The organism is Ktedonobacter robiniae, from assembly GCF_016587375.1.
In the GTDB taxonomy this organism is placed as follows: Bacteria; Chloroflexota; Ktedonobacteria; order Ktedonobacterales; family Ktedonobacteraceae; genus Ktedonobacter; species Ktedonobacter robiniae.
Window position 1 is genome coordinate 457,012 of sequence record NZ_BNJG01000003.1, and the last position, 230,686, is coordinate 687,697.

At 54.2% G+C, this 230,686-nt stretch carries 219 protein-coding genes, 6 pseudogenes and 2 riboswitches (1 of these 227 cut by a window edge); of the genes and pseudogenes, 121 read left to right on the plus strand and 104 right to left on the minus strand.

The window, feature by feature from the left end; translation table 11 throughout:
- Positions 1–172: 172 nt before the first annotated feature.
- The 5 genes from JMJ04_RS34540 to JMJ04_RS34560 all read right to left on the minus strand — a co-directional run bounded on the left by JMJ04_RS34540 (position 173) and on the right by JMJ04_RS34560 (position 5,788).
- Entirely contained in the window at positions 173–403 is a 231-nt protein-coding gene (locus JMJ04_RS34540) for a hypothetical protein (protein WP_201374920.1), read from the minus strand.
- 11 nt (positions 404–414) lie between these two features.
- Complete coding sequence (locus JMJ04_RS34545; RefSeq protein WP_201374921.1) at positions 415–3,357, minus strand: PAS domain-containing sensor histidine kinase; 2,943 nt, start codon at positions 3,355–3,357, stop codon at positions 415–417.
- 309 nt (positions 3,358–3,666) lie between these two features.
- Positions 3,667–4,122 carry a response regulator gene (locus tag JMJ04_RS34550; protein ID WP_201374922.1) on the minus strand — a complete coding sequence of 152 codons (456 nt, stop codon included), beginning with the start codon at positions 4,120–4,122 and terminating at the stop codon, positions 3,667–3,669.
- Complete coding sequence (locus tag JMJ04_RS34555; RefSeq protein ID WP_201374923.1) at positions 4,119–4,703, minus strand: sensor histidine kinase; 585 nt, start codon at positions 4,701–4,703, stop codon at positions 4,119–4,121. The genes JMJ04_RS34550 and JMJ04_RS34555 overlap by 4 nt, the downstream gene beginning before the upstream one ends.
- Positions 4,688–5,788 carry a PAS domain-containing protein gene (locus JMJ04_RS34560; protein ID WP_201374924.1) on the minus strand — a complete coding sequence of 367 codons (1,101 nt, stop codon included), beginning with the start codon at positions 5,786–5,788 and terminating at the stop codon, positions 4,688–4,690. Before JMJ04_RS34560 ends, JMJ04_RS34555 begins: the two co-directional genes overlap by 16 nt.
- A 776-nt stretch (positions 5,789–6,564) precedes the next feature.
- Between JMJ04_RS34560 and JMJ04_RS34565 the strand changes: the two genes are divergently transcribed.
- The 3 genes from JMJ04_RS34565 to JMJ04_RS34575 all read left to right on the plus strand — a co-directional run bounded on the left by JMJ04_RS34565 (position 6,565) and on the right by JMJ04_RS34575 (position 11,635).
- Positions 6,565–9,366: a winged helix-turn-helix domain-containing protein gene (locus JMJ04_RS34565; RefSeq protein WP_201374925.1), complete on the plus strand. Its 2,802-nt coding sequence runs from the start codon at positions 6,565–6,567 to the stop codon at positions 9,364–9,366.
- A 290-nt stretch (positions 9,367–9,656) separates the two neighbouring features.
- Positions 9,657–9,794 carry a transposase gene (locus JMJ04_RS49140; RefSeq protein ID WP_201374926.1) on the plus strand — a complete coding sequence of 46 codons (138 nt, stop codon included), beginning with the start codon at positions 9,657–9,659 and terminating at the stop codon, positions 9,792–9,794.
- Between the two features lie 290 nt (positions 9,795–10,084).
- Positions 10,085–11,635, plus strand: a complete 1,551-nt coding sequence (locus tag JMJ04_RS34575; RefSeq protein WP_236038776.1) for an MFS transporter — start codon at positions 10,085–10,087, stop codon at positions 11,633–11,635.
- A 236-nt stretch (positions 11,636–11,871) separates the two neighbouring features.
- Here the strand turns inward: JMJ04_RS34575 and JMJ04_RS34580 are convergent, their stop codons facing one another.
- The 10 genes and pseudogenes from JMJ04_RS34580 to JMJ04_RS34620 all read right to left on the minus strand — a co-directional run bounded on the left by JMJ04_RS34580 (position 11,872) and on the right by JMJ04_RS34620 (position 21,825).
- Positions 11,872–12,255: a DUF5110 domain-containing protein gene (locus JMJ04_RS34580; RefSeq protein ID WP_201374927.1), complete on the minus strand. Its 384-nt coding sequence runs from the start codon at positions 12,253–12,255 to the stop codon at positions 11,872–11,874.
- Between the two features lie 6 nt (positions 12,256–12,261).
- Positions 12,262–12,468 carry an IS3 family transposase gene (locus tag JMJ04_RS49145; RefSeq protein WP_420799562.1) on the minus strand — a complete coding sequence of 69 codons (207 nt, stop codon included), beginning with the start codon at positions 12,466–12,468 and terminating at the stop codon, positions 12,262–12,264.
- Positions 12,469–13,402: 934 nt separating this feature from the next.
- A pseudogene (locus JMJ04_RS47380) lies at positions 13,403–13,835 on the minus strand (alpha/beta fold hydrolase); the annotation flags it as partial.
- A gap of 488 nt (positions 13,836–14,323) precedes the next feature.
- Positions 14,324–14,563: a hypothetical protein gene (locus tag JMJ04_RS47390; RefSeq protein WP_236038782.1), complete on the minus strand. Its 240-nt coding sequence runs from the start codon at positions 14,561–14,563 to the stop codon at positions 14,324–14,326.
- Between the two features lie 296 nt (positions 14,564–14,859).
- Entirely contained in the window at positions 14,860–16,407 is a 1,548-nt protein-coding gene (locus tag JMJ04_RS34595; RefSeq protein WP_201374929.1) for an FAD-dependent oxidoreductase, read from the minus strand.
- Positions 16,408–16,457: 50 nt separating this feature from the next.
- Positions 16,458–17,087 carry a lactate utilization protein gene (locus JMJ04_RS34600; protein WP_201374930.1) on the minus strand — a complete coding sequence of 210 codons (630 nt, stop codon included), beginning with the start codon at positions 17,085–17,087 and terminating at the stop codon, positions 16,458–16,460.
- Positions 17,088–17,280: 193 nt separating this feature from the next.
- Positions 17,281–17,727, minus strand: coding sequence for a YybH family protein (locus JMJ04_RS49150; RefSeq protein WP_201376137.1), 447 nt, complete (start codon positions 17,725–17,727; stop codon positions 17,281–17,283).
- A 21-nt stretch (positions 17,728–17,748) separates the two neighbouring features.
- Positions 17,749–18,177: pseudogene (locus JMJ04_RS49155) on the minus strand (nuclear transport factor 2 family protein); the annotation flags it as partial.
- A 92-nt stretch (positions 18,178–18,269) separates the two neighbouring features.
- Positions 18,270–18,479: a hypothetical protein gene (locus tag JMJ04_RS34615; RefSeq protein ID WP_201374931.1), complete on the minus strand. Its 210-nt coding sequence runs from the start codon at positions 18,477–18,479 to the stop codon at positions 18,270–18,272.
- A 142-nt stretch (positions 18,480–18,621) separates the two neighbouring features.
- Complete coding sequence (locus JMJ04_RS34620; protein WP_201374932.1) at positions 18,622–21,825, minus strand: winged helix-turn-helix domain-containing protein; 3,204 nt, start codon at positions 21,823–21,825, stop codon at positions 18,622–18,624.
- Between the two features lie 371 nt (positions 21,826–22,196).
- Here JMJ04_RS34620 and JMJ04_RS34625 point away from each other — a divergent pair, with 371 nt between their 5' ends.
- The gene (locus tag JMJ04_RS34625) at positions 22,197–22,466 is read left to right on the plus strand and encodes a hypothetical protein (protein ID WP_201374933.1); all 270 of its coding nucleotides are present in this window, start codon (positions 22,197–22,199) and stop codon (positions 22,464–22,466) included.
- A 3-nt stretch (positions 22,467–22,469) separates the two neighbouring features.
- Here the strand turns inward: JMJ04_RS34625 and JMJ04_RS34630 are convergent, their stop codons facing one another.
- Together JMJ04_RS34630 and JMJ04_RS34635 are read right to left on the minus strand one after the other, a co-directional pair.
- Complete coding sequence (locus JMJ04_RS34630) at positions 22,470–22,745, minus strand: hypothetical protein (RefSeq protein WP_201374934.1); 276 nt, start codon at positions 22,743–22,745, stop codon at positions 22,470–22,472.
- A gap of 69 nt (positions 22,746–22,814) precedes the next feature.
- Complete coding sequence (locus JMJ04_RS34635; protein ID WP_201374935.1) at positions 22,815–23,072, minus strand: transcriptional regulator; 258 nt, start codon at positions 23,070–23,072, stop codon at positions 22,815–22,817.
- 476 nt (positions 23,073–23,548) lie between these two features.
- On the opposite strand from JMJ04_RS34635, the gene JMJ04_RS34640 reads away from it, so the two are divergent.
- Entirely contained in the window at positions 23,549–24,091 is a 543-nt protein-coding gene (locus tag JMJ04_RS34640) for an MFS transporter (RefSeq protein WP_201374936.1), read from the plus strand.
- Here the strand turns inward: JMJ04_RS34640 and JMJ04_RS34645 are convergent.
- The 4 genes from JMJ04_RS34645 to JMJ04_RS34660 all read right to left on the minus strand — a co-directional run bounded on the left by JMJ04_RS34645 (position 24,059) and on the right by JMJ04_RS34660 (position 28,406).
- A complete protein-coding gene (locus tag JMJ04_RS34645; RefSeq protein ID WP_201374937.1) occupies positions 24,059–24,718 on the minus strand; it encodes a nitroreductase family protein in 660 nt (219 codons plus the stop codon). The two genes, JMJ04_RS34640 and JMJ04_RS34645, sit on opposite strands and share 33 nt — an antisense overlap.
- A gap of 20 nt (positions 24,719–24,738) precedes the next feature.
- Positions 24,739–26,187 carry an MFS transporter gene (locus JMJ04_RS34650; protein WP_201374938.1) on the minus strand — a complete coding sequence of 483 codons (1,449 nt, stop codon included), beginning with the start codon at positions 26,185–26,187 and terminating at the stop codon, positions 24,739–24,741.
- A gap of 104 nt (positions 26,188–26,291) precedes the next feature.
- Positions 26,292–26,873 (minus strand): TetR/AcrR family transcriptional regulator, encoded by a 582-nt coding sequence (locus JMJ04_RS34655; protein WP_201374939.1) that lies wholly within the window; start codon positions 26,871–26,873, stop codon positions 26,292–26,294.
- Between the two features lie 540 nt (positions 26,874–27,413).
- A complete protein-coding gene (locus tag JMJ04_RS34660; protein WP_201374940.1) occupies positions 27,414–28,406 on the minus strand; it encodes a TIGR03557 family F420-dependent LLM class oxidoreductase in 993 nt (330 codons plus the stop codon).
- 339 nt (positions 28,407–28,745) lie between these two features.
- On the opposite strand from JMJ04_RS34660, the gene JMJ04_RS34665 reads away from it, so the two are divergent.
- Both JMJ04_RS34665 and JMJ04_RS34670 read left to right on the plus strand, forming a co-directional pair.
- Positions 28,746–29,693, plus strand: a complete 948-nt coding sequence (locus JMJ04_RS34665; RefSeq protein WP_201374941.1) for an LLM class F420-dependent oxidoreductase — start codon at positions 28,746–28,748, stop codon at positions 29,691–29,693.
- Between the two features lie 200 nt (positions 29,694–29,893).
- A complete protein-coding gene (locus tag JMJ04_RS34670) occupies positions 29,894–30,817 on the plus strand; it encodes an HAD family hydrolase (protein WP_201374942.1) in 924 nt (307 codons plus the stop codon).
- Positions 30,818–30,865: 48 nt separating this feature from the next.
- On the opposite strand, the gene JMJ04_RS34675 is transcribed toward JMJ04_RS34670, so the two are convergent.
- From JMJ04_RS34675 to JMJ04_RS34725, 10 genes and pseudogenes are all read right to left on the minus strand, one after another.
- On the minus strand, positions 30,866–31,699 hold the full coding sequence (locus JMJ04_RS34675; protein WP_201374943.1) for an RNA-guided endonuclease TnpB family protein: 834 nt from the start codon (positions 31,697–31,699) through the stop codon (positions 30,866–30,868).
- Complete coding sequence (locus JMJ04_RS34680) at positions 31,690–32,064, minus strand: hypothetical protein (RefSeq protein WP_201374944.1); 375 nt, start codon at positions 32,062–32,064, stop codon at positions 31,690–31,692. The genes JMJ04_RS34675 and JMJ04_RS34680 overlap by 10 nt, the downstream gene beginning before the upstream one ends.
- A gap of 504 nt (positions 32,065–32,568) precedes the next feature.
- Positions 32,569–33,120: a hypothetical protein gene (locus JMJ04_RS34685; protein WP_201374945.1), complete on the minus strand. Its 552-nt coding sequence runs from the start codon at positions 33,118–33,120 to the stop codon at positions 32,569–32,571.
- Between the two features lie 196 nt (positions 33,121–33,316).
- Complete coding sequence (locus JMJ04_RS34690; RefSeq protein WP_201374946.1) at positions 33,317–33,712, minus strand: GNAT family N-acetyltransferase; 396 nt, start codon at positions 33,710–33,712, stop codon at positions 33,317–33,319.
- A gap of 265 nt (positions 33,713–33,977) precedes the next feature.
- The gene (locus tag JMJ04_RS34695; RefSeq protein ID WP_201374947.1) at positions 33,978–34,706 is read right to left on the minus strand and encodes an alpha/beta hydrolase; all 729 of its coding nucleotides are present in this window, start codon (positions 34,704–34,706) and stop codon (positions 33,978–33,980) included.
- A 207-nt stretch (positions 34,707–34,913) separates the two neighbouring features.
- Positions 34,914–35,183, minus strand: a pseudogene (locus tag JMJ04_RS34705) (transposase); the annotation flags it as partial.
- Between the two features lie 492 nt (positions 35,184–35,675).
- Positions 35,676–36,950, minus strand: a complete 1,275-nt coding sequence (locus JMJ04_RS34710) for an MFS transporter (protein ID WP_201374949.1) — start codon at positions 36,948–36,950, stop codon at positions 35,676–35,678.
- Positions 36,951–37,377: 427 nt separating this feature from the next.
- Complete coding sequence (locus JMJ04_RS34715; RefSeq protein ID WP_201374950.1) at positions 37,378–37,797, minus strand: nitroreductase family deazaflavin-dependent oxidoreductase; 420 nt, start codon at positions 37,795–37,797, stop codon at positions 37,378–37,380.
- A gap of 196 nt (positions 37,798–37,993) precedes the next feature.
- Positions 37,994–38,515 (minus strand): hypothetical protein, encoded by a 522-nt coding sequence (locus JMJ04_RS34720; protein ID WP_201374951.1) that lies wholly within the window; start codon positions 38,513–38,515, stop codon positions 37,994–37,996.
- Between the two features lie 210 nt (positions 38,516–38,725).
- Complete coding sequence (locus JMJ04_RS34725; protein WP_201374952.1) at positions 38,726–40,189, minus strand: glucoamylase family protein; 1,464 nt, start codon at positions 40,187–40,189, stop codon at positions 38,726–38,728.
- A 525-nt stretch (positions 40,190–40,714) separates the two neighbouring features.
- Here JMJ04_RS34725 and JMJ04_RS34730 point away from each other — a divergent pair.
- The 7 genes from JMJ04_RS34730 to JMJ04_RS48235 all read left to right on the plus strand — a co-directional run bounded on the left by JMJ04_RS34730 (position 40,715) and on the right by JMJ04_RS48235 (position 47,745).
- Positions 40,715–42,094, plus strand: coding sequence for an acetate and sugar kinases/Hsc70/actin family protein (locus JMJ04_RS34730; protein WP_201374953.1), 1,380 nt, complete (start codon positions 40,715–40,717; stop codon positions 42,092–42,094).
- 10 nt (positions 42,095–42,104) lie between these two features.
- On the plus strand, positions 42,105–42,470 hold the full coding sequence (locus JMJ04_RS34735; protein WP_201374954.1) for a hypothetical protein: 366 nt from the start codon (positions 42,105–42,107) through the stop codon (positions 42,468–42,470).
- A gap of 448 nt (positions 42,471–42,918) precedes the next feature.
- Positions 42,919–44,154, plus strand: a complete 1,236-nt coding sequence (locus JMJ04_RS34740) for a hypothetical protein (RefSeq protein ID WP_201374955.1) — start codon at positions 42,919–42,921, stop codon at positions 44,152–44,154.
- A gap of 277 nt (positions 44,155–44,431) precedes the next feature.
- Positions 44,432–44,833 (plus strand): VOC family protein, encoded by a 402-nt coding sequence (locus JMJ04_RS34745; RefSeq protein ID WP_201374956.1) that lies wholly within the window; start codon positions 44,432–44,434, stop codon positions 44,831–44,833.
- An 891-nt stretch (positions 44,834–45,724) separates the two neighbouring features.
- Positions 45,725–46,681: a CHAP domain-containing protein gene (locus JMJ04_RS34750; protein WP_201374957.1), complete on the plus strand. Its 957-nt coding sequence runs from the start codon at positions 45,725–45,727 to the stop codon at positions 46,679–46,681.
- A gap of 183 nt (positions 46,682–46,864) precedes the next feature.
- Complete coding sequence (locus tag JMJ04_RS48230; protein WP_201374958.1) at positions 46,865–47,314, plus strand: heme-dependent oxidative N-demethylase subunit alpha family protein; 450 nt, start codon at positions 46,865–46,867, stop codon at positions 47,312–47,314.
- On the plus strand, positions 47,206–47,745 hold the full coding sequence (locus tag JMJ04_RS48235; RefSeq protein ID WP_201374959.1) for a heme-dependent oxidative N-demethylase family protein: 540 nt from the start codon (positions 47,206–47,208) through the stop codon (positions 47,743–47,745). Before JMJ04_RS48230 ends, JMJ04_RS48235 begins: the two co-directional genes overlap by 109 nt.
- On the opposite strand, the gene JMJ04_RS34765 is transcribed toward JMJ04_RS48235, so the two are convergent.
- A complete protein-coding gene (locus tag JMJ04_RS34765) occupies positions 47,717–48,244 on the minus strand; it encodes a MarR family winged helix-turn-helix transcriptional regulator (protein WP_201374960.1) in 528 nt (175 codons plus the stop codon). The two genes, JMJ04_RS48235 and JMJ04_RS34765, sit on opposite strands and share 29 nt — an antisense overlap.
- A gap of 110 nt (positions 48,245–48,354) precedes the next feature.
- Here JMJ04_RS34765 and JMJ04_RS34770 point away from each other — a divergent pair, with 110 nt between their 5' ends.
- On the plus strand, positions 48,355–48,846 hold the full coding sequence (locus JMJ04_RS34770) for an SgcJ/EcaC family oxidoreductase (protein ID WP_201374961.1): 492 nt from the start codon (positions 48,355–48,357) through the stop codon (positions 48,844–48,846).
- A gap of 138 nt (positions 48,847–48,984) precedes the next feature.
- Here JMJ04_RS34770 and JMJ04_RS34775 read toward each other — a convergent pair whose 3' ends face one another.
- A complete protein-coding gene (locus JMJ04_RS34775) occupies positions 48,985–49,455 on the minus strand; it encodes a GNAT family N-acetyltransferase (RefSeq protein ID WP_201374962.1) in 471 nt (156 codons plus the stop codon).
- Between the two features lie 206 nt (positions 49,456–49,661).
- Between JMJ04_RS34775 and JMJ04_RS34780 the strand changes: the two genes are divergently transcribed.
- The gene (locus JMJ04_RS34780) at positions 49,662–50,261 is read left to right on the plus strand and encodes an Hsp20/alpha crystallin family protein (protein WP_201374963.1); all 600 of its coding nucleotides are present in this window, start codon (positions 49,662–49,664) and stop codon (positions 50,259–50,261) included.
- Positions 50,262–50,363: 102 nt separating this feature from the next.
- The gene (locus JMJ04_RS34785; RefSeq protein ID WP_201374964.1) at positions 50,364–51,317 is read left to right on the plus strand and encodes a quinone oxidoreductase family protein; all 954 of its coding nucleotides are present in this window, start codon (positions 50,364–50,366) and stop codon (positions 51,315–51,317) included.
- A gap of 101 nt (positions 51,318–51,418) precedes the next feature.
- On the opposite strand, the gene JMJ04_RS34790 is transcribed toward JMJ04_RS34785, so the two are convergent.
- A complete protein-coding gene (locus tag JMJ04_RS34790; RefSeq protein WP_201374965.1) occupies positions 51,419–51,937 on the minus strand; it encodes a hypothetical protein in 519 nt (172 codons plus the stop codon).
- A gap of 307 nt (positions 51,938–52,244) precedes the next feature.
- Between JMJ04_RS34790 and JMJ04_RS34795 the strand changes: the two genes are divergently transcribed.
- The 3 genes from JMJ04_RS34795 (at position 52,245) to JMJ04_RS34805 (ending at position 55,483) form a co-directional block, all read left to right on the plus strand.
- Positions 52,245–53,201 carry a carbohydrate ABC transporter permease gene (locus tag JMJ04_RS34795; RefSeq protein ID WP_201374966.1) on the plus strand — a complete coding sequence of 319 codons (957 nt, stop codon included), beginning with the start codon at positions 52,245–52,247 and terminating at the stop codon, positions 53,199–53,201.
- 13 nt (positions 53,202–53,214) lie between these two features.
- Positions 53,215–54,084, plus strand: coding sequence for a carbohydrate ABC transporter permease (locus JMJ04_RS34800; RefSeq protein WP_201374967.1), 870 nt, complete (start codon positions 53,215–53,217; stop codon positions 54,082–54,084).
- A gap of 67 nt (positions 54,085–54,151) precedes the next feature.
- Entirely contained in the window at positions 54,152–55,483 is a 1,332-nt protein-coding gene (locus JMJ04_RS34805; RefSeq protein WP_201374968.1) for an ABC transporter substrate-binding protein, read from the plus strand.
- A gap of 84 nt (positions 55,484–55,567) precedes the next feature.
- Here the strand turns inward: JMJ04_RS34805 and JMJ04_RS34810 are convergent, their stop codons facing one another.
- The 5 genes from JMJ04_RS34810 to JMJ04_RS34830 form a co-directional block, all read right to left on the minus strand.
- Positions 55,568–56,812, minus strand: a complete 1,245-nt coding sequence (locus JMJ04_RS34810) for a nitrate/nitrite transporter (protein ID WP_201374969.1) — start codon at positions 56,810–56,812, stop codon at positions 55,568–55,570.
- A gap of 69 nt (positions 56,813–56,881) precedes the next feature.
- Complete coding sequence (locus JMJ04_RS34815) at positions 56,882–57,691, minus strand: uroporphyrinogen-III synthase (protein ID WP_201374970.1); 810 nt, start codon at positions 57,689–57,691, stop codon at positions 56,882–56,884.
- 16 nt (positions 57,692–57,707) lie between these two features.
- Positions 57,708–58,040, minus strand: a complete 333-nt coding sequence (locus JMJ04_RS34820; protein WP_201374971.1) for a Rieske (2Fe-2S) protein — start codon at positions 58,038–58,040, stop codon at positions 57,708–57,710.
- A gap of 36 nt (positions 58,041–58,076) precedes the next feature.
- A complete protein-coding gene (gene nirB / locus JMJ04_RS34825; RefSeq protein ID WP_201374972.1) occupies positions 58,077–60,527 on the minus strand; it encodes a nitrite reductase large subunit NirB in 2,451 nt (816 codons plus the stop codon).
- A gap of 74 nt (positions 60,528–60,601) precedes the next feature.
- On the minus strand, positions 60,602–62,725 hold the full coding sequence (locus tag JMJ04_RS34830; protein ID WP_201374973.1) for a molybdopterin oxidoreductase family protein: 2,124 nt from the start codon (positions 62,723–62,725) through the stop codon (positions 60,602–60,604).
- 609 nt (positions 62,726–63,334) lie between these two features.
- Between JMJ04_RS34830 and JMJ04_RS34835 the strand changes: the two genes are divergently transcribed.
- The 7 genes from JMJ04_RS34835 (at position 63,335) to JMJ04_RS34865 (ending at position 69,879) form a co-directional block, all read left to right on the plus strand.
- Positions 63,335–65,005 carry an ABC transporter ATP-binding protein gene (locus JMJ04_RS34835; RefSeq protein ID WP_201374974.1) on the plus strand — a complete coding sequence of 557 codons (1,671 nt, stop codon included), beginning with the start codon at positions 63,335–63,337 and terminating at the stop codon, positions 65,003–65,005.
- A 169-nt stretch (positions 65,006–65,174) separates the two neighbouring features.
- Positions 65,175–65,747, plus strand: coding sequence for an ECF transporter S component (locus tag JMJ04_RS34840; protein ID WP_201374975.1), 573 nt, complete (start codon positions 65,175–65,177; stop codon positions 65,745–65,747).
- 68 nt (positions 65,748–65,815) lie between these two features.
- Positions 65,816–66,727, plus strand: coding sequence for an energy-coupling factor transporter transmembrane component T family protein (locus tag JMJ04_RS34845; protein ID WP_201374976.1), 912 nt, complete (start codon positions 65,816–65,818; stop codon positions 66,725–66,727).
- 411 nt (positions 66,728–67,138) lie between these two features.
- A complete protein-coding gene (locus JMJ04_RS34850) occupies positions 67,139–68,086 on the plus strand; it encodes a S1C family serine protease (RefSeq protein ID WP_201374977.1) in 948 nt (315 codons plus the stop codon).
- A gap of 197 nt (positions 68,087–68,283) precedes the next feature.
- Positions 68,284–68,667, plus strand: a complete 384-nt coding sequence (locus JMJ04_RS34855) for a hypothetical protein (protein ID WP_201374978.1) — start codon at positions 68,284–68,286, stop codon at positions 68,665–68,667.
- A 41-nt stretch (positions 68,668–68,708) separates the two neighbouring features.
- The gene (locus tag JMJ04_RS34860; protein ID WP_338001078.1) at positions 68,709–69,185 is read left to right on the plus strand and encodes a phosphatidate cytidylyltransferase; all 477 of its coding nucleotides are present in this window, start codon (positions 68,709–68,711) and stop codon (positions 69,183–69,185) included.
- Positions 69,186–69,264: 79 nt separating this feature from the next.
- Positions 69,265–69,879 carry a metallophosphoesterase family protein gene (locus tag JMJ04_RS34865; protein ID WP_201374980.1) on the plus strand — a complete coding sequence of 205 codons (615 nt, stop codon included), beginning with the start codon at positions 69,265–69,267 and terminating at the stop codon, positions 69,877–69,879.
- Between the two features lie 113 nt (positions 69,880–69,992).
- Here the strand turns inward: JMJ04_RS34865 and JMJ04_RS34870 are convergent, their stop codons facing one another.
- Complete coding sequence (locus tag JMJ04_RS34870; RefSeq protein WP_201374981.1) at positions 69,993–70,418, minus strand: PleD family two-component system response regulator; 426 nt, start codon at positions 70,416–70,418, stop codon at positions 69,993–69,995.
- 249 nt (positions 70,419–70,667) lie between these two features.
- Between JMJ04_RS34870 and JMJ04_RS34875 the strand changes: the two genes are divergently transcribed.
- From JMJ04_RS34875 to JMJ04_RS34905, 7 genes are all read left to right on the plus strand, one after another.
- On the plus strand, positions 70,668–70,949 hold the full coding sequence (locus JMJ04_RS34875; protein WP_201374982.1) for a DUF2795 domain-containing protein: 282 nt from the start codon (positions 70,668–70,670) through the stop codon (positions 70,947–70,949).
- A 77-nt stretch (positions 70,950–71,026) separates the two neighbouring features.
- The gene (locus tag JMJ04_RS34880) at positions 71,027–72,115 is read left to right on the plus strand and encodes a DJ-1/PfpI/YhbO family deglycase/protease (protein ID WP_201374983.1); all 1,089 of its coding nucleotides are present in this window, start codon (positions 71,027–71,029) and stop codon (positions 72,113–72,115) included.
- 88 nt (positions 72,116–72,203) lie between these two features.
- Entirely contained in the window at positions 72,204–72,353 is a 150-nt protein-coding gene (locus JMJ04_RS34885; RefSeq protein WP_201374984.1) for a hypothetical protein, read from the plus strand.
- A 134-nt stretch (positions 72,354–72,487) separates the two neighbouring features.
- The gene (locus JMJ04_RS34890) at positions 72,488–73,177 is read left to right on the plus strand and encodes a dienelactone hydrolase family protein (RefSeq protein WP_201374985.1); all 690 of its coding nucleotides are present in this window, start codon (positions 72,488–72,490) and stop codon (positions 73,175–73,177) included.
- Between the two features lie 117 nt (positions 73,178–73,294).
- Complete coding sequence (locus tag JMJ04_RS34895; protein ID WP_201374986.1) at positions 73,295–73,960, plus strand: phosphoribosyltransferase; 666 nt, start codon at positions 73,295–73,297, stop codon at positions 73,958–73,960.
- A 181-nt stretch (positions 73,961–74,141) separates the two neighbouring features.
- Positions 74,142–74,366 carry a hypothetical protein gene (locus JMJ04_RS34900; RefSeq protein WP_201374987.1) on the plus strand — a complete coding sequence of 75 codons (225 nt, stop codon included), beginning with the start codon at positions 74,142–74,144 and terminating at the stop codon, positions 74,364–74,366.
- 199 nt (positions 74,367–74,565) lie between these two features.
- Positions 74,566–75,759, plus strand: coding sequence for a S1C family serine protease (locus JMJ04_RS34905; RefSeq protein ID WP_201374988.1), 1,194 nt, complete (start codon positions 74,566–74,568; stop codon positions 75,757–75,759).
- Between the two features lie 82 nt (positions 75,760–75,841).
- Here JMJ04_RS34905 and JMJ04_RS34910 read toward each other — a convergent pair whose 3' ends face one another.
- From JMJ04_RS34910 to JMJ04_RS34925, 4 genes are all read right to left on the minus strand, one after another.
- A complete protein-coding gene (locus JMJ04_RS34910; RefSeq protein ID WP_201374989.1) occupies positions 75,842–76,315 on the minus strand; it encodes a cupin domain-containing protein in 474 nt (157 codons plus the stop codon).
- A gap of 75 nt (positions 76,316–76,390) precedes the next feature.
- Positions 76,391–77,104 (minus strand): DUF4097 family beta strand repeat-containing protein, encoded by a 714-nt coding sequence (locus JMJ04_RS34915; protein WP_201374990.1) that lies wholly within the window; start codon positions 77,102–77,104, stop codon positions 76,391–76,393.
- Positions 77,105–77,106: 2 nt separating this feature from the next.
- On the minus strand, positions 77,107–77,286 hold the full coding sequence (locus JMJ04_RS34920) for a hypothetical protein (protein ID WP_201374991.1): 180 nt from the start codon (positions 77,284–77,286) through the stop codon (positions 77,107–77,109).
- 83 nt (positions 77,287–77,369) lie between these two features.
- Positions 77,370–78,773, minus strand: a complete 1,404-nt coding sequence (locus tag JMJ04_RS34925) for a nitrilase-related carbon-nitrogen hydrolase (protein WP_201374992.1) — start codon at positions 78,771–78,773, stop codon at positions 77,370–77,372.
- 14 nt (positions 78,774–78,787) lie between these two features.
- Here JMJ04_RS34925 and JMJ04_RS34930 point away from each other — a divergent pair, with 14 nt between their 5' ends.
- The 6 genes from JMJ04_RS34930 (at position 78,788) to JMJ04_RS34955 (ending at position 82,402) form a co-directional block, all read left to right on the plus strand.
- Positions 78,788–79,213 carry a sensor histidine kinase gene (locus tag JMJ04_RS34930; protein ID WP_201374993.1) on the plus strand — a complete coding sequence of 142 codons (426 nt, stop codon included), beginning with the start codon at positions 78,788–78,790 and terminating at the stop codon, positions 79,211–79,213.
- Between the two features lie 42 nt (positions 79,214–79,255).
- Complete coding sequence (locus tag JMJ04_RS34935) at positions 79,256–79,789, plus strand: response regulator (protein ID WP_201374994.1); 534 nt, start codon at positions 79,256–79,258, stop codon at positions 79,787–79,789.
- A 26-nt stretch (positions 79,790–79,815) separates the two neighbouring features.
- Complete coding sequence (locus JMJ04_RS47405; RefSeq protein WP_420799563.1) at positions 79,816–79,971, plus strand: response regulator transcription factor; 156 nt, start codon at positions 79,816–79,818, stop codon at positions 79,969–79,971.
- A gap of 232 nt (positions 79,972–80,203) precedes the next feature.
- On the plus strand, positions 80,204–81,034 hold the full coding sequence (locus JMJ04_RS34945) for a CHRD domain-containing protein (RefSeq protein WP_201374995.1): 831 nt from the start codon (positions 80,204–80,206) through the stop codon (positions 81,032–81,034).
- Positions 81,035–81,208: 174 nt separating this feature from the next.
- Positions 81,209–81,808, plus strand: coding sequence for a P-loop nucleotide/nucleoside kinase family protein (locus JMJ04_RS34950; RefSeq protein ID WP_201374996.1), 600 nt, complete (start codon positions 81,209–81,211; stop codon positions 81,806–81,808).
- A gap of 30 nt (positions 81,809–81,838) precedes the next feature.
- A complete protein-coding gene (locus JMJ04_RS34955) occupies positions 81,839–82,402 on the plus strand; it encodes a GNAT family N-acetyltransferase (RefSeq protein WP_201374997.1) in 564 nt (187 codons plus the stop codon).
- A 91-nt stretch (positions 82,403–82,493) separates the two neighbouring features.
- Here the strand turns inward: JMJ04_RS34955 and JMJ04_RS34960 are convergent, their stop codons facing one another.
- Positions 82,494–82,865, minus strand: a complete 372-nt coding sequence (locus JMJ04_RS34960) for a VOC family protein (RefSeq protein ID WP_201374998.1) — start codon at positions 82,863–82,865, stop codon at positions 82,494–82,496.
- 365 nt (positions 82,866–83,230) lie between these two features.
- On the opposite strand from JMJ04_RS34960, the gene JMJ04_RS34965 reads away from it, so the two are divergent.
- Positions 83,231–84,337 (plus strand): LacI family DNA-binding transcriptional regulator, encoded by a 1,107-nt coding sequence (locus JMJ04_RS34965; protein WP_268887415.1) that lies wholly within the window; start codon positions 83,231–83,233, stop codon positions 84,335–84,337.
- Between the two features lie 37 nt (positions 84,338–84,374).
- Here the strand turns inward: JMJ04_RS34965 and JMJ04_RS34970 are convergent, their stop codons facing one another.
- Complete coding sequence (locus JMJ04_RS34970) at positions 84,375–85,253, minus strand: SCO6745 family protein (protein ID WP_201375000.1); 879 nt, start codon at positions 85,251–85,253, stop codon at positions 84,375–84,377.
- 194 nt (positions 85,254–85,447) lie between these two features.
- Between JMJ04_RS34970 and JMJ04_RS34975 the strand changes: the two genes are divergently transcribed.
- Entirely contained in the window at positions 85,448–86,233 is a 786-nt protein-coding gene (locus JMJ04_RS34975) for a thioesterase family protein (RefSeq protein WP_201375001.1), read from the plus strand.
- Between the two features lie 102 nt (positions 86,234–86,335).
- A pseudogene (locus tag JMJ04_RS34980) lies at positions 86,336–87,056 on the plus strand (ATP-binding cassette domain-containing protein); the annotation flags it as partial.
- 81 nt (positions 87,057–87,137) lie between these two features.
- Here JMJ04_RS34980 and JMJ04_RS34985 read toward each other — a convergent pair.
- The gene (locus JMJ04_RS34985; RefSeq protein ID WP_201375002.1) at positions 87,138–89,249 is read right to left on the minus strand and encodes an amino acid permease; all 2,112 of its coding nucleotides are present in this window, start codon (positions 89,247–89,249) and stop codon (positions 87,138–87,140) included.
- A 219-nt stretch (positions 89,250–89,468) separates the two neighbouring features.
- Here JMJ04_RS34985 and JMJ04_RS34990 point away from each other — a divergent pair, with 219 nt between their 5' ends.
- The gene (locus JMJ04_RS34990; RefSeq protein WP_201375003.1) at positions 89,469–90,881 is read left to right on the plus strand and encodes an APC family permease; all 1,413 of its coding nucleotides are present in this window, start codon (positions 89,469–89,471) and stop codon (positions 90,879–90,881) included.
- Between the two features lie 92 nt (positions 90,882–90,973).
- On the opposite strand, the gene JMJ04_RS34995 is transcribed toward JMJ04_RS34990, so the two are convergent.
- From JMJ04_RS34995 to JMJ04_RS35005, 3 genes are all read right to left on the minus strand, one after another.
- Positions 90,974–91,927 carry a serine hydrolase gene (locus tag JMJ04_RS34995; RefSeq protein WP_201375004.1) on the minus strand — a complete coding sequence of 318 codons (954 nt, stop codon included), beginning with the start codon at positions 91,925–91,927 and terminating at the stop codon, positions 90,974–90,976.
- A 26-nt stretch (positions 91,928–91,953) separates the two neighbouring features.
- Positions 91,954–92,784 carry a hypothetical protein gene (locus JMJ04_RS35000; RefSeq protein WP_201375005.1) on the minus strand — a complete coding sequence of 277 codons (831 nt, stop codon included), beginning with the start codon at positions 92,782–92,784 and terminating at the stop codon, positions 91,954–91,956.
- Positions 92,785–93,000: 216 nt separating this feature from the next.
- Positions 93,001–93,840: a hypothetical protein gene (locus tag JMJ04_RS35005; RefSeq protein ID WP_236038789.1), complete on the minus strand. Its 840-nt coding sequence runs from the start codon at positions 93,838–93,840 to the stop codon at positions 93,001–93,003.
- Between the two features lie 471 nt (positions 93,841–94,311).
- Here JMJ04_RS35005 and JMJ04_RS35010 point away from each other — a divergent pair, with 471 nt between their 5' ends.
- Positions 94,312–95,229: an ADP-ribosylglycohydrolase family protein gene (locus tag JMJ04_RS35010; protein ID WP_201375007.1), complete on the plus strand. Its 918-nt coding sequence runs from the start codon at positions 94,312–94,314 to the stop codon at positions 95,227–95,229.
- A gap of 76 nt (positions 95,230–95,305) precedes the next feature.
- Here JMJ04_RS35010 and JMJ04_RS35015 read toward each other — a convergent pair whose 3' ends face one another.
- Positions 95,306–96,358: an FTR1 family iron permease gene (locus JMJ04_RS35015; protein WP_201375008.1), complete on the minus strand. Its 1,053-nt coding sequence runs from the start codon at positions 96,356–96,358 to the stop codon at positions 95,306–95,308.
- A 159-nt stretch (positions 96,359–96,517) separates the two neighbouring features.
- On the opposite strand from JMJ04_RS35015, the gene JMJ04_RS35020 reads away from it, so the two are divergent.
- Complete coding sequence (locus JMJ04_RS35020; RefSeq protein WP_201375009.1) at positions 96,518–96,667, plus strand: hypothetical protein; 150 nt, start codon at positions 96,518–96,520, stop codon at positions 96,665–96,667.
- Between the two features lie 30 nt (positions 96,668–96,697).
- On the opposite strand, the gene JMJ04_RS35025 is transcribed toward JMJ04_RS35020, so the two are convergent.
- Entirely contained in the window at positions 96,698–98,686 is a 1,989-nt protein-coding gene (locus JMJ04_RS35025) for a DUF8189 domain-containing protein (RefSeq protein WP_201375010.1), read from the minus strand.
- Between the two features lie 247 nt (positions 98,687–98,933).
- Between JMJ04_RS35025 and JMJ04_RS35030 the strand changes: the two genes are divergently transcribed.
- The 3 genes from JMJ04_RS35030 (at position 98,934) to JMJ04_RS35040 (ending at position 102,009) form a co-directional block, all read left to right on the plus strand.
- Positions 98,934–100,154, plus strand: a complete 1,221-nt coding sequence (locus JMJ04_RS35030; protein ID WP_201375011.1) for a cytochrome P450 family protein — start codon at positions 98,934–98,936, stop codon at positions 100,152–100,154.
- Between the two features lie 266 nt (positions 100,155–100,420).
- Entirely contained in the window at positions 100,421–100,702 is a 282-nt protein-coding gene (locus JMJ04_RS35035; protein WP_201375012.1) for a hypothetical protein, read from the plus strand.
- 95 nt (positions 100,703–100,797) lie between these two features.
- Positions 100,798–102,009 carry a beta-N-acetylhexosaminidase gene (locus JMJ04_RS35040; RefSeq protein WP_201375013.1) on the plus strand — a complete coding sequence of 404 codons (1,212 nt, stop codon included), beginning with the start codon at positions 100,798–100,800 and terminating at the stop codon, positions 102,007–102,009.
- 157 nt (positions 102,010–102,166) lie between these two features.
- Here JMJ04_RS35040 and JMJ04_RS35045 read toward each other — a convergent pair whose 3' ends face one another.
- Positions 102,167–103,666, minus strand: coding sequence for an alpha-N-arabinofuranosidase (locus tag JMJ04_RS35045; RefSeq protein WP_201375014.1), 1,500 nt, complete (start codon positions 103,664–103,666; stop codon positions 102,167–102,169).
- 238 nt (positions 103,667–103,904) lie between these two features.
- On the opposite strand from JMJ04_RS35045, the gene JMJ04_RS35050 reads away from it, so the two are divergent.
- From JMJ04_RS35050 to JMJ04_RS35080, 8 genes are all read left to right on the plus strand, one after another.
- Positions 103,905–104,414 carry a GtrA family protein gene (locus JMJ04_RS35050; RefSeq protein ID WP_201375015.1) on the plus strand — a complete coding sequence of 170 codons (510 nt, stop codon included), beginning with the start codon at positions 103,905–103,907 and terminating at the stop codon, positions 104,412–104,414.
- 166 nt (positions 104,415–104,580) lie between these two features.
- Entirely contained in the window at positions 104,581–104,961 is a 381-nt protein-coding gene (locus JMJ04_RS47410) for a hypothetical protein (RefSeq protein ID WP_236038791.1), read from the plus strand.
- Entirely contained in the window at positions 104,940–106,742 is a 1,803-nt protein-coding gene (locus tag JMJ04_RS35055; RefSeq protein WP_236038793.1) for a mannosyltransferase YkcB-related protein, read from the plus strand. The genes JMJ04_RS47410 and JMJ04_RS35055 overlap by 22 nt, the downstream gene beginning before the upstream one ends.
- A 62-nt stretch (positions 106,743–106,804) precedes the next feature.
- Positions 106,805–107,296, plus strand: a complete 492-nt coding sequence (locus JMJ04_RS35060; protein WP_201375016.1) for a hypothetical protein — start codon at positions 106,805–106,807, stop codon at positions 107,294–107,296.
- Between the two features lie 110 nt (positions 107,297–107,406).
- Positions 107,407–107,988 carry a ferric reductase-like transmembrane domain-containing protein gene (locus tag JMJ04_RS35065; protein ID WP_201375017.1) on the plus strand — a complete coding sequence of 194 codons (582 nt, stop codon included), beginning with the start codon at positions 107,407–107,409 and terminating at the stop codon, positions 107,986–107,988.
- A 90-nt stretch (positions 107,989–108,078) separates the two neighbouring features.
- Positions 108,079–108,780: a response regulator transcription factor gene (locus JMJ04_RS35070; protein ID WP_201375018.1), complete on the plus strand. Its 702-nt coding sequence runs from the start codon at positions 108,079–108,081 to the stop codon at positions 108,778–108,780.
- Positions 108,777–110,201, plus strand: a complete 1,425-nt coding sequence (locus tag JMJ04_RS35075; RefSeq protein ID WP_201375019.1) for a sensor histidine kinase — start codon at positions 108,777–108,779, stop codon at positions 110,199–110,201. The genes JMJ04_RS35070 and JMJ04_RS35075 overlap by 4 nt, the downstream gene beginning before the upstream one ends.
- 77 nt (positions 110,202–110,278) lie before the next feature.
- Complete coding sequence (locus tag JMJ04_RS35080; RefSeq protein WP_201375020.1) at positions 110,279–110,986, plus strand: alpha/beta hydrolase; 708 nt, start codon at positions 110,279–110,281, stop codon at positions 110,984–110,986.
- Positions 110,987–110,999: 13 nt separating this feature from the next.
- On the opposite strand, the gene JMJ04_RS35085 is transcribed toward JMJ04_RS35080, so the two are convergent.
- A complete protein-coding gene (locus JMJ04_RS35085; RefSeq protein WP_201375021.1) occupies positions 111,000–111,287 on the minus strand; it encodes a DUF1330 domain-containing protein in 288 nt (95 codons plus the stop codon).
- Positions 111,288–111,627: 340 nt separating this feature from the next.
- Here JMJ04_RS35085 and JMJ04_RS35090 point away from each other — a divergent pair, with 340 nt between their 5' ends.
- From JMJ04_RS35090 to JMJ04_RS35105, 4 genes are all read left to right on the plus strand, one after another.
- Positions 111,628–111,897 carry a hypothetical protein gene (locus JMJ04_RS35090; protein WP_201375022.1) on the plus strand — a complete coding sequence of 90 codons (270 nt, stop codon included), beginning with the start codon at positions 111,628–111,630 and terminating at the stop codon, positions 111,895–111,897.
- Positions 111,894–112,340 carry a hypothetical protein gene (locus JMJ04_RS35095; RefSeq protein WP_201375023.1) on the plus strand — a complete coding sequence of 149 codons (447 nt, stop codon included), beginning with the start codon at positions 111,894–111,896 and terminating at the stop codon, positions 112,338–112,340. Before JMJ04_RS35090 ends, JMJ04_RS35095 begins: the two co-directional genes overlap by 4 nt.
- Before the next feature lie 96 nt (positions 112,341–112,436).
- Entirely contained in the window at positions 112,437–117,305 is a 4,869-nt protein-coding gene (locus tag JMJ04_RS35100) for a cation-translocating P-type ATPase (RefSeq protein WP_201375024.1), read from the plus strand.
- A gap of 194 nt (positions 117,306–117,499) precedes the next feature.
- Positions 117,500–118,456, plus strand: coding sequence for an alkaline phosphatase family protein (locus JMJ04_RS35105; protein ID WP_201375025.1), 957 nt, complete (start codon positions 117,500–117,502; stop codon positions 118,454–118,456).
- A gap of 73 nt (positions 118,457–118,529) precedes the next feature.
- Here JMJ04_RS35105 and JMJ04_RS35110 read toward each other — a convergent pair whose 3' ends face one another.
- The 3 genes from JMJ04_RS35110 to JMJ04_RS35120 all read right to left on the minus strand — a co-directional run bounded on the left by JMJ04_RS35110 (position 118,530) and on the right by JMJ04_RS35120 (position 125,090).
- Complete coding sequence (locus JMJ04_RS35110) at positions 118,530–119,063, minus strand: SRPBCC family protein (RefSeq protein WP_201375026.1); 534 nt, start codon at positions 119,061–119,063, stop codon at positions 118,530–118,532.
- Positions 119,064–119,315: 252 nt separating this feature from the next.
- On the minus strand, positions 119,316–121,067 hold the full coding sequence (locus JMJ04_RS35115) for a peptide ABC transporter substrate-binding protein (RefSeq protein WP_201375027.1): 1,752 nt from the start codon (positions 121,065–121,067) through the stop codon (positions 119,316–119,318).
- A 558-nt stretch (positions 121,068–121,625) separates the two neighbouring features.
- Positions 121,626–125,090 (minus strand): PQQ-binding-like beta-propeller repeat protein, encoded by a 3,465-nt coding sequence (locus JMJ04_RS35120; protein WP_201375028.1) that lies wholly within the window; start codon positions 125,088–125,090, stop codon positions 121,626–121,628.
- 353 nt (positions 125,091–125,443) lie between these two features.
- On the opposite strand from JMJ04_RS35120, the gene JMJ04_RS35125 reads away from it, so the two are divergent.
- Both JMJ04_RS35125 and JMJ04_RS35130 read left to right on the plus strand, forming a co-directional pair.
- Entirely contained in the window at positions 125,444–125,932 is a 489-nt protein-coding gene (locus JMJ04_RS35125; RefSeq protein ID WP_201375029.1) for a nuclear transport factor 2 family protein, read from the plus strand.
- Between the two features lie 136 nt (positions 125,933–126,068).
- A complete protein-coding gene (locus tag JMJ04_RS35130; protein WP_201375030.1) occupies positions 126,069–126,614 on the plus strand; it encodes a hypothetical protein in 546 nt (181 codons plus the stop codon).
- 27 nt (positions 126,615–126,641) lie between these two features.
- On the opposite strand, the gene JMJ04_RS35135 is transcribed toward JMJ04_RS35130, so the two are convergent.
- The 9 genes from JMJ04_RS35135 to JMJ04_RS35175 all read right to left on the minus strand — a co-directional run bounded on the left by JMJ04_RS35135 (position 126,642) and on the right by JMJ04_RS35175 (position 135,285).
- Positions 126,642–127,052 carry a response regulator gene (locus JMJ04_RS35135; protein WP_201375031.1) on the minus strand — a complete coding sequence of 137 codons (411 nt, stop codon included), beginning with the start codon at positions 127,050–127,052 and terminating at the stop codon, positions 126,642–126,644.
- 181 nt (positions 127,053–127,233) lie between these two features.
- Positions 127,234–128,532: an ATP-binding response regulator gene (locus tag JMJ04_RS35140; RefSeq protein ID WP_201375032.1), complete on the minus strand. Its 1,299-nt coding sequence runs from the start codon at positions 128,530–128,532 to the stop codon at positions 127,234–127,236.
- A gap of 108 nt (positions 128,533–128,640) precedes the next feature.
- A complete protein-coding gene (locus JMJ04_RS35145) occupies positions 128,641–129,372 on the minus strand; it encodes a 3-keto-5-aminohexanoate cleavage protein (RefSeq protein WP_201375033.1) in 732 nt (243 codons plus the stop codon).
- A 119-nt stretch (positions 129,373–129,491) separates the two neighbouring features.
- On the minus strand, positions 129,492–130,337 hold the full coding sequence (locus tag JMJ04_RS35150; protein WP_201375034.1) for an ABC transporter permease: 846 nt from the start codon (positions 130,335–130,337) through the stop codon (positions 129,492–129,494).
- 37 nt (positions 130,338–130,374) lie between these two features.
- Positions 130,375–131,286: an ABC transporter permease subunit gene (locus tag JMJ04_RS35155; RefSeq protein ID WP_201375035.1), complete on the minus strand. Its 912-nt coding sequence runs from the start codon at positions 131,284–131,286 to the stop codon at positions 130,375–130,377.
- A complete protein-coding gene (locus tag JMJ04_RS35160; protein WP_201375036.1) occupies positions 131,283–132,185 on the minus strand; it encodes an ABC transporter ATP-binding protein in 903 nt (300 codons plus the stop codon). The genes JMJ04_RS35155 and JMJ04_RS35160 overlap by 4 nt, the downstream gene beginning before the upstream one ends.
- Positions 132,186–132,327: 142 nt before the next feature.
- Positions 132,328–132,717: a GntR family transcriptional regulator gene (locus JMJ04_RS35165; RefSeq protein WP_201375037.1), complete on the minus strand. Its 390-nt coding sequence runs from the start codon at positions 132,715–132,717 to the stop codon at positions 132,328–132,330.
- A gap of 159 nt (positions 132,718–132,876) precedes the next feature.
- Entirely contained in the window at positions 132,877–133,149 is a 273-nt protein-coding gene (locus JMJ04_RS35170; RefSeq protein ID WP_201375038.1) for a hypothetical protein, read from the minus strand.
- A gap of 189 nt (positions 133,150–133,338) precedes the next feature.
- On the minus strand, positions 133,339–135,285 hold the full coding sequence (locus JMJ04_RS35175; protein ID WP_201375039.1) for a protein kinase domain-containing protein: 1,947 nt from the start codon (positions 135,283–135,285) through the stop codon (positions 133,339–133,341).
- A 287-nt stretch (positions 135,286–135,572) separates the two neighbouring features.
- Here JMJ04_RS35175 and JMJ04_RS35180 point away from each other — a divergent pair, with 287 nt between their 5' ends.
- Positions 135,573–136,712 (plus strand): phosphotransferase, encoded by a 1,140-nt coding sequence (locus tag JMJ04_RS35180; RefSeq protein ID WP_201375040.1) that lies wholly within the window; start codon positions 135,573–135,575, stop codon positions 136,710–136,712.
- A gap of 75 nt (positions 136,713–136,787) precedes the next feature.
- Here the strand turns inward: JMJ04_RS35180 and JMJ04_RS35185 are convergent, their stop codons facing one another.
- From JMJ04_RS35185 to cobU, 6 genes are all read right to left on the minus strand, one after another.
- Positions 136,788–138,314, minus strand: a complete 1,527-nt coding sequence (locus JMJ04_RS35185) for a cobyric acid synthase (RefSeq protein ID WP_201375041.1) — start codon at positions 138,312–138,314, stop codon at positions 136,788–136,790.
- Positions 138,302–139,447, minus strand: a complete 1,146-nt coding sequence (locus JMJ04_RS35190; RefSeq protein WP_201375042.1) for a pyridoxal phosphate-dependent aminotransferase — start codon at positions 139,445–139,447, stop codon at positions 138,302–138,304. Before JMJ04_RS35190 ends, JMJ04_RS35185 begins: the two co-directional genes overlap by 13 nt.
- The gene (gene cbiB, locus JMJ04_RS35195; RefSeq protein WP_201375043.1) at positions 139,448–140,437 is read right to left on the minus strand and encodes an adenosylcobinamide-phosphate synthase CbiB; all 990 of its coding nucleotides are present in this window, start codon (positions 140,435–140,437) and stop codon (positions 139,448–139,450) included.
- Between the two features lie 3 nt (positions 140,438–140,440).
- Positions 140,441–141,100 carry a cob(I)yrinic acid a,c-diamide adenosyltransferase gene (gene cobO, locus JMJ04_RS35200; protein WP_201375044.1) on the minus strand — a complete coding sequence of 220 codons (660 nt, stop codon included), beginning with the start codon at positions 141,098–141,100 and terminating at the stop codon, positions 140,441–140,443.
- 100 nt (positions 141,101–141,200) lie between these two features.
- Positions 141,201–142,190, minus strand: a complete 990-nt coding sequence (locus JMJ04_RS35205; RefSeq protein WP_201375045.1) for an ABC transporter substrate-binding protein — start codon at positions 142,188–142,190, stop codon at positions 141,201–141,203.
- Between the two features lie 179 nt (positions 142,191–142,369).
- Positions 142,370–142,588, minus strand: a riboswitch (cobalamin riboswitch).
- An 18-nt stretch (positions 142,589–142,606) separates the two neighbouring features.
- Positions 142,607–143,218, minus strand: a complete 612-nt coding sequence (gene cobU, locus JMJ04_RS35210; RefSeq protein WP_201375046.1) for a bifunctional adenosylcobinamide kinase/adenosylcobinamide-phosphate guanylyltransferase — start codon at positions 143,216–143,218, stop codon at positions 142,607–142,609.
- Positions 143,219–143,383: 165 nt separating this feature from the next.
- Here cobU and JMJ04_RS35215 point away from each other — a divergent pair, with 165 nt between their 5' ends.
- The 10 genes from JMJ04_RS35215 to JMJ04_RS35260 all read left to right on the plus strand — a co-directional run bounded on the left by JMJ04_RS35215 (position 143,384) and on the right by JMJ04_RS35260 (position 152,624).
- On the plus strand, positions 143,384–144,025 hold the full coding sequence (locus JMJ04_RS35215; protein WP_201375047.1) for a metal-dependent hydrolase: 642 nt from the start codon (positions 143,384–143,386) through the stop codon (positions 144,023–144,025).
- Positions 144,026–144,206: 181 nt separating this feature from the next.
- Complete coding sequence (locus tag JMJ04_RS35220; RefSeq protein WP_201375048.1) at positions 144,207–146,663, plus strand: beta-mannosidase; 2,457 nt, start codon at positions 144,207–144,209, stop codon at positions 146,661–146,663.
- A 150-nt stretch (positions 146,664–146,813) separates the two neighbouring features.
- Positions 146,814–147,185 (plus strand): GntR family transcriptional regulator, encoded by a 372-nt coding sequence (locus JMJ04_RS35225; RefSeq protein WP_201375049.1) that lies wholly within the window; start codon positions 146,814–146,816, stop codon positions 147,183–147,185.
- On the plus strand, positions 147,182–148,078 hold the full coding sequence (locus tag JMJ04_RS35230) for an ABC transporter ATP-binding protein (protein WP_201375050.1): 897 nt from the start codon (positions 147,182–147,184) through the stop codon (positions 148,076–148,078). Before JMJ04_RS35225 ends, JMJ04_RS35230 begins: the two co-directional genes overlap by 4 nt.
- Positions 148,075–148,770 (plus strand): hypothetical protein, encoded by a 696-nt coding sequence (locus tag JMJ04_RS35235; RefSeq protein ID WP_201375051.1) that lies wholly within the window; start codon positions 148,075–148,077, stop codon positions 148,768–148,770. Before JMJ04_RS35230 ends, JMJ04_RS35235 begins: the two co-directional genes overlap by 4 nt.
- 21 nt (positions 148,771–148,791) lie before the next feature.
- Positions 148,792–149,106 carry a hypothetical protein gene (locus JMJ04_RS35240; RefSeq protein ID WP_201375052.1) on the plus strand — a complete coding sequence of 105 codons (315 nt, stop codon included), beginning with the start codon at positions 148,792–148,794 and terminating at the stop codon, positions 149,104–149,106.
- 85 nt (positions 149,107–149,191) lie between these two features.
- Positions 149,192–150,364: an acyltransferase family protein gene (locus JMJ04_RS35245; RefSeq protein ID WP_201375053.1), complete on the plus strand. Its 1,173-nt coding sequence runs from the start codon at positions 149,192–149,194 to the stop codon at positions 150,362–150,364.
- 75 nt (positions 150,365–150,439) lie between these two features.
- The gene (locus JMJ04_RS35250) at positions 150,440–151,027 is read left to right on the plus strand and encodes a TetR/AcrR family transcriptional regulator (RefSeq protein ID WP_201375054.1); all 588 of its coding nucleotides are present in this window, start codon (positions 150,440–150,442) and stop codon (positions 151,025–151,027) included.
- 118 nt (positions 151,028–151,145) lie between these two features.
- Complete coding sequence (locus JMJ04_RS35255; RefSeq protein WP_201375055.1) at positions 151,146–151,865, plus strand: MBL fold metallo-hydrolase; 720 nt, start codon at positions 151,146–151,148, stop codon at positions 151,863–151,865.
- 57 nt (positions 151,866–151,922) lie between these two features.
- Positions 151,923–152,624: a class I SAM-dependent DNA methyltransferase gene (locus tag JMJ04_RS35260; RefSeq protein ID WP_201375056.1), complete on the plus strand. Its 702-nt coding sequence runs from the start codon at positions 151,923–151,925 to the stop codon at positions 152,622–152,624.
- A 79-nt stretch (positions 152,625–152,703) separates the two neighbouring features.
- On the opposite strand, the gene cobS is transcribed toward JMJ04_RS35260, so the two are convergent.
- From cobS to JMJ04_RS35275, 3 genes are all read right to left on the minus strand, one after another.
- Positions 152,704–153,666, minus strand: a complete 963-nt coding sequence (cobS, locus tag JMJ04_RS35265; protein ID WP_201375057.1) for an adenosylcobinamide-GDP ribazoletransferase — start codon at positions 153,664–153,666, stop codon at positions 152,704–152,706.
- 128 nt (positions 153,667–153,794) lie between these two features.
- A complete protein-coding gene (locus JMJ04_RS35270) occupies positions 153,795–154,490 on the minus strand; it encodes a histidine phosphatase family protein (RefSeq protein WP_201375058.1) in 696 nt (231 codons plus the stop codon).
- Between the two features lie 157 nt (positions 154,491–154,647).
- Entirely contained in the window at positions 154,648–155,121 is a 474-nt protein-coding gene (locus tag JMJ04_RS35275) for an MGMT family protein (protein WP_201375059.1), read from the minus strand.
- 268 nt (positions 155,122–155,389) lie between these two features.
- Here JMJ04_RS35275 and JMJ04_RS35280 point away from each other — a divergent pair, with 268 nt between their 5' ends.
- The 8 genes from JMJ04_RS35280 (at position 155,390) to JMJ04_RS35315 (ending at position 162,742) form a co-directional block, all read left to right on the plus strand.
- The gene (locus JMJ04_RS35280) at positions 155,390–155,548 is read left to right on the plus strand and encodes a hypothetical protein (RefSeq protein WP_201375060.1); all 159 of its coding nucleotides are present in this window, start codon (positions 155,390–155,392) and stop codon (positions 155,546–155,548) included.
- A gap of 91 nt (positions 155,549–155,639) precedes the next feature.
- Complete coding sequence (locus tag JMJ04_RS35285; RefSeq protein WP_201375061.1) at positions 155,640–156,353, plus strand: urease accessory protein UreF; 714 nt, start codon at positions 155,640–155,642, stop codon at positions 156,351–156,353.
- Between the two features lie 273 nt (positions 156,354–156,626).
- Positions 156,627–157,400 carry an urease accessory protein UreD gene (locus JMJ04_RS35290; RefSeq protein ID WP_201375062.1) on the plus strand — a complete coding sequence of 258 codons (774 nt, stop codon included), beginning with the start codon at positions 156,627–156,629 and terminating at the stop codon, positions 157,398–157,400.
- Positions 157,401–157,418: 18 nt separating this feature from the next.
- Positions 157,419–157,745, plus strand: coding sequence for an urease subunit gamma (locus JMJ04_RS35295; RefSeq protein WP_201375063.1), 327 nt, complete (start codon positions 157,419–157,421; stop codon positions 157,743–157,745).
- Entirely contained in the window at positions 157,732–158,082 is a 351-nt protein-coding gene (locus JMJ04_RS35300) for an urease subunit beta (protein WP_201375064.1), read from the plus strand. Before JMJ04_RS35295 ends, JMJ04_RS35300 begins: the two co-directional genes overlap by 14 nt.
- Positions 158,079–159,803 (plus strand): urease subunit alpha, encoded by a 1,725-nt coding sequence (gene ureC, locus JMJ04_RS35305; RefSeq protein WP_201375065.1) that lies wholly within the window; start codon positions 158,079–158,081, stop codon positions 159,801–159,803. Before JMJ04_RS35300 ends, ureC begins: the two co-directional genes overlap by 4 nt.
- A 65-nt stretch (positions 159,804–159,868) precedes the next feature.
- Positions 159,869–160,579 (plus strand): urease accessory protein UreG, encoded by a 711-nt coding sequence (gene ureG, locus JMJ04_RS35310; RefSeq protein WP_201375066.1) that lies wholly within the window; start codon positions 159,869–159,871, stop codon positions 160,577–160,579.
- 267 nt (positions 160,580–160,846) lie between these two features.
- Complete coding sequence (locus JMJ04_RS35315; RefSeq protein WP_201375067.1) at positions 160,847–162,742, plus strand: ABC transporter ATP-binding protein; 1,896 nt, start codon at positions 160,847–160,849, stop codon at positions 162,740–162,742.
- A gap of 167 nt (positions 162,743–162,909) precedes the next feature.
- On the opposite strand, the gene mshB is transcribed toward JMJ04_RS35315, so the two are convergent.
- The 3 genes from mshB to JMJ04_RS35330 all read right to left on the minus strand — a co-directional run bounded on the left by mshB (position 162,910) and on the right by JMJ04_RS35330 (position 165,189).
- Positions 162,910–163,785, minus strand: coding sequence for an N-acetyl-1-D-myo-inositol-2-amino-2-deoxy-alpha-D-glucopyranoside deacetylase (gene mshB, locus JMJ04_RS35320; protein ID WP_201375068.1), 876 nt, complete (start codon positions 163,783–163,785; stop codon positions 162,910–162,912).
- A 60-nt stretch (positions 163,786–163,845) separates the two neighbouring features.
- A complete protein-coding gene (locus JMJ04_RS35325; protein ID WP_201375069.1) occupies positions 163,846–164,538 on the minus strand; it encodes a dienelactone hydrolase family protein in 693 nt (230 codons plus the stop codon).
- 90 nt (positions 164,539–164,628) lie between these two features.
- Positions 164,629–165,189, minus strand: a complete 561-nt coding sequence (locus JMJ04_RS35330) for a DinB family protein (RefSeq protein ID WP_201375070.1) — start codon at positions 165,187–165,189, stop codon at positions 164,629–164,631.
- Positions 165,190–165,894: 705 nt separating this feature from the next.
- Between JMJ04_RS35330 and JMJ04_RS35335 the strand changes: the two genes are divergently transcribed.
- From JMJ04_RS35335 to JMJ04_RS35345, 3 genes are read left to right on the plus strand one after another with little or no spacing between them, the layout of a single operon-like run.
- Positions 165,895–166,665: an amino acid permease gene (locus tag JMJ04_RS35335; RefSeq protein WP_201375071.1), complete on the plus strand. Its 771-nt coding sequence runs from the start codon at positions 165,895–165,897 to the stop codon at positions 166,663–166,665.
- A 23-nt stretch (positions 166,666–166,688) separates the two neighbouring features.
- Positions 166,689–167,045, plus strand: coding sequence for a hypothetical protein (locus JMJ04_RS49160; RefSeq protein ID WP_201375072.1), 357 nt, complete (start codon positions 166,689–166,691; stop codon positions 167,043–167,045).
- Entirely contained in the window at positions 166,927–167,844 is a 918-nt protein-coding gene (locus JMJ04_RS35345; RefSeq protein WP_236038795.1) for a GGDEF domain-containing protein, read from the plus strand. Before JMJ04_RS49160 ends, JMJ04_RS35345 begins: the two co-directional genes overlap by 119 nt.
- A gap of 113 nt (positions 167,845–167,957) precedes the next feature.
- Here the strand turns inward: JMJ04_RS35345 and JMJ04_RS35350 are convergent, their stop codons facing one another.
- Complete coding sequence (locus tag JMJ04_RS35350) at positions 167,958–168,449, minus strand: HIT family protein (RefSeq protein WP_201375074.1); 492 nt, start codon at positions 168,447–168,449, stop codon at positions 167,958–167,960.
- Between the two features lie 665 nt (positions 168,450–169,114).
- Here JMJ04_RS35350 and JMJ04_RS47415 point away from each other — a divergent pair.
- Both JMJ04_RS47415 and JMJ04_RS49520 read left to right on the plus strand, forming a co-directional pair.
- A complete protein-coding gene (locus JMJ04_RS47415) occupies positions 169,115–169,372 on the plus strand; it encodes a hypothetical protein (RefSeq protein ID WP_236039018.1) in 258 nt (85 codons plus the stop codon).
- Between the two features lie 74 nt (positions 169,373–169,446).
- A pseudogene (locus tag JMJ04_RS49520) lies at positions 169,447–169,539 on the plus strand (hypothetical protein); the annotation flags it as partial.
- 464 nt (positions 169,540–170,003) lie between these two features.
- On the opposite strand, the gene JMJ04_RS35360 reads toward JMJ04_RS49520, so the two are convergent.
- On the minus strand, positions 170,004–170,324 hold the full coding sequence (locus JMJ04_RS35360; protein ID WP_201375075.1) for a zinc-ribbon domain containing protein: 321 nt from the start codon (positions 170,322–170,324) through the stop codon (positions 170,004–170,006).
- A 342-nt stretch (positions 170,325–170,666) separates the two neighbouring features.
- Here JMJ04_RS35360 and JMJ04_RS35365 point away from each other — a divergent pair, with 342 nt between their 5' ends.
- From JMJ04_RS35365 to JMJ04_RS35390, 6 genes are all read left to right on the plus strand, one after another.
- Positions 170,667–171,338 (plus strand): TMEM175 family protein, encoded by a 672-nt coding sequence (locus tag JMJ04_RS35365; protein WP_201375076.1) that lies wholly within the window; start codon positions 170,667–170,669, stop codon positions 171,336–171,338.
- 403 nt (positions 171,339–171,741) lie between these two features.
- The gene (locus tag JMJ04_RS35370; RefSeq protein ID WP_201375077.1) at positions 171,742–172,506 is read left to right on the plus strand and encodes a DUF4388 domain-containing protein; all 765 of its coding nucleotides are present in this window, start codon (positions 171,742–171,744) and stop codon (positions 172,504–172,506) included.
- A 150-nt stretch (positions 172,507–172,656) separates the two neighbouring features.
- Positions 172,657–173,748: a Gfo/Idh/MocA family oxidoreductase gene (locus JMJ04_RS35375; RefSeq protein WP_201375078.1), complete on the plus strand. Its 1,092-nt coding sequence runs from the start codon at positions 172,657–172,659 to the stop codon at positions 173,746–173,748.
- Positions 173,749–173,761: 13 nt separating this feature from the next.
- Complete coding sequence (locus JMJ04_RS35380) at positions 173,762–174,244, plus strand: heme-degrading domain-containing protein (RefSeq protein ID WP_201375079.1); 483 nt, start codon at positions 173,762–173,764, stop codon at positions 174,242–174,244.
- A 212-nt stretch (positions 174,245–174,456) separates the two neighbouring features.
- On the plus strand, positions 174,457–175,056 hold the full coding sequence (locus JMJ04_RS35385; protein WP_201375080.1) for a PadR family transcriptional regulator: 600 nt from the start codon (positions 174,457–174,459) through the stop codon (positions 175,054–175,056).
- A 75-nt stretch (positions 175,057–175,131) separates the two neighbouring features.
- The gene (locus JMJ04_RS35390) at positions 175,132–176,883 is read left to right on the plus strand and encodes a DHA2 family efflux MFS transporter permease subunit (RefSeq protein WP_201375081.1); all 1,752 of its coding nucleotides are present in this window, start codon (positions 175,132–175,134) and stop codon (positions 176,881–176,883) included.
- A gap of 74 nt (positions 176,884–176,957) precedes the next feature.
- Here the strand turns inward: JMJ04_RS35390 and JMJ04_RS35395 are convergent, their stop codons facing one another.
- Positions 176,958–177,914, minus strand: coding sequence for a helix-turn-helix transcriptional regulator (locus JMJ04_RS35395; protein ID WP_201375082.1), 957 nt, complete (start codon positions 177,912–177,914; stop codon positions 176,958–176,960).
- A 392-nt stretch (positions 177,915–178,306) separates the two neighbouring features.
- Here JMJ04_RS35395 and uvrA point away from each other — a divergent pair, with 392 nt between their 5' ends.
- Together uvrA and JMJ04_RS35405 are read left to right on the plus strand one after the other, a co-directional pair.
- Positions 178,307–181,351, plus strand: a complete 3,045-nt coding sequence (uvrA, locus tag JMJ04_RS35400; protein ID WP_201375083.1) for an excinuclease ABC subunit UvrA — start codon at positions 178,307–178,309, stop codon at positions 181,349–181,351.
- Positions 181,352–181,635: 284 nt separating this feature from the next.
- Positions 181,636–182,250, plus strand: coding sequence for a superoxide dismutase (locus JMJ04_RS35405; protein WP_201375084.1), 615 nt, complete (start codon positions 181,636–181,638; stop codon positions 182,248–182,250).
- 71 nt (positions 182,251–182,321) lie between these two features.
- On the opposite strand, the gene JMJ04_RS35410 is transcribed toward JMJ04_RS35405, so the two are convergent.
- From JMJ04_RS35410 to JMJ04_RS35425, 4 genes are all read right to left on the minus strand, one after another.
- Complete coding sequence (locus JMJ04_RS35410) at positions 182,322–182,540, minus strand: hypothetical protein (protein WP_201375085.1); 219 nt, start codon at positions 182,538–182,540, stop codon at positions 182,322–182,324.
- A gap of 25 nt (positions 182,541–182,565) precedes the next feature.
- On the minus strand, positions 182,566–183,912 hold the full coding sequence (locus JMJ04_RS35415; protein ID WP_201375086.1) for a phenylacetate--CoA ligase family protein: 1,347 nt from the start codon (positions 183,910–183,912) through the stop codon (positions 182,566–182,568).
- 61 nt (positions 183,913–183,973) lie between these two features.
- The gene (locus JMJ04_RS35420) at positions 183,974–185,125 is read right to left on the minus strand and encodes an acyl-CoA dehydrogenase family protein (protein ID WP_201375087.1); all 1,152 of its coding nucleotides are present in this window, start codon (positions 185,123–185,125) and stop codon (positions 183,974–183,976) included.
- Between the two features lie 130 nt (positions 185,126–185,255).
- A complete protein-coding gene (locus JMJ04_RS35425) occupies positions 185,256–185,660 on the minus strand; it encodes a RidA family protein (RefSeq protein ID WP_201375088.1) in 405 nt (134 codons plus the stop codon).
- Positions 185,661–185,935: 275 nt separating this feature from the next.
- On the opposite strand from JMJ04_RS35425, the gene JMJ04_RS35430 reads away from it, so the two are divergent.
- The 7 genes from JMJ04_RS35430 (at position 185,936) to JMJ04_RS35460 (ending at position 194,891) form a co-directional block, all read left to right on the plus strand.
- Positions 185,936–186,811 (plus strand): pentapeptide repeat-containing protein, encoded by an 876-nt coding sequence (locus tag JMJ04_RS35430; RefSeq protein WP_236038797.1) that lies wholly within the window; start codon positions 185,936–185,938, stop codon positions 186,809–186,811.
- 357 nt (positions 186,812–187,168) lie between these two features.
- Positions 187,169–188,155 carry a carbon-nitrogen hydrolase family protein gene (locus tag JMJ04_RS35435; RefSeq protein WP_201375090.1) on the plus strand — a complete coding sequence of 329 codons (987 nt, stop codon included), beginning with the start codon at positions 187,169–187,171 and terminating at the stop codon, positions 188,153–188,155.
- A 268-nt stretch (positions 188,156–188,423) separates the two neighbouring features.
- Positions 188,424–189,200, plus strand: coding sequence for an SDR family oxidoreductase (locus JMJ04_RS35440; protein WP_201375091.1), 777 nt, complete (start codon positions 188,424–188,426; stop codon positions 189,198–189,200).
- A 30-nt stretch (positions 189,201–189,230) separates the two neighbouring features.
- The gene (locus JMJ04_RS35445) at positions 189,231–190,181 is read left to right on the plus strand and encodes an alpha/beta hydrolase family protein (RefSeq protein WP_201375092.1); all 951 of its coding nucleotides are present in this window, start codon (positions 189,231–189,233) and stop codon (positions 190,179–190,181) included.
- A gap of 440 nt (positions 190,182–190,621) precedes the next feature.
- The gene (locus JMJ04_RS35450) at positions 190,622–191,113 is read left to right on the plus strand and encodes a hypothetical protein (RefSeq protein ID WP_201375093.1); all 492 of its coding nucleotides are present in this window, start codon (positions 190,622–190,624) and stop codon (positions 191,111–191,113) included.
- A 233-nt stretch (positions 191,114–191,346) separates the two neighbouring features.
- Positions 191,347–193,095 (plus strand): ABC transporter ATP-binding protein, encoded by a 1,749-nt coding sequence (locus tag JMJ04_RS35455; protein ID WP_236038799.1) that lies wholly within the window; start codon positions 191,347–191,349, stop codon positions 193,093–193,095.
- The gene (locus JMJ04_RS35460) at positions 193,092–194,891 is read left to right on the plus strand and encodes an ATP-binding cassette domain-containing protein (protein ID WP_201375094.1); all 1,800 of its coding nucleotides are present in this window, start codon (positions 193,092–193,094) and stop codon (positions 194,889–194,891) included. Before JMJ04_RS35455 ends, JMJ04_RS35460 begins: the two co-directional genes overlap by 4 nt.
- Before the next feature lie 72 nt (positions 194,892–194,963).
- On the opposite strand, the gene JMJ04_RS35465 is transcribed toward JMJ04_RS35460, so the two are convergent.
- Positions 194,964–195,299, minus strand: a complete 336-nt coding sequence (locus JMJ04_RS35465) for a four-helix bundle copper-binding protein (protein ID WP_201392951.1) — start codon at positions 195,297–195,299, stop codon at positions 194,964–194,966.
- Positions 195,300–195,489: 190 nt separating this feature from the next.
- Between JMJ04_RS35465 and JMJ04_RS35470 the strand changes: the two genes are divergently transcribed.
- The 3 genes from JMJ04_RS35470 (at position 195,490) to JMJ04_RS35480 (ending at position 199,149) form a co-directional block, all read left to right on the plus strand.
- On the plus strand, positions 195,490–196,539 hold the full coding sequence (locus JMJ04_RS35470; RefSeq protein WP_201375096.1) for a S66 family peptidase: 1,050 nt from the start codon (positions 195,490–195,492) through the stop codon (positions 196,537–196,539).
- A gap of 263 nt (positions 196,540–196,802) precedes the next feature.
- The gene (locus JMJ04_RS35475) at positions 196,803–197,216 is read left to right on the plus strand and encodes an ester cyclase (protein WP_201375097.1); all 414 of its coding nucleotides are present in this window, start codon (positions 196,803–196,805) and stop codon (positions 197,214–197,216) included.
- A 178-nt stretch (positions 197,217–197,394) separates the two neighbouring features.
- Complete coding sequence (locus JMJ04_RS35480) at positions 197,395–199,149, plus strand: serine/threonine protein kinase (protein WP_201375098.1); 1,755 nt, start codon at positions 197,395–197,397, stop codon at positions 199,147–199,149.
- A gap of 46 nt (positions 199,150–199,195) precedes the next feature.
- Here the strand turns inward: JMJ04_RS35480 and JMJ04_RS35485 are convergent, their stop codons facing one another.
- The 7 genes and pseudogenes from JMJ04_RS35485 to JMJ04_RS35510 form a co-directional block, all read right to left on the minus strand.
- Positions 199,196–199,549, minus strand: a complete 354-nt coding sequence (locus JMJ04_RS35485; protein ID WP_201375099.1) for a hypothetical protein — start codon at positions 199,547–199,549, stop codon at positions 199,196–199,198.
- 140 nt (positions 199,550–199,689) lie between these two features.
- Positions 199,690–199,941: a hypothetical protein gene (locus JMJ04_RS35490; protein WP_201375100.1), complete on the minus strand. Its 252-nt coding sequence runs from the start codon at positions 199,939–199,941 to the stop codon at positions 199,690–199,692.
- Between the two features lie 100 nt (positions 199,942–200,041).
- Positions 200,042–200,311, minus strand: a complete 270-nt coding sequence (locus JMJ04_RS35495) for a gas vesicle protein (protein ID WP_201375101.1) — start codon at positions 200,309–200,311, stop codon at positions 200,042–200,044.
- A 96-nt stretch (positions 200,312–200,407) separates the two neighbouring features.
- Complete coding sequence (locus tag JMJ04_RS49165; protein ID WP_374229182.1) at positions 200,408–200,689, minus strand: gas vesicle protein K; 282 nt, start codon at positions 200,687–200,689, stop codon at positions 200,408–200,410.
- Between the two features lie 291 nt (positions 200,690–200,980).
- A pseudogene (gene gvpJ / locus JMJ04_RS49170) lies at positions 200,981–201,136 on the minus strand (gas vesicle protein GvpJ); the annotation flags it as partial.
- Positions 201,137–201,145: 9 nt separating this feature from the next.
- Positions 201,146–201,955 carry a GvpL/GvpF family gas vesicle protein gene (locus JMJ04_RS35505; protein ID WP_201375102.1) on the minus strand — a complete coding sequence of 270 codons (810 nt, stop codon included), beginning with the start codon at positions 201,953–201,955 and terminating at the stop codon, positions 201,146–201,148.
- 13 nt (positions 201,956–201,968) lie between these two features.
- Positions 201,969–202,241, minus strand: coding sequence for a hypothetical protein (locus JMJ04_RS35510; RefSeq protein ID WP_201375103.1), 273 nt, complete (start codon positions 202,239–202,241; stop codon positions 201,969–201,971).
- Positions 202,242–202,618: 377 nt separating this feature from the next.
- Between JMJ04_RS35510 and gvpA the strand changes: the two genes are divergently transcribed.
- The 7 genes from gvpA (at position 202,619) to JMJ04_RS35545 (ending at position 208,465) form a co-directional block, all read left to right on the plus strand.
- Positions 202,619–202,834 (plus strand): gas vesicle structural protein GvpA, encoded by a 216-nt coding sequence (gvpA, locus tag JMJ04_RS35515; RefSeq protein WP_201375104.1) that lies wholly within the window; start codon positions 202,619–202,621, stop codon positions 202,832–202,834.
- Between the two features lie 201 nt (positions 202,835–203,035).
- Complete coding sequence (locus JMJ04_RS35520; RefSeq protein ID WP_201375105.1) at positions 203,036–203,824, plus strand: Hsp20/alpha crystallin family protein; 789 nt, start codon at positions 203,036–203,038, stop codon at positions 203,822–203,824.
- 1 nt (position 203,825) lies between these two features.
- On the plus strand, positions 203,826–205,943 hold the full coding sequence (locus JMJ04_RS35525; protein ID WP_201375106.1) for a CDC48 family AAA ATPase: 2,118 nt from the start codon (positions 203,826–203,828) through the stop codon (positions 205,941–205,943).
- A gap of 10 nt (positions 205,944–205,953) precedes the next feature.
- A complete protein-coding gene (locus JMJ04_RS35530) occupies positions 205,954–206,964 on the plus strand; it encodes a GvpL/GvpF family gas vesicle protein (protein ID WP_201375107.1) in 1,011 nt (336 codons plus the stop codon).
- A gap of 29 nt (positions 206,965–206,993) precedes the next feature.
- Positions 206,994–207,755 carry a GvpL/GvpF family gas vesicle protein gene (locus tag JMJ04_RS35535; RefSeq protein ID WP_201375108.1) on the plus strand — a complete coding sequence of 254 codons (762 nt, stop codon included), beginning with the start codon at positions 206,994–206,996 and terminating at the stop codon, positions 207,753–207,755.
- Between the two features lie 14 nt (positions 207,756–207,769).
- Positions 207,770–208,012, plus strand: a complete 243-nt coding sequence (locus tag JMJ04_RS35540) for a gas vesicle protein GvpG (protein ID WP_201375109.1) — start codon at positions 207,770–207,772, stop codon at positions 208,010–208,012.
- Positions 208,013–208,303: 291 nt separating this feature from the next.
- Positions 208,304–208,465: a hypothetical protein gene (locus JMJ04_RS35545; protein ID WP_201375110.1), complete on the plus strand. Its 162-nt coding sequence runs from the start codon at positions 208,304–208,306 to the stop codon at positions 208,463–208,465.
- A gap of 122 nt (positions 208,466–208,587) precedes the next feature.
- On the opposite strand, the gene JMJ04_RS35550 is transcribed toward JMJ04_RS35545, so the two are convergent.
- The 4 genes from JMJ04_RS35550 to JMJ04_RS35565 all read right to left on the minus strand — a co-directional run bounded on the left by JMJ04_RS35550 (position 208,588) and on the right by JMJ04_RS35565 (position 213,393).
- A complete protein-coding gene (locus JMJ04_RS35550; protein ID WP_201375111.1) occupies positions 208,588–209,382 on the minus strand; it encodes an enoyl-CoA hydratase family protein in 795 nt (264 codons plus the stop codon).
- Between the two features lie 133 nt (positions 209,383–209,515).
- Entirely contained in the window at positions 209,516–210,310 is a 795-nt protein-coding gene (locus JMJ04_RS35555) for an SDR family NAD(P)-dependent oxidoreductase (protein WP_201375112.1), read from the minus strand.
- Between the two features lie 21 nt (positions 210,311–210,331).
- Positions 210,332–212,497 carry an oxidoreductase gene (locus JMJ04_RS35560; RefSeq protein WP_201375113.1) on the minus strand — a complete coding sequence of 722 codons (2,166 nt, stop codon included), beginning with the start codon at positions 212,495–212,497 and terminating at the stop codon, positions 210,332–210,334.
- Positions 212,494–213,393 (minus strand): LLM class flavin-dependent oxidoreductase, encoded by a 900-nt coding sequence (locus JMJ04_RS35565; protein ID WP_201375114.1) that lies wholly within the window; start codon positions 213,391–213,393, stop codon positions 212,494–212,496. The genes JMJ04_RS35560 and JMJ04_RS35565 overlap by 4 nt, the downstream gene beginning before the upstream one ends.
- A 263-nt stretch (positions 213,394–213,656) precedes the next feature.
- Between JMJ04_RS35565 and JMJ04_RS35570 the strand changes: the two genes are divergently transcribed.
- From JMJ04_RS35570 to JMJ04_RS35605, 8 genes are all read left to right on the plus strand, one after another.
- Positions 213,657–214,349, plus strand: coding sequence for an outer membrane protein assembly factor BamB family protein (locus JMJ04_RS35570; RefSeq protein WP_201375115.1), 693 nt, complete (start codon positions 213,657–213,659; stop codon positions 214,347–214,349).
- Positions 214,346–215,065, plus strand: coding sequence for a PQQ-binding-like beta-propeller repeat protein (locus tag JMJ04_RS35575; protein WP_201375116.1), 720 nt, complete (start codon positions 214,346–214,348; stop codon positions 215,063–215,065). The genes JMJ04_RS35570 and JMJ04_RS35575 overlap by 4 nt, the downstream gene beginning before the upstream one ends.
- A 209-nt stretch (positions 215,066–215,274) precedes the next feature.
- Positions 215,275–215,432: riboswitch (FMN riboswitch) on the plus strand.
- A gap of 351 nt (positions 215,433–215,783) precedes the next feature.
- Complete coding sequence (gene ribB / locus JMJ04_RS35580; RefSeq protein WP_201375117.1) at positions 215,784–217,073, plus strand: 3,4-dihydroxy-2-butanone-4-phosphate synthase; 1,290 nt, start codon at positions 215,784–215,786, stop codon at positions 217,071–217,073.
- Positions 217,070–217,552, plus strand: a complete 483-nt coding sequence (ribH, locus tag JMJ04_RS35585; protein WP_201375118.1) for a 6,7-dimethyl-8-ribityllumazine synthase — start codon at positions 217,070–217,072, stop codon at positions 217,550–217,552. The genes ribB and ribH overlap by 4 nt, the downstream gene beginning before the upstream one ends.
- Before the next feature lie 28 nt (positions 217,553–217,580).
- Positions 217,581–218,180 (plus strand): riboflavin synthase, encoded by a 600-nt coding sequence (locus tag JMJ04_RS35590; protein ID WP_201375119.1) that lies wholly within the window; start codon positions 217,581–217,583, stop codon positions 218,178–218,180.
- A gap of 299 nt (positions 218,181–218,479) precedes the next feature.
- Positions 218,480–218,980 carry a hypothetical protein gene (locus JMJ04_RS35595; protein WP_201375120.1) on the plus strand — a complete coding sequence of 167 codons (501 nt, stop codon included), beginning with the start codon at positions 218,480–218,482 and terminating at the stop codon, positions 218,978–218,980.
- A 230-nt stretch (positions 218,981–219,210) separates the two neighbouring features.
- Complete coding sequence (locus tag JMJ04_RS35600; RefSeq protein WP_201375121.1) at positions 219,211–220,224, plus strand: alpha-hydroxy acid oxidase; 1,014 nt, start codon at positions 219,211–219,213, stop codon at positions 220,222–220,224.
- A gap of 279 nt (positions 220,225–220,503) precedes the next feature.
- Positions 220,504–222,060: an alkaline phosphatase family protein gene (locus JMJ04_RS35605; RefSeq protein WP_201375122.1), complete on the plus strand. Its 1,557-nt coding sequence runs from the start codon at positions 220,504–220,506 to the stop codon at positions 222,058–222,060.
- 73 nt (positions 222,061–222,133) lie between these two features.
- Here the strand turns inward: JMJ04_RS35605 and JMJ04_RS35610 are convergent, their stop codons facing one another.
- The 3 genes from JMJ04_RS35610 to JMJ04_RS47425 are packed head-to-tail and all read right to left on the minus strand — an operon-like array spanning position 222,134 to position 223,707.
- Positions 222,134–222,274, minus strand: coding sequence for a hypothetical protein (locus tag JMJ04_RS35610; protein WP_201375123.1), 141 nt, complete (start codon positions 222,272–222,274; stop codon positions 222,134–222,136).
- A complete protein-coding gene (locus JMJ04_RS35615) occupies positions 222,241–222,921 on the minus strand; it encodes an NAD(P)/FAD-dependent oxidoreductase (RefSeq protein ID WP_201375124.1) in 681 nt (226 codons plus the stop codon). Before JMJ04_RS35615 ends, JMJ04_RS35610 begins: the two co-directional genes overlap by 34 nt.
- A gap of 33 nt (positions 222,922–222,954) precedes the next feature.
- Positions 222,955–223,707: a group II truncated hemoglobin gene (locus tag JMJ04_RS47425; protein WP_236038803.1), complete on the minus strand. Its 753-nt coding sequence runs from the start codon at positions 223,705–223,707 to the stop codon at positions 222,955–222,957.
- Positions 223,708–224,020: 313 nt separating this feature from the next.
- Here JMJ04_RS47425 and JMJ04_RS35625 point away from each other — a divergent pair, with 313 nt between their 5' ends.
- The gene (locus JMJ04_RS35625) at positions 224,021–224,797 is read left to right on the plus strand and encodes a metallophosphoesterase family protein (RefSeq protein WP_201375125.1); all 777 of its coding nucleotides are present in this window, start codon (positions 224,021–224,023) and stop codon (positions 224,795–224,797) included.
- Between the two features lie 79 nt (positions 224,798–224,876).
- Here JMJ04_RS35625 and JMJ04_RS35630 read toward each other — a convergent pair whose 3' ends face one another.
- From JMJ04_RS35630 to JMJ04_RS35645, 4 genes are all read right to left on the minus strand, one after another.
- Positions 224,877–226,670: an L-lactate permease gene (locus JMJ04_RS35630; protein ID WP_201375126.1), complete on the minus strand. Its 1,794-nt coding sequence runs from the start codon at positions 226,668–226,670 to the stop codon at positions 224,877–224,879.
- Between the two features lie 196 nt (positions 226,671–226,866).
- A complete protein-coding gene (locus JMJ04_RS35635) occupies positions 226,867–227,205 on the minus strand; it encodes a cupin domain-containing protein (protein ID WP_236038806.1) in 339 nt (112 codons plus the stop codon).
- Positions 227,206–227,559: 354 nt separating this feature from the next.
- On the minus strand, positions 227,560–229,332 hold the full coding sequence (locus JMJ04_RS35640) for a M3 family oligoendopeptidase (RefSeq protein ID WP_201376142.1): 1,773 nt from the start codon (positions 229,330–229,332) through the stop codon (positions 227,560–227,562).
- Between the two features lie 202 nt (positions 229,333–229,534).
- Positions 229,535–230,686 carry the 3' portion of a M3 family oligoendopeptidase gene (locus tag JMJ04_RS35645; RefSeq protein WP_201375127.1) on the minus strand. 654 nt of this gene lie beyond the right edge of the window, so the window shows 1,152 of its 1,806 coding nt (coding positions 655–1,806); the start codon falls outside the window, past its right edge; it ends in the stop codon at positions 229,535–229,537.

Below are 230,686 nucleotides of genomic sequence, written 5' to 3' on the forward strand. Positions count from 1 at the left end.
CATCAAGCTCCACTATTCTTCCCTGTCTCTTTTCATGGTAGCATTGAGGAAAAATCGGGGATGTCTGTAGCCTGAGCAAACGCGCCGAGATCTCGGAGAAACAACTTTGGAATCAACAGGCTCTTTCGCGCATTAATCCTCGCTAGAAGCGGCTTGTTGCACACTCATCATGTCAATTGATGGCAGCGCCCGCGACATCGATCCGGCTTGTGAGCCCGTCAGCCGACCAGGTGTGCGTTCTATTTGGCGACACAGATGAGGCAACTGGGGTGTGAGAAACGGTGCGCAGACGGGAAGCGGACGAGCGAGCGTGTCCACAAAAATCGAGTTGGTGATAGCGGTGGGTATCCATGCTCCAGCCGCTATCATCGGCTCCGATGACGTGCCTGGCGTGGCTTTCCACAGTCAGGCCTCCTACCTCGTGGGAAGGGTGACCGTAAAGGTCGACCCTTTTCCGACTTCGCTCTCCACCGTGATGGTTCCCCCATGGTGCTTGACGATCTCGGCGACAATGTAGAGTCCCATGCCCAGGCCGGGGATCGCCTTCTGCTTGGGACCAGTGACCCGATAGAAGCGCTCAAAAATCTTGTCGCGCTGCTCGCGCGGGATGCCCAGGCCATGGTCGGTCACCCGGATCGTGACTGTCTCAGCGGAGGCGGAGAGATCCATCTCAACGGTCTGGGCATCGGGCGAATACTTGATGGCATTGCTAATCAGGTTGGTGAAGACCTGTCCCAGACGGTCTCGATCCCCCAGCAGGTTAATCTGCACGGCACCACGGACGAGGATGCGATGGCTGGGATGGGTTTGCTGCATGGTCTCGGCAATCTCCCGCAGCAAGGCGTCGAGGTCCACCGTCTCCTGCCGGTACTCCAGCCTGCCCGCCTGGATTTTGGAGACATCCAGCAACTCTTCCACCAGCCGGTTGACTTTGTTGATTTGCGCCTCCATGCGAGCAAGAGCCGGAAGCTGATCCTGGGTGCCTTGCTTGGTCAGTTGCCGGTGCAGCAAGGAGGCCTGCATTTTCAAGGCGGCGAGGGGGTTTTTGAGTTCATGGCTGGCCATGCTGATAAAGGCATCCTTGCGTCGTTCCAGTTCCTTGCGTGCCGAGTTATCCAGCACAAAGCTGATGATCTGGCGCGGTTGCTCCTGGAAGAGGACACCTCCCACCAACACCGGCAGGTAACTCCCATCTTTACACTTCACCTCGACTTCAAAAGGCGTGTGCTGCCCGTATGTGAGTAACTCCTGGCGCGCGTGCTCGAAGAGGGGTGCCTGTTCTGGGGAAATGATCTTCTCTCTAATCACCGCTCCGCTCCGCATCTCCTCTCGGGTATAGCCGGTCATATGAACCCAGGCATCATTACCTTCCACCAGGGCTTCCTTCTCCCCTTCAACAGAAACAATCCCAATAATATTGGAGTCGATGAGAGCGCGAATGCGCTCCTGGCTTTCTCGCAAGGCTTTCTCGATACGCTTTTGGTCCTCAATGTCGGTACAGGTCCCAAACCATCTGACGATCTGGCCTGCTTCATCACGCATCGGAAGGGCACGGACTAAAAACCAGCGATATTCCCCAGTCTGAGCATTTCTCAGACGCTGTTCGTGCTCATACATGGCTCCCGTCTCCAGGGCATGCTGAATACAAGCTCGATTGCTTTCCCAATCATCAGGATGCATGAACGGGAGCTGATCCCATCGGTCGCTTTGTATTTGCTTGAGCGTTAATCCGGTGTAGTCACACCAGTGCTGGTTGGTGTACTCGTGTTGGCCATTGGGCCGTGTTACCCAGACGAGCTGTGGCACGGTTTCGGCCAACACCCGAAAGCGTTCTTCACTCTCTTTCAGCCTTTGTTCCGTTTGTTTCTGCTCCTCGATATCGGTGCAGGTGCCAAACCACTTGAGGATCTGGCCTGCTTCATCGCGCACAGGCATCCCACGAGCTAAGAACCAGCGATACCCTCCTGTTTGGCCCTCTTTGAGACGATATTCGATCTCATAGGCTTCACCCGAAGCGAGCGCATGATGCCAGACCCTGAGGGTGTGCTGATAATCGTCAGAGTGCAAAAACTGGCTCCATCCATGGCCTGATGCTTGTTCGGGAGAGGAGCCGGTATAGTCATACCACCGTTGATTCCAGTACTCAACCAGGCCCTCCGGCGACGTCATCCACACCAACTGCGGTACGGTTTCGGCCAGGATACGCCAGTTCTGCTCGCTGGTTTTGATCCTCTCTGCTGCCTGTTTCTGTTCCTCAATATCGGTGCTGGTGCCAAACCATTTGACAATCTGGCCTGCGTCATCACGCACCGGGAGGGCGCGTGCCAAGAACCAGCGATAGGTCCCGGTCGTGCCATGGCGCAGACGCATTTCCGTTTCACACACTCCGTCGCCCTGGATGGCGCGCTGCCGCATGGAGCGGACGCGTTGCCGATCCTCCGGATGCAGACACTGTATCCATCCATCCCCCTGGGTCTCTTCGGGGCTCAGGCCGGTATAGTCACACCAGCGTTGGTTATGATAATCTACATAACCGTCTGGTCGCATGGTCCAGACCAACTGAGGGATGGCATCGATGAGGGCATGGATTTCCGCTTCTGCACGCTTGCGCGCGGTAATGTCGATGGCAACCATGACGAGATAATCAACGTGGTGCTTCGCATCCAGGTGGGGGGTGATCGCCTCTTCCAGGTGAATTTCCATGCCTTCCCTGGGGTGAATGGTGATCCCAAAACGCACTGTTTCGCCCTTGTTGGCTCGCGCGATGGCGGCACGGAATTGCGCTTGACTGGCAGGAGAAAAGAACCACCAGGGATCTTCGACCAGGGATTTGCCAACAATCTCCTCGCGTCGGATCTGCGCATCGTCTAACGGGACCTCATTCAGGTCCAACACGATCCCCTCGGGCGTCAGAATCATGAACCCAGCATGTAAGGTATTCAGGACATCCATGTAGAGGGACTCGCGCTCGGGGACTATCTCCTGGCGGTGGGCGGGTCCCCCCATCTCGTGGAAATGCAAGGTGAGTCCCCCAAGGGTCGGAGAGAGATGGACCTGCAGCCAGGTCCCCGTCACGGGAGACACATATTGCACTTCGGTCAGTGCTCGGGTCTGTTTTGTCTCGCACACGGCTTGGTAGAGCGCGGTGCTCACCAGCTGTGGAGCGCTGCGCCAGAAGGTGTTTCCAACCAGGATCTCTGGTGCGACTCCGGTCAAGGCCTGTGCGCTTGCATTAGCATAGAGAATCGTTGCGGCATCATCGAGCACAAACAAGGCCTCAGGAAGAGTCTCAAGAATCGTAAGGAGCGTCTTATGAGACTCTGGCGTGAGACGCGTGAGTTGCGTTGTCTTCAACATACTGCGGTCAATCTCCCTTACACGTGTCCCCATCCCTGGCGGCGAAGCTGCGTCCCTGCTCTCACCTCAAGATGTTTAGTGAAATAATGCGCTTTTTTCAAGCAACAAGCAAACTGTACAATGGAGAATATTGGTGAAATTGCTCATCCTCTTCACGGGAATACCGACCTGCGCACAGCAATGAGACGTCAAGATCTCAGAAGCCTTCTGGGTAGGAGTATGTGTAGACCCGGTATCCCGATGCAAGCCCCCGGCTTCTAGCCGGAGGTCATTGCCGGGAGAGAGTATGATGTTTGTCATACGATGCTCTTATTGAGCACCATGGTTGTAGGAGAGCGCTTTTGCTGCACCGGGGTCATCCTTTGCTCCTGAGACGAGCAGTTCAGCAACCGATTGGAGCAGCGCTTCCAGTTCAAAGGGTTTCTGCAGCGTTTTAAGGTGCTTTTTGCTGCTGGCTTCTGGTGGCAGCACATCCGCACTCATCAAGAGGACAGGGATGTGTCCATGTTCTTCTCGACTCCTCAGCCAGTCCATCAGTTCCAGTCCACTCATCCCGGGGAGATGGTAGTCCAGGAGTACTAATGCAGGGACATCCGTTTGCAGGTGACGTTGCGCTATCTCTCCACTGAGGACATGGGAAGCCTCATAGGCCTCCTCATCCTGGAGCGCATCCAGCAGGATAGAGCCCAGGATGGGATCATCTTCGACGATGAGAATACGTTTGCTGCGCGCAGATCCATGATTTCCATATTGGCTCTTGTTCATCGCTGTTCCCTTTCTCTGTTTCTGGTGACCTCTTCCCGTGAGGTAGCCAGAGGTAATATGACGTGAAAGGTAGATCCTTTTCCTTTCTCGCTTTCGACCCGTATTGTTCCCCCATGATGCTTGACAATCTCCGCGACAATATATAAACCTATTCCCAGTCCCGGAAAGGCACACTGCTGGGGAGTCACCGCTCGGTAGAAGCGTTCAAAGATTCTCCCTTGCAGTTCTCGTGGGATGCCAATCCCATGATCGCGTACACTGATCGTGGCCGCCGAGGCCTCGGTGGTGAGTGCCACTTCGATCAGCGGGGCGTCTGGAGCATATTTGATCGCATTGCTGACCAAATTCAGAAACACCTGTGCAAGCCGATCTCGATCTCCGATGACGAGAGCAGGGGATGCGGCATGCTGGACCACAATGGTATGGGTCGTTTGCGTGGACTGGCTCACTTCAACGACTTCCTTCAGCCCCGCATTCAGATCGACCATCTCGTGCGCATATTCTAGCTTCCCGACCTGGATGCGCGAGAGGTCGAGTAACTCGTTGACCAGGCGGGTAATGGCACTCAGCTGTGTTTCCATGCGAGCACACACCACCCCACATTCGGAAGGTCTTGTTTCTCAAGCTTCTTGCGCAAGAGCTGTGTTTGCAGTTTCAAGGAGGCAAGAGGTGTCTTCAGTTCATGGCTGGCCATGCCCAAAAAGGCATCTTTACGCTGTTCCAACTCCCGGCGAGCGGAATCATCCAGAACAAAGCCAACCCCGTGCAGCACCCGGTCATGAAAGGCGATGCCTCCCATTAAGACGGGAAGACAACTGCCATCTTTACATATCAGTTCAGTCTCAAAGGGGGTTGTGCAGTGACGCACGATCACTTCCTGGTAGACCTGTTGGGAAAAAGAGGAAGCGGATGGGTGGGTCATGGTTGCCCAGCGGACGTTGCGCTGCTGCAGGTCTTCTTGAGTGTAGCCAGTCATGCGCAGAAACGTGGCATTGGCATCCACAATCTCATTGCCCTCGGCGCAAAAGATCCCGATCAGACTGGAGTTCATCAGCAGATTCACGCGTTCCTGGCTCTGGCGTAAAGTCTCTTCTGTCCGTTTCTGGTCATCGATATCCGTGCAGGTGGCCACCCACAGGACAATCTGCCCCGCTTTATTGCAGTGTGGGGCACCTCGTGATAAGAACCAGCGATACGCTCCCGTGCGTCCCTCTCTGAGGCGATACTCAAACTCATAGGGCTCACCTGTGACCAATGCCTGGCTCAGCAGTGCCGGGACGCGTTCTTTATCCTCTGGATGAAGGTTCGCAAACCAGATCTCTTGCTCAGAGAGGTTAGTGGTGTGAGGCTGCGCGTGCGGCCCGTCCTGGATGCGTGGAGCGTCATCGAGATGCTGAGCCTGAAACGCTTCCTGCTCCCTGGAGGGTTGGGGCAGCAAACGGCTATAGTCGCGCAAGCGTTGATTCACGTATGCGACGGAACCATCAGGTCGGATGAGCCAGGCAAATTGAGGAAGCGTATCAAGCAACGCAAGCTGCTCTTCTGCCATCTCTTGATTCTCTGTTCGTGGTTGCGGACGCTCTAGGAGCTCATGCATCTGTCCATCGCTTCCCGCTTGATGGGGAGGAACAGACGTTCTGCTGTATAGCTCGTGCTCTTGTTTCATCAGGAGCCTCCTTTTTGTTACTCCTTTTCGCCTTGATGGTTTTGTGCCGCTTTGGTTAGTACGTGTGATTTCCTTGTCTGCGTGCTTCATATTGTCTGCATAAATCGAGCCCAACAAGCGTTTGGATCACCTCTTCATAAGTGTGCTGGGTTCCGGGAATATATGCATAGATGCCATATACCAGCTGAGCTTGTTGCAAACGCTGTACTTCTTGACGATCGCTTTCAACAGATCCAAAGATTGGAGAACAGCAGGGTAGAGGTTGCATGTCTTTGATCCTCCTCTGTCTTATGCTTCAACGGTCCCATCTCTTTTACAAAGGAAATCTGCCATGCTACGAACGACTCTGAGTACTTTTTTTCTTCGGTTGTATAGACCATGCCATAATTTCCCTTTCACGTACCTCATCCCTGATGAAGAATCTCTTTTGCCCCGAGTGGGCAAAAGCACCATTCATCACGTCTCGCCAGCGTTTCTACTGGTGAATGATGTTCTGACCATCGGAGTATACTTCAATAAAGAGGGGAAAATCATCTGCCGAAAGAGACATTTTCAGAGAGCAATGACTACCGAGAATTGATACGAAAGTTATATCGCCCTGCTGGCCTTCTTTTGGCCGAGGAAGCTTCTGCGCAGGGAGAGAGCCTGGCAGAAGGTGATGCGACAGTGACAAGGCGCAGGGTCCTCCTCTATGTGTGACGGCAAGGCGTTTTCTCAAAGGATTGATAGGCTCGCTCCAACAAGGCAAAGGAAGATGTAGAAAGGGAAGAACGGTCATGGGCAAGAATATCCATGAACGCCATATTAAAGAGCCCGAGCCCATCCCACGCTCGTTTCCTCAACCCCTGCTTGCAACCAAGTTCCTTCTCCCGGCATCTTCCCATGAGATCATTGTTCGCCCTCACCTCCTGGCACTGCTCAATGCTGGCCTCCACCAACGCGTCATTCTCGTCTCTGCCACCGCGGGCTTTGGGAAAACCACACTCCTCGCAAGCTGGGTTCGTTCGTTTGCTCCAGGCCACCCACCAGTGGCCTGGGTGTCGCTTGACGCGGGCGATAATGTTCCCTTTCAGTTCTGGACCTACGTGCTGACGGCACTGGAACAGTGCCAGCCTGGGCTCTCGCGCCTCCCCTTTGCGGCACTCCACGATACCCTGCAACCTTCCTGGCAAGCAATGCTCACGGAGTTGATCAATGGCCTTGCCCAGCTGAGCGAACCCCTGGTGCTGGTGCTGGATAATTATGAGGAGATTACGGAGCCAGTGATCCATGCCCTGCTTGCCTCCCTGCTTAATCACCTACCACCTACCCTGTGTGTGGTGCTCTCGACACGGACGGATCCCCCTTTTTCCCTGACGCGGTTGCGCACTCAGGCACAGGTCCTGGAATTACGCACCGAGCAGTTGCGCGCGACCAGAGAGGAGGAGACCGCCTTTCTCCACGACGTGATGAACCTTCGGGTTTCCGAGCAGGACATCCAGAAAGTGGGCGCACGCATACAGGGCTGGTGGGCGGCCATGCAACTGGCGGCGCTCGCCTTCAAAGGGCAGGCACCTCCGAAAGATCTGCTCCGTGCGTTGCAGGGGAACCAGCCCGCTCTGTTCGAGTACCTGGTGCAGGAGGTGCTGAATCGCCAGCCAGAGCAGGTGCAGAATTTCCTCCTGCGAACGTCTATCTTACCCCGCCTGTGCAACTCCCTGTGTAATGCTGTCCTGGAGCAGCAGGACAGCCAGCTCTTCCTGGAGAAAGTAGAGCGGTCCAATCTCTTTCTGAGTCTCCTTGATGAGCAGCGCCAGTGGTACGCCTACCATCCCCTCTTTGCCGAGGTACTGCGCGCTCGATTGGAGCAGACCTCCCCCACCGAGGTGCCGCTTCTGCATCTGCGGGCCAGTCAGTGGTATGCGGCACAGCAGATGCGCAGCGAAGCGATCCAGCATGCGCTGCAGGCGCACGAGTGGTCCTGGGCCGCGTGCCTGATGGAGCAGATCCCCAGTCAGCACATTTGGGGTCGGCTCAGGGACGCGTTGCTCCTTTCCTGGATTGAGCAACTCCCTCGCGAGGTCGTGCGTGAGCGACCTCGTTTATGCCTGACCTCTGCCCAGGGCCTGTTCTGGATCGCTCCACCAGGGGTCACCGAAAGCTGGTTGCGCGATGCCAGAAGCGCCTGGGCACGAGTCCATTTGCGGGAAGAACAGACAGGCCGAGTGCGAGGCAAGCACGAACCAGAGGCACCGACGTCGCTTCTGGGGGAAATCGCCGCCTTGCAGGCCATCATTGCGAGTTCCTATCATGGGGATGCAGGAGCAACACAGGCCTTCTGTCAGGAAGCGCTGACCCACCTTGAAGGGCAGCAATGGGCGGCACGGCTCCAGGAGAGGTTTGCCCAGGCTCGGGCGAACATTTCTGAGGGGGATTTCGAGCGGGCGATGCGGCAAGTGCAGGTCGCATGGAGCCGGGTCAAAGCGGAGGGAGATCTCGTGCTCGAGAGTGTCTACTGGTACGAGGCAGTATGGGAAAGAACAATAGCGGGTAAATTGCACCAGGCATGGCAATGGAGCCAGCAGGCGATCCACATGCTCCACACCTTTGAGGAGCCCCAACCAACTCTGCTGTGCTGGCCCTATGCCTTTCATGCAAGGATCTTGCATGAATGGAACCGATTAGAGGAAGCCCAGAGCCTGGCCGAACAGGCGATCCAGTTGGGCGAACAGACCGAAATGCTGGCGTTTTTACCGTTCGGCTATACCATCTTGCTGCAGCTTGCCCTCTCGCAAGAGCGATGGGAGGAAGCCAGAAACGTCTCGCAACAATTAGCATACGTCGGGCGGATTATGGCATCACCCTATTGCACAGCGCTCTGGAGCTGCGTCGATCAGATGCGTTTCTGGCTGGCATGTGGCGATCTGGAACAGGCGCGACGCTGGGCGAGGGGTCTGCTGCGGGAAGCGCCGCTGGCTTCTTCTCTGGCGCGGGAAAAACAGGGCATTGCGTTCGTCCACCTGTTGCTTGCTGAATCCCAGCCGGAATATGCCTTGCACCTGCTTCTCCCCCTGGTAGAACGGGCAATAGCCACGCAGCGGTGGTACAATGTGCTGGAAATGTGGCTCTTGCAGGCGCAGGCGTACCATATGCTCCAGCAGCAGCGAGAGGCATTGGCACTGCTTTCGCAGGCCGTGCATCTAAGCGCGCCCGAAGGCTACATCCGTCGCTTTGTGGACGAAGGACCACTCATGGCTATATTACTCTCCCAACTTAGAGAACAGGGACAGCAGGAGGAAGATCTGCCGTATCTGGAGACACTCTTGCACGCGTTCAAACCGCGGCCGAAAGCCCAACCAGGCCGTCTGAAAAACGAACCACCCCCAACACTGATAGACCCGTTGAGCACGCGTGAACAGGAAGTGTTGCACCTGCTCGCACGCGGTGCTTCGAACCAGGAGATTGCGGAAAAATTGGTGGTCGCAGCCGGTACGATTAAGCACCATGTGAGTAATATCCTCAGCAAACTCGATGTCGCCAATCGCACCCAGGCGGTGGCACGAGCGCGAACTCTTGGCCTTCTTTCCACCGGGGAGTAAGCCTCCTGCCTGCAAAAAACGCGCCCCCGGCTTTTCCGGTTGCTGTCTTTCTTATTGAGTTAGAGAGGCAAACTCGAGAAAACCGGAAAGCAGGAGAAGATCTATGACCTTACACTCACAAAACGACTTTTTTATCCCCGAGGAAACCGCCGAGGACACGGGCGGCCTATCCGAAAGGCAATCCCTACCTGAAATTGTATGACGCCCTTGGAACCCTGTATCAGGATCAATCGTTTGTCCACCTGTTTCTTAACAATGGGCGACCTGCTCAAGCTCTGTGACGACTTGCCTTGATCACAATCCTTCAGTTTCTGGAAGAATTGCCAGATCGTCAAGCAGCCGATGCAGTTCGCGGACGGGTTGATTGGAATTATTTGCTTGGGCTGTCCTTGGATGATCCAGGGTTTGATTTTACTCTCAGCTGTTGAGTTCTGCCGTGTCAGGTTTTGCTTCCGCTATCGTCTGGAGTGGCGTGTCCGCCGCAAATGGTTTGCCCAAGGGATCGAGCAGTTCAATACAGTCGAGTCAATACGAATCGGAAACAAAACAGGCTGATTTCCTTTCCGCTGTCTCTCTTTTTCCATTGCTTGTCTTTTATAGATTTTACCTATGAATCTTACCAGAATTATCTATTGGACATATGCATAGTGAGAATCTTATACTGAAATAACTACAGTGTATGCAAAAGCATCTATTCAAACCCTCATAGGAGACCTCTATGCCCTCTAGCTATGAACAAGACACCGGATCACATATCAATGTCACTCTCTCTTCACCTGTAACCTCTACACACGAAGCACATTATTCGACCGACGTGATCAGCGCAAGCAGTGAGATTCTATCCCCTTCAGTCAATAAATGGATCATTCTGGCTCTGGCCGCCTCGTCCAGCTTTATGACGACGCTTGATGGCTCTATTATCAATATTGGTTTACCTACTATCGCGCGTACCTTCCATACCGGCATCAGTGGATCTACTGAGTGGATCATCATTGGTTATCTCGTCATCATTGCCGCGACCCTGCTTACCTTTGGCCGGCTGGCTGATATCCTTGGGCGCAAACCTATTTTCCTGGCGGGACTGGCTATTTTTGTCCTGGGATCAGCGCTCTGCGGACTGGCGCCCTCGCTGCTCTTTCTCATCATCGCGCGTCTCTTCCAGGGCATCGGCGGTGCGCTTGTATTCTCCGTTAATATCGCTATGATTACCAGTACCTTTCCTGGTAACAAGCGGGGACTGGCCCTGGGGCTGAACGCGGTTGTGGTCTCGCTGGGAGTCGCCCTGGGACCTACCCTTGGGGGCATTATTACGCAGTACCTGACCTGGCGCTGGATCTTCTATGTCAACGTTCCCGTTAGCCTGCTCATTATCCTTGCTGGCTGGCGCTTTTTTTATGAGCCACACCCCAAGGGCAAGCGACACGAGCGTTTCGATCCCTTGGGCGCACTGGTACTGGCTATCGCTCTTGCTTCACTGACCCTGGGCCTCTCCTTCGGCCAGGAGTGGGGCTGGACCTCTACCGCTACCTTTCTTACCTTTGGCACAGGGATTATCATGCTGGGCCTGGGCATCCTGATCGAGTCACGCGTGGCTCATCCCATCTTAAACCTGGAACTGCTGACCAATCGCACTTTTGTCTTCGCCAACATTAGCTTTATGCTCTGTATGATGGCCCTCTTCGCGCCTGGCTTCCTGCTCCCCTTTTACTTTGAGCAGTTGCGCGGCTTCTCGACAATCCAGACTGGCCTCTTGCTTACGCCACTGCCACTCACCTTCGCCTTCGCGGCTCCCCTCAGTGGCACAATGGCGGACCGCCTGGGATCACGCTGGCTCTCGCCTATTGGCCTGACTATCGCCTGCTTTGGCCTCTTCTTGCTCAGCCAGATGAACGCGCAGAGCTCCCTCTGGGATATTCTCTGGCGCCTCGCCGTGACCGGCATTGGCCAGGGCATCTTTCAGTCGCCTAACACACGCACTATGATGGGCGCGGCTCCCCTCCACGCGCAGGGTGAAGCATCTGGCCTACTGGCGACTGCACGCGTGATCGGCCAGAGCCTGAGCGTTGCCCTGACTGGCACGGTCTTTGCCGCCCTGGGTGGTACGCTTGCGGGCACACTGCTCTCCTCGCCCCAGGCCCACAACTTCTCGCCAGCCCACATCGAGGCCCTACAACACACCTTTGAGCAGGGCTTTCACGCAGCCTTCCTCGTCTGCGCTGGCTGCGCCGCCATCGGCATCTTCACCGCCCTGGCCCGTGGTAACCGGTAATTATCTTAAAGCAAAAGCTTCTGCCTCCATTACATTCTAAAGGAATACAGACGAGAGATGGAGAGATCAGTTCTCTCCATCTCTCGTCTGTATTCAAACACTGATACTGAGGCTCACCATTAAAAGCGAACCGCAGGATCCACTTTTTGTGTGAGGTTTATTTCATTCAGCTCGATATGAAGGCATCGCTGCACGGCATCGTAGCGCCAGCTTGCCTCACTCTCTTGAGAAAACAGCTATGGGTTCAGCAGAGACTGAGCGAATTCCAGTCGTATTCGTTGATAGTCGGGAACAAACGTTCCCTCCTGCTCGCTTATTACGACGTGGATGTTTTCATCCTCGACTACACAGGTAATCGTGCACCGGGCGTAAACGCCATCTTTCGCTACATCCATCGCCCACCCCACTACCCGGCGTGAGAAGAGATCTACAATCGCGGCCACGTAGAGCCAGCCCTCGACAGTGGCGACCGCTTTGGTATCGGTAACCCAACGCGTATTGGGCTGTTCCACCTCAAATTCCCGGTTCAGAAGATTGGGAGCAAAGCGTCCCATTGGATCACTCTTGGTGGTGGGCTTGTGCTTGCGCTTAACGTGTGCGCTGATCCCTAACTGCTGCATCAGCCGCTAAAACCGCTTGCGGGAAGTTTGCACTCCTCGTTCTTTGAGGGCTGCATAAATAGGTGGACTGCCGTAGACCTGCCGATGCTCCAAGAAAATATGGTGAATTTGGGCAGCCAGCCTGGCATCTTCTCGGCAATGCTGGGAAACCTGACGGGTTTTCCCCGCATAATAGCCGCTCTCTGAGACGTCAAGCACATTGCAGAGCAACATGATCGAGTAGGTATTCTGCAATAATCAGCTGAACCATTCCCCCTCCAACAGATTGAACACCCGCAGCCCGATATGTCTCGCTCATGTGTCCTTAGATTCTCCCAACTATTGTCCCCTCACCGGCAAGCTGAACAGTAATACCTTTATACCATAGGATTGGGAGAAGATGCCCCAAGATTATCGATTCTGAATGCCTGGCTGACCCATCAGCAGTCTCCTTTTGTTTGCCTTTGCTTGAAAAGCTTAATGGTCATTTCGCTACTTTGTATATACAATTTATTTTAATAGGCATATATAGTTTGATACGCAATAATATATTAGGACTATTGGTAATAAGCACCAGTGATGAGCCAAAATCAGCGGGAAATGCGGGTCTGGCTTAAATTTGGTGAACAATGAGCTAGCTTATTTATTGTTATCTTCCATGTTTGAGCTCAGGTTTTGACTTCTTGCTGCCTATTGAAGATGTTATCACCAAATTTGACAGTACTGGCAAGCTATCAAAAGCCAGATGACAAAGCTAGGCAAAGGATGAATCACCACTATAATTGCGGAAAAATCAATTTTCTTGCACAAACGCTGGTGTAGGCGCACCCTAGAGCGTTCTCGGAAAGAGAAACAACAAACACATCAATGAATCGTTCAGAATAGAGGGCAGCAGATTCATGAAGGAAAGTCTCTCAAGTTGCGCCTCACAGATACGTACAGTATGGCAAAGGGGCAGCCATTCGCTGCCCCTTTGCCATACCTGGAGGCGGCTACCTATATTGCATTGGTAGAGCCCAATCTGCAGAAGCCGCCGGAGCGAGCGCAGCAGCAAAGGAAATGATCGCTTGCAGCATACACAGCGGCAGTATTCCCATCCAAATTGTGCTCCCGTATGCTTTCCCTGATGGCAAACAGACGGCGTCAACAAACTCTCATACTGCCACGTCTAAGACCTGAGGAAAATCAGCAGGTCTGCATTGAACTGCTGCTTGTGTGTACACATGAGACCATGGGGGGCGCCCGGATAGACCTTTAAAGTCGCACCCTTGATAAGCTTGGCGGAGAGCAGGGCCGAGTCACCTATCGACACAATCTGATCATCATCGCCATGGATGATCAGAGTAGGGACGTCAAACCACTTGAGGTCTTCGGTCTGGTCGGTCTCAGAGAAGGCCTTAATCCAGTCGAAGGCCGCCTTGAGGCCTACCTGCATCGACCAGAGCCAGAACATGTCCAGAACACCTTTGCGAGACTTTGGAGTCGGGACGATTGGCCCCATAGAAGGGGGCGCTCAGATCCTTATAGTACTGCGAGCGGTCCCCTGTGATGCTCGCACGGAACTGGTCGAAGAGCTCGATGGGCAGACCACCCGGATCAGCGGCCAGCCATGGCTGAAGACCACGGGCTGACCCGTACCCCAGTCTTTAATCTTTGTAGAAGATCGTGGTTCCATCTTGAGTGGTGATGATGCTTGTACTCATCGGGTAAAATTCTCCTTTTAGATTCAATCACACTATCACTCTTTCTGAGCAACCACACAGGTTTCCAATGGCTTCTTTCAAAAGGGATTAAGAAGGAAATAGCTAGCAAAGGCCCTACGAACAGTTGCTGCTCGATAAATATATCCTCCTCTCCCTCATTACCAAGCCAGCCAGGGATGAGAGCGGTAGAGCATTGTCTTTGTCCCTCTCAGCCTCCATCACCTGATAGAGAACCTCTATCAGGCAGAGACGACCTTGTTGGCCGCTTCCAGGATCACTTGAATCACCTTCCTCAGGGTATGACAGAAACAGAACATGCCTCGACGCAATCTCGCGCACCGTTGCTTGGCTCCGTTGCGCCATCCAGTGATGCTGATTCGGGTGGGTTATCCGATCTTGGAAACCAAACAGCCGCCACGCGGAAAGCGCTTTTCACGCTGGCTGCTTGGCGGTGGTGTATGAAAGATACTGGCATTGGGTAACATTTGAGAGACCGCCAGCGCTCGCGCCTCTACAGAGTCAATGCCGTTGGCAAAATGAACATCGAGATAGAAGACTAGACCTACCACTCCTGATATATGATTAGCCGCCTCAGAAATAACACAGTCATCATACGATTGATCCACCGTAGTATCGGCCCTTCTAAGGCTGTGCACAGTTGACGCGTAACGGCTACGTCATCAACTTGAGAGGTATGCGTATGTTGCGTTGCAGCCACGAAAAATGGCATTACTTCTATGGGGTAAAAATTACTCCGCTCCAGTTAGGCCCACGGGCTCAGAAACCGTGAATTACGACAATGTTCCCTTTGTTTAGGGTATGTAATGACGCAAATACACCATGCCATTACGTATTCTTCTTTATATTCCTATTTTGACGAATCCACTTGGCTAGGAACCGGAACATGTTGCAAGCGGTCAGACTACTGAGACACTGAGACTTCTTCCTCCCGCGCAAAGGCTTGCAGACCTTCAAAAGAGCGGGAAAAGTCGGGGATGATCTCATCGAGGATCGCCTCGAAGCGTTGAGGATAGCCCTGGAGAAGCTCTGCCAGCAGTTGTCGTTCCTCTGAAGCTTCTCCCACAGCGAGTAAGGTGGCAAGCATACGTGCATTAATCACTTCGCGCGGTGAGATCAGCAGTCCATACATCAAGAAGTTTTTGAGCATATACGTTTGCCCCTGCATTCCTTCTTGCAGCAATTTCCGATCATGCACCGGGGCATATTTGAAATACAGGTCGAGATATAATTGGATCAACCTAACGCCACGCAATGGTGAGGAACCCGTATAGGTCACTCCAGGCGTATTGAGATCAGAGACACTACTGAGCCACCAGGCCGGGGCGATGGCCTCCTGCATGCGCTGGAGCACGTGTCGTTCAAAGCCGGGTTGAGGAGAACTCTGCTGCTCGTGTAAACAACGCGCCAGGGTCTCTGCCTCAATCGCAGCCACGCTCATGCCTTGTCCGTAAATGGGGTCAAAATTGCAGAAGGCGTCTCCCATGACCAGCAGACCAGTGGGCCAATCCTCCATCTGCTCAAAGTGATGGCGCACACATACTGGGATGCGGTAGCCGCGCGGATCGTCCAGTGGCCGAGCGTCTTGCAATAGTGAGGGGAGGTATGGCCCAATGGCGACGGCGAGTCGTTGCTCAAACGCCGCTGCATCGGTAGGAGGATAATGGCCCCCGATATTGCCGATGATCACGGCACTGGTGTGGTTCTCAAGGAGCGAGAACACGACCCCATCGCTCTGAGAGAAAGATTTGAGCGCGTTACTCCACTCGTGATGTGCGCCTGTCGGGAACTGGTAATAGCGTGTGCTATAGCCAATGGCGGAATGGACCTGCTCATCCTCAGGCAGATGGTAGCCCAGTTCCTGGAGCCAGTGGGGGAGTTTGGAGGAATGTCCACTGGCGTCAACGATCAGATCCGCTGCTATAGTTGTCCGCTCTGCCAATTGTCCGTGCTCACGCACACAGATACCCGTGATGCGTTTGCGGTCAGATGACGCAACGAGGCCAATCACGTCCTGATGGGTCAGAAAACGCACGCCTGCACGCGCCTGCACGCGCTTCCGTATTTCCCACTCCAGCAGGGCCCGGCTACACGATGCATCCTTGCCCATCGCGATGGGAGCGCTGAGGGCCGTGCGTCCATCCTTGGCAATCAGAAGACTTTTGGTATGCTCCAGAGAGAAGGCTCCGTGCTCGAGCAAGCCATCAAGGAAACCAGGAAACAGGCGTTCCAGGATCATCTTGCCACGTGGCAACAACCGATGGAGATGATGTGCCTGAGGCGTGCCTGCACGTGGTTGGGGCTGGACGGGCAACGCGTCTCGTTCTACCACCAGCACCTGCTCATAATACTCCGCAAGAACCCGTGTCGCCAGCAAGCCAGCAATGCCTGCACCAATCACCACTGCCTGCTGTTGTTTTTCTTGCGTTCCTGTTGTTGTTTCATCCTGCATATCTATAGCACCTTTCTTATTCTTCTACTTCTTTTCTGCGACCAGATCTCCTAGAAGCCAAGCTGCTGCTTGACCAGGACCATCGTGATACGACCTGGCTCGTGCTCCGCATTGATGGTCAATAGTTTATTGATAGCGCTGGGCCGGCCGTAGACTTGCTGGGCACGTACATTTTCTAAAGGAAGGCTATATTCGCGGATGCGGCGAAGCCCCTCTTCCAGCGTGCGCACGAGCTTTTGTGTGCCAACCACCCAGATCACCTTGCTCGCACCAAAGACGGCAGCACCTAACTGGCTGCCAGCGGCTGATGCGATGAGCACCTCGCCCTGTTCGGTGACCGCCTGCACACTTCCCACCAGGACATCGGGGGCTGCGACCAGTTTGCGCATCTCGTTGCGCTGGGTCGCGTAATCAAGTGTCGATAACTGAGCGCGCACCGCTTGAAAGTGGTTTGCGTGTTCGATCTGCTTGGAGAGGCCAATCACCTCAAGGGTACGCGAGGGCGAATTATAGACCGCAGCGCCCTCGGGGATCAGGTCAAGCACATACTTTTGTGCTTCTTCGCCGGTCTCAAAGACGACAACGAGCATGCCGTGCGCTTGCAGTGCCTGGACGGTCTTCTCGATCTGCTTCTCTGAGCCCAGCTGTGTGAATTCGGACTGTGATAGATTGGTAGTCATTGCGATTGTTTCCCTTGCTTGTCTTTTATCCATTTTGAGATGAACCTGATGGAAGATTGCTGATGACGCTGTTAATGAGCTATCCCCTCTCTCTTCATCTGGTCGATCCTCTCGTTGCTGAGAGAAGCGTTCATCAACAGAAGAAAGGTCCACATGTGACCAGATTCATCTCAAAATTTCTATTCAATAATGGCTATGGCTTGAGGTCAATCACCGCGCGGCCTGTCATCAAATCGACAGGCACCGAAGCCTGCATGTGTACGATCAGCCACTTGCCGTTGATCTTCTGAAAGCAAGCGGTCCAACGCAACCAGTTACCGATCTTCTGCCCATTGGCCATGGTTGCGCTCAGCCGGTTGAAGCTGTGGGCGAATGCCACGTCATCGCCCACTGTGATGGACAGGTCAACAATTTCATAGTTGATCGGACCTGGGAATGACGAGAGCGCCTCTCCCCAATGTTTCCTGTATGCATCTGCTCCCACATATTGCAGCGGGGGCACGATATCGAACGACACCAGTTCGGGTGCGTACATGGACATCACCCCATCGAGATCCTTCGCCCGAAGCGCCTCGACCCCACCCTCGATGACCCTTTTAATTTCGGCTTCATCGTTTTTCTTGTTGTCTTCAACTGGCATAGTTTCCTCCTCCGCTGCCTGGGGCGCCGAGCCCGCAAGCGGTGTGGTGTCAAGGTATCTGACCTCGTAGACGCGCTCGGCGAACTTCCAGCCGTCCTCAGTGCGCTGGTAGCGGTCGTGGTACACAGCGTAGTTCAGCCCGGACCTGCCGTCGCGCAGGCGCGCGAGCTCACAGATGTAGGCCCGGCCGACCGCGGTGGAGCCCTCCAGATGGATCGTGCCTGGATGCGTAGTTTGCACGAAGTAGTCCCACTGCCCCTGCAACCGCTTGCTCCCGGCGCGGATCTGCTCCCGGCCAGTGAGTTCGACGATGGGGGGTATCCGCCACACGCCGTCCTCGGTGAACAGCGACGCCAGGCGGTCGGGGTCACGCATCATCACTGCGTCAGTGAACTCGCTGCGTAGCGCCTCGATCTCGAAGCGATCAACAATACTCTCTAAATTGCTCATTGATTTTCTCCTTCGTCTGTGTGCTTCAATCGCCATGACCCCTCAGAGTCACGCGCACACCATCTGTCTTTCACGGGCGATCTCGTGCCTGCTCACGCACCTTCCGCCTGGCTCGTTTCAAGCGAGAGCAGCACTAGGCCAAGCCGGATGAGCTGTAAGAGCACCCCATAGAGTGCTGACTGATCCGTCAGCACTCCTGAGAGCAGCGTGGTGCCAGTCTCCTGCTGCTCGATGTGTAATCCCCCAAACCGGTCTTGCCAGGATGGGTCCAGATGTCCCTGGATGCGAATGCGGTAGTACATCGGTCTCCTCCTCTGTCTAAGCGGAGTGCTCTGTTCTCATGAAGAGTATAAAAGGGCGTGCCCTCCAACACAGCCCTCAAAAGGGGAAGAAAAGGAGGAGTTTTGAAAGGCAGGATGACACCCTGTTGGGGAGAACGAGGTGCTAGAGCAGCGAGCGGGCACGCGCCAGGGCCACTGCCTGTGTGCGGCTGCTCGCTCCCAGCTTGCCGAGCAGATGACTGACGTGTTTCTTGACGGTGTCCAGGGAAATCACCAGGGCCTGGGCGATGTCCTGATTGGAGGCTCCGGCGGAAAGCCACCGCAAGACTTCCTGTTCGCGCCTGGTCAGGGAAATCCCCGGCGCCCAGGAGATGGCCGATGGCTGCCGGGTCGAAGAAGGCGCAGGCTCGGGTGTGGTTGCCCCCTCCAGTGACCTGTTCGCGCCTGGCTTCTCCTGCTCGAAGGCAGCCAGGAGCTTTGCGATATAGGCTCTGGTGGCAGCAGCCAACTCGTGCTGCCCTACGTGTGTGGTGAGCAACGCTAGAAGTGCCTCCCTCATGAGTTCGCCCTCATCCAGATACACGCGCAGGTAGCCCTCTGGTTCCGTCAGGGCAAAGAGGCGTGCTGCGATCTCGCGGGCCTGGTCGTGCTGGCCTGTCTGGTGCAACGCTACCAGCAGCTGAGCCAGATACGTTATGGTGATCCTGACATTGGTCGGTCGATCCAGGTGTCCGCTCCAGCGTTCCAGCAAGTTCAATGCCTCTCGAAAGCGAAGCTTCGCGAAATACACGCGGATCATGATCGGGAAGGCATCATACAGGTTCCTATCCCATGGCCCTTCTGGAAAAAGGACACCACTCACCCAGTCGGACGCCTCCTTGAGCTGTCCTTGCGCCAGCCACCACTGCGCTCGCAGCGTCAATAGCCAGTCTGAGTAGGTCCAATAGCGTTCGCGCTCTACCAACTGCTCCAGCTCATGCAGCGCCAGCTCGGCGAGCGACCACTCACCCCTGGCGAGTTCGACCTGTATCAAGCAGGCATATCCCATCCCGAGCACATTCAGATGCGGCCAGGCTGTGGCGTCCTGCACGATTGTGTACAGCAAGCTGTGTGCTTCCTCCAGACGATTCCACTGGTAGAACACAAGTGCCAGGCAGATCTGGAGAAATCCTTTCAGCGGGGCATAGCCCGCGATCTGTTCGACCAGGTCGAGGGTATCCAGGCTCTCCTGATAGGCCAGGCGCAGGTGTCCTGCCTCCATTTGCGAGAGCGCCAACCATTCCCTGACTCTGGTGATCGCATAGAGGCTTGCCGATTGACCCACCCGCTGCTTTGCGGAGAGCAGCTGCGGCACAAGCACCGCGCCCTCTTGCCGGTCCCAGTAGTGGAGGAGGAAACGGCAGAGAAGCGGGAAGATTTGCCAGATGACCTCCTCATCCTGGTCAAGTTCCTGGATCTCCTGATACAGAGCGCTTAAACGCCCATACTCCCAGATGGCCATCGCCTCATACCAGGCCATCTCTGCGTGTAACAGGCGCAGACGCCGATGCAGCAAGGCCCCCCGAGCCTCGGTGGGAAGAACGGCGCCCGTACCTGTACGGGTGGCTACGGTCAGGTGGCTGTATTCGTCCACATGGAACGGCAAGGAACTCTCGACCCGCGCCATGAGCTGCTGCGCCTGCTGGTAGACTCTGGCCCGCTGCTCGCGGGTCGTCTGTGTGACCGTGTTGAGTAGGTAGAGGGCGGTCGTGAGCAGCAGGCGAGCGTGCTCATGCACGAGCGGTTGGGGCAGCGCGAGCACCCAACGCGCTATCGTCTCGGCCTCCCCACGCAGCCAGAACTGCTCGACGGTTTGCTCCATCAACCTCGCTGCCATGGAGTAGTCAGCGGCGGCAAGCGCATGGGGAATGGCCTCGTACCATTGCTCCTGGGCCTCATAAAAGGCAGCGGCCCGCTGGTGCAAGAGCGGCACCAGCTCTGGTTGCGTGGTGTGGAGAACAGAGAGCAGGGCTTCGCGGAAGAGATCGTGCAGCCGATAGGTGCGCCGCTCCTCATCCTGAGGCACCACAAAGAGGTTGGCCCGCTCCAGGAACATGAGCCTCTGCTGACTGGTCGCCCTGGTCGGTGCTCCGGTTACGGCCTGGCACACGGTAGCATCCAGGTGCGAGAGGATGGCGCTGTGAAGCAAAAAGTCGCGCACACTCTCAGGCAGACGGACCAGGATCTCCTCTTGCACGTAATCCAGGAGATAGCGCTGGCTGCCAGTCAACGCCTCAAGGTAGGCCGCGCGATCTGCGCGTTTCTGCAGGGTAAGCGCGACCAGATGCAAGCCAGCGATCCAGCCCTCGGTCCGGCTCACCAGCCTGCGCACCTCGTCGGCTTCGAGCGCAGGGGAGAGCAGCTGGCCCAGATACTGGCTCGCCTCCCCCTCTGCAAAGCGCAGTTCGTCTGCACGGATCTCGGTCAGGTGTCCGCGCACCCGCAGGCGTGCAAGGGGCAGGTCAGGGTCTACGCGGCTGGAGAGGATCAAATGGACGTACGCAGGTAGATGCTCCAGGAAGAAACACATACCCTCGTGAATGGCTGGATCGCCGATCACCTGATAATCGTCCACAATCAATACGATGGGGGCAGCATGCCCCTCGCCGCCTTCCAGTTCCTGGAGCAACGCCGTGAGCATGGTGGACAGTGGTGGCGGCTGGGGGGATTGCAGCAGCGCTATCGGACTTGCTCCAAAGCTAGGAGTGAAGCTGGGGCAATGGCGCAGGGCTGCAATAAGCGCGACCCAGAAGCGCGTCGGCGTCGTGTCCAGGTCGTCTAGCGAGAGCCAGGCGACCTGGACACGACGCCGACTGGCCCAGGTGGCCAGCAACGTCGTTTTGCCAAAGCCTGCCGGCGCGGAGACCAGGGAGAGCCTCGTGGCAAGCGCCTCATCGAGGGCGGCTAGCAATCGCTCGCGCTCCACCAGCGCAGCCGGCAAGCGCGGCAGGGAGAGCTTACTGGAAAGAGGCACAATCCCCTGGGAAGTCGCGTGCGCGGGCTTCTGTTCGGGCAAGAGCATCCTGGCGGTCTCCTCTAAGCGAGCCAGCGAGAGGGTCTGCGTCCGTCCCAGATAGCGCTTGCGGGTGTGGCGGTGGTGCGTGCGATAGGCATACCAATAGCCGCTTCCACGGGAGCGGGCTTCTTTGAGGACCGAGATCCTTCCCGCTTGCCCCTCAAAGGCAAAAGCGGCGTGTCCGTCCAACCAGCGCGCAAATGCTGACTGGTCTTCTGGAAGGAAATCCTGCTCGGGTTGACCGTGGTTATAGAGAGTGTAGTGTTTGTGCTCATGGGACCAGATGAGTGCATGGACTAATGGTTTTGGCATCGTTTCCTTCCCTTGCCGTTGGGTATTCCATCCACCCCCCAATCCCCAACACGCAGAAGTATACTACACCCAAAGGTCGAACCGCAAACCAACCTGTCAGCCTGGGCATGGAACGCTCCATCGCTGCGAGACCGCTGAGATGTCTCGAAGAACAGGTGCCTTGTATTCCATCCGAGTAAGGTGCAGAGGGTGACCATTGGAACAGATAGAGCGATCTTGACCAGCATCATATCCGAACCTGGAAGGAGGAAAGCGAGGTCAATCTGGAAAAAGTATCATCCCTACTGTGTATGATCTTTGGCAATTCACAACCATAATCAACTTGTCGGAGAATCTTTGGAGAGAAAGTTTTGGGAAAAGAGATGCCAGACGTGAGCAATGGTCTGGCCATCTTTGAGGAGTTCCGAGATGTGCTGGGCACGCGTGATCCGAAAACGGTCGCAATCTATCTGGCGACAATGCGTGACTTTGTCAGCTGGCGCGCCGAACAACCAGGAGGAACGCCATTCCATCTGGGTCTGCTGATTGAAACGGCAGTGCATGGCTATCTGGACTCGCGAAAGACGAGCAGGCCATGCGCCCCGTACCCGGAGCAAGGCGCTTTCCGGACTACGCCGTTTTTGCCAGTGGGCGATGGATGAGGGCTATCTTCGTCGCAATCCAGCACGCGCGATGGACGCCCAACGGTTGTAGCGGTAGCTCCGACCGAACTCTCCGAGAAGCAACGCTTTGTACCCAAGCAACTCATTGAACAGCATGGCAGCCGCCGTTTTATGGCGATCTTTGCGCTTGGCTACTGGGCAGGATTGCGTATCAGCGAAATTGCCACCTTGCGGATAGATCAGTGCCAGGTCAATCAGCGGGCCGGAAGTATCACCCTGGTTGATGCCAGCTGTGGGACTTGGATAGTCCCCGTTCACTCTCACACATCCTCATAATCCATTTTTGCCTCTATCACATGAAAAGATCATTCTATACTTTCTCCTCTGTTACATCTTTTTTACTTCCCCTCTGCTTGACTCCACCGGTCCCAGCACTACCATTTGCCGGTCTTGAATTTCAATGCCTTGCTCTAACTGAATTTCAAGCGACTTGGTGTGAATCTTGCCTAATATCCGCTGCTGCTTGCCCATACTTGAGAAACGCACCCACTCACATCCTTGCCTTGCCAACGCCGTCAACTCCTCCTCCTCCCACATGATCATCGAGAACAAGATCACACTCTCGTTTGTCTTTTTTAACCGCATGGATCTCACATATCCTCCTTATCAGCAAGTTCCTCCTCCCATTGTACTCCATCTCTCTTTCTAGCATATGTACCTCGCACTTGCCCCCCTGACTTACTCCCTCTCGTTGATTGGTGGTACGCACCACCACGTCTCGTCTACATGATTTTCCTCTTTGACTTTGTTCAGAGAGCAACTTTCTTCAAATAGACGGCAGGTGATGGAGCAACAAGCTCAAACAACCGCATTGTATTCGCCGATTCAAAAGAAGCCTCTATACAAGCTGATCGAGAGGAAAAACATACTCAAGACTCTAGCTAGCTTGAGTATATTGATGATAAAAAACCTTGAATATCAAGAGGTTTTTTAGCTATTCACAATAGCTGATCCTATGTTTCGCCTTCGCGGCTCCCCTCAGTGGCACACTGGCTGACCGCCTGGGATCACGCTGGCTCTCGCCTATTAGCCTGGGCTTTGGCCTCTTCCTGCTCAGCCAGATGAACGCGCAGAGCTCCCTCTGGGATATTCTCTGGCGCCTCGCCGTGACCGGCATTGGCCAGGGCATCTTTCAGTCGCCCAATACGCGTACTATGATGGGCGCGGCTCCCCTCCACGCGCAGGGTGAAGCATCTGGCCTACTGGCGACTGCACGCGTGATCGGCCAGAGCCTGAGCGTTGCCCTGACTGGCACGGTCTTTGCCGCCCTGGGTGGTACGCTTGCGGGCACACTGCTCTCCTCGCCCCAGGCCACAACTTCTCGCCAGCCCACATCGAGGCCCTACAACACACCTTTGAGCAGGGCTTTCACGCGGCCTTCCTCGTCTGCGCTGGCTGCGCCGCCATTGGCATCTTCACCGCCCTCGCTCGCGGCAGCTAGTAAACATTTTGCTGATCATAGCCTACAGTGTCCAGTTGGTAAATGTCCTGAAATGCGAGCAGACGTGAGGGAAGACTCCCGCATCCACTTCCTGGGAAAGCAGGAGCCCTCGGGCGGTATTACGATCGTGTTACCATTGGTTCCAATGCACTACCTGTTCTAGTGACACGCGTGGACCGGGACGAAAGTTGGTGCCTAGTGTATAGGCTACCGGAATGAGTGCTGCCTGCATGATCTCATGGTGAGGAATGCCCAGCAATTGTGCTACCTCGCGCTCACAGTAGGGACTGAGAGTGGTCCAGCATGTCCCTAGACCGCGCGAACGGGCAGCAAGCATGAAGCTCCAAACGGCAGGCAGAATCGATCCCCAGGTATTTGCCTGCTCAAGAATCGAGGCTCCTTCAGTTCGACCATGGATACAGGGAATGACGAGCGCAGGTACCTTATCCAGGCGCTCTATCAGGGAGTTCAACCCCTCAAAGGTTTTGTCGGTGATATGCTCACCGCGCCTGGCCCTGGTGAAATTCGCACCAGGCAGATGTGCGCTAAGCATTGGCTGGGGCAGTTCCGGTCCACGCCAGTACACTTCGGCCAGGGCGCGGCGCTGCTCGGCATCCGTCACAACAATGAAGTCCCAGCGCTGGCGATTACGGCCTGTGGGGGCCTGTACCGCTAGTTCCAGGCACTCCCGAAGCACCTCTGGCTCGACTGGTCGCGTCAGATCCAGGCGTCTACGAACTGCGCGGGTGGTAGAAAGCAAGGCATCTGGCAGAAGATCGAGTTGTGGCATACATTTGTTCTCCTTCAATATTACTTATGGGGACTTCCAGACATGTTGGGAAAGAGCATGACGGTCAAGAAGAGGCCCACACTCGCAAGACCGATGATCAGAAATGAGATGTTCGCGGCATTGATATACCCTGTTCCTTTCGCAATTGATGCGAAGATAACGCCGAGTACGGCCACACCAAGTGCATTGGCAATCTGCTGGGTTGTCGAGAATATGCCCGAAGCCGCACCAACATGCTTGTGATTAATTCCTTCCAGCGTCTTCGTCAACAATTGAGACATGAGGACACCATTTCCGCTACCGACAACGACAGAAGCTAGCAGCAATGGTGCGATACCATACAGCGGCACAAGGAAACGCACAACTAGGAAGATACAGAGATAACCAACCAGTATCAGGATTGCGCCAAGAGGAAGCGTTCGATTTCCCAGGCGACGGATGATTCCGGCAGAAGCTAGAGAAGTGAGTAGAAACGCGATTCCCATGACCATCACGACAAGACCGGATTGTACCGGTGTGTAGTGCAAGCCATCCTGTAAGTAAAAGGGTAGCACGAGCAGGATACCGCCAAAGAGTGTGTTACTGAGCAGGATTGAAAGAAGGCCCGCGAGAAAGGCTCGCTCACGAAAGAGTGAGAGGGGTACGAGCGGAGATTTGCCGCGCCTGGTTAACCACTGCTCATAGAGTGCAAAGATGACGAGAAGGAGCAGACTTAGTACCAGACATGCAAAGCTCCAAAGCGGCCATCTCTCGTTCCCGCCTTCGATGAGTGGGTATACAAGGAGAAAGAGTGCCAGAAAGAGAGTAATAACCCCTCCCAGATCAACTTGGAGATGAGATGATGGATGGAACTCTTGGACGAGAAGCAACGCTGCAAGGAAGGCGACCACCCCGATTGGCATATTGACCAGAAAGATACTACGCCAACCCAGGTCCAATATATTCGTCGCCAGAAGAAAGCCCCCGATCAATTGTCCCAGAACTGAGGCCAGGCCAATGGTAATGCTGAAAGCGCTAAAGGCGAGCGCTCGCTCGTGTCCTTGAAAGTTGATTTGGATGAGTGCTAGCACCTGTGGAGTCATCAGTGCCGCCAGGATGCCCTGGAGCAGACGAAAGAGAATCAAGAGTGTAGGGGTGGGTGCGAAACCACAGAGAGCAGAACTGAGCGTGAAACCTGCCACGCCAATCAGAAACAGGCGCTTGCGCCCATAGATATCACCTAATCTCCCTCCGGTTACCAGAACCACGGCATACCCCAGCGTATAGCCAGCGATGACGAACTGTACCTCCGCAAAGGTCGCATGAATATTGCTCTCAATTGAAGGAACAGCAACATTAACGATAAATGTGTCAAGTGCATTCATAAATGTCGCGAGTAGTACCACAGCGAGCATCAGCCAACGGCGCATGCTCTTCTTCTGTACTCTTCCTTCCACCTGGAGTAGTTGATCTTGTATCTGTTGTGTCATAAAAATAAGCACCATCTCTTTCCTTTTTCACGCAAATAGTATTCGCATTATTCTTATTTTTGACTGATCGATCAGTCAAAAATAAGAATAAAAAAATTGAGAGGCTAAGAGAGCACTGAAAGCGCTACAGAGGCGACATCGCGCACCTGTGCGGCGTCCCGGGTAGCCTTGGCAGTAATATTCAAGCTTTGCAGCGATGCCGTGAGAAAGCGAGCCAGGGTGGTCAGGTCGCGTTGCGTCTGGAGTTCCCCTTGCTCGTTGGCACGGAGTAAGGCCCGGTAGAACGCCTCTTGCGTGCGGGCGACACTCGCTGCAACAAACTGAGCCACTTCGGGATCATGAGGAGCCAACTCAATCGCGGTGTTGACGATGAGACAGCCTCGTGGAGGTATCGTCTGCCCAAGCTGTTGCACCGTAGCGCGAAAAACACGGGTAATGGCTTCTTTCCCTGATCCAGATTCCTCCAGAACTCCAATGGTAGACGCACTAGCTCGTTCTTCGTACCGCTTGAGAGCCTCAAGGAAGAGCGTATGCTTATCCCCGAAGGTGTCATATAAACTCTGGCGCTTGATGCTAAGATATGCCAGTAAATCATTGATAGAAGTCGCTTCATAGCCACGACTCCAGAAAAGCTCTATTGCCTTGTCAAGCATCTGCGTACGATTAAAGGTTTTGGGTCTCGCCATTGTTTGCTTGCCTCCCTGCAAATACTATACTCGTTTTGGACCGATAAGTCAAGTTTGGAGAAGGCCATCGTTTGTAGCGCGACCCTCCAACGCGAGGGGGCCCAGGCTTGGCAGGAATATTCTGACAATCCTCCAAGCAGAGAACAAGGGATAAAGAACGCTTGTCATAAAACAAGGAGGAGGTAGGGCTCTTCCGTGCTCTCCACAGCTGCCACCTCTACAGGACGTTCGCCGTCTGGTGTTGGTGAATGCTTCGTTAAACTCACAATGTGTTCCATTGAAAGTAGCTTCAGCATGGGCATAGATCTCGTTGCTGATGGTGGCATCACCCAACTTTAACCAATACCGTTAAAGGGCAGACTTGCGTGTCTCTAACATGATCGCCTCTCCAAAGAGGGTGAGAGCGAGCCTTCTCGGGCCTTCGCGAGTCTTCTAAGATGGAGGGTTTCTCATAAAAAGCAGTCGTCCAGCTCGATTATGTAATTGAGCTGGACGACTGCTTTTTTCTTCATGCTTTGCACTAACAAATCTGCCCTACAGCTACAAATTGCGCAGCTTGGGTAGCACGTCGCGGGCGTAGCTCTCGATAAAGGCGAGCTGGTCCGGGCCGCCAGAGTGGAAGATGATGTGATCAAAACCCAGCTCGATGTACTGTTTGACAAACTTCACGTGGTCCTCGGGATTGGATGAGAAACAGCCCATCTTCTTGAGCGTATCCGCGCCAACCACCTCGCCATTCTCCTGCGACATCTTCGGCGTGTAGATCTTCTGATCAAAGAGTGCAGGGACATGCGCGCCCGCCCAGTATTTCAAGCGCGACTGAATCTCCGCCTCGGGGTTGTTGGAATAGCCTACTGTTAGCTCAAGCCAGCGTGGCATACGCTTGGGATCTTTTCCCGCCTCACGAGCGCTCTCTTCAAAGCTTTTGATGATCTCCTGGTAGATCTCCGGCTGCTTGCCACCTACAGACCAGAGACCATCGCCATATTTGCCCGCGAATTGCGCGCTATGGGGCACCAGGGCCGAGACGATAATGGGAATTGGGCCGGTCGGCGTCGTGTACAGCCTGGCCTTATTTGTGTGATAGTATTTGCCTTTATAGGTTACAGGCTCGCTGGTCCAGAGAGCGCGGATCAATTCGATGGCCTCGGCCAGGCGGTCGCGGCGTTCCGCGTACTCGGGCCACTGTCCGGTCGCGGCAAATTCGTTAAGCGCCTCGCCAGTGCCTACGCCAAGCGCGAAACGCCTGGGGGCGAAATGGGTGACGGTGGCGGAGGCCTGGGCAATAATCGATGGGTGGTAGCGCAGAATGGGGCAGGTTACACCTGAGCTGAGCATGATGCGCTGCGTCTGGGTCGCGACCGCACCAAACCAGGTCCAGGTAAAGCAGGCCTGGCCCTCCTCGCTCCAGGGGTGAAAGTGATCACTGGCGTCCAACATATCAAAACCCGCTTTGTCAGCGGCGATGGCATACTTCATAAGCTCAACAGGTGGATACTGCTCCGGGCCTGCCTTCCAACCAAACTGTACCATGATACTTCCTCTTTCCAGATGGTCTTCTTAGCTCCGATAGACGCACCACAGGGGACTCTTCTCCTTAAAGAGACACGAAGCAAATTTTTCTTGCGTATACACTTCTGCCATAGAAGTCTGCAATTGCACTATTTAAAATGTTAGATCCATATAGAGGTTGAGTTTCTATCAGCATGGTCGCCTTCATCGATGCTATAATGCTTCTGAAAAATACTATTGCGGTATGCAGAAAGCTAGATAGCCGACGCTGCTCAAGCACGCGTCTACATATGATGGTTATATGTAGACGCGTGCTTGAGCAGCGTCCGGTCACTCACGAAAGAAGAGGTATTGTTTTTCATGGCTCTAAAATTTGGCGTCTCCCTCCCTCAGGGATGGACGATGGACCTGGCAGGTATCAAAGATCCCGTTGAGGCATACGAGACAATGACCCGGGTCGCGCAGACCGCCGACGAAACTGGCTTTGACTCAGTATGGCTCGTCGATCACTTTCATACAATTCCTCGCCCTTCACAGGAGGTCACCTTTGAGTGCTGGACAAGCACAGCCGCCCTGGCTCGTGATACCAAACGCGTGCGCATCGGCCAGATGGTAACGTGCAATGGCTATCGCAATCCCGCCATTCTCGCCAAGATGGCAAGCACGGTGGATGTACTCAGCCATGGGCGCCTGAACTTCGGCATCGGCGCGGGCTGGTATGAGCATGAGTATCGCGCCTATGGCTATGAGTATCCCGACGCCCCCGAACGCCTGCGTATGCTACGCGAGGCTGTCCAGGTCATCAAGAATATGTGGACACAGGAGGAGGCTGTCTTCGAGGGGAAATACTATCAGGTGCGCGGCGCAATCAACCAGCCTAAGGGCGTACAAAAGCCTCACATTCCTCTGCTGATTGGTGGCGGTGGCGAAAAGGTCACGCTGAAGCTGGTCGCTCAGTATGGCGACGCCTGTAACGTCGGCGGCGATATAGCAACTATCAAGCATAAATTCGACGTCATTAAAGACCACTGCGCAAATGTGGGACGCGACTACGAGAGCATTCATCGCACTACAACCACATTCTGTTCCCTCGCCGAGACTGATGCGGCTGCCCTCGCCCAGGTCCCCGATTTTGTGAAGAACCAGTTCGGAGATCGCATCAATAACGCCCTTATTGGCAGTCCTGCTACCATTCGTCAGCGCCTGGCGGAATATGAGGAAGCTGGCGTCCAGGAGCTCATTATCGGCTTTCTGGATCGCACCAACCTCAATTCTATCCGTAACTTCGCTCAGGAGTTTATCTCCTAACTTTCCTTCTCCTGAAAGCTTCTCAGCGCCTCCGGCGCTGCACAGAGTAAGGGGAGGATGGGCAGGGCAATTGCCCTGCCCATCCTCCCCTTACTCTGTGCAGCCAAAATCCTCCTACAAACCACAACAGGTGGCGAAGTGTCCCGAAAAATCATAAACTACAACTGAAGCATTCTAAATCTAAAAAAGGAGTTAGCATAGTGACAGATAGCATCTCAGGGCTCACCAATCGTCGTATTCATTGCTTGCTCTTTGACCTTGGCAATACACTTTGGCAGCGCACCTCCTACGATCAGATCGCTCCACTGGAATTTGCCGCAGATCAACATGCGATACACCTGCTCCGCCAGGCATATCCCTCGTTCTCCATTCTTAAAGAAAACGATGAGGAGTCAGCCCTCGTGCTCCGGCGCACACTCCTGACGCAATTTGCGCTCACCATAGAAAAAGATCCATTGACCGAGCCCGAGGGAGCCACTATGGTACAACAAGCCCTTAAAGCTTTAGGAGTTCCAGAGGCTGACCTGGCCTTCTGTCAGACCATCTTTGGCACTATGCCAATCAAGCTTGCGCAAGCACGTGTGCTCTTCGAAGACGCTCTTGCAACACTGGATGAACTGCAGCAGCGCCGCTTCCAGTTCGGCGTAGTCACTAATCGCTATTGGGGAGGCAAATCATTCCACGAAGATATGCGCACCATGGGCCTGCTTAAATATTTCGATCTCGATACCGTTATGGCCTCCGCTGATTTACATATACGCAAGCCCAATCCCGCTATTTTCCAGCTTGCTCTCCAGGCATGTAACACGACATCAGAGACAAGCATCATGATCGGCGATTCGCTTGTCTCTGATGTCGCAGGTGCGCAGCAGCTCGGCATCGTTGCCGTCTGGAAACCCTATAACTACGCGGAAATCGCAAGCTACCTGGCCGAGAACGAAGGGATCTCTGTCGCCGATTACAACCGTGCTCAACTTCTCTTACTCAGAGAGCAGGGCATTGTCGCGCCCTCAAGCGACTACCTGCGCAGAGACGGGGTCACTTACCTGGAGCACTTCAGCAAGAAGCACATCCGCCCGCAACTCATCATTAATCACCTGAGCGAACTACTGGAATGGGTATAAAGAAGGTCATGACACACTTACACCTCCTCAACTTGAAATTAGTATAAATTATGTAGGTGACACTCCCGTCGCGTAAACGCAGACGGGCTTAGAAGCCCGTTCAGAGGGGTGGCCTATCTCCGAAGAGACCATCTCCGCGAGACGTGGTTGAGCCTGAGTCTTGCTTAGACAACGTTGGGGCGTGTCTGCCCGACTACTCCTTGACCTGGACTTGCCAGGACGGAGATACGTGAAGGAACGAGGAAACCTCACTTGTGTACCGTAGGCAAGCCGATGCATATTGATCGAACCAACCAGGTCCCGATGCCCCGAGAACTGGCAGGCGCGACATGCCCAATTTCTCCCTTTGGGCTTGTGTTTGTGCCCACATACAGGACACTGGCTCGAGGTTCCTCGTTCGGAGCCAGTGAAGCTCATGATGTGGGCCGCTTTGGCCTTGTGCGTGAGATAGTCTCTGTCTTTCCCATACTCCCATAACGCCATACGCTGATTGTGGTATCCACCGCTCTTCTTGTTGCGGACGCCATGAGGATTGCCAATGAAGAGGGTTCCAACCTGGTGTTGCACACAGAAGTCGATCACCTTGCGGGTGGCTTTGTGGCGCAGGTCTCGAATGCGGCGCTCGGCACGACGGCACTGCTTATTCTTGGCACGTTGTCGTTTTTTCCAGCGCCGAGAAGACTTGGTACACCTGGATTGCTTCTTGGCAACCTTGCCGATTTGTTGCTGGCGTTGGCGTTTAAGCGAGCGGATGCCACGCCCGGTCACGATCATGGCCTGCCCAGTATTGGTCGTCACAGCAGCCAGGTGAATCTCGCCGAGATCGACGGTTGCCTGGTACTCGCCAGGAGCTTCTTTGGCTTGTGGGATTTCTATGCACACATGCAATTCAAACCCATGGTTCCAAACCAGGCTGCACGCGCCACTGTGTTCGGCAACGCAATGGGCAAGACCAGAGATGGGCGTCCTTTGCCCGTGGGCAGGACCACGCGCCCGTTTTCTTTGCTCACCGCTTGCGCGGGCCACTTGACGGGATAAAAGCGTTTGGTCCGCCAGGGGTACTTCATCTTCATCTGGGGATGGGTGTGACGAAGCTGGCGTGTGGTCTGGATGGTGGCAAGGAAGGCAGCAACGACCATCTGCACCGATTGGCTCTGCAGGGCAAAACGCCCTTTGGTGGCTTTCTGCAACGCGTCTCGTCCTGGCCAGGGCAGATGGGCCAGACGTGCAGCTTTGTGTGTTTCCATACACCAATTCCACACCTGTGCGGCTTCCATCTAAGCAGCTTTGAGGCATTGAAATTGTTTGGGCGACAGATGATTCAGTTGGTAGATTTTCACCATTTGCATGCAGAGCATGATAGCATGAAAGAGCAGAGGGTACAAGTGGGAAAACCGGATCTACCCACTCTTCCGTTGCCTCTCAGAACGATCACGTGCTCCAGAGAAGCGTGTTAGGGAAAGCGAGAGCAAGCAGGTTGGAGTCGGCCCCCACCCACCCAGCCCGAAAGGAACGGCGCTTTCATCCCGTCCCATGAATGGAGACGGGACTTCCCGCGCCGGGTGTTAAGTAGTTAACCCCATGTGCAAGTTCTTTCTGGTAGGAGGTGTGATGTGTGCTGATGGCTGGCGGCCACCAGCACACATCACACCTCCTACCCCAACGAGCGCCGCAGGCACGAGTGGTCACGCTAAGAACATGCACATCGCGTTAGCTATTGTCAATAGCTTTTGCTTTTCGATAGAGCCACATTAAATGGTGACGGCCTCCTTGTTCGAGTTCATTTTCACAAGTTTTTCTGCGTTCTTCACCAGATCGTGTGGCTCTACCGCTTTTTCTTCCCCTGAGTTTGTGAATGTCAGTGCGTCTACCTCAAACCATCGACATGGTATCCCCAACCAATAATCAGCTCTCTCTTTAATTCCTCCATTAATTCCTCGGTAATTCTGAATGATAGTTCGTAGGGTATGTGAAAATAACTTACCAGGCATTTGTGGATGTACTACGATGAAACGATCAGCTGGCCCTTCTCCTTCTGGTTTTCCAGCAAAATTATAGTCTTCACATACACGATCTAATAATCCTAAACCGGAATCAACTCTCTCAACATAAGAAGCAGTAGAAAGAGCTCTAATAGCATCTCCTTCTTCTATTTCCCAGGTCTTGAAATACCACTTTGAATTGTCGACCTCGAGTTGATAGTCATCAAGAACAGATAAGAAGGTTTCATACAAGATAACCCTGTCTGTAGCTGTTTTCTGTTGACCCTTCTTATTTGCAATTTCTGTTTGTTGTAAAGTCATAATGTCCTCCTGGTTTTTTTTCTAGTATAACTTATATATGAGCCTAATAGAAGCGACAATTTTCTATAAATTCATGGTTTCTTGTGCGGTCTAATCCTCTATTAATTGAATATAAGATTTCTCTAGTACTAGTTAGCGGTGCAAAATGCCTGAGTCCGCTCCCCAGGCTGGTTTATGGTATATAAACTTAACCATATCAAGTCGCCTGAGAAGTGACTTGAATCACTCGGCCAGATTTCCAGAAAGACGATTGGCTTGTGGTGCGGGTCGAAGGGGTCAATTTTGCACCGGAAACTAGTACTAGAACGGAGCCGCCACAGCCGGACCCTCGCGCTTCTGGACTTACCGCCATGCCGCGCACACGCCAGCCGTCTGGAGTCTCGCTGCCCTCCCGCTTCTCGCGGAAAATTGTTCCCACGCCTACTAGCTGACCATCGCGATAACAGCCTGCATGCAGCGTTTCCGGCTCGTGATCTTCAGGATAGGCGCACTCGGCCAGGGATTGCATGGGACGCAGGACGCTCTGACGCAACACATATGTGTCTTCCGCAGCAATGGTGTGCACTTCAAATATGGTCTGGTTCTGTGTCATGGTAATGTACTCCTTGAAATAAATTAAAATCGCTGGGAGAGTATGGACCCTGACAACCAGAGGCTGCCAGGGTCCATACTCTCCCAGCGATAGTTTACAGGCTATGCGAGGGCTGGGGCAAGGTGGGGGAATACAAGGATTCCTGCAAAAATGGACCATTTCGACAAGAGCTGTTTTTCCTTGGATGCTATCGCAGCTAACTGCGCATTAGGTGCAATAAATGGCCAATGGAGAACAAAAACACTTCTCTGAGATCCTGCCAAAATCAGCATTTTTTACACGTTAGGTGCGATAAACAATGCGAGGAGGTGGAACTTCTGCCAAATGGCCCAATTTTGTAGGAACCCTTGTACTCCCCCAAGGTGGTAACAAAATTTGCGATAATGGCCTGCACCTCTTCTAACCTGCCCTGGAAGAAGTGGTCGGCATCCTGCACGGTGACGATGCATTTGGGAGCTGACACCTGCTCAAACCACTGCATCGCAGCCTCATAAGGCGCCTGGTCATCCCTGGTCCCATGGATAAACAGCTTGGGTTTATGACAACCGGCCAGGGGATTGGTAGCGCCGAACCAGCGCGCGGGCACGCCCAGGCCCATCATGGCCTGGACACGGTCGTCAATGGCTGCGACCTTGAGTCCAACAAATGCACCAAACGAGAAACCAGCCAGGATCACTGGCACGCCAGGATACTTGCGGCTCATAAAATCGAGGGCATAGCGCACATCATCCATCTCGCCGCGCCCCTCGCCATATGTCCCACTGCTATGGCCAACGCCACGGAAATTGAAACGGAGCGAAGGGATGTCGTTGGCCTGCATGACTTGTGCTACTTTGAAAACGACTTTGTTATGCATAGTGCCGCCAAATAGAGGATGACGATGGCAAACAATGCCGACATAAGCTGGCTTCTGGCCATCATCTACGGGCTTGAGTATGCTTTCAAGATACCCACTGGGTGTCTGTATATTGATATGCAAAATCTGGTTTACCATAGACATTATCCTTTTAAGGCTACGTATATCGCTTCACCTTTTCCGACTTATCAGCTGCATAGAAGGTGTTATGAACAGAAAGAGCAGTGACTCATCAAGAGAGTAAAGCGATGAAGCATGAGAACGGTAAAGGCCAGCAGGTGAAGACTGGCCAGCGTCTCAGGCAAGCGTTCATAATCGCGTGCCAAGCGACGAAAACGAGTCATCCAGGCAAACGCGCAGATCGTTGACAATGGCCTCAAAGACGTCATTTCTGAGCCAGCATTGCGTCTGTTGATAGACCGCAGCCCAAGGCGGCAAGTCGTGAGGCATCATGCGCCATTGCGCTCCGGTGCGCACAATCCAGCGCAAGTCATTGAACATCTCACGCAGGTCGTGCTCTCGTTGTGGCGCTTCTTTGGCCATCAAGGTCAGGTAAGGAGCCACGAAACTCCATTCTTCATCGTTTACATCGCTGGGGTATGCTTTTCTTTCCATACTCCTAGTCTAACTATTGTTCATAACAGCCTCTAGTACTACAGCACCACTTAGCGAGGTATATATGTTATGAAGTGACTTCTTAGGCTCCTTCTTTGTAGAAGACTTATAATGTGGCAGTGAGCCTGTGGAGCCACCCCACATTTTAAGTGGTGCTGTAGTACTAGGCATCCTTGACACAGTCATAAAGACAAAAAAGCCACAGATAGTTTCTATCTGTGGCTGAAACTCTCTCCAAGGAGAGCCTCTTTCCACTCCCTTTTCTATTGATCTCAGCATAAAAACCTAAAGAGCGTAGCCAGCATGAAGAAAACAGTGACGGCAGAGGTGGGCACCGCCAGATGAGCCCAGGGAGCAGCATGCCTGGACATCTACCACAACATCTTTCAGGAGGCTTTGCAAGCCCAGGCATAACATATTACTCCTCGCTTCTAAATGTGAACAAGAGTATGTATGGGCTTTGGGCAAATGCCCGAAGCCCATACATACTCTCTACTTCTGCCTCCACAAGACAACTGCCAGCCAGGCGGCATTGAGCATCATGGCACACACACCACACAACAACGTATAGCGTACACCTATAACTTCGGCAAGCAGACCCGCTAGCAGGGCGCCCAGTGGCCCAATTCCGTTGACGAGAAAGTTAATGGCGGCATTAACACGCCCCAACTGGTGGGCGGGAATATGCTGCTGGCGCAGACTAATCTCATTGATCGAGAAGAACACATACCCGATGTCGCCCATCTGCGCCAGCGCCAGCAACGCGAAGGCCAGCGAGGGACCACCAAAGGCCAGCGGGGTCGCAAGAGCGGTCAGTTTACCCACAATCAAGCCATAGAGCAGGGCTCGCCGCGCACCATAGCGCCGAATAAGTGCAGGGGCAAGAAACGAGCCTATCAGCGCGCTGACGCCTCCCACGGCAATTAGAAGCCCATAGAGTACAGGACTCAAATGCAGATCACGCAGCACAAAGATGGTGTACAGCGCGAAAACGCCAGCACAAAAAGCCTTGAGCGTGTCATAGATCGCCAGGGTGCGCAGAAGCGGATAGGCGAAAAGTATTCTCAGTCCACTCCGCATATCTTCCCACAGCGAGGCGCGCTCCTCAACGACTGGCACAGACTCTATCTCTCTAGAGCGAATCAGGCCAATGCTCAAAGCAGAGAAGAGAAAGCTCAGCGCGTCAAAGAATACCGCCAGGGGCGCGCTTAACCACTGAATCAGCACACCAGCCAGGGGTGGCCCGGCCACCTCGGCCAGAGAGTCACTGGTCCCAAGCTTACTGTTACCCTCAACCAATTGCGCATGGAGCACGACCTGAGGGAGAAAGGCTTGATAGGCCGTATCAAAGCAGATCGTGAGCGTGCTTGTAAGAAAGGCAACCAGCAACAATTGGAACAGCGAAATCTGCCCAAACAACACCGCTATAGGCAAGCTAAGCAACAATAGCGCCCGGCCCATATCGGCCAGCACTAGCATGGGACGGCGTGGCAGGCGATCAACCCAGGCACCTATTGGTAGACTAAAAAGCAAGGTAGGCAGACTGGCGAATAGAGAGAGCAACCCAACTTGTAAAGGCGTGGCCCCCAGAAGCATGATAGCGATAAATGGGATGGCCGAACCAGTAATGTGTGAACCAAGCAAGGAAACAGTCTGGCCACTCCAGAGCAAACAAAAAGCCCGGTTGAGCCAGAAAGAACGGGGCGCGACCACCTCGGGAACCAGTTCGTCTGTTTGTGGTACAGCGGGAATATCATGTGAAGCCATACAGAGGCTACCTCCATAATTTGTGGTGAAACATTGAGAAATGAATAGGAGGTATGGAGGTGTAGCCAGAAAATAAGGATACGGCGCGCTCGGATAGTGAGACAGGGGAAGATGGATCTAGAGGAATGACTCCACCTCAGATCCAGAAGGTGAAACATAGAAAACAAACACACAATCAAACCAACGATTGTGCAACCCAAACAAAACACCTGTTAGCTAAAAATGCTTCCCTCACGCCGCGGCTACACCCGGGCGCGAGTGATGAAGATGGTACCCATCGGGGCACCTCGCTTTCGTCTAGAATACCGCTATTATAGTGACACACAAGCACATCTGTCAACATATACAGTGAGCTGATTAGGCGATTTGCCCAATCAGCTCACTGTATATGTTTCTTCAGTAGCCGCGTACGCCAGTAGCGGGCTCGCTACTGGCGCTCCAGGGCGATCACAGGAATCTTGCGTGTGGTCTTCTTCTCGTAGTCACCAAAGCCAGGCATACGCTCCACGATTCCTGCATAGAGCCGGTCGCGCTCTTCGCCAGTGACTTCAGTGGCCGTCGCCTCAAACTCTTCGGTGCCTACCTCAAGCTTCACCTGGGGATGAGCCACAAGGTTATGATACCAATCAGGATTGGTGGGCGCACCAGCCTTGGAGGCAAAGATAACGTAACGATCCCCATCAGGCAGATAGGCCAGGGGATTCACGCGCTGCTTGCCGCTCTTTGCTCCAGTTGTGGTCAACAAAAGCAGCGTGCCACCCTCAAAAGGGCCACCCACCTTGCCGCCATTCGCACGGAACTCCTCAATGATCTTGCTATTCCAGTCATTTGCTCTTACTTCAGCCATCTGAACTCCTACTATTATTTTGATGCGTGTATCACTCTGTGATAAAGAGCCGCTAACACCATTCTATCGACAATATGCACAACATATATGAATCGCTTTGCCCCTCCACAAACACTGGGGCTTGTGTGGGCAAAAATACATTTACCAATAAAGAAACACTGTATTCCTTCAAATAATTCCCAAATGGTCTTTTGGGTCAGCTAAAGAGTATGAGTAGTTTACGTTCCTCTTCTGAGACCCGCAGACGTGTATTCCTGGGAATAGGGTAAATCTCTGCGCGCTCCCACAACGGACCGGTGACGCTGGTGCCACTACCCAACTGGACACCACGCTCACGTAAGGCATTGAGTAACTCACCGGCATGGAAGAGAAAGATAGAATCAATCAGCCAGGGATTCGCAAAGCTCGGCGTGATAGTCTCTGGTCCCGTAAACACCAGATAATAGTCTGGAAGCGCATCTACCTTAATGTTCATTTGTCCATCGCGCCTGGGATGCCACTGGACATCGACCGTCTGGCCCGCAAGCGGACCCGAAGTGAAATGCCCATCATAGCCCCGACGTTTCCCTGATTCGTCAAGCTCTATGTGAAAGATAGTCGCAGCGATATACTCGGCCACATTCCCGACCTGGGCCGCGTGTCCAATCAACGTGGCAATCTTACCATCAATGGTATTTCTCGATTTCAGCAGACTCGCAAGCCACGGTAAGTTACTCAATACGATACCTCCCCTCAGATTCACTTGGATATAGGATATAGTCACTCTTATTGTACGCACAAGCCACGTTCAACTACTACAAGCAGCTTTAAGTAGTGCTTCGCCTCAGTAAATCGTATACCATGCTCACATGTTAGCCTGCGAGAATACAAGAAAGAGTGATATTACTGTTCTGGTAATATCACTCTTTCTGTTATGAGCAAAAGTGCTCTATATGGAGAAGTGCTCGCCCTCCAGGTAAGGACGGGCCGCGGCGATAACGGGATCCTGCATAAAATGCTGTTGCATTTTCTCTCCGCGTAATGCATTATCCAGCGCGGCGATGATCATGGTCTCGTCGAGTACCAGGTAGCGATGTCCAACTGTACCTGTTGATGGATTAACGGCATCATAAAATCCATATGGACCGTACAGCGAGGGATAGCGCACGAGCAGCTCCTCAAGATTTTTAAAGGCATCCTGGGGTGCCACCGTCAACGCAAGAAATGAAGCGTGTGGCGTCACTGCTGTCTCATCATAGGGGCAGCAGTTGCTATTGGAGGCCAGGGCGTGGGCTCCATATGCCAGGTAATTCCCGGTATCATCAGGCGTGCTGGCTGGCGAGAGGCCCCAGACGGGATAATGCAACGTCTGCTCGGCATAGGCGATCTGTGCCTGAGCATAGTGCTGATCATTCAAGCCAAAGCTGTGCGTTCCCCAGGTAGTTTCGGGAATGATCAGATTGTTCATCAAGCCTTCAAACATACTCCCACCCCAACTGGGAACAAAGTTGATGTTATTGGAGCTGTAGTGACCCTCGAAGAGGGTAAACGGCTTACCAGACTGGGGATCTGTATAGGTCACATTAGAACCCTGCGGTGGTTGCCCCTGCCAGGTAAAATCGGCAGGTAGCGTACGCCATGTACGCCACCAGACATCGCCGGGCATCTTATGGGTGCCAATACCAATGTATGCAGCAATACGCGTTTCGGCATTGAGCATACCATAATGGAAGGTAGCGGGTCCCTGGTCAGCATTATACCCTCCATACATCTGGCCAGCGGTAATATTCGTACTCTGGTCACCATTGTCGTAGAAGATGCCAAAGTCCATTGCGTCAAACAGCGCTGTGGCACGCTGCGCCAGCTCAGGGAAGGCCTGGCGAACCAGAATTAGGCCCGTTGCATACCAGCCATTGTCAACTGTAGAGATAAAGGCGCCCTGTACTGGCTGCCCCTCCTGGTCGCTTCCGCCAGGTCCAGATATCCTATGACCAGTACCAGTGTCGTACCAGCTAAAAAGGAAGCCTTGCCACTTACTCAGCTTCTCAACCTCGCTCAAAGTCGCGTTAGCCCTCTGAAGGGCCTGCTTATGTGAGATAAAGCCGAGATCCTCGCCCGCGACAACGCTCCAGAAATAAACCCCTATATTGCTTGGCGAGGTATAGGCACCCCGCGCGGGTGCTCCATTAAAGCCAATGTTGTCGAGTGGCAAATGTGTATTGGGGTCAAGATCAGCATCGAAGAAGCGCCATGTCTGAGCCGCCATAGCGTAGAGGGCCGCGCGCTGCGCGCCATTTAACTCTCCAGAAGACGCCGCATCGCGTGTAGCAGCATGAGCCACAGGCGCCAATAAGCTCCCCATGGCAAGAATGAACGCTAAGAGTATACCAGAAGTCAAACGCAGTGATTTCAAGTTCCTTCTCTCCTCTCATCTTTGAGACGATTCCGTTCTTTGCTATTACAAAGTATAGATATATGCATCTACCGCGTCAATGGCTGTATGCATGCTATTTATCTCGACCCTTACCTTGAGTGTCGCAGGCGCGAAAGTTCTCTCGCAATGAGGACTACAGCTAAGGCATGAAACCGCTTCTTATCGACATTCTTTGTTTTCTCATCCTTATCATATAACATGGATACAGTTCTATCCACGCTCTCCGGCCTCTTTTTTGAATTCTTAAATGGTTTTTGACACCTGTTGATTGCACTGAAAGGGACTTCGGATGGCTCGTGCAATTACTGAGAATACCCCATTCTATGGGACAACTTTGATATCCTCCGTGAATATTTTATTGATGAATGTGTTTTGGGCCCGTGGGGTATCTTTAAAAGAGAACTGTATGAGATGCTTATGGCACGCATAACCCTGACAAAGGTGAGTTGCATGCCAGCAAGAAAAAGAGAAATAATAAAGAAAGTAGTACAAGAGGAATATTTCATGACAACTTTTGTAGAAGTCCAGACACAACATCCACATCCTGACAGTCTTCTGGCTAAAGTGGTATCCGGTACTCCCTTGCTGAACAACAAGGACCAGGGATTAATAACAGAGGTCCCTTCCCAGCGTTGGAATCGCGAGACATTCTCTTGGTCGCCAGTCATCGCGAAGATGGCCTGTATTGACAATGGCAATGAAGCGTTAAAAGGTGTCATGCCAATAGCGAACGCTCCCTATCTCGCCAGATTGCGAGTGCCTACCGCATATACCCCGGCGAAGAAACTACGGGGCGGTGATGGCCGGATCACATGGCGAGTGAACGGATCAGAGGATTTTTGGATGGGTGACGATGCCCTGGAGACCAAAAAAGCTGAGAGCTTACCGGTTGGTTTCTCTCCTGAACGGTTTCCAGATCACCGTTTTCAGCGGTTCATAGCCGCATTCCAGGTAGAACTGCTGGTCAGGGCGGGACATGGCAAACGCGATGCATCAGGAAAGCTTATGGAGGGCTGTCAGGGTGAGTTCAATATTTTTCTCTCCATTGGCTTGCCCCCAGAGGAAGTTGATCGAAATGGTGCAACCCCCGAAGCACGCGAAGCACTCAAGTACATCTTCAACAAGCCGTTTGAGGTTGTGCGTGTTGACGAGCAAGGACAGGAAACTACCTGGCGTCTTTGCTTTGTCGAGTTTGTTCCCTATGGACAAACATTCGGGTCCTTCTGTGCCTGGTACTACACGCTGGAAGGAACACCTATTGCGACCAATATCGATCGCCATATTACACTCGACATCGGGGGAGGACAGTTCCACATATGTGAAGTGGAAATTGCACCCCGCAGTGGCGAGTCTCGTCCCAAACTGAGGATGAGTGCAGAGCAAATCGGGGAGGGCACCATTCTTATTGCGCGCGGCGTTAGCGAGGCTATTCGTCAACAATACAGAACCATTCAACTCTCTGATGCAGAAGCTCAGCATGTTCTGTTGAACCGCATGATTTCCGTTGGCGGACGCAGACAACCTGTTAACGACATAGTGAGTCAGGTCATCGCAAGTCGTGCAGACAATCTGAACAGCCTCATAGTGAAATACTTACAATATGGTCAGTCGTTCTTGATGTTTACTGGCGGGGGAAGTGTTCTTCTTCATGATACCCTCCTTCACCTGGTAAACACACATCGCAAAGCGGATTCCTTCTACTTTGTCCCGCCTGAAATCGCGCCTTTCCTCAACGCTATTGGCGGACTAGTGCTCGCCCAGGCGTCAGCACAGCGGGCGATATCGCGCCGCGAGGCACAGCAGGCGATATTGCGCCGTGAGGCACAGCAGGCGATATCGCGTCCCGATACACAGCAGGCAGCAGCCGCGGCAGGCGAGAGGTAAAGAGATGAAGATGAGTAGCAAGTGCCCAATCAGCATCGAAAATATCCCAGGGGAAGCCTGGGAAATGGTCCAGGCAATCAGCGCAAAAAGTGGGTCGGATACGACTGAGGTTTTACGCCAGTGTGTAGTGGCAGGGTCACTGATCGAACTAATCAAGGCGGGTCCAAACAATGAGGTAGGCGAGTATGGGGAATTCTCCTCAACGTACCTTGCACGCTTAGCGCGCCGTGTTCTGGGAGCACCCATTGATTTTTTGTTAGAATCAGGCCAGCACCCCTACTTGGCGCTCACTGCGGATGCAAATGGTCCCACGCCTGCGACAAAAAGGGGGCATCTGACGCTCCTGCTCCAAGCTTCCTCCTCGATCAAGAGATAATCGAGGAGTTGCAAGGGTTAGGCGTGGGAGAGAGCTTTTCCGCTGGTTGGCAACCAGACTAAGTTGTGCATCCATCAAGTTTGTACCTCTAAATCAGGCAACAAAAAAGCGGCTGGCGAAAGAAAATGCCAGCCGCTTTTTGCTCAGTCATCTACGCTACTCCTGGGGGATAGGGAAGTGTCAGAGCTCAGAAGAAGGCCTGGCTTGGAGATCGTTAGTGAGGTATGCAAAGAACCAAGACCTCTCTGATGAGGAGTGATTCAGGAACTGCCCACGCTGCTCTTCAACTCCCCACAATACACTCGAAATTCGTTCTTAAACTGTCGTATAGTATAGATACTTTGTGATACAAGTACAGACTATCTCCTGATAGAAGCTGTCAGATTGCATTAATAAGCCAGTATGTGTCAGAGCTTATTTTGAGAATAAAGTGCCACAAGGATGTGCTATGAGCAATGGAGAGAAAGGCTCTTTACTAGAGAATGACGAGTATGAGCTGCAGGTAGTCGATCTGGACGATCCAGAAAGACAGGGCCACACACCAGCAAAAAAAGCATTTCTTTTTAATGTCTATAGAAAGGCCCTCAAACGGCGAACCGCTACGCTTGATCTTCCTGCCTGGCTGCGTAACCGCAAAACTCAGGCGTCGCTGGTAACACTGGTGGTATTACTTGGCTTTGTCTCTCTCATCATCATGAGCGGCTCCTGGGCTTTATTTATAAATACTTCCAGAGCACCAGGCTCTGTCGCAAAAGCCAGCACAGTTCAAGCCAGTGCCCCCTGCTATAGCGCCGCGCTCGCTCCCGATAACCAGCGTATCGCTACCCTGGAACGCGAATACTGCCTTCAGCCCTCACTCTCTCCTCCTTCACGGCAGCCCGGTAACGCCCTGATACAGGTTTTTAGAGCCAGCAACAAGCAGGCATTAAAGCGCTTCACCCTGTACAGCACGATCCTCAATCAAGCTATAGTTCAGAAGCTCCCCACCCAGAACTTTCTGGATGTGCAATACCAACAAATTTCCTGGTCACCCGATGGCAAACAACTCATCTGCGCCTTTGAAATTTCCCTATCACGACCTGCTACCCTCGTCTATCCCAATGCCCTCTGGGGGCTCTGGCAACTAAACGAGGCAACCGGTGCTATCAGTGTACTCTTCGCGCAACAAAACCAGGATAACTTTCTCTCAGATACATTGTCGTACGCCGTCTGGGATTTGCAGAGTGGTTCCGTCCTACCAGCCCAAAGGGACCTCCAGCAGATTATATGGGATTCGCCTCGTTTCTCCTGGGGTAAGAGTGGGCAGATACGGGCTCAACCTGCTCAGGACGAGGCCGCGCAACCCGTTGGCATCCCCTCACAGGGACAGAGCTTCACGCTCTGGCAACCTGGCCTCATCCAACCCCAAAACGGCCTTTTACAACCCCGCTTTAGCTGGAGCACCACCTTCTTCGCCTGGTCTCCGGATCGCCGCTACCTGGCGCTGTTCGCCTGGTCCTCGCATGTCGAACACCTCAATGAGCATCTCTCGGCCACGCCCCCGAAACCAATGTCCTGCCCAGCATCCGGATCCACGACAACGCGCTCAATAGCCTGCTCATTCAGGGACCAGGAACAGGTTCCTATGCCTGGCGGCCTGACGGACGCATACTGGCGCGCTATAACTTCTCGGCTACGCGCATAGAATTATATGATTGCGCGACGGGCACACGCCTGCGAACCATTATAGTCAAACCAGGCCAGGACGCAAAGACTGTGCCTCTCCCACAAAGTGGAGTTGACCCTGGCGTCCTCCAGTGGTCCACTGATAACACACACCTTCTGCTAGTCCTGGGCAATAAACTCCTACAAGTCAGCGAGGTTCCCCTTTAATCGAAACGAGTGCCCATTGCGGCGCTTTCGTGTTTTGTTGTAAGCTTGCCAGAAGACAATACCTAACACAATGCAAGGAGCCTACATTTATGCAGATTCGCCGCCTCGATCATGTCAGTTTATACGTGCGCGACGTGGAGCACTCGCGCCAATTCTATGCCCAGGTACTTGGCATGGAGGAGATCGCTCGCCCAGGCAGCTTCAACTTCCCTGGCGCCTGGCTCAAAAAGGGGAGCGCCATCATCCACCTCATCGGCGAGGATACCCCTGGACGCGTCGACGCCATCTACGCTGGCAACTACACCCAGCATGAACTCGCTCTTGGGCGCGACACCCATGTCGCCTTCGAAGTCGAAAACCTCGAAGCAGCCCAGCAGCATCTCAAGGCCCACAACATAGAGATCGTCGGCGGCCCCAAACCCCGTGGTGACGGCGTCACCCAACTCTACGTCCGCGACCCCGACGGTTACGTCATCGAACTCTTCTCCTGAATAATAGAAGCAGCAAAAGAGGCTGGACTGATCTAGTAGATCAGTCCAGCCTCTTTTGCTGCTTCTATTATTCACCGCACTGTTGTTTATCGATAGTGCGTTTCTCAATCTCGTAGGAAATAGTCATAAAGCCGAAGGCCGCCACAGCGATCAGGACAATGAGCAGGAGTGCGAGGATAGTTGCCATAATAAATCTCCTTTGCTGGCTGCGTGTGGAAATAACAGCATTAGGGAATACCCATATTCAATAAGTGTTTTTTTACTATACGTTACATATTCAGAGATTGCAGATCAATCGTGTGAGCGGAGCTAGTCGCTGCAAGCGGCGTTCACGATTGTTTTTCAATAACATGACATTAAAGTTGAGGTTGTCTCTACTACAGGAAACACATCCCACCAGAAAATTATTCCCGCCCATACTTCCTAAAGTAAAAAACGTTTTAAGCAAGCGTTTTGGTCACTCTTTTGCCTCAAACAATTTGGCACTCCATTAAACACACATGCAAAATCTGGGTTAAGATGTGACACACTGACATAGTTCTAAGGTCCTGGATTAACGCATCCAACTTGACCGATCCATGCCCCTTCGGATACAGTTTGTAGGAGCGCTACGGTGCGCCACCTGATATACGCGCTCTGGCAATTCAGACATGAGGAACGAATACTCGCCTCGCGTTACATACATTTGGGCTTCCCGGTCAGCTAAAAAGAGAAGACCTGGTTTTTATGGAGAATGGGAGGTCTTGTAAGTCATCTGTGGCTGTCTTGAGGACACTTCAGATTCTGGAAGGGATTTAGTGTAGTATGTCGTTTTTGGAACGTCGTTCAAAATGTGCTTCAAATTATGATTCAAAGAGTTATTGGGAACCCAAAGTAGCTTCCAATCTAGTTATGCAGAAGGCTCCCAGCCAGGAGGAAGCGTATGAGGTGGAACAGCTTCCTTTCCCCGATATAACCATAACCGACGGGATACCACAACTTCCCTCCACACCTATCACAACAAGTCAACCCAATACAGGCCCTATTTATACGACCGGTACGCTGAAAGCTATCCTCGATACCACCAAGACCTCTGGCACAACTCAGCCATTCGCTACCAATGCGTACCGGAGCAATACAACGGCCCTACGCATGCCCGTGGTCATCAAGGGGTCAGGCAAACAGAGCACCGGCATGCTTCCGCCTCAGCCTAAGGGCAGGCGCTTGATGCTCCATGTGACGGTTACCGCGCTCCTGCTCTTTATTATGGCTGGCTCGCTGATGGCTGTGGCCGCAGTCGGCGATGTAGGTGCCCATACAGGGACCGCTAATTCCTCTCCCAGCACCAATGGTATGTATACTTCGAGTGGGGATAACTCGGCGCTGTTGGCCCAGCAGGCGGCGACCGCTACAGCAGTGACGCAGGATGGCTATGAGCCACCTCAGCAGACATCTAAGGCCAATAACGCTCCTGCTCCCACCTATCCCGGCGTCAATCCGGGACCAGCCCTCGGCGGCTCGGGCAACCATTTCTTCCAGGGCCAGTGTACCTATTGGGCCGCGTATCGCTTCCACCAGCTCACAAATGTGTGGGTTCCCTGGCTGGGCGACGCTTGGCAGTGGTCGGGACAGGCCACGGCTTCTGGCTGGCACGTCTCCGGTAAGCCTTCTGTCGGCGCTATCATCGTGCTGCAACCCGGCGTCCAGGGCGCTGGCGGCTATGGCCACGTGGCTATTGTCGAGCGCATCAACTCGGATGGCAGCGTCTATGCCAGCAACTATAACTGGTATGCCGGCGGCGGCGGCTTTGGTATTCTCTCTTACTGGACCTTCTCTCCCGGTAGTGGTGTCTCGTTCGTCACGCTATAAATTGATACATTAAGATACTTCGCAGATATGGGATGGGGGATGACAAAGCCGTTGGCCTTGCCATCCCCCATCCCATATCTGCTATACTATCGCTACAAGCTCTTGTGTATTTCCTGCTCAACTCAGACATGAAGGAAGGACAATGTGTTTCCTTATTTTCCTTTAAAAGCTGATGTTTTCTCTATGGCTATGGGGACACAGGCCCTGGAAAGCGGTCGCCTTATCGAGATTGATCCCGATCACTATGCACCTGAGATACAGCTCAAACGCGCACTCCTGACAAACGACCAGAATCACTATCTACACGCCCCACAGGAGACTCTTCCAGCTCAATGGGAGATCGTGGAACTGCTTTTAGAGCAGCTTGCCCGCGACTATCCCCATTATTTCTCACTAACGAAGAACGGTAAGCAGGTAACATGGCACAATAGCCTGCTTCAAGAGATAACGGTCTTTGAAATAGGCCTGGCCGCCAGCCTCCCCTATGCCCCCTGGACTGGCTGGGAAGGCAGGTTCAGGAAGACTTGCTTCTGCTGCGCGCCGATACGACACAGGGTATCCCCCTGGTCGCGGGCCAACTCTGCTTCCCCAACGCCTGGTGCCTGGAGGAGAAACTGGGCAAGTCATTTTTAGCAATTCACCAGGAGGTGCCACTCTTCGCGGAACGTATCGGGCGTTCGTCCTACCTCTTGCTGGAACGCTTAAAGGTTGGCAGGCCCGTCTGGCGCCTCAATTGGGCCATCAAGAACATCCCCCGGCTCAATCTCACGCCCAGATATGCCCACGAGGTAGCGCAAGCGCAACGTGATCTCACGCCCGATGCTATTGGCGAGCGCTGCCTACTACGCGTAGAGCGCCAGGCACTCACGCGCCTACCTCGCACACAAGATATTCTCTTCATCATCCACACTTACCAGGAACCTATAGCCGCCATCGCGCAAAACGGTCAGCAAGCCAGGACCCTCCTGGGCGTCCTCCAGACGACCCCGCCTGAAGTCTTGCAATATAAGGGCATTGCCCCTTTCGCCCCCATGCTCATTGAGTATCTTCTCGATCAGCTTTAACGCCCTTCCTTCCACCTTCCTGCCATTGCTGAGCAGCAAGAAACTCCTGCGAACGTTGAGTGGACCGTGTGAGAAAATCTGTAATAGTCGCGAGTTGGTCGTTGCTGTACCTTTCAAGAAAGTCTATAAAGTTCTCTTGTAAAGAGCTAAACACTCGATTCAATTCTGCAAGCCGTTCCTCGTTGCGCTCTATAATAACGCGGCGACGATCACGCGTATCTCGTATACGTTGCACAAAACCTTTGCGTTCAAGTCGATCTATAAGGCTGGTCACCGAAGGGGTTGTTAAACCAGTGTGGTGCGCAATTTCGCCCGCGGTGAGGGGGCCGAGCCGGCTTAGAAGAAAGAGTGTTTTCTCCTCGGTTGCTCCAAGATCCACCTGCTCAGCAATCATAGTATGAAAAAAGACCGCAGCCGTGCTACTCTCACGACTCGCGTTTATAACAGCCTCGATAAGACGCTCTCGATTTGAATGAGATGAAAGATGCTGGCTTGACAAATTTACTCTCCCATATTATATTTAGACCATACTAATATCTAGATATATCTAGATATTAGTATGGTCTAAATATAATCTACCATAAAAAGACTTTTAGAAAGGATCAAAAAATGGGTATCAATGAAAACAATGCCGCCACTCATCTGCTTGAAACTGCAAATACAGCCGACGAGGCCGCCATTCGCACCCTTCTACAGCATCTCAACGAGGCCTGGGGTAACGCAGATACTTACGCTACACTTTTCACAGAGGACGCGGATTACGTTGCCTTCGATGGCTCACATGCACGTGGACGCATCGAAATTGCAGAAACACATCGCCCGCTCTTCAAGGGTATATTAAAAGGCTCTCGCCTGGTTGAGGTTGGTATTCCAACGGAAATACGCTTTCTGGCCCCCTCTGTGGCTCTTATCCATACAGGAGGAGCGGTGCTTAAGGGACGCGAGAAAAGGCCATCGCCCCGGGCGATTTCCGTTCAGACGCTTGTTGCTGTCAAGCACGAAGATGAATGGCTTTTTGCTGCATTCCAGAATACACGCTATCGCCCATTCGCACAAACATTCCTTGGGAAAATCCTCACCAACATGCAGCGAGGAAAGTAATTGAGAGAAACATATGACTACAGGAAAATATCTCAAGCATACCTAGATATGCTTGAGGCCTTTCCCTGTCAAATACCTCAAACGACACAGCTTTTTATGATCATGCAGGTGCTCATACCAGCCATCTGTTCAAGTACCCTACAGTATCTTGCGCATGTTGATGTTGGTGGGGACATAACCAAGCTTCTCATACATCTGGATGGCTCCCTTGTTGTGGCCAAAGACGTGCAGGCCAATGGAGGAGAGGCCAAGTTCGCGCACCTTCTCTTCCATGAGCTGGAAGGCCTGTGTGCCATAACCGTGTCTGCGCTGCGCTTCATCGATTTTGACGTCATAGACGAAGGCCATTGGCTCGGCGCTCCATGTGACACGCGCGAACCAGAGGACACCAACGTGCACGTCGCGCTGCTCATCATAGATCGAGTACAGGTAGTTATCTGGTGACTGCACACCCTCCGGCAATAGTTTTTGATATTCTTTGCGCGATTCCTCGTAGGCGCTCTCAGCCGTCCAGCGTCCTCCTTTGATATGCTCCTCTGCATATTCTCGAATAGAATAGTTCAAATACTGCTCAAATTGTTCTTCAGTCATGGGTACTAATTGCGTCATACAGCCTCTCCTTTTTCTTTTACTTTATAGATACGCCTCATTCTAACACAGGCAGATTATCCGCCGCACTTGTTGCATTCAGACGAGTTGGTATTCCTGTGTCGACCCGCAAAGCGGGCGCGTCGTGATATCTCCTGTGAGGAGAAAACAAAGCCTCATGGGTCAATAAGCCAGGAGATAAGTTTGCCGAAAGGAGGCACATTTCTATGGGCATCTCACGTTATGATCCCTTCGGTGAGGGATTAAGCCTGCGCAACGCTATCAACCAGCTTTTTGAGCAGAGTTTTATACGACCACGCCTGTTTGGTGAAGGCGTTGAGACAAGCCTACCTGTCGATGTCTACGAGGAGAGCAATAACTATGTCGTACGTGCGGCACTGCCAGGGATGAAACCTGAAGACATCAGCCTGACCATTGATCAACATATGCTCACCATCCATGGCCAGTATCGCCGTAGCTCTGATGTTCCACAAGGCAACTGGCTCGTACATGAGCTTCACTCGGGAACATTCACCCGAAGCATGAGTTTTGAACGTCCTGTTGACATAGACCATGTACAGACCGAGTATGAAAATGGGATCCTGACCATTCGCCTACCTGTGAGTGAGGCGGCTCGTCCGCGCCATATCGCCATTCAGGCAAGTCAGGAGCAACCACGAGGTTCTATTGAAGCCCCACAATCACGGGTGTCGGAGAGTGGTGCGTCCTCTGCGACAGCCAGCCAGCAGCAGCCATCTCCAGCCCCTGAACAGCGGTCAGCATCTATGGATGAATCACAGCGTCCATCCACTGACCTTGGGCACTAGCTACAATAATACTGACAGCCTGTAATCACTGAGAGGCAAAGTTGGCAACGCGACACATGCTTGCTTTGCCTCTCTCCACAAGCCACCAGGAAAGGATACATCATGTTAGCCTTGCGTATCACTGAGTTTGGTCCACCCGAAACACTCCATATGAGCGAGATTGAGCGACCTCGTCCAGGAGCGGACGAGGTCCTGGTAGAAATACGTGCTGCCGGACTTAATCCCAGCGACATCGGCAATATTTTGGGTCGCTTCATCCAAACCCAGTTACCGCGCATTCCAGGACGTGATTTCGCGGGCATCGTGGTCGAAGGGTCGGAGGAGCTGCGCGGGCAGGAGGTCTGGGCCAGTGGGGCCGAGTTTGGCTTTACCCGCGATGGCTCGCATGCCCAGTATATTGTCGCACCACGCGATACGCTCAGTCTGAAACCACACAACCTCTCGATGGAACAGGCGGGCGCGATTGGCGTACCTTTCCTGACAGCTTGGCTTACTCTTCAAGCAAGCGGCGCAAGCAAAGGTGATTCTGTACTGGTACTGGGCGCGCGGGGCGCGGTCGGAAACGCCGCCATCGAGCTGGGCAAGATGCGCGGCCTGCGCATGTTTGGCGCCCAGCGCGGTGAACCACGGGGCAATGAGCCATACGAAGTGATCAACACCGAGCGGCCCGATGCCCAGACCGACCTTATGAAGCTTACACACGGCGAAGGAGTCAGCGCCTGCATCGATACAGTAGGGGGACCACTCTTTGACCTGGGACTGGCCTGCCTTGCCCATGGGGGACGACTCATCGCCATTACCGCGCGTGGCGATGGACAGGTACAATTCAATATGCGTGACTTCTACCACCGAGAGCTACACCTGGTGGGAGTCGACTCGCTTCAGCTTGGCGCCTGCCAGACAGCTCATATCCTCTCCGAGATCAAACAGGGCTTTGAAGCAGGCACCTTGCGCGCCCCCCAGGAGATACGCACCTTCCCGCTACAAGAGGCCCCCAGGGCTTACCAGCTCCTGGCCCAGGGTTCCGCGGGAGGCAAAATAGTCTTTATACCTTAAGCGGTACATCCTGCATGGGCAGACCCGCTCCTGGCGTACGCGGCTACTCCTCAGACCAGAAGTAGCCGCGTACGCCAGGAGCGGGCAACAGCACCGTCTCACTAGAAAACCCTGCCCTCATGCGCCTGCTCCGCCTGGGGTAACACCAGGCGTGAACGCAACTGTATAGCCGCTTTGTCTGGGTCAAGAGGATCAGTGATCTCTAGCTCTTTTAGCTCGACGCGAAAGCTCTTCAGAAAATCGGTGATCTGGCTACCAAAATCGATGCGCTTATCCTCCACCCACCAGCGAAAGATCGCCTGGTCTTCCTTACTCATCTGCCGAATGGTCGCCCAGAGCTGCTTGGGCAGAGAGACTTCTTCCTTTTCTAACAGAAGCGCTTCCCACGAAGAGACACCCTCTTGCATGGGAAGCGCTTCAATATGCGCCGCGACCCAACCAATCAAAAAGCGGCGCAAGTTCTCAGGTTGGCGCAGAATCGCCAGGAGCAACCGGCGATTATACTCCTTAAAATAAACCGCCAGTTGCTCCGTCTCATCCGAGATCTCTGTCTCCTCATCGGTCACCTCGATATCAAATGACAACACCACCTGCATACGTGAACGCAGTAGCTCGCCCATCCTACACTCCTTCCAACATCAACACATCGCTCAAGGTATGCCTAACCTACAGATGTGTACACCTATAGTATAAAAAATTCCCTTCTTTTTGCGAAACCCTGCCTTACTATTGGCTTTTGACCCTCAGGGGAACTACTCGTGAAGTTGCACACCCTCCATACGCTCTCCATCCTTTTTAGCATATTGCGGATACACAAAAAAGCGATATAATAGAGTGTTAAACTACTTTTTACGATTTGATTACTTATGGTTAATATGCTATAAGTATCATGTTTATGTGATACGTTATCTTTGTCTGGAGAGTCGTATGGAAAGCGATATTTTGTTGTCGATAGTGCGTGAGGAGAAACAAGCCCAGATACCTAAGCAGAGGTGGAGGCGCTGGTTGACGACGGGACAGGCCTATCTTTACCTGTTACCAGCCTTCATTATTCTGGGCATCTTCTCATATTTCCCCTCCGTGTTTGTCTTTGTGATCAGCCTCTTCAAATGGAACTTCCTCAATCACGGTACACAGCCATTTGTGGGCCTGGCAAACTATCGTTTCTTATTTAGCGATCCGAACTTCTGGCAGGCACTTCAGACAACGATACTCTATGTTGTCATTTCGGTTCCGCTGCAACTAGTGCTCTCGCTCTTGCTGGCAATTCTATTGATGTCGAGTATTCGCGGGCGGGCGTTCTGGCGCCTGGCCATCTTCTCACCATTCATTACGCCCATCGTGGCTACGACATCTATCTGGGTATGGATGTTTGATAATTACCACGGCTTATTTAATGGCATCCTGCACCTGTTACACCTTAAACCAATCGACTGGCTGGGGGATCCACATTGGATCTTACCCAGCATCATTGTCTATACCACCTGGAAGTCCCTGGGCTTTAGCGTTGTACTCTTTATGTCAGGCCTGACAAATATCTCGCCCATGTTGGCCGAGGCAGCGCAGGTGGATGGCGCGAATTCCTGGCAGACCTTCCGTTATATTACCTGGCCTCTGTTGGCACCTGTGACGGTTGTGGTACTGCTACTGAGCACCATTGAGGCCTTTAAGATGTTTCAGCCAGCCTTCCTGTTTTTGGGACCGGATGGAGGCGCGCAGAATGCGGGCCAAACGCTGGGACTCTACCTCTTTTCCCAGGCCTTTGGCACTTCGGCCCATACGGGAATCGGGTCAGCCATCTCGGTGATTATCTTTCTGCTCGTCTTTACCGTTTCAGTGGCGCAGTTTGGCTTATCGCGCCGTTATACTCCCTCTGTAGATTAGAAGGTTCGATGCTATGTCCGCCACACGTTTATCAGGATCTCATCAGAAGCACGCGTCCGGCTGGTGGGGCGCTCAATTACGACGCGGCGCACGCTACCTGGTGATTATCATCGCCACACTCATCGCGGTATTTCCCATTTACTATATGCTGGTCACCTCGCTGTTGACCACGCATAATGCCTATGACGTGGTGCCACATATCCTGCCTGATTGGGAGTGGTCAAACTATGTACGCGCCTGGAATATGGCTCCCTGGTTGCAGTATTTTGGCAATAGCCTGTTCGTCGCGCTCTGCACGATTGTCCTGGCGACATTGACGTCGCTCCTGGCTGCCTATGCCTTTGGGACGATGAAGTTTCCCGGTCGTCATGTGCTCTTTATGCTGCTTCTAGGGATCATTATGGTTCCCTCAGAGGCCACGCTGATCCCCAGTTACCTGCTCGTCTCAACCTTCCACTGGATCAATAGCTACCAGGCGCAGATTATTCCCTTTGGGGTCAGCATCTCTGGCATCTTCTTGTTACGCCAATTCTTCCTTGCGCTTCCCCCCTCGTTGTGGGAGGCGGCCCAACTTGATGGCTGTTCGCGCTTCGGTTATCTCTGGCGGGTGGCGGCGCCCCTGGCTCGCCCGGCCCTGGCGGTAATCGCGCTACAGATATTTATCGGTAGTTGGAACGCGTTTCTCTGGCCCTACCTGGTAACCAGCACCGACGCGTTTCGCCCGGTTGAGGTTGGCTTGCGCGCCTTTGTCGCCGACGAAGGCAACGATCCAACCGGCCTGGCCGCTGCCGTTGCCTTTACCACGCTACCAGTGCTAGTCGTCTTCTTGATCGCGCAAAAGCAGTTCATAGAGGGCATCTCCGCTGGCAGCACAAAAGGATAAGTTTCACATCGATAGACCATTGTTTCGCTTTTTTATTGATTGAAGTATTGAAAGGACTGATATTTCCATGCGTCGTACCTGGTTTAGTATGACCCTGGTGCTCCTTGTTATAGTGCTCCTATTGAGCGCGTGTGGAGGCGACTCCTCAAGCGGCAATAGCAGCAACAACAGCGGCAGCACCGGTGTTCTGGATGCTAACAAGAAATATACCGTAGACTTCTGGGAGGCCTTCTCGACTGGCGCAAATAAGACCGCCATCGAGAATCTCGCCAAGCAGTATATGAGCCAGCATAAGAATGTTACCATTAAATTGCAGGCCTATGACTCCTACGATACTTTGAAGACAAAGCTGACCGCCGCCATCGCCGCCAATAACGCGCCCACGATGGCACAGGTCTATGAGAGCTGGGCTTCGAAGTATCAGCAATCGAACGCGCTTGAGTCCTTGCAGCCCTACATCTCAGGGCAGAACGGCCTGAGCCAGAGCGATATCAGCGACTTCTATCCCACCATCTGGAAGGATGGACAGATCGACGGTACGCAATATATGCTACCCTTCAACAAAAGTGTTGAGGTACTCTACTACAACGAGGATGTGTTGAAGCAGGAGGGGATCGCGGTCCCCACGACGACCGACGAGCTGAAGGCTGCCATCACGAAGGTTACCAAGACCGATGGCTCACGCTGGGGCCTCTCCTTCACGCCCTCAGTTGACGAGTGGGCGACACTCTATAAAGCTTTTGGTGGTGCCGACTTTGTTTCTAGCGATGGCACCAAGGCCGCCTTTGGCGATGGAGCTAATACTCAGCCCGCTCTAAAGGCCTTGAGCGACCTCACGCCCCTGGTCAAAGCAGGCAATATCCATGTGACCAAGCTCTATAGCTGGCAGAACGACTTTGCCGCTGGCAAATCTGCCTTCTCTATCAGCACTGTCGCCAGCTATCCCTTCATCAAGAGTTCCATTGGTGGGAAATTCAACTTCTCAGAGGCCGTTCTGCCCGGTGGCTCCGCGGGCAAGTTTACCTCGCTCTATGGCACCAATATGGCGATGTTCTCCAGCGCCAGCACGGATGCCAAGACCGCCGCGTGGGACTTTATGAAGTACTTGACCAGCGCCGATGCGAATGCTCAGTTCGTCAAGGCAACCGGGTATATGCCTATCCGCAAATCCGCCTATGAGGGCTCGACGTTGAAGAGCTACTTCGAGCAGAATCCCGCGCGCCAGGCTGGCCCCGAGTCACTTCAGTATGGCTTTGTGCCCAGCATTCTGCCCGCCTGGGACGACTGCCGCACGGTCATCACCAGCAATTTTACCAGCGCGCTTACCAGCCAGCTTTCCGAGAACGCCGCCTTGCAGAAGATGACGCAGGGCTGTAGTACAAAGCTAGCTGAAGGCTAAGATATCGTATGTAGGAAATGATGTGATGCCCCGTGTAGCCTCAGGCTACACGGGGCATCACATCATTTCCTACATACGTCCCATTTACGCTCTAGAGGCTTGAGAATAGATCTCTGTACCCTCCGCCTCAGCCGCCCAGGATGAGCGCCAGCTTGCCCGTAAGGCGGCTAGCAGGCGTAGGACGGCCAGGACCACAAACGCGAAGAGCGCCAGGATGATCCAGCCCGCAGCATATGAACCACTTGCCTGTTTGATTGACCCCAGCAGGAAGGGGAGAACAAAGCCGCCGATACCACCCAGGGCACCTACCAGACCGGTCGCGACGCCAATTGTGCTCTGAAAACGCTGCGGCACAAGCTGAAAGACCGCGCCATTGCCCATGCCCATGAAGGCGATGCCAACGATGAAAAGGGCGCCGGTAAAACCAATCGGCAGAAGCAGAGAGGCCAGCGCGTACGTGCCAGCAATCAAGAGCAGCAGGATGGAGAGCACACGCACACCTCCCAGCCTATCCGCGATGTATCCCCCCAGCGGACGCAGCGTACTTCCGGTAAAAGCAGCGCCCGCAGCCCAGTAGCCCGCCTCCACTCCTGGCAACCCAAACTGGTTATGATAGAACTGGGGCAGGAAGGTTCCCAGGCCAACAAATCCACCAAAGGTGACGCTATAGAGCAGGCAAAACCACCACATATCCGCTATACCCAGGGCACGCACATAGCTAGCGAGGGGCGCCGCTTCAGGGCGCGTCGGACTCTCCTTCGCCAGCAATACAAATGCCAGCAACACCAGCGTCAGGGGGATCATCGCCAGGCCCAGGACGGCATGCCACCCATAGGCTCTCGCCAGGCTGGGGGCCGTGGCGTTGGCTATGACGGTACCGATATTGCCCGCCGCCGCAATTCCCATCACGAGGCCCTGCTGCGTGGGAGGATACCAGCGACTGGCCAGCGGCAGCGCCACTGCGAACGAGGAGCCCGCGACCCCAAGCATCAGACCAATGCAGAGCACCTCCGGAAAGCTTACCGGCAGCAACCAGCCCAGGAGCAGGGGCAGAAAGAGAAACGTCAGCAAACCTATGCCAATCAACTTCCCGCTATAGCGGTCACTGAGCAGTCCCACAGGCAGACGGATCAGCGAACCGCTGAGCGTAGGTAAGGCGACCATGAGTCCCTGCTGCGCAGCGTTGAGCTTGAGTTCGGGCGCGATAAAGACACTGAGAGAACCCAGAAGCACCCAGATGGTAAAACAGGTATCAAAGTGGAGAAAAGAGGCGATGACAGTCGAGATAGAGCCAGGACGCGCACTTCCCTTCGTAGGTAAAAAAGGCATAAAGAACTCCCTTTCTTCGCTTGCTAAATACGGAGAAATAGTATCGAGGAGTGCAGCCCTTAACAGCAGCTACGCCAGGTAGCTGACAAGGGCTTTCACCAGATGCCCCATCTTTGGATGCTCAGGGATAACGCGCGGTGTCACCCCATAGCGCTGCAACACTCCAGTGCAGGTCGGGCCAATAGAGGCCACAAGCGTCCTGGTATTGAGGGCCTCGGTAAGCTGGCTACTGAGTTGAAGCTCCTGGGCGATGCGAAACAGGTGCCGGGCCTGGACCTGACTGGTGAAGGCAAGCGCATCTATTTCGCCAGCGACAATGCTCTTAACCAGGCTACGTAAGGGCGCCAGGTTTGTGGGTAGCAGCCATTCATAGAGACAAAGCTCCTCCAGCTTGGCACCACGCTGGCGCAATTCTTCCGTGAACTGGGCGTTGTGCTCACCATAATGCACCACACCTGTGACTTTACTCCCCAGGTCAAAGGGGGCCAGCACCGCCAGAAGCTCATGTGTGGTATAGGGCTCTGGAGCGCTGGCGGCCACGGGAATACCATAACGCTTCAGCGCCGCGACTGGCTTCGGTCCACGACACACAATCGTCGTAGCACGCAACGCCTCCACTAGCTCTACATGGCGGCCTAACTTTTCGGCCTCGCTATACAGAGCGGTGGCTCCTACGCCGGTAAAGAAAACAAGCATCTGGATCTCTCCCCCTGAGAGCCGGGCGAGAAAGGCCGCGGCCTGCGGCCCGCACTCTCGCGCTACCTCGCGCACTGCGGGTACGCTCACCAGGTTCGAGGCTCCATGACGGCGCAGAAGGTTGGCCATCTCTCCCGCCATGCGCGTCTCCAGTAGCGCGATGCGTGCGTGCTGCAATGTCATATGTATGCTCCTTGTGCTACAGGCTCAGCAGGATCTCGCCCGTCTCGCTTACCTGGAGCGCGTAGGTTTTGAGCGCCGGGCAGGTATTGCCAATCGACTCGCCCGTTCTCAGGTCAAACCTGAAGGAGTGTAAGGGACAGATAACCTGCTCATCGCCCGTCAGGCCGTCCGCCAGGGGGCCTTGCCGGTGGGAACAGGCGGCCTGCGTGGCGAAGAGTCTGCCGCTACGTGTGCGGAAGACGGCGATCTCGGCCTCTCCAAGCTGAAAGGTGCGTCCCTCGCCCAGAGGCAGGCGCGTCTGTGGGCCAAGGTTGTAGACGACCTTGCCCGGTGGCAGCATGATACTCATTAGTACTCTTCTCCTTTCGTCTCGTCGGTTGGCTGTTTAGGACACAATGGTTGATCCTACTGGTTGGAGTGCTTCGGCGAATTGCGCGGGGGTCACGGGCTGGTGGGCCTCCTGCCAGGGATCGACATAGGCATCTACCGCGGCCTGGATCTCCTGGTCCAGCCTGGAGGCGATGCCCTCGCTGTCTTCGACCAGCACCTGGCGCAGGTACTCGATTCCCAGGCGCTCCACCAGGTCATAGGTACGCTCCAGGTACCTGGCGTTCTCACGATAGTACTGCATAAAGCGTCCCATGTAGAGCAGTACCTCGTCATGGGTCTCAACGGTACAGAGTACATCCCCTTTGCGCACTTTCGAACCCGCGCCTCCGCCAATATAGATCTCCCATCTCCCCCCCTCAATCGCCATAGCACCCAGGTCTTTTGTGGTCGCCTCTGAGCAGTTGCGTGGGCAGCCTGTCGTCGCCAGTTTCATCTTGTGCGGAGATTCAACGCCCTGGAAGCGCTTCTCGATCTTGATCCCCAGCCCGGTGCTATCACCCACGCCATAGCGACAGAACTCCGAGCCAAGGCAGGTTTTACAGGTGCGGAAGGCCTTGGAGTAGGCATGGCCCGAGGGCATGCCCAGGTCACGCCAGACATCGGGCAGGTGCCGCTTGGGAATACCGACGAGGTCGATACGCTGCCCGCCCGTCAGCTTGACCATGGGCACATCGTATTTGAGCGCCACATCAGCGATACGCCGGAGCTCCTGGCCCGTGGTCACGCCTCCATAGATACGCGGAATAACGCTAAAGGTACCGTCATTCTGGATATTAGCGTGTACCCGGTCATTGATAAAGCGTGCATCTCGCTCATCTTCGTACTCTTTGCCCCAGATAGTCTTGAGCAGGGAAGCCAGCCCGGCCTTGCTGGTGGGATCTTCCTTGCCGTCTGCCAGGGCGCGAAAGACCGCTGAGACACTGCGCAACTCCTGCTCTTTAATGGCCTTGATGAGATCCGGCTTCTTCAATGGGACACCCGGAACATAGTAATGCAGCGCGGGATCATCGACAACCAGCCCATCGGAGGCCAGTTCCAGCAGGGCTTGAACCTGAAGCTTACAGGAGCCACAGCCAGTTCCAGCACGCGTGGCGTTACAGAGCATAGGCAGCGAGCGCTTCCCCTCGCGCACCGCCGCGACGATCTGCCCCTTGGAGACACCATTACAGTTACATATCTGTGCGTCATCCGGCAGGTCGGCGACATCGAACGCTTTACTCTCGCCAGTCAGCGCAAAAAGTAGCTCGGCACGGTTCTCTGGCAACTTATCGCCACGGTCAAAGTGTTGCAGCAAGCGCGGTGTTGTCGGCCCATCGCCCATGACAATCGCGCCCAGCAAGCTACCATTGCGAATGACGAGCTTCTTGTAGATACCACGGCCCGGCTCGCTATAGGTCACGACTTCGTCGTCTGGCAGACTGCGATCTTTCTCGCCCATCACAGCCAGTTCCATACCCATGACCTTTAGCTTGGTCGATTCCTTGGAGCCACGATACAGCGCGTTGGCTGTAGGGCTGGTCAAACGTTCAGCAAGGACACGAGCCTGCTCCCAGAGCGGCGCGACCAGTCCATACACCCTGCCCTGGTGCTCGGCGCACTCGCCAAGTGCAAAGACATCCTGCGCGCTGGTCACAAGGCCATCATTGACTAGAACCCCCCGCTCACAGGCGATACCCGCCTGACGCGCCAGCTCCATATTAGGACGAATACCTGCCGCGATGACCAACATATCGCACTCCAGACGTGTGCCATCTTTAAAGCCCAGGCCCGTGACGCTTGTCTCTCCCACGACTTCTGTCGTGAGCTTCCCTAGCCAGAGCTGAATGCCCAGTTTCGCGATCTCGGCCTGAAGCAGCTCGCTCGCTGGTTCATCCAGTTGCACATTCATAAGCGAAGTCGGCAGGTGGACCACGTGTACCTTGCTGCACCGGTTAGAGAGGCCACGGGCTGCCTCTAAACCTAGAAGGCCCCCACCAATGACTACGGCGCTGCGCGCCTGGGCAGCGTATTTGATCATCGCGTCACAATCATCGATGGTGCGAAAGGCAAAGGCCCCTGTTTTTAGTCCCCCATCCTCTCGCAGCAGATTCTTCAATGGCGGGAGAAATGGCTTGCTGCCTGTCGCAATCACGAGTTTGTCGTAAGTCGTGATCGTCCCATCGCTAGCATAGACCGCCTTATTCTCGGTATCAATGGTATGAATATGCATGCCAACGCGCAAATCGATATGATGCTGTGCGTACCATGTGAGGGGATTGATAAAGATATCCTGGGGATCATGGCTCCCCGCCAGGACATTTGAGAGCAAAATACGGTTATAGTTGCCGTAGGGTTCGTCACCAAAGACGACGATTTGATAGCGTTCATTTCCACCGCGAGCCACAATCTCCTCCACCAGCCTCGCTCCCGCCATACCATTGCCGATCACAACCAGGCGTTCCTTCATGCAGGTTCTCCCTCCGCTTGCTCTAACTTCTTATGTGAAAACCAACGCCGCTCTCGCGGCTAGCGCTTTCGCGCTCAGGTTTTCGAAGAGGCACTAGCGCGTTCGATGCGAACCGCGCACACTTTAAACTCTGGCATCCGGCTGGTGCTATCCAGGACCGGATTGGTTAAGCGATTGACCGCATCTTTCCCTCCCCAGTGGAAGGGCACGAAAAGCGTATCTTCACGTATGTCCGAAGTGATCTTGACTGTGCCACAGATGGAGCCTCGGCGCGTGGTGAGCCTGACGCACGCTCCCTGCACCAGGCCATAGTGGCGGGCCGTGGTGGGGTGAATCTCGACGAAAGGCGCCGGGGCCAGCTCGCGCAAACGCGCCACGCGCCGCGTCTGCGTTCCCGATTGATATTGCGCCAGCACACGCCCGGTCGTTAAGTAGAGGGGATATTCCTCATCTGGAACCTCCGCTGGCGACTGGTGGCGCACGGGATGGAAGCGGGCCCGTCCGGAAGGCGTATGAAATGTCTGCTGAAAGAGCCGGGGCGTGCCAGAATGCTCCTCGCCCGGACAGGGCCAGAAGACCCCATTCCTGGCCTCGATCTTTTCATAGCTCATACCCGCATAATCCGCGCTCCCCCGCGCGCTGGCGCGACCCAGCTCCTCGAAGACCTGGTGCGGCTCGCCATAGGCAAAGTAGCGCCCCTTCCCCAGCAACTCAGCCAGTTGACAGAGCATCTCAACATCCGTTTTTACTTCAGGTGGGGGCGCAAAGGCCCGTCGACGGCGAATGACGCGGCCCTCAAGATTTGTCATAGTGCCCTCTTCCTCAGCCCATTGGGCCGATGGCAGCACCACGTCGGCCAGTTGCGCGGTCTCCGAGAGAAATAAGTCCGAAACCACCAGGCAGTCAAGCGCCTTGAGCCGTTCCTGGATATGTAGCGCATTGGGACTTGAGACCACGATATTGGAGCCAACCACCAGCAGCGTGCGCACGCCTCCCTCCTGCCCCAGGCCCTCCAATAGCTCATAGGCCGATTTTCCCGGCCCGGGTAGCTCCGACTCGTCTATGCCCCAGACCTCAGCTATGTGCTGGCGCGCTCCTGGATCGCTAATCTTGCGATAGCCAGGGAGCTGGTCGGCCTTCTGGCCGTGTTCGCGTCCACCCTGACCATTCCCCTGCCCGGTTATACTACCAAAGCCGCTATAGATACGGCCAGGGAGGCCGAGCGCCAGCGCGACATTGATGTAAGCCAGGGTATTGCTCACTCCCTGACTCTGTTGCTCGCTGCCACGCGCCGTCAGGATCATCGCCGAGCGTGCCCTTCCAAGCAGGTGCGCAGCCTGGGTAAAGAGCCCCTCCGGAACGCCTGTGGCGCGCTCGACCAGTTCTGGCCAGTATGACGCGACACGCCCCTTGACCTGCTCAAAGTCCTCTGTCCGCTCGGCAATATAGGCTTTATCAATCAAGCCTTCTCGCACGAGGATATGCAGCAGTCCATGCGCCAGAGCCGCGTCCGAGCCAGGAGTCAGGCGGAGATGCAGGTGTGCGGCACGTGTGGTCACTGAGGCGCGTGGATCAATGACGATCAACTTCCCGCCATTTTGGCGTTGGGCCTCGAAGTACTGCATGAGGGGCGGCATGGTCTCCGCGATATTGCTGCCAATGAGCAGAATGACTTCAGCATGGGGAATGTCTTCCAGGGGAAAAGGCAGGCCACGATCAAGGCCAAAGGCGGCCTGGCTGGCCGCAGCGGCCGAGGACATGCAGTAGCGTCCATTATAATCAATGTTCGAGGTTCCCAGGGCCACACGCGCAAACTTCCCCAGGAGATAGGCTTTCTCGTTTGTGAGCGAGCCACTCCCAAACACACCCACTGCATCGCGTCCATAGCGTTTCTGGGTCGTCTGAATAGCGGCGGCGACATGCGCTAAGGCATCTTCCCACGAAGCGGGAACCAGCCCTCCCTGCGCGTCACGCAACAGAGGCGTACGGAGGCGGTCGGGGTGATTGAGTAGCTCAGCGGCGTTCCAGCCTTTGACACAGAGGGACCCATTATTGACAGGGAAGTGTTCATTCCCCTCGACCGTAACCTGGTCGCGAGGACCTGAGAGAAGCATGCCACATTGAAGGGCACAGTAGGGACAATGAGTCGCGATCTGTTCAGTCGCTTTCTCCACGAATGGTGCAGCGGTATTATGCACTTGTTCCCCCAATAAGACGGCTTTAACGCGTGCTCCCGCTAAACATCCGTGTTTAACAGAAGCCTCATCTCCTTGAGTGAAACCAATCGCTTAGCCAGGGTATAGCTGGCAAAAATACTGCTGCATCGCATGCATACCCATCAGATACTGGTTACTACTCGATACACACTAATTCTTGACTCATCATGTTAAATATTCACATGAAACATCACTAATACAGAGTGTACCATCGCATTTATGCAGGCGTTAGATACAAAAAGCATAAACTTAACGTCCGCTCTTTTGTATGTTTTGCCGAAAGCTTCCTGGCACCTTCTTCCCTTATTGCCAAAGTTATGTTTGTTGATCTACTTTATCATTATTGACAAATCCAGCCTTTCTTGAGTAATATATAAGACATAAGCTCTTCCCATTTTATAGCCTGCTTCCCACGCTTATACATAGAATTATGCTTATGCTATTAAGCATAGCATAGGAGTAGGAAGTGGCCCGACGCTGCAAAAGCGCGCATCTACATATGATGACGGATATGTAGACGCTTGCTTTTGCAACGCCGGACAGCTTGTTTGCACTTATTTCTTTATTTTTTTACACCATTGAGGTCATCCAATGACGACATCCGCGCAACAAGACAATATCACCTCTCCTCCAGCAATTCATGTCCATCAGCTAAACTTTCGCTATCGTGGCGCCAACGAGGATGATACAAACCCCAAGGCATCTACAGAGGAGGCTTCGGCTCCCTCTACGATTGAAGATATTTCTTTTACTCTCCCGGCAGGAGAACTCTTATTAATTGCCGGTCCTAGCGGCAGTGGCAAAAGCACGCTGATCAAGTGCTTAAATGGGCTTATTCCCAATAGCTATAAGGGGGTGCTCAGCGGCGAGATTCAGCTCCAGGGGCACACTACAAAGGGCCTGAAGCTGCGAGACCTGGCTCACTATATTGGGACGATGCTCCAGGACCCCGATAAGCAGGTCGTGGGCAGCACCGTGGAACAGGAGATCGCCTTTGGCCTGGAGAACCTGGCCGTGCCTCGTCCCGAGATGCGCCAGCGTGTGAGGAACTCCCTAGAGCAGCTACACCTGGAGCGCTATCAGGGACGCGAAACCTTTGCCCTCTCCGGAGGGCAGCGCCAACAGGTCGCGGCGGCTGGCATCCTCGTTATGCAGCCCGCGATCATGCTCTTCGATGAGCCCTTTGCCAACCTGGATGCCCGCGCGATTGATGAACTGGAACAACTCATCGCCAATCTGCGGGCCGAGGGACGTACCGTAGTAATTGTGGAACACCGGGTTGAGGAGGCGCTGCGGCTCAATCCCGATAAGGTCCTGCTCCTGCGCGAGGGCAAACAGGCCTTCTTTGGCCCCACTACCCAATTCCTTAAGATCGCTGACCCTACCCAGGTCAAACTCCCAGTTGAGGCCACGCTACGCACGCTACCTACAACGGCACAGCCACGCGATTGGCTGCTTCAGCCCATAACCTTGGGTGAGGAAGACCAGCAGCAAGCAACTGAGCCTATTCTTCGCTTTGAGGATGTCCACTACCGCTACGGACTCTTCTCCGAAGAAATTCTGCGTGGCATCTCGTTTAGCGTACAGCGTGGGGAGACCATCGCGCTGCTCGGGCCAAACGGTTCGGGAAAGACCACCCTGGTCAAGCAAGCCCTCGGCCTGCTCCGCCCCACGAAGGGACGCGTTAGCCTCTACCAGGACGATACACGTAAGCTCAGTGTGGCCCAGTTGGCCGCGCGCATTGGCTATGTCTTCCAGAGTCCAAACGCCATGCTCTTCGCTCCTAGCGTGGCTGAAGAAGCCAGCTTTGGTCCCACCAACCTGGGCTTTACGAAAGAGCGCGTCCAGGAAGCAGTGCAGGCCTCGCTTAAAGCCCTTGATGTCGATGCCTTTGAGCAGCGCTCTCCCTTCTCACTCAGCTTTGGTCAACAGAAACGCGTCGCTATCGCCTCGGTGCTTGCTATGCAGAGCAGTATCCTTCTGCTTGACGAGCCTACGGCGGGCCAGGATCACCGCTCATATATGAACTTTATGGAGCATCTGCGCGGCCTACCCGGCCTGGATGCCCTGCTCTTTATTACTCATGACCTGGACCTGGCGCTGCGCTTCACGCAACGCGTCCTCCTGCTCAAGGATGGGCACCTGGTTGCCGATGGCGCGCCACTTGAGGTGCTCTCGGACGCAAAGCTCCTGGATGAATGCAATCTCCGCCCTACCTCCCTGCTGCACTACCTTTTAGGTACACGGCAACAGGTGAGCTAGGCGTTCTCTCTTATCAGGAATTTTGCATGAAAGGAGGTGCATTACAGGGATCTATCTTTACCGGGGAAACACTTTTCTACAGCCCTTGTATTTTCTTTTATCATTGCTACTCTCTATTCACCCTCTTCGAGCGATTAATTTTGTTTTATCGCGGAAAGGATATTTCTCAATGGCAACCATTGAACAAACCGAGTCCAGGTCCAATTTCTGGAGCATCAGCGTTCGCCACGTGGTCTATGCAGCGCTTGGTGCAGCTCTTTACGGCGGCTTAAGCTACCTGAGCAATTTTATTCAGCTTCCCAGCGCGGGCAATGTCTCGCTGCGCCCGGCGATTGTTATTCCCCTGCTCTTCGCGGTCCTATATGGCCCCTGGGTCGGTCTCTTCGCTGGAGGCGTAGGCAATGTTCTGGGCGACTGGCTTGGTGGCGGCTTCTACTGGAACTGGGACGTTGGTAATGCTCTTATCGGCTTTATCGCTGGTGTGGCCATCTTTTACACACTTGGGCGCTACAATACCACACGTAAGATCGTTATCGCCGAGGTCTTTAGCGCTATCGGTATTATCGTTGGTCTCGCCTTCGCTTCGTACACTGAGATCTGGCTCTCGAAGATCAGCTTCACGACGGCAACCTTCGGGTACCTGACGCCAGCAGCCCTCTCTGACCTGGTGAATGGCTTGATTCTGCTGCCAATCTTGCTTGTAGCGTATAACGCAGCGGTGAGACGCACTGGACGCGGTTAAGAGACGCACATGGAGCACACCTCTCAGGTGTGCTCCATACATTTCTTTGATAAGGGTAGGCCCATGCTATGCTAATAAATTTCCCCTATGTCGAACGCGACACACTAGTTCATCGTCTAGATGTGCGCGCAAAGCTGCTCTTTCTGGTCGCTTTCAGTCTGATGGTCGCTCAGACTTCGAATTTCTGGTTCATGCTGGCAGCATTTCTCGTATCCGCTTTCTATTACCAGCAATGCCATCTACATTGGCGAGAAACCAGGGCAGCCTGGCGCTTCGTCATTGTGCTCAATGTCATGATTGTACTGGGCAATTTCTTTTTAACCAATGGCGCGGTTGTGCGCGGTGTGGATGTCGCTTCTTTCCATGTTCTCACACATATCCCCTTTCCCGGCTTCATCTCACATGCCCCCTATCTCAGCATTATTTCGCTTCCAATAAGCGTCGAAAGCCTGGTCTTTCTCCTGACACAGGCGCTCCGCAATTTTAGTATCGCTTTCCTGGCAATCTCATTCCCCTACACCACCAACCCAGGCCATATCGCTTCTGGCATCAAAGGTCTGGGACTCTCTGACTGGATCGCTTACGCCATCGAACTCTCATTTCGCTTCCTTCCCAGCGTGGGCCGCGATTTTAGTACGACGCTTGACGCCCAGCGCGCACGCGGCTTTGAGCTTGACAAGCTGCGCGGCGGCATCTTCGGTAAGATCGCGCGCCTGGCCCCACTCATCGTACCTCTGGTCATAGGCTCCATTATAGGAGCAGAAGATATCATTAACGCCATGGAGCTACGTTGCTTCGGCGTGGGCAAGCGCACCTGGCTCTATGAAGCACATGCGAGCCGCAGTGATATCATCTTGATCGCTCTCTGTATCATAGCCTTCGTCTGCGTAACGTCGTTCAATATTCTTGGCGGATTTTCAAGCTTCAGCATCTTCCACACACTCCACACTCAGGGCATCCCCGCCTCCTGGCTACATTAAATACATTTGGGATGTATAGCGCTTTTGTCGTACAGCAAAAGTGCTACACATCCCAAATATATTCCTCTCCAGGCATTTAGGAGAGCGTTACACTGAAAGCATCACGTATACTTGTTACCAAGCCAATTGATCGCTCTACCTGGCCTGCACTGCGCTCCAATCGGGCAACTTTAAGGCATTCCCATACGTGATAGAGACAACACCTCAACCATATTACGTGCTTCTAGTTTAATTGAGAACTTCTTACACATCGTCCGATTACTTTAGATAGTATGATAGTGCATCCCATCCGTTGTAGGGTCCATGCAAGCATGGACGCCTCCCGCTCGCCGGGATAAGTCTGTAGGGTCCAAGCCAGCTTGGACTTGTGATCAAAGTGCCCACCCGTGGCTCTCAAGAAAGGGTAGAGCTATGTATGATCCTAATGCCCATGATGATAGCCATCATGGGGAACTTGAACGCACAAAAATAACTGAGCCGACACCAAGCTACCGGCCAGCAGATAACTGGTCGCCTCGGCAGGTATACCAGCCCTGGCAGGCTTATAATCAAGAGTATTACAACGCACCTACCGTGGGAGCGCGTCCATCCCCACCACAACCTCACAATGACCGCGTTCTACGCTCCATACTCCTGACCCTGCTGTGCGCAACCGCCTTTGGGGCAATGCTCTTTGGGGCTGGCTGGACCTTTGGTCGCAACAGCGTCGGCACCGGAATCCCATCTGTACAGCCTATCGCAGTTACCTCTATGAGCGAGGCCCGTCTCAAGGTAGTCAGCCGCATTCAGCCCTCGATGGTGCAGATCAACTCACAGCAGGAGACCAGCAACTCTGTTGGTTCCGGCGTCATCGTCGATCAGCGAGGCTATATCGTCACCAACAATCACGTGATCAGCAACGCCCAGAGCATTCGCGTTCAGTTGCCCAATGGACACCAAACAGCCGGCCAGTTGGTGGGAGCCAATGCCGATTATGACCTGGCGATCATCAAAGTCACTACGTCCACGCCACTTACACCCGCGACCCTGGGTGACTCCTCCGGACTTCAGGTGGGACAGGATGTGCTCGCCATCGGTAGTCCGCTGGGCATCAGCAAAACTGTCACTAGCGGCATCATCAGCGCGGTTGGACGCACGATCTCCGAGGGGCATGGCGTCACCCTGCACAGCGCGATACAGACGGATGCCCCCATCAATCCGGGCAATAGCGGCGGCGCCCTGGTTGATATGCAGGGGAACCTGGTTGGCATCCCCACACTGACGGCCATCAATCCCGAATTCAATACGCCTGCCAACGGCATGGGCTTCGCCATTCCCTCCAACAAGGTCAAAGAGGTAATGGACCAGTATATCCACTAGCCTCGCGGCTTCAGCCTTTTATTACGGCTGTGTACATATGGAGAGACAGGTAAAAATTTACATGAATAATGGGGTAGGATTGGCAGCTATCTGCTGCCAATCCTACCCCATTATTCATGTAAATTTAGAAACGCTTCAGGCTTGAAGGGCGTACTAAAAGCACATAGTGTATTTATTGCACAGGGGGACGCACTCATATGACAGGAGAGAAGGACCTCGCGCCGGAAATGCCATCATCCTCAGCAAAACAATCTTCGCAAGGGAGGCGGGCCGCAACCATCGCGGTGGCCTTGCCTATTGTGCTGCTCTTTGTCTGGCTGGGCGGCTGGTTCCTCTTCGCCCTCCTCACATTCGTGCTCTGCATGATGACTATGGAACTTAGGAGCTTGATGTTACAGGCGAGCCATCGGCCCGTACTCTGGTTTAGCTTTGCGCTGGCGCTGTTCCTGCTCGCTAGCGCGATGTTTCCCCAGCAACGCCTCATGCTCCTCTCTATAGGGGCGGGCCTCGCGCTGCTGCTCTCGTTCCCCCTGTTCTTCATGCGTGCACCAGAGCAACGCCCACTGAACGATTGGGGCTGACACTAGGCCTGGCACTCTATCAGGGATGGCCACTTAGCTGTATGTTGCACCTACGCGGGGCCACGCTTCCTCCCTGGCCGCTAACGGCGGATATGTGGAATTATATTCCTCCAGGGGTGTGGTGGCTTTGCCTGGCCCTGCTGGGCGCCTGGAGCACTGATACGGGCGCATTCCACATTGGCAAGGCCTTTGGCATACGCGTCCATCCCTTGCTGCCACGCATCAGTCCGGGGAAAAATATTGAAGGGCTAATCGGAGGAACCATCTTTGCGACCGTTACCTGCCTACTGATTGGTAGCCTGCTCCTCCACTTGCCCTGGTATCTCTGTCTACTCCTGGGAATTATTCTCGGCCCCTGCTCCCTGGCGGGTGATCTCAGCGAATCCCTTATCAAACGCGAGGCACACGCTAAGGATAGCGGCACCATCATGCCCGGCCATGGAGGCATACTCGACCGCTGCGATAGCATCCTCTTTGGGGTAATTATCGTCTATACATTCATGCTTATCATCGGTTAATTATCACGCCCTTTGACAAAAAACTGGGCAAGCATATGGTGGCGAGAAGTCGCTGCCACGAAAAGGGGAAACACTGGATATGGCTTACAGGATTGGGGTTATCGCGGATACCCACGTGCCGGAATTTCTGCCTTCCCTGCCTAAGGCTGTTGGGCAAGTATTTCAGGGAGTAGATATGATCCTGCACGCGGGCGATATCACCGGTGAGGTGGTGTTGGAGGAGCTACGTGCTATCGCGCCTGTCGTCGCGATCAAGGGTGATCATGACCAACTCAAACTACAAGAGAGGACGGTGGTCGAGTGTGGTGGAATGCGCATTGGCCTGCTGCATGGGCGCCGCCCTCGCTGGCAGGAGGCCCCCAGCCTTTTCTACAATACGTTGAGCGTCAAAGATCACGCCTGGGGCGGCTTTCAACAGCAGGTCGTGCTCTCTTTCGACAAGGTAGATGCTATCGTCTTTGGGCACTTCCACCATCCCTATGTAGGCACACACGAAGGAGTGCTGCTCTTTAATCCAGGGGCGGTCTATCAACCATCGCCGGAAAACGTTCGCGCACGCCTGACGATGACCCGTCTCCCCTGGCGGCGCCTCTATCTCCAGCGTTCCCTGCACCGCCCGCTACGCCTCCCCACTGTTGGCATACTTACCATTGATGAGGGAGCCATCAAGCCAGAGATTATTCCCCTCCCCTAAGCATGAAAGAAGATTGTAGGGTCCAGGCTGGCATAGTCTTATCCCCGTGAGAACAGTTCAAGCCAGCTTAGATCCTACAACGTATCGATATACCGATGATAAGCGTTAGAACGCTAACTCGCACGCACGCCCTGCAAAACCACCTGGCGCTTGGCCGTCGATGTCTTGCGCTCAGAGAGAGCCATCTCGAACAGGCGGAACAAAGCCAGGAGATCCACATGCTGTTTCAGTATATAGAGGTGGCGCCTGCTTGCCGCCTCAGCCAGGGACTCATCAAAAACCTGGACACAGGAGAGGAGGGCCGGGACATCGGCTAGTTCCGACTGCGCATGTAAACGATCATAGAGTTCAATCCCATTCATATCGGAAAGAGCATAATTGAGTAAGAAGACATCAGGCTTCAGCTCTCTCGCCACATCCAATGCCACTTCGCCAGAAGAAATATAGATGAAATGGTAGTGCTCGCCTCTCCACGTGACTTGCAGGCCAGACACCTCATTCGCAAAGGTGTGATGCCCCACCACCAGAATCTTCTTCATAAAAGTACGTCCTTTACTTTTTGTAATAGATAAAAACCAGGCTCTTCTTGAATGTCACAGGTGCAAAAATTCACATCAAGAGCCGGCTGCTGTAAAAAGGTATAATGATGCTCCATTCTAATACGCATCAGCGAACAGAAGAGTCTCACTTATATCTTTTTCCCTATACAGAAGAGCCTGTATCTTCTCAGGCCGGGTCAACGTGCTAGCTAACAGAAGCTATAAAATTTTGAGAGGAGCAGCCTACTTATGACGGAACCATATGCACGCCTGGAGAAGTTTCTGAATGGAGTGCAATACCCTACGACGAAAGCCAACCTGGTGACCTACGCCAAACAATATGGGGTAGAGCAACAGATTAGCGATAAGCTTGTAGAGCTTCCCGAACGTAAGTTTGATACTCCAGCAGACGTGTTGCGTGACCTAGGGTTGGAACGTGGTTCAGAGGCAGAGGTCCATACCGATCTTCACGTCCGCTCAACCAACTATAACGGCAACATTCCTCAGGGTGGTAAAGGAGAACAAATCTAACCTTCCCTTCACTTCCTGAAAGGTAGCAGTTCACGACCTTGCATCAGCGAGGCGGGATAGAGAGAGAAAGAAGTCATATGGAACAACATCTTCCAGGTCAGCAGCCAACAAAGCGCGTCGCGATCCTGGTCGAGAGCGCTTTTGAGGACAGCGAATTTCTCATCCCGTACAACGCGCTCCAACAGGCGGGCGCGGATGTTAAGATACTGGGCTCTCGTGGCCAGGTCCCCTATGCAGGGAAGCAAGGTAGAATTTCGATTAACGCGGATGCCAGCACTGCTGAGGTACTGGCCAGGTCATTCGACGCCATCTGTATACCAGGTGGCATGGCACCTGATACCATGCGTACCAATCTGCGCACGGTCCACCTGGTACGCGACGCGTTGCAACAGGGGAGGTTGGTCGCCGCCATCTGTCATGGGCCACAGGTTTTGATCGAGGGAGATCTACTACGCGGCAAGAACGCAACCGGCTTTCGCGCGATTCGCAAAGATATACAAAACGCGGGAGCAACCTACATTGACGCGCCCCTGGTAGAGGATGGCAATCTACTTACCGCACGTCGACCAGGTGATCTTCCCATTTTCGCGACAGCATTGTTACAACGCCTGGGTCTGGAGATAGAGGGCAAGAAGTTGTACGATATCAATAATGTCGAAGTTCCCTGGTGGCAGGTCGCCGAGTACTGGGGTGGCAACAGCAAAGGTCAGATCACCGAAGCCATTGAACACGCCTTCCAGGATGAGCAGTATGCGGCGGATATGTGCCTGCAACATGGGCAAAAAGTCGGTGACAAAGGGCTACAGACCATCTACCAGGATCTAGGGGATGAAGCCAGGCAACATATGCAGCTTCTGACCCGGCGCTTGCACGACCTGGGTGGCAATCTTCAACCAGCCAACCAGGATGGCGCCCGTGAGGCCAGGCAGGACTGGCACAACATACACGATAGCCAGGCCGTCCTGCTACATGTGCTCAACCACCTACAAGCACGAATCACTAACGTTTACCAGATGAGTTCAACCCTGACCGATCCCATCACGGTCGCCATCCTTGACCATATGGAGGTCTCACTCGCGAGGTCTGAGCAAAACCTGGTCAATGCCCTGCAACAGCGCCTGCTGGGAGCAACCATAGAGAGTACCAGGAAGCAGGCAAGACCATAGTGCTATTGGCATACACGTCTACTATACATTTTTACGCTTGAAGTGCAGGTGTCTAGACACCTGCACTTCAAGAAAGGATCAGCGCAATATGGAAACTGTACTCTCCTATCTGCTTGTGATCGTCTTTTTTATTGTACTTGCCATACTAGTGGTGTTATTCGCCCGCTCTTCCCTGGCTGCATCTCCTTCCCAGCCAGCCAAAGAAGAGCACCCGCAAGAAAAAGAAGAATATATTTAAGAGAAATATAGGATACGGTGTGAAAAGGCGGTAGGCCGTTCCATACTATATCCTCACAGGAAACCTTTTCTCTGCTTGCTACGTGTTGTTTTAATACAACTCCTCTGCATGCAAGAAGATAATCGAGGCAGATCATGCAAACCCTCCCAAATTGGAACGAGGACACCTGCTTCATCCCAATCAACGAAAATCTCACCCTGGCTGGTAATCTACGTGTTCCACCTGAGCCAGCGGGCATTGTTGTCTTTGTACACGGCAGTGGAAGTGGGCGCTTCAGTCCACGCAATCAATTTGTGGCACGCTGCCTGCACAATATTGGCATTGCGACCCTCCTCCTCGATCTACTTACCGAGCAAGAAGAGATCCTCGACCAGGTACACTCACACCTGCGCTTCAATATAGCCCTCCTGAGTGAGCGCGTGCTTGGTGCGACACAGTGGCTCTTCACACAGCCCGAGGTGGCACATCTCAAGCTCGGCTACTTTGGCGCGAGCACAGGGGCAGCTGCGGCTCTGGTCGCTGCCGCGCAACAACCCCGCCTGGTCGCTGCCGTGGTCTCACGTGGGGGTAGGCCAGATCTCGCCGGGAACATGTTAGAGCAGGTTCAGGCACCAACCCTGCTCATCGTCGGCTCGCGTGATGAAATCGTTATCCGTCTGAACGAGGAGGCCTACGCACACCTTCACGTTGAGAAATGCCTCGAAATCGTCGCGGGCGCGACCCACCTGTTCGAAGAGCCTGGCACACTGGAACAAGTCGCTACTCTGGCTGGCCAATGGTTTACACGCCACCTCGCTTCTCAAGCAACAGATACGACACACTAGCGATCCAGATAGGGAATTCGCCTCATGGTCCATTATCGGATATACTCGTCTCACAAAGAAGAATGCGTAGCACGTAAGCCACTACACTAAAGGAGGCAACTTAGAGGAGAGGTACGCATGAGCTACATTTATCGTGATCGCAATGACGCCGGGAGGCAGCTAGCCACGCTACTGACAGCTTACGCCAATCAGCCTCAGACCCTGGTCCTGGCTCTTCCTCGTGGTGGAGTACCAGTGGCCTTTGAAATAGCGCACCAGCTCCAGTTACCGCTCGATGTCTTCCTGGTCCGCAAACTCGGCGTCCCTGGACAGGAAGAGCTGGCCATGGGAGCCATAGCCAGTGGTGGTATTCGTGTCCTGAATGAGGATGTCGTCGAACACTTACGTATACCTGGACCAGTCATTGAGGAGGCGACCAGGCGCGAGCAGCGAGAACTTGAGCGACGCGAACGCCTCTATCGCGCCAACGCACCACCACCCATATTTGCGGACAGAACCATTCTTCTGGTGGATGATGGTCTGGCGACAGGCGCCAGCATGCGTGCAGCCATTCAAGCTATCAAGCATCAGCACGCAGCTCACCTGGCGGTGGCCGTACCAGTCGCGGCTATGCCCACCTGCTTCTTGCTACAAAGCGAGGTTGATCGCCTCATCTGTGCTCAGACGCCCGAGCCATTCTACGGCGTTGGCTATTGGTACCAGGACTTCGCCCAGACCTCCGATGAGCAAGTACGGGAACTGCTCGCGCTTAATCGCCAGGAACTCCGTGAGCATGCAACCTGAAATGCATGCAGAGGCGCTCTTCCTCCTAGCTGAGTCAACGAAGGTTCGCGGCTAATCGTGTTTCTGCTAGCAAGCAGACACTATTGGATGACATGCCACTTTTGCAGAGCTATGTCGCCTATCGTGTCTTCCTTTGCCATGGACAGGATACAACGATAGAAAGAAAGAAAGAGGAGTACGCATGCAAGAGAATCAGGCAACCAATACCGACAACGTGCAGTACGACTTGATTAGCTGTCTGTACCACTCGCTGCAGTCTGCACAGACCTGCGAGGCCTACGCCAAGGACGCACAGCAGAGCGGGAACCAGGACCTGACCCAATTCTTTAGGGATGTTCAGCAAGACTGCAACAAGCAGGCGCAACGCGCCCGAGAGCTCTTGGACCAGATGCGCCCCTCCAGGTAGGGAGATTTGCCGTAAGTGAAATAGTGCGCCCTGGCAGCCACGGGCTGCCAGGGCGAGCGCCGCAGGTGCGAGAGACCAGGCAACAATACATTCTGTTATGCACATATATTTGCCCTGGCAAGCCGGTAGAATGGTAGCAACAGCAAAAAACTCTACACAAAAAACTCTCAGATCTACATATTCAGCAAAGGGCAAGCGCATGAGCGGCAGCAATCATTCAGATGAAACACCTGATCACGAACAGCCTACAGAACCTACGCGTCCAGCGGACTACGGGCAGCCTATTCCAGAACATCACGACCGCAGACGCAACTGGCCGTTCTTCGCGGGCGTCCTGGCGGGCGTCTTCCTTGTCTGTGTTCTCGCAGCACTCCTGCTAAGTCAGAGGCCACTGGGCGTCCTCAATCCAGCTAATCCCCAGGCCACTCCCACTCAGCAGGGCGCCAATATCCAGATCGATCAGATACGCAGGAAGGTCGCGGACAGCGTCAAGCCCACGATTGTTCAGATTAATGTGAAGACCAGTAGCGGTGGCTCGCTTGGCTCTGGCATCATCATCGATAGGCGCGGGTATGTCGTGACCAACAATCACGTCGTCGAAAATGGGCAGAACGTTGAGGTGCAACTCGCCAGCGGAGAACACCTTCCAGCACAAATTAGAGGCACCGATCCCACCGATGACCTGGCCGTGCTCCAGATCAAGCCCACCCGCAATATGCCGATCGCGACCCTCGGGGATTCCTCAAGGGTCTACGTTGGCGAGACCGTCATGGCTATCGGCAATCCTCTCGGCATCACCCAGACTGTCACCAGCGGCATTGTCAGCGCCCTCAATCGCATAGTCTCCGAGGGCAGTGGCGGCGCCGTTCTCCCCGATACGATCCAGACTGACGCGGCAATCAATCCAGGCAATAGCGGCGGCGCCCTGGTTGATATGAATGGTAACGTGGTTGGCGTACCCACGCTGGCGGCAATTGATCCCGAGTTTAAGACCCCCGCCTCCGGCGTTGGCTTTGCTATTCCTGCCAATCGCGTCAAGTTTATCGTTCCGCAGATCATCAAAGACGGACGCGTCACCAACTCCGGGCGCGCAGCCCTGGGCATTACAGCCCTCCCACTTACTCCCTTTATCGCGCAACAACGCAACCTCTCTGTCACAAAGGGTCTACTGGTTGCAGAGGTGCAAGCAGGTGGGGCCGCCGAACAAGCAGGCATTCAACCAGGGGATGTCATCACTCAGATCGATAACGTCTCCGTCGAGCAAAACGAAGATGTTAGCCACTATCTGCTGACCAAAAAACCCGGCGACAAAGTGACAGTAAGATACGTCCGAGACAACAACCGGGCAACGGCTCTCGTCGCCCTGGGCGAGCTACAAATCCCTACCACCTGAGATACTGAAAGTCTCCCCAGAGTAGCCGCGAACGCCAGTAGCGGGCGGTGAACCTGCTACTGGCGTTCGCGGCTACTTGGGTCTAGAGATGCGGATGGGTTGCCTTGTTTTCCTCGATTTTGGACGCACTTGCCTCTGGTTCCAGGTTAACCACAATTGGTTCCTGCCCAGTGCGGATAATTACCCAGCGCGAAGGCGTGTCTGGAGAGGGATTGATCTCCTGGTGCGGCACAAAGGGCGGGATATAGATAAAATCGCCCGGCTCTACCTCCTCGCTGTATTGCATCCCCTCGCCCCAGCGCACCTGGCTGTGGCCCGAGACCACGTAGATAACCGTCTCCAACTCGCCATGATGGTGTACACCGCTGGCAACCTGGGGCTGCACAACCGTGATACCAGCCCAGATGCCCTGTGATCCGGCAAGCTCACGCGAGACAGCAGCGACCCGCTCCATCCCCGGCGTCTGCGGCGTATTTGCGTCAAACTGCGACGGTTTAATCACACGCACGGTTGCCTGCTGCTCCGGCCCTGGCTGAACGCCTTCCTCTCTGCTCATATCTCCTCCTTATTAGGACTCTTTTGAGCTTATTGTACATTACAGCAAGGTCTATAGCAGGCTGAAAACTCCTGGCTACTGCTTATAGACGTGAATCGCGCCGCTTCCTGTGCTGATCGAGATGAGTGCCTGGGGACTCGTGCCGATGCTGTCAGTATTGAAGTCGTTTTGAATATTACGACCCGAAGTAGTATGAGTGGAAAGCAGAAGCGCTGAGTCAGAAGGTAAGCGTAGGTCAATGTTCCCGCTTCCACTCTCTAACTTATAGTTCCCGCCGGCCACGAACCGACCATTAAAATGTATATCACCACTTCCTGTATGCAAAACGCTAGCTCCCTGTAGCAGCACATTCTGGAGTGTAACATCACCACTACCCGTCTCAGCTCTGATCTGCCCATTAACATCCTCGACTATAATTGGGCCAGATGCATCATATATATCGAGATCACTTGCGCTGGGAACAGTAATATCGAGGTCAATGCTGGCTGAATCGAAGAGGAATGAAGCACTGCTCCCTTCGACCTGCACTGTGCTTGCATTGCCATTCTGAGCATAATCGACCTGCAAGTTATCGAGAAAAGCGCCAGGATTAGGCGTGTGCTTTGTCGCTGCCACGACAATGGCGTTAGTTGAACCTTGATGGATATGCACATAGCCATGCGTGTTCTTGACATGCAGGCTACTTCTTCCCGTAAGTGCGAATGTATGCGCGGGCAAAGGGCTGCTGATGCTTGCTGCAGATAATTGCCTGTTGATCAGCCCACCCACAGCAAGCAAAAAGACTAGCAAAATCAGTAACCCCAGATACCTTGGGCGACGCCTACGTAAACGTTGCGGTTGACGCTGAGAATTTGTTGCTGGCCTGCATAGCCATACAGATCTATTTTCTCCTCATGCTGGTTCAGCATTAAACGCACGAGGTTCATAATCGAGTTGCGCACGAGGCTCAGCACTGCTATTTCTTGGGTCATAAAATTGCTGCTCAGGCTGCATATATCTCTCTCCTTAAACTATGGAAAGCTACTTATGAACGCTCCAAAGAACTTCTTCTCCCCTAAATGGAGGAGGCTTTTTGACGACGAATGAGCATGGCAAGGCTTAGAGCAAGCAAGCCAGCAATGCAGAGCCAGGCAAATGTATCGCCGATGTGGGCATAAATAGTCTGCTCCCCTCGTACTGGCACAAAGGCCACCATCGTTTGATCATCTGTACTGAAGTAATCAACCGAAGCCAGTGTACGCCCTTTATCGTCAACTGCTAGCGAGAGTCCATTATTTGTCTGGCGTACCAGTGAGAAACCATTTTCGATGGCTCGATAGGTTGCCGCATGTGTGTGCCAGGGATCAATTTCCTTCCAATCGTTGGAAGGAGCAAGAAGAATATCTGTCCGAGCTTGTCCTGTCTGTTGAAGTAGTGCGGGAAAATCTTCGTCGAAACAAATGACATTTGCCAGGCGACCATACTGTGTCGAAACGACTGGTACTTTACCATCACCCTGAATAACGTCCTCCATTCCCTCAACAGGATGTGCTTTCTCATAACGCCAGACCATGTTCCCATGAGGATCGATCAAAATTGCCTCGTCTCGCACTTTGGGTAGAATTTGCTTGTCAAATACACATACTCCCATATTCAGGTAAATTCCAGACTGCCGTGCAACTGCGCTGGCTCGTGTAAGCAATTCGGACTCATCCATTTGTAAGACGAAAGTTCCACACTCGGGCCAGGCCACAATCTTTGCCCCCGCGCTCGCTTCGCGTCGGGTACGTGAAAGCAGGTCATTGGTAAGTGTAAAGCTTCCAGTGTGCATAGCATTTAGATTTACTTGTGTCGTTTTGCCCAAATTGAATGCAGAGAGTGTGGGTAGTACCTGGCTTATGAGCGATTGCGGAACACCCAGGCTTGCCACGCGCACTGTTGGAGCCTGAGAGGGCAGGAGAAGGCGTATACTACCACCAATGAATATCAGGGCCAAAATTCCGCTATAGAGCAAGGCTCCCGCACGAATTCTCTTCCAAGAAAAATGCTGCTCCCACATCCAATTACAGATCGAGGCAAACCAGGCCATCACAAAAACAATACCACTTGTGCCTGTTATGGAGAGCACTTGCAACAAAGGCAGATTGCCGTATTGAGTATATGCAAGCGAACCTACATCTCCAAAAGGATCAACGAGTCCTCGCAAATACGCTACGGCGGTAAAACCTAGGGGGAGAAGCAAGGTACTCATCCAGGATTGCCACCGTCTTGCCAGGAGACAATCTACCAGGAAAGGAAGCGCCATAACGAGAGACGCAAGTGTGACAACTATTATCAAGGAGATATTCAAAGCAACATGTGACAGGCCAAGCCAGATCACTGCTGCGATAGCAATAAGGAGTGTTGTGCATAGAAAGCCGATCAGAGGACGCTGTCCACGAGTAAAGCGCAATAAACAGAGGGGGTAAAACCAGGCCATAACGAGAGGTCACCTTGCTGGTAGAGCAACTACGCAAGAACGACCTGGCGGTTGACTTTGTCCACACAGGAGATGAACGGGCCTTTTCCAGGCAAGCGCTAACGACGCTGTATCGCGTAGCCCAGGAAGGCTGCACGAATATCCAGCGCCACGCCCAAGCCAGCCATGTACATATCCATCTCGATTTCGGTGCTCAAGAGGCACGCCTATGCCTGGACGATGATGGCATTGGGTTTAATACCTCTTCCATGCAGAAGCAAGATTCAGGTCATATGAAAAGCTATGGTTTGCAGGGCATGCTGGAACGCCTTTCACTGGTCAACGGCAGCTTGCGTCTTGATAGCTCTCCAGGGCAGGGAACGCAACTGCTAGCGCTTGTGCCTAGGCAGGTAACGAGAAACCTTAGTGCCGAAAAGCCCCTTGTCTCAAAAGAAATATAGATAAAGACGAAAATAAAACAAATTAGAAGGAATGTTGAGTATATGAATATTGGAGAGTCAGAAAAGGGAGAACGGGACGAAGTCCGCGTGCTCGTAGTTGATGACCAGCAACTGGTGCGCGACGGGATTGTCTCCCTGTTACGTGTCCAGGCCGGACTGACAATAGTAGGGGCCGCGGGGAATGGGCAGGAAGCGCTAGAACAGGCCCTCGCACTGCATCCCGACGTCATCTTAATGGATATCCGTATGCCCAGCATGGATGGCGTCGCAGCCACTGCCCAGATTCTCAAGCAGCTACCTACCTGCTGCATCCTTATGCTAACCACCTTTGATGATGACGCCTATGTCAGAGACGCCTTACGTACGGGTGCACGTGGTTATTTGCTCAAAGATATGCCCGTTGCCGACCTGGCACAGGCCATCTTCGCGGCCTCCAGAGGCGTCTACCAGCTTGATGCGGCAGTGATTGAGCGTATCGTCGCACCAACTGGTACGCCTGACATAAGACAACATGAACAAGTGCCAACACCTATTCCATCCCAGCACGAACAGGCAGCGTTACTGAAGCGCGACTAACGAGGCGCGAGCAAGAGATTCTGCGCCTGGTCGCCACAGGTGCAACGAATCGAGAGGTGGCTGAACGCCTAGTCATCAGCGAAGGAACTGTCAAGAATCATCTGGCAAACCTATTTAGCCGCCTTGGACTGCGCGACCGCACCCAGGCGGTGCTCTATGCACGCGAGCATGAACTCCTATAGCTTCTCACTCTCAACAGCTATAGCCTCTTCTACATTACTCAAGCACAAAAGCACCATTACACTCTTTAAACTCAATAATATGTAATGAGAGTCCGCCTATAATGGAAGTGCCAGCACCTGCCTGCTGAGTACAAGCTGGAATGGAGGTGGAGAACGGAGAACGAGAATGTATAATGCAGATGGCAGATGCCCTTTAAAGGGAGGTCTGCGTGAGTACTAAAAGGAGGACTCTGTGATCCAACATCTCACGCGCAAGGTGTGCCTCTTTGCGCTGTCTCTCGCTCTACTCCTGGCGAGCGGACAAACGTTAAGCGTCTCAGCACATACACACAGCCAGTTGAGTAAGTTACCTGTACAACTCAACGCGAAGGCCAGTCTGAGCCACGATCCACGCGGGATGGCCTACTTCGCCCTACGTAACAATGGACTTCATGCGATTGTCACGCTGAATGGACTGGCGCCCAATAGCGTACACCCGGCGCATATCCACAGCGGCACCTGCGAACAAAGCCAGGAGGGCGCCATCCTCTATTCGCTTCCTAACATCACTGCCGATAAACACGGCCTGGCCTACCTGGACACCACCATCAGTGGCTTTAGTATACCCACGACGGCCTTAGCACTCAACGTCCATAATGGGCCGACCCTCGGGAGCGCGATGCAAAAAGTAGCCATTACCTGTGGTGACATTAAGTTCTCCAAAGCACGCGCGGATGTCGCGATGGGTCCAACCAACGATCCCAACGAGGCCGTCAGTGGATCAGCGACCCTGGCGCTAAAAGACCGCGTTCTTACCGTCACTCTGGCGCTCCAGGGCCTCGCCCCCGGCAGCACCCATGCCGCACACATCCATTCGGGTAGCTGCTATCGCTCTGGTCCGGTCGTCCACGCCTTCCCTGTTGTGACCGCCAGCGCCCAGGGTACCGCCCAGGTCACGGCAAGCTTTAACAACATCGACACCATCCCTGCCTACGGCTGGTACATCCACGTCCACGACTCAACCGACCTCTCAACTCAGACAGGATACAATCCCATCTCCTGTGGCAATATCGTGCGAGGATAAAGAGCATATGAGAGGTGCAGGCCGATGCCTGCACCTCTCATCTTATTTTTGTGCTGTGCCCTGGCAGCCTGCGGCTGCCAGGGCACAGCGCGCCTCTTACCAATGTATGATATTATATGCGCTGTACGCTTGTTTGCATAGAAATAAGTATAGACGCTCTCAAGGAGATTCTCTGTGTTTAACGTTTGTCCACAGTGTGGCGAATATTCGGTTGAGAAAACAGTCGATCCCTCTGGACCCTACGCTGTCTGCCCATTTTGCCACTATGCGCATCCATTTCTACAGCAACCGTTGTTCATCATCACAGGTCCCAGCGGCGCAGGGAAAACGACGGTCTGCCTGGAACTGGTTTCACGCCTGCATGAATGCGTTGTCATGGAATCAGATATTCTTTGGGGCCATAATCCTGAGGGCTATCACGAGACATGGTTACGGATCGCGAAAAACGTTGGCCAGGCCGGTCGTCCCGTCGTTCTCTGTGGAACCGCGCTCCCTGAACATTTTGAGACACAACCTGAACGTCGCTACTTCTCGACGCTCTACTATCTCGCCATAGTTTGTGATGACACCTTGCTAGAAGAGCGTTTGAAGCGTCGGCCACTATGGCGTAAATCAAGTTCAAGCGATGTTGTCGAGCAGATGATACAATTTAACCGTTGGCTCAAAGAGCACACGAATACGACCAATCCACCCATGACCCTCTATGATAATAGCCACCAACCGCTTCAAGAGACAAGCGAAGAGATCGCTCAGTGGATACGTCAACGGCTCTAGCAAAATGAGCAACTGGAAAGGTTCACCAGAATGACGATTCTTGAGACGCCCCGCCTGCTGCTACGCCCCATCCAGCTTGGGGACGCACAAGCCCAATATGAGATCAGGCAGCATCCAGACGTCTATGAGTTCGATGGGCATGTACTCCTACCAGATGGTAGCAAGCGACCAAAAACACTGGAAGAAATACGCGAGCAGTTAGAAAAGCGTGTCGGTGAGTTCGGGATCCAGGGCTTCGGTATGTGGGCGGTTACGCTTAAAGAGAACAAGGCCTTTGTGGGCTGGGCTGGCCTTCAATTTTATCTGCTGGAGTACCCCACGTACAGCCAACCAGAGATCGAACTATTCTATGGACAATCGCGGGACTACTGGGGCCAGGGCATCACCCACGAGGCATGCCAGAAGTTACTTGAGCACGGCTTCAAAAAGCTCAAACTCACACGCATCACCAGCGTGATTCACCGCGAGAACACGCACTCGCTTAACGTTGCCCGGCGCAACGGTATGCGCTTCATCGACCACCCCACCGAGTCCTATAACGTCGTCGGCATTCTCGACAATCCCTATCTCGCCCAGAACCAGGGCAATCAATAACATACACTGGTTGAAAAACGTGCGTCTGATGGAGAAAATCTCTAAAAACCAGCCTTCTATGCTAGAAGGCTGGTTTTTAGAGAGAGGAAATTTACCAGGCAGGTGCCCAGATACCAAATTCGTTGTTATCGAGGTCAGCGAATTGAGCCCATTTGCCCCAGGGTTGAGTGGTAAGTTCCTGGGTAAGAGTAACCCCACGAGCCTTAAGAGTGGCGCAAGTTTCTTCTATATTGTCGGCATGCAGGACGAAGCCAGTCATACCCGTTGCGTTGCCGCCACTCTGACCGCGCAGACCCAGCATGATATGGGTCTGTGTGCCAGGAAGGGCAATTTCAAGCCAGCGCTCAGTTTCGCTCATCGGCTGGTCATCTACCTTTTCAAAGCCGAGCTTGTGAACATAAAAATCAAGAGCTTTGTCCTGATCGCTGACACCTATAGTGATAGTTCCGATTTTCGTGAACATGTTTCCTCTATCCTTACTGTTGCTTGTCAGTAGCCGTTTAGAAGTCTACCAACCGGGATTATATCCCTGATCGGATTCAGTATACCTTAATCAGGCTTTGGAAAACTTCTCGTATCTTGCTCACTTACCAGGAGGAGTTCAGTCCACCGCCCTCTCTTGTGCGAAGACGAAAAGACAGTGTTCATCGGACAAACCCATCTATCAATGCACATTGCCCCACCACGGTTGGGCGCAATCTCTTGTTTATGGAGAACATGCCTATCCTGGCCTGCTCGTGCGCTTTCTCTATAAGGGTAATCGGTTTCTTTATGCGCATTCAAGCATATCCTCAGTAACAAGCGAGCGTTGAAGCTTAGATATTTACAGTGTTCAGGGACAATGTTATACTTATATGCAGCGAAACCGATTACCCTTATAGGTCATATATTAAAGAGGCTCGAAAGAGGCTTGCCATGCCAAAGGTGACAATTTATGACGTGGCTAAACGAGCTGGCGTCTCTGCCGCCACCGTCTCGAAAGTCTTAAATGGAACTGGCCGCATCTCTCCAGAGACCAGCCAGCGGATTCGTGCCGCCATCGAGGAACTTCAGTATCGCCCCAGCCTGATCGCCAGTGCGTTGAAAAAACACCAGACCTTTAGCGTGGGCTTGCTTGTTCCCGACATTACCAACCCCTTTTATGCCGCCCTGGCGCGCGCTGTCGAGGACCAGGCCCTGGCCCACAACTATGCCGTCCTCATATGCAGCACCGATAACATTGCCGAGCGCGAGGAGAAACAGCTGGAGCTCTTCCTGCGCCAGCGCCTGGACGGCCTGATCGTTGCCACATCTGAGGCCATGGGACAGGAGTTTTTCAACACCCTGCATCAATCACAGGTGCGCGTCGTCTTTATCGACCGCGTCATTCCCAATGTGCCCTATCCCGTCATCGCGACCGACCACTACCTGGGCAGCTACCTGGCGACCGAGCACCTGATCGAGCTGGGACACCGCGACATTGCCATTTTCCTGGAACCACTAACCCTACGCTCGTCGCTTGAGCGCCTGCGTGGCTTCGCCAAAGCCCTGGAGGCCCACCAGATCAAATTCGATGATCACCTCGTCTTTAGCGAGGGTTTCGGCGTCGAGGCAGGCTACGAGCTGGCGCAACGCATGCTCACTCAGAAGGGCCCACAGGAGCTTCCCACGGCTATCTTCGCGGCCACCGACCAGCTAGCTATAGGAGCGCTCCAATATTTCCACGAAAAGGGCATCAGTGTACCGGACCAGATATCGCTTATCGGCTACGATGACATTCAAATGGCAAAAATGGTCTCGCCACCCCTGACGACCGTCGCCCAACCCATAACCGAGCTTGGACATCAAGCCTTCGAGGTACTCCTGGGCACTCAAGCCCTCTCCGCAACAACCACATTGCTACCGCCCAGGGTTGTCGTTCGTAGCTCTACAGCGGCTCCCCACCTACAAAGCTAGCGGGCGAAAGCAACACTACATGTAATCCAGGTAGCCCCTATGGACGAGGGGAACCCATAGGGTTGGGCATGGGAATACCACCCTGGTCCACAATGCACGTGCTAAGTGGGCGTACCAGCTCTATGAGGCGCTTGTATTTCTCTTCACCCAGATGTTGCCAGGGCGGGAGTGCCAGCCAATCTGTGCGATCTTCGATAGCTCGATGCAGAGCCTTACCGCTTGCTGTAGCGCGCCCTTCTTTGTCGAGCAGTCCTCTCCGGCGCATACGATGCTCGGCAGCCTGCCAGTCTTCATCGCTCCAGCCTCGATGAGGCTGTATGGACTCCCTGGCAATATTTCCCACACTTCCCTGAAGCACGTGCGCCTCGCAGCCATCAACCCCTTCGCCCAGTAAGGCAACAATGTGGCCATCGCCCCGATACTCACGCAGCAAGGTGGCGGCATGCCAGAGCACAAGATGCGGCTCTTCAGGCCATTTCATGTCGCTATAGGCCGCGAAGAGGGTGCGACCAATCACTGAGCAGCCCACGACCGCCTCTCGCGCCAGTTGAGCCGCCTCTGCCAGTTCGTGCGAAGCAATGCTCTCTCCCAGCAAGCGACGCAAGGCCTTGTCGGCAGCCTGTACACGGGCACTCCAGACGCGCTCAGGGGTTGAGAACTTCCAGGCATCGGGAATGGCGCGCGCAACCATGCGCGGATGAAAATTATAGAAGGTGGCGCTCACAACGGAGGCGGAGACTGCACCCAGGGGAGCGGCCCGCGAGGCGAAATATCCCATCCAGAAGCCTTTCAGACCCACCTCCTTGTAGGCCTCGCGAGCCTCGGGCGCGAAATAAATCATCGCATTATACGGCTCCAGTACAGCCCAGGCCGTACGCGCAACGGATAAATCAGGCTGATCGTTCGCAATAAACACATGGCCTCCTTTGGCTCTACACACTCAACAATGAAGCAACTTCTTGTCGTTATTAAATGACGCGTCGTACAATGACAGATCAGGTGCATATTTCAGCGCCAAACACTATTATCGCACACACGCAGAAAAGGGATATTCAAGCGCACTTCCCATTTCGGGCACACACTATGGCTATAGGACGTTCAGGAGTAGACATGATAACACAGGCCTTCTGGATCGAGGAAGGGGAAAGCACCTTCCGCGCAACAATACATACACAGGGACCCTGGCATCCAGACTTTCAGCATGGGGGACCGCCAGCGGCCCTGCTGGTGCGCCAGATAGAGCGTTGCTCGCCACGACTAGATATGATGCTCGCACGGGTCTCCATCGACATCCTTGGACCTATGCCTATCGCCACCTTTCACGCCACCGCACGCGTGGTGCGCCCTGGGCGCAGCGTGGAACTATTGGAGGCCACGCTCGAACATGAGGGACGAACCGTCATGCGTGCCAACGCCTGGCGCGTAAAACTACCCAACGCGCAGCCGCCCGCGCAAGCTCCCGAGCAGGCTCCCCCTATACCAGCAGAGACCACCGATCCCACCCAGACTCCTGCCTGGAACTGCGGCTTTCTAGCCGCGACCGAGTGGCGCTTCGTCCACGGCAACTATGCCCAAATTGGCTCGGCCATGGCCTGGATTCGCCTGCGCTACCCTTTGTTGGCAGAAGAAGATATGTCCCCCACCCAGCGCCTGGTCGCGACTGCCGATTCGGCCAACGGCATTAGTAGCGCGCTTGACATCAGCACATGGCAATTTATTCCACCTGAACTAACGCTGCATATCCTGCGCCCACCAACCGGTGAGTGGCTCTGTATGGATGCGGCGACCCTCATCCAGAGCGAGGGAACCGGCCTCACAACCTCCAAACTCTATGATACCCATGGGCTGGCCGCCTGCTCCGCCCAATCCCTCTTCATCTCGCGGCGCACCCAGTAAAGCCCATGGGACTCATGCTCCACCAGGACACAGTCATAAACTCAAAGAAAAAAGAGGAAGCCTTTGTGGAGAAATAGAAGATATTAAGCATGCGTGGCTGGCCTCGAATGCCTTGAGGTACACAATCTAAGCTATCGCTATCCAGGAGGGGAACGCGGCATCGAAAGGATTAACCTCTCATTGCGACGCGGCACACTGACGGTGATTACTGGACGTATAGGTGCAGGCAAAACCACGCTTTTACGGACTCTCCTTGGCCTCCTACCCAGAACTGAGGGGGAACTCTACTGGAAATGGCAAACTGATCACGGAACCTGTACGCTTCTTCGTGCCACCTCGGAGCGCCTACACGCCCCAGGTACCCCAGCTTTTTAGCGATCCATTGCGGGAGAATATTCTCCTGGGCTGGCCTGAGCAACCAGACAGACAATCATTGGATAAGGCCATCGCTACAGCCGTTCTGGAGCTAGATATAGCGGCGCTAGAGCAGGGCCTGGAGACACTGGTGGGGACGTGTGGCGTCAAGCTTTCGGGTGGGCAGATCCAGCGCACAGCGGCGGCGCGCATGCTTGTACGCGAAGCCGAGCTCCTGGTTTTTGACGACCTCTCTAGCGCACTCGATATCGCAACCGAACAGCTTCTCTGGGAACGCCTCTTCTCTGGTGGAGAACGTACCTGCTTGGTGGTTTCGCACCGCCCGGCGCTTTTAGAGCTAGCCAACCAGGTCATCGTCCTGAAAGATGGCCGCGTCGAAGCCACAGGGCCCCTGAGCTCGCTACTAGAGACATGCGAAGAGCTGCAAGGTATCTTCAATCGAATTTAGAGGTAGCCCGACGCTGCTAAAGCACGCGTCTACATATCGCGGCGCGATATGTAGACGCGTGCTTTAGCAGCGTCACCTCCCTTACTCCGCGAGGCAGACGCGGTTGCGTCCGGCGCTTTTGGCCTGATACATGGCAAAATCGGCGCGCTCTATGAGCTGCTCGCGGCTGCTGCCATGCTGGGGATAAAAGGCAATTCCAAGACTAATGGTGATGGTGATGGAACGGGCTTTCCCCTCATGTTCCCAGCAGAAGGGCTGGGTGGCAACTGCCTGGCGTAGGCGCTCGACAATGCTCACAGCCTCATCTGAATGGGCAATATCAGCCAGAATCAGGGCGAACTCCTCTCCACCATAGCGGCTGGCGATATCGTTGGCCCGCAGTCCGGAGCGAAGGCGCCTCCCAAGCTCGTGCAAGACCAGGTCGCCCACTCGGTGGCCCCACTGATCATTGACGCTTTTAAAGTGATCAAGGTCAGCGAAGACCAGCGCCCAGTTCACACCAGTGCTCCGACTGCGTTCCAGCGCCTTATCCAGTTCCGTAATCAAGGCGCGATGATTGGGTAGGCCGCTTATGGGGTCAGTCAAGGCGGCCTGCTCCTGCTCGCGATACAACTTCTCCAGCTCAACCATGAGCTCTTGCTGCCGCTGATAGGAGTGCTCAAGCTCCTTGCGCAACGCGCGCTCGCGCTGCGAGACAAAACGTTCCTCATCAAAGAGTGTTCTCACACGCGGCACCTCTCCTAGAAGGAAGCTCGCGATTAACGTGCTACATGTCACAAAGAGGACGAGGAGTCGCCAGGAGTCATTGGAGAGAAACTGAGGAATCCAGGAAATTGTGACAGTTATCCAGATACCCAAACCTGCGGATACCAGGTGTAACACAGCACATAGCAAAACCAACATATCTTTTCCTGTTCGCTTGCTACGATTATCGGTGCGAAAGAGCAGAAAGAAAGGGATTGCCAGGAGGGCCGCCGCAAAAGTTAAGAAAAGCAGTTCGGAGACAGCATACAAAATACTAGAAATGACCTCGAAGATCGCGCTAGGAAAACTGAAACCGTGACGGAAGAGGACAACCACCAGGATCGAGGCACAGATCACAAGTGCCACAGCCAACGCCTGCACCGCGATACTCATCACAGGCACACCAACCCGATTTAGCGTGGCAATACTACGCGGGATACGCCTGTGCTGCGCCAGGGTCACAAGCAAACGAGATGCAATAATGGTGATTGCCATTGTTTGTAGTAGGTGAGCACTCGCTATGACACTCAGAGCAATGACTCTTCCTGGAGGTCCGAACAAAAGCGTAAAGACAGCGCCGGCAGCATCGTTGGCGCTCGCAAAGTGCGAAATCGTCAGCAAACTCCATGCGCATAAGAGGTAGATAATAAAGATCGCGCCTGCTCCCCACCAGACATAATTCGAGGTACGCCGCAAACCAGCGTTGCCCCCCTGAACCTCCTGTCCCAGAAACAGGGGAAAGATCAAGCCCGTAAAGCCAACGAGAGTCAGACTATATGTGCGCAAGTAAAGTGCCGTCACATCTTCCCTTGATGGAGTGGGCGCAACCCAACCAAAGGCATGCGCATGCCATCCCCACCAGAGCGTCCCCAATGTCAGAAGCAACACAGACACAACGTAACAGATACATACCACAAAAAGCCATTTTGTGAGCCTCCGCAGTGGTATACAGGCTAATGCAGCAGCCAGGCCTAGAATGACCAGCATTAAGAACAAGCACAGAGCCAGGTTATCAAACCAGGAAGATAACAGGAAGCGCAAAGAGGAAAAAGTATCCTCAACCATCGTCGCATTTATCATCACGATGCCGCACCAGCCCGTAAATGTGATGAGAAAACCCAACGTTGGCCCATACACAATGCGCGTCCATACATATGGGCTTCCCTTACCTGGCAGGCGCCGCACGAGCCACCGTCCCAAAAACGCCTGGGGAAACATAAAGGTTATGAAACCAAATAACCAGAAGAGAAGCGAGAGGCTACCGGCAGAACTTGTGGCATTAATTTTAGGCAGCAGGACCACAGTAATAATAGCCAACACAACCAGGTCGGATGTCCGAAGTACTGCTGGCAGCTTTGGGAGAGGAACACGTACGTGCGCCGTGTCTTGAACCTTTGTCGTATCTGCCCTTTTGGTATGCGCGGACTTTGAGGATGAAGCTGAATGCATAGTTCGCCCCTCCACATATAGCAATGGGAATCAGTACAGCTAAACTAAACTGCCTCTGTTTGTAGTGTACCCACAAGACTCACTCTACTATGCAAACGGTTAAAGCCTCCCTATGTGATATAGTACAGCTAACAAGCAGCATTCAACATCATCGATCTACCTGGGTAGCTTACTGTCTTTCTATTGATGTTTTTCTCTATTTTTTTCAGGAGACCGCCCATGAGTGATGTACTTGTCCAGCCCCCAACGGAGGGGGAAGGGGCCTCGGCGCTGCGGCGGAATACGCTGGGCCTGCGTCACGCGATTGTTATTTCGGTGGCTGTTATGTCACCGGCTGCCTCAGTTTTCTTCAATACTATTCCCCAGGCCGGACTGGTTGGCGCGGCCATTCCGCTGTGCTACCTGGTGGGATTTGTGATCGCTTTGCTGGTCGCGAATCAGTACAGTGAATTCTCACGCGAGATCCCTTCCAGCGGCTCGGCCTACACCTTTGTTCTGGAGGGGCTAGGCCCAATTCCAGGATTTCTTACCGCCTGGGTTGGCCTGGCAGCAGTCGTCACTGGCGTACCCTATTCCTTTGTGCTGCTGGGTGCCAACCTGCAAACGCTGGTCCTGCGCTGGTTCGGCCTTAACCTCCACTGGAGCTTCTGGTTTGTGCTAGCCATAGGCCTGGCCTTCGCCATCTGCTACCTGGGCGTGCGCCAGTCCTTGAATGTGGACCTGGCCTTCCTCGTCTTCGAAATCGGCGTGTGCCTGATTCTAGCGGCCATCGTCCTCTTCCACGTGGGACAGCAGGGAGGACTGAGTCTGGTTCCATTCACCCTCCAGACCGTGCCTGCCAATGGTGACATCACCGCTGGCCTAATTCTCGCGACTCTCAGCTATATTGGCTTTGAGACCGCCGCCGCTCTGGGCGAGGAGACGCGTGATCCTCATCGCAATATTCCACGCGCCGTCTTCGGTTCCATGCTCGTTGTCGGCCTCTTCTATGTGCTCATGGCCTATGTCGGCACAATCGGTTACGGTATTCCGCACATGGTCAATGGTTTCGCCAACGATCCCGCGCCCTTCGATACCATTGGTCGCCTCTATGGTGGTCCCATACTAATTGTACTCATCGATATCGTGGGCCTGCTCTCCTTCTTTAGCGCGGCCCTGGCAATCATCAATGGTGGCGCGCGCATCCTCTACGCAGTGGGTCGCGACGGCCTCTTGCCTCGCTGGAGCACCTGGCTGCATCCCAGGCGCCAGAATCCCATCGGTACGGTCATCATGCTATGCACCCTTGGCCTGGTCATCGGTCTACCGCTGGGCTTCCTCTTCACACCCATCCAGGCCTTTGGCTTCCTGGGTACACTCGACGCCGCCCTGGTCTTGATCATCTATGGCCTGGTCTCGGTCGCCAGCATCCTCTTCTTCTGGCGCAAACGCCGCGCGCGCTTCAACGTCTTCCTGCACGCCCTGCTCCCAGGACTGGCGACCCTGATTATTGCGGGCATCCTTGCGGCGGTCTTTATCTCTCCCTCTCCCTGGCCACTCAACCTCATTCCCTTTGTGCTCGGGGCCTGGCTCATCCTGGGATTCGTCCTGCTCTTCGTCCTGCGTAAAAAGCTGACCACACAGATCGTGTAGGGAGGAAACAAACTTCTCGTCACTACCTGGCTCTCTGGGTGAAGGGCGTGATGGCGGGCTGGGGAGTCAGCCCGCCATCACGCCCTTCACGTTTAGGAGAGCAATTTATCGGCGATGGCTTTGCAGACATGGCGTACGATGCCCTGGCCGTCCTCAAGGGCGTTCTGCCCCTGGGTGTAGACGGCAATGATATAGGCCTCCTTGCCACGCGTAATGATGCCCGAGGAGTTCATAACCCACAACGAGTCGGGACCAACTACCCAGCCATCTTTGAGCGCGACTAAAGCTCCCTGGGGCACAGTGTCGCCGACGCCCACCTGCTGATCAGTCTCTACATTCCGCATGAGGTTGAGAGCGATGGAGCGATCATAGGGTGTCAGGATCTTCCCTTGCTGCAAGAGGGTCAACAGGGTGACCATCGTCTGTGGCGTCACAGTGCTATAGCCCCACGCGTCATCGTTGGGTTCAAGGCCCGTGATGCCTATCTTCTGGAGATAGTTCGTAATAGCTGATGCTCCCCCAAGCTCGTCAAAGAAGAGCGCGGAGGCGGAGTCATTGTCAGAGTTCTCGATCATTGTGGTCAATAATTGCATCTGATCATCATCTGGCTCCTGGCCCTGACTCTCCAGTTTATCGAAAAAGGCCAGCATGATAGGCACCTTCATCGAGCTCGCCATGGCGAATGATACATTCCCATTATAGGTATATGTACGCTGGCGCGTGATATCATAGACCGCGACCCCTACACTATCGCCATTTTGCCTCAGGTATTTCGCCAGGTCAGATGAGAGCACATCTATCGACGCGTGCGACAACATAGTGCTGGGAGCGTTGTAACTCACCGCGGAGGCCGTAATCCAACCATTTCCGCTATTCTTTGGCGCGGACCACTGCACGTGATACCAGAGCATACCTGACTGCCACTCAGCCTCACCCAACAGCGTCAGGGGAAAATTCTGTCCCACATGCGCCATTTCCTGACCCTTCACAGGCAGGCTAAGCAGAGATGATTCGCCTTGCGCCCAGACGGTCTGCTGAGTCTTCACAGCAATATCGGGTCCACCCAGGGTGTTCAAATAATCCAGCCCGAGGTCACACGCTGCACAGTTGCGTGGCCGGAAGCGTCCAGTGTATCTTGATCAAGCAGCAGGGCATCACGCTCAAACACCTGGACCTGCATATGGTGGATCTGTCCATCTTTTTTCACGGTAAAGGGCACTACCTCAGTCTCCGGCAGGCCAAAATCCTTCTGCCAGCCATCGGGCGAGATATCTGCGCGATTCATATACGTCCATAAGGTCTGTGGAATAAAATGACCAACATCCCGGCCCAGGAAGGTACCCATCTTCACAAAGACATTCTTACTCAAGGGAGGAGACGAAGCAGCATGCTTCGCAAGTAGCGAGGAGCTAATCATCCTTCGTACATTGACATAGGTTAACGAGCTTCCCTTGCCGCCAATGGGCACCTGGCTGCCCGCGTTCAATAGAGAGGGCAGCAACGAGAGGCGCGCAACTCCTGTCGAGTGGTCACTCACACCCGTGCTAATCAAATTTGCCATCACATCTTTTGCGTCCGCCAAATCACCCTGCTGCTTGTCTGGCAGAAAGAGAGCGCCCAGGCTATAAAATTGTAGCCAGCCCCGATTCGTCGGGAAGGCAGCCGTTACTGGCACACCTAGATTCGCCCCGCCATTATGCTTCTGATAATACTCCTCAAAGAGGGGAGAAACTTTGAGGGCTTGAGACGAAGCGAGAGAAAACGCGAAATCCGGCTCTGTAACCTTGCCATCACTCTCCCAACGCTCTCTCCGACTGACCGCCACTACGCTCCCCTGTTGTGCAGAAAGCGAGCTAGAGGTCAGGCCTATGCATAATAAGATGCTAAACACCAGGAGTATCATGATAATTAAAGTACTTTTGGGAGAAAGAGGTTTTATGCGCGTTCTTTTCGCCTTCTTGCATCGCTCTTGCATGTTGCTTCTTCTCTTCTTCGTCTCTAATGCCCTCTTTGAATACTAGCAGAGAAATATTTTAAAAATACAAAAAAGCCCTCAAGAATTTGTCAAGTCTTGCACTACATAACGGCATTCCGCGACTTAAATCGCGAGAGGTCGCTGCTAGTTTCCATAAGTGACAACCAGGGGCGCTGGCTTCATTGCAAGCACATCCGCAGGAGTCATCAGCCCGGTTGCGGCCTCGATGTGATAAAAGAGCTTGAAGCCACCGTAACGAAAGTTATGATACCGCTTCATATCCTGCCCCACCCACTCAGCATACTGCTTCTTCTTATCCTCATGATCTCCCTGGTAGCCACCAACACTATCCACATGCAGAATGACATCCACACGCTTATCAGCGAGCAATTTATGCTTATCCGCCAGTTCCGCTTGGGTCGCGTCAAAGGCGTTGGTCAGGCTATCTCCATCTCCACGATACTGGTGAAAAATAAGCATCTTACGCGGGACATGATATTTCATAGGGATGGTCGCGAGAGCCTCGATGATTGGGTTAAGGTCGCTGGCCCGCACATTGCTCAAGTTCACGCCCGGCACACCATCATGACGCGGAAACATCCATTCTGGATCGACCGCCAGGTGTACAAAGGAGTAGCGCTGCAAATACGGTAGAAAGCTTGTCAGTTCCTTCATGACAGGTGCCCAGCCGAAATTGAGGTCGAGAAATAGCAAGAGCTGGTGCCGCTGGCAGAAATCTACATAGCTCTGTATCGTCTGTGCATCCACGTGATGACTGTAGTAACCATCGGGACCAGGAAAAGAATCTGGCACGCTCACCACCAGATCTACGCCAGATTGAACGGGATGCACCGGGTCTAGCCGTTCATAGGCCGCTCCCTGCTCGTGTAGCTTCTCATACATGGACTCACTTGGCTCAAAGGCGGGGCCAGTCACCTCAGACCCGGGAACAGCATAGTAGGCCACGACACGATGCCTGGGCAATACAGCTCCCAAAGCCGGATCAAAAGGTGGAGATGCCTTCTTTGTCTCTTGGGGAACAGAGGGGAGACGCAGATGAGATAGAGCACTAGCCCATATGGGGTAAAATATCACCATCCCAACCACCACCAGCAGACTACATACTAGAACAACGGCACTCCCTGGCCCACTAATAAAGCGTGACCACCGCTGTTGTATCTTCATTTGGGGTTTTAAAAGAGGCACCTTCGCCTCAGATCCTTGATCTTTAGAGTATTCAGATGTTTTACGCACAGCATAATCCCTTCCACAATCTCTCTAGAAAAGAGTATGCCAGAGCCACCTAGAGGAACATCCCAATGCATGTATAAAGGTGGTGTCATATACGGGCGCTCGCCCGTATATGACACCACCTTTATACATGCGTTGCAGATACGAACATGCTATACTAGTGACGCAACAGATACAAATACGATAGAAGAAGGACACTTTTATATGGCACTTTCGCGGCATGAGCGCCTGGCACTCGCCCACCTGGCCCTGGATGGTCTCTCACTTGGAGACGCCTTTGGCGACACATTCTTTGGCCGCCCCGCCAATCCAGACGCTATCCGGGCTCGTATTGATGCGCGAGAGCTAGCAAACGCTCCCTGGCCATATACCGATGATACCCAGATGGCGCTCTCGCTTGTCGCAGTCTTGCGTGATAAGGGATATGTTGACCAGGACGAACTCGCCGCGAGCTTCGCGGCCCACTACGAGCCAGGGCGCAAATATGGCGCGAGTATGCACGGCTTGCTGCGCGGCATTCAGCAGGGGCACCCATGGCGGGAGGGTGCCACAAGTCAGTTCGAGGGTCAGGGATCATACGGCAATGGGGCCGCCATGCGCGTGGCTCCCCTTGGTGCCTTCTTCGCAGATCAACTAGATACAGTCGTAGAGCAGGCTACACTCTCGGCGGAGGTGACTCATGCTCACCCTGAAGCCATTGCGGGGGCCATCGCCATCGCGGCGGCAACGGCGCTCGCCTGGCAGCTTCGCCAGGACGGCCTGCTTCCTTCACGTACCGAGTTCATTGATCTCATCCTACCTTTTCTACCTGAGAGCCAGGTACGCAACAAGGCCCGGCGCGCACGCGATATCTCAGAAACAACCTCTGTTGAGGCCGTGGCCGCCATGCTGGGCAGCGGCTATGCTATCTCAGCCCCCGATACGGTCCCCTTTGTCCTCTGGTGTGCAGGTGAAGGGCTGGGCAACTACACAGAGGCGCTCTGGTTAACGATACGTGGCATGGGCGACATGGATACCACCTGCGCCATGGTTGGTGGCATCGTCGCACTCTCCTGCCCCGAGCCAGCTCTCCCCACAACCTGGCTGGCGACCCGAGAGCCTCTCCCTACCTGGGTGAAATAAAAAAAGAGTCCATGCCAGCATAGACCCTACACGCTCCTATTCCCTTGTAGGATCAATACTGGCATGGACTTAGAACTTATGAATGGCTAGAGACTGGCTCCTGCGCTGAAACCGCGAGCTTAGCCACTTCCGCCTCGCGGCGAGCCGCCTCGGCCTGTTTGACTGGGCGCCAGACTTGCAGGTAGCGCGCCAGGAAGTACGAACCAATCACAAACACACCCGCCAGGACCTGGGCAATGATTCCCTCCACATTGGGGAAGAGCGCGAACCAGAGCCCCATCCAGGCTGGAATGGGCAGGTTAATAGGTGTGGTCCCAATCCAATAGGCCAATTGCATCTCTTGAATGCTCTCGCCAACCATCACCACCAGGACGATACTCAACAAGGCACCTGTCAGGATCAACATCTTCTTATATGGAAGACGATGGTGCGCGATAAAGGTCAAGACACCTACTATGGCCGTCAGGAACAGGCCAATCGCCACGCCTTGCAGCACGATATTTGAACCAACTTGTAGGCGCAGGTTTTGCAGAAAGAGCACAACTTCAAAGCCCTCACGGTAGACGGAGGAGAACCCCAACATAGCCATACCAAAGAGGATACGTGAGCTACTTCCACCCTCCTCTTTCTCTTGCTGCATCAGGTCCTTGCGCTTACGATTATGCATGGAGATCCAACCGGTCCAATAAATCTTGTGGAAAAACCAGTTCATGATGACCAGGAGTACTATAATCGCCAGCAAACCGGTCGCGGCCTGAATATCCAGCGCAGGCGCGTTAATGACACTAAGAACGGCAATGGCCACAAACCAGGTTACAATCGTCGCCAGGAAGCCCCCAACAGACCCCAGAGCCACTGGCCGCCGGTACACCTTCTTAGGTCCCACCATGCTCGCCGTGATCGCAGCCAGGACCAGGATCATCTCCAACCCCTCGCGAAAGACCAGTAGCCCGGTATTGACAATCGCCGCCCCCTGGCTGATATGGGCCGTCGTTGGATCGGGATTTCCCGAGGCCGTAATTCCCTGCCAGACAAGCAGGGCGACAACAAGCAGACCAGCAATAACCAGCACAATACGTATACCCAGACGCAGGGGATTTGTCATCTTGAAGTTGGTCCTGGTAAACATTTCAACCCTTCCTGATGGTTAATATAAATATGGTATTCTCCCGCGGGAGAGAAAAATAGAGTTACTTCTTCTCCGAAAACCTGGGCGCGCTTGTCCCCGAATGGGGGAAGCGCTAGTCACGTGGGTGACGTTGGGTTTCGGAATAAGATCTTAGCAACAATGGGATTTATATCCGACTCACTCACTAAGATATTAGGGCAGCCTAAGGCATTTGTCAAGGTCTATAGCACGCTTGCTCAGAAACAGGTAGTGGGCGTGGTGCGTGCTGGCGGTCTCAGACCGCCAGCACGCACCACGCCCACTACCTGAAATAACTTGCGCACGGAGTAAGAGTTGTGCTTATGGGAGAGGGGTCCAATCGTGCCAGCTTCCATCATAGGCGACCTGCTGCAAGATATTACTGGTTGAGCGTGCAAATAAATCAATGCGGTTCGCCCCCCAGGAGGCGGCTGTAGGCGCGGAGCCAAGCGCGCCCGCGATAAAGCTCCAGTCATGCCAGGTCCCATCAAACCAGTTATGGCGTACGGAGCTATCGGCGGCGTTGATGAAGACATCAAGCCGTCCCGGCGCCCAGGAGGCCACAGTCGGGCCGGTAGTAAAGGTATCCTGGCTGATGGGCGTCCAGTCACGCCAGGTATTCTCAAAATGCCTCTGCCAGAGATGATTATCCGTACCGCGTACAAAGAGATCAATCTGCCCCGTGTGCCAGGAAGAGATCGCGGGGGCAGCCGACGCGACTCCACCCATCGCCGTCCAGGCATTCCAGACGCCAGTAAAGCGCCGGTAGAAGACAGCACCGCCAACACTACTAACACAAACATCGATGACACCCTGTAGAGGTGAGGCAACCGCTGGATCGGCGGTCAGGATACCATCCAGCGTCTCCCAGGCATGCCAGGTGCCGTCATACCACATATGCTGAAAAGAATTATCTCCGCCACGCACGAAGATATCCAGCCGCCCCGGCCCCCACGAGGTCGCGACCGGGTCATAGGCCAGCGAGCCACCCAGCGACTCCCAGGCCGCCCAGTGGCCATTATCAAAGGCTCGATGCCACAGAGCATTATCGCTGCCACGTGCAAAGACATCCAACCGCCCTGTTCCCCATGAGGTTACCGCGGGCCTGGTTGGCACACCATTGATGACCGCAACCTGGGCTGTGGCGGTCGCGTTGGGCGTCGCTGTAGGTTGATTTTTTGGCGTTGGCTTCTTCTTTGTATGCACAGCCGGAGTGGAGTTAGCCGTTTGTGACTGGGAGCGAAACACCGTCGATAGGCCAGCCAGCGCCAGGCCGCCCAGCGTTAATCCCGCCAGTCCTCCGACCACGGCGCGACGCGAGATCTGTCTCTGAGGAGGATTGGAGGGAGGAAGGGGCGTCGTCGAGGGTGGGGGCAAGGTCCCGCTATAAAAGGGACCCGCGACCGTGGCGGATGAATGATACTCCGGTGAGGACTGAGCCGCCTTGCTTGGCAGGCTCATATGCAAGGGTTTCAAGTTACTCGTGCGGGTGGGTAGCATCGCACAAGCCTCCTCGAAGGCGGAGGCAAAATCTTGAATGGAGGGGAAGCGCGTTTGTGGATCTTTGGCCAGGGCGCGTTCGATGACATGCTCAAGGGTGATGGGCAGGGCGGGCATCCTGGCTCGTAAGGAGGGGAGGGACGAACGGATGTGCTGGATAGCGACCTCGGTCGGTGAGCCAACAAAGGGAGGCACACCACACAACCATTCATAGACCACGACCGCCAAAGCGTACTGATCGCTGGCAGGAGAGTACTGACCATGAAACTGTTCGGGGGCCATGTAAAACGAGGTTCCGATGACGCCCCGACCTGCCTGCGTATGCTGCCGATTCTGCTCGCCCACGGCGATACCAAAGTCGCTCAGCATGACGGTGTGTTCATCCATGAGCAGCATATTCTCGGGCTTGACGTCGCGATGCACAATATCGCTGTCGTGGGCATATTGGAGAGCCTGCGACATCTGGCGCACATACTGCGAAAGCGCTGAAATGGGTACGACGCTACCCGCCGGGTGCAGTTCACGCAACGAGCCATAGGGGGCATACGACATGACCAGGAAGGGCGTCTCCTGCTCTATCCCAAACTCTAATACCCGCACGATATTGGGATGTGCCAGGTGGGCGATGAGCCGCGCCTCTGTAAGAAAGGTCTCCAGCACCTCTGGCGTCAACTGCAATTGCAATACCTTGATCGCGGCCTGCGTCTTCAGGTATATATGCTCCCCCAGATACACATTGGCGAAGCCTCCCTGACCGATGCGTTTCACCAGCCGATAGTTGCCGAGCTTTTGTTCAGTTTGCTCCATCATCGCGGGAAAATTCCTCCAATGCATCACTGCTCTAGATTTGTATATCTACAACATAGTAATATAACAAACATACGAGCATGTAGCTTAGAAAAGAGGCGTAAAGTACTATTACTTTTCATGCTTCTAGTGCCCAGGCTCAACCATCAGAAGCAACTATCAACTCAAGCGAGACCCAGTTCTCACAGTAGACGTGTCTCTTCTATGGATGGGAGCCAAATCTATGACAAATAAAATAAAGGAAGAAAACATGCAACAATTTCCAGACCTGGATTTAACTTCACCAACATTCAAAGCCAATCCATACCCTACCTTCGCGGACCTGCGTCACCAGGACCCCCTTCACCAGATTACACTGCAAAGTGGGCGCGCCGCCTGGCTAGTAACACGCTACCAGGATGCGGATATCATCTTGCGAGACGAGCGCTTCGTGAAAAACGCGGGCAATGCCTTCACTCCCGAAGAGATAGAGCAGTTCCCGCGTGCGCTACCACAACAGGCCTCAAGTTTCCTTAGCCTCCACATGCTCAATATGGATCCGCCCAGCCATACCCGTCTACGCTCACTTATCAACCTCTCTTTCACCCCTCGCCTGGTGGAGCAGTGGCGCGAACGTATTCAGGAGATCACAGACGAACTGCTAGACGCGGTTGAGTCCAAAGGCAAGATGGACCTGATCGACCAGTTCGCCTTTCCGCTTCCCATGATCGTCATCTCTGAAATGTTGGGCGTTCCCTCAGCCGATCGCGCAAAGTTCCGCTCCTGGTCCAACCTCATTGTAGAGGCCTCAGGCAATCCTGAGGCCTTTCGCCAGGCGGCGGGCGAGCTGATGGCCTTCTACCAGTATCTCCTTGAGCTACTCGAAAGCAAACGCCAGTCTCCCGCTAATGACCTGCTGAGCAAACTTATTCAAGCAGAGGAGCAAGGCGATAAACTCTCGCAGGAAGAGCTGATGGCCATGGTCTTTCTACTCATCATTGCCGGCCATGAAACAACCGTTAATCTGATCAGCAATGGCATTCTGGCCCTTCTAGAGCATCCCGACCAGATGCGCTTACTTCAGGAAAAACCTGAGTTGATTAGAACAGCGATCGAGGAATTTCTGCGCTATCGTGGTCCCTTGCTGCTCGCAACCCAGCGCTGGGTTCGTGAAGATCTTGAATTTGGCGGCAAACTCATGAAACGTGGCGATCATATCCTTGTCGCGCTCTCTGCTAATAATCGCGATGAAGAAGAGTTTGCCAGTCCTGACAAGCTCGATATTACGCGCAAGGAGAATCGGCACCTTGCCTTTGGCAAGGGCATTCACTACTGCCTGGGTGCTCCCCTGGCACGCCTCGAAGGTCAGATTGCTATTGGCACACTGGTGCGCCGCCTCCCTCACCTGCGCCTGAGCGTCGCGCCCGAAGAACTTACCTGGCGTCCAGGCTCACTCATCATGGGCCTGAACACTCTCCCCGTCACCTTCTAGAGCATTATATTCTTGCTCATGTGAAGAAGCATCCTGGCTGCCACGGGCAGCCAGGATGCTTCTTCACATGAGCAAGAAACGGCATTAGTAATAAACTCTCATTCATCCTTCATAGAAAATCTTTTTCTTGACAAGCAGGCATAAAAACACTACTCTTGTGAGAACCCATCCATACAATAAAGCGCTGCTCTCCCTTTTGCTATCTTGACTTGATGTCAGCTAGACAAAAAGAGCATTCGTTAGGAATCTGAAACAGGAAGTTTCATATGGATCGCCTAACTGGTACAACGTCGCTACTACCATTAACACTCAATGATGAGCAGGATGCTGGACGTCCTCTGACTATCCCGGCCCTCAAAGCATGGACCGCGAACGTAACTCCCTATCATTTCAGCGCGCAAACGCGCATTGTTCTTGATGGTCGCATGACTTCGCAACTCTATGCTACCGCCAGTGTATTTATAGATGATCTCCTGGCCCTCACCGAGTTACGTCCGGCACTTACCATTGGTGGGACTTTGCAGCCGGCTCATGGCCAACTTTGGTGAAAGCCCTTCAATAAAAGAGACTAAAACTCATTAGTTTACGCTGCAGAGAGCAGAGGCCTTTCTTCCGATAACCTCATGATTCACCAAACCTGGCCATGAGCCTGCAGCCCGGCGATATCTTCCTGACCCTTGAGACAGGTGATGCCACTTCCCAACCAGAGGGCTATGTACTTGAAATCACGCCTACCCTGACGATACGTGCTCAGACGGCGACCGGCATCTTCTATGGCACCCGCACAGTACTTCAACTCCTCAAGCAGAACCTTGTCATCCCCGGTGGGACAGCTAGCGATTGGCCTGCATACCCCGAACGCAGCCTCATGGTTGATATGGGACGCAAGTACTTCTCCGTCGAATGGCTAGAGCAGCATATCCGTGAACTGGCCTACCTGAAATATAACTATTTCCACTTCCACCTCTCCGATAACTATGGCTTTCGCCCGGAAAGCGAGCACCATCCCGAAATTGCCTCTCCACAACACTATACAAAAGCTGAGATACGCTCCCTCATTGAACTTGCGCACAAGTATCACATCACGGTAGTGCCCGAAATCGATATGCCAGGTCATATGGACACTATTCTCGCCGCTCATCCTGAGTTACAGCTTACCGGCCTGGGCGGCAAGAGGCGCGGTGGCGATATTGACCTGGCTAAAGAAGAGTCCTACCAACTCATGCGTGACATTCTGGAAGAGTATATTCCGCTCTTTCCCGGACCCTTCTGGCACATCGGGGCAGACGAGTATATCATGCAGGACGATTACGAGCGCTATCCCCAGTTACTCGCCTTCGCGTGTGAGCACTATGGCCCTGACGCCGTGATCAAGGACACCTATCTGGGCTTTGTCAACTGGGCGAATGAGATCGTGAAAGCCCATGGTAAGATCACCCGCGCCTGGAATGATGGACTGTATGGCGGCTCCGCGGTCAAGCTGGCTGACGATATTATCTATGAGCACTGGTATCGCTCGGGGCTAGAGCCACAGGCAATCGTCGATCTCAATCTTTACATTCTAAATAGCAATGCAGATTACCTGTACTATGTCCTGGGTAATAATAACTGGCGTGCCAGGCCCGATGGCATCTATGAGTCCTTTGAACACCACATCTTTCACGGCCCTCTCGCCATTGGGGCTTTTCATCCGCGCAATCTAGGGGCAAAACTGCACGTCTGGTGTGATAACCCGGTGCTGGAGACAGAAGAGGAGGTAGCCTGGGGCATCGCGGCCCCTCTGCGCTCGCTGGCCCAGAAAAACTGGGGGCACTCCCACTCACGACTAGCTATGCTGACTTTGCCGAAATCATAGCACGCATCGGTCATGCCCCCGGCGTTACCAATCCACAGCCTGTCAGCGAGCAGGCAAGTGTCCTCCACCAGGCTGAAAGCGTCCTCGCCGAAACCGAGCGTGTTTAGAAGCAGGCGTTACTGACGTACGCGCCTACGCGTACGTCAGTAACGCATCACTACCTCTTACTGACCCGGGCGCGCACAACTGCGAGGCCGGGAGCTGGCACGGTCACGATTAGTTCGCCTGCCTCGTTGACATGCGCCTCTGCGCTACGCGGTGTTACCCGCTTCGGCTCCTCCCAGGTATTAGCAGCTTTGGCATCGCCACCGCCCAAAACTTCGACGCTCAGTACCTCGCAAAAGCGCTGATCGCCCAGGCTCAGCACCACCCGCATCTCCTGCCGCTGCTCACGATTGACCAGGAAGGCCGCGACTGTCCCTGAGGCTTCGTCATAGCTCATGGCGGCATCCAGGGCTGCTACATCACCACGCTCGCCCGCTTTGTAGGTAGGACACTCAAGCGCTGGAACGAGAGAGAGACCACGCGCATGCTGAGCGAAAGAGACAATGGGATAGTAAATCGACTGAACGAGCAAGCCATCACGTTTTGTCAGGAGCGGTGCGATAACGTTTACAATCTGCGCCAGGCAAGCCACCTTGACGACGTCGGCGTGACGGATAAAGCTGCTAAGATACTGTGCGCAGACCAGGGCGTCTTCCAGGTTATATACCTCTTCGAGCAAATGAGGCGCACTCTCTCCCTTGCCATCCATTTCCATGTTCTTATACCAGACGTTCCACTCATCAAAGGAGAGATACACACGTTTCTGGCTGCGTTTGACGCCACGTACATAATTTAGGAGCGCAGCATAATCCTCAACGACGCGATCAATCTCTACGCCCTCGGCCAGGAACCAGGCTGAGTCGCCTCGCCTGTTCTCGCTATAGCGATGGGCAGAAATATAGTCGATGTTCTCCCAACAATACTCCAGCACTGTGCGATCCCAGTGCAAGTAGGTTGACATACCGCGACCAGAAGAGCCACACGCCACAGTCTCGATACTTGCGTCAAGACCCTTCATAATAATTGCCGCCGCCTTCGCCCGCTGGGCATACACCTCGGCGGGAACATGTCCTGCCTGCCAATCGCCATCCATTTCATTGCCCAGGCACCACAGGCGCACATCGTAGGGCTGCTCATGCCCATTCTGAATGCGACGATCTGCCCAATACGTTCCTCCTGGCAGATTGCAATACTCCAGCAGGGCGGATGCCTCTTTGGGCGTCCCCGTCCCCAGATTCACTGCCATCATGGGTGCGATCCCAGTCTCTTGACACCATGCCATAAACTCATCTGTGCCAAACTGATTTGTCTCGCGACTCTTCCAGGCATAATCGACTCTGACCGGGCGCTGCTCACGTGGACCAATTCCATCCGTCCAGTCGTAGCAGCTCACAAAATTCCCTCCGGGATAACGCACAAGGGGCATACGCATCGCCCGTAAGGCCTCAAGCACATCTCTCCTGAAACCCTGTTCATCGCTCAAAGGACTCTCTGGATCATATACACCCTCATATACTGCGCGTCCCAGGTGCTCTAAGAAGCCACTGAAGATGCGTTGGTCAATCACCCCAACATGGTGATGAGTGTCAAAATAAGCCTTCGCCTGTAGCATTACTGCTTCCTCTCTTAACTCATTATAGATGGGTTGCCTTCAATGCAACGTTGCAATGCAGTGTATGAGCAAATCTAGAGGCATGTCAAGGATGAGAATCTCCTCATATTTCTCCAATCTTTCTCCCATCCTCGCTTGTTATGCTACCGCAAGAACTCATCTTGATATTGATAGTGCTATTGATCGTACTCGTAGGTCGTTCATCATGGATGACTGATCCTTTGGAGAGTAAACAATCGTGCCAGAAACATCAACCCTCTCCCCCACGGAGACTTCCGACACGTACACTTTTTCTTCGGTAATGCGCCCTGAACCTGAACCTGATACGCGAACACATAAGGGTTGGGTACAGCTTCTCCGCTTTAGCGCGGTCGGTGGGCTTAATACCGTACTGGATCTGCTCGTCTTAAATGCCCTGCTCCTGCTGTGCCCAACCAGTAGCCCCTGGCTGATTGCCCTCTATACCGCCATCGCCTACTGTATGGGGGCAACGAATAGCTTTCTGCTTAATAAAAACTGGACTTTTACCCATCGCCAGCCTACAACCTGGCGCGAGCTAAAGCGGTTTGGCCTGGCTACGCTCCTGGGCCTTAGCTGGAATAGCCTCTTCACCTGGCTCGCCAGCATGGTCGCGCATCCCTTTGTAACCAATACACTCGCCTGGACAGACCTCTCGAAGGGCCTCGCCATCGCAAGCGGAACCATTCTCTCCTTCCTGGTGATGCGCCTCTGGGTCTTTATTCACTAAACGCTGGTCATTTATGGGAAAGTTCTCATGATATTCCAATAAATGACCAATAAATGAGGCGTACACTGATACAGTAGAGCATTAACGCTTACTGCTGCCACGGGCGGCAAACTTTCTCATAAAAACAAAGCACTCCATCCATAAACGATAAGTGAAGGGAATACCTATGGCTGATACAACAGAAATTGTAGCTCGACCACCATCGGAGGACGATGCGGTACACAAAATACAGCCGCAATCCTTCACCTGGAGCCGCATTGCTCTAGGTACCATTATGCTCATCTCGATCTTTATGAACTTCTTCCAGTTGGGAGCAAATGGCTTCGGCAACCTCTACTATTCAGCCGGAGTCAAGAGCATGGGCGATAGTCTACATAACTTTTTCTTTGTCTCCTTCGATCCAGGCGGCTTCGTCACGATTGATAAGCCCCCGCTTGGTTTCTGGTTGCAGGTCATCAGCACCAAGATCTTTGGCTTTACGAGCTTTGCCCTGCTCTTCCCCAGGCCCTGGCGGGTGTCCTCTCGGTGGCTATCCTTTACTGGCTAGTGCGCCGCCACTTCGGCGTGGTCGCTGGCTTGCTCGCAGCTCTGGCCCTGGCTATCAGCCCCATCAGTGTCGTCACTAACCGCAATAACACGATTGATAGCACACTGACGCTGGTGATGCTGCTTGGTGCCTGGGCGGTGCTTCGCGCGGCTGAGACGGGACGCCTGCGCTGGCTCCTTCTGAGCGCTTTGGCCGTTGGCCTGGGCTTTAATATCAAGATGCTGGAGAGCTACCTGGTTGTTCCGGCCTTTGGCCTGCTCTACCTGCTTGCGGCGCCTCACAGCATCGGCAAGCGTATCCTGCACCTGTTGCTCGCAGGCGTGGTGATGGCGGTTCTCACGCTCTCCTGGCTCGTGGCAGTCGATCTAACGCCTGCCTCTCAGCGTCCCTATGTCGGCTCCAGCCAGACCAACTCCGAAATCGAACTGGCCTTTGGCTATAACGGTGCCAGTCGCCTGCTGGGCCGCTTTGGTGGAGCCGGTGGCTTCGGTGGTAATGGAAACCGCACAAGGACGCGCACAGATGGGCAGGGCACAGGAAACCCAAATGGCTTCCCAGGCAACGGCCAGGGCGGCTTCCCAGGTGGAACCAATGGTTCAGGCACGCCTGATCTTCCTCCAAACGTGGGGCAGGGCGGGCAGTTTGGTGGCAATGGTGGTGGTATGTTTGGTACGGGCAACCCTGGTCCCCTCCGCCTCTTTGAATCGGCCCTTGGTAGCCAGATCGCCTGGCTCTTACCCGCCGCGATTCTGGGCGCTCTCGCCCTCGCCTTCCAGCGCCGTCTGCGCTTCCAGGGTGATCGCCAGCAACAGGCACTGGTCCTGTGGGGTATGTGGTTGCTCACCGAGGGCATCTTCTTCAGTGTCGCAGGCTTCTTCCACCAGTACTATATGACAACGATGGCTCCGGTCATCTGTGCCCTCTTCGGCATTGGCCTGGTCGTTATGTGGAAAGATTTTCGCACCTCTGGCTGGCGTGGCTGGCTCCTGCCCCTGGCCCTGGCCCTTACGGCGGTCGAGCAGATCTATATCCTCCAGAGCTACCCCTCCTGGAGCCAGTTTCTGACACCGCTGATTGCAGTCCTCTCTATCGTCACGCTGGGCGTTCTGCTGGCCTATCGCCTCGCGCCCAGAATTCGCGTTCAGGCTCCCGACGTCCGTGTCCTCTCGCTGGCACTGGCGCTTGGGATCCTGATCCTGCTGATCACTCCAACCATCTGGGCGGCAATACCCGTTATTCAGAATACCGCCTCTCAGCTTCCGGTGGCTGGACCTTCCCAGGGCAATGACTTCGCGCGCAATGCTGGCGGCCCAGCCGGTGGCGATGGCGCCGGTACAAGCGATCAAGCCCTGATCAGCTACCTTGTGGCCCATCAAGGAAACGCCAAATACCTGGTCGCGACACCCAGCTCCAATACCGCCGATAGCATTATTCTCTCGACCAACAAGGCCGTAATGGCAATGGGCGGCTTTAGTGGTAGCGATCCCATTCTTACTACCAGCCAGTTGTCCTCGCTGGTAAAAAATGGCACGGTTCGCTTCTTCCTGCTTGATTCAGGTCGTGGCGGCTCCCTACCCGAGCAGGTCCTCAAAGATCTCCCATCGCAGTTGCGGGAACGCCTGGAGAGTGGCAACTTCGGCGGCTTTGGTGGCTTCGGTGGCGCTCGCTCCGGCAGTGCGACAACCTGGGTCACCCAGCACTGCACCCTGGTACCCAGCAGCGCCTGGTCAACCAACTCTAGCGCTGGTAGCCAGCTCTACGACTGCTCAACAACCCATTAATCTCATGACCTTGTGGAGGTGACGAGCCTCCACAAGGTACAACCACACCAGGAGCAGAAACTATGGACTCTTCCAATCTCTATGAGAGGTATGGCGAGCGGTTCGCCTTCCCCCCGCCTGAGCAAGCCAGGCCGCGACAGGATATCCCTCCTTTCTTCGGCCAGGGAAACACACAACCACCAGCGCCACCCTATCCCTATGCCCAGCCTACCAGGCCATATGCGCCAGTTCAGCCTACCACGCTACGGCCACAGCCTGGTACAGCGAAGCCTACAGCTCGCCTTCCCAAAAGAGAGGCCCTGGCCCTGGCACGTCGCTGGAAGCGCGGGATCGTTATCGCGACACTCGCCTGCTTTGCCGCGCTCGGTGGCCTGGTGATGAGCCATAGTGTGGGGGATGCAGCACGTCAGGCGACGCCCGCCAATTCATCCAACCAGGTCACACCAGGCCAGAATCAGTCCGATCCATCTCAGTCCTGGCCAGGTAATGGCGGTGACAATTTCGGCGCCGACAATTCCAATCAGCCGCCTGTCTCTGGCTCTCACGTCTCTTAAGTGCCTATTCGGAAACCTGAGCGCGCTTGTCCCCGAGTGGGGGAAACGCTAGTCGCGAGAGCGACGTTGGTTTCCGCATAAGAAGTAGGTGGAGAGGTTGAATAACACCTATGTGGAATGCGCTAACCTGGAACGTCGCCCGCGCTGGTGGGCTGACCGCCTATGTCCTGCTAACCTTCGCGGTCGCGGTCGGACTCGCGCTCACCTTGCGCTGGCAATCTTCACGCTGGCCACGCCTCATCAACAGTGAACTGCACAATTTCCTGAGTTTGCTCGGGCTGGTCTTTACACTTGTACATGTGCTCGCTATCTGGATCGATCCCTTTACGCATTTTGCCTGGAGCGAGGTGCTCATTCCCTTTGCCAGCACCTATCACACTTTCTGGATGACCCTAGGCATTCTCGCGCTCTACCTGGGACTGGCCATCGGCCTCAGCACCTGGCTGCGCCCGCGCATTGGCTATCAATGGTGGCGCCGCTTCCATGTCCTGACCCTGCTCTTGTATGTCCTGGTCACACTCCATGGCGTGTTTATTGGCAGCGATAGCGATACCTGGTGGGCAACGGCGCTCTATATCGGCAGCATCCTTCTGGTGGGAACACTCCTCGTCCTGCGCCTCTTGAAGAGCGCTCAGGAGCCTGAACGCACCCTGCCCGCACACGTCATGCAGAAAAATAAGCGTTTCTTTTAATTTAGATCTTTTCACCATTTTTCAAGCCGGGCTATTCCTGGTAGAATACGTTGAGAGAGTGGTTCTGTTAGAGAAAGAAGGTAGGCAACTATGCATATCCTGGTGGTAGAAGATGAAAAAAAACTTGCCCACCTCTTGCGCCGCGTCTTGCAAGAAGAGAGTCACACCGTTAATCTCGCATATGATGGGCTGAGCGGCCTGGAACTAGCCGAAAGCGGAACCTATGACGCGGTCATTCTTGATGTCATGCTGCCCGAACTCGACGGATTTGAGATTTGTCGCCGTATGCGCGCCGATAATGTCATGTCTCCCGTCCTGATGCTCACGGCACGCGGCTCGGTTGAGGATCGCGTGGCTGGCCTCAATGTGGGTGCGGATGACTATCTCCCCAAGCCCTTCGCGATGGAGGAATTGCTCGCACGCGTCAACGCCCTCTTGCGCCGCCGCGACCGTACCTTTGAGGTGGCGACCCAGTTGCGCGCCGATGACTTGATCCTCGACCTGGTGCGGCATGAGGCCCGGCGTGGAGAGCGCGTCATCGAGCTGACCGCGAAAGAGTTCGCCCTCCTTGAATATCTAATGCGCCATCCTGGACAGGCTCTTACACGCACCCAGATTACCGATGCCGTGTGGCGCTATGATCTGGAGGCGCTCTCTAACGTAGTCGATATCTACATTCACTACCTGCGCGATAAGATCGATCAAGGCTTCACACGCCCACTCATTAAGACTGTGCGTGGCATCGGGTACAAGCTCGAAGCCTATCCTCCCCGCAAGGAGAAGGCTGTATGAAGAACGAACCATCACTCTTCTGGCGATTCCGCCGCTACCTGCACCGTCAATCCAGGGAGCCTGGCGCGGCCCTCTTCTCTGGCCTGCGCCTGCGCTTAACCCTCTGGTATAGCAGCGTCCTGGCAATCGCGCTCATCTTCTTTGGTGTTACGCTCTATTTTGGCGTGCAACAACTCTTGCTCTCGCCTGTCAGTGATGACCTGATAAGCCGTGCCCAACATGGGGCACAGGAGTGGCTCACTATCTCGCCAGATCATCCCTGCTCAATGCCTTCTCTTCCTCTCTCTGGCTACGTTCCGCATGATCCTATCTTGATCGCCTGCTTTGATCAAAGTGCCAATTTACTCCAGGAGGAGGATACGCCACAGCTGCCCACGGCCTTTCTCGATACCTCACTGGCCTTGAAGGCGATGCAAAATGGAAGCGCGAGCGGCATTATTGATACAGGCGGTCCTCTAGGGCAGGTCGACTGCTATGCGTTAGGTATTCCCGGTCCGGACGGGAAAAGCTACCTGGGCGCTATTGTCGTAGGAAAATCCGTGCAGCCGCAGGAGACGGCCCTCTCCATCATCCTGACACTGTTATTCGCGGTAGGTGGAGTGACGATGATTGGCGCGGTTATCGGTGGGCTCTTTCTCTCGCACCGGGCGCTGGTCCCCGCCCGCTTGGCCTGGAATAATCAGCAACGCTTTATTGCCGACGCCTCGCACGAGTTGCGGACGCCTCTGACGCTGCTACGCGCCGATGCCGAAGTCCTGCTCCGTTCTCGCAAAGGCATGGACCCTGAAGATGCCGAGCTGCTAGAAGATATCGTGACCGAAGCCAGCCATATGACGACGCTGGCCAATAATATGCTGACCCTGGCACGCCTGGACGCAGGCTCCCAGCACCGAGAGCACGAGGTTGTCTCCCTCGACACCATTGTCCAGGCTGGTCTACGCCGTGTCACGGCCTTCGCCGATCAGAAGGGTATTACCCTCCAGGCCGAAGTCAGAGACGACCTGCGCGTTATTGGAGATCCCCTGCTGCTCGAACAGGCCCTCCTGGTGCTACTCGATAACGCTATCAAATACAATCATGCTGGTGGCAGTGTGACCATACATACCTCGCTCGTCGACCAGCGGGCACAGATCGCGATAAGCGATAACGGCATTGGTATCCCGGCAGAGCACCTGCCCAACCTGGGCGAGCGTTTCTATCGCGTAGATAAAGCCCGCTCGCGCGCCGCGGGCGGCACAGGCCTGGGCCTCTCCATCGCCCGCAGCATCGCGACCTCCCACGACGGCTCGTTGCGCCTGGAAAGCACCCCTCATGAGGGAACACGTGCCCTGCTCACGCTACCTGCCGCCTCCAGTACACCCAGACAAACCGATAGCGAATTTCAAATCTTACCACCACCCATACAAAGCCAGGCAAAATAATCTTCGATCATGCTCTCAGCATAAAGCGTTCCCTTCTCGTCTTGTTCAAACGTGACAAGGGAAAGGAGGCAAACGCAGTGAGAGACACACAACAGACACAAGCAAGTCACAACTGGGGACGGCTACATGCACAACCGGGCAGACACATACATAGCATCAGCTCACCAGGGATCCATTCTCTGGACATAGAGAAAACGGGAGACTGTCTCCTGTATGTGCCCCATGCATATACGCCGGATTATCCAGCACCACTCGTCGTCATGCTCCATGGAGCGGGCGGTAACGCGACAGGAGGACGCTTACCTTTTCAGTCGCACGCCGAGGAATCTGGTTTGCTCCTGCTCGCGCCTTCCTCCCGCTCACAGAGCTGGGACATCATTACGGACGGGCACTATGGACCCGATGTTGCACTCATCGATAAGGCGCTGGAACAGATATTCAGCCGCTATATAATTGATCCGGAGTGTATAGCAGTCGAAGGTTTCTCTGATGGTGCTTCCTACGCGCTCTCGCTTGGACTCATAAATGGCGATATGTTCAAACATATCATTGCCTTTTCTCCCGGCTTTATGAAGCCAACGAAATATCAGGGTTTACCTCGCGTCTATATCTCCCATGGGCAACGTGATCCTGTGCTCCCCATTGATTATTGTAGCCGGCGCATTGTCAATCAATTGCGACAGGCTAAGTACGCCGTTGAATATCATGAATTTCCAGGTGGGCATCATGTGCCAGAGAACATTGCGCGCGAAGCATTAAGCTGGTTTCTGCTCTCTGGCTCTTGATGCCTAACTCGTTTTATATTCCCTGAAGCAAGACCGCCCGCGCGCTGGACGCCTTGAAGCGAATACCCCTGGCCTCACTATATTCGGGCGAGTAGTACCAGCGCTTAAACTGGTCCGCGTTCTCAAACTCTATTATGACCAGGCGCTTCGGCCGCCAATCACCCTCAATGGTCTCTGTCGCGCCTCCACGCGCCAGGAACTTCCCACCATAGCGCTCCAGCGTGGGTCCCACCAGTTTGCGGTACTCCTCATACATCTGGGGATCGTTCACTTCTACATCCACAATGAAATATGCGGCCATAACTCTTTCCTTTCATTTCTATCTCAAGTAGGGAGGCAGAGCAAGCTCTGCCTCCCTACCCCAAACGCTTCTTAGTCCATGCAAGCGTGACCCTACATTATATGAGATGTGGTGGAAAAATGCCTGCGGCATTTTTCCACCACATCTCATACCCAGAATGAGGCCTGGCGTGGCAAACAGTTCTACATAATTACAGAAGACTTAGTATCTTTGGGCTTTCGTCATACGTGTATTCTATATTACATTTTATTTCTCCTTGCTTACTTATCCATTAGGATATGTCTACTCCCCGAAGAGGGGGTTGGATTTGTTGCTATATGCAGCGAAAGGTGGCACAAAAATGGAGTTCGAAGACTATCTAGAACCTGAGGTAGCTGTGACCGCTGTCGTCGCCGCGACCGTTTTTTCGCCGCGCGCACGCAAACTTGTACGCCAGGGTGCCGTCTATGGCACAGCCGGTGTCCTGGCAGCAGGCGAAGCAGTGAACTCATTCTTCAAGGGGTTTGGGCATGGCCTGAAAGAGGCCGATCAAGATGAAGTATCAACAAATGGAGCACATCTTTCTCCAGAGATGCAACCTCCTGGAGTTGCGGGAGGTCAGGAACGATGAAGCCAGAACATCAACAGCAGCCAGGTTCAGACCGCTCTGAGAGCGATGAGGGTCCGGCTGAACACTTAGGGCATCAACTTGGTTACGCCTTTGGCCGTTTTAATCATGCTATGCATCACCTGGGAAGCAGGCAGCATCCAGAAAGAGCGCAACATACCCCAGAAGGCATGGAGCAGTCTCAACAGGCCGAACAGGCCACGGCTAGTAGCAGCAACCCTCATATGAGTAGAGCCGAGGAGATAGTGGATGATGTAGGGCATCGCCTGAATACGACCCTCTCGCGTACCAGCGCGCAATTCCAGAAAGCTGGCTCGCGCATACGCGAAGAGGCGGAAGATATTCTAGCTGAAGCACATCACGTCCGCACTCCACATACAGAAGAGGCATCGCAAGCTTCAGCCCCACCGAAACACAGACATCATAAGGCACGTGAGAGCAGGTAGTCATGACACCGTAGAGTGTGATGGACAATATATCCATCACACTCTACGGTCGGACCGGTGTCTGTCACTTCTAGGAAGCACCTGGGAAGAAATATTATGAGCATAGCCACTGCTGAAGAGCTACACATTGTCCACGCCCTACCTGGACGTATACGCCTTAATATCCCTTGGTGGAATGGGCGCAATCGTTTTGTGTTAGAAGAGCGGATACGCCAGTTACCCGGCATCCAGAAGGTACAGGCAAACGAGTTCACTCACAATGTGCTCATAGGTTATGATTCTCAAAAAAACGACCAGCAAGCTATTCTCACCACATTAGAGACGCTTGACCCCTCCTCTCTTGAGACAAAACAGGGGCAAAAAACTACTCACACTCCTCTCTCCATCCATCAGGAGAAAAATGCTAACCTGGTACGAGCCTCTATTCCTGTACGTGGTCTGGAACGTGATCCAACCGTAGCCCAACGCGTGGTCGAGTCCCTGGAACGCCGCCAAAATGTCCATGCCCATATACGCTGGTCCACCGGGCATGTACTTGTCGAGTTTACAGAACACGAACAAGAGCTGGATGATCTTGTCTCTATGGTGGCTGGAGTCGACCTCCCTGACCTGCCAGGGGAGGACCAGCCAACCCACCCCCTCGATCCAAGGCCACTCGTGCAAAGTAGCATACGCACCCTGGGAGCCACACTGGGCTTGGGGGTTCTTTCTATACGCCGCCTCCTTGGTATGACCGATCCACTCCCTGGTGCAACAGAAGCCATTCAGATCGCGAGCATCATTGGCATCCTTCAGGGTATTCCTCCAATTCGACATGGCCTGCGCCGACTGGTGGGGAAAGCCACAAGCGATCTGCTATTTAATGTGCCGGGAATTATTACGCTCACGCTGGGTGGTAGCGTGTTGGGCCTGCTCACAATCGGTAGCGAGTCTCTCCGTCTGCTGACCGAGGTGCGAGCACGCCGCACCTCCTGGCATCGCTATGAAGAACAGGAAGCCAATGAACCTCATCTGCGCCCCGGAACTGTTCTACACCTGGAAAGTGGGAGGAAAGTTCCCATGGACGCCCGCGTCCTGGAGGGTGCTGGTACAGGCATCACTCGCGAAGGAGTACCCATGGCGGTTACGCCTGGCCTGGAGCTTTCCGCTGGCTACCAGCTCTACGGTGGGCCATTTACCGTTCAGCTACAAATGCAACCTTCTTTCACGGGTTTCACTACCACACCGCGCCCAGCTCCAGTCGCTCCCACCCTCTATGATCGCTATATCCAGCTCCTCAGCCCACTCTCGCTGCTCTACGCCGCTGGCACAGCCCTGTTAACACGCTCATTCACCCAGACGCTCGCCTCGCTGGTCCTTGTGAATCCCCGACCAGCCATGGTCGGAGCCGAAAGCTCGGACCTGGGGGCTTCGATGTACGCGCTCAAGGCAGGGACCATCGTCGTTGGCACACGTAAGGATCGTGTGATTCGCCAACCCCAGGTCGTACTTCTCGATGGCGCACGACTTCTCCTGGAGGGTCTAGAAATGGTCGATGCCCTCTCGCTTTCGCCACAGATCGAGACAAAAGAACTGCTAGAACTGGCCACAAATATTTCGACGGCCGCTGGTTCTCCCTGGGGACCCATCTTCAAGACGCGTGGTCCTCTCCATATTTCGCTGGCTCATTTTGACGGTAAAAGTATTCGTGCCATCACCGAGGAGGGGCATTATATCCTCGGTCCCCTGGAAAATGTTGACTCGTCTCTCTCACCATCCTTTCTCCAACGCCATCGCAACTGCCTGCTCCTTTCACTACGTCGCGCCAACTCGCCACAAGCACCCGAAGAGATCCTTGGTGTACTGGCCATACGCCCACGCCTCGCTCCTGATGCCCCTCGCCTGGTACAAACATGTCAAAGACTGGGCATAGAATTGCACATTCTTATCAGCGAAAACCAGGAGGCGACCCAGGCCCTGGCACGGCGGGCTGGAATCTCGCTACTACAAAGCGACGATGCGTCTGCTCTCATTCAGGAGAAACAAAAGGCGGGGAAGCGTGTCGCTTATGTTTCAGATCACGCGGGCGCGGCGGCGGCCTTCGCTGCCTGTGACCTGGCTATTGGTCTGCTCAATGGCGAGAAACGTCTGCCGGCGCGCGCGGACCTTCTCGCTCCCGACCTCTTTGCGCTGATAGCTATTATCATCGCAGGCAAGAAGCGCGAGAGCGCTACGCGGGATTCAATTCTGCTCTCGCTTCTTTCGAATATCACTGGCCTGGTCTGGGGTTGGCGTGGTGCACCCGGAATAGCTCTGGCCTCGCGCGTCCTCTACCTGGCTGCGCTGGGCGCTCTGGCCGATAGCTGGCTACACCTGCGTGGTCAGAGGCGCCCTGCCTCCTCACTCTCCCAGCTAGCCGACCCTCATCCCGAGCGCTGGGGCCAGATGAGCAGCGAGCGCGTATTGCAGAACTTGCATAGCCGTATCACGGGACTTTCAAGCCAGGAGTCGAAACAGCGTTTGCATCAAGCACAACCTCATGCCCAACGGAATCGCATGCTCCTGGCTTTGCTTGAACAGCTTCGCTCCCCGCTCAACACTATTCTCGCGGGTGGTGCGGTGCTCTCGCTCCTCTTTGGTGCCAGTGCCGACGTCGGCATTATTGCTACAACCATTCTTATCAACATGGCTGTTAGCGCCTGGCAGGAACAGAAGGCCAACAAAATAGCCAGGACGTTGCAACGCCTGGGCAGCACCACCGCTCATGTCCTACGCGACAACCACATCATTTGTGTCTCTGCCAACGATGTCGTACCCGGAGATATTCTCTTCCTTTCACCAGGAGAGCGTGTCGCGGCTGATGCTCGCCTGATCGAGGCCCAGGGGCTGGAGGTTGACGAAGCCTCCCTTACAGGCGAATCGCTTCCCGTTGCAAAAGACCCGTCCGAGGGAAGCGATAACACGCATATCGTGCTGGCAGGTAGCGACGTGACGACAGGCATGGGCAAAGCCGTCGTGGTCGCAGTCGGCAACCAGACACGCATCGGAGCTACAACCGCCGCTCTGGAGACCGCCGAGACCGAGCAGAGCCCGCTTGGCTCCAGGCTAGCACGTATGCTGCGCGTCCTGCTCCCCGTTTCTCTCCTGGGTGGTGGCGTTGTCATTGTCACCGGTCTCCTTCAGGGACGCGCACTGGATACTCTGCTAGCAACAGGGGCATCAATTGCCCTGGCCAGCGTTCCCGAAGGGCTACCGCTGTTAACAAAAGTTGGCGAGGCAGGAGTAGCGCGCCGCCTGGCGACTCATAACGCACTTGTACGCCGTCTCTCGGCGGTTGAGGCGCTGGGTCGCGTCGATGTGGCCTGCACAGATAAGACTGGAACCTTGACCCGAGGCCATCTGGAACTAAGCCTCGTCGCCGACACTGAAAGAGAAGTACACCTTCCGGCCCGACTAACCAAATCCCTACATCATGTGCTTGTAACGGCAGCACTGGCCAGTCCGCATCCAAACGCGCCCGAGGCCAGTGCGCATCCAACTGATGAAGCGATTATCCAGGGGGCGATAGAACTAGGCTTGGCTGAAGAAATTTGCGTCTCTCACGAGGACGAGGTTGCCTTTGATCCCGTACGCGCTTTTCACGCGACCCTGACCTCTCATAGGCTAAATCTCAAAGGAGCGCCTGAGGTGCTCCTGGCTCGCTGTAGCTGGCTCTATCTGAAAGGGAAGAAGCGTGCCTTAGACGAGACCCAACGCAACGCCCTTCTGGACAGAGCGCAAGAGTTGGCCCGGCGTGGCCTGCGCATTCTCATGGTCGCCGAGGGAGCAGCAATAACAAACATTGATGATCCACAGGACCTGTCCTTCCTGGGCTTTATTGCCATCAGCGATCCTCTGCGCTCGACCGTACGTACCGCTGTCGAACGCTGCCAGGAGGCGGGGGTACGCGTCATAATGATTACAGGCGACCACCCGGAGACCGCCCGTACCATCGCCAGGGAGGCTGGCCTCCCAGATGGACAGCAACTTCTGATGGGAGCAGACATTACCAATCTGGACGAGGAAGAGCTGGCCACACGCCTTGAACATACCTCCATCATCGCCAGGGCCACTCCTCTACACAAACTACGCATCGTCGAATGCTTGCGTGCCAGGGGTCATACCGTGGCCATGACTGGCGATGGCGTGAATGATGCCCCGGCTCTGCGCTTCGCCGATATCGGTATTGCTATGGGCCATACAGGAACTGAGGTCGCGCGCCAGACAGCCGATGTTGTCATTATGAACGATGAAATCTCTACACTCGTCGAGTCCTTAATTGAGGGGCGCAGCTTCTGGCGCAATATTCGGCGTTCGCTTGGCCTCTTGCTGGGTGGAAATCTGGGCGAGCTAGCGCTGATGGTAGGTACCAGTTTACTTGGGTTAGAACTACCGCTTACACCCCGCCAGATCCTCGCCATGAACGCCATTACTGATATCCTGCCCGCGCTGGCCGTCACACTCCAAAAGCCAGAGCACCGCCACCTGGCAACTCTTAAACGCGAGGGTACCGCCGCACTTGACCGACCTCTGCGCGACGATATTCTTCGGCGCGCGCTTATCAGCGCCTTGCCCGCGCTGGGCGCGTACCTGTTGACGCTTCCCTCGGGTCTCGCTCAGGCTCGCACCATTGCCTTCGCTAGTATCGTCGCTACCCAGCTTGCCCAGACCCTCGACATCGGGCGCGCCGAAGGCGCTCTGACTCGTCCTGTCCTGACCGCTGTCGTCGGCTCAAGTGCTGTGCTTATTGCTGCTCTAACGCTCCCCTTACTGCGTGACCTGCTCCAGTTTGTCACGCCCACTCCCATCGGCTGGGCTATCCTGGGTGCCAGCGCGCTCCTGGCCTTCGCGCTAAATCGCCTCTTTGAGCTTCTGCGCAACGACCAGGTGAAGCTTCCCGCCGCCATACCACACATTAACACGCAGCAAAACGTGGCGCTGGCCTGAAAAAACGCTATACTGGTACTAATAATCACTAATCGCCAGATACCTCATGTAATTTTGAGGCCGTAGCACGGTACGTCATAAATCACCAAACATTCGTTTATTTTTCCATAAGCTCCTTTGAGAGAGGCAGACCTGCCAGCTTGTTATCTCTCAATGTGTTCACCATATCCATCTTATTTCGTAGGAGGTTCTTTATGCAGACGCGCCACGAGTCGCGCTTCTCTCTCTACCGTGCTCTTAGCTCACCCCTCTGGCGCTATACGGCTGTATTTCTGCTACTGTTGCTCAGCATCGCCACGGGCTTCCTCATCTACTCAAGCGCGCACGCCCAACACACTACACAACCTATCTCTCACCGTGTAGTACACCAGCGCTCTGGAGCCAATCTCCCCATGCCTGATCACGTCGTGGTCGTTGTTGAGGAGAACCATAGCTACTCTCAGATCATTGGTAATGAGGACGCGCCTTATATCAATGCCCTGGCTGCACGTGGCGCCTCCCTCACCAATATGCATGGCATCACGCATCCCAGCCAGCCAAACTACCTGGCGCTCTTCGCAGGCTCGACCTTCAATCTCTCCAGCGATGACTGCCCTCAGAGCTTCCAGAGTGCGAACCTGGGCCAGGAACTACTACAGGCGGGGCACAGCTTCAGCGGCTACTCCGAAGATATGCCCCATACTGGCTTTAGCGATTGCTACGCTCCCTGGTGGTTCTTCCAGATGTACGCGCGCAAGCATAATCCCTGGAGCGACTTTGGCAATGTGCCTACCAGCGCCAACCAGCCTTTCTCCAGCTTTCCCAGCGATTACAACTCGCTACCAACCGTCTCCTTCGTGATCCCCAATCAGAACAACGATATGCATTCCGCTTCAGTTGAGCAGGCCGACAACTGGCTGAAGCAGCACCTCGATAGCTATGTCCAATGGGCACAAAAGCATAATAGCCTGCTGATCGTCACCTGGGATGAGGATAATGATACCTCGGCCAACCAGATTCCAACCCTCTTCGTTGGCCCCATGGTCAAGGCTGGACACTATGGCGAGAATCTTAACCACTATAATACCCTGCGCACGCTCGAAGACATGTATGGCCTGCCCTATGCCAACAATAGCGCGCACGCCCAACCCATCAGCGATACCTGGCGTTAGTCTTGTGTGAGATACAAAAAGCACCGGCCATGCTGTTTAGGCATGGCCGGTGCTTTTTGGGTATAGGACTACCTTACATTGTTCTGTTCTGGCGCTGCGTTGTGCCACCTTTTGCTGCGGCGCTGTCACCATGGAAAAGGTAATAGGAGGAGTTAGGATCCAGGGCGCCCGCAGGGGCATCTTGCACCATCCGCGCAAAATGATCCAGGTCATGCTGGAGGGCATTATCAAAGCGACTACCCACGCCCAGTTTCTCGCCAGCATCGCCAAGGGGACCGGCGGGTGGATTATAGTTCAGAAAGACATCGACCCTGGTCTGGTTACTGCCAGTTGGCTCAAACGTCACCTTGCCAAAGTTCTCCAGGCCGTTGGTCGAGCGCCAGCCAATCTGCTGATTCTCAATCCAGTTCTCATTGATGGCATCCCACTCGTGGCGCCCGGCAACATCCGCCACCCAGTGACTATTCTGGTTGTCGTAGTAGGTGACTTCTTTCACAAAGCTCATAAACTTCGGGAAATCGTTAAAGTGAGAGAACAAGGCATACACCTGGTTCACAGGCGCATTTACAACTACAGAAGCATGATGTTCCGCATAGTTCTTAGCCATTTACTTACTCCTTTGACTATAACGAAGGTAAGATCCTTGATGGCCACCCTCCGGCATCTCCCTTTTCCCCTCCCATCAAATTCGGGCGGTTTTTCCTTCCGTACACTACACTGATTTGCTCCGCACTTCGTTACATCGTTTAACTCACCTCTAGCAATTTATCATGCTATTCATCCTCTTCCCTTAATACATACAATGAGGCGGCCGGGCTTTGCCCGGCCGCCTCATTGTATGTATTAATTCTACGCGCGCTTACTCGTATTTGCTGGTGCTCGCACAGGTCGAGTCACCTGTCTTGTAGATATTGGCCCAGTCAGCCGGAGGGGTGATCTGCTGCGCGTTATCTACAACGCCATGGACACACGACTTGAGCGCGTAGGTCGCGGTGCGCTGGTCGATGGGTACCCAGGCGGCATCGTCAATCATCTGCTGCTCAACTTTGTTGTACTGTGAGATGCGCTCAGCAGTATTCTGGTTGGCATCAGCCTTAAGCATAAGATCCTGGATCTGCTGCTGTGTGCTAACATCCTTAGATTGACCCATGCCGTAGTTGGTCTGGTTATAGCTCGAACCCTTACCAAACAGGAGCGTGGTCCAGTCCTCGGGATCGGGATAGTCCGCGATCCAGTCGATGACCCACATCTGCAAGGATTTGACATTGCCCGTCGAGCTCGCGGTATCGTCCAGCAGTTTGTTCCATTCCTCGTCGTTAATGATCACATTCACGCCGAGATTGTCTTTCCACTGCTGCTGCAAGAACTGGTACTCGTTCTTGGTCGCCTGGTCGCCACGGGTGGCTACGGTGAGGGTGATCTGGGGGAAGTTCGCGCTGGTATAGCCCTCTTCCTGCATACCCTCCTGCAACAATTTCTTCGCCTGGGTCACATCACCCTTGGTCTCCTTGACGCCTGCAGGCCCCACCAGGTTCGCATTGTAACCAGGCATGCCGCTGGGGATGATATGGTTGGAGGCTATACGTGCGCCCTTCCAGATGCGCTGAGCGATCAAGTCTTTATCAATCGAGAGCGCAAACGCCTGGCGAATCTTCACGTTGTTGAAGGGCTTCACCAGGTAGTTCATGGTAAAGTAGTCGATGGTCAGCTCAGGAACCTGGCGGAACTGATTGTTGGCAAAGCCACGCGCCTCATCCAGGTTGCTGGTCGGTACGGTCGCGTAGTCGACCTGGTTGGCCTTGTAGGCTTTGTAGGTCGTCTGGGGATCTTTGTAGAAGGGGAAGACCAGTTTCTTCAACTGTGGCTTGGCACCCCAATAGTTCGCATTGGGTACGAAGCTAATATACTGACCCGAGAGGCGCTGGTCCAGCCTGAAGGGACCGGAGCAACCGCCCTCGCTCAGGTGCTTAAAGTAGTCGGTGTCGCCATACTTCTGCACCATGCTCTTCTCTACCACATAGGAGGTAGGATAGGTCAGGGCGTCCAGGAAATACTGCGCTTTCTGCGTGGTCACAATCTTGACGGTCGTGGCATCGGGCGCGAAGAGGCTATCATTGATCAAGGTTGAAACCTTGCCCGTGTTACGCTTATCCGAATCTTTGATCAGCGCCAGGTAGGCAGGGGCAACCGTTGATTTGAGTTCTGGCTTGAGCGCACGATCAATGCTAAAGACCACATCGTCTGAAGTCAGAGGCTTACCATCACTGAACTTCAGACCGGGACGCAACTTAAAGGTCCAGGTCAGGCCATCTGCAGAGGTCGTCCAGGACTGCGCTAGTTCTCCATACACCTCAAGCTTATCGTTGAGCTGTACCAGGCCGGTAAACATCGTTTCGAGTGAATTGACCGAGGCGGAGTCGGTAGATAGGGCGGGATCAAGTGTTGCCACATCAGAGATGCCGCTAAGAGGCTGCACATAAATTTGCTTGTTATCAGGTAATTTACTACCTGTGCTACTTCCTGAGTTGCTCCCACACGCCGAAATCAGCATGGAAAGCAAACAGAGAAGAGCAGGCAGAAAAGTTATGGCAATACGTCTGCCACGTTTCATGCAAATACTCCTTACTTCCTGTCGAAAACCTGAGCGCGCTTGTCCCCGAATGAGGGAAGCGCTAGTCACGATAATGGCGCCGCGCCCCCGAAGGGGGTTGGTTTTCGTATAAGAATTTACTCTAGACTTGAACAGCGGGGGTGTTCCGATACAATGTAGGTTCGAAAAATGCGTGAGGATAGCGGTCATTCGCGTTTAGATCTTTTCCTCTTGCTTAAAACCACAGGGGCGAAACCAAGTATGCTTCAGCAATCGCCCGGCAGACTAAATGTTTAGCCCTCTCATGAAGTGATAATTCTATCTTATGTATATAATACGTATGCATATCTTAATAATCTCACACAATCTCATGGAATTTCCAAGAATATTTATTTTGCTAGCACCATATTTATCAAAAAAAATAAAATATGAGTCACTATAATAGTCTCGTACTCACAAATTAAGATGCAATAAAACCAGGGTGAGCGAGAACATAAGCTATATGTTCTCGCTCACCCTGGTTCAATCTGTACTGATTAATGGTACAAGCTGTTTATTGCTGAGTAGCCTACACTGAGACTAGCGTGTCGCGGCACTAAAGACATGAATGCGACCACCGCCCGTCGTTGCCGTTGGGAGCGTTACACTCAATACGGTCTTTTTCGGATTAATTGGAATATCAGTGTAGAACACATAAGTGTTTACATTCTGCTTTCCATTGGGACCATTGCGATAGGTTGTCTTTGACACCGTCAGGTTACCAAAGGATGGTGCTACTCGACCAGCATTCAATGTCCAGTCGCTAAAGCCCAGCGTCCCTGTGTCCGTCGAACCATCGGTATAGGTAATCGTCACAGTTCCACTGGTCGCGCCATTGGTCGAGGAACCCAGGAAGGTCAGGTAGTTCGACCCGAAGCTGCCGTTGACCGGGATGGTCTGTCCATTGGCAACGTAGTTGTTTACCGCCCCTGCGGGAACCGCAGGCCAGATAAAGCTTGCCCCATTGGCAAAGACAGAGCCACCCTGCTTAATACCACTCCCCGAGAGCGCCTGGGCCGAATAGCTATATCCACCACCATCGTAGTTACCAGCGCGGGTATTGTTATCGTTGCTGGTGCCTACCATAGAGTAGGGATTTGTTGCATAAGGCGCGTTTGCCTTGGTTGCGACAGCAAAGACATGGGGTTGACCACCTTTGACACTGCCTGGCAGTGTTACGCTTGCGATGGTTTTGCCTGCCTGCAAACCAACCTCGGTGTAAAACACATAGGTGCTAACATTTTCTTTCCCAGTGGGCGTATTACGATAGGGGGTTGAAATCACTACCAGGTTGTTGAATGAGGGCGCAGCTGCATTCGCGCCCAGCGTCCAATCACTAAAGCCCAGGGTAAAGGTTTGGGTTGTATTATCGGTATAGGTAATCGTGGCCTGCCCACTTGAAGGTCCATTTGTCGCGGACCCCAGGAAGGCCAGGGTGCTCGCGTTATCCACAGGTGTAATAGCTATCTTCTGTCCCTGGGCAATATAGTTATTCTGCGTTCCAGGATCCGAAGCCGGCCAGACAAAGGTTGTCCCGTACGCCGTCAGCGAACTTCCCGGCACAAGACCAGCAGACTGCATCGCCTGGGCAGAATAACTTCTCAAGCCATCAAAGCTGCCAGATTTTGGCTGCCCATCATCGCTGGTGCCAACATTGTTAAAAGGAACATTTGGCGAGACTGGAGTCGAGACAGTCCCAACCTTCGTTGCAATGGAGAAGACGTGCAACTGTCCACCAACAACAGTTGATGGCAACGTCACGCTCTGCACCGTTTTGCCGTCCTGAAGAGCCACGTCCGCGTAAAAGACATATGTGTTTACTCCCTCCAGGCCATTGGGCGTATTGCGATATGCCATGATCGCCTTTTTGCCATTACCAAAGGAGACCGGGCTCTTACCACCACCAAGCGTCCAATCGCTAAAGCCAAGAGTGAAGCCCTGAGAAGTACCATCCGTATAGTGAACGACAGCTCTACCGGATGCAGGTCCACCGCTTGACGCGCCCAGGAAGCCCAGCACATTCGCGTTCGCGATGGGTGCTACTGGCACCGTCTGTCCCTGCGCCAGGTAATCATCCGGCGTTCCCGCGACCGCGTTTGGCCAGGTGAAAACCATATTGTTAAAGAAGACATTATCACCGGTGACAAGGCCGCTATTTTGCAATGCCTGCAAGGAGTAGCTGCGGTTTCCTCCATCGAAGTTACCCACGCCAGGATTCGTATCATCGGTAATGCCTACATTGTTAAACGTCACCTGTGGGTTTGGAGTTGGTGTCGGCGTTGATGTCGACGTACCACCAGGAGTTGGCGTCGACGTGCTACCCGCGTTCAAACCGTAGATAAGCAGGCTATTCTTCGTACCTACAAATACCTCACCGTTGGCCACAGCAGGTACAGTAAATTTCGCGAAAATGCTTTGACCAAAGCTATCACTGTAGAGTTCATTCCCCAGGTTCGTCGCGTCATAGGCGCGTAGGAGGCCATTGGGGTCCAGAGCCCATACAATCGCTGTCGAAACGTCTGTGCCATTGCTAGACGTGACCGAGCCACCGCCAGTAAAGGCGAAGGTCTCTGGTGTCTTCGACGTATAACCTGCCGAGAGCAGGCCAGTCGTTGGATTGAAGGAGAAGGCCTTAATGCTATCGCTCGCACCTGTGAAGTAGACGTTGTTATTCCAATAGGTAGGCGTACTGTAGACACCACCGACCAGGTGTGGCGGCAGTTCCTGCTTTACCTTGTCAATAATAGTCGAGCTGACGTTATTACAATCCAGAGTACCAGACACAGGGGTGAATTTACCCATGTTATCATTATCGACAACGTAGATGCGGCCCTCTTTCCCTACACCAATATGCTCATTAGTGCCAGGAATCTGCAAAGGACCACCCGAACCCAGGTCAGCATCCGCGTTCTGTAAACACTTCTGGTTGAAGGGGGCAAAGTAGTCGAGCGTTTGTAGCTGAGGTGAAAGTTTGACGAAGGAATCCGCATTATCTGGGCCACCACTATTAATGTCGAAGTCGCCATTGCCCGAAATAGTATAGATGTTACCAGCACTATCAGAGGCCAGGGCGTTGCCCGCACCCCAGATACCACCACCAGAGCCATTCGGCGTATTATTGTAAATGGCCGTTTGCTGCAAGCTGGTGCTGTAGGACATAATCCAGCCGTGGTAGGGCTGGTTATCACAAAACGAGGCAAAGGCGATATAGATCTGCCCATTTGCTAGCAAGAGCGCCGAGCGATTCCGCTCGCGGTCCGCGCGGAAGGGGATATATTTTTTCCCGTCACTGCCAGTTATGTAGCCCGCGCCAGTTCCGGCAACTGAGCCTTGAATGACTGTGGGCGTCGTCTTATCCTGTCCCGTAGTGATGTCCAGGGCATGCAAACGATAAATAGGTGCACCGTTCTCCTTAGTATAGGAGATCACGTACATGGTATTGCTCGCACTATCGATAGCTGGCGTCCCCGTAATGCCAATCTCGGGCACCATATCGTTACAGGCCACATCGCCTGATGGCACGGACGTCACACCAGACTTAAGAAAGCTGGTATACCACAGCGGCTGCGTAGGCGTGGTCTGATCCGCATCGAAGGCATACACACCATCGTGCTCTGTCTCAACGAAGACCACGTTGTGCGTCACGCCTCCAATTGTCAGGTTGGGAACGAAGAGCGGTTGCGCATAGACCTGGCCATCTACTGGATAGCTTACACGCCTGCCAAACTGAGAGGCATTAACATTGCTCTTGTTAAGGGTCGTTTCATTTGCATAAGCACCAGTGCGATTATTGTCACCCTTATAGGTCAAAATAGCACTATCTGCTGCTGCATGGGCCTTCAAGTTAGGCAAAATCTCATCGAGAGTCAGAAACGTTCCTCCCACAATACACACGAGGAGCACCAGGCTTATAATGAGGAACGTTGAATACCTCTTTCTCCCCGGATGAATGGATAGGTGCGCATATAAGGATGCGCGGCGGGGAGGTTGGGGGCTGGACATCATCCATGTTCTCCTTACGTAGCATACATACAAATGCAGATATTTATTGCGGCAAAACGAGCAAAAAAGATGGCATATAGAAAGATAGTTTCCCCCATCCCTTCGCCCCGAGAGAATGATAAAACTTTTCTACTATAATAGACATAATTTGAGATGTTTCTGTAGTATAATACAGCAAACATTAATTTGGAATATTTACCTCTACCTATAGACAAAAGTCCTGATCAAAATTCCAGATACTGGAACTAACCAGCATAATAGACGTTAGTTACATTAGATAACGCGTATTTTATCAGTCACAAGAAAAGAACAGAAGGAGTATCGCCTTTTCGGTGTAAAAGGCTGAAAGTATTCGTATGAAACGCTCACTTTTTATTGTCATGCTCATCACTTGCCTGGCTATTCTACTCATTGCCTGTAATGATCAAAACCAGGGCACAGGTTCATCTAAGCAATTATCAGGCCAGGAACAACAGACGAACGCTATCACTTCGCCCGCCCCGGCTCCAACCTTTTCCAAATCCGCTGTAAGTAGCATTCCCACTGCTATTACCTATTATCAGGCCCTCAAGGATCGCGACTATGCGAAAGCATATGCCTATCTTGATGCCAACGCCACAACCACCGATGGCAAGAAACTGACCCAGGAGAGCTTTACTCAGATGGCCCAGAATGCCTTTATCCAAAGTGGGGCTATCACCGATATTACGATGGTTCCTGGTAGCAGCGATGGAACGCAGATTGTGACTACTATTGATCGCAATGCCAGCGTGCACTATCACTCACACCTGACCATGAAGAAAGAGGGATCAACCTGGAAGATTCTCTCCTTAGATAGAATTTAGGTAAAAGATGGCAACGAGGGTGGCCTTTGTCTGTAGGCCACCCTCGTTGCTATAATAGGGAACATAATAACAGCTTCATGCTATTATCTCTACCCAGTATTATCAATACAGAGTTCGAAAGGATACCGCAAATACCGTGCTTGGGCCAATAGTGCGAGCGGCAAGAAGCCTGGCGCTTCCCCTCCTGCTCCTACAACTGATGCTGATTGTGAGTGCCTGTGGCCTGACCGAGGCACCTACACATAAAACCTATACCTATTCCACCATGGCCAGTCTGCCAAAGGATCGCGTAACCAATCCTCAGGAGGTAGCCTATACCTATCAAACAGGCGAAAACGTTGTTCTCTCCTGGGCTACACAATCTGGACAGGATACCCTCGATAATAAACCCCAGCCTATAAAGATTGAGGCCGGACTGGTAGGTCCCTTTACTAGCATAGAGAGCCTTAAGAAGGCCATTAGCTTCGATGGCAATAATATCGCAGGCCATGTGCAGGCAACAATTACACCTATTCAGACCAATAACTGGTCTGACAAGGCCGTCGATGCTAATCTGCAACTGCCTTCATCCATGCCTGCGGGCTACTATATGCTGATCCAGCGCATCCAGGTCGGACAGGGCTATCAGCCTCCCGTACCAACCGGGCGCATCATTAAAGTCATCGCGACACCTGGCTCCTAGCCAGGCTCACCTCTGGATGCCCCTCTCCTATGCAGGGGTCGAACGCTCCAACAGGTCCGTGACATGCTGTAGGAGGGCATCCAACTCAAATGGCTTTTTGAGATACATGACATTCCTGCGCTTGGGCAAGCGCTCAGGGAGATTGCCGCTAATGAGAATTACTGGAATATGCTCACTCTCGGTTGAGGCGCGTAGATGGTCGATAAGCTCTAAACCATCCATATGGGGCAGATGGTAATCCAATAAAATAAGGTCTGGCAGCACAGTACGAATCATTCTGAGCGCCTGCAAGCCATCTGTAGCAAAAATGACTTTATAGGAAACCTCTTCTTTAAGCGCTTGCGCTAAAAAGTATCCTACATGGATATCATCTTCGACAACGAGAATCGTCTTCCTTGACAGCTTTGTAAGATCCTCAGGGCCGTACGCATTTGGCATCCTCTGATTCCTCTAACTTAACTAGATGCTACCTATCAGAAACCTGAGCGCGGAGCGCTAGCCACGTAAGTGGCGCCATGCTCCCGAATAGGGGGGTTTCCGTATAAGAAGTTGGTGATTTCAATACTCTTCAACATATACCATGATACAGTTTTTTTCCAGGGGAAAGCAATCCATTCTACTACATATTTACGGATGAGAGAGGATCAAGTTGAGGATTCTGCCACTCAATTTTCCACAGCCGAGACCATGTTCCCATCTTAAAAGCCTCTTTCGCCGCGTTGACCGCTAATTCGGACGTTGGCAAGTTAATGGAAAAAGTACTGCCCTGCCCCAACCTGCTCTGTACCTCTAGTCGTCCTCCATGCTCCTCAACAATAGCACGGGCAATATAGAGTCCCAACCCCAGTCCCTTCACAGAACCAGGTTGCCCTTCTACTCCCCCAACTCGGTAAAATTGTTCAAAGATGTGCTGTAGAGCATTAGGGGCGATACCCGCGCCCTCATCCTGGACGGCAATGCATATCTCTTGCTCACGTGCCTGAAAGGTGACGCTTATTGGTCTCTCAGCTGGAGAGTATTTGCGCGCGTTATTAAGCAGATTGAGTAGCACCTGGCTGAGCCGCTGAGCATCCACCACTCCTATGCACTGATCCTCTGTAGAGACAGTCGGCGCCACGCGCTCACAAGCGAACTCATCTATGGCCTGCTGGCAGAGCGCGACCAGGTCGGTCTGCTCACGCTGCACATGAAATTGCTGCATCTGGATATGGGCGGCATCATGCAGGTCAGCTATAAGTCGCTCCATGCGTTTAATAGCACCCTCGACGGTGTCAAAATTCTGCACGAGCCGCTCCCCCGACTGTCCCCGCCGCACCTGGCGCTTCATCAATTGCATCAAGCCTTTAACGCTGGTAAGGGGGCCCGCCATTTCGTGCACCACCATGCGCAACATCTGTTCTCTAGATTCATTGACGGACGCAAGCGCTACGTTCGCCTGCTGCAATTCCTCAGTACGCTGGTATACCTGCTGCTCAAGCGAGGCCGCATACTGCTCAAGCTCCTGCTGCTGGTGTTTCACCTGTTGGCGGAGTTGGACTGTATCGATGGCTCTGCGTACCGCAGCGGCGAAATCATCACGATCTATCGGCTTAAGTATGTAATCATACGCGCCACCACGGAGTGCGCGAATAGCCAGGTCATGCTCACCATGGCCCGTAATTAACAACACAGGAGTCTCTGGCTGTAAGTCCTGCAAAGCAGTTAGCAGATCAAAACCATCCATACCGGGCATTTTTATATCACTGACAATGACGTCATAGCTCTGCGCTCGAACAAGCTCAAGCGCGAGCTGCACCGATTCCGCAGTATCTACATGCAGGTTCTGTAAGCGCAACCTCAACATATGAGGAAGAGCTTGCAATAAAGCGGGATCGTCATCCACTACCAGTAGTCGTGCATCCGCCATTGAAGGTAACACGTTTCTTCTCTCCATACTATCGATTGTAAAAGACGAGATTGCCCTATGTCAACTTCAGATCTCTTCCCTGCTCAGAAAAGCATGTGAGCCGTCTCCAAAATAAGCCGCCTATAAGTAATGGTACAAGTCTGCCTTCTCCACAGCGGCACTCACCAGTTGCGCATTGCTTGTCGCCCGGCTGCCATCTGGCAGGGCCAGGGTATCCTCAAAGCCTATACGTGTGTCGTAACCATGAGCCAGCGCGGCGTCCAGTAGGGGCCAGGCTGTCTGCTCAAAGCCATGCAAGAGGAGCGGCCGCCACACACGCGCCGTGCGCAGGCGTGCCACGATAGACTCAACCGTGCGCAAGGCTGCACACACCTCCACCTCTTCCGGCTCCAATAGGATCCGCAGGCAGCGCGGCGCATATCCTGATGCCAGGAATGCCTCCACATCCTCAAGCGTGCTGAGTCCAGCCTCGATGCCTACGCCACGCGTTTGTAGGAGCGCGCAAAGCTCAGGCGCGCCTGGCTCCGAGAAGTTGACCGAGGCAAAATCTGGCAGCACTCGCCACGCACGCACACTCTCCAGACGCCGCTCCATAGTGGGCTCGATCCAGAGGCCAGTGCTTACACCCACAGGTATGCCTGGACAACTCTTGCGCACAGCCTGGAGCGCCTCACCAATGATCTGGGGGGCCAGCGATTGAACTCCATGGCTGTTTCGTGGATGAATATGCAAGGCTCCTGCGCCAACCTCTATCGCCACACGCGCCTCGCGCGCCAGTTCTTCAGGCATCAAGGGCAATCCAGGATGTTCATCTCGCTCGCGACTCCCATTTAAACATGCTTTGATCAGCACTCTACTATCCTCTCCTATCCTGCTAGTCTTCGCTACAATGAAACAAATACGCCTTATAGCTAATAACGAAGAGAAAGCGCATCGCGATGCGCTTTCTCTTCGTTATTAGCTATATTTCCTCAATCTCGGATAGTTCGCACACGCACGATGGCTAGAATGCCAAAGAGTAGCGAGAGCACAAGCAAGAGCGCACCACCCACGTATTGCAGCGGCCAGTAGTTATCTTCCGTCTGGTAGACCGTCTTCCACTGTAGGTTAAGGTCCCGGATGCATTTATTTACATTGCCATTAGAGGCTGAGTCATGCCAATCACAATAGCTATGGATATCGCCCGTCTCCTGCCCCTGGCGATCAGCAAAGCCCGCGTATGTCACCAGTTCCCCCTGCTGACCCCAATACCCATTTCCATGATACTCCATATATTGCACATGAGGTGGCACCAGGTATTGATATTCATTACTAAACACGACGATGCATATCGTACAGAGCACAAAGGTCAGTGCCATAGCTAGAATACTGCGCCGGGTAAGGCTACCAACAAGCACACCCAGCATCAAGCCAAAGAGCATCAGCCCAACAACGACCGGCCCCGTGACAAGGTAGCGCGACCAGATCTCAAACGGGTCATCCCCCACAAGCATATCCTGCAAAGCATTCTCTAGAAAAGCCAGGACAGTAGCGAGCACCAACACACCAGCCGCCACCAATGCCAGTTTGATCACCAGCCAGCGCGTACGCGAGGTTCCCTGTAGCCAGGCCACATAATGCGTCTTCTGCCCACGCTCACGTGCCACCAGCGGCGCACCCACAAAGACAGCGACAAGCAGCGGCAATAACATTACAACTTCAAACTGAAATGAATAGGTGTCATAGTTGCGTCCCAGCAGGATAAACGCATAGAAGGCCAGTAAGAGCACACCTATGAGCAGAGCGACACGGTGCTGCCGCCAGGTAAGCCAGACCATATATCTATACCTCTTCTTCTTAACAGTCACTTCTCATTCAATCGACCGAGGAACGCACCCGCAGGAATACCACCACGCCCAGCCCCAGCGAGAGCACCAATAGGATCCCGCTCGCCATCCATTGCAGCGGCCAGTAGTTCTCTTCTGGCTGATAGAGAATTTTTTCATACATGCTAGCCATACACATATCTATCTCTTTTGATGTGGCTGGATGAGAATAACAATATGCATAAGGATCCTTAATCTCATTCCCTTGCTTGTCCATACTCACCCACTTTATAACTGCGGCTTTCTGCAGCAGGTCTTGAGGAGGTGCCTGTTGCTGGCTAAATGTATAGGTCTGAGGTGGAATGAGATAGGTATACCAATTGGTCAGGGCCAGAAAAACGCAGAGAAAGAGGACAAACGCTATCGTCATAGCCGGAATATTACGACGCACAAAGCAGCCGACTGCCACCCCAAGCATAAGCGCGAAGACGACAAGCACCACAGACACAATACTGGTGGAGAAGAAGCCCCGCCAGGAGCCTGCTACTCGTATGCCAAGCACAGTAATCATAGAATGATTTGCAGCGGTATTGGTCTCAAATTCAAAACGCTTATTCGCAATCAGCGCAAAGCCAATGCTTAAGACAATGAGGCCCAGGAGAAGCAGACCAAGCTTTACCGACAACCAACGTGTACGAGCAATACCTTGCGTCCAGGCAAAGTGATGCGTTCCCTGCTCACGCTCGCGAGCGATCAGCGGCGCCCCAATAAAGGTCGCCACAATCAGCCCGATCAATTGAGGCCAGAGACTGCTAGAACCCAGCACCATCGATCTAAGCGAAGACCAGGTCCCAGAGTACGAACCAGAACCAAGCACCACCACGGCAGTGGCATAGAGTACGATAGCTACGACAGCACAGAACAGCGCCACTCTGTACTGACGCCAGGCAAGCCAGGTCATCGCGCTACCTCCTGCTGTGAGTGGTTGTTTGGCATGGGCAGGGGCGACTGCGTGTCGAGATAAGCCAGCACAATATCCTCCAGCGAGAGGTCCTGCACGACCCAGCGGGGATCAGAGAAGGGACCGGAGAGGCGTGCGAAGACATTGCTCTGCCTCCCGGTATGCCCAGCCTGTATGACGCTTACCTCGGAGGCAATGCGCTCAAAGTCGTCGTGGGGACCAATCAGCAGCTTGTGCGAGGTGACAAACGTCTCCAGATCTTCCTCGACCTTGACCTGTCCCCGAGAGAGCAGCACCAGACGATCGCAGATATTCTCCAGGTCTGCGATATGGTGTGAGGAGATCACGACGCTCGCCCCATTACTGGCCACGGCATCCATAAACAAGCGCACCAGCTCTCGTCGCGCCAGGGGATCAACGTTGGCAAACGGCTCGTCCAGTAGCAACAGACGTGGGTGCTTGGCCAGAGCCATTACCAAGGCCAGCAGGGCGCGCTGCCCACCCGAGAGTTTACCAACCGTCGTTTTGAGGGAAATATCCAGGCGCGCCAATGTACGCTCTGCGAGATCGTTATCCCAAGTCGTGTTTAGCTTGCGCCCCAGCGTCAGGGTATCCTTGACTGAGAATGAGTGATAAAGCGGGCGCTCCTGGGCCACAAAGCCGATGCGCGCGATGAGCGCGGTGGCGTTTGGTGCGGGTGTCTCGCCCAGGACTCGAATACTGCCCGTACTGGGAGCTAGCAGGCCCACCCCCAGGTGCAACAGCGTGGTCTTGCCCGCGCCATTCAGGCCCACTAGGCCAGTTACTCCCCCCTCGGGGATGTGTAGATCACAGTTCTGTAAAGCCCAGCGCTTACCATATTTCTTGCCGAGCTGGTTTGCTTCCAATGCCAGTGTCATATACAGTTTCTCCTCTTGAGACTGTTTGATCATATATAGGGTCCATGCAAGCATGGACTCAATGCCTTTGATCATATGTAGGATCCATGCTTGCACGGGCTCAGGCCGAGCAAGCTCTGTCCCTACAAGTTTTTTTCTCCCCCTATGAAAGGGCCGCGCGCCGTTTCTGTAGCGTATCCATCAATAGGTCCACGACGCTCTCGTCGTCCAGGCCAACCCCGGCGGCTTGCTCAAGCCACTGCTGTAAGCTCACACGCAGCCGCTCCAGGCTCTCGTGGTCCGGTACGCGCAATTGTGTGCGCACAAAGGTACCCAGACCGGGCCGGCTCTCCACCAACCCATCACGCTCCAGCTCTCGATAGGCCTTGAACACCGTATTGGGATTAATGGCAATCATGGTCACGACCTCGCGTACCGTAGGTAACTGGTCGCCCGGCTGCAACAAACCCAGGCGCAGCGCGCGCTTGACCTGCTGCACTAGTTGCATATATGGAGCCACGCCGGTACGTTGCTCCAGGTGAAACTCAATCATCGCATATTCTCGTCTCACTCATTGCTATTCTACTAATTTACTAAATAACTATGAACATAGTACAAGTATAGGGTGGAACATGCACAAATGTCAAGGATAGGAAGGATGGGTAGGTAGCGCGGACGAATGCCCGCGCTACCTACCCATCCTTCCTATCTTTTATTTCCTTACCTGTCTCCTCGCGAATACGAGGGCTGCAATAGCGCCACACACACAGGTCAGATAAGTCCAGAAATTGCCCTTATCACCTATGCCTATAAGACCTGGAAACAAGCCTCCAATCACTCCACCGCCAATCCCAATCACAACCGTAACAGCCGTACCCAGCCGCTCTTCCCGCATCACATAATCACCAATTGCCCCAGCTACGCCCCCAATGGCGATCCAGACGATACCAGCCCATAGTGCATCCAGCAGGCTTGCTAGCACCATACCTCGACCATCCTTTCTGCCAATGCTCCTCTTTCCTGCATCTATTCATTGTATAGTTGATACAAGCAATACACAAAGACAGAACGCCATATCCCTCTCACCAAAAATGAGGAGGGTGCAATGCATACGCTCGGCGTATGCATTGCACCCTCCCTGTTAGCAAGCACTCACGGCACAAGAAAGAGTATTCTAGCCAATGGTAACCGTTCCATCGGGGTTGACATGGAGCTGAATCTGCTTGCGTGGCGTCGTGGCAGGGCCACTGACGACGTTGCCACTATTGGCGGGATCGAAGGTCGAACCATCAGGTGGGCAAATCAGCTTATTGCTATTCGCGTCATAGGTGAGCGTTCCGCCATCTGTGGTGCAGCCGATTTCGTAGGCGACGAAGTTGCCATCGGGCATGCGGATCAACAGGCTATCTCGCCCATCCTCGGGATTGGTGAACGCCTGCGCGGTCCCAAACCTCTGGTTGGTATTACCAATGACCCGTCCCGTGTGGACAACCGGCGTCCCCTGCGAGGACGGAGGAGGCGAGGCAGCCTGCTTTGGCGTGCGCGCCGGCGCGCTTGTGCTTGCCTTCTGGCTGCTCGCCTGCTGCCCGCTCCCCTGCGAGGCGAAGGCTAGGCTCATACCGCCTATCATCAGGACCAGGATGCCAACGATAAGCACAGCCAGCATATGTTTACGGCTCTTCGGCACACGCTCAATCTGCGCCTTCAATAGGGCAACCAGCCGAGCCGCCAGGACCTCGATGCGCTCCTCTTTCGCCGCTTTCGCTGAGACTGGAGTCACTCTTGGCGCTATGGGAGAGCTTTGCGTCTCGCTCGCCTTAGCACTTACGGGTTCCATCGCGACCGTCGCATAGTTCTCGGACATAGGTCGCTGCCGCTGTGATAGCGGCTGTGTGCTGCGTGCCATAACAGGCTTCATGACCTGTTGCTGTGCCTGCAAGCTCTGCCTGGCCAATGCCTCGGGCGTCAGCGGCACCGTCTCCAGCTTGGAGGTCACAATGGGAGGCATGAGCTGCCAGTGAATCTTGCGTGGCAGAACGGGCATCGACATAGACGTTGAAGACGTACCACTAGCAGGCGTACGTGGAGGTATCCCACCCAGCGAAATAGGACCTGTTCCTCCCTGACGAGGTATTCCACTCAAAGAAATGGGGCCTGTTATATTTACCGTACCCTGACCAGGAATAGACACTGGTGCCAGCCTGCCCGACTGCTGCATCCCCCGGGGAGCATTAAGCAACTGTACAACTCGCGTAAAGGCAGCAGCGAAGTCGCCCGCAGAGCTATAACGTTCCGCGGGGTTACGCTCCAGAGCACGCTGCAAGACCAGGTCCAGGCCATTGGGCACATCCGCCTTAAATTCCGTTATCAGGGGAGCGGATTGCTGCACATGCATGTTGGCAAGCTCAAATGGATCACTGGCCTTGAAGGGAGTGCGCCCGCAAAGCATCTCAAAGGTTATGGCACCCAGAGCATAGACATCGGCGCGCGGGTCCAATCCCTGCCCTTTGACCACCTCGGGCGCCATATACTCGGGCGCACCCAGGAAGGAGCCCGAGAGGCTTAACAGGTGAGGATAGGCATGCTCCACAGGAGCCAGGCCCTGCATAGCCAGCATCGACACCAGGCCAAAACCCACCACCTGGAGACTCTTAGCATCCACCCAGATATTCAGCGGTCGTAAAGCTCCATGTGCAAATCCGTGATTATGCGCGTAATCCAGGGCCTCCGCCAGGCGGCGCAAGATTCGTGAGGCCTGCAAAGGCGTCAGTTGCCCACGCTCGCGTACTAGCTCTGCCAGCGTATTGCCAGAGACCAGCGGCGAAACCATGTAGGGCAATCCCAGGTGCTCGCCAAAATCTTCAAGCGGCTGAACGCAGGGATGGCGCAATTGCAACAGGCTCGAAGCAATTGTGGTAAAGCGAGCGATGAAACGCACCCGCGCCTGAGGAGACAGAGTAGAGGGTAAAAAGTAGGTCGTGAGCATAACCGGGCGCGCTGATCCCTCCTGACGAGCCTGGTAGACTGCGTTCAGGTTCCCTCGCCCCAACAACTGCTCAACCTGGTATGTCCCCAGCGTTTGACCCACTAACTCATCAATAGATAGCGAAGACGTAGACATACGAAGATAGCTCCCTGAAAAAATTACGCCCCGGACTACAACACTACTGATCCGAAATCCTGAGCGCGGAGCGCTAGTCACGAGAGTGACGTTGGGTTCCGGAATAAGAACATAATGAAGACAATCAAGAAAATACTTTGACACACTATGAATACTTATAGTAAATGAAGTGTATACATTGAACAAGATACTCGTCAACTGCTATGAGCTGGCACTAGGACTTGTGGGGGGAGCTAAAAAGCGTTACCATGAGGGGACACTATAAGGGAGGAAGATACACACATTTTATGAGCGAAGTTATTTCTCGTCTCGCTGATGCGACACCTGCCTGGTTAAGTACCATCCTGCGCGAGGCTGGCTATCTTTCTCAGGGCAGCGTTGCCTCTGTGGATCAGCTGATCTCTGACGCCTTTAACTCAAGCACTGCCCATCTACGCCTGGTCTATAGCGAAGATGCAACTGCTACACCGCCACAAGATCTCGTGCTCAAGCTCCAGAAGAATCACGATGGAGAGAACGAGGTCCAATTCTATCGCCTGGTCGCTCAGCTAGGCGCAAACCTGCCGATGCTCGCCCCCTGCTTCGCCCTGAACTATGATGCGCAGAGCGGGAACTCCTATCTCCTCTTCGAGGATCTCTCGCCCACACATGTAGCGCCCGTGACGCGCCAGCAGCTTCTTGAGGGGCAGGGAGTTCCGCGCGCCGATCAACTCGATGGCATCGCGGATGCTCTCGCGGGCTTCCACGCCTACTGGTGGGAGCATCCCGATCTGGGTAAATACGAGGCGACAGCCATTCGCCCCTGGTGGCGCGATAAAGAAACCTACCAGCAGCATATCGAGCGCCGCACCCGCGAATGGGATTCCTTTAAGCAGAGCGCAGCCAGCGAGGTCTCGCCTCAGATCCGTGCGACCTATGAATATGTGCTTGGACGTATGCCAGCTCTCTGGGAGGAATATCTGGAGGAGCGGATCACCAATCGTCACCAGCTTACCCTTTCGCAGGGCGATTGCTACCTGAGCAACCTGCTCTGCCCACGCGAGGTCGCGGGCGAGGCCGAGGAACCCAAGGGGCAGACCTATATTCTCGATCTGGAGGCCGTTAGCGCCAATTTCCCGACCTATGACCTGGCCTACCTGATGCCCACCTTCTGGTCGCCTGAGCAGCGCAAGGTCCATCGCCCCGAGGAACTTTTCCTGATTCGCTATCTCCAACGCCTGCGCAAGTTTGGCGTTGAGAATTACAACTGGGCCATGCTCTGGCGCGATTACCAGATGATGGTTGTCTTTATGCTCTTTGATCCCATCTGGGACCAGACGGCGGGCGCGTCGCGCGCTTACTGGTATCCCAAGCTTCACTGCCTGGTACGCAACTTCTGGGACATGGGCTGCGGCCTCACCCTACGCAAACTCGCAGAGAAGAAATAGTGTTGAGAGTCAATCCTATTGCGGGCAGATGCCCACAATAGGATTGACTCTCAACACCTGACACATAATGAGAAATTAAATAAATGAGGAAAGGTCGAGGTGTTTTTCCAGGACGTCTGCCAGCCTGTCGTAGGCCTGCATACGCTCAAAGGGCCGCATCTCTGGCACCGGGGCTGCGCGCCGCTCTCCCAATGCTCTTAGGATCGCATGGCGAAAGGCATCATTCTCAAACAAGCCATGCAGATAGCAGCCCGCGACCCAACCCTCTTCGCTAAGAAAACCATCCGCCACGCCGTTTACCTCTAGCAGCGGCACAAGGGAGGTCGAATTCGCATCCGCCGTGCGACCGAGATGAATTTGATAGGCTCGCAACGGCTGCTCAGGCACAAAGGCAAACAGGCCCCGACAAGCAGCCCTCGTCAAGTTGGCCACACTCTGAGAGGTTACCTTCTCCTCTAGAGAGGCGAAAATCGTCTCCACCGGTAGAAGACTCAGGCCAGCCTCAACCGCTCCCACGTTGCCCTCAGCACCTGTTGGATCACATAGATGCTCACCAAGCATCTGGTAGCCACCACAAATGCCCAGGATCGCTACACCCTCCCGCACCAGGCGACGAATTTGCATACCCAGCCCTGTGCGCCAGAGCCAGGCCAGGTCAGCAAAGGTATTCTTTGTGCCGGGAAGGATGATCAAGTCAGGCCGTTCAGGAAGCTCCTCGGGGGAGCTTACCAGGTGCAGGCGCACCCCTGGCTCCGCCGCTAAGGCATCAAACTCGTCGTAGTTGCTCATATACGGCAGGCGTGGTATCACAAGCTGTAGTTGTCGAGTGGCTTCTCCCTGCTGTTTCTGCGCCAGGAGCGCTGTTCCCTCTTCCAGCGCGACACTGTCTTCCTCGGCAATTCCCAGATCCCTCACAAAAGGCACCGTTCCCAGCACGGGTATCCCCGCTCGCGCCTCCAGCATCCGCTCACCCTCCCGCCATAACTCCAGGTCGCCACGAAACTTATTCACAATCAGGCCCTTGACGCGCTCACGCGCATCGGGTTGAAGCAACATTAAGGTTCCAAGCAGCGAGGCGAAGATGCCGCCCCGGTCGATATCCCCCACCAGCAGCACCGAGGCATCTGCCCAGTGTGCGACGCGCATATTGACCAGGTCATAGCGCGCCAGGTTGATCTCGACCGGGCTGCCCGCACCCTCAATTATTACCAGGTCATAGGCACGACGCAGGCTCTCCAGGGCTTGCTTTACCACTGCTTCAAAGCCTGTACGCTGGCGATAATACTCACGCGCCTCCATCGTGCTTAGAGGCCGCCCCAGCATAATAACCTGGCTGCGCGAGTCTCCCTCGGGCTTGAGTAGAATAGGATTCATCTCGACTGTTGGCTCAATGCCTGCCGCCTCGGCCTGGACTGCCTGGGCGCGCCCAATCTCGCCTCCCGCTGGGGTGACAAAGGAGTTAAGGGCCATATTCTGAGCCTTAAATGGTGCCACACGCCAGCCCTGGCGGGCGAAGAGGCGACACAGACCTGTGACCAGCGTACTCTTGCCAACAGTCGAGGCTGTTCCCTGTACCATGATGGTACGTGCTAATTCTCCCATAGCTCCTTCTCCTCACTTTGTAATACCCCTAACGCTCCTACCAACCTGGACCATTCATGTGCCTGCCGTGTAGCGACCCGTATATACTGTGGTAGGCCAAACGAGGTACAGTCGCGCACCAGGAGACCTCCCTGCAATAAAGCCTCTCGCAACTGCCTTGCATTCCCCACATGTATCAGCGCATAGTGCGTGCGCGTCGGCACCACTCGGAAGCCCAGGCCTTGCAAGGATCCAAAGAAGACCTCTCGCTCCCACGCTAATCCTTGCAGACTATATGCCAGGTGCTCCCTGTCCGCGAGGACTGCTGTAGCCACTACCTGCGCGGCTCCATTGACATTCCAGGCGGGCAGGTTAGTTGCAAGCTTTGCTGCCAGTTCAGTAGGCGCCACGGCATAGCCGATCCTCAGCGCCGCCAGGGCGAAATCCTTAGTCAGGGAGCGCAACACAATCACCCGTTCCTCCTCCTGCACCAGCTCCAGTGCCGTCTCCTCTTCGGCGGGAAAGAGAAAATGGCGATACGACTCATCAATGACCAGCAGCGTTCCTAGCTCCGCACACACTCGAGCCAGCTCACGCAACTTCATCAGAGGTAGCCACTCCCCGGTTGGATTATTGGGATTACAAAGCCAGAATAATGCCGGGCGCAGCCTCCTCAACCACTGTATAACTTCGGGTATATCTACCTGAAAGTCGTCCTCTTCCCGTAGTATACAATCGCTCACACTGGCCCCCACAGCCTGTGACGCCGCCTGATACTCGCCAAATGTCGGCATCAATTGCGCGACCACAGCTCCTGGATAGAGAAAGGTACGCGCGATACTCCAGATAAGTTCGCTTGCACCATTACCACATACTAACCACTCTATCCCTACCTGTTGAGCATCAATCTCATAACGCAATAGCGCACGTTTCAAGGCGAGACAGGCACGATCTGGATAGCGCTCAAGCGCCAGGCCAGCCAAAGCCTGGTGAGCCAGCGGTGAGGGGCCATAGGGGTTGGCATTGACGCTGAAATCGTGTATCTCCTCTGGGCGCAAGTCCAGGCGCTCCAATTCTCTGTAATCCAAAGCGCCATGCACCGGCAGTTCGCGCCCGTCTAATTGCTCCTTTGTATGTGGTGGATATTGCTGCATCTAGCCTCTTCCTGCTTGCCTCCATATACGCACGACCAGCGCGAGCAGGAAGGCACAGGTTCCAACCCACCAGGTCATACGCTCTGCCTGGGCGATAACGGCGGGCGTTATGTTCCGCCTCTCCTCCCCAAGGATGTAATGCTCGACCTTCTCTAGACGCACGCCCAGCGCTCCCGCTGCCGCCGACATGGGATGCCCGGCGTTTGGGCTCTCCGTCTTGCCCGCGTCACGGCGCCACACGCGCCATGCCTCTTTTCGCGATCCTCCATAGAGAGGCGCACAGGCGATGATGAGCAACGCACTGAGGCGGGCCGGAAGCAGGTTGAGTAGATCATCCAGTCGCGCGGCAGCCTTCCCCAGATACTCGTACTTACCATGATAGCCTATCAGCGAGTCAAAGGTGTTGACCAGTCGGTAGAGCGCCGCACCCGGCAAGCCAAAAAGGGCATAGTACCAGAGGGGCGCGACAACCGAATCGCTCACATTCTCTGCCAGCGATTCAATCGCCGCCGCCGCGACCAGCTCGGGACTTAAGTGTGAGCGATCCCGGCTTACCAGGCTTCTTAACGCCTCACGAGCCTCCTCCAAGTCCCCCTGCTCGAGTGACATGCGTACCTGCGCCCCCGCCTCTACCAGCATCCGCAAGGCAAAAAAAGGCTTCAGAGCCATTCCTATGAATACTGCCGAAGCGAGCAAGCCTACTCGCGCTCCTCCATAGTCTTTGGCCTTCTTCTCTATGCTTCCTATTAGACCTTGAAACAACTTCACCGGCACAAGAACCAGTGGAAAAGCTACCAGCAACATGATGACGCCATACCTTAGCTGTGCCCCTTGGCCGCGAGGGGCACGGCTCTCAAGCGCTCGAATGAGCCTACCATACCAGACGACGGGATGCACGCTGGCGGCTGGCTCGCCTATGAGGTCAAAGGCAGCCGCCAGCAAGAGCACCAGCGCTTCATGCACACTTCGTTGCCCTTTTGTCTCTGGCATGGGCTAAAACTCGATGCCCTTCTGGGCCTTAACTCCGGCGTCGTAGTGATGCTTTATATCCGTGATCTCCGAGACTGTATCGGCATACTCGATCAGTTCAGGGATGGCGTAGCGGCCTGTGATAATGATGTGCATCCCCTCTGGGCGCTGCTCCAGCACCTGGTGCACCTCTTCCCAGGCCAGCCAGCCGTATTTAAGGACATAGGTCATCTCGTCCAGCACTATCAGGTCATAGTCGCCCGAGAGGATCTTCAGTTTGCAGATTTCCCAGCCCTGGCGCGCCAGCTCTTTATCCTTCTCGATGTCCTTGGAGAGCCAGGTAAAACCATCGCCCAAAGGGTGAATCTCGATGCCTGCCTTGCGCGCCGCTTTCTCCTCGCCCCAGTTGGCTGTGCGCGCCTTGATAAATTGCAGCATGCAGACACGTAGGCCCTGGCCCCAGGCGCGGAAGAGCAGGCCCAGCGCCGCTGTGGTCTTCCCTTTGCCCTTCCCGGTGTTGAGAATGACCAATCCCTTCTTCTTCGCGCTCTTTGCGCGTTCGCGCCGGGCCGCATGGCTGGCGCGCTGGCGCTTCAGCCGCTCCTCTTCGCTTAGTTCTACATCCTCCTCTGGATCGTACCCCTCCTCTATTTCCTCGTTGTGTTCCAGTTCTTCTTCTGTCATGACCACCACTCCTCGCGCCTGCGGCGCGTATTAGGGTGATGGGAGAGTGACTGGAGGGACCAACGGCCCCCCAGTCACTCTCCCATCACTGGCTCTTTATTTAGACTGTACCAGTACAGTAATCGGGGAGCGCGCCGGGGAATTTGTCGGGGTGAACGATCTGGGCAACGCATTGTAAACCCTGCACGAGGCGCGGGCCAGGACGCTGCATGATGTCAGCGTTGACACGGTAGACTTTGCGGTCCTTAACGGCCTGGATGGTGCTCCAGTTGGCGCGCTTATAGACGCTATCAGGGGTGCCACCATAGGCGGGGTCTTCCGTAAGAATCACGATCTGGGGGTTGGCGCTCAAAACCGCCTCGTCGGTGACCTGGGGGTATCCTTCGTTGGCGGTATTGCTATGAAAGATGTTGGTGGCGCTGGCATCTTGCAATAGTTCGTCACCAAACGAGCCGCCACCAAAGACATAGGGCTTACCAGGCGTGCTATCATCAACCTCGAGCAAGACCCTTGGCGCGGGGGCGCCCGCAACCTTCTGCTCGATATCATCGCGCTCCTTCTTCAATTGCGCGACCAGGTCATTAGCCTTGGCTTCACTATAGGTCAAGCGCCCCACCAGCTGAATCTGGTCAAAGGTCTGGCTGAAATTCGTCAGGGAGAGGTCAACGATGTTGACGCCAGAGTCCTTAAGTTTGCTATCATATTGCTTGGTCAGCCCACCAGAGGAGAGCACCAGGTCAGGCTTGAGCGCGATAATCTGCTCGACGTTGTAGCCCTGGGTGCTGGAGACCTTGGGGAGCTTCGCCAGGTCAGTAGGATAGTTGGTAAAGGCATCCACTCCAATAACCCTGCTTTGCAGGCCCAGTGCGCCCAGGATCTCGCTGGTGCTGGCCGTAAGCGATATAATGCGCTGGGGGGCCGCTTTAGGCATATTAATGGGTTTGCCGTAGTAATCGTTCGCTGGGGCCTGCGTCGCCGCGGGTGTGGCGGATGAACCTGTCTGTGTAGAGCCACCACAGGCCACCAGCAGCGCGCAGAGCGCCACTAACATCAGGGGCAACAGACGATAGGAGATGACACGGGTAGACATGAGTCGTACTCCTCCAAATATATCAAGATAGACAACGACACCGCCCGTCGTCACCTCGCGCCCTTTGGAGGTATTGCAGAAGACATGGGGAAAAGGTTTCCAGCGTGCGGCAGGAGTCGCCTCGCAACCCTTCAAAGCCTCAACGCTGTTCCATGCACTCGCTCCTTTGACGCGAAGGATGAGATCGGCACTATTGGGCAGGTCTCCTGGCTTCTGGCTGCAAACGCTTCTCACCGACCTTCCCGCGCGCAACAGAACGCAGTGGTATGTTTATGCACCCCTTCTCGGGGCTGGTGAGTCGCTCGCCAGTTACAGTAGCGCGACTGCGCCGGACTCGCACCGGCTTCCCTATTCTGCCCGCTATAGCTCTGCGGGCCACCCAATGTGTTTGATGTGTATCAACAACAGGCTCTATTCTACCACCACGGGGGCATGGCGCGCAAATGCTTCAGTTCCACAGGCAGACCAGCCACGAGCAAGTACACGCGCTCCGCGGCCTCCGCCAGGCGCTGATTGACCCTCCCTAACCCATCGCGATACACGCGCCCCAGAGGGGTATCTGGCACCAACCCCAGGCCCACCTCATTCGAGACCACCAGCAATGTTTTGCCCGAAGGAAGCTCTCGCACCGCCTCCAATAGCCGCTCTACCTCGTCCAACAACTCCTGGTCAAAGAGTGCACCAGGTTGTGCAATCTCACCCTCGCAGGCTACCCCGCTCTCATGAAAGAGCCAGTTGGAGAGCCAGAGTGTCATACAATCTAACACAAGCACATCGGCCACCTGCGCCCCCTCGCGCACCGCCCTCGCCAGGTCCAGCGGCTCCTCAATCGTCACCCACTGCTTCGGGCGGTCGGCGCGATGCCGGGCGATGCGCTCGCGCATCTCCTCATCGCTCGCCATGGCCGTGGCGATAAACGCCACTTCTCGCCCGCTCGCCTCGGCCATACGCTCGGCGAAGGTGCTCTTCCCACTACGCGCCCCACCCAGCACCAGCACCAACCGCGGACGCTTCTCACCCCTACTCATCAAATTTCTTCCCTCCTAAATCCCTATGCTTCCTTTCATGATATACTGAAGCATATCACCATTTCCATATTCCAACATCTCAAAAAGAATAGATCTACTATCAAAGCAACCATCCCGATTGCGTAGGTACACCACACCTCAAGCGCTAGAGAGGATTTCCCAGGCATGAAAGGGCATAACCATATCGCCTTTAGCCTTGCCGCAGCCGCTGTCGTCAACACGCTCATCTTCGACGTTACGCACCTCTCAATGGCTGGCAGCCCGGTCAACCTGGCGCTCACAGAGCAGCTTCTCCCCCTGGCCTCACAAACGCTCACCTTCACCGATCTCCTCTATAAAAGCGCCTTCTATGGCGGGATCGTGCTTGGCTCAGTCGCGCCCGATATCGATCATCCTAAGAGTCTTATCAGCCATCTCTTCCCCTGGGCCAGCCGCATTGTTACCAGTTTCTGCAAACATCGCACACTTACCCACAGCCTACCTGGTATTGTTGCCGCGACCATCTTCTGGGGTATCCTGCTCGCGCTGGGACTCGGTCTCTTCAATGCCACTGTTTTCTCCCTCTCTGCCGAGATGATGCATGCCGCCTTCCTCTTCTACCTCGCGACCGCCCTTGGTTGCCTCCTACACAGCTTTGAAGATACCATGACCTTCGCTGGCATCCCCTGGCTCTATCCTCTCTCCAAGCGTAGCCAGCACTTCGCCTTCATCCGCTTTCGCTCCGGTAGCCTGACTGAGTACGCCGTCGTACTCTTCTTTATTGTGCTCGTAGGCCTCGGCCTGCTCTACCACCTCTTCTTTGTCTAGTTCAAACACAGGCTGAGAATCTATCAACCATCTGGACATTGACCAAGGTCAATATGATACTATTATCAACATTGACGTTCTCGTCCATAGCCTGCTCTATGATGAGCTAAGAAGAGATGGTTTATCTTGAAAAAAACTGAGTCTACCTTTGGCAACGAACTGGTTGGTAAAAGAACGGAATATGTCCCTCTCTGTTGAGAGCGATGGTATAAGCGAAGAGGGCTGGCTGCCCGCGCCAGTTCCCGGGACGGTTCACCAGGCCTTGCTCGACGCTGGTCGCATTCCCGATCCCTTCCAGGGCACCCTTGAAAATGATATTCAGTGGATCGGCGAGCGTGACTGGCTCTATCGCTGCTCCTTTACGCTTACAGATGATGTCCAGGCCGCTGAACATGTTGTGTTACAGTTCGAGGGTCTGGATACTTACGCAACAGTCTGGCTCAATGGCGTGGAGGTCGCGCGCAGCACCAATATGTTTGTGCCTCTACACGTCGAGGTCACTAACCTGCTCCGCCCCGGTCAGAATGAGCTCTTGATCAATTTTGAGTCCGCGCTCAGATTGGGTCAAGCCCTAGAAGCCCAACATGGCAAGCACACATCTTGGAACGGCGATAGTAGCCGCTTATATGTCAGAAAAGCGCAATATCACTATGGCTGGGACTGGGGTCCAGTTCTCATGACCGCCGGCCCCTGGCGCGCTATCTCGCTGCTCGCCTATAAGAGCCGCATCGTCGATGTGTTGTCTCAGCCTGAGGTCAGCCCCGATCTAGAAAGCGCTCTGCTCTCTGTCACCACAGATATTGAGCTTGGTGGCACGGATCCTGCTAATGTCTCGTGCAGTGTCAGTATCTATGATTCACAGAATACGCTCGTTGGCGAGCAGGAACTTCCTGGCACGGCCCTGGAGCTTCTGCCTGACCATGGGCAGTATCGTCTACAAGCCAGGCTACAGCTTGTCCAGCCGCAGCTCTGGTGGCCACGTGGATATGGCGCGCAGCCTCTCTACCGCCTGGTGGTAACGCTTCACGATGAGCAAGGCAGCACCCTGGACCAACGCGAGATACGCACGGGACTACGCCGCCTGGAGCTAAGCCAGCATGCCTTCTCCGATCAACCAGGGAGCTCGTTTTACTTTACCATCAACAATACGCCTATCTTCTGTGGGGGCGCAAACTGGATACCCGCTGATTCACTGACGCCACGCATCTCGCCCGAGCGCTATCGTGCCTGGGTGCAACTGGCGGCGGATGCCAATATGGCCATGCTGCGTGTCTGGGGAGGCGGTATCTATGAAGAGGATGTCTTCTATGACGCCTGCGATGAACTTGGTATCCTGGTCTGGCAGGATTTCATGTTTGCCTGTGGCATGTATCCCGCGCTAGACTGGTTTCAGGCAAGTGTTAAGGAGGAGGCCGAGGCTGCTGTTCGTCGCTTGCATCATCACCCCAGTATCGCGCTCTGGTGCGGCAATAACGAAGATTATATGGTCGCTTCATCTACGGGACACTATGATGCCACATTTGAAGGCGATTTTACTACCCTACAATTCTCCGCCCGTGAACTCTACGAGCGCGTACTCCCCGAGGTGTGTGCCCGCCTCGATCCCTCACGCTCCTACTGGCGCGGCAGTCCCTATGGTGGCACCAACGGCAATAATCCCGAAGTAGGTGATCAACACGTCTGGGATGTCTGGCATGGTTTTATGAGGAAGTACCAGGACTACCCCAGACTTGGAGGCCGTTTCATCAGCGAATTCGGTATGCAGGCCACACCAGTTCGCTCAACGATTGAAGCCTTTACCTCAGCAGAGGAGCGCTATCCACTCAGTCGCACCCTGGAGCACCATAATAAGGCTTCTGACGGATCACGCCGCCTGGCCGTTTACCTCTCCGATACGGTGCGTAATCCGGCCGATCTTGATAGCTACATCTACGCCACCCAACTTGTCCAATCGGAAGCGCTCTGCTCAGGTATCCGAGGTTGGCGCCGCCAGTGGCAAGGACTAGGCAAAGAGTATATCGGAGGCGCCCTGGTCTGGCAAATCAATGACTGCTGGCCCGTCACAAGCTGGGCCATGGTCGATTACTACCTGCGCCCGAAGCCTGCCTACTACAGTGTGCGCCGCGAGCTGGCTCCTATCGTCGTCGGTCTCGCCACACAGGATAAGCAGCACGCCGCCGTCTGGGCCGTCAACGCCACGCAACAGCCCCTCGATGTCCACCTGGCTCTCCAATGGTGGACCCTCGAAGGCGAGCTGGTCGACGAGCAGCAACGTGCCTACACACTTGAGCCCAATCAGGCGACCGAGCTGCAAACGGCCTCCTTTGTGGCCACTACAGGCCACATCCTGGGCGCGCGTCTGCTTCAGGGAGACCAGGTTCTCGCACGAGCCACCCTCTGGCCTGAACCCTTCAAATACCTTACCCTGCCTGAGCCAGGCATCCGCGTAGAGCGCCTGAGCCAGGACACACTCTCGCTGCAAACGCAGCGCCCCGCCAAGGGCGTCTGGCTCACAGCCGAGGACGGGGTCAAATGGAGCGACAATATGCTCGATCTCCTGCCAGGCGAGCGTTATATCATTAAGGCCGAGAGCCTGAAGCACGACAGCGTCATTCACATCGATTGGCTGCGCGCATAACAAGAGTTATAACAAAAAGGCAGTGTTGAGGGGTCTCAACACTGCCTTTTTGTTGTCAATTTTCCTCGATTCATCTCAACCTCTTGACTTTTTCCTGTCTATCTTATATAGTTAGTTACACGAGTAACTAACCAGTTAAGTAGGTAAGTTATGGCACAGATAATTGATGACAACCGGCCAATCTTTGTGCAAATCGCTGAGCGGATCGAAAACGATATCCTCGGCGGCGAGCTACCCGAAGAGTCGCAGGTGCCTTCTACGAACCAATTTGCGTCCTTCTACCAGATCAATCCGGCCACAGCCGCGAAGGGCGTCAATCTTCTGGTAGATCAAGGCATCTTGTATAAGAAACGCGGTGTCGGTATGTTCGTGTCAAGCGGCGCTCGCGAGCAATTAATGCGTAAACGTAGAGAGCTTTTTTATGAGCAATATATTGTGACTATGATGCGTGAAGCCCACAAACTGGGTGTCACTACACAACAGCTGATTGATATGATACAGAGAGGGGAACGTAGCCAATGAGCAAGGTTGTCGAAGCCCAGCGGCTAACCAAGACCTATGGTAAGGTCACGGCAGTCGATCAGGTTAGTTTCGCCATTGAAGAGAACAAGATCTATGGGCTACTTGGCCGCAATGGGGCCGGAAAAACGACGATTATGCAGATGATCACGGCCCAGATCTTTGCTACAAGTGGAGAATTACTGGTCTTTGGAGAACAACCCTATGAGAATAATCGCGTGCTCGGCAAGATATGTTTCGTTAAGGAGAGCCAGAAGTATCCCGAGGGCCTCCGTGTCTGCGATATGCTGGACCTCTCCCTCTCGTTCTTTCCCAACTGGGATCGCGAGTACGCCAGCGCCCTGGTAGAAGCTTTCCGCCTACCTATAAAGCGTCGTATCAAGGCTCTCTCCAGGGGCATGCATTCCGCTCTGGGTATTGTTATCGGTCTCGCCAGCCGCGCGCCACTTACCATCTTCGATGAACCATACCTGGGACTTGACGCCGTAGCACGCAGCCTGTTTTATGATCAATTGATCGAGGACTACGCCGACCATCCGCGCACTATTGTCCTCTCTACTCATCTCATCGATGAGGTAAGCCGGCTTTTAGAGCATATTCTTGTCATCGACCAGGGTCGATTAATCATCGATGAGGAGGCAGATGCGCTCCGCGAACGCGCCTTCACTATCGTTGGAACGGCCTCAAAGGTCGATACCTTTACAGCAGGTAAGGAGCTACTTGAGCGCAAGGCCTTTGGCTCGCTCGCCGAGGCCACGCTCCTTGGGTACCTGGATGCTGATACACGGCGCCAGGCCGAGGCGTTGGGGCTAGAAATCGCGCCCATCTCCCTGCAACAATTGATTATCCATCTCACGAGCGCGCGAACCGAAAGAAAGGCTGTGGAAGTCCTATGAATCGCATGCAAGCTATCCTTCATATGCACTCCAAAGATTGGTTCTGGTGGCTTCTTGCGCCCTGGTGCTGGGTTTTGTTACCATCTTTCGCCATCAACCTGATCATAAGTTTGTTCACGCACACGGATACAGGCATTTATACTGGCGGCCTTGCCTCCATTTACATCTATATGCTCATCATTGGCCTACTCGTTGTGTATCGCACCTTTTCCTTCGCTCTTGGTTTTACTATGCGCCGCACAGATTATATTCTGGGAACAACGCTAGTCGCAATAACAGTCTGCGCAACCGAAGCCATTGTGCTGCTTCTACTCTCTTTCATTGAAGCAGACCTAACAGGGGGTTGGGGTGTGAGGCTGCACTTCTTCCACCTGCCCTATGTTAGCGATGGCTCATTCCTGGCTCAATTCTGGGTGTACTTTATTGCCCTGGCTACCCTTTATACTCTGGGCTTTATTATCGGTAGCCTCTATCAGCGCGCTGGCCGCACTGGTCTGCTGGCTACGAGTGGTGCGGTACTACTACTTGGCACAATTGGCTCATTCGCCTGTACACAGTTCAACTGGTGGGGGAACATCTTCGCCTGGTTAACCCATCAGAGCGCAGATGATCTAGCTTCATGGTTCCTTTTACCGCTCGTTGCCTGCCTCTCAATCTCCTATGTATTGCTGCGTAAAGCAACTATCGCTTAGATAGCAGAAAGGAAAAGCATTATGTCAACTCTCAGCCACACCAATCATTTCTCCTACGGAGTATATGAAATGCAATCGGCAAGCGAACATCAGGAGTACGAGATGTCTTCTTTCCAAAAGCCAGACAGCGTAGCCAATGAGAAGCTTCGCGCTCCCAGGCGCGACATGCAGAACATCTACCGCTTTATACTGGCAATCACCTCCATGCTCATGCTCATTCCATTTGCCCTCCTCTTTATGGTTTTTATGGGAGGGGCACAGGGCTGGATCGGCTTTGGCATTGCCGCCATTGCCATCTTTCTCATTGCCGTCGTCGCCATTGATAAAATTGAGTAGATAAGTCATACATCAGGTAAAGCATACAACCGGCTGGCACTTTGGCAAAATAGGCCTAAAGTGTCACCACTCGAAAGGATTCGCCATGTCAAACCAGATTGGCCAAGAAACACCCTATAGGCTTGAAGCGCCGCTCGCATTAGCAGCCACGGCCCGGCCTCGCCTCTTCTTTGTCGACCATACACGCGTTTTACTAACGATGCTGGTCATCATCCATCACCTTGCTCTCACCTATATCGCTGGCCCCTGGTATTACAGGGAAACAACACATGATCTGCTCACAAACTTGCTCCTGGGGCTGTTGGTTCTCTTTAACCAGTCTTTCTTCATGGGCTGTTTCTTCCTGATCTCAGGCTACTTTACCCCCGGCTCATATAATCACAAGGGACCGAAAGCCTTTCTCAGGGATAGGTTTCTACGCCTGGGGCTGCCGCTCCTGATCTTTACATTCATCCTTAATCCCTTGATCATCTACCTTGGCGCTGGCACCCCCATACCCTATGGATCATTCCTGCTTAAGTATGGCGTTTCTACCATTGGCACTGGACCGCTCTGGTTCGTCGAAGCGCTGTTAGCCTTTGACTGCCTGTACGTGCTCTGGCGCTGGTTGACTCGCAAACGCGCAGCTTCCACATTCACCTTGGCGACCAGCAAGCCACTCACCTATCGCGCTACCCTGATATTCACACTCTCCCTGGCGCTTATCACCTTCCTGATGCGCATCTGGCTCCCTTTCGGCTGGACCATTCCCTTGCTAAATCTCATCCCCTCTAACTTCCCTCAGTATATCGGACTGTTCCTCGTCGGTCTCCTGGCAGCTCGTCACGGCTGGTTTCAGCGTATACCAGCCTCAATGGGAAAGGTTGGCCTGGGCGTCGCGCTCGGCTCTACGCTTATCCTCTTTATCCCAGCGCTACTGAGTAGCTGGGGAGCCTTCGTTGGCGGTCTGCACTGGCAGGCATTTGTCTACGCGCTCTGGGAAGCACTCATGGGGGTTGGCATGAGCATGGGCTTGCTCATCTTCTTTCGTCAGCGTATGAACCGGCAGGGCAGCCTGGGAAAGTTTCTTAGTAGGCAAACCTACGCCGTCTATATCATTCACGCCCTTATCCTGGTTTGTGTGGCGGAATATGCGTTAGGTAGTCTGCACCTCTACCCACTGCTCAAGTTTGCACTCGCTATGCTCATTTCTATTCCGCTCTGTTTCGTGTGCGCCTACTTGCTCCGCAAGCTCCCGCTAGTGCGTAAGATCCTCTAAACGTAGCATAAATATACATCATTCCAATTTACTGGTCCTTGACGTTCTCATGATTAGTACTGTATAGTACTAATCATGAGAAGCACATCGAATCGCGATCAGGTCATCAAGGTAGGGGCCGAGCTATTTCTTGCTCATGGCTTTACTACCACAAGTATGGATGACGTGGTCAAACAGAGCGGCGTTGCCAAATCGAATATCTACTATCATTTTCAGAGCAAGGACGAGCTGGCCCTGGCTGTGCTAGAGAAGCATATCGCTTCGCTGCAACTGCTCTTCCGCCAGTGCGTGCTTGAAAACAAGGACGACACACTTTTACAGAAGCTACGAGCGTATACCGATGGGTTGATCGCTGAACTTGTAGAGCGTGAATGCATCGGCGGTTGTCCCCTTATGTCGCTCATGGTGGAGGCTGGCAAGACCAACGAACGTCTGCGCGAACGTCTGCGCCAGTTCTTCAGCCAGCAAAACCAGGGGCTTGAAAGGCTCCTGAACGAGGGAAAGCGCCTGGGGGAAATTCGTTCTGACCTGCCAACATCAGCCCTTGCTTCTCTGTTCATTTCATGGCTTGAAGGGAGCCTGATGGTGGCTAGCATCGAGAAGAGCGCCACAGCGCTCCGGCAAGAACGCGATGCCCTGCTTCACCTGTTCCAATCCTCCTGATCACTGAAACCAGAGTGGCCCTCTTTTTTAAATGACGGTCTGTCAAATAGAAAGAAGCGTGCTCTTTTTTTTTGCACACATATTAGTACTGACTAGTACTAAATAAAGGAGAATAGCTATGCAACACATTCAACATGGTATTTCTAGTATCGAGGGTCTGCGCCTCGCCCACAGCTATGTCATCGAGGCCACCGATGGCCTGACGCTTGTCGATACGGGGGTTCCCGGCTCTCTTCCTCAGATGGAGAAGGAGCTCAAGAACGCAGGATATCAGCTCAACCAGGTCAAGCGCGTACTTATCACGCACGCCCACTGGGATCACTATGGCAGCCTGGCCGCACTCAAGGAGGCAACTGGCGCCCAAGTCTACGCCCACCATCGCTATGAGAGCGCAGTCATTCGTGGCGAGAAGAGACCCCTGCATCCCTCAAAGGCGGAGCTAGGCGCCTTTGACCGCATCGTCTATGATGCCTGGGTGATACCCAAACTACGCCATACTGTAGCTGTTCCGGTCGATTATGAACTTAGGGAGGGTGATCGACTCGATGAGGTACTTCCCGGCCTGGAGGTTGTGGATCTAGCGGGACATAGTCCGGGCCAGTGTGGCTTCTGGCACGCGGAGCGCGGTATTCTCTTTGGAGGGGATGTTATGATGCGCTCCCCCCTGGGTCGTTTCCTCCTACCCATGGTTGCAGCAACTCCCGATATAGCCGAGGCCAAACGCTCAATCCATAAAGTTGCTGAACTAAATGTTGCAACTATCTGCCTCGGCCACGGCCAACCACTGATCGGCAACGCCGTCAGCACCATTAAAGCCTTTGCCAGTAAGTTCTCTTAAGCCTGGACGAATCAGGCTAAACCGCCGAAAATCAGGTGAAGGTTTGACCAGAAGTTCTTGACTCAGCACTTTTGGTCGAACCTTCAGCCAATCTACCACGAGAACTTGCGAGGAGATGAGCGAACGCTTATACTACAGACTATGACAAAGCATCTCGCCGAACAGATCCCTGAGATATATGAGCGATACGCTCTTGAATGGGATGCTGATCGCAATAGCAGAAAATGGAATGACAAGGGTTGGCATGATCGGTTCGTCAAATGCCTGACTGAAGGCGCAACCGTTCTCGACCTTGGATGTGGGTCAGGAATGCCTGTCGCTCACAATCTCGTACAGCATGGACTTCGTGTCACTGGTGTCGATACCTCTTCGACGCTCATCGCCCTCTGTCGCAAGCGCATGCCGGAGGAGGAGTGGATTGTGTCGGATATGCGAGCGATCGCGCTTCACCGGCGATTTGACGGCATTCTCGGTTGGGACAGCTTTTTCTTCCTCAAGTCCGATGATCAGCGAAAAATGTTCAAGGTGTTCGCCGCCCACGCAGCCCCTTCAGCTTTCCTTCTGTTCAATACTGGTCCACGGCACGGCGAGGCAATTGGTGAGTATCAGGGAGAATCACTCTACCATGCCAGCCTCGATCCAGCGGAATACCAGATGTTGCTTGATCAATTCGGTTTCGATGTTGTGGCACATGCTGTCGAAGACCCTACTGCTGGTGGACGAACAGTCTGGCTTGCTCAATCTCGAAGGCAATCGTGATTGTGCACAGCCCAGATTCAGAAGTGTGTCAAATCCACCCTTAGCCTCATTTATCAACAGATCCATTAGCATATGTCACTTAGAGTAGCGCCAGCACAAGGAGCAACACAACCTCAGTGAGTTCTTCAATCGCGCCATAGCTGTCGCCTGTCAGGCCGCCTATCTGCGCGTTTATCCAGTTGCCAAACAGAAGGGCGCAGATACCCGCGCAAACCCAGATTAGCAGACCAATGAGTAGACCCAGCCCCGAGGCCAGCCAGGCGCCCGCTATCAGCGCGATCACCAACGAGATAACTCCTGCCTGCAACACCTGCCCACGTGTAACCACCTGCCTGTAGCTGACACCCAGGCCACTCGTGCGCGCATTGGGGAAGACATACAGCGCGAGCAGCATGGCCCAGCGCCCCAGGACCAGCGTCAACATGAGCGAGGGCACCAGGTGCGCGCCCGAGATGCTCCCCAGAAAGGCCCACTTGAGCAGCAATGCGCAGATACCCCCCAGGACACCAAAGCTACCTACGCGACTATCGCGCATGATCTCCAGTTTGCGCTCACGCGTCCTCCCTCCCAGTAACCCATCGCACGAGTCCATCAAGCCATCCAGGTGTAGCCCACCCGTCAGGATCACCAGCCCGACGACACACAGCGCAGTCAACGCCAGGTGCGGCAGACGAAAGCCCAATACCCAGGTGACCAGCCATAAGAGCAAGCCAAAGATCAATCCGACTATAGGAAAGTAGGCGGCCCCAATCCTTGTCTGACTGCTTGTGCTAGCGTCCTGTGTGCTCTGCGGCGCTCGTCCCGACCTCGAAGGTACTGGCAATACGGAGAGGAACTGTACTGCCGCGACGAACTCGGCATACTGCTCGCCCAATGAAGTATTTGTTGGGGATAGCGATGGCCGCCACTTTGGTCCGCGCGGGGGCTGTGATCCCGACGCTTGCCGCCCCCTGCTCACGCTACCATAGCTCGTTCCTCCTGGTCGCCAGGACCCTGAGTCCCGCTCGGTTGGCATACTGTGTGGTGTTGGCTCATTCTCCATACTCTGACTGCACTCCTTCTCCCGCTATACTGGAACATCTCGAATAAGGAAAGAGAATTGTGGGGACGCCCCACACCCCGGCAGGAGGGAGACCCTCCTGCACCTCCCCTCTTTTTCTGATCACCTAGTTACCGCTGCTCATTCAGAAGCGCCAGTATGGCTGCTAATGGCTCGCCCTCTCTCTGACCAGGAAAGAGGTCAATAGCGCTCAGCGAACCAGGGTCCAGGCGAAACTGCCACTGGCGCCCCACGGGAGATGCCAGCAGGAGACACAACAGCACCCGCAATGGACCGCCATGGCTTACGAGCACATAGTGAGCCTGTTCCTCCCACTGCCCCCCAGCCCCAACATTCACATCCATAAATATTTTGCGCAGACCCTTGCGTACGCGCATGACCAGTTGCTCAAAGCTCTCTCCACCTGGCGGCGCCTCGCCTACCGGATCACGGAAAAAGCCTGGTTGCTCTGAAGTATTGGCCATAATCTCTTCATAGGTCAGACCTTCCCAGGTACCAAAATGCATCTCTCGCCACTCCAGCGCCTGTTCTATGGTCACCGATCCAGGCACGCCCTGGCTGATGATTTCGGCTGTCTGCACAGCACGCCGGGTATCGCTACTATAAATTTTTGCAATAGCCTGTCCCTTGAATCGCTGCGCCAGCCAGCGAGCCTGTTCCTCTCCTTCTGATACGAGCGGAGGGTCACTCCAGCCACAATAGCGTTTCTCCACGCTCCACCGCGTCACCCCATGCCGCGCCAGCCACAGCCGCAACGGCCTGCGCAACATCCTCAACTCTTCCAGGCTCACATCATCAACCATCATCTCACCCCTTAATATACGCAATCATTAGAGCATCTACCAAATTGTAGAGACCAAGCTGGCTTGGGCTTTTCCCGAGGGCAGCAGTGATCAGCTCCCATGGCAAGGCCATGCTAGCATGGCCCCTCCATAATCAGTAGCCGCGTACGCCAGTAGCGGGCTACTCTCCACCTAGCTCCTCGCGCAGAGGCGAGGCTGGATCGTTTTGCAGGAGAAAGAGCAGGCGCTTGCTGGAGCCGCCACTATCAGGGGTGGCGGCGCTCACAATCTGCTGTAGCTCTTCCGCGTCCAGGTCGCACGAGGGATCCCAGCCGTAGCGTTTGATGTCCACGCGATCCTCCCCCGAGAACTCAATGCCTTCGGCCTCTAACAGCTCGCGCATGCGCCCCTTCTGCCCAAAGGCCCAGCTTCCACTCAGCTCGCCCTTGCTATTCACCACGCGCTGTGCGGGCACCCCCTCATGCGCGTCATTCATGATCCAACCAATCATGCGCGCTCCGCGTGGATAACCCAGCGCCTTACCAATCCAGCCATAGGTCGTCACGCGCCCCTCTGGGCAGGCCTCTACCAGGGCAAAGACCCGCGCCTTCAACAGCCCCACCGGCTCCGGCGTCGTAGAAGAATTCTGTATCATATCACCCTTCCTTTTGCGTAATTCCTGTAAACTCAAAACGCATCGTACCGCAACCACCCCCGCCAATGCAAGCGTAAGTGCTATTTACATATACACAGATCCATACCAGCCCATCATACCAGCTATGCACCTTCTCTTCTAGCTATTTTCAGTCTTACTTGCTGACATTTGCGCATCACACATTTTTCTTAAGGTATGCTCATGTTGATCAATATATTTCATGCAAAGGAGCAACTTATGAATCAGCAATGGCAGGCGGAATCGGGCTTTGATCGAGTGGACCAGGCTGGCTACACCCCAGGAGTATGGATGTGTCACACCAGAAGAGGCCGATAAGTGGATTGAGTACATTGGAGAGGCCAATCACTCTGGGCGCTTCTTTCACATGCTGACCTCGTTCATCACTCTGGGGCAGAAGCCGGCGTAACTATCCGCTAGTACTCTTTCCTTGTATTTAGGCTTTTTAGACAGTACACTCTCTTTAACTCCTAATAACTAAGAAAGAAAGTAGGTCGCGCTTGGTACATAGCCAGGATCTTCAGCTCCTACAACTACTACAATTGGCAGATAGCGCCCTTCCCATCGGCAGTACCGCACACTCCTATGGCCTGGAGACGCTCGCCGACGACGGAGATCTCACCAGCGAGCAGCTCTTCTCCTTCTTCTCTGACTATATGCAAGAGAACGGGTTGCTGGAGGGCGCCTTCTGCCGCGAAGCTTGCCGCCTTAGCAAGCTTCCGCCTGCTAACTTTGCTCCCGCCTGGCAAATGCTCAATATGCGTTTAAGCGCCTTCAAGAGCGCACGCGAGTCACGTACGGCAAGCACCACACTAGGGAGGCGCTTCCTCCAGCTTGTCCAGTTGCTGGCTCAGGAGAGCGACCGGGGCGAACTCCTGGCGCTGGCGCTACGCATGGCAAAGTTAACTCAGAGCGAGGCCCACTATTGCACGGCCTTTGGCCTGGTCGGCGGTATGTTGGAGATAGAGGAATCAACCCTGGTGCTGGCCTATCTACAACAAACCCTGACCAGCCTGGTCTATGCCTGTCAGCGCCTGCTACCTGTGGGCCAGAGCCAGGCCAGTAGCATCATCTGGCATCTCAAGCCAATTCTAATCGAGGTTGGAAAGCGTATCGATCACGCCTCCCTGGATGAGGTCACTAGCTTTACCTTCCTGCCGGATCTGGCGAGCATGCGCCACCCAACCCTTACCACCCGGCTCTTTATCAGCTAAAAAAGCTATCGACCACACTTGCTGCGAAAGTGTATTAATTCAAAAGCTCAGCGTTGAGCCCGGCGCTACTTGCGTACACGCCTACTGCCGACAGTAGGCGTGTACGCAAGTAGCGCCGGGCCATTAGATTGCCTGTTTACTATGCTTCATACAGAGTCTGAAAATCAAATCAATCACACTCAACTTGAACCTGCTCAGTTCAGACCGAGCATTCGGGGAGCGCTTCATCTGCGCTTCGTGCGCTCCGAGGCCCACACAATAACGCGCCTACGCGTGGAGCAACAGCACCCGCCGCTACGCGTGATTCGCGCCTTTCCTCTGCCAGAGGGTGGCGCGCTGGTCCACCTGCACAATCTCTCGGGTGGGGTCCTGGGCGGCGATCAGTTGGAGCTACACGCAACCCTGGAGGCGGGCGCCTACGCACAACTTACCTCGACGAGCGCCACGCGGCTCTATCGCAGTCATCCTGGTGATTCCCTGGCTCGCCAGAACACTCTGCTCCGCGTCGGCGAGCATGCCCTGCTCGAATACCTGCCCGATCCCCTGATACCTTTTGCTAGCTCTCGCTATCAACAGGTGACACGCATCGAGCTGGCCCAGGACGCGGGCCTCTTCTACTGGGAGATCGTGGCGCCAGGACGCAGCGAGGAGCGCTTCGCCTACCAGCAACTCTTCCTGGATCTGGATATCTACACACCCGAACGCCTGATTGCCTGTGAGCGCGCCCACCTGGAACCAGCTCTGCGGCCCCTTACCTCGTCCACACGCCTGGGACCCTACACCCATTTCTGTACCTTTTATATCTGCCGCGTAGGCATCGAGGCTGGACGCTGGACACAACTGGAGCGCGAACTGGCAGAAATGGCCCAGGAGATCAGCTCTCAGGAGATATTCTGGGGCGTAAGCACGCTCTCCGCGCATGGCCTGGTCATCCGCGCGCTCAGCAAGCAGGGCCGCACCCTCCAACAGCAGCTACCAAACTTCTGGCACAAGGCACGCACAGCCCTCTACGGCCGGAGCGCCACCATGCCACGCAAAATCTATTAAGTAGAAAAGGAGCTTATCTTGCAACTAACACAACGCGAACAGGAGAAACTCTTGATTTTTGTGGCCGCCGAGCTGGCGCGCAAACGCCAGCAGCGCGGCCTCAAGCTCAACCATCCCGAGGCTATGGCCATTCTGACAGCTGAGATTATGGAGGCCGCCCGCGACGGTCGCAGCGTCTCCGAGATCATGACGTTTGGAACAACCATCCTGCGCCGCGAAGATGTGATGGATGGCATCGCGGAGATGATTACGGAGGTTCAGGTCGAGGCCACCTTCCCCGACGGCACCAAATTGGTGACGCTTCACGACCCCATTCAGGAGGAGAGCCGATATGAAACCAGGTGAATATTTTCTTGACGACGAGGCTGGCGATATCCTGGCGAATGCCGGGCGCACTATCGTCGATCTCCAGGTAACGCATACAGGCGACCGCCCCGTCCAGGTTGGTAGCCACTTCCACTTCTACGAGGTCAACTCCGCCCTCCAGTTTGAGCGCGCCACGGCCTATGGCATGCGCCTGAATATTCCCGCTGGCACAGCGGTACGCTTTGAGCCAGGCGACGAAAAGGTCGTTATGCTTGTGCCCTTCGCCGGGGCGCGCATTGTATATGGGCACGCAGGACACGTCAATGGCCCCCTGGCACCAGAAGCGCTTACAGAGAAAGGAGAGCGCGCCCTATGAGTCTGCACATTCCACGCCAGACCTATGCCGACCTCTATGGCCCGACCGTGGGCGACCGCGTGCGCCTGGCCGATACCGACCTGGTCATCGAGGTGGAGCAAGATTTTACCACCTACGGAGACGAGATCACCTTCGGTGGAGGCAAGGTTATCCGCGATGGCATGGGCCAGAGTAGCCGCGCCACGCGTGAGGGAGCCAATGGCGCGCTGGACCTGGTTATCACCAATGCCCTGATCATCGACCACTGGGGCATCGTCAAAGGTGATATCGGCGTCAAAGATGGGCGCATTGTCAAGGTCGGCAAGGCTGGAAATCCCGATACTATGGCCGGGGTCGATCCCGAGCTTGTCGTTGGCTCCTCAACCGAGGTTATCGCAGGCGAGAATATGCTCGTCACAGCGGGCGGCATCGATAGCCATATCCACTTTATCGCGCCCCAGCAGATCTACGAGGCCATCTCCAGCGGCGTTACAACCATGCTGGGTGGCGGCACTGGTCCCGCAACCGGCACCAACGCCACGACCTGTACGCCGGGAGCCTGGAACCTGGCGCGCATGCTCCAGGCGGCAGAGGCCTGGCCGGTCAACCTGGGCTTTCTCGGCAAGGGCAATACCTCGACCGCGGAGCCGCTCAGCGAGCAGATCTGGGCCGGGGCCTGTGGCCTTAAGCTTCACGAGGACTGGGGCACGACGCCCGCCGCCATCGATACCTGCCTGCGCGTCGCCGACCAATACGACGTTCAGGTCGCGATCCATACCGATACAATCAACGAGGCTGGCTTCGTCGAAAACACCATCGCCGCTATCGCTGGACGCGCCATCCATACCTATCACACCGAAGGCGCGGGCGGTGGACATGCCCCTGACATCATCCGCATCGCCTCGTATCCTTACATATTACCCTCTTCTACAAACCCGACGCGGCCCTACACAGTTAATACTATCGCGGAACACCTGGATATGCTCATGGTCTGCCACCACTTGAATCCCCAGGTCCCCGAGGATGTAGCCTTCGCCGAGAGCCGCATCCGACCCGAGACCATCGCCGCCGAGGACATTCTGCATGACCTGGGCGTCTTCAGTATGATCTCTAGCGACTCCCAGGCCATGGGGCGCGTCGGCGAAGTTATCCTGCGCACCTGGCAGACGGCACATAAGATGAAGCAGCAGCGCGGACACCTGCTAGAGGACTCGGAACGCAACGACAACTTCCGCGTCAAGCGCTATGTCGCCAAGTACACCATCAACCCGGCCATCACGCATGGTATCGCCAAACATGTTGGCTCCATAGAGGCGAGTAAGCTGGCAGACCTCGTGCTCTGGAAGCCTGCCTTCTTTGGCGTCAAGCCTGAACTAATCATCAAGGGCGGCTTTATCGCCTGGGGCGCGATGGGCGACGCCAATGCCTCGATTCCGACGCCGCAACCAGTCATGTATCGACCCATGTTCGGCTCCTTCGGCGGAGCCACCGCCGCTACCAGCCTGACCTTTACCTCTCAGGCCGCCATCGAGGCAGACCTGCCTCACAAGCTCGGCCTGCGCAAACAAGCTATCGCGGTCCAGAACTGTCGGACCATCGGCAAGGCCGACATGCTCCACAACGCATCCATGCCCACCATTGAGGTCGATCCCGAAACCTACGAAGTACGCGCCGACGGAGAACTCCTCACCTGCGAGCCCGCGACCGAGCTCCCCATGGCCCAGCGCTACTTCCTGTTTTAATTCCTATAACACCAGGATTACAATGGAAATAGATAACCTGAAGCGTTATGAAAGGAAGTGGCACCATGTCACAAACCACAAACCCTCGCGCCTTTCGCGTCGGTATTGCCGGGCCAGTTGGCTGCGGCAAAACCGCGCTCATCGACCGCCTCAGCAAAATGCTCTGGCCGCGTCACAACCTGGCTGTCGTCACCAATGATATCTACACTAAAGAGGATGCCGAGTTCCTTCTGCGCCAGGGTACATTGCCACCCGAGCGCGTGCGCGGTGTCGAGACCGGGGGTTGCCCCCATGCCGCCATCCGTGAGGATGCCTCGATGAACCTGGAGGCTATTGAAGAGCTGGAGGATTCCCTGCCAGGGCTGGAACTGATCTTCGTCGAGAGCGGTGGCGATAACCTGGCCGCGGCCTTCAGCCCCGAACTGGTCGATGTCTCCATCTATGTCATCGACGTCTCAGGCGGCGACAAGATTCCGCGCAAGGGCGGACCCGGCATCTGCCGCTCGGATCTCCTTATTATCAATAAAATAGACCTTGCTCCCTTTGTCGGGGCCTCACTTGAGGTCATGCGCCGCGACGCCACCAAACAGCGTGGAGAACGCCCTTTTATCTTCACCAACATGCAAGTCGGAACGGGTCTATCTGAACTCATCGCCTGGCTTGAGCAACAGATGAGCGCGCCATTGGAGCAGCGCCGCACCCTGCTTACCACTGGTTCAGCCCCTTCGGGTATGGCGCATAGCCACAGTCACTCCCACGAACACATGCACGCCTAAATAAAAAAGTTGTGTCTAGTTTCTATGAGTATGGTTGGCGAGCGTACGCTCGCCAACCATACTCATAGAAACCAACTTATTTCCAATATTTCACTCCCTCAGTCTGCAAAGCTCCTAGATCCATAACGTGTATCATTGTTCACCATTCTCCAATTAACTTCCAATTAACTTCTAATTAGCTCATCAGCTAAAGAGTTGCGATATGCTCCAGTCTACCGTATGCTTAGACAGAAGATAAGAGCTTTTAAGAGAAAGGTACCCTCGTCCATGTCGAGTAATGGGAACGGACAGCGGCCTCCCCAAACGCCGAAAGGGAAGCAAACCAAAGAACAAAACGACGAAACATTTCAGTTAAGCAGAGTTTTTCTAGCCTTTACGCAATTGCCGAGAGTGATTCGTCTGGTCTGGTCTACCAGCCCTTTGCTCACGATCACTATGGCGCTCATCAGCTTTGCCAGCGGCTTTTTGCCCGTGCTGAGCGTCTGGATTACGCGGGGCGTGGTCGATAGCGTGATCACTGCCGCGTTTAGTCGCACGCACACGCTGGGCATGGTCTGGTTTTTTGTGGGGGCGCAGCTGGTCGTGGGTTTGGGACAAAACCTTTTGAGTACCTTGAGCAATATTGCGCAACAGCTTTTGCAGGAGCGCGTGAGCAATCGTGTGCAGGCGATGATCCTGGAGAAAGCCAATACACTTGACCTGGCATTTTTTGAGGATGCGGAATTTTATGATAAGCTGCGCAATGCCTCCGACGAATCGAGCTATAAGCCGATGTCGATTATCTCGCAACTCTTCGATTTCGCCAAGACGCTGGTGACGCTCTTCTCCATGCTCTTCCTGCTGCTCAACCTAACCTGGTGGCTAGGGGTGATCGCCCTGCTTATGCCGATTCCCTCGTTTATTTCCAGCACGCGTTATGGTTGGCGGGGCTATAAAAAGATGCGCCGTCAGTCACCAGAGCGGCGGCGCATGATGTACTTGAACCGCCTGATGACTACTGACACCTATAATAAAGAGATCAAGCTCTTCAGCCTGGGACACTTTTTCATTAATCAATTTAAAGATCTGGCTGAGGCGTTGTACCAAGAAGATAAACGCATCATTGTGCGGCGCTATCTGGCTAGTTTTGCCTGGAGCAGTCTCTCGGCCGTGGCAAATTCGGCCATCTATATCTATGTGGCCTTACGGGCAGTGATCGGTGCGATCAGCATTGGTAGCCTGACCATGTATACACAAGCGATCATACAGGTTGGTTCAAGCTTCCAGGGGATTCTCGGCAATCTCTCAGGGATCTATGAGAACAATCTTTTTGTGGACACCCTCTACCAATTCTTGGAATATCAGCCACGCATTGTCTCGCCTGCCCAACCAAATGCCTTGCAGCGCGATTCCAACTCACCCGGGCTGGCTGTGGAGTTCCGCAATGTCAGCTTCACCTATCCTGGCAAAGATCCTGAGACCGAAGCTGCCTTAAAAAATGTCAGCTTTGCCATCAAGGCTGGCGAGGCTATTGCGCTAGTGGGGCGAAACGGAGCTGGTAAAACCACGCTAGTAAAGTTGCTGACGCGCCTCTACGATCCGGACGCGGGTCAAATCTTGATTGGTGGGCGCGATATCCGCGAGTACGATATTGAAGAGCTGCGGAGCGTAGTGGGTGTGATCTTCCAGGATTATGTAACATATTATATGAGCGCGCGCGAGAATATCGGCGTGGGCCAGATCGATGAAATTGAGAATTTGGAACTGGTGGAGCGGGCCGCGGGCAAGAGTGGGGCTAATGCGGTCATTACAAAACTGCACGATGGCTACGCCACCATGTTGGGTCGTTGGTTTAAGGATGGTACTCAGCTCAGCGGGGGCGAATGGCAGAAGGTGGCTCTGGCGCGTGCCTTTATGCGCAATGCGCCGATTCTTGTCCTCGACGAGCCAACCAGCTCGCTCGACGCCCAGGCCGAGTATGAGATCTTCACCCAGTTCCGCCTGCTGACCGAGGGGAAGACAGCCATTTTCATCAGCCACCGTTTCAGCACCGTGCGCCTGGCCGATCGTATCTTTGTGATCGAGGAGGGCGTGCTCAAAGAAAGCGGCTCACACACTGAGCTACTCGCGCTTGATGGCCGCTACGCCGAACTGTTCAATTTGCAGGCGGAGGCGTATCGGTAAGAGCAAAAGATAGATCTTTCCGGTTGGATGTTTCTCCACCAGCACCACTGCTAGTGGTGCTGGTGGAGAAACTGCATCATCGTTTCTCCCGTAAAACAGCTCATCTCCCTAATGCCTCTTCATGAGGAAAAGGTATTGTTTTTCAGAAGGAGTAAGCATGGATAAAGTTAGAGAATGCCTGTGAACATATCCTGCTCATAGAGACCAGGACGACGATCCGTTAGATCACGCGCCAGGGTGAAGTACTCATATCCCAGAGCAAGTTCGCGCTGCTCTGGAGGCAGGGTAAAGAAGAAGTTATCGGGCGCGATCTGCGTTCTATGCGCACGTAAAGCTTGAATCTTCTGTTCGATATGTGGGCGCACATCAACACAGGTAGAGATGAGTTCATCTGGTGTGCCCATACGGTCCATATTCATCTCTGGATTATTCCAGGGACCATCGGCGCCACTCTCGCGCATCTGCTTCACTGCCTGCTGAATCATCGAGCGCGACATCGCCGTATAATAGAGCTTCAGGGGCTGCCAGGCACCGGGGATATCGGGATAACAACGAGGATCGGCCGCAGCATCGAAGGCTGCCAGAGCCACACGATGTGCCTGCAAGTGATCAGGATGACCATAACCACCAAAAGCATCGTAGGTCGCGATCACCTGCGGCTTCAGCTCACGAATAATCGCTACCAAGCGCCCGACGGCCTCGTCAAACACAGCTCGATGGAAACAATCAGGATGATTATTAGAAGGACGGCCAGCCATGCCCGAATCGCGATAGCCGAGCAGGCGCAGTTCATGAATACCAAGGGCCTCAACAGAGGCCTGAAGCTCCTGCCGACGTACCTCAGCCAGGCGCGGGAACATCGCCTGCTTCGCGGCCTCATCCAGCTCGGGATCAACAATCTCGCCCTCTTCGCCCAGGTTTGACGTTACCAGGGCGGTGCGCACACCCCGCGCCGCGAGCATAGCCAATGTGCCGCCCGTGCCAAATACCTCATCATCGGGATGAGCATGAACAGCCATAAAAGTCAGAGGTGTCTGTGTCATAAGGATCTCTTTCTCAACTAGCAGTGAAACTTCATATCGAAAATTTATATCAATCAATATCTATACGGGTACTGGTCCAATCTGCGCTTCAAAGAACGTCATCACCCTCTGCCAGGCATCCTCGGACGCCTCGGCGTGATACGCTCGTCCCTGATCATTAAAGAAGGAATGCTTTGCCTCGGGATAGATTTTGATATCATGGGGAATGGTATACTGCTCCAGGGCTTGCTCAAGCTTGTGTCCCTGAGAAGCTGTAAAGTCCTTGTCGGGATAGGAGCCCACCACTGGACAGGCACGCTTGACTGCGTCCAGGGGCCTGGGATTGGCGGCATAAAAAGGAGCAACGACCTTGAGGCGCTCATCAGTGCAGGCCCAGGCAATAGCAAAACCACCACCCATGCAGAAACCAATCGCGCCCACGCGTGAGTCATCTATCCCCGGCTGCTCCGTCAGATAGGTAAGCGAGCCCTTTAAATCGTTCAGGCTCTCATTGTTGAGCGACTTGAGAAACATCTGCCCCATAAAGCGGAACATACACACCGTGCGATTGCGCCCGGAGAACAGATCCACGGCCAGGGCGGCATATCCCACATCCGCGAAGCGGCGCGCAATATCCCGAATGTTCTCATTCATGCCAAAGATCTCATGGATCACAATCACGCCGGGAAAAGGGCCCTCGCCCTCCGGTCGCGCCAGGTAACCCTGTACCTGTCGCTTCCCCGCGGAGAAAGACACATCTTGCGTCTGTACCATAACTGTTACTCTCCTTATAACATGTGGTACTTCATGGGATTATAGTAGATAGTGTAAAATGCGCAGGCATTTTACACTATCTACTATAACTTATGCGTTCGCGCTTTCGGCAACCTGCTTCAGCGTTTCACGCAGTTGCTCATAGTGCATCTGTGCGTGGAAGAAGCCAAGCATACCAACACCAATGGCATTCATTGGACCAAAGGCGGGGATACGCGTGATGGTCGTTGTCAGATTGGGCTGGTCAGGCCAGGCGGAGAGATAAGCCAGGCTCATGCGACGGCTCTCATTGAGGCGGGCGCGGACCTGGTCCGCGGTCTTCAGGGTCTCCCAGGGGGTCTCAGCGTGCAGGCGTGCCTCAAGAGCCACGCCGCGCGCAAGAATAGAGGAGACGGAAGCATTCTCTTCAAAGCCAGCAGTCAAATGCGCCACGATGTGACTGATGGTCCAGCCACGTTCACCGTCCTCAGTCGCCTTGGGATCATTAGGAACAAAATTCACCGCGGCATCCGTCGCGTCCTTGAGGATGGTCTCAACGGTCTCAAAGGCCTGCTCGATATAATTTTGCAGATCCTTATAGCTAACTTCGGCAACCATGTCCGCATAGGTGGTCTTGCCCTCGCGGAGCGCAGTAAAATCAAACTGTGGCATTACAAATCCTCCCGCGGCCTACAATGCCGCGTTCTATATCATTATTGGTCAGCACTTTCCATAAGCGCTCTCTTGCGATCTTACAATTTGTAAGTATATCACCCTTTTTCCCCCTGCTCAACCCTGCCTTTGAGCTCAGAGCCACAGTCCAAATTGTCCAGCTTTGCTTATCCATATCCAGCCTTGGACAACAAATTTACTATCAGCGGTTTTCCTCCTGAAGGCCCATTTCAAGCGGTTTCATAAGTATAATTAAAGCGAACTTTTGGCTCAAAAGCACTTTTGATGATTGGGAAGGATGGATACTTCTGAGTCGGTTTGGAAAGATACATTCCCCTGTCAGTATCATGTACTTGTGGGAATAGTTATTGGTACGGCACGGCTCTTGCCTTTTTGTCGAGCTTCACCTGGTTCCCCCCTTGGACATCAAGAGCCAACCATGGTCAGCTTTTCTTTGGCTGCATGTACCGATAGAGAAAGAAGAGCGTATTTCCTGCTCAGCCGAGGTTCACTGGAGAGACCTATGACCTTGCATGCACGACATCATGGCTTACCACATTCTGGAGCAGCCTGCCCAGAGGGGAAGCCTCCCCAGGCGTCTAGTACGTTGCCGACGATCTGGCGCAAACGCGATCTGGCTTTACTTATCATGTTGGTGACATTCATCCCCACCGACGTGCGAGGGATGCATTTGCGGGAGGCGCGGTGTCATTCTACTGGATGCTGGGTCTGGTGATGTTTCTGCTGCCCAGTCTCGTGGTGTTTAGCTGGTTGCTGCACCAGGCGCCCAGGCACGTCCCCCTCTATGTCTGGATCTTGCGTCTGCTCCATGAACGGTGGAGATCGGTGGCGCTCTTCCTGGCCTGCTGGATCGGGGTGTTGATGGTCCTTGCCAGCCTGGGCATCTGCCTGTTTCTGCTTCAGCATCTCTTCCCACCCTGGTTTGACACCTTCTTCGCCCAATGTCTGGTCTTTGCCGTTTTGCTGGTCCTGGAGACCGTGCTGACGTGCTTGCCCCTCCATCTGTTCAGACGCCTGCTGTGGATCGGTGGCGTGGTCCTGCTCGCGTACCCTGTTTTCTTTCTGGTCGTCGCTCTCCTCATCGGTCAGAACAGCAGTCAGAGCGTCTCTCACCTGGGTTCGCATCCCGGCTTCATCGGATTGCCAGCACCCTTCCCCTGGTCGCTGTTTGGTCTGACCGTGTTAAACCTGTTTGGACTCAATGGCCCGTTACTGCTGGATGGGGAAATGCGGGGGCCGCAGCGTTTTCTCCGGCGTTCTACCAGCTATCTCTGGTGGGGAGGGCTCGGCGCTTTTCTGCTCCTCTTCCTCATAACCGTAGCCTGGTTCATTCTAAATCCCACGCTGCAGATGCTACCACTTCCTAGCCCTCAGTTATTAGGTCCCATTCTGGGACCCCGAGGCATGGCCCTCTTCTGGCTGCTGACGTTCCTGGGGGATTTACCTGTGCGCTAGCGTATCTGCTCATCTTTTCCCGCGTGTTTCTGCTGGCAGCCCGCCAGGGCTATCTGCCTCGCGCGCTGGCCGAACTGAATCAGGCTGGCACGCCGAGACGTGCGATCCTGGCCCAATCTGCAATGATTGCCTGCGCAGCAGTGCTCTTGTTCGTCATCGTGCCGACGCTGCTCAGACTCTTTCTGTCATCCGATCTGGTGAGTGCATTGTTCTCTGGTGATCAATATGGATTATTAACCTCACTGGCTGGTTCGCTCTGGTGTGGGTTCCTTCGCTCTGCTGTTTGGGTTTGCTCTCTGGCTCTGCTGGAAAAAGCGCCGCCGGACCCAGCTCACCCGTCTCCAACGCCTGGTTCTGTCTCTCTTGTGCGTGGCTGGTAGTCTGAGTTCGCTTGTCTGCATGGTGGCACCACTGCTGCCGGGCTGGCCTGTGCTGTTCTTTTCCCACAATCGCTGGTTTGCACTGGTTTTGCTCGGCATCGTCGGTTCCTTAGTGCTTGCCTGGGGAAGCAGTGAGCTTCCTCGCCGCTCCGCGCTGGTACGGGAGAAAGCCAGGAGTCTGGCGCGGGAGAAGGAACTGCGCGAGGAATTACAACGCGCCTACGAGGAGCGCGATCGGCTCTACCAGGAGCAAGCACAGGCTGCGCTGACCGATACCGTGACCGGCTTGCTCAATCACCGGGCCTTTATGCAGCGGTTAGATGAGGCGATTGCGCGTGGGCAAACAGAGAGGAGCGGTTTTCTGTTGGTGTTTCTCGATGTGGATCATTTCAAAACCATCAACGATACCTGGGGCCATCTGGCGGGCGACGAGGTCTTGCGCCAGGTCGCCGAACGCCTGCGTACTGCTCTGCATGCAGGGGACGTGGCGGCGCGCTATGGTGGAGATGAGTTCGCGCTGATTCTGGACGATGTCCCGATCACGCGAGCCCATGAGGAAGGGGAGCGCCTGCGAAGGATCATTCAGTCGCCTCCTTATAGCGGGCCGGGCCTGGGAGAACCAACGACTGAGGTCAGCGTCACCACGAGTATCGGTGTGGCTGCGTATGGGATCCATGGGACCCAACCGAATCGCTTGATTGACCAGGCGGATCAGGCGATGTATCAGGCCAAGCTGGCCGGGCGCGATTGTGTTCGCGTGACCGGCGCGCGGACAACCTTTCCCGGTCAAATGGTCTGACGGCCATTTCGTCTCCTCCCGTGCCATTCTAAAGGAGAGATCAGAGATATCTCTCCTTTAGAATGGCGAGAGATCTAAAATGGAGTTTGTTTACGCAACAAACCCCATGAACATCAATCAGGGAAGTTGAAAGAAGGGCCTTCTTCATCAGTGGTGAGATAGTCACGTACTCGTTCACACAGCAGTGCAATATGTTGAGCATCACCTTGAGGTGCATCAGGCCACTCGGGAACCCGCACTCCCCAGTAGTCACGAGGAGTGCCAGGATAACGAGGTAGAAGATGAATATGCAGATGAGGAACGTGATGTCCTAAGACAAAAGCATAGATATGTTCTGCCTCTGTACACACTTTTAAGGCGCGGCTCAGTCGAGCGATAAGCAAACCAGAGGCTTTGGCTTCTTCCTCTGTCTGTTCTACAAGCCCTGGAAAATGCCGTTTGGGTTCAACAATGAGCCATCCAAGATACGAAGTCGGCCCATCTTCAGGAATATGATGGCTTGCAAAGATCAGTTCATCTTCATAAATAATCCCGCCAGGAAGAGCAAGTTGGCCTTTGTGTTTCTGACAAACAAAACATGCTTCCTGCTGTTCTGAAATACTCATTGGTTCCTTCTCCTTATGAGAATTCTTCTAGCTACTCTATCAGGAAGGGAATGCTCATACAAGCATACTAATACAGATACAATATGACCGAACCTTCAGGGAAATACTCACTTTTCGGAGATAAACACACCGAACCTTGCGGTACACTACCATCCCTACGAATGTGCAGAGCGTATCACATTCTCAGGAAAATGAGCAACTTTTCAGGGAAAATGGCACCTTTTCGGGAAAGTACCACCCAGGAAGGGCGAACAATTGCTGTCTTTTCCACTACGAATTTACAAGAGATGTGTGCGTAACAGCTCTTCTGGTATGGATTTGTCTCTTGATAGACGGTCGATTCCTACAATTCACGCTGATTTTCTCAGGTTCACCTTAAAATTGTTGTAGATTTGGCCTTATTTACCAGTAGCATCAGGCCGTAGTCGGACTTACTGTCTCAGGCTCTATTGCCCGGATATGTACTGCAAAAGCGGCCAGTTTTAGGTAGGGATTTACAGGATAGCAGAACAGGCACCACGTGTTCTGCCGAAAATCCTGAGTTGAAAACACAGATCTAACTCTAAAACAACCCAGAGTTTTCGGCAGAACTTTCGATAATAGGACACATTCTCACCGCTTTTCATGCTATATTGTAAAAAAAGAAGAAAAAAGGAGGATACGTTATGGCTGAACAAACGATAGAGATAACGTTTCGCACCGTTCTGTGGCAGCAGTTCGGCGCAGCCATCGATATGCTTGAAAATGCCTTGCTAGCCTGCCCTGCCCCGCTGTGGAGAGAGTGCCTCTGGAGCGCACCCTCGGACCACTCTCAGTCTCCGGAAGACGCAGCATTCTGGTCGCTCACCTATCACACTCTCTTCTGGCTCGATTTGTATCTCACCGGCTCACACGAAGGCTTTGCTCCCCCGCGCCGTTCATAAATGCGCTTGACCCGGCAAGTGTCTTTCCCGAACAGCCCTATACCAAAGATGAGCTCCACGGCTATCTAGTACATTTGCGTAAGAAGTGCCACACAACGATTGCTGAGCTAACAGACGAGAAAGCGTATCAACCGTTCACTTTCCCCTGGCCCGGAGGAACGTCCATAAGCTTTTTAGAGCTCCAGTTATATACCATGCGTCACGTACAGGAGCATGCGGCCCAACTGAGCCTCTTTCTCGGGCAGCACGGCACCCCGGACGAGGCGCTTGACTGGGTTGGGCGGGCGCAGGAGGAAGCGGGCCTCTGAGGCACGCGGATGGTCAATTGGGTCTGAGCGCGACCGATGGTGAGGTGACGCAGAGGAAAGCGGCGCGAGGGGTAGCTCCTCGCGCCGCCTTTGCATTCCCAAGCATGCGTCGCGAGCGTCGAGAGGCACGGCAGAAGCTAGCAACAATGGCACGATATCATAAGGAGAAACTAAAAGAACAAAGATTTCTGCTGGAGGATGTGTATGGCTACATCCTAAAAAGAGGGTGTGCTTCTACTAGAGAAGCACACCCTCTTTTTAGGATGTAGCCATATTATTCAATCGGCTAGTGGCTAGAAGCGTGATTGCTTCTGCCTTTGGCATTACCAGCTTGATCGGTTGTTGGAATACGACGTCTCACGGGGCTGATAACAATCCCGACAATAGACGGGGCGATCATCTCGTGGCTGAAAAGGAACAGTCGCTTCATTTCCACAACTCGCGCAAGTAGCCGTGTACATTTGGCGTGCCTCGCGCTGGTAGCCACCACGTGAGCCTCCATTTGCCTGCTTGCGGGCAGCACGGCACTCGGGGCAACGACTTGGGGCATTCGTCAGTCCACGACTCGCATAAAATTCTTGCTCACCGACAGTGAAGGTAAATTCCTGGTTACAGTCGCGACAATACAGTGTCTGGTCAGTCAAAGGAAACTCTCTTTCTCATTATCCGCTATACGGATCTAATAGTTGAACTTCTGTATTGCGCACCATCACCTCAGTCAGTTTACTTAGAGCAACAAAGCACCATACAGTGTTCGTTTAGTATAACACATTCTTTTCGTTTCTGCTAGAGTTCTCACCCTTTCTGGCAAGAGTTTCCGATTCTCTTTTGCACATCCCTTACCCTTGAGCACCGCAGGCACGAAGGCTCTCCTGAGAAAGCGGCGCACGGCTACGCGCTCCCTTCGATTTCACACTTGTATCAGGAAAGGCAAACGACTTATCATTAGGAAAGAGATTACCTATATGCTCAGGAAGGAACCATCCATGAAAACATTTTATAATCGTATCGCCGGACAACAATTGGAACGGCTTGCCGCACTCTCCGATGGCATCTTTGCCGTTGCGATGACCCTGCTCGTCCTCGACCTGCACACTCCTCTGGTCAATGCCGAGAACAGTTTTACCACATCATTGCTATGGACGAGTGAGGGATTTGGGAGAGAATTGCCCTTATTGCATGCGTTAGTCGATCTTGTGCCACACTTTCTCCCCTATGCCATGAGTTTTCTCACCCTGGGTATTTTCTGGGTTGGCCAGCAAACACAGCTTAATTATTTTGTGACGAGTAATCGCCATCTCACCTGGATCCATCTGGCCTTCTTATTTATTGTCTCGCTCATGCCCTTCTCAACGGGACTCTTAGCTGCATTTATCACCTATCGCGTCGCCCTGGGCATATATTGGCTTCACCTGCTCTTGCTAGGAAGCATCCTGTTCGCCAGCTGGCGCTATGCCCGCCGTGCAGGATTACTGAAAGACGAGGTGACCACCGAAATACGCTCCGCCACCGAGCGACGCATAGTCTTCTACCAGGTACTCTACGCCGTCACCATGCTCTTTAGCATCATCAATACATATATCAGTATTGTGCTACTGATCCTCCTACAACTCAACTCTGCCATTGCCCCACGGATTGGTCGACTGGATCACATTTGATGACTGTTGTAGGGCTCAAGCCAGCTTGGACTCTACAATTTATTGACTACTCCAGTTAGGACGAGTTTTCGCGAACCTTTCATCAGGACGATTGCACACGCGTCAAAGTGGGTTTCGCTCCCGTCCAAGGCGAGTGATAGCTTCAAACCAACAAGTGCTTTTTTAATAGAAAAAACATTGACAAACATTGTACCTTCACCTTATATTTACTATGCTGGTGATAATTGTCTAGTTGCTACAACTACTTTTTCCCATAAAAGATTAGCAAAACATAATTTACACTACTATTTTTTCCTCCAAAGACCGCATTGTCTCGTAATTCGGCAGAGGGCAGAGTCGCCGTGCTCATTTACAAGATAATTGGAGGAATGTCAATTACGGGTAAGAAACAGTGAGGTACAGCATGCCCGAACAAGAACCGCAACAAGGATGGGCAACAAACTTAGAGACTTTTTTACAAAATCTCGCTGATGAGCACCGCAGTGGTGTCCTTGATTTACAACGCAGCAAAGCCGGCGTGAAAGAAAAAGGGCGCGTCATTTTGCTCCATGGAGGAATAGTCGAGGCAAGCGTGGGAACGCGCACCGGCGAAGAGGCTTTAAACTGGCTGCTTGCATGGGGCCAGTGCAGGTATACATTTGCCCTCACCTCGCCTATGGAAATGGAGGGCATCTTTCCTCAAAGAAGTCAGCCAACCTCAGATCCTATAGTTATGCCTCCCCAGACCCCCATACCTCCCGCCAGCATACGGCCACGATCAAATACCCTCACACCAGGATCCTATACACCAAACATCCCTCCTGCACGCACAAATAAAGGGCCATTCGCGCCCAATACGCTGCTCCCTTTCCAGAATGAGTCTGTGCTTAACTCTCCGCCGACCAACGCCCCAAAATCGCCAGCCTATAATTCATGGGGTGCTCAGCAGGCGTCTGCCCAGCAGGAAACAACGCTTGTTCCCTACCGCCTCCTGCAAGGTCCAGACGCTATCTCGCTCATTGGTCACTATCCCCTGACCCGCTCTCAGCGCCACCTCTACTTTTTGCTCGACGGTCAACGCACCATCGTCGATTTAGCGCGCCTGACCGGTAGCTCCATCCTCAGCGTGCGCCAGTTGTTGATAGAGCTAGAACAGATGGGCCTCGTTAGATTTAAAATCATCTATTAAGAAGAGGAAGCAGAAATATGGGATAGTGACGGGGCAATGTCTGCGGCATTGCCCCGTCACTATCCCATAGGTATTACTCTTGCAAGTCGCTTACCGAATGCGGATAATGAGAGAGAGCCTGACTAGCAAGCAATAACAAGGAGTATAGATATGCCTTCGTCTTCCTCTCAGTCAGCCGAGCCTGTACGCGTCGCCGTCGTTGGTTTCGGCCTGGCTGGCTCTGTCTTTCACGCGCCCCTGATCGCCAGTACGCCTGGTATGCGCCTCACGGCCATAGTCACCAGTAATCCTGATCGCCAGCAGCAGGCCAGGGAAAAGTATCCCCAGGCCCAGATCTACTCCCACGTCCAGGATTTATGGAGCGATGCCAGCGAGTATGACCTGGTCGTTATCGCCACAGCCAATCGCGCCCATGTTCCTCTGGGACTGGAGGCCCTGCGCGCCGGGCTGAATGTGGTCATCGATAAACCCATGGCGGCCACGGTCGCCGACGCCGAACAGTTGATCGCGACCAGTAAAGAGACAGGCAAGCTGCTTACCGTCTTCCAGAACCGGCGCTGGGATAATGACTTTCTCACAATCCGCAAACTGCTCAAAGCCAATACCCTGGGGCCTGTGACACGCTTTGAATCGCGCTTCGAGCGCTATCGCCTGCAACCTAAAGTTGGCAACTGGAAAGAATCAGCTGATCCGGCGGATGCGGGTGGTCAGCTCTTCGACCTAGGAAGTCACCTCATAGACCAGGCGCTCTTCCTCTTCGGCAAGCCTGAGAGTGTCTATGCCGAGATGTTCAAACGCCGCGAACATACCCAGGCCGACGATGATAGCTTCGTCGCGCTCCGCTTCTCCACTGGCGTCATCGCCCATCTCTGGGTCAGCCAGGTCGCGCGCCTCTCTGGCCCACGCTTTCTGGTGCGCGGCCTGCTGGGAACCTTTGAGAAATGGGGCCTTGATCCACAGGAAGACGATTTGAAAGCTGGCAAAACGCCCACCAATACGCCTGTATGGGGCCAGGAACCTCGCGAGCGCTGGGGCCACATCGTTAGCGAGATCAATGGTGTAAGCCTCGATGGCCTGGTCGAGAGTGAGTCTGGCAGCTATCCCCTCTTCTACGCCCGTCTACGCGATGCCTTACGCGAAGGCACACAACCTCCAGTCAACCCACGCGAGGTCGTAGAAGTGCTACGCGTCATCGAAGCCGCCCAGAAAAGTGCCCACCAGGGCCGCGTCATCACCCTCTAACAAGGAAAGAAACATGACAGAACAAAACTATGAAGCCCTGCTGCGCGAGCTACGCCAGCAGGAAGAGGAACTCCAGTTTACCAACTTCACGAATGAGACCGCGCTTAAACTTGGCCTGGCCCTCTACGAGGCTGCAAAGCACAAAGGGAAGCCCGTCGCCATCGATATCGTGCGCAACGGCCAGCAACTTTTTCATCTCTCGATGGAGGGGACAGCCAACGACAACAACGAGTGGATTTTGCGCAAGAATCGCGTTGTGACGCGCTTCGGACATAGCTCTTTCTATATCGGGACGTACCTGCGTAGCCAGGGCAAGCGTATCGAGGAGAAATATCTGATCTCAGAGAGCGAGTATGCCGCACATGGTGGAGCCTTCCCCCTGATCATCAAGCATGTGGGCATCGTCGGCACGATTACCGTCTCCGGGCTGCCCCAAGCTGAGGATCATGAACTGGTGACAAGTACCATCCGCAGCTTCCTCTCGGCGCATGCATAAGCGAGGATAATGCTGCGCTGCTAAAGCATGATTCCCCTGTAGTCGCATAGGCCAGTAGCGCGCTACTGGCCTATGCGGCGACTTCTCCATTCTTCATTGACTTCTTTCGTTTTAGCGGATACAATAGGTCACAGAGACATGTCTCTATGATAGGTTATATAGACAGGCATCTCTAAACGAAGCACTTGAAAAATCTAGAAAAGGGGGGCGCTATGTACGAACTGCTCATTCTGGCCCATCTGCTCTATCAGCCCGCGCATGGCTACCTGATCGCCAAAATTATTAACGACATGATTGGTCCCTATGCCAAGTTCAGCAATGGGCGCCTCTATCCTCTCCTGGCCAGGCTGGAAGAAAATGGCTTGCTTGTAGCAGAAGAGCCAGAAAATGAGCATAGTAACCGCCCTTATCGCTCCTACCGAATCACGGATAAAGGGCGGGAGCGCTTTCGCCTCTTAATGCTGGACATAACCTCTAATCCTGGCGAGTACCAGAAGGTTTTTCAGCAAAAGATGCCATTTCTCTCGTTCCTGGCTCCCTCAGAACGCCTCTACCTGATCGATCACTATCTCAATTACTGCCAGGCGCACATCTTGCATCTGCAGAATGAGCGTGAAGATCTGCACCAGCATAGCTCTGGTGATGCGAGCTATGGCTGGAGCCAGCCCTTGCATGACGATATCTTCGAAGGCGTTGATCATCTCATTGCGCACTGGCAACTTGAGTATACCTGGGCACAACACCTGCGCGAACGAGAACTAGCGCGCACGCAAGATGCAACCAACCTACCAGAGCAGACAACGCGCTCATAACCCGGTAATCGCTATAGATACATGCCATAATACCCAAAAAAAGACTTTGACCAATTTTGTTAAGGAGTAACATTTATGTCAGCGGCAGAGAATTCCTCAAGCCCAAATGTGACACCTGGGCGGTGGGAACAACCAACCTTCACGCTGCGCAATGGCAAGGTAGCCAATCCCTGGCTCGCCTTGACAGCGCTCATGTTTGGCTTTTTTATGTCCCTTCTGGATGTAACCATCGTCAATATCGCGCTCTCGGACATTGTGACCAAGCTCAATACCGACCTGACGACGGCGACCTGGGTGCTGAACGCCTATAGCCTGGTGTTTGCCGTGCTGCTGGTCAGTATTGGTCGCTTCGCCGATCAGTTTGGGCGTAAATTGACCTTTATGATCGGTATGGTGGTCTTCAGTCTGGGTTCGCTGCTCTGCGCGATTGCGCCCTCGATCGAGGTGCTTATAGCGGCACGCGCCTTCCAGGCCATAGGCGCGGCAGCCCTCAATCCGATTAGCCTGGCAATTATTATCTCCATCTTCCCGCCCCAGAAGCGTGGTGCAGCCATTGGTGTATGGGGTGCCTCATCAGGTATCGCCTCAGCCATCGGCCCGGTTCTAGGCGGCTTCCTGGTACAGAACTTTGATTGGCGTGCCATCTTCTATGTCAATCTCCCGTTCTGTATTATCGGCCTGATCATGGTCGCGCTTTTCGTACCTGAGACGCGCCAGCCAAGTGTGAGCAAGGGCATCGATCTCCCAGGTCTGCTGACCCTGAGCATCTCCATGTTCTGCCTGGTCCTGGCGATTATGCAGGGCAACACCTGGGGTTGGAACTCACCCACGATTCTGGGCCTCTTCGCCGCAATGATCGTCTGCCTGGTCCTCTTCGTCTTCATTGAGGCAAGGCAGAAGGACCCGATTGTCGACTTCAGCCTCTTCAAGATTCGCAGCTTTACCGCCTCGAATATTTCGATGTTCCTCTTCGGTATCGCCATCCAGGGCGCATTCCTGATGACCGTGCTCTACTACATCAACGCCCAGGGCTATGATCAGCTCAATGCGGCCTATGCCATCCTGCCCATTCCTCTGACCGCCTTTGTCGTCTCGGCACTCTCAGGCGCCTTCAGTCGCTTCCTCAATCCCCGTATCATGGGTACAATAGGCCTGGCGGTGCTGGCAATCGGCTTTACGCTTACCTTCTTCACCAGTGTGGATACCTCCTACCCTGATATGGCCTGGCGCCTGGCGATCCTGGGCATAGGCATGGGCCTCTGCTTTCAGAATTTCCCCGCCTTCGCTCTCTCAGATCTTCCACGCGCCAAGCTAGGTGTGGGCAGTGGTATCTTCAATACCTTCCGCCAGATCGGCTTCGCGCTGGGTATCGCCATCCTGATCGCCGTCTTCACTAATCAGATCACACCCAACATTAACCAGGCGCAACAGAACTCCATCCAGATTGTGAACCAGGATAATAAGCTCCCTCAACAGTTGCGCGACGGTATCGTCACAGGTCTGAAGAAGAGCACCGCCAGCAGTACCGCCTCTGGCGAGGCTGCGACCTCCTCGTCGGCCAATCAAAACTCATTCGACCTGACAAAGCTGGCCGATCAGATTCCCGGTCCCGCGGGACAGGCCCTCAAGCCTGAACTGAAGTCTCTCAACGACAGCATTGCCCGCGAGTTCAAGGCAGGCGCGATCGATACCTTTCGCCTGACCTGGCTCATCTCCGCCATCTTTGCCGCCATCGGAACCATCGTCTCGCTCCTGACCGCCATCGAGCGCCATAAACCCTCCGAGGTCACCGACGGCGAGCCACCCGTCGTCATGGCCGCCCACTAACCCTAAAAACTTTGTAGAGGCTATGGTCGAGTAGCCGCGTACGCCAGTAGCGGGCCCGCTACTGGCGTACGCGGCTACTTGTGTTGTTCCACGTAGCTTCTTGCCAGCTCATAGATCTGTTCGCGCAGCTCCAGTGGCTCCAGGATCTCCACACGTGGGCCGAAGCTGAGCACATAACCACAGGCATCCTCGCGCATCTCAAAATGCAGCAACAGCTCTACACATCCCTGCTTATCGACCTCGCCCATCTGCTCAATCTTCATGGCCCGGCTGGCATGATACAGCCCGTGGACTAGCTCCTCTGGCACGCGCACGCGCACAGTATAGCGCGGCAGATTAGCTTTAAAGGAGCGCATTGATTGTCGCCAGTAGCTCGCCAGGTCGAAATCAATGGGGCGCTGGCATGGCTCCTCCAGCAACTCGGCACTGGCGATACGTGAGACACGATAACTGCGCAACTGCTCATCAACGGCGGCGATGAGGTACCAGATATTCCCCTTGGCGACCAGTCCCAGCGGATCAAGCACGCGCTCAACCACCTCTTCATTGCGCAGATAACCAATACGCAGCCGCCGCTCCTGCCAGACCGCAGCCTGCACGACCGCGAGATGCGGCAGGCTCTCGCCCTCGCTCGTATTCCACCCGGCGGTATCCACATAAATACGCTGGCGCGCATACTCCGCGTCACGCCTCTGCGCGGAGGGTACGGCCGCCAGCAGCTTGATCAAAGCCGCCTCCGAGGCCTTACGCAACCCCAGATCATTCAACAGGCGGTCAGGCTTAATAAAGAAGAGCGCCTGAATCTCGGCCTCATTCAAACCTGTCAGATTAGTGCGATACTCCTCCAGCAGCCCCCAGCCACCCCCATTGCCGCGCTCCGCCACCACGGGAATACCCGCCACGCCCAGGGCCTCCATATCGCGATGAATCGTCCGCTCCGAAACCTCCAACCTCCGCGCCAGCTCCCGCGAGGTCAAACGACTATGTACCTGCAAGAGCAAAAGTATAGAGAGCAAGCGGTCAGCACGCATAGCTTCTCGTCCCTCCTTCCCATACATTCATATTCTTACTCTCTATTGTAACAGCAAAATATGCCAGCCTATGTCTTATTTGAGATCATAAACATTCTGGCGCCCCTATAGATGTAAGACCCACCCTTCAGAATCACTACTTTTTTCTCTTGCATGAGCGTGGGGAACAAGCAACCATCCCTTCACTTCATATATATCTCTGGCCACATTGCCCCCTTCCTGACAGAAGATGTCAGGTTACCCCTTGTATACTTCTCACTGTTGCTGTGGTTCTCACAACCATGCGCTTCCCCTAATCCTACGTCATCACCTTACGCTTAGCTATACACCTGACAATATAGACCCTGGGGACGCGTTGTCTCCGCCAGGACACTAAGGAGGTTGTCCGACATATGCACGACGTTCAACAATTAGATACTGATATGAAGTTGGAAGATATGCCCAGGGGCAAAGATTTAAAGCCATATGAAGCACAGCCTGGAGGAGTGCAGCTCCATCCCCATATCGAGATGCTTATGGGCTTGAATCCCGGTCTCAAGGGGAAGGCCAGTCAGAAACGCCAGGCCTATGTGGAGGAGAGCCTGGAGGTACATGTTGAGCCAGAGCAGATCTTTGTTCGTGGTGCGCAACAGCACAATCTCAAGAACATTGATGTGGCAATTCCGCGCAACAAGTTCGTGGTGCTAACAGGTGTGAGCGGGAGCGGTAAGTCTTCGCTGGCCTTCGATACCATTTACGCCGAGGGGCAGCGCCGCTATGTGGAGAGCCTTTCGCCCTTTGTACGCCACTACCTGGATAAGGTCGAGAAGCCGAAAGTCGACTTCATCTATGGTCTCAGTCCAGCCGTGGCTATCGAGCAGAAGACGGTGAGCAAGAATCCACGCTCAAACGTTGGAACCATTACCGAGGTCATTAACTACCTCCGCCTGCTCTACTCGCGCATCGGCATAGCACACTGTACGAAGTGCGGCACAGTCGTTCAATCACACCTGCCCAGCGAGATCGCGCGCCGCGTCGCCGCGCTCCCAGCTGGGACACCCTTTCGCCTGCTCGCTCCTCTAGGCCAGGACAGCCACAACACCCTCATCCAGCAAGCCATACGTGATGGCTATACACACGCCCGCGTCGATGGCGCACCCGAGGTCACGCTCGTCGATATCCGTCTTGAGGAGCATGAGTCACATACCATCGAGCTGCTGATCATGCGCGAGAGCGTCCCCGCTTCCCGGGATGATGCCTGGCATGAGCGTTTGCTGGCAGCCGTCAAGCGCGCGATGCAACTGGGTGGAGGTTCGCTGGTAGTTGATCTCTATCATGGCCATGAGGCGATCTTGAGTGAGCAGCGACGGTGTGGCCACTGCGGGACGCCCTTCCCTGAACTACTCTCCTCACACTTTAGCCCTAACTCGCCCTTTGGCATGTGCCAGGCCTGCAATGGCCTGGGGACAAGCCTGGAGGTCGATCCAACCTTGCTGATTGAAGACCCCAACCTCTCGTTGCTGGATGGAGCGCTGCGCTGGTTTGGCAACGTGCGTAAGAAGGGTGTCAACTATACGACCTCCGTCTTGATGTCGCTAGCGGAGCACTATCAGATCGATCTAGAGCTTCCCTGGCAAGAACTGCCTCAGCACTTTCGCGATGTGCTCATCTATGGATCGGGCACTGAGGAGATCGAGTTCAATCTCTCCTTCTCGCAGGCAAATAACAATGGGAGCTGGACTCATAACCGCGTTGAGAGCTACCCCGGCATCATTGAGGAACTCAATCGCCGCTTCCATCAGACCAGCTCGGAAAACATGAAGAACTGGTATACCAGCTATATGAGCCAGCAGGCCTGCCCAGCCTGCCAGGGAACACGCCTCTCACCTGAAGTGCGAGGTGTCACCCTCGCCGGGCGCAACATCAGCGAGATCGGCGAGATGACCATCGACCAACTGCTCTCCTGGCTCAACGAACTCTATGAGACCCTCGACGAAGAGCCGCTACTGATCGCGAGCGAGATCCTTAAGGAAACTCGCCAGCGTATTCAGTTTATGCTCAATGTCGGACTGCACTACCTGACTCTCAACCGATCCGCGCCCACGCTCTCCGGCGGCGAGGGACAACGTATTCGCCTGGCGAGCCAATTGAGCTGTGGCCTGGTCGGCGTCCTCTATGTCCTGGATGAGCCATCCATCGGACTCCACGCCCGCGACCAGCACACCCTGCTCAACACCCTGCTCCAGCTACGCGACATGGGCAACACCGTCCTGGTTGTCGAACACGACGAGGAGACTATGCGTAGCGCGGACTGGCTGATCGACATGGGTCCCGGCGCCGGTATCCTGGGCGGCGAGGTCGTGGTTGCCGATACCCCTGAGCGCGTCGCCGCTCACGAGACCTCGCTCACCGGGCGCTACCTGAGCAACCAGCTACGTATCACCTCGCCTCGGGGAAAGAACAGGCGCGCTCCCGCACAGGGCTGGCTTACGATCAAGAACACCACTTTGCATAACCTGAAGCACGTGGATGGACGCTTCCCGCTTGGCCTGCTGACCTGTGTGACAGGTGTCAGCGGCAGTGGCAAGAGTAGCCTGGTCAATGGCACGATCTATCCTGCGCTGATGCAGGCGCTACACAATACACAGGAGCCTGCGGGGCCGTTTGACACACTGGAGGGCATCGAGCGCCTGAACAAGGTCATCAACATTACGCAGGAGCCTATCGGGCGCACGCCGCGCTCCAATCCCGCCACCTATGTTGGCATCTTCGACGATATACGCGCCCTCTTCGCCAGGACAGAGTTGGCGCGAGAACGCGGCTATAAGGCCGACCGCTTTAGCTTCAATGTCGAGGGTGGGCGCTGCGAGAGCTGCAAGGGTCATGGACAGCATGTGGTGGAGATGCACTTCCTGGCCGATGTCTGGGTACCCTGCAAAGAGTGCAATGGAAAACGCTTCAACAGCGAGACGCTGGCGGTGAGTTACCAGGGCAAGAACATTCACGAGGTCCTTAACCTGGACGTTCAGGAGGCACTGGCCTTCTTCGCCAACGTTCCCAAGATCGCGCGTGTACTCCAGACGCTGCACGATGTGGGCCTGGACTACATCAAACTGGGTCAGAGCGCCACGACCTTTAGCGGAGGCGAGGCTCAGCGCATCAAGCTCGCCAAAGAGCTCAGCCGCGTCTCCACCGGGCGCACACTCTATATCCTGGACGAGCCCACCACTGGCCTGCACTTCGCCGATGTACAGCGCCTACTTGATGTATTGCACCGCCTGGTCGAGCTCGGTAACACCATCATCGTCATTGAGCACAACATGGATATCATCAGGAATGCCGACTGGCTCATCGACATGGGTCCCGAAGGTGGCCACAACGGCGGCTACATCATCGCCGAAGGCACCCCCGAACAAGTCGCCCAGGTAACAGCAAGCCACACTGGACACTTCCTGTAAAAATCACAGGTCATAAATACAATGGCCAAAAGAACAGGCTCTCCTGTTCTTTCAGCCATGGCAATGTATATGCAAAACGCGATATAATGTCACCAGTTGATCGCGTTCTTCGTGAAGAAGGTGGACGTTTAGGGTAGGTGTGAGGTCGAGGGGGTCGCTAGCGCTGGCCCCTCGACCTCACACCTACCCCGACTCGACATGCACTTTCGCTTCGCGAAGAAATGTTGATAAACTGTGTTTCCGTTTAAAAAGACACATGGATAGAGAACAAAGGAGAAAATGTTATGGCATTTCAACTTCCACCTCTCCCCTACGATTACCAGGCTCTGGAGCCATACATCGATACCCAGACGATGCAGATCCACCATGATAAGCATCATGCCACCTATGTCAGCAACCTGAACGCGGCCCTCGAAGGGCACGAGTTCGCCAGCATGGCCGTTGAGCAGGTTCTCGCCCGCCTCAACGAGGTTCCCGAGGCCAAGCGCACCGCCGTCCGCAACAATGGTGGCGGTCACGCGAACCACACCCTCTTCTGGGAGACCATGACCCCTGGTGGCAGCAAGGAGCCTACCGGCGCCCTGGTTCAGGCCATCACCAGCACCTTTGGCTCTTTTGATGCCTTCAAGGCGGCTTTTAATGATGCCGGTGCCAAGCGCTTCGGCTCTGGCTGGGCCTGGCTCGTGCTGAACAAGAATGGTCAGCTCGAAGTTACCAGCACCCCCAACCAGGATAGCCCCCTGCTGGACGGCAACGTTCCTCTGCTCGGCAACGACGTGTGGGAGCATGCCTACTACCTGAAGTATCAGAACCGCCGCCCCGAGTATCTGAGCGCGTGGTGGAACGTGGTCAACTGGGATATCGTTGGTCGCCGCTTCGAGCAGGCAACCAATCGCTAGATTTAAAATCCAGTGAAGCAAAAAAGAGGTTGGGCTTTTGCCCAACCTCTTTTTTGCTTCACTGGATTCGATTACACTCCCAGGTCGTAGAGCTGCTCATATTGCAGGTTGAGGTCGTTGGTGGCTTGCCAGAGGGCGGCGAGAGCCTTACGGATATTGCTGTTGGCGCAAGGCGGGAGATCGTCCCGGCTGGCGAGCTGCTTGAGGGTTTCGTAGGCGCCGAGAAGTTCTTGCTCCGCCGGGCTGAGGGGCTGCCCCAGCAGGTCCTCAGGTGTTGTGGATGTGGTCATACTTCTTCTCCTCTGCTGCTAGCAGCTAGCTGTACTGTGCGATGGGGCGGCTATCGATGAGACGTCGGGCCTTGAGTTCAAAGTGGGGGAGCTGGCCGTACTCCATACGCTCCAGGTTGAAGCGTAGCCCCTCGTGGGCGTTGGAGAGGTCACGCGCCAGGCTCGGCTGCAAGCGCTCCCACTCGCCCTCGCGCCCAGGCTTGATCTCCAACCTGATGGTGATTTCATCCTGAATCTCGTCCTTGCGCCAGATGTAGATCTGGAACTCGTCGATGGCGTCGTATTCACGTACAATCGCTTCCACAGCGCGGGGATAGACGTTGGTGCCGCGAATAAGTTTCATATCGTCCCAACGCCCGCGAATGCCGCCCTCGTAGATATCATAGGTGCGCCCACAGTCACACAGGCTGGCGGGAACCTTCATCACCATGTCTTTGGTACGATAGCGAATGGCGGGGATGAAGCCGCGCCCAAAGGAGGTGACGACACGCTCGCCCAGTTCGCCATAGCCTACAGGCTCGCCCGTATGGGGATCAAGCACCTCTTCGATGAAATGATCCTCAATGATATGCGTCCCGCCAGGCTGGTGCGCGCACTCAAAGATCATGATAGTTCCCACCTCAGTCATGCCCGCCGTATCGCCACATTTGGCACCCCAGGCCGTCTCCAACTGTTGCTTGACCGCTGGAATTGAGCCTGCGGGTTCGCCAGAGAGGATCAGTTTGTCGACCTTGCTCTCTTGGGCGAGATCGATGCCCATCTCGCTGGCCTTCTGCCACATGTGTAGAGCATAGGTTGGCGTGGAACAGATGGTGGTAGCCCCCATCTCAACGATCTGCTTGATACGCGCCTCTGTCGTCTGCGCGCCTCCTGGAATAACCAGCGCACCGATCTTCTCACAAGCATAGTGTGCGCCCCAGAAGCCAATAAAAGAGCCGTAACCAAAGGCGAAATACACTGTATCCTCCGGGCGCACACCGAAGCCCCACAGGCCATAGCACCACATCTCACCGATCCAGTCCCAGTCTTTCATACTATCCAGCACACGTAGTGGCACACGGCCCGAGGTACCAGAGGTCAGATGATAACGAATGGCGTTGCGCTGTTCGCTCGCCAGCATATCGCCGAAGAGGGGCCGTTCAACCTGCGAGGCCATCCACTCCTCGCGCGTCATCATGGGGATGCGTCGGATATCATCGAGCGTCTTGAGCTGTTCAGGATGAAAGTTCGCGGCCTCGAAGCGCCGTTTGTGAAAGGGAGCCTTGGTGTAGGCCCACTCACAGAGGCGGCGCAGCTTTACAAGCTGGAGCGCCTGCAGTTCCTCACGTGGGCGAGTCTCGTTCTTGGGATTCCAGTAGTCCGCGTAGGCCATATAGATGTCCCTCCTATTGCCCGAGAGAGCGAAATACCAGGAGCACCCTCCCGGATGACGGCTAACGCTCGCGTCCAACCAGATCGCGGGCGATAATCACGCGCTGAATATGGCTGGTTCCCTCATAGATTTGTAGACCCTTGATATCGCGGTAGTGGCGTTCAACGGGATATTCATTGGAGTAGCCACGATTGCCATGTAGGAGCACGGCCTCAGAGGCGGCGCGCATTGCCGCCTCGGTGGCGAAGAGCTTGGCGATGGAGGTCGCGCGCATCGCGGGCAGACCACAGTCCTTGGTCCAGGCAGCGCGGTAGGTTAGCAGGCGGGCCGCGTCAACATCTGCCGCCATGTCGGCCAGCGTCCCCTGGAGCATCTGGAAGTCGGCCAATCGTTGCCCAAACTGGCGACGCTGCCTGGTATAATCGACGCAGGCATCAAGGCAGGCTTGAGCGATGCCGACCGCGCCCGAAGCCACCCCTATGCGCCCACACTCCAGGGCCGACATAGCGATGGCGAAACCCTGACCGGGTTCACCCAGCAGCGCCAACCTGGGGACGCGGCACTCCTTAAAGGTGATGCGGGCGTGTTCAGAGGCGCGATGGCCCAGCTCTTTGTTTGGCATGGGATCACGCTGGCAACCTGGGGGATTACCCTCCAACAGAAAGGCGCAGATGCCCTTGTGGCGCAGTCCGCGATCCAGCGTGGCAAAGACAATCGCGGTGGTGGCGCTTAGACCATTAGTGATCCAGATCTTCTCACCATTGAGGACGTAGCTATCCCCCTCCTCGCGTGCCGTGGTCTCCATGCTCGCGGCATCTGACCCCGCGTTGACCTCGGTCAGGGCATAGCAGCCAATCGACTCACCACTGGCGAGGCGTGGCAGGATGTGCCGCTTCTGCTCTTCGCTGCCCCAGTTCTGAATACAGAGCGCGACCAATCCGGCATGGACCGTCAGAAAGCCGCGCACCGAGGCGTCCACGCGCCCCAGTTCTTCACAGAGGAGCGCGTAGCTCACAAAATCCAGGCCCGCGCCGCCATACTCTCGCCCCACCGGTCCCGCCAGAAAACCCAGTTCCCCCATGCGTTTTACAAGATGCATAGGAAACTCGCCCGTCTCATCGGCGGCCCGTGCCACTGGCGCAACCTCTTCTTGGGCGAAGCGACAAGCAGCCTCCTGTACCCGCTGTTGCTCCTGATTTAATGCAAAATCCATGATCGGTGCTCCTTTGCCCGCTACTTGCGTACGCGGCTACGTGACCAATGCCAAGCCAACGTGGCCCTGCGAAACAGCAACCCAGGCTTTACAATGCCAGCCAGAGTAGGCACGTACGTAAGTAGCGCAACTATGCCTCCAATACGGCGATGCCTTCGATCTCGATCAGGGCTTCGTCTTGAAAGAAGCGCGAGATTTCTAGCAGGGCAGTCGCGGGATAGTAGCGGCCAAAGAAGGAGCGATGGACCCGGCCCAGGGTCTTGAGGTGCAGACGGTAGAGATCGCGGTCACGCACAAAAATAGTCATCTTTACAATCTGCTGCATACTTCCACCCGCTGACTCCACCACTGTTTTAAGGTTGCGCAAGACCTGCTCATACTGGGCCACGATATCGCCTGGAGCGACGATCTGACCCTCTGGATCGCTGGCCGTTTGCCCGGCCAGAAAGAGGAGCTTCCCACCCGAGGAGATGACGCCATGACTAAACCCGCTTGGCTGCGCCAGCTCAGGCGGATTCACAAGCTCTTTGTGCATAGAGGCCTCTCTGACTCTAATTCACAACGTTGGTTAATGAATGTATTATAACTTCCTTTTATACACTGCTTCAAGTGAGACTTTTTAATACAGGGCTTTTCAGTTCTTGCCTCGGCTCGCGGCGTTCGGGTGTGTGTGAGTGGAAAGCGGCGCCTTGCCCGCTTTCCACCCACACCCCCATGAGCGCCGCAGGCGCGAAGATTCTGTTACAATAACACATGGAAAAACTATCGCTCTCAATGAATACATAGACATAAGACAGGATGGCGCACACATTGACTAAAAAACGTGAACAGAGAGAACTTACTATTGCAAGAAAGCGCCTCGACTTGCGAGCTGACTGTGAGCGCTGCTTCGCGCTATGCTGTGTCGCACCCGCCTTCTCAGCCTCGGTAGATTTCGCAATCAATAAAAACGCTGGGCAAGTCTGTCCCAATCTGCAGGCGAACTTTCGCTGCGGCATTCACACGCGCCTCAGACAGCAGGGCTTTCGGGGCTGCACAGTGTACGACTGCTTCGGCGCTGGGCAAAAGGTATCCCAGGTTACCTTCGGTGGCCAGGACTGGCGACAGGCTCCACAAAACGCCCGGCAGATGTTCGCAGTCTTCCCAGTCATGCGAGACCTGCATGAGCTACTCTGGTATCTGAGTGAAGCCCTGACGCTGCAACCAGCCAGCCCGCTCCACCAGGAACTTAGCCTTGCGCTGGGAGAAACCGAACGCCTCACACACAACAGCCCCGATGTCCTTATAAAGCTGGACGTGGCGACCCACCAGCAAGAGATTAATAACCTGCTGCTACGCGCGAGCGAACTGGTACGGGCCGACTTCAAGTATAAGAATAAAGAGCTCAGAGGGGCTGATCTGATCGGAGCCAAACTTAGAGGCGCCGATCTCAGGGGCGCCAACTTGCGTGGAGCATATCTTATTGGGGCTGACCTCAGAGACGCCGACCTGCGCCTGGCCGACCTGATCGGGGCCGATTTCAGGGATGCTGATCTCAGGGGCGCCAATCTCACTGGGAGCCTCTTTCTCATTCAGTCCCAACTCGACTCAGCCAGGGGCAACAGCGAAACGAGACTGCCAGCATCCCTCATACACCCAACACATTGGCAAACCTTAAAAACCACACACGTATACTTTCACTCTTGAGCACCAGAGGCGCAAAAGCAAAATTTGAGAAACCTTGTGAAAGGCTAGTATTTGCTTGACAGTATCATGAACATGATGCTACTCTAAGCTCACAGACAAATTTCACTACAGACAGAGGCTGCAATGATTGCACACTATTGACGCTGACACGCGCTAGCCAGCACATCTTCTAGCATTCTCCTCCAGGCAGATAGAACATATTTCGCAATCTGTCGCATATATCTTTGTGTCTCTTACTTCTTCAAAGTCTACCTCCCTCGTGGGCCACCTCCATTCTCACCTCTATCAACACCCCCCATTCACAATTCTCATCAACAATTTCCATTAATTGACTACAAGAAAGGCAAATATATTACAATGCAACAACTTCATATCGCCCTGCTTCAGATGACTTCATGTGATAGGGACCAGGCAGCCAATCTTGTGAAAGGTGAGCTATTTTGTCGCCGGGCACAAGCCATGGGTGCAGACATCGCGCTCTTCCCCGAGATGTGGAATGTAGGCTATTCACCCGCCCAGCCTCTTCCTGAGGGAGCGAACACACCTGAAGATGATCTGTGGAAAGCGCCCGAGAAATGGCAGAACCGCGAAGAGTTAGCCGCTCGTGGTATGCCCGACCCGGACATCGTCTGGCAGGGGCAGGCCATTGCTCGCGATAGCTCCTTTATTCGCCACTTTCAACAGCTCGCGCGTGAACTCCAGATGGCTATTGCCCTTACCTACCTGGAGGCATGGCCTGGCGCTCCACGCAACAGCGTCTCCTTAATCGATCGCCATGGCGAGATCGTTCTGACCTATGCCAAAATGCATACCTGTGCCTTTAGCTGGAACGAAGCAGCTCTGACACCCGGCGATACCGTTGAAGTCTGCTTGCTGGACACAGCTCAAGGCCCTATTCAAGTGGGAGCCATGATCTGCTATGATCGCGAATTCCCTGAGACCGCACGCCTGCTTATGTTACAGGGGGCCGAGATTATCCTGGTACCCAACGCCTGTGACCTGGAGATTAATCGGCTGACACAATTTCGCACTCGGGCCTACGAAAACATGGTTGGTGTCGCAATGGCTAACTATGCCGCGCCCCAGAATAATGGCCACTCAATAGCCTTCGATGGGATCGCTTATGGCCCACAGGGATCGCGGGATATGCTCTTGATCGAGGCTGGTGAGGGCGAGGGCATCTACATAGCAAGTTTTGACCTGGAAGCCCTGCGCGACTTCCGTCTACGCGAGGCCCTGGGCAATACCTTCCGTCGCCCTCACCTCTATGGCGCTCTCACTGAGACACAAACTCAATATCCATTCATTCGCGTCAATGCCCAGGGCAAACACTTCAAAGAGTAACGCATAATAGAAAACAGTATTGGTGGTTTGCGTACGCAAACCACCAATACTGTTTATATCCGAGCACCATAGGTACGAAGAGACAGTGTGAGCGATCTCGGCCCTGGATGTCGTATGATAGATTCAGCAAAAGCGATATAACAGCAGGAATCGCCGCCAGAGTGTGAGCGATTCCGTCTCTGGCTGAAGGATAGGCCAGGGTGTGATTGATAGCGTTTCTAGCAGACTCAGTGTTGAGAAGCAAACAAGTAAGAACGGAGACGTTACCATGAGTGTATTAGATCTATTTCGCCTGGATGGAAAGACAGCCATCATCACCGGCGGCGGTCGGGGACTGGGAGAATATTTCGCGGAGGCGCTCTCAGAGGTAGGAGCCAACGTCGTGCTCTGCTCGCGTAAGCTCGCAGCCTGCGAGGAGGTCGCACGCGAGATTACGGCCAAAGGCGGCAAAGCCCTGGCCCTCGAATGTGATATCACTAAACCAGAGGATGTCGAGCGCGTCGTCACTGCCACCCAGGAACACTTTGGCGCCATCGATATCCTGGTCAATAACAGCGGTGCCACCTGGGGCGCGCCCGCCGAGGAGATGCCCCTGGATAAGTTCCAGCACGTGATCGATGTCAATATCAAAGGCACCTTCCTGATGAGCCAGCTCGTAGGAAAAAACATGATCGCGCGTGGCAAGGGTGGCACCATCATTAACATAGCCTCCGTGGCCGGACTGACCGGTGGGCACCCCAAGTATATGCGCGCAGCAGGCTACCACGCCAGCAAGGCCGCCATCATCAATATGACACGTGACCTGGCCACGAGCTGGGCGCAATACGGCATCACCGTCAACGGTATCGCACCTGGCTGGTTCCCCACACGTATGTCGCAAGGTCTGCTCGCCAAGTTCGGCGAACAGATGCAGGAGGGTATCCCCCTGGCCCGCTTCGGCGCACCCGATGACATAAAAGGTGTGATCGTTCTGCTTGCCTCGCCCGCCGCAGCCTATATGACGGGTCAGACCATCGTCGTCGATGGCGGCTCTACGGCCTGGTAAACAAACAGAGATATTGAGAGGAGAGAAGCTATGTCCAGTAGCGAGTTACGCCAGGCCCTACTAACACGGTTGGGACGCTTTCCAGAGCATGTCCCCCTCGAGCCAGTCTTTAGTAGTTCCATAGACGAGGGCGACTACACACGTATAGCCCTGACCTACATGGTAGAACACAGCGAACGCGTGCCCGCATGGCTTCTCATACCCAAAGGAGATGCTCCTCAGGGTGGTTGGCCCGCAATACTGGCTATTCATCAGCACGCAGGCCAGTTCGAGCTAGGGAAATCCGAACCTGCTGGAGTAGTTGGTGATCCCATATATTTCTACGGCCAGGAACTCTGCCGCCGTGGCTATATCGTACTCTGCCCTGATCAATTGTGCTTCGAGGATCGTCGGCCCTCAGAGGAAGAGCGCCAGGCGCACTACGCGCTCAACGGCATGAATTATGAACGCTTCGAGTTCACCAAACGCCTCCTCTCCGGCTCAAACTTACAGGCAAAGTATCTTCATGATCTCTCCTGCGGCCTCGATCTCCTCTCTTCCCTACCAGACGTAAATCGCTCACGCCTGGGTGCTATCGGCCATTCGCTCGGTGGACAGGAGACACTCTGGCTTACCTGGTACGACGAACGGATACGCGCCGCCGTCTCCTCCTGTGGCTTTGGCCTGCTAAGCACCATCCTGCGCGACAATATCAATCATAATTTCGCTGCCTATATCCCCGGCATGCTCGAAATAGGCGACATGGACGCCCTTGTAGCCTCCCTGGCCCCGCGCCCCTTCATGCTTACAGCAGGCGAGCACGATCCCCTTTTCCCTATAGATGGAGTACGAGCCCTGGCCAAACACGCCCAGCAAGCCTACTCTCAGGCAGGTGTGCCCGACCACTTCCAGGCCCTCATCTTCCCTGCTGGGCACAGTTTCCCCTCTAATGTCAAAGCCGAAGCCTACGCCTTCCTTGATCGCTGGTTACAAGATACTTAATCTGAAAAAGAACTCTGGTATGATGGCGAAACGGAATCGCTCACACTTCTTACACACACCTTCGCCACGCTTTTTGCCCGGCTAAGCGACGAACATCTCGCCCAGGTCACAACCGATTGGGCTGCTGAATTTAACTACCAGCAACCCATAATCTATGCTCCAGCCTATAAGGCACTCTATGAGCTACGCGACATAGCGAGCCATGCTATCAATCACAGATTATCGATTGTGATATATCTACTCGGGGATTCAGATTTTTGATAAGTGTGATCTATAGCATTTACGGCATACTGCTTCAGGCTGGCCTGAATATCTCCTTTACAAGTTCACATGCTGAAGAGACTCATCGCACAGGCAAAAAATGCAGGCAGGCAGCGTTATGGATATGAAGAACAAAAGGACTCTAAAGCCAACACAATATATTGACTGGAGAAAGATCCATGGCTCTGGTGAACAAGAGGCAGACGGCAAATATTCTTTTGCCTAGAAGCATCCATTTATTCCTTACAGGAGGCTGTATACTTATACTCCTCATCTTGCTTGGCCTAGCAGGCTGGCTAGGCGTCCCACCGTGGTTGGTGCGAATTGGCGGCGTAGAGACAGGCGCCGTCGCAAAAGAAGTGGCCTCGTGCGGTGCTGATGACTATGCTACTCAAGGCGACAACGCCACAACGGCCATTTTTGCCTTCCAGTTTTCAGATCAGCAGGGAAAGGCCGTGCGCGAGACGCGTGAAGGTGTCTGCAATAACCTCTATACTAATGGCGAGCACATCTCACTCTGGTACATGCCGCAAAATCCCCAGAGCTTCCTTACTGATCAGGAGGCGCTCTGGCTCTACGTTTTTAGTGGCATCTGGCTCTGTATAACAGCCTTGATGTCGCGTTTCCTCTGGCTCTTGCTCCGTCCACTCCTTACCATCCCAGCTCGCTAGCTCGCTGAGGAGTAGAAGGGTGTGGTGTGGTCCAGCTCGGGCAAATGCCCAAGCTGGACCACACCACACCCTTCTAACCATCCACACACCAACTCATGCATATGTTATAATAGCCTTCGCGCGTTTTTTTCGCGTTCCTCATGGTTTGAACTTTGTGCTTTCCTTCTTTGGAGCATCTTACGTAGTTGAGTCCCGTGGGACCTCGTTGTCTCTTTTTGCTGTGAAAGGAGTTGATGGTGCGCTTCCCTGTCCGGCGCTACCTGGCGCTACTCTCTGTCTATCTCAGGCCACAGGGGCCAAAAATCTTCGCTCTGACATGCATCTTACTGGTAGATATAGGGCTGCAATTAAGCAGCCCTAAGATCATTGAATATTTCATCAATACCTTTGTCGCGGGCGGCGATACGATGACGTTGCTCTTCGCTGGTTGCGCCTATATCGTCATTGCGCTCCTTACGCAAGGTGTGGCCGTACTGAGCACCTACCTGAGTGGCACTATCGCCTGGACGGCTACTAACCGTCTAAGGACCGATCTGGTGCGCCACTGCCTCGCGCTTGACCTCTCGTTTCATAAGACGCGTAGCTCCGGTGAGCTTATCGAGCGCATCGATGGTGATGTGGACGCGCTCTCCAATTTCTTCTCGCAATTCTTCGTCGAGCTACTCATCAACCTGCTGCTGCTGGCAGGCATTCTCGGCATATTCTTCACTATTTACTGGCTGCTTGGTATCGTAATGGTAGCCTTCTCGGCGACGATGCTCGTAGTAATCACGCTTATAAGGCGTCGCGTGCTGCCCCTGTGGAAAGAGAATCGCCAGCAGAGCGCGCTCTTCTTCGGCTTCTTGAGCGAGCACATCTCGGGTAGCGAGGACCTACGTGGCAACGGCGCCGTACCTTATGTGATGCTGCGCTTCTACCAGATTATTCGCGCCTGGTTTCCCATCCAGCGGCGAACGCTTATTATGACAAACAACCTGGATGTGACTGTGCTCTTCCTCTTCGTCTGCGGCACCAGCCTCTCGCTCTTTATCGGCGTCTACCTGTGGAGCATGAAGTTGATTGCTGTAGGCACGATCTACGCTATCTTTCGCTACACTGACCTGCTATCTCAACCGCTTGACACTATCCAAATGCATATGCAGGATCTACAGCAGGCAGAGGCCTGCATCCAGCGCATTGAGGGGCTGCTACAAACTCGAACCCTCCTTTCAGATGGACAGGGAACGCCTCTGCCAGAAGGAACACTCGCCATCGACTTTGAGCAGGTCTCATTCGGCTATACACCTGGGCAGAAGGTGCTGCATGACATTAGCTTTCATATGGAGCCGGGAAGAGTCGTTGGCCTGCTGGGTCGCACCGGTAGTGGCAAGACCACGCTGGCGCGCCTCCTCGCCCGGCTCTATGATCCGCAGGAGGGGAGCATCTGCCTGGGCGGAGTTTCACTGCGGGAGCCTTATCTGCGCGATTTGCGTCGCCATGTTGGGTTTGTGACACAGGATGTACAGCTCTTTCACGCCTCGGTACGCGATAACCTGACCTTCTTCGATCGCGCTCTTAGCGACACATATATCCTGGCACAGATCGAGCAGGTTGGCCTGAAGAGCTGGTACGACTCGCTCTCAACGGGCCTGGATACAATTATCGGCCAGGATGGAAGCGGACTCTCGGCTGGCGAGGCACAATTGCTAGCCCTGACGCGTATCTTCCTGCATAAACCGGGGCTGATCATTCTCGACGAGGCCTCGGCGCGCCTGGACCCGGCAACCGAGCGCCTGATGGAGCGCGCGCTGAACCATCTCCTCAGCGGGCGCTCCGCCTTAATCATCGCGCACCGCCTTTCGACGGTCCAGCGCGCCGATGAGATCTTGATTCTTGAGCAAGGGCGTATTGTGGAACATGGCAAACGCACAGAGCTTGCGCATGATCCCGACTCACGCTTCGCGCAACTCCTGCATCTAGGTCTGGAGGAGGCTCTGGCATGACTACGACACAGACAGCGACAAGACAGACCCTTAGCCTGCCACACATGCTCTGGCTCCTACTACGCCAGCAGCCGTGGCGCTATGCCGCTAGCGAGCTGCTTCCACTCTCCTTCTTTCTGGCAGGACGCCTGGCCTTTAGCCTGCTACTCCAGGTCTTCTTCAACAGGTTGCAACAGCAAAGCGGGCCAGACCTGGCGCTCTGGCTCCTCCCATTCTCATTTATCCTGGCGGCCTTGGCGCGGGCAATTCTGGGTTCCCTTGGCAACCGCGCCCTGGTTACTGCGCTCTTTAAAACCACACAAACCCTGCGCCATAATATACTCAAGCGCATCCTGGAGCGACCCGGTGCCAGGCCTCTTCCAGGCTCTACAGGCGAGGCCATCAGCGGCTTCCGCGACGATATCGAGATCTTTGCCCAGCTATTTAGCAGGCTACTAAACGTTTTCGCATTGACTTGCTTTACCAGCATCGCCCTGGTTATCATGCTCCATACCAGCGTGCGCATCACACTCTTTGTCTTCCTGCCATTGCTCTGCGTCGTCATCGTAGCTCAGAGCATGAAGAAACGCCTGGAGAAGTACCGGGTCGCCAGCCGAGCCGCCACGGCTGAGGTAACGGGAGCCATTGGTGAGATCTTCGGCTCGGTGCAGGCCATCCAGGTTGCGGGAGCTGAAGAGCGTGTAACCGAACATTTCTCCCACCTCAATAAGCGCCGACATGACGCGATGGTTCAGGATAGCGTGCTAAGCGCAGCCCTGAACTCGCTCTTTGGTAACACGGTTGGGATCGGCATCGGCGCCATCCTGATCCTGGCAGCTATCGCGCGTGGTAGCGAACACTTCAGCGTGGGCGATATCGCGCTCTTTATCTCGTTCCTGGGCAACATTACAAATTTTGTACAAAGCATCGGCACTCTGCTGGCACAGGTCACGCAGACACGCGTCTCGCTCACCCGCCTGCGGGCGCTACTCCAGGGCGCGCCCGACACAGCGTTGGTCGCGCCTGCCGAACTCTACCTTCAGCATCCCTTGCCTCAAATTACCCTGCCAGCCAAGTACTTCGCCTCGGAACTCCACATCTTACAGGCGCACAATCTCTCCTATCACTATCCCGACACCGGGCGCGGCATTACTGGCATTAACCTGGAGATCAAAGGCAACACGCTTACCGTGATTACGGGCCGCATGGGCTCGGGCAAGACAACGCTGCTTCGTACACTACTGGGACTCCTACCAGCAGAAGCAGGGGCAGAGATCACCTGGAACGGCGTCAAAGTCGCCGAGCCCGCCATCTTCTTCGTCCCTCCACACTGCGCCTATACGCCACAAGTGCCGCACTTCTTCAGCGATACCCTGCGCGAGAATATCCTGCTTGGCCTACCCGCAAGCGAGGAACAGCTATATGGGGCTATACAAAATGCGGTTATGGAGGAGGATGTGATACAACTTGAGGCTGGCCTGGAGACGGTTGTTGGCGTCAAAGGTGTCAAGCTCTCCGGGGGCCAGGCCCAGCGGAGCGCGGCGGCACGTATGTTGGTACGTCCCGCCCAGCTGCTGGTCTTCGACGACCTCTCCAGCGCTCTAGATGTTGCTACCGAAGCACGGCTCTGGGAGCGCCTCTTCAGCGAAGAGCAGCACACCAGCCTGGTTGTCTCGCATCGCCGGGCTATACTACAACGCGCCGACCAGGTCATCGTACTCAAGGAGGGTTATATCGAGGCCTGCGGGCGTCTCGAAGAGGTTCTGGACCAAAGCTCAGAAATGCGCTATCTCTGGCTAAAAGACGAGATAGAGTGAGGCTTAGGCTCTACTCTATCTCGTTCCATCTTGTAAGTAGCCGTGTACCCTGTACTCTTTAGGGTAGAAACCCTAGAAGGGTACCATCTTGACCAGCTGAGTACAGGCATTCTCACAGGCACGGCAGGCATTAGCACAGTCGGTATCTCCAATCCGGTTCGCGACATCAGCACAGTGTGCGCAGGCAGATGAGCACGCCTGGCAGGCATAACCAGCTAATGGAGAGTCACGTAGCAGCATATGAGCTGTGACCAGGGCCTGTTCTGAACAGTCAAGCATCACGTTGCCATGTGCGGCTTGCTTCTGCTTAGCAATCACTGCAGACTCCATACATGCTGTGTGACAGCGTAAACAATCACGAATAGTATCTTGCACTTGACCTGTTAATGGGGAACTACTCTCTGCCATACTATCATCTTCCTTTCTAATGTTGCTATGGCCCTACTCACTACACGTCACGCCACCTAAGAAATTAACTCCAGTATAACAGGAAAAATGCCTCAACAGCGTATCAGAACCATACTGTTCATGCTCGCTTGCCCACGCATGCTACACTAAGAACTTATAGTTGAGACGCAAGGAGGTCTGTCAATAACATATGCAGAACAAGCAATTTATCTATCCCGTAAAGTTACAGCCCGGAGACAAGGTGGCCATACTCTCGCCCTCGGCGGGCCTACCTGAGATCTTTCCCGAGGTCTTTGACCTGGGCCTGCAAAGGTTGCGCGAAGAGTTTGGCCTGATACCCGTGGAATATTCCTGCACTCGCAAGATGAACACATCTCCAGAGGCGCGAGCGCGCGATATCATGGCGGCCTTCGCAGACCCCGAGATCAAGGCTGTTATCTGCTCGATTGGTGGCGATGACCAGATTAAGGTATTAAAACACCTGAACCCAGAGGTGTTGCGCGCCCATCCCAAGCTCTTCCTGGGCTATAGCGACGCCACGAATCTGCACATCTATCTCTGGAACCTGGGCATCGTCTCCTACTATGGGGGCGCGATCATGACGCAGTTTGGTCGCTACTATGCGATGGATGAATATTCGGTACAGTCACTGCGCCATGCCCTCTTTCAGGGGGGCGAGGTTGAGATCAGGCCCGCGCCCGAGTGGTCCGACGAGAACTATAACTGGGGAGAGCCGGAGAAGCTACGCCTGCGCGTGCCTATGTTCAGCAATCCTGGCTGGAAATGGCAGAACGCGGGACGCATCATTGAGGGGACGCTCTGGGGTGGCTGCCTGGAGATTGTTGACTATCACCTGCGCGCACACCGCTACCTCCAGCCGCTTGAGCACTATAAAGACTGCGTGCTCTTCCTGGAGACTTCCGAGGAGATGCCTTCGGCGGGGTATGTCTATCGCGTTCTTATTGGCATGGGCGAGCGTGGGCTGCTACAACAGTTCTCCGCACTGCTTATGGGACGTCCCAAGGCCTGGAATTTTGATCGCCAGATCTCTGCTGAGCAGAAAGACGCATACAATCGAGAGCAAGAAGAGGCCATCCTGAAGGCCTTGCAAGAGTATCATCCCTCTATGCCAGTCGTCTCCAACATGGACTTTGGCCATACCGATCCCCAGTTCATGGTGCCCAGCGGTGGTTATGTACGCATCGATGGGATTAAGAAGCGCGTGTTTGTGCAGTATTAGTAGCTGCGTACGCCAGTAGCGGGTCCCGCTACTGGCGTACGCAGCTACTGGGGGACTTCTCTTTCCCGGGGTAGAAACTATTCCCTGCAGTTGGAAGTATAACAAGCAGTGGATAGAGTAACTACAATCATAACGATATGCAAAAGGCTGCTGACCGGCGCTACCAAATACCCATAAAGGGCACAGGGCACACGTCTACATCTGGTCCATGATATGTAGACGCGCGCTTTAGCAGCGTCGGGCGGAGAGAGAAGGAGACTCTGATGAGCATTGAAGCCAATAAAGCTGTTGTCCAAAGGTATCTGGAGATGTGGGATACGGGCAACCTGGATATCGCGGAAGAAGTCCTGGCGCCCGATTTTGTGGATCATACGCGCCCTCACCAGGCGCCAGGTCCCGAGGGCGTCAAAGAGAACATCTCTACTTTTCGCAGTGGTTTTCCCGATGCCACGCATACAGTCATACATATGATTGGCGAGGGTGATATCGTCGCCTTCCGCTTCGCCAGGCGCGGCAGGCATAAGGGCATGTTCGCAGGCTTTCCCCCCACGGGCAAAGAGATTGTGTTGACGGGCGCGGACTTCCTGCGTATCGCCGATGGCAAGATCGTCGAGCAGTGGAGTTCCCAGGATGGCCTAAACCTGGCTCAGCAGCTTGGCATGCCCATCGGTGGTTAATTAGATGATGTGGTACACCGTGGCAGCCATCAAGTCGCCACGGTGTACCACATCATCTAATTACGAATCTGAAAAACACGTTTTGAAGAACGGCATCCTTTCGCGTCATACAATAGTAGGCATGTTATAGAATGGACTATCCCTACAGATCTACATGGCGGGTATAAAGGATATGAGGATGCAACTGGAAGGCTCTACGCTTGGACACTACAGGCTGCTGCATGTATTGGGGAATGGTGGCATGGGCGAGGTGTACCTGGCTGAAGATCCACGTGTGCCACGCTATGTCGCGATTAAGGTGCTTAAAATTGATACCTCTCTACAACAGGATGTGGAGAGGGATATCCAGCTCTTCAGGCACGAACTTCAAGCCATCGCACGTCTAAACCATCGCTATATTGTGCAGCTCTTCGATTCGGGACAGCAGATGCAGAGGCGCATGTTGTTGGCATACATGGTGATGCCGTATTTTGAGGATGGAACCCTTGAACAATGGTGGCGCGAGCGGGGTACGGTGCCCAGACCACCACACGAGGTTTCCCACCTGGTAACACAAGCCGCGAGCGCACTGCAACATGCTCATGACCGCGAGATTATTCACCGCGATGTGAAGCCCTCTAACTTCCTGATTCGAGTTCAAGATACGGAGATCGTGGGACTACCTGATATTTTTCTCTCGGATTTCGGCATCGCTAGGTTAGCAACGATGATGACGACTAGCACGCAAATTCGGGGCACACCACCCTATATGGCACCAGAACTGCTTCAAGGTCACCCGGTCTACGCCAGCGACCAGTACGCGCTCGCAGTCATGGCCTATGAGCTACTCACGGGCCGCACACCCTTCCGTGGCGGCAAGGCTCAGCTCGCCTACCAGCATACTCATGTCACGCCACCTCTACCCAGCACGCTTAACCCTAACCTGCCTCAGGCAGCGGATAACGTATTACTACGTGCTTTGCGCAAAGAACCGGGCGAACGCTATCCAGATGTGACTGACTTCGCGTGGGCCTTGAAGAGCGCCCTGGCACACGCCCCTGATATAAATACCATCGACGCCATCGCGGTCCAGGCTCAAAGGTCCGTGAAGCTCTATCATACAGGCGAACAAACTGTACCTATATATAGGCACCAACCTGCTGGGCCAGAAGAGAATGTCTGGCAAAATGTTGAGCCGCGCAGTCAGGTGAGCGCAGCTTTTCAGCCTGTCGTGCCAAGGCGCAAACGTTCAGGCTCAGGCACACTTATGCCCCTCCTGCTGGGTTTCCTGATCGGACTGAGCATCATTGGCGTGCTGGGCTATTTCCTTGTATATAATCAGCCGAGCACACAGTCGCCGAACGTCATTCAAGCAAATCCAGCGGCAACTTTCACAACTAACGTCAAACCCTCGCTTAGCAGTTCGCTTGCAGATAATGGAGCCGCCTTCAACTGGGAGATAAGCAAGGATGGGCCGGGTAAATGCGCATTTCAACAACAGGCCTATCACGTCAGCCAGTCGACACAGAGCGACTTCACAACCTGTACGGCCAGCGCGACAAACGAGGCCAATTTCAAGCTCCAAGTCGACATGCGCATGCTGAAAGGAAATATTGGTGGTGTGATTTTCGATGAGCAGCAAGGTGAGGGCGTGTGCTATGCTTTCCAGATTAACCTGAATGGCAGCTACCAGCTCATCGTTTATACCGATAATACACGCGCTCATGCTCGCGTGCTTGTAAACAATAGGTCTTCAGATATCAAAACGGGGACAGGGGCGAGCAATACCCTGGGCCTCTATGCTCACAATGGCTCCTTTGACCTCTACATCAACGGAGTTCTCCAGACTACTGTGCAGGATGCAACCTATCACAGCGGTCATATTGGCGTCCTGGCCGATGCCCAGGACGCGCCCGTGGAGGCTAGTTTCCAAAACCTGACGATCTGGTCATAATTGACAATACCTTTTTCGCAACACGGCCCAAAAAACTCAGAACCTATCAACTTTTGCGTGGAGAGAATGAGAGATAGATTTTATCTGATACAGTGGAGATATCGTGGATAAATACCTTTTTTGAGCTTTCTTCAAGGGTTTTTTGAATTTTTGACACAATCCAGGGTTTAGACATATTCGCAAGCCAGAGCGCACCCTCAACTTCTATGTCCTGGAGAACAAGTTTGCCGTTCTCTGCAAAGGGGCGAAATTTCATCGTTATCTCGATTCTCCCTAATGCCAGAGCTTTTATAACAATACGACCATCAAATACATCAAAGCGGATGAATTTTAATACTTTCCCTACATCGATACAGATCTCCCTTAACGCAAATGCCGGTATTGCAATGTTTGTACGCATAAATTTCTCCCTCTACGGTCATCGCCGCTTCCCAGTAAAGCATATACAGAGCAGAGGACAGCAGCCCGAGGCAAGGGTGCGCCCTCTTCTCCTCCTTCTTTTTCTGCCGCCACACGTGGCGCACACATCAAATGAAACACTTAGCGCTCTTTAAAGAAATCTCGGAGTCTTGACTCAATAACGGAATCAGCGACAACAATAGGTTTTTTGGTAATTGTCACATGAACCGTATGGCCGCTTACTTCGTAGCGACCCTCAACTCCTTTGCCTGAAAAGGTGCCGCCATTTTCGTCACCTCTCAGGGTTGCTCCCGCCTGGTCGGCAGCATGTTTGGCATGCTGTAATATGGATGCTGCCTCACCAGAGAATGAAACATCGAAAGTTTTTGCCATGGTTTGTGTTTTCCTTTTCGTTGAGCAGATTCCTTCCTCGATCCTTCCTAATACACGAGAGTAGCAAAGATAGTGACCCGTCAGTCACATGCGAGTAACCTTACGTCCCTTCGGCTTCCTCTCCATTTTCTGTGGCAAGTTGTGCCTTCTTCTTACCAGAAGAGATAAATGGATCGTGCTCCCACCAATCAATGCCGATCGATTTTGCCTTATCCACTGAGGCGACCAGTAACCTGATTTTGATCGTCAAAAGCTCAACGTCTACCAGGTTAATCTTGATATCTCCGACGATCACCAGTCCTTTGTCAAGAACTCGATCCAGGACATCAGCTAAATTCGCTGTTTGGACACGGCTCATTTGTTCTGGCATAGACAACCTCTTCTCACTCCTACTCTGGTTTGCTCTATCCGAAAAAATGTCCTCCTTTGTTCGCGAAATCGCGATGTATTGAGCAGTTGAAAGTGCTCATAAAAGATCTCCCAGCGGACCTAAATCCAAGTTTAAATCCTCATCCGTTAAACCAAATGTCTCTTTAAGCTCTTCCATTTTCTCTTCTAAGAGTAAAAAAGCATTTCCTACTTTTTCGATTTCATCGCTGCTTAGCTGATCATCCTCTACGCGGCGGATTGCCTGTTTCTCCATCAATTGGCGTATGAGGTCAATCAGCGTTAATACGAGTTTGGCCAGGCCTTTTTCTACGTTTTTAGGGTCGATATTCGCTTTTGGCTTTGTTGTTTGGTTCGCAATGGGATCACTGACTGATGGTAAAGCTCTAACTATGGATTCTTCATCATTTTTACTTCGCCTCTCTTCTTTCTCCAAAGAAGTTGATGCTTCTTCTTTCCCCTCATGACTACTTCTCTGGTCCTTTTCTTCAGGCAAAGGTGCTGGTGGAACCTCCTTTTCCTCTTCTCTCAAGGGCCGCTCATTCAAAAACGCTTCCTGGGAAGAAGGTTGGCGAGCGAGCCAGCCTGCTTCTTCATGGCTACCTCTTCTGGCAGCGTTCTCAACGGTTTTTACCGAGGAGAGTAAGAGTCCTAAGTTCAGGTAAACAAGATCAATATCAGCTACAGAGAGTAGGATCTCTCCTTTCACCATCGCTCCTTTATCAAGGAGCCTGTCCAAAAGTTCCAAAAGCGTAAAATGTTGACTCTCAAGTATTTGTTCGTTATTCAGGCTCTCCTGACTTTCCATAGATTATCCCTACGTAAAATTATAGGGAGGCCATGGTCCAGAAAATTCAAGCTCTAATTCTAAGGGACCATACTCCTCAACAAACTGTATCCCTTGTTGGCGAAAAAGAGCTTCTCTCCCCCTTTCAATTAAATAGGCCGCATTAAGTATCATCTCTTGCTTTTTTCCTGTCATTTTTTGTGGCAGTATATTATTCAGCTTTGCCTCAAACGCATTTCTCTCTAGCTCATGAAAAATTCTTTCAGTGATCTGGGCAAGTTGAGTTGCGACGGCATTCTTTACTTCTACTTCCATTTTTTTGTCAAAGAGATAGGCTGCTCCTCTTGATAATTTTGCTCGTTTCTCTTGCAGGCTGATGAATTCGGGTTCTTTCTGCATAAGATGCTTCGCCAAGGCTTGTTTATTGGCATAGACCTTCACTCCCCATTCCACCTTGCCCGTAAATTTAGCGAGAAGACTTTGAAAATCCTCCTTCTGGTTCTGTAGCATCTGTGAGGCAGCTTTTTCATCTTTTAAAATAGTGCCAAACTTGAAGGGAATAACGGTAGTATCCTGCATAAGAGTATCAATTATGTGCTCGTGGGATTGTAACAACTCCGCAGCTCCCTGCTGGACAGCATCCTTGCCACTCGTCAACTCAGAAACCAGGTTTTTGATTCGATTTTGAAACGCATCAATATCGACCTTACTCACCATTACGCACATATCGTTTTCTGATACAGGGTAAACTTTGTTTTGATTATCTATCCCCAAAATATCAAGATGCTCAGGTTTTTTGCTTACCAATCCATAGGCATAGAGTCCATTGTGAGAAAGCATAATTTGAGCCTTTCTATTCTTCCTCCTCCTCCTGCTCTCCAATACTTTTCACCTGCTTATAGGAATAAACCTCAAGCTCACTATCCAGTTTGACAACGTAATACTTTTTTTCAAATATCGCGTGACCTGGCAGAGTAACATTTCTTTCTGACGCTTCTGCTTGGGCAACCCAACCCTCCTCGGTCTTGTCAATGCCAATGATTTTTATCTCCTCGCCAAGTTCTTTCGTTTCCAAAGCTTCTCTCAAGAATTGCTTGGTTCTATCTCTAACTGCGTTGATGCTCAATTTGTATCTCCTTCCAAAGTCTTGAATCTGTTACAAGCGAGAAAATTTCTCAGAACAGCCCCAACAGTGCATCGGACAACTGCTGCTATTTTAGTATAAGAAGATTTTCAAGTTCATCAATGTGTGTTTTTCCTCATCTATACAAACACACAATTATCAATATAATCATATTTTTTGTTCTATTATCTCGTTGATTTTTGTAACTCATTACAAATAATGAGCGTGTACACAACATAGATAAAGAATAGAATGGATGAGTATTTTGGGGATTTATGCAATTGCTTCTAGATGTTGAGTTTTTAGCAGTTGGGCTGACTAAGGCATTCATATGAAGCAAAAAGGAGTCCCTGTTACTGAATCTGAGGAGGTAAACAACCATGCCCGTAGAAAAGGCAGCACCAGCATCTGGTAGCATTGCTGAGGTAATTGACCGCATTCTTGATAAAGGGATCGTCATTGATGCCTGGATTAGAGTCTCTCTCGTAGGCATCGAGGTGATATCGATTGAAGCCAGAGCAGTCGTCGCTTCCGTGGAGACATATCTCAAGTATGCTGAAGCCATTGGACTCACTGCTACTGCCGCTTCCGCCTAAAGAGTAAGAAAGCATCTTGAAGGCATCCTGGTAATGTTCCACGATCATATCTCTAGCAACCGTGGCCATCCCCTGACTGAGAATGTACGCTCCTCTTGGGAGGGGGTGCTCTGTTGATTCCCCGCTTCACGGTGGGAAGAAGAGAGATGTTCTTCTTCATTCATAGGAAGAGAAGGATGAATTATGAAGAGACCGAAAGGGATGAGTGATATCAAAAAAGCTCGTGGTCTCAAAGATCTTATCGAGGCTTTTTCAAGCCATGATAGTGGAACGGAGGAGACTTCGAAACAGCTTCAACTGGACGTTGAAAAAAGCGTCCTTGAAAAGCAGCTTCAGCAATTTACACAGCAAGCAGCTCAGATAGAAGAGAGGCTCGCCGAAATCACTAAGGCGGTGAACCGCGAGATTCCCCAACTCAAAGAGGAGCAGGAGGGAAAACACAAGGAGGAAGAGGGCAGTACACCAGAGAAAGATGACGATCAAAAGAAAAAACTAGAAATTGATTTTGGTCTCGGCAAACTCACGGTCAGCGACATTTTTCAAGGGCTCGGAAGTCTGGTCGATTTTGTCGCCAAAATGGAGCAGGAAGGGAAGGGAGAAGAGAGACGCGAAGGGGAATTTACCAGTCCTTCAGGGCGCGTCAAAGGTGTCTATGGCTTCTCCGTCAAACAGGGTATTGGTGGAAAGCCGGTGGTGGAACCATTTGGCAATGTGAAAAAGACTGCTCATGGTCCGGTCGTTGAGGAGGAGATTCAGCCTTTAGCTGATGTTTTTGATGAGAAAGACCACGTTTTAATCATCATCGAATTGCCAGGAGTGGAGGGAAAGCAAATTCACACCGAGGTCAAAGGAGACATCCTCGTGCTCTCTGCTGCAGGCAAAGGACGCAAGTATGCGCGAGAAGTGGTCTTACCCGAAGGGGCCGATGCCAGCACCATGACCAGCAAATATAGAAACGGCGTTTTAGAGATAAGGATGAGTAAAGGGTAACATGTCCGAGATGGTGGTTCAACTCAAGGTAGTCGAAGCAAATCCTCGGGATGTGGGGCGTGGCATTGCCCGAATAGATCCAGAAGTGATGGAGAAATTGGGCATTAGCGACGCAGGGGAGATTGTGAGCCTCAAAGGCAAACGGGAAACAGTTGTTAAGATCATGCCAACCTTTCCTGAGCAACGGGGACGTGGCATTGTCCAGATAGATGGCATTATCAGGGAAAACGCGCAAATAGGGATTACCGAACAGGTAAAACTTGCCGCGACCAGTATCGCGGAAGCAGAAAAAGTGACCCTCTCTCCTTTGACCTTAATTGATAGAACGACCACAGACGCGGCTTACCTTTCCAGGCAACTCACAGCTATTCCAGTGATTGCCGGGGATAGGGTTCAAACTACCTTTTTAGGCTCGAAGAAGCAGGACTTCCGCGTGCTGGATACCCGGCCCACCGGAGCGGTGATGATCACGCCACGAACCACCATCGCTATCACAGGTCAGGGAAAGGCAACAGAGGCGCGGTTGACTTACGAAGATATTGGGGGCCTTGGTAATCAAACGCAGCACATTCGAGAGATGATAGAGCTCCCGTTGCGTTTCCCTGATATTTTTGCGCGCTTAGGCGTTGATCCCCCCAAAGGAGTTCTTTTGCACGGTCCCCCTGGCTGTGGTAAGACATTGATCGCCAAAGTGATCGCCAATGAAACCGATGCCACCTTTTTCCAGCTCTCCGGCCCGGAGATAATCCATAAGTTCTATGGTGAGTCCGAAGCGCACCTGCGAAGTGTCTTTGAGAAGGCCAAACACAGTGCTCCAGCCATCTTATTTTTGGACGAGTTGGATGCGATCGCGCCGAAAAGAGAAGGCTTGGGAGAGGAAAAACAGGTTGAGCGTAGAGTGGTGGCCCAACTGTTGGCCTTAATGGACGGTTTGGAAGAACGGGGGCAAATCATCATTATCGGCGCGACCAATTTACCGGATGTTCTTGACCCAGCCCTTCGCCGTCCTGGTCGCTTTGATCGAGAAATTGTTATTTCGATCCCGGATAAAAATGGGCGACGCGAAATTCTCATGATTCACACCAGGGGCATCCCATTAGCAGATGACGTTGACCTTGAACGGCTGGCGTTTTTAACTCATGGTTTTGTGGGGGCGGACCTTGCAGCTTTAGCGCGTGAAGCGGCAATGCATGCAATTCGTCGACTGATGCCTAATATAGACTTTGAACAGAAAGTAGTGCCAGAAAAGGACATCCTTTCTCTCGAGGTATGCATGGAGGATTTTCTCAATGCACTGCGTGAGATCGAGCCATCCGCCATTCGCGAGTTCTTTACGGAGATACCAGAACTCGATTTTTCCGACATCGGTGGATTGGATGAGGTCAAGCAAATACTGAAAGAGACGGTCAAAGATCCCTTATATCATCCTGAAGTGTATGTCAGGGCAAATACCAGGCCAGCCAAGGGGATTCTCTTAACTGGTGAACCAGGAACGGGAAAGACGCTGATGGCCAAGGCGATTGCCAAAGAAGCGGAAGTCAACTTTATCGCGGTCTCCGGTCCAGAATTGCTTTCAAAATTTGTTGGTGAAAGCGAGCGAAGCATTCGTGAAGTATTTAAAAAGGCCAGGCAGGCTTCCCCCTGCATTTTGTTTTTCGACGAAATTGAAACGCTCGTCCCTCGGCGGGGAAAAACGACAGGCGAGCAGGTAACCGAGCGGGTAGTTGCTCAGTTCTTAACCGAAATGGATGGAATTGAAGAGTTGAAGGGCGTGCTGGTGCTGGCAAGTACCAACCGATCGGATTTGATAGATCCGGCCATGTTGAGACCGGGACGGTTTGATTTTGTAATTGAAATGCCGAAACCTGATTTGAAAGCGCGGGAGGAGATCTTTAAGGTTCATACAAGAGGGAAGCCCTTAGGTAAAGGCGTCACGCCAAAAAGCCTGGCCATGGAAACTGAGAATATGGTCGGGGCAGAAATTGCTTCCATTTGCCAGAAAGCCAGTCTTCTGGCAATACGGGAGTTTCTAGAAAGCAAAGAAGAAGATTTAGAGAAATTAACTATTGAAAAGAGGCATTTTAGCGAGGCAATGCAAGGCACGGTAACGCGTCTTTAAGGGGAAAAGTATGCAAAATGGCATATATAGCTACTGCATTATTAAAACGAGCGAGCACCAAGAGTTTGGCGCGATTGGCATTGGCGATGCTGTAGCCTCTAATGTCCAAACCATAGGGTTTAAGGATATAGCCGCTGTTATTTCCCACAGCCCACAGGTGGTCTATGACTCCTTGAGTAAAGAAAAAGTCATCAAAGACTTATTCACCCACGAACGGGTCATAGAGAAAATAATGGGCCATTTTACCACTGTGCCAGTGAAATTTGGGACCATGGTAGAAACCGAAGATCGAGTCATCGAGTTTCTGGAAAACGGCTACACGCTGCTGAGAAATGAGTTAGACAAAGTGGAGGGGAAGATAGAACAGGATGTGGTGGCCACGTGGGAACAGCCAGCAGTCCTTGCAATTCTTGCTCGTCAAAACGAGCAGCTTCGCGAAATGCAACAGAAAATTGCGTCGGCAGGAGAGCAGGCGAGTATAGAGGATAAGGTTCTGCTTGGCCAATTAATTGATCAAGCTCTGAAGACAGAAAAGAATAAATACCAACAATTGATATTGCAAGATCTTAAACAAGAATCAGTAGATATTTGCCCACACGATATGATAAGTGATGATATGATCTTCAACGCTGCTTTTTTGCTGGAAAAGAAAAATCAGGAGGCTTTTGATAATGCCATTCATTCTCTGGATCAAAAATTGGAGAATACTGTCTATTTTCGTGAGGTAGGTCCACTTCCTCCCTATAGTTTCTCCACAATTCTTTTTAAAAGGATCGATCCAGAAGAAGTCGAAGAGGCGAAAAACACGCTTGGTTTGACTGGAGAGATAACGGAGGAAGCTCTCCGTGATGCATATTACCAGCTTGCAAAAAAATATCATCCTGATAAAACAAGCGGAGACACCTCTCAGGAGTTTCAGGTAATTCAAAATGCCCACAGAACGCTGAGAAATTTCATTGAGGGCGGACTGATACACACGAAGGTCTATCGATGGAAAGAAGACGTTCAATGGGATAGCTGATCCCAGCAAGATAACGAAAGGTGAAAAAGATGAACAACCAAGAAGGCCGCTATCTCTATGGCATTTTGGCAGATGGGGAAAGGAAAGAGTTAGGGGCAATCGGTATTGGCGACAGAAACGATACTGTCTATACCCTACCCTACCAGGATATAGCAGCAGTTATTTCCTGCTCGCCGGTCGTCAAATATCCGGTGACCAGGGATAATGCACTTGCACACGCGAAAGTGTTAGACAGAGCGGTAGAAGAAGGCACTGTCTTACCCGTAAAATTCTGTACGATTGCAGAAAATGAGAATGCAATCATAGATAAAGTGCTTAAAGATCGTTACCAGGAATTCGTTGACTTATTGAAGGAAATGTCAGATAAAATGGAATTTGGCATAAGAGCACTTTGGAGGGATAAAGATGCGGTTTACGCGGAAATAGTTGAAGAACACAAAGATATTAAAGCACTAAAGCAGAAGTTGCTTAAAGAAAAAGATAAGCAGAAAAGGTATGCAGGAGCTGTAAAAGTTGGAGAGTTGGTAGAAAAAGCACTGGCGGAAAAGAAACAAAGAGAAGGTGCAGAGCTACTTGAAGCCCTGAAGCCGCTCAGTCTTAAGTGGAAAGAGAATTCTTTGTACGGAGACATGAACATATTGAACACGGCCTTTTTGACCTTCAGGGAAAGGGAAAGTGCTTTTGATGAAAAAGTACATAGCCTGGGAGAGAAGTACGGAGAGAAAACAAATTTGAAGTACACGTCCTCTCTCGTCCCATTCAATTTCGTAGAAATCGTAATTCATTGGTAGGAGGAGCTTTGCCCATGTTTATGCTTACTGGTTTCTTAATCGCCCTCATGCTTCCGGTAAAAGGCTTGATGGGGATCTTCAAGAAAATTGCCGAGATGGCGGAGGCGGAATTAACCGACGAATCCAAAATCAGGGAGGGGTTGGTGCAGCTGGAGGACTTGTACGACAACGGTAAAATCACTGAGGAGGAGTATCATGAGCGAGAGGACCAGCTTATGGAAAGACTCAACATGGCCAGGGAGAATAAAGACGAGTAAAGACTAGAGGGTGTGTGAAAGGCTGTGTTGCGAAAATGACCAGATCACAATTGACAGGGATAAGGTCCTGAAAGACACAGAAAGTCTTCCATTCCAGTCACTTTGCCCGCAAAAGATCATGCCTTCCTCCAGACCTTGTTTAGTATACAGGTGTCAGTAAAGATAACTTCTTTCGGAGGTATGAGACTCAGTATTATTGGTCGCTTGTATACTTATATCTGATAGCTCTTACTTCTCTGGACAAAGAGGCCAGAAGAAGATACGTCAGATACATAGATGAAGGAGTGAGTTATGTCTAGCTTATTTCCCAAACGTCGGAGCAAAATGACGAATTCAGCTGGTAAAGGGAAGAGAGGTAATAAAAAACCTTTGATTTCCTTTGGCAGACCCAAGGCACCCAAGACAAAGCAAGCGCAAAAAAAATTCCTGGGCATTTTTGGTAAAGGGAAATAAATGCTTCCCTGAATCCTCTCCTGGCCTGCCAGAAAGTCAGTCGCGCTTAAAATAGAAAGGGGATGTGCGTGTGTTTCTCGGGTTTCTGCCGAGAAACACACGCACATCCCCTTTCTATAAAGCTAACGGCCAGTGAATTTAGGTTTCTGCTTGTCCTTAGCCGCTTCGTAGAAGAGGCGATGGTCCTCGCCCATGAGCATCAAGGCCTGAGCCTGGGCTTCGGCCTCCAGCGCTGAGACGATGTCCATGTGCTGTTCGGCGTTGAGCATGTGTTTAGTCATGGAGAGAGCGAAACCCGGACCCTGGGCCAGCTTGCGCGCCCATTGTAGGGTGGCCTCCTGTAACTCCTCATACGGAACGACGCGGTTAACAAGCCCGTAGCGCTCGGCGGTCGTAGCATCGATGGTGTCGCCAAGCATCAAGAGTTCGGTGGCGCGCCCCATGCCGATGACACGCGGCAACATGTGTGCCGCCCCCATGTCAGCTCCTGTTAAGCCTACACGCGAGAAGAGAAAGGCGATGCGTGCCTTCTCCGAGGCGATACGCAGGTCTGAGGCCAGGGCCAGGACCGCGCCCGCACCCGCCGTCATGCCATTGAGGGACGCGATAATGGGCTTGTCGAGCAAACGCATATGTTGCACGACCGCGCCTGTCATGCGTGTAAACTCCAGATGCCCTTTCATGTCGCGCTTGAATAGCTCACCAATAATTCCATGCACATCCCCGCCAGAGCAGAAATGCTCGCCCGCACCGGTCAGCACCACTACACGCACCTCGTCATTGCCGCGTAGCCCGGCAAAGAGGTCGCGTAACTGGGCATAGATATCAAAGGTCAGGGCGTTCATGACCTCGGGCCGGTTAAGTGTAATGTGAGCGATTCCATCTTCGCCTACCTCATAGAGAAAGTCGTAACTCATAAAGCTCCTTTGCTTTCTGATACAATAACTTCTCGCCACTACGTGGCTCGCCGGGTAAGGGGTGTGGTGACGAGGCTGGCTTTGCCAGCCTCGTCACCACACCCCTTACCCCTTTGTGATGCACATGCGGTGCTTACGACATAACGCCGCCGCCATCGAGGTTGATGGCCTGGCCTGTGATACCTTTGGCGATGTCCTGGGCGAGGTAGACCGCCAGGCCTGCTACCTCTTCAGGGGCGATCAGACGGCGCTGGGGGCTTGTTTTAGCCAGGAAGTCACGGACCTGCTCCTCGCTCTTGCCAGTCAGGGTCATCATATTGCGCACATTGCCATCCGTCATGGGCGTATCAACGTAACCAGGACAAATGGCGTTTACTGTCACATTATAAGGAAGCAGCTCGGCAGCCAGGGCGCGCGTCAGGCCGAGCACGCCATGCTTGGAGGCCGTGTAGGCGGCGATATAGCGATCCCCTACACGCGAGGCAATAGAGGCGATGTTGATGATACGCCCTCCACGCTGCTCAATAAAGGTCGGTGTCAGAGCCTTGCAGACGTAGTAGACGCTGGTCAGGTTAATGGCCAGCATGCGATGCCAGAGTTCATCGGGATGATCCACAAACTTATGACTGCCCGCGTTTCCTGCGTTATTGACCAGGATATCGACACCACCCAGGCCTGCCCGGAGCGTTTGCGCCATGCTGCGCACCTGCTCAGGATCGGTCACATCGCAGCACACAGCCAGGCTCTCACGCCCCTTCGCCTTGATCTCACTTACGAGCTGCTCCAGTTCTTCAGCCGAGCGCGCCGTCACGCCAACGGCGGCTCCGGCATCCGCCAGCGCCAGGGCGATACTGCGTCCAATCCCCCGACCGGCGCCCGTGACGATGGCGCGTCTCCCCGCCAACGGCAAATATTGCTCTTGTGTCATAGTTCGTCCTCACGTTTCTATTCATCCACTGTACCAGAGGCAGAGGTCGGCGCTACCAGCTGCCAGGATGGTATTGATCTCGTTGCTAGTAGTTAGGTAGCCGCCGACGAGGGTGGGGATGGCAGCCTCGTTGCGCACACGGTCGCTGAGCGCGGTGAGGAAGCCACGACCATAGGTAAGCTCGCTGGCTGGCGTGGTCTGCCCGGCCTCGACGATAAGGAGATCACAGCCCTGCTCACGCAGGAGGCGCGCGACCTGGATGGCCTCGTCTACCTCCATCCCGCCTTTCTGGCAATCGCCCACGCTGAGCGAGACGGCCAAGGGCTTCTCAGCCGGCCAGGCCTGGCGCACGGTCTCAAAGAGCTCCAGGGGGTAGCGCATTCGCCTCTCAAGCAAGCCACCATATATATCTTCACGTTTATTAGTGAGCGGCGAAAGAAAGCTGGCAAGCAGATAGCCATGGGCATAGTTGAGGGTCAGCAGGTCAAAACCAGCCTCCTGCGCCATGCGAGTCGCAGCGACAAAGGCCTGGCAAACTCGCTGCATGCTCTCCCGCTGCATCTCCTCGGGAATCTGGCTATGTCCCGTATAGGGGATGGGCGAGGCCGAGATAAGTGGCCAGGCACTCTCACTGAGAGGTCTATCCAGGCCCTGCGAACGAGGATAGGTCGCGCCACGCCGTCCCGCATGCCCAAGTTGCAGGCCGATTTTCGCGCCGGGGCGCGCATGAACGGCGGAGACGATGGCTCGCCAGGCCTCCAGGTGATCGCGCTGGTATAACCCCAGGCTACCGGAATGGATGCGCCCCTCAGCCTCCACAGCCACCATCTCGCTCAGGACCAGGCCTGCTCCGCTGGCAACAGCCCTCTCCAGGAGCTCAGCATATGCGGGAGCTGGACAACCCACCTCAGCCTCTTCTGGCGCTCCTGGCTGAGAGACAATGCGGTTAGTCAGCAGCAGCTCACGCACCTTAAAGGGTGTAAAGAGCGGAGGAGGCGCGACCAACAGCTCTATGCCCTGAGAAGGGTAGGCGGAATCACCCAATACGGTATGCTGAGCTTGAGAGGCCCAGTGGCGCGCGATGGCATCACCGAAATGGGTGTCGCGCAGGCGTAGATCATCATAGGTTACGCGTCCGCTACGCGTTAGCAGTTGGAAGGTGAAGGTCATAGGATCGAGGCACAGGTAGCGGCTCAAGGTCTCGAAATAGACGCGGCTCTCCTGAGCCGCCCGCTGGAATAGCTCCACGACTGGCTTGCGCTCAAGCTCGTAGGTGTTGAGCGCGCTCTCCAGGTCACTTGCACCCGCCAGGGCCTCGGCGAGCTTGATAGCGTCCTCCATGGCAAGTTTGGTGCCTGAACCAATGGAGAAATGCGCCGTATGCGCGGCGTCCCCAAGCAGCACGATGTTCTTATGGTGCCAGTGCCGCGTCTTGAGCGTGGGAAAATTGATCCAGCGCGACTTGTTGGAGAGCAGGGGCGCGCCCTGTAAGAAGTCGGCAAAGAGCCGCTCACAATAGGCCAGGCTCTCCTCCTCACTCGCCTGGTCCAGGCCCGCGCTCAGCCAGGTTTGCTCGGCGCACTCTACAATAAAAGTGCTTGAGGAGCCGCTGGAGGGATAAGCATGGACCTGGAAGAGACCATGTTCATTTTCTTGAAAGATAAAGGTGAAGGCGTCGAGCACCTTGTCGACACCGAGCCAGATATAGCGCGCCTTGCCTGACTCTATCTTCGGCTTAAAGTGCTCGGCATATGCCTGGCGCACGACGCTGTTGATCCCATCGGCCGCGATCAGAAGATCATAGGGACCAAGCTGCTCCAGATCCTGTACCGGGTAGCCGAAGCGCAGGTTCACGCCCAGTTCGGCACAGCGCTGGCGCAGGATGTCGAGCAGGAAGACGCGCGAGACGCTGGCGATGACATGACCACCACAGCGGATGGTCTCTCTACGGTAGTAGACATCGATTGCGTCCCAGATCACAAAGCCACTGGTGAGCTGTTCGTAGGTAGGGTAATCGGCATGCTGGAAAGATGACAACGTCCGATCTGAGAAGACGACACCCCAGCCATAGGTCACGTCGGGCGGGTTACGCTCAAGGATAGTGATATCATAATCGGGATGTGCCTTCTTGAGCAGGAGACCACAATAGAGGCCTGCTGGCCCTCCACCCAGGATAACTATCTTCACCAGCCACCCTCCTCACCCTTTCTCGCGACGGTATGCCCGTTGGAGTAACCCAGACCTTGTAGCACCTTTGCCAGACGCTCGACCTGCTCTATATGCGGGACGGTGGGGAAGAGGATGACCTCGTCGCAGCCCGCTTCCGCGTAGCCACGCAAGTATTGCGCAATGGCCTGGGGGGTAGTCAGCAGGCCCTCGGCGATCTTCTGGGCAAAAGGGCCTGTAAAGGCGTAGTAGTCGCGCAGGTAGCTCATACCATGCAGTTTCTCTTCTTCACCAAGGGCGAAATAAGCCTGGGCGCGCAGTTGCGGTCTACCTGGGCGCCCCATGTCGCTCCAGGCGGCAAGGGCCTTGGCAGCCGCGCGCGCAAAGGTCTTGGGCGGACCTCCACCATGTACATAGCCCTCCCCATAGCGCGCCATGCGGGAAAACACCTGGTCGCTCTGTCCCCCTATCAGCAGCGGCGGGCCACCCGCGCGCCGCTTCACCGGACCAAAGGCTGGATCGTCCCACAAATCGCGCAGCATCCCCAGCATCTCGGTAAAGCTCCGGCCACGCTCCTGGTACTCAATACCAACGGCGTCGTAATCATCCTGGCGTGCACCAACGGCCACGCCCAGAACGAGGCGACCATCTGAGAGGGCATCAATACTGGTTGCTTGCTTGGCGAGGAGCATAGGATTGCGCAGGGGAGCGATAATGATCATGCTAACAAGCTGGAGACGCCGTGTCACAGCAGCGGCGGCAGTAAGCGCGGTAAGAGGATCATAGCTATCGTAGACGACGCGATCAATGACGCCCAGGCTGGAGAAAGGGCCATATTCTGCCTGACGCGCCCATTCTACCACGAGGTGTCCATCGGTGCCCGGCACACCGCCAGGTAAGCCTATTCCGACGCGCATAGAGTAACCCCCTTGTTACTTTTTTTCCGTTTTTTTCTGGCTGGATTACTTAACAGTATGCCACATCGTATCGCCATATCTCAAGCAGTAGCCGCTTACGCAAGTAGCGGTTACTGCTGCACATAACCATCACATCTTTCACCTATGGGCGCCGTAGGCGCGAAAAACCCGCATGCGTCAAACGTGTATTATATTGATTACTATCTCTGTATATTGTCGTTTTGTAGAGCCCATGCTAGCATAGGCTCTTGAAGAGGAAAACCATGCCTGGAAAACGTATCTCGTTGCTCTCACTCCTCTGTTGCCTGGCTCTTATACTTGCGGCCTGTGCGACAAATGGATCACAGTCATCCACTGACAAGACATCAACCATTCATAATCCGCACCCTACGACTCTACCGACTAGTATACCCACTCCTGGCAACAACACCGATTGGACTATGTACCATCATGATGACGCACGCAGCGGTTACCTACCAAATACACCTAATCCACGCAGCCTCAGCAAGGCCTGGAGCCTCAAGTTGGATGGCGCGGTGTATGCCGAGCCGCTGGTAATTGGCAACCATGTCATAGTGGCAACCGAGAATGATACGCTCTATGCCCTGGATACCAAAACAGGGCAAATACAATGGCAACGGCATGTGGGTACGCCTGCCGCACGTAGCAACTTGCCATGTGGCAATATTGACCCTCTTGGAATTACCGGCACGCCGGTCTATGATCCCGCGACCAGGTTGGTCTTCGCGGTCGCAGAGATTAGCCAGGGACCAGCTCATATTCTGGTGGGCGTCGACGTGCAATCGGGGCAGGTAAAGGTCAGGCGCGACATTGACCCCCTGGTATCGAGGTCGTTTCACACCAGCAGCGGGCGGCGCTCGCCCTTGCCAATAACACGGTCTATGTCGCGCTGGGTGGCCTGGCTGGTGATTGCGGCAACTACCATGGGACCGTGATTGGTTCACGCACCGATGGCCAGGGAAAGCTCCTCGTCTACCAGGTACCGACCAACCGCGAGGGGGGCATCTGGGCGCCTCCAGGTCCAGTTATCGACGCCGACCAGAAACTTTATGTTGCGGTCGGGAATGGTGAATCTACAAGTGGAGATTGGGACCATACCGATTCCGTCTTACGTCTCTCGCCTGAGCTTGAGCTTGAGGAAGGCTTCGCGCCCCAGCAGTGGGCACAGGATAACTCTACCGATGCCGACCTGGGCTCAATGAGTCCCGTCCTGCTCTCCAATGGCCTGATCTTTAGCGCGGGCAAGTCCGGTCAAGGTTACGTTGTACGCGCGCATGCACTGGGCGGCGTAGGAGGCCAGCTCAATGAGCAGACTGTCTGCCGCTCCTTCGGCGGCGCCGCCACTGATGGGAGCCAGGTCTTCCTCCCCTGTGTTGATGGCGTTCAGCAGATCACTGTCAATACGGATGGCAGCATTACCCCCGGCTGGAAGGCTCCTTCACAAATCAATGGCTCACCCATCATCGCTGGTCACACAGTCTACACATTAGCCCCCCAGGGGACGCTCTATGCACTCAATAGCGCTAATGGCTCCACTCGTGCCTCTCTAGCCATTGATGCGACGACACGCTTCGCCACGCCAACCATCAGCGGCCAGCAGATCTTCATCGGCACCACCACAGGCATCACCTCCATCAACTTAGCCGCTTAATAAACACCCTTCGCGCCTGCGACGCTCAGGAGCTAAGGGGTGTGGTGGCTGGTTGGCTGGCGGAGCCAGCCAACCAGCCACCACACCCCTTTACCCCGGCAAGCTTGCGAGCCAGGGCGGATAAACCGAAAATCCTGTGATGCAGATATCTTAATTTGACATCTGATGAATTTTGTATTATTTTCTTAATAGAAGTTTTTCTCACAATTGAATGTCTTCGGGGCAGGGTGAGGAGAGATTGCCATTCTCTATGGAGAAGGCAGCTCTGCAATTCCCGACCGGCGGTTACAGTCCGCGACCCGTGTTCCACGGTGGATCTGGTGAAACTCCAGGGCCGACAGTATAGTCTGGATGGGAGAAGACGAAATAACCACATGAGCGCTATGCGCGTACATGATGGTGCCAATATGTAGCCTGACGCTACTCAAGCACGCGTCTACATATACTTGGTACCATCATATGTAGATGCGTGCTTGAGCAGCGTCAGGCCATATAGTTCAATGCTGCTGCGCACTGCTTAGAAACCCGTCTACGTATACGTGTCATGGCCGCTCTCAGCGCTATTAAGAACTGCTACTTGCTACCCTAAAGGACATCAGGTACAGAGCTACTTATGATGCGCTCGTCTCCCCCATTCATGTCTGTTACTCACACTGCTTTCCCCATGTTCTGCCTCTGAAGATATTCTTGCTGTTTGGAATCGCAAGGAGAAAGCGCTATGCAAACTCTTGGCTTGAATATCCATGCTCAAGAACTAGAGGCGGGATCACAAACACACTATATCAGCGTGCCGGAGGCGATTGAGGCCATGCGCGCGGGTAAGATGGTGCTCATCTGTGACGACGAGGAGCGCGAGAATGAGGCCGATCTCTGCCTGGCCGCTCAATTTGTCACGCCCGAGGCCATTAACTTTATGCTGCGTTCGGCACGCGGGCTGATCTGCACCTCTCTCAGCACGGAGCGGCTCGCCGCGCTGAAGCTCCCCATGCTCGATCAGTCAGACCAGCCATTACAAGGGACCGCTTTTACGTCCTCCGTTGATGCACGCTCTGGCACTACTACGGGTATCTCCGCACGCGACCGCGCCACAACCATTCGCGCCCTGGTCAATCCCGCTACACAGCCCTCCGACCTGGCACGACCTGGACACGTCTTCCCGCTCATGGCCAGGCCGCAAGGCACGCTTGAGCGGCGTGGGCATACCGAGGCCTCGGTTGACCTGGCACGCCTCGCGGGCCTGGAGCCAGCGGCGGTGATCTGCGAAGTGCTCAACGACGAGGGCGAGGCGGCCCGTGGTGAAGAATTGCACGCCCTGGCACGCCAGTGGGGAATCGGCATTGTAACCGTGGACGCCATCGCCCACTATCGCTCACAAGAGCAGGTCCGCCTCATCGCCACGACCCGCCTCCCTATCGCGAACAGCAACTTTCTCCTGCGCGACTACCTGGAGATCGCCAGCGATCAGCATTACCTGGCCTTCAGCCTCGGCGATCTTGCAACAGACAGGCAAGAACCACCGCTATTACGCCTGCATTCGGCCTGTACCACTGGCGACATCTTTGGCTCAAAGCGTTGCGATTGTCAGGCTCAGCTCCACACCTCCCTCCAGCGCATCGCCGAAGAGGGGCGTGGTATCCTCATCTATCTGCCCCAGGAGGGACGCGGCATCGGGCTGAGCGCCAAGATCCAGGCCTACGCCCTACAGGACCAGGGCTACGATACGATCAGCGCCAACGAGCTGCTTGGCTATCCCGTGGATGCGCGCCGCTATGATAGCGCGCTCGCCATCCTGCGCGACCTCTCGCTGACCCATGTGCGCCTGCTGACCAACAATCCGCGCAAGATTCAGGCCCTGAACGAAAGCGGCATCCAGGTTGAGCGTGTCTCCCTGGAGATCAAGCCTACACACGAAAACCAGAGCTATCTCGCCACCAAGCAGCAACGTCTAGGTCATCTCTTACAGCTCGGCACATCTCATGGTGCCAATCAGGAAGGAACAATCCTATGATGACAACGCCAAACCTCTCTATTCACCTGCCCGAACCCGACCTGGACGGACGAGATCTACACATCGGTATCGTCGTTGCGCGCTACAACTGGGCCATCACAGGCGCCATGCTTGAGCAGGCCACCGCTGAACTGATCCGCCTGGGCGTCGCACCCGAGCATATTCAGGCCCGTAGCGTCCCCGGCGCGTTTGAACTGGCGACCCTCGCCCATGGCATGCTCGCCAGTGCGCACTACGACGCCCTGCTCTGCATCGGCTGCGTCATGAAGGGCGCCACACGCCACGACGTCGTCGTCAGTGATGCCGCGGCACAGGGTATCCAGCGCCTTGCTCTGGAGAGCGGTATCCCCATCATCTTCGGCGTCATCTGCGCCGAGAGCCAGCAACAGGCCGAAGAGCGCATCGAACGCGCCACAGAATGCGCCCGGGCCGCAGTCGAAATGGCCCGCAGCCTGCAACAACTGCATACACATAATTAAAAGAAAGCAAAGAAAGCGAGAAAGTAGTATGTTTTCTGGAATCGTTGAAGAATTAGGAACCCTCAAAGCCTGTGGGGAGCGCGGCCTCACCATCTCCGCCTCGCTCGTCCTGGCGGACCTGGAGATCAAAGACAGCGTAGCCGTCGACGGCATCTGCCTGACTGTAACCGAGATGGGACCCGACTGGTTCTATGTCGACACCATGCCCGAAACCCTGCGCCGCACGCGCCTGGGTTCGCTTAAGCCTGGGGATAAGGTCAACCTGGAGCGCTCACTTCCTAATCAGGGCCGCATCGGTGGACACATGGTTCAGGGTCATATCGAGGCCGCTGCGCCCGTCCTCAACGTCACTCAGGATGGTATGGCCCTCCAGGTCGAGGTAGCCCTCCCCCAGGAGCTACGCTCATACATCATCCCCAAGGGCTTTATCGCCCTGAATGGCGTCAGTCTGACCATCATCGACGTCCTGGCCGACCGCTTTACCTTCGCCCTCATCCCCTACACCCAGGAGCACACCAACCTGGGCGAGGCGCAACCCGGCATGCTACTCAACATTGAAAGCGATATCATCGGGCGCTACGTCGTTCAACACCTGCAACACTATGTAGGACAAGAAACAAGCGTTTAAACATCGAGGGTGCAGGAACGATGCCGGAGAGCACGACGCTGCTAACCCCCATTCGGGGGCAAGCGCACGCGTCTACATATGGAGTATGGGAGGCGTCGCTCCTTGATATGTACGTGCTTTAGCAGCGTTGGTCTTACACACGGGACCAATATTTTTCCACCATGTATACTGGCATTGAGAACAAGAGTAGGGTGGTGTGGTGAGCCGTGGCAGCCTACCGCTGCCACGGCTCACCACACCACCTCTCCCCGCGAAGCGCCGCAGGCGCTGAGAAATCCAGAGAAGAAAGGGTACATATCATGACTTCAAGGTCTGACTTTACAGCCGAAGAATGGAAACTTATCTGTCACGCACCCCTGAGCGTTGGTGGGGCGGTCGCAGCCGCATCCCCCAGCGGATTGGTGGGTTCCATCAAAGAGGGCACGACCATCGTCAATAGCATGCGCCAGGCGGCTGATCGCCATCGTGACAGCCAGCTCGTGCAAGATATTATGCCCAAAGGCATTGGCCGTGACCAGATCGAGAGCTGGACCAATACCGCGCGCAGTGCCCTTAGTCAGTCCAATGCCCAGCGCTTGAGAGATCAAAGCATTGAGGAGTGTCGCCAGGTATCTAGTATTCTGCAAACAAAGGGTACACCTCAAGAAGCGCAGTCCTTCAAGCTCTGGCTACTAGAGGTTGGTCAGGATGTCGCCAATGCCGCAACCGAAAAGGGCAATATCGCTGGCCAGAACATCAGCCCACAGGAGACTCAGGTCCTCCACGATGTAGCGAATGCTCTTAACATCCCCGAGCGCTAAAACCTGGATACCTTACCAAAGGGGGATGGTTGTCTCGACATAGCCACCCCCTTTTGCTTCTACCTTGCTTTCTCCTACATAATGGTCTAAGCTAATTTTAGCTGACTCCGTATGCGAATTATTTGTGGTAGATGGTATGGGGCGCCAGGGCAGCCTATGGCCGCTCTGGCGCCCCATACCATCTACCAGGCGAGCGCCACAGACGCGAGAAATAAGGTAGGAGGCACTGCATGCAGTATTTTAATGTAATGGACTACGAAGCCCCGGCCCAGGCGCGCATGAACGCCGCTCACTGGGACTACTACGCGGGCGGTAGCGGCGATGAGATCACGCTACACGCCAATCGCGCCATTTTTGACCATATTCGTTTACGGCCACGTATGCTTGTAGACGTTACCACCTGTGATACCTCGACAAGCGTGCTGGGCAGCCCCGTCTCTATGCCTATCCTGGTCGCCCCCACGGCACAACACGGCTTTGCTCATCCCGAGGGCGAGTGCGAGACCGCGCGCGGCGTGGGCCAAGCAGGCACCTTGCTAACCGCCTCTTCGGTCTCCTCCCGCAGGCTAGAAGATGTGGCCGCAGCCGCCAGTGGACCACTCTGGTTCCAACTGTATGTCTTTGACGACAACACTATCACAGTCGACGTGGTCCAACGAGCCGAGCAAGCGGGCTATAAAGCCATCGTTCTGACCGTCGATGTCCCGCGCTTCGGCAACCGCGAGCGCGACCTGCGCAACGCCTTTCATCTGCCTGTATCGGCCAATTTCGATGTACCAGACGTCACCAAGCTCAAGCCTTCGTTGACCTGGAGAGACCTGGCCTGGCTCAAATCGCTCACCTCGCTCCCCATCCTGGTCAAGGGCGTTCTGACAGGGGAAGACACCATCCTGGCCCTAGAGCATGGCGCCGATGGTATCGTCGTCTCCAATCATGGAGGGCGGCAACTGGACGGAGCCATTACCAGCCTGGAGGCGCTCCCCGAGGTAGTTGAGGCAAGCAGTGGACGCTGCGAGGTCTATTTTGATGGCGGCATTCGCCGGGGTACCGATGTCATCAAGGCCTTGGCGCTGGGCGCGCACGCCGTCCTCGTTGGACGTCCAGTTCTCTGGGGCCTGGCCGTCAATGGGCAGGAGGGCGTGCGCCACGTCCTGGAACTCCTCCGCAATGAGCTGGAACTGGCAATGGCCCTCTGCGGCGCCCCAACCCTCAAACAGATCACACCCACGCTCATTCGCCGCTAAAAAAAGAATATTTCACGCCTTTTAACGCTTACTTAGCAAAGCCTTAACACAGAAGCGCTACAATCAAGACGCGGAGCATATAACTTTAACTAATTAACCTGGTAATTGTTGGTATGATCATTACCAAAGTAATTAGCTAAAGAGCATCATATTGGCAATTTTAACTCAATTAACCTCTCTTATGCGGAAACCAACGCCACTACCGTGGCTAGCGCTTCGCGCTCAGGTTGCCGAAAGGCACTTATGGAAAAATCCGGAAAAGGAGTCGATGCTACCTGTATGAAGAAATCGCGTAAATTATTCGCTGTTCTAGGCATTGTGGCGCTTCTAGGCGTGCTCTTTGCATCCTTCAATGTCGCACGTTCGGCACTTGCCGCACCAACCGATAATACCCCAGACTGGCAGTCAGGGCCAAAAACCCGGACACCAATCAAACACGTTGTCGTTATCTTTCAGGAAAATGTCTCTTTTGACCACTATTTTGGCACCTATCCAAATGCCAAAAACAGCGCGGGTGAGCCAACTTTCAAAGCTCTCCCTGGTACCCCCTCGGTCAATGGTCTCACCGATGCTCTGCTGAACAATAATCCAAACGCGGCCAATCCAACTCGCCTGGGCCGCTCTCAGGCCGTTACCTGCGACCAGGATCATGCCTACACCGACGAGCAGAAGGCCTATGATCATGGCCTGGTCGATAAGTTTGTAGAGTCCGCCAGTGGCGGCAGTTGCCCAGATAAGTCTATCGTGATGGACTACTATGATGGTAACACGGTCACGGGCCTCTGGAACTACGCTCAGAACTATGCCATGAACGACAACTCATTCGGCACCACCTTTGGTCCATCGACCCCTGGCGCGCTGAATCTGATCTCGGGCCAGACCCACGGCGCCACCCCTAGCACTCTCGCATCACCTGGCCATCCCATGATCTCCAATGGCTCTGTACTCAACGACTTCGATCCTGCCTATGACGATTGCTCTAACTCTACCAATGGTGCACTGACAGGCAAAAACGTTGGCGATCTGCTCAACAGCAAGAACGTCACCTGGGGCTGGTTCGAGGGTGGCTTCCGCCCAACGGCTACCACCAATGGTAAAGCCGTCTGTGGTTCGGCCCACACCAATATCGCTGGCTCATCCGTCACTGATTATATCCCTCACCATCAGCCTTTCCAGTACTACCAGTCGACCGCCAACCCCCATCACCTGGCGCCTACCTCGGCGAAGATGATTGGTAAGACTGACCAGGCCAACCACCAGTATGATATGAGCGATTTCTGGAGCTCCATCGACGCTGGCAACATGCCTGCCGTCAGCTTCCTGAAGGCCCCTGCTTACCAGGACGGCCACGCTGGCTACTCCAATCCCCTCGACGAGCAGCACTTCCTGGTTGATACCATCAACCGCTTGCAGCGCAGCCGCGACTGGAACAGCACCGCTGTCGTGATCTCGTATGACGACTCCGATGGCTGGTACGACCATGTTATGCCTCCCGTCCTGATGCAGTCGAACGATCCTAACGATGCCTTGACCGGCACTGGTGCCTGTGGCACACCCAAGGCTGGCACCTACTCTGGTCGCTGCGGTTACGGTCCTCGCCTGCCCCTGATGGTCATCTCGCCCTACGCCAAGCAGAACTACGTCGATCACTCTATCACCGATCAGAGCTCTGTTCTGAGCTTCATCGAGGACAACTGGAACACGGGTCGCATCGGCGATCAGTCTTCCGACGCCATCGCTGGCAGCATGCAGAACATGTTCAACTTCTCCCACAGTGGAGGCGATGATCACCGCCTGATCCTCGATCCCAACACCGGCGAACCCGTCAGGAAATAAATCGTTAAGCTAAAAAGCGAAGTGGCGCGGGACAATCCCGCGCCACTTCGCTTTTTAGCTTAAAGGTAACGGCTTAGGAGGTCAACGGCTCAACCTGGGTAATCAGGCGTACGCCGCGCCGGAACGTGATATAGGCCCAGGCCCACTGCATCAGGACCAGGATGCGGTCCTCAAAGCCAATCAAGTAGTAGATGTGGATGAGTAGCCACAACACCCAGGCAGGGAAACCCCAGAGCTTGAGACGGCCATTTGCAAGACAGCAAAGCCGCGCCCAATGGTCGCCAGGTTACCCTTATCCACATAATGGAAGGGCGGCATAGCTCGACCAGCCACTCTGGCAGCGATGAGCCGCGCCACATATACTCCCTGCTGCATGGCAACTGGAGCCACACCCGGCAAGAGGCGCCCTCGCCATGTACAGGCTGCGGTATCGCCAATCACAAAGACATTCTCTAAACCTGGCACACTTAAATCTTCAGCCACAGGCACGCGACCCGCGCCATCCGCCTCTACGTCTAGCCAGCTCGCGGCGGGCGAAGCCTGAACACCCGCCGTCCAGAACACAGTGCAGGCCTGGATACGCTCACCGTTGGCAACGACACCACGCTCATCAATTTGCGTCACAAAGGTCTCCGTACAGATCTCTACACCTAGACGGCGTAGCTCCTGCTCGGCACGATGCGAAAGTTTCTCAGGAAAATTGCCCAGTACCCGCTCATGTGCCTCAATCAGGACGATACGCGCCAGCGAGGGATCAATATGGCGGAACTCAGACGTTAGCACCTTGCGCGCAACCTCGGCGATAGCCCCCGCCATCTCGACACCAGTCGGGCCCGCGCCCACAATTACAAAGGTCAGCAACTCTTTCTGCCGCTCAACATCGCGCTCCTGCGACTATTGTGACATACCAGAAGTAATCCAACGTTGGAAGAGATCGAGTTTTTCTTGTGACCAGGCACCATCACACGGCATCGACCCGCTTTGCAGGCGGTGCAGAATGGTAGAGGCGTGATTTTTGACATCCTCGTACGACCACAGATCGAATGCCCATTTCATTGATTGTCGATCCTTTGGGCGAAATAGTGGCTGAATATGCTCTGAGAAATGCACTGGTTCATCGGCTGCGGGAAGGGCGACACTCTCTTGCTCCACGGGCTGCTCGGCCAAGGCGGAGACTCTAATACCTGGAGGGCCTGCTGTGCCCCAGTCCCATCTGGGTACGGGCATATGAAGCGGGGGATGTGCGCCTGGGGTCGAGTTTTCTACGGCCAACCGTGATCCCCACTCAATGTAGGAGACAAAGGCTGAGCGGAACTCCGGATCGGTCGGCAAACCGGCCTCATCGGCAGCTTGGCAGATCAAGTAGGCCCATCGAGCTCTCTGAGCCTCAGTGAGTCCCTTCCCTATATGCTGGGAGACCATACGTGAGTAGCCACCATAGTGTTCAGTGTAGGTCTTTGGCCCTCCAAAAACTTCGCCGAGCCAGGTAGCTACACGTTCGGGGTGATCCGGTGCCATATCTGCGAAAAGAGGAGCCAGGAGCGCATCTTGCGGTACATACTTCTCGTAAAAAATGCGCGTCATACGCGTTAAAGCTGCCAACCCACCGGCCCACTCAAACAGGATTGGTTCTTGTTTTTCTGTCAAACTTTTGTATCTTTCTAGTATCAGAATGGGAACGAAACAAGCCTGCTTGCTTGTTTCACTTCTTGCATATTATAAGTTGTTTACACCAGCTTGTCGCTGTCTATTTCTCCTGAATAAAGCCTGTCAATTTTGACAGGTGGTTTGGGAACGACAAACCGTATTGTTCCTCACCCCCAGAGGAATAGTAGTACTTCCATAAGGTTGTATATAAACACGTTTCTGGTTCAGAATGTGACAAAGCTGTACTTCTCATCTATACTCTTATAGATAGAGCTCCATATTTCTGGTAAAATTACTGTCGAAAGGACACAGCATGCGTCTCGCTATCTTGTCTGACATTCATGGCAATTCCATCGCGTTGGATGCGGTTCTAGCGGATATTCAAAAGCAGGGAGGTGTCGATGGTTACTGGATACTGGGTGACTTCTCGGCACTTGGTCACGATCCAGTGGGTGTGCTCGAACGGGTCACAGCCTTGCCCAACGCCAGCTTTACGCGTGGCAATACTGATCGCTACATCATTACTGGCGAGCGACCTGGACCTACCCTGGAAGAGGCGCAGACTCAGCCCCACCTGGTTGCCAGGTTGGCCGAACTCGCAGCTAACTTTGCCTGGACTCAGGGCTTTATTCAGGCGCGAGGCTGGTGGGATTGGCTGGCCCAACTCCCGCTGGAGATTCGTCTGACCCTGACGAATGGCATACGTGTGTTGGGCGTACACGCTGCGCCGGGCCTGGATGACGGTCCAGGCATTCATCCAGCCTTGAGTGAGGAGGAATTGCGCAAGGCTCTCGCCCCAGCAGAGGCTGACCTGGTAATTGTTGGGCATACACATTTCCCCCTAGAGCGTCGCGTGGATAATATCCATGTGCTTAATCTCGGTAGTGTAAGTAATCCCATCATCCCCTCTTTACAAGCCAGTTACGCCCTGCTCGACGCCAATACAAACGACTATCAACTCCAGCAACGCTTCGTCGATTACGACCACCAGGCCGTCGTCGAGGCCATCCAGAAGATCTCACATCCAGCGGAGAAGTTTCTGACACAATTCATGCGCGGCGAAAAAATATCACCCTGGGCGCAGATATGAGAAAAGCGAGAAGGCCAGCAACGGAAGTGTGATCGTTTCCGTTACTGGCCTGTGTCTTGTTATTTTTTCACCGCTCACACTAGGGAATCATGCCCGGGAAGACATATGCCTGGAGCAGAACGAGAATGCCTACCAGGGAAACCAGAATCACACTATGCACGAAGACATAGCGCAGGATATTGCCCTCGCCACCCTTCTGGCCCGTAGCGACGCCCGCGACGACAATGCTCTGGGCGTCGAGCATCTTACCCATCACACCTCCGCTGGAATTGGAGGCAGCGGCCAGTACAGGTGAGATGCCCAGTTTTTTGGCTGTGATGGTCTGCAAGCTTCCAAAGAGTACGTTGGATGAGGTATCGCTCCCCGTCAAGGCCACGCCAAGCCAGCCCAGGACGGGCGAGAAGAAAGGAAAGAGCAGACCCGTGCTAGCAAAGGCCAGGCCCATGGTCGCATCCAGTCCAGCGTAACGCGTCGTGTAGCCTATCGCAAGCATAGCCGCAATGGTCAGGAGCGAGAAGCGCAGACGCATCAGCGTGCCCCAGAAAGTCTTCAAAAGTGCCAGGGGACTCAAGCCCAGGACAAAACCCGAGATGACACCCGTAAGCAGCAGGGCTGTACCCGTGGCGGAGAGCCAGTTGAAATCAAAGAGCGCAGCCTCCTTCGTCGGCGTAGCAACTACTGGTGGAGCGCGCAGAACGAGGTTGTGCAGGAAGGGCACGGGAATCTTAGGATCGGAGAGAGTGTTGAACCAGGCTTTGACGCCCGCCAGACCCCAGATGAAAAGAATCACGGCGAGAATAATCCAGGGCAGCCAGGCTATAAAGGCGCGCTGAAAAGAAATCTCCCCGGCGTCAGGAGCAAGGCTGACCGCACCAGCATCAGCAGAACTGGTCGTGGCACGCGCCAACTCAACATCGCTCTCATCCAGTGAAACAGCGCTCGCCGAGGCTGGAATAGGTTGCTCCCCGACCCCAGATCCTCCAGCCGTTGAGACCTCCTCTGCCATATCTGTAGGGTTTATGCTTGCCTGACGCTCTTCGGCAAAGCGCCAGGTTGTCTTAGGCTTCCAGATACGCAGAAAAACGACCAGGCAGAGAATTGAGACCAGGGCGCCAATAATATCCACCAGTGTATAGGTAAAGTAGTTACTAACCACAAACTGCGTCAACGCGAAGCTCAGACCTGTAACCAGGCAGGCGGGCCAGACCTCAAGCATACTTCTCCAGCCCGACATAGCGAAGATGAGCCAGAAGGGAACGATAAGCGAGAAGAAGGGGAGTTGGCGCCCAATCATCGCGCTCAACACATCTACTGGGATTCCTGTGACTGTCGACAAACCGTTGATGGGCGCCCCGAGCGCGCCAAAGGCCACGGGCGCGGTATTCCCAATCAAAGCCAGGCCCGCCGCGGGCAGGGGACGAAAGCCCAAGCCAATCAGCATAGCCGCCGTCACCGCGACTGGCGTACCAAATCCGGCCGCTCCTTCAACGAAGGCCCCGAAGCTAAAGGCAATCAAAAGTAATTGCAGACGACGGTCATCCGCCAGATTCGCCACCGTCTGCTTGACAATCTCAAAGTTGCCTGTGCGCACAGTAATATCATAGACAAAGATAGCGCCAATAATAATCCAGCCAATAGGAAAGAGGCCGTAGGCCGCGCCATTCAGTGTAGCGGCAAGAGCTTTTTGTGCGGGCATACCAAAGACGAGGAGCGCGGCAAGCAAGGCTGTAGCCAGGCCCGCCAGGGCGGCCCAGTGTGCTCGCACATGAAAGAAACCTAGTAGACCAAGCAGTACGATAACAGGTAGGGCCGCGATAAGCGCGGAGAGGAAGAGATTACCCAGGACAGGCGTGTAGGATTGAGTCCATGTCATACACTGACCTCCTTGCGACATCGTATGACCATAGCGCGCGACATCATTGTGCGCGCTCACCTCCAGGGAGAACAAGAGTATTAAGCGTAGTATAACATGGAATATGCGCTACTTACGTACGCACCTGGGCCTCCCAGCGGCGTGCAAACCCTCAGCTTAGACGCGTACCTTGTGCCCTTTAGGGTTGTAACTCACCTCACCCACGCTGCGAATATTCTGCGGGTGCGAAGAAGACAAGCACGCTCAGAGCCTCCGTGATCGAATGAAAACGGTGCTCCATGTTGGCGGGGACAAAGACCAGCGAGCCAGGCTCGACTGCGATATGCTCCTGCGCCACCTGAAGCTGACCACGCCCCTGAACAATATAATATAGTTCGTCCTCAGTGTGCGGTTGCTGGGGATCACTCGCGCCCACCTCCAACTGGTAGAGGCCCACGCTCATCGACGGTTCACGCAGAAACTCGTGATAGAGCTTTCCCGCCTGCTCACGCGCGGCAAATATATCTGCTAAGGTAAAAGCCTGCTTCTCTGGCATATTTGCTCCTGTTCTTCATTTTGATGGTACACTGTAGTCCTGCTTAGTATTATCGCGCGCTATGTGGCTCCAAAGAAAGTGCCACTTTTCTCAAAACATGGCATACCACTTCCTCAGTCAGGCAACAATCAGGCAAATGAAGAAGCTAGAGCACCGTAAAGCCTAGCAACTGCGTGGGCTGTGTTGATGCATGATTACCCCAATAACAACGGCCAGGCAGCAAAGGTTCACGATTAGGGAGAGGCGTTGCTGTCACGAACATATCAGGAGGATTAAAACAACTACTATCCTGCGCCTAATACAAGTTGGTGGCGCTGGCACGCAGTCAGCGCCACCAACTTGTATTAGATCTTACTACTTCTCTGCCAATTGCTCGAAGAGGTCGATATCCTGGCGGGTAATGTCGAGGCTGGAGCGCCAGAAGGACTCGCTGCGGATGTCGATGCCGAAGCGCTGAGCTAGCTCGGCGGCGCTGGCCATGCCGGTTGAGGAGAGCAGGTCGTCATAGCTCTGCTTAAACTCCTCGGGCTGCTGCTGATAGCGAGCATAGAGGCCCAGGCCGAAGAGCAGACCAAACATGTAGGGGTAGTTGTAGTAGGAACGCCCCGTGTTGTAGTAATGGCCCTTGACCGCCCACATATAGGGGTGCAGCACGGCTTCATCCAGGCCATCGCCATAGGTCTGGCGCTGCGAATCCAGCATCAGCTCGTTTAGCTCATCGACTGAGAGCTCGCGACGCTGGCGCTTCTCGAAGACATTCTGCTCGAAGAGGAAGCGGCTGGTAATATCTACAACAACCTGGCATGAACCCTGGAGCGAGGCCTCCAGGATGGCGATCTGCTCGGAAGGTTCGACCTGGCCGAGGGTGGCGTGGCGAATGATGGTCTCACAGAAGATGCTGGCTGTCTCCGCCAGGGTCATGGGGTGTCGGCGCTGCAAGGCTGTACGCTTGAGCATATTCAGATTGTGATAGCCATGCCCTAGCTCATGCGCCAGCGTGCTCATGCCAGCAAAGGCTGGTTTGAAGTTGGCCAAGATGCGTGACTCATCGGCGCGCAGCGAGGCACAATATGCCCCATCACGCTTACCAGGACGTGGCTCGGCATCGATCCAGCGCTCGCGGAAGGCACGCGCCGCGTAGTCCGAGAGGCGCTGCGAGTAGCTCCCAAACTGCTCAATGATAAAGTTGCTGGCCTCTGCGAACTCCCATACCTTGCTCTCCCGCGCCACGGGAGCGAAGAGATCGTACCAGGCCAGTTTCTCCAGGCCCAGCAGGCGCGCCTTGGTACGCAGATAGCGTCGCCAATCGGGAAAAGAGGCGCGCGCCGCCGAGAGCATAGCGTCAAGCGTCTCACGATCAATACTGCTATCAAAGAGCGAGGCCTCCAGCGGCGACTCCCACTGGCGACGACGCGAGATCACGTTGACCTCGTTCTTGATGCTGTTAAGCGCCGCAGACAGGGGGACCGCGTTACTCTTCCAGGCAGCCAGTTCGGCCTCGTAGGCACGCCGGCGCAGGTCGCGTTCCTCGCTAAAGGCCATGTTGCGAATGGCGCTCATGGGATAGCTCTTCGTCTCGCCATCGATCTCCAGCGGCACATTAAGTTGGGAAGAAATATTGCCATGCAATTTGGTCCAGGCTGAGCCGCTACTGACATTGAGTTCAGAGGCCAGCTCCTCTTCAACGGGCGACATCAGGTGGCGTGCCTGCTTATATGCTTTACGCAGCGGGAAGGCGTGATCTCGGGCTACCTGCGAGCGCTCAATTAACACCTCAACGTCGAGCGAGCCAATCCAGGCCGTAAAACGGGTAGATTGTTGCGCTAACAACGTCAGGCCGCGCTGCAACTCGCTATATTTCGCCTGGGCCAGGTTGTCTTGCGAGTTGGTATTGACAAAGCTGCTGATATAGACAGAGATGGTACGTACCTCGTCACTCATGGCATTGTAGCGCGCTACGACCTGCTCAAAGTCACGCACAAAGGCGTCATCGAGTACCGGAGCTGCCGGCAAGACCTGCACTTGCTTCTCAGTAAAGAATCTCGCTAGCTCATCAATATGTTGCAAGACCTGGCTCAGCCCCTGAGCGAACTCCGGCGAGTCCAACCCGGGATAGACCACCGTCATGTCCCAATGCGGCAATGCTGTTGTTGACACGAAACTCTCTCCTTCTAAAAACGGAACAGTGGGGATGAGAGTATTGTAGCACCTGTCCATACCCAGCGCATATCCACCTTCCTCTCCTCCACCTACTGTGCTTCGCATAGAGTAAGGGGGTGTGGTGGTGGATTGACGGGGCCAATCCACCACCACACCCCCTTACTCTATACTAGAGGGTATCAACTAGCTCTTCGAGGCGCTCGATATCCTGGCGTACGATGGCCAGGCTGGAGCGCCAGAAGTCTTTGGAGCGGATATCAATGCCAAAGCGAGCCGCCAGTTCTGTTGCGTTCGCCATGCCGGTTGAGGAGAGCAACTCGTCATAGCCCTGCTTGAAAGCTTCGGGGTCTTGTTGGTAGCGTGCATAGAGACCCAGGCCGAAGAGCAGGCCAAACATGTAGGGATAGTTATAGTAGGGAAAATCACTGCTATAATAGTGCCCCTTGACCGCCCACATGTAGGGATGTAGCTCGGCCTCGTCCAGGCCATCACCATAGGTCTGGCGCTGGGAATCCAGCATCAAGTTGTTCAGCTCATCCACCGAGAGTTCACGCTGCTTACGCTTCTCAAAGACGCTCTGCTCAAAGAGGAGGCGGCTGGTGATGTCTACTACCACCATAAACGAGCTTTGGAGCGACGAGGAGAGGATAGCCATCTGCTCCTGCTTATTGGCGTCCTTGAGCGCGGCGTTGCGGATAATGGTCTCGCAGAAGATGCTGGCGGTCTCCGCCAGAGTCATGGGCGAGCCGCTCTGTAGAGCCGTGCGCTCGCGCATATTCAGGTTATGATAGGCATGGCCCAGCTCGTGTGCCAGCGTGCTCATGCTCTCGTAGGAGGGCGAGTAGTTCGCCAGGATACGCGACTCCCCACGCCGTAGCCCGGCACAGTAGGCGCCATCGACCTTACCTGGACGCGGTCCAGCATCGATCCAGTTCTCATTGAACGCGCTCCGCGCCAGGTCCGCCAGGCGCTCCGAGAAGCTGCCAAACTGCTCGATAATAAACCGGCTCGCCGCCTCGTACGACCAGTTCTTCTCGCTCTTACTGATTGGCGCGTTTAGATCGTACCAGCTCAGCTTCTCCAGGCCCAGAGCACGTGCCTTGGCCTTCAGGTAGCGCCGCATATCTGGAAAGGACTCGCGAGCCGCCTCCAGCATGGCGTCCAGCGTCTGCTGATCGATGCTATTCAGGAAGAGCGTCGCCTCCAGCGCGGAGGACCAGCCACGCTTATCCGCCAGCACATTTGTCTCGTTCTTGATGCTATTCAGCGAGGCCGCCAGGGGAACAGACACGCTCTTCCAGGCAGCGAGCTCAGCCTCGTG

Coding starts and splice junctions, on each gene's coding strand:
- JMJ04_RS35545 (WP_201375110.1), top strand. CDS start 208,304: ATGTCTAGCTTATTTCCCAAACGTCGGAGCAAAATGACGAATTCAGCT.
- JMJ04_RS35090 (WP_201375022.1), top strand. CDS start 111,628: ATGGAGTTCGAAGACTATCTAGAACCTGAGGTAGCTGTGACCGCTGTC.
- JMJ04_RS49150 (WP_201376137.1), bottom strand. CDS start 17,727: ATGCCAGTTGAAGACAACAAGAAAAACGATGAAGCCGAAATTAAAAGG.
- JMJ04_RS35520 (WP_201375105.1), top strand. CDS start 203,036: ATGAGTGATATCAAAAAAGCTCGTGGTCTCAAAGATCTTATCGAGGCT.
- JMJ04_RS48230 (WP_201374958.1), top strand. CDS start 46,865: ATGGCTATGGGGACACAGGCCCTGGAAAGCGGTCGCCTTATCGAGATT.
- mshB (WP_201375068.1), bottom strand. CDS start 163,785: ATGACACAGACACCTCTGACTTTTATGGCTGTTCATGCTCATCCCGAT.
- JMJ04_RS35635 (WP_236038806.1), bottom strand. CDS start 227,205: ATGCCAGAGAAGCAGGCTTTTACCTTAGCAGATATATTTGCCGCGCGT.
- JMJ04_RS35455 (WP_236038799.1), top strand. CDS start 191,347: ATGGTGCGCTTCCCTGTCCGGCGCTACCTGGCGCTACTCTCTGTCTAT.
- JMJ04_RS35380 (WP_201375079.1), top strand. CDS start 173,762: ATGACAGAACAAAACTATGAAGCCCTGCTGCGCGAGCTACGCCAGCAG.
- JMJ04_RS34730 (WP_201374953.1), top strand. CDS start 40,715: ATGACAACTTTTGTAGAAGTCCAGACACAACATCCACATCCTGACAGT.
- JMJ04_RS35215 (WP_201375047.1), top strand. CDS start 143,384: ATGAAAGGGCATAACCATATCGCCTTTAGCCTTGCCGCAGCCGCTGTC.
- JMJ04_RS34640 (WP_201374936.1), top strand. CDS start 23,549: ATGAACGCGCAGAGCTCCCTCTGGGATATTCTCTGGCGCCTCGCCGTG.
- JMJ04_RS34550 (WP_201374922.1), bottom strand. CDS start 4,122: ATGAACAAGAGCCAATATGGAAATCATGGATCTGCGCGCAGCAAACGT.
- JMJ04_RS34975 (WP_201375001.1), top strand. CDS start 85,448: ATGATAACACAGGCCTTCTGGATCGAGGAAGGGGAAAGCACCTTCCGC.
- JMJ04_RS34690 (WP_201374946.1), bottom strand. CDS start 33,712: ATGACACAGAACCAGACCATATTTGAAGTGCACACCATTGCTGCGGAA.
- JMJ04_RS34990 (WP_201375003.1), top strand. CDS start 89,469: ATGAGTGATGTACTTGTCCAGCCCCCAACGGAGGGGGAAGGGGCCTCG.
- ureG (WP_201375066.1), top strand. CDS start 159,869: ATGTCACAAACCACAAACCCTCGCGCCTTTCGCGTCGGTATTGCCGGG.
- JMJ04_RS35165 (WP_201375037.1), bottom strand. CDS start 132,717: ATGATTGAGTTTCACCTGGAGCAACGTACCGGCGTGGCTCCATATATG.
- JMJ04_RS35025 (WP_201375010.1), bottom strand. CDS start 98,686: ATGATGGAGCAAACTGAACAAAAGCTCGGCAACTATCGGCTGGTGAAA.
- JMJ04_RS35630 (WP_201375126.1), bottom strand. CDS start 226,670: ATGACATGGACTCAATCCTACACGCCTGTCCTGGGTAATCTCTTCCTC.
- JMJ04_RS34805 (WP_201374968.1), top strand. CDS start 54,152: ATGCGTCGTACCTGGTTTAGTATGACCCTGGTGCTCCTTGTTATAGTG.
- JMJ04_RS34595 (WP_201374929.1), bottom strand. CDS start 16,407: ATGCAGGATGAAACAACAACAGGAACGCAAGAAAAACAACAGCAGGCA.
- JMJ04_RS34575 (WP_236038776.1), top strand. CDS start 10,085: ATGCCCTCTAGCTATGAACAAGACACCGGATCACATATCAATGTCACT.
- JMJ04_RS34955 (WP_201374997.1), top strand. CDS start 81,839: ATGACGATTCTTGAGACGCCCCGCCTGCTGCTACGCCCCATCCAGCTT.
- JMJ04_RS47410 (WP_236038791.1), top strand. CDS start 104,581: ATGGCTGATACAACAGAAATTGTAGCTCGACCACCATCGGAGGACGAT.
- gvpA (WP_201375104.1), top strand. CDS start 202,619: ATGCCCGTAGAAAAGGCAGCACCAGCATCTGGTAGCATTGCTGAGGTA.
- JMJ04_RS35605 (WP_201375122.1), top strand. CDS start 220,504: ATGAAGAAATCGCGTAAATTATTCGCTGTTCTAGGCATTGTGGCGCTT.
- JMJ04_RS35435 (WP_201375090.1), top strand. CDS start 187,169: ATGCAACAACTTCATATCGCCCTGCTTCAGATGACTTCATGTGATAGG.
- JMJ04_RS34840 (WP_201374975.1), top strand. CDS start 65,175: ATGGCAACCATTGAACAAACCGAGTCCAGGTCCAATTTCTGGAGCATC.
- JMJ04_RS35640 (WP_201376142.1), bottom strand. CDS start 229,332: ATGACGGTGGTCTATCCCGGGTTGGACTCGCCGGAGTTCGCTCAGGGG.
- JMJ04_RS34785 (WP_201374964.1), top strand. CDS start 50,364: ATGTTAGCCTTGCGTATCACTGAGTTTGGTCCACCCGAAACACTCCAT.
- JMJ04_RS35015 (WP_201375008.1), bottom strand. CDS start 96,358: ATGTTTACCAGGACCAACTTCAAGATGACAAATCCCCTGCGTCTGGGT.
- JMJ04_RS34890 (WP_201374985.1), top strand. CDS start 72,488: ATGCAAACCCTCCCAAATTGGAACGAGGACACCTGCTTCATCCCAATC.
- JMJ04_RS35625 (WP_201375125.1), top strand. CDS start 224,021: ATGCGTCTCGCTATCTTGTCTGACATTCATGGCAATTCCATCGCGTTG.
- JMJ04_RS34845 (WP_201374976.1), top strand. CDS start 65,816: ATGCTAATAAATTTCCCCTATGTCGAACGCGACACACTAGTTCATCGT.
- JMJ04_RS34850 (WP_201374977.1), top strand. CDS start 67,139: ATGTATGATCCTAATGCCCATGATGATAGCCATCATGGGGAACTTGAA.
- JMJ04_RS35255 (WP_201375055.1), top strand. CDS start 151,146: ATGCAACACATTCAACATGGTATTTCTAGTATCGAGGGTCTGCGCCTC.
- JMJ04_RS35570 (WP_201375115.1), top strand. CDS start 213,657: ATGCCTGGAAAACGTATCTCGTTGCTCTCACTCCTCTGTTGCCTGGCT.
- JMJ04_RS35440 (WP_201375091.1), top strand. CDS start 188,424: ATGAGTGTATTAGATCTATTTCGCCTGGATGGAAAGACAGCCATCATC.
- JMJ04_RS35405 (WP_201375084.1), top strand. CDS start 181,636: ATGGCATTTCAACTTCCACCTCTCCCCTACGATTACCAGGCTCTGGAG.
- JMJ04_RS35205 (WP_201375045.1), bottom strand. CDS start 142,190: ATGTCTACCCGTGTCATCTCCTATCGTCTGTTGCCCCTGATGTTAGTG.
- JMJ04_RS35415 (WP_201375086.1), bottom strand. CDS start 183,912: ATGGCCTACGCGGACTACTGGAATCCCAAGAACGAGACTCGCCCACGT.
- JMJ04_RS34735 (WP_201374954.1), top strand. CDS start 42,105: ATGAGTAGCAAGTGCCCAATCAGCATCGAAAATATCCCAGGGGAAGCC.
- JMJ04_RS35495 (WP_201375101.1), bottom strand. CDS start 200,311: ATGCCAGAACAAATGAGCCGTGTCCAAACAGCGAATTTAGCTGATGTC.
- JMJ04_RS34750 (WP_201374957.1), top strand. CDS start 45,725: ATGCAGAAGGCTCCCAGCCAGGAGGAAGCGTATGAGGTGGAACAGCTT.
- JMJ04_RS35370 (WP_201375077.1), top strand. CDS start 171,742: ATGCCCGAACAAGAACCGCAACAAGGATGGGCAACAAACTTAGAGACT.
- JMJ04_RS35275 (WP_201375059.1), bottom strand. CDS start 155,121: ATGATACAGAATTCTTCTACGACGCCGGAGCCGGTGGGGCTGTTGAAG.
- JMJ04_RS35160 (WP_201375036.1), bottom strand. CDS start 132,185: ATGACACTGGCATTGGAAGCAAACCAGCTCGGCAAGAAATATGGTAAG.
- JMJ04_RS34775 (WP_201374962.1), bottom strand. CDS start 49,455: ATGACGCAATTAGTACCCATGACTGAAGAACAATTTGAGCAGTATTTG.
- JMJ04_RS35060 (WP_201375016.1), top strand. CDS start 106,805: ATGGACTCTTCCAATCTCTATGAGAGGTATGGCGAGCGGTTCGCCTTC.
- JMJ04_RS35220 (WP_201375048.1), top strand. CDS start 144,207: ATGTCCCTCTCTGTTGAGAGCGATGGTATAAGCGAAGAGGGCTGGCTG.
- JMJ04_RS34815 (WP_201374970.1), bottom strand. CDS start 57,691: ATGACATTGCAGCACGCACGCATCGCGCTACTGGAGACGCGCATGGCG.
- JMJ04_RS34875 (WP_201374982.1), top strand. CDS start 70,668: ATGACGGAACCATATGCACGCCTGGAGAAGTTTCTGAATGGAGTGCAA.
- JMJ04_RS35045 (WP_201375014.1), bottom strand. CDS start 103,666: ATGCTACAGGCGAAGGCTTATTTTGACACTCATCACCATGTTGGGGTG.
- JMJ04_RS35110 (WP_201375026.1), bottom strand. CDS start 119,063: ATGGCTAAGAACTATGCGGAACATCATGCTTCTGTAGTTGTAAATGCG.
- JMJ04_RS35180 (WP_201375040.1), top strand. CDS start 135,573: ATGAGCGAAGTTATTTCTCGTCTCGCTGATGCGACACCTGCCTGGTTA.
- JMJ04_RS35530 (WP_201375107.1), top strand. CDS start 205,954: ATGCAAAATGGCATATATAGCTACTGCATTATTAAAACGAGCGAGCAC.
- JMJ04_RS35075 (WP_201375019.1), top strand. CDS start 108,777: ATGAAGAACGAACCATCACTCTTCTGGCGATTCCGCCGCTACCTGCAC.
- JMJ04_RS35190 (WP_201375042.1), bottom strand. CDS start 139,447: ATGCAGCAATATCCACCACATACAAAGGAGCAATTAGACGGGCGCGAA.
- JMJ04_RS34865 (WP_201374980.1), top strand. CDS start 69,265: ATGGCTTACAGGATTGGGGTTATCGCGGATACCCACGTGCCGGAATTT.
- JMJ04_RS34925 (WP_201374992.1), bottom strand. CDS start 78,773: ATGGCCTGGTTTTACCCCCTCTGTTTATTGCGCTTTACTCGTGGACAG.
- cobS (WP_201375057.1), bottom strand. CDS start 153,666: ATGGAGAATGAGCCAACACCACACAGTATGCCAACCGAGCGGGACTCA.
- JMJ04_RS35540 (WP_201375109.1), top strand. CDS start 207,770: ATGTTTATGCTTACTGGTTTCTTAATCGCCCTCATGCTTCCGGTAAAA.
- JMJ04_RS35095 (WP_201375023.1), top strand. CDS start 111,894: ATGAAGCCAGAACATCAACAGCAGCCAGGTTCAGACCGCTCTGAGAGC.
- JMJ04_RS35390 (WP_201375081.1), top strand. CDS start 175,132: ATGTCAGCGGCAGAGAATTCCTCAAGCCCAAATGTGACACCTGGGCGG.
- JMJ04_RS35465 (WP_201392951.1), bottom strand. CDS start 195,299: ATGGCAGAGAGTAGTTCCCCATTAACAGGTCAAGTGCAAGATACTATT.
- JMJ04_RS34910 (WP_201374989.1), bottom strand. CDS start 76,315: ATGAGCAGAGAGGAAGGCGTTCAGCCAGGGCCGGAGCAGCAGGCAACC.
- JMJ04_RS35035 (WP_201375012.1), top strand. CDS start 100,421: ATGGATCGCCTAACTGGTACAACGTCGCTACTACCATTAACACTCAAT.
- JMJ04_RS34870 (WP_201374981.1), bottom strand. CDS start 70,418: ATGAAGAAGATTCTGGTGGTGGGGCATCACACCTTTGCGAATGAGGTG.
- JMJ04_RS34565 (WP_201374925.1), top strand. CDS start 6,565: ATGGGCAAGAATATCCATGAACGCCATATTAAAGAGCCCGAGCCCATC.
- JMJ04_RS35065 (WP_201375017.1), top strand. CDS start 107,407: ATGTGGAATGCGCTAACCTGGAACGTCGCCCGCGCTGGTGGGCTGACC.
- JMJ04_RS34560 (WP_201374924.1), bottom strand. CDS start 5,788: ATGAAACAAGAGCACGAGCTATACAGCAGAACGTCTGTTCCTCCCCAT.
- JMJ04_RS35475 (WP_201375097.1), top strand. CDS start 196,803: ATGAGCATTGAAGCCAATAAAGCTGTTGTCCAAAGGTATCTGGAGATG.
- ribH (WP_201375118.1), top strand. CDS start 217,070: ATGATGACAACGCCAAACCTCTCTATTCACCTGCCCGAACCCGACCTG.
- JMJ04_RS35375 (WP_201375078.1), top strand. CDS start 172,657: ATGCCTTCGTCTTCCTCTCAGTCAGCCGAGCCTGTACGCGTCGCCGTC.
- JMJ04_RS35245 (WP_201375053.1), top strand. CDS start 149,192: ATGTCAAACCAGATTGGCCAAGAAACACCCTATAGGCTTGAAGCGCCG.
- JMJ04_RS35030 (WP_201375011.1), top strand. CDS start 98,934: ATGCAACAATTTCCAGACCTGGATTTAACTTCACCAACATTCAAAGCC.
- JMJ04_RS35250 (WP_201375054.1), top strand. CDS start 150,440: ATGAGAAGCACATCGAATCGCGATCAGGTCATCAAGGTAGGGGCCGAG.
- JMJ04_RS47415 (WP_236039018.1), top strand. CDS start 169,115: ATGGCTGAACAAACGATAGAGATAACGTTTCGCACCGTTCTGTGGCAG.
- JMJ04_RS34790 (WP_201374965.1), bottom strand. CDS start 51,937: ATGGGCGAGCTACTGCGTTCACGTATGCAGGTGGTGTTGTCATTTGAT.
- JMJ04_RS35460 (WP_201375094.1), top strand. CDS start 193,092: ATGACTACGACACAGACAGCGACAAGACAGACCCTTAGCCTGCCACAC.
- JMJ04_RS34855 (WP_201374978.1), top strand. CDS start 68,284: ATGACAGGAGAGAAGGACCTCGCGCCGGAAATGCCATCATCCTCAGCA.
- JMJ04_RS35120 (WP_201375028.1), bottom strand. CDS start 125,090: ATGATGTCCAGCCCCCAACCTCCCCGCCGCGCATCCTTATATGCGCAC.
- JMJ04_RS34800 (WP_201374967.1), top strand. CDS start 53,215: ATGTCCGCCACACGTTTATCAGGATCTCATCAGAAGCACGCGTCCGGC.
- ribB (WP_201375117.1), top strand. CDS start 215,784: ATGCAAACTCTTGGCTTGAATATCCATGCTCAAGAACTAGAGGCGGGA.
- JMJ04_RS34880 (WP_201374983.1), top strand. CDS start 71,027: ATGGAACAACATCTTCCAGGTCAGCAGCCAACAAAGCGCGTCGCGATC.
- cobU (WP_201375046.1), bottom strand. CDS start 143,218: ATGAGTAGGGGTGAGAAGCGTCCGCGGTTGGTGCTGGTGCTGGGTGGG.
- JMJ04_RS35525 (WP_201375106.1), top strand. CDS start 203,826: ATGTCCGAGATGGTGGTTCAACTCAAGGTAGTCGAAGCAAATCCTCGG.
- JMJ04_RS35150 (WP_201375034.1), bottom strand. CDS start 130,337: ATGGTCTGGCTTACCTGGCGGCAGCACCGTGTCGCTCTGCTCATAGGT.
- JMJ04_RS34905 (WP_201374988.1), top strand. CDS start 74,566: ATGAGCGGCAGCAATCATTCAGATGAAACACCTGATCACGAACAGCCT.
- JMJ04_RS35230 (WP_201375050.1), top strand. CDS start 147,182: ATGAGCAAGGTTGTCGAAGCCCAGCGGCTAACCAAGACCTATGGTAAG.
- JMJ04_RS34795 (WP_201374966.1), top strand. CDS start 52,245: ATGGAAAGCGATATTTTGTTGTCGATAGTGCGTGAGGAGAAACAAGCC.
- JMJ04_RS34920 (WP_201374991.1), bottom strand. CDS start 77,286: ATGACCCAAGAAATAGCAGTGCTGAGCCTCGTGCGCAACTCGATTATG.
- JMJ04_RS34835 (WP_201374974.1), top strand. CDS start 63,335: ATGACGACATCCGCGCAACAAGACAATATCACCTCTCCTCCAGCAATT.
- JMJ04_RS35385 (WP_201375080.1), top strand. CDS start 174,457: ATGTACGAACTGCTCATTCTGGCCCATCTGCTCTATCAGCCCGCGCAT.
- JMJ04_RS35085 (WP_201375021.1), bottom strand. CDS start 111,287: ATGGCCGCATATTTCATTGTGGATGTAGAAGTGAACGATCCCCAGATG.
- JMJ04_RS34935 (WP_201374994.1), top strand. CDS start 79,256: ATGAATATTGGAGAGTCAGAAAAGGGAGAACGGGACGAAGTCCGCGTG.
- JMJ04_RS35185 (WP_201375041.1), bottom strand. CDS start 138,314: ATGGGAGAATTAGCACGTACCATCATGGTACAGGGAACAGCCTCGACT.
- JMJ04_RS35125 (WP_201375029.1), top strand. CDS start 125,444: ATGAAACGCTCACTTTTTATTGTCATGCTCATCACTTGCCTGGCTATT.
- cobO (WP_201375044.1), bottom strand. CDS start 141,100: ATGACAGAAGAAGAACTGGAACACAACGAGGAAATAGAGGAGGGGTAC.
- JMJ04_RS35170 (WP_201375038.1), bottom strand. CDS start 133,149: ATGGTGCTAGCAAGCCTGCTGGATGCACTATGGGCTGGTATCGTCTGG.
- nirB (WP_201374972.1), bottom strand. CDS start 60,527: ATGAAGGAACGCCTGGTTGTGATCGGCAATGGTATGGCGGGAGCGAGG.
- JMJ04_RS35590 (WP_201375119.1), top strand. CDS start 217,581: ATGTTTTCTGGAATCGTTGAAGAATTAGGAACCCTCAAAGCCTGTGGG.
- JMJ04_RS35420 (WP_201375087.1), bottom strand. CDS start 185,125: ATGGATTTTGCATTAAATCAGGAGCAACAGCGGGTACAGGAGGCTGCT.
- uvrA (WP_201375083.1), top strand. CDS start 178,307: ATGCACGACGTTCAACAATTAGATACTGATATGAAGTTGGAAGATATG.
- JMJ04_RS34895 (WP_201374986.1), top strand. CDS start 73,295: ATGAGCTACATTTATCGTGATCGCAATGACGCCGGGAGGCAGCTAGCC.
- JMJ04_RS35550 (WP_201375111.1), bottom strand. CDS start 209,382: ATGAGTTACGACTTTCTCTATGAGGTAGGCGAAGATGGAATCGCTCAC.
- JMJ04_RS34860 (WP_338001078.1), top strand. CDS start 68,709: ATGTTGCACCTACGCGGGGCCACGCTTCCTCCCTGGCCGCTAACGGCG.
- JMJ04_RS34820 (WP_201374971.1), bottom strand. CDS start 58,040: ATGAGTATCATGCTGCCACCGGGCAAGGTCGTCTACAACCTTGGCCCA.
- JMJ04_RS35070 (WP_201375018.1), top strand. CDS start 108,079: ATGCATATCCTGGTGGTAGAAGATGAAAAAAAACTTGCCCACCTCTTG.
- JMJ04_RS34810 (WP_201374969.1), bottom strand. CDS start 56,812: ATGCCTTTTTTACCTACGAAGGGAAGTGCGCGTCCTGGCTCTATCTCG.
- JMJ04_RS35225 (WP_201375049.1), top strand. CDS start 146,814: ATGGCACAGATAATTGATGACAACCGGCCAATCTTTGTGCAAATCGCT.
- JMJ04_RS35300 (WP_201375064.1), top strand. CDS start 157,732: ATGAAACCAGGTGAATATTTTCTTGACGACGAGGCTGGCGATATCCTG.
- JMJ04_RS35425 (WP_201375088.1), bottom strand. CDS start 185,660: ATGCACAAAGAGCTTGTGAATCCGCCTGAGCTGGCGCAGCCAAGCGGG.
- JMJ04_RS34635 (WP_201374935.1), bottom strand. CDS start 23,072: ATGCGGTTAAAAAAGACAAACGAGAGTGTGATCTTGTTCTCGATGATC.
- JMJ04_RS35240 (WP_201375052.1), top strand. CDS start 148,792: ATGTCAACTCTCAGCCACACCAATCATTTCTCCTACGGAGTATATGAA.
- JMJ04_RS35395 (WP_201375082.1), bottom strand. CDS start 177,914: ATGCGTGCTGACCGCTTGCTCTCTATACTTTTGCTCTTGCAGGTACAT.
- JMJ04_RS35175 (WP_201375039.1), bottom strand. CDS start 135,285: ATGTCTACGTCTTCGCTATCTATTGATGAGTTAGTGGGTCAAACGCTG.
- JMJ04_RS34545 (WP_201374921.1), bottom strand. CDS start 3,357: ATGTTGAAGACAACGCAACTCACGCGTCTCACGCCAGAGTCTCATAAG.
- JMJ04_RS35040 (WP_201375013.1), top strand. CDS start 100,798: ATGAGCCTGCAGCCCGGCGATATCTTCCTGACCCTTGAGACAGGTGAT.
- JMJ04_RS34615 (WP_201374931.1), bottom strand. CDS start 18,479: ATGTACTACCGCATTCGCATCCAGGGACATCTGGACCCATCCTGGCAA.
- JMJ04_RS35410 (WP_201375085.1), bottom strand. CDS start 182,540: ATGACCACATCCACAACACCTGAGGACCTGCTGGGGCAGCCCCTCAGC.
- JMJ04_RS34600 (WP_201374930.1), bottom strand. CDS start 17,087: ATGACTACCAATCTATCACAGTCCGAATTCACACAGCTGGGCTCAGAG.
- JMJ04_RS35105 (WP_201375025.1), top strand. CDS start 117,500: ATGCAGACGCGCCACGAGTCGCGCTTCTCTCTCTACCGTGCTCTTAGC.
- JMJ04_RS35555 (WP_201375112.1), bottom strand. CDS start 210,310: ATGACACAAGAGCAATATTTGCCGTTGGCGGGGAGACGCGCCATCGTC.
- JMJ04_RS35535 (WP_201375108.1), top strand. CDS start 206,994: ATGAACAACCAAGAAGGCCGCTATCTCTATGGCATTTTGGCAGATGGG.
- JMJ04_RS35270 (WP_201375058.1), bottom strand. CDS start 154,490: ATGATGGTTGATGATGTGAGCCTGGAAGAGTTGAGGATGTTGCGCAGG.
- JMJ04_RS35450 (WP_201375093.1), top strand. CDS start 190,622: ATGGCTCTGGTGAACAAGAGGCAGACGGCAAATATTCTTTTGCCTAGA.
- JMJ04_RS34555 (WP_201374923.1), bottom strand. CDS start 4,703: ATGGAAACACAGCTGAGTGCCATTACCCGCCTGGTCAACGAGTTACTC.
- JMJ04_RS34665 (WP_201374941.1), top strand. CDS start 28,746: ATGGCTCTAAAATTTGGCGTCTCCCTCCCTCAGGGATGGACGATGGAC.
- JMJ04_RS35595 (WP_201375120.1), top strand. CDS start 218,480: ATGACTTCAAGGTCTGACTTTACAGCCGAAGAATGGAAACTTATCTGT.
- JMJ04_RS34685 (WP_201374945.1), bottom strand. CDS start 33,120: ATGACTTTACAACAAACAGAAATTGCAAATAAGAAGGGTCAACAGAAA.
- JMJ04_RS35010 (WP_201375007.1), top strand. CDS start 94,312: ATGGCACTTTCGCGGCATGAGCGCCTGGCACTCGCCCACCTGGCCCTG.
- JMJ04_RS34695 (WP_201374947.1), bottom strand. CDS start 34,706: ATGGTAAACCAGATTTTGCATATCAATATACAGACACCCAGTGGGTAT.
- JMJ04_RS35000 (WP_201375005.1), bottom strand. CDS start 92,784: ATGATACTCCTGGTGTTTAGCATCTTATTATGCATAGGCCTGACCTCT.
- JMJ04_RS34780 (WP_201374963.1), top strand. CDS start 49,662: ATGGGCATCTCACGTTATGATCCCTTCGGTGAGGGATTAAGCCTGCGC.
- JMJ04_RS35235 (WP_201375051.1), top strand. CDS start 148,075: ATGAATCGCATGCAAGCTATCCTTCATATGCACTCCAAAGATTGGTTC.
- JMJ04_RS34900 (WP_201374987.1), top strand. CDS start 74,142: ATGCAAGAGAATCAGGCAACCAATACCGACAACGTGCAGTACGACTTG.
- JMJ04_RS34645 (WP_201374937.1), bottom strand. CDS start 24,718: ATGCCACAACTCGATCTTCTGCCAGATGCCTTGCTTTCTACCACCCGC.
- JMJ04_RS35505 (WP_201375102.1), bottom strand. CDS start 201,955: ATGCTTTCTCACAATGGACTCTATGCCTATGGATTGGTAAGCAAAAAA.
- JMJ04_RS35155 (WP_201375035.1), bottom strand. CDS start 131,286: ATGACCTGGCTTGCCTGGCGTCAGTACAGAGTGGCGCTGTTCTGTGCT.
- JMJ04_RS34580 (WP_201374927.1), bottom strand. CDS start 12,255: ATGCAGCAGTTAGGGATCAGCGCACACGTTAAGCGCAAGCACAAGCCC.
- JMJ04_RS35600 (WP_201375121.1), top strand. CDS start 219,211: ATGCAGTATTTTAATGTAATGGACTACGAAGCCCCGGCCCAGGCGCGC.
- JMJ04_RS34650 (WP_201374938.1), bottom strand. CDS start 26,187: ATGACACAACAGATACAAGATCAACTACTCCAGGTGGAAGGAAGAGTA.
- JMJ04_RS35325 (WP_201375069.1), bottom strand. CDS start 164,538: ATGGTACAGACGCAAGATGTGTCTTTCTCCGCGGGGAAGCGACAGGTA.
- JMJ04_RS35485 (WP_201375099.1), bottom strand. CDS start 199,549: ATGCGTACAAACATTGCAATACCGGCATTTGCGTTAAGGGAGATCTGT.
- JMJ04_RS34620 (WP_201374932.1), bottom strand. CDS start 21,825: ATGCCAAAACCATTAGTCCATGCACTCATCTGGTCCCATGAGCACAAA.
- JMJ04_RS35490 (WP_201375100.1), bottom strand. CDS start 199,941: ATGGCAAAAACTTTCGATGTTTCATTCTCTGGTGAGGCAGCATCCATA.
- JMJ04_RS34710 (WP_201374949.1), bottom strand. CDS start 36,950: ATGGCTTCACATGATATTCCCGCTGTACCACAAACAGACGAACTGGTT.
- JMJ04_RS35445 (WP_201375092.1), top strand. CDS start 189,231: ATGTCCAGTAGCGAGTTACGCCAGGCCCTACTAACACGGTTGGGACGC.
- JMJ04_RS49145 (WP_420799562.1), bottom strand. CDS start 12,468: ATGTTGCTCTGCAATGTGCTTGACGTCTCAGAGAGCGGCTATTATGCG.
- JMJ04_RS34740 (WP_201374955.1), top strand. CDS start 42,919: ATGAGCAATGGAGAGAAAGGCTCTTTACTAGAGAATGACGAGTATGAG.
- JMJ04_RS34680 (WP_201374944.1), bottom strand. CDS start 32,064: ATGGAAACACACAAAGCTGCACGTCTGGCCCATCTGCCCTGGCCAGGA.
- JMJ04_RS34885 (WP_201374984.1), top strand. CDS start 72,204: ATGGAAACTGTACTCTCCTATCTGCTTGTGATCGTCTTTTTTATTGTA.
- JMJ04_RS35470 (WP_201375096.1), top strand. CDS start 195,490: ATGCAGAACAAGCAATTTATCTATCCCGTAAAGTTACAGCCCGGAGAC.
- JMJ04_RS34770 (WP_201374961.1), top strand. CDS start 48,355: ATGGGTATCAATGAAAACAATGCCGCCACTCATCTGCTTGAAACTGCA.
- JMJ04_RS34960 (WP_201374998.1), bottom strand. CDS start 82,865: ATGTTCACGAAAATCGGAACTATCACTATAGGTGTCAGCGATCAGGAC.
- JMJ04_RS34745 (WP_201374956.1), top strand. CDS start 44,432: ATGCAGATTCGCCGCCTCGATCATGTCAGTTTATACGTGCGCGACGTG.
- JMJ04_RS35350 (WP_201375074.1), bottom strand. CDS start 168,449: ATGAGTATTTCAGAACAGCAGGAAGCATGTTTTGTTTGTCAGAAACAC.
- JMJ04_RS34715 (WP_201374950.1), bottom strand. CDS start 37,797: ATGGCTGAAGTAAGAGCAAATGACTGGAATAGCAAGATCATTGAGGAG.
- JMJ04_RS35315 (WP_201375067.1), top strand. CDS start 160,847: ATGTCGAGTAATGGGAACGGACAGCGGCCTCCCCAAACGCCGAAAGGG.
- JMJ04_RS34655 (WP_201374939.1), bottom strand. CDS start 26,873: ATGGCGAGACCCAAAACCTTTAATCGTACGCAGATGCTTGACAAGGCA.
- JMJ04_RS35135 (WP_201375031.1), bottom strand. CDS start 127,052: ATGCCAAATGCGTACGGCCCTGAGGATCTTACAAAGCTGTCAAGGAAG.
- JMJ04_RS35480 (WP_201375098.1), top strand. CDS start 197,395: ATGCAACTGGAAGGCTCTACGCTTGGACACTACAGGCTGCTGCATGTA.
- JMJ04_RS34660 (WP_201374940.1), bottom strand. CDS start 28,406: ATGGTACAGTTTGGTTGGAAGGCAGGCCCGGAGCAGTATCCACCTGTT.
- JMJ04_RS35100 (WP_201375024.1), top strand. CDS start 112,437: ATGAGCATAGCCACTGCTGAAGAGCTACACATTGTCCACGCCCTACCT.
- JMJ04_RS34985 (WP_201375002.1), bottom strand. CDS start 89,249: ATGCATTCAGCTTCATCCTCAAAGTCCGCGCATACCAAAAGGGCAGAT.
- JMJ04_RS35115 (WP_201375027.1), bottom strand. CDS start 121,067: ATGAAACGTGGCAGACGTATTGCCATAACTTTTCTGCCTGCTCTTCTC.
- cbiB (WP_201375043.1), bottom strand. CDS start 140,437: ATGCCAGAGACAAAAGGGCAACGAAGTGTGCATGAAGCGCTGGTGCTC.
- ureC (WP_201375065.1), top strand. CDS start 158,079: ATGAGTCTGCACATTCCACGCCAGACCTATGCCGACCTCTATGGCCCG.
- JMJ04_RS35020 (WP_201375009.1), top strand. CDS start 96,518: ATGGGATTTATATCCGACTCACTCACTAAGATATTAGGGCAGCCTAAG.
- JMJ04_RS35565 (WP_201375114.1), bottom strand. CDS start 213,393: ATGCGCGTCGGAATAGGCTTACCTGGCGGTGTGCCGGGCACCGATGGA.
- JMJ04_RS35330 (WP_201375070.1), bottom strand. CDS start 165,189: ATGCCACAGTTTGATTTTACTGCGCTCCGCGAGGGCAAGACCACCTAT.
- JMJ04_RS35365 (WP_201375076.1), top strand. CDS start 170,667: ATGAAAACATTTTATAATCGTATCGCCGGACAACAATTGGAACGGCTT.